The organism is Curtobacterium sp. DN_7.5 (assembly GCF_022655355.1).
GTDB classification, from domain to species: domain Bacteria; phylum Actinomycetota; class Actinomycetes; order Actinomycetales; family Microbacteriaceae; genus Curtobacterium; species Curtobacterium luteum.
The window spans coordinates 1539866-1770551 of record NZ_CP093378.1; the positions used below are offsets into that span (position 1 = coordinate 1539866).

At 72.1% G+C, this 230686-nt stretch carries 208 protein-coding genes, 5 tRNA genes, 1 other RNA gene and 1 pseudogene (1 of these 215 only partly in view); 117 read left to right on the plus strand and 98 right to left on the minus strand.

Features of this window, described 5'->3' with window-relative positions; translation table 11 throughout:
• Nucleotides 1–66 precede the first annotated feature (66 nt).
• On the plus strand, nt 67–1020 hold the full coding sequence (locus MON03_RS07185) for a putative endonuclease domain-containing protein (protein ID WP_175327713.1): 954 nt from the start codon (nt 67–69) through the stop codon (nt 1018–1020).
• A gap of 75 nt (nt 1021–1095) precedes the next feature.
• Here the strand turns inward: MON03_RS07185 and MON03_RS07190 are convergent, their stop codons facing one another.
• The 3 genes from MON03_RS07190 to MON03_RS07200 form a co-directional block, all read right to left on the minus strand.
• Nucleotides 1096–1608 carry a GIY-YIG nuclease family protein gene (locus MON03_RS07190; RefSeq protein ID WP_502798691.1) on the minus strand — a complete coding sequence of 171 codons (513 nt, stop codon included), beginning with the start codon at nt 1606–1608 and terminating at the stop codon, nt 1096–1098.
• A gap of 76 nt (nt 1609–1684) precedes the next feature.
• Complete coding sequence (locus MON03_RS07195) at nt 1685–2191, minus strand: BLUF domain-containing protein (RefSeq protein ID WP_242091269.1); 507 nt, start codon at nt 2189–2191, stop codon at nt 1685–1687.
• Nucleotides 2192–2293: 102 nt separating this feature from the next.
• A complete protein-coding gene (locus MON03_RS07200; RefSeq protein ID WP_175327715.1) occupies nt 2294–3139 on the minus strand; it encodes a siderophore-interacting protein in 846 nt (281 codons plus the stop codon).
• Between the two features lie 88 nt (nt 3140–3227).
• Here MON03_RS07200 and MON03_RS07205 point away from each other — a divergent pair, with 88 nt between their 5' ends.
• The 10 genes and pseudogenes from MON03_RS07205 (at nt 3228) to MON03_RS07250 (ending at nt 13971) form a co-directional block, all read left to right on the plus strand.
• Complete coding sequence (locus MON03_RS07205; RefSeq protein ID WP_242091270.1) at nt 3228–3896, plus strand: biliverdin-producing heme oxygenase; 669 nt, start codon at nt 3228–3230, stop codon at nt 3894–3896.
• Nucleotides 3897–4055: 159 nt separating this feature from the next.
• Nucleotides 4056–6713 (plus strand): phosphoenolpyruvate carboxylase, encoded by a 2658-nt coding sequence (locus tag MON03_RS07210; protein WP_242091271.1) that lies wholly within the window; start codon nt 4056–4058, stop codon nt 6711–6713.
• Nucleotides 6714–6929: 216 nt separating this feature from the next.
• Nucleotides 6930–8156, plus strand: coding sequence for a multidrug effflux MFS transporter (locus tag MON03_RS07215; RefSeq protein WP_242091272.1), 1227 nt, complete (start codon nt 6930–6932; stop codon nt 8154–8156).
• A gap of 58 nt (nt 8157–8214) precedes the next feature.
• Nucleotides 8215–8553, plus strand: coding sequence for an STAS domain-containing protein (locus tag MON03_RS07220; protein ID WP_022904647.1), 339 nt, complete (start codon nt 8215–8217; stop codon nt 8551–8553).
• Nucleotides 8550–8966: an ATP-binding protein gene (locus MON03_RS07225; RefSeq protein ID WP_242091273.1), complete on the plus strand. Its 417-nt coding sequence runs from the start codon at nt 8550–8552 to the stop codon at nt 8964–8966. Before MON03_RS07220 ends, MON03_RS07225 begins: the two co-directional genes overlap by 4 nt.
• Before the next feature lie 171 nt (nt 8967–9137).
• Nucleotides 9138–10115 (plus strand): helix-turn-helix transcriptional regulator, encoded by a 978-nt coding sequence (locus tag MON03_RS07230; protein WP_175327719.1) that lies wholly within the window; start codon nt 9138–9140, stop codon nt 10113–10115.
• 60 nt (nt 10116–10175) lie between these two features.
• Nucleotides 10176–10772 carry an RBBP9/YdeN family alpha/beta hydrolase gene (locus MON03_RS07235; protein ID WP_242091274.1) on the plus strand — a complete coding sequence of 199 codons (597 nt, stop codon included), beginning with the start codon at nt 10176–10178 and terminating at the stop codon, nt 10770–10772.
• Nucleotides 10773–11129: 357 nt separating this feature from the next.
• Complete coding sequence (locus MON03_RS07240; protein ID WP_242091275.1) at nt 11130–12206, plus strand: hypothetical protein; 1077 nt, start codon at nt 11130–11132, stop codon at nt 12204–12206.
• A 77-nt stretch (nt 12207–12283) separates the two neighbouring features.
• A pseudogene (locus tag MON03_RS07245) lies at nt 12284–13090 on the plus strand (Nif3-like dinuclear metal center hexameric protein); the annotation flags it as partial.
• 146 nt (nt 13091–13236) lie between these two features.
• Nucleotides 13237–13971, plus strand: coding sequence for a zinc ribbon domain-containing protein (locus MON03_RS07250; protein WP_242091276.1), 735 nt, complete (start codon nt 13237–13239; stop codon nt 13969–13971).
• 404 nt (nt 13972–14375) lie between these two features.
• On the opposite strand, the gene rnpB is transcribed toward MON03_RS07250, so the two are convergent.
• From rnpB to map, 3 genes are all read right to left on the minus strand, one after another.
• An RNA gene (gene rnpB, locus MON03_RS07255) (RNase P RNA component class A) lies at nt 14376–14730 on the minus strand.
• A gap of 98 nt (nt 14731–14828) precedes the next feature.
• Nucleotides 14829–15587 (minus strand): polyphosphate--glucose phosphotransferase, encoded by a 759-nt coding sequence (gene ppgK / locus MON03_RS07260; protein WP_242091277.1) that lies wholly within the window; start codon nt 15585–15587, stop codon nt 14829–14831.
• Between the two features lie 22 nt (nt 15588–15609).
• The gene (gene map, locus MON03_RS07265; protein WP_242091278.1) at nt 15610–16473 is read right to left on the minus strand and encodes a type I methionyl aminopeptidase; all 864 of its coding nucleotides are present in this window, start codon (nt 16471–16473) and stop codon (nt 15610–15612) included.
• Nucleotides 16474–17069: 596 nt separating this feature from the next.
• Here map and MON03_RS07270 point away from each other — a divergent pair.
• From MON03_RS07270 to MON03_RS07295, 6 genes are all read left to right on the plus strand, one after another.
• The gene (locus tag MON03_RS07270; protein ID WP_148286109.1) at nt 17070–17246 is read left to right on the plus strand and encodes an SPOR domain-containing protein; all 177 of its coding nucleotides are present in this window, start codon (nt 17070–17072) and stop codon (nt 17244–17246) included.
• Between the two features lie 60 nt (nt 17247–17306).
• Nucleotides 17307–18644 carry a type I glutamate--ammonia ligase gene (glnA, locus tag MON03_RS07275; RefSeq protein ID WP_175327725.1) on the plus strand — a complete coding sequence of 446 codons (1338 nt, stop codon included), beginning with the start codon at nt 17307–17309 and terminating at the stop codon, nt 18642–18644.
• 10 nt (nt 18645–18654) lie between these two features.
• Nucleotides 18655–21735 carry a bifunctional [glutamine synthetase] adenylyltransferase/[glutamine synthetase]-adenylyl-L-tyrosine phosphorylase gene (locus MON03_RS07280; RefSeq protein WP_242091279.1) on the plus strand — a complete coding sequence of 1027 codons (3081 nt, stop codon included), beginning with the start codon at nt 18655–18657 and terminating at the stop codon, nt 21733–21735.
• Between the two features lie 735 nt (nt 21736–22470).
• Nucleotides 22471–24084, plus strand: coding sequence for a glycosyltransferase family 2 protein (locus MON03_RS07285; protein WP_242091280.1), 1614 nt, complete (start codon nt 22471–22473; stop codon nt 24082–24084).
• Nucleotides 24077–25642 carry a glycoside hydrolase family 26 protein gene (locus MON03_RS07290; protein WP_242091281.1) on the plus strand — a complete coding sequence of 522 codons (1566 nt, stop codon included), beginning with the start codon at nt 24077–24079 and terminating at the stop codon, nt 25640–25642. Before MON03_RS07285 ends, MON03_RS07290 begins: the two co-directional genes overlap by 8 nt.
• Nucleotides 25639–27081, plus strand: coding sequence for a UDP-glucose dehydrogenase family protein (locus MON03_RS07295; protein ID WP_022904951.1), 1443 nt, complete (start codon nt 25639–25641; stop codon nt 27079–27081). Before MON03_RS07290 ends, MON03_RS07295 begins: the two co-directional genes overlap by 4 nt.
• Nucleotides 27082–27313: 232 nt before the next feature.
• Here the strand turns inward: MON03_RS07295 and glnA (MON03_RS07300) are convergent, their stop codons facing one another.
• Complete coding sequence (glnA, locus tag MON03_RS07300; RefSeq protein WP_058724294.1) at nt 27314–28738, minus strand: type I glutamate--ammonia ligase; 1425 nt, start codon at nt 28736–28738, stop codon at nt 27314–27316.
• 183 nt (nt 28739–28921) lie between these two features.
• On the opposite strand from glnA (MON03_RS07300), the gene MON03_RS07305 reads away from it, so the two are divergent.
• Entirely contained in the window at nt 28922–29374 is a 453-nt protein-coding gene (locus MON03_RS07305) for an RDD family protein (RefSeq protein WP_242091282.1), read from the plus strand.
• Nucleotides 29375–29694: 320 nt separating this feature from the next.
• Here MON03_RS07305 and MON03_RS07310 read toward each other — a convergent pair whose 3' ends face one another.
• Complete coding sequence (locus tag MON03_RS07310; RefSeq protein ID WP_242091283.1) at nt 29695–30408, minus strand: DUF4191 family protein; 714 nt, start codon at nt 30406–30408, stop codon at nt 29695–29697.
• Between MON03_RS07310 and MON03_RS07315 the strand changes: the two genes are divergently transcribed.
• Nucleotides 30407–31411: a hypothetical protein gene (locus MON03_RS07315; protein ID WP_242091284.1), complete on the plus strand. Its 1005-nt coding sequence runs from the start codon at nt 30407–30409 to the stop codon at nt 31409–31411. The two genes, MON03_RS07310 and MON03_RS07315, sit on opposite strands and share 2 nt — an antisense overlap.
• A 92-nt stretch (nt 31412–31503) precedes the next feature.
• Here MON03_RS07315 and sucB read toward each other — a convergent pair whose 3' ends face one another.
• The 3 genes from sucB to MON03_RS07330 form a co-directional block, all read right to left on the minus strand.
• Entirely contained in the window at nt 31504–33039 is a 1536-nt protein-coding gene (gene sucB / locus MON03_RS07320; protein WP_242091285.1) for a 2-oxoglutarate dehydrogenase, E2 component, dihydrolipoamide succinyltransferase, read from the minus strand.
• A 49-nt stretch (nt 33040–33088) separates the two neighbouring features.
• Nucleotides 33089–34462 (minus strand): dihydrolipoyl dehydrogenase, encoded by a 1374-nt coding sequence (gene lpdA / locus MON03_RS07325; RefSeq protein ID WP_175327732.1) that lies wholly within the window; start codon nt 34460–34462, stop codon nt 33089–33091.
• Nucleotides 34463–34618: 156 nt separating this feature from the next.
• Nucleotides 34619–36082 carry a leucyl aminopeptidase gene (locus MON03_RS07330; RefSeq protein ID WP_188888889.1) on the minus strand — a complete coding sequence of 488 codons (1464 nt, stop codon included), beginning with the start codon at nt 36080–36082 and terminating at the stop codon, nt 34619–34621.
• Nucleotides 36083–36157: 75 nt separating this feature from the next.
• On the opposite strand from MON03_RS07330, the gene MON03_RS07335 reads away from it, so the two are divergent.
• The 5 genes from MON03_RS07335 (at nt 36158) to MON03_RS07355 (ending at nt 42076) form a co-directional block, all read left to right on the plus strand.
• Nucleotides 36158–37090, plus strand: a complete 933-nt coding sequence (locus tag MON03_RS07335; RefSeq protein WP_242091286.1) for a proteasome assembly chaperone family protein — start codon at nt 36158–36160, stop codon at nt 37088–37090.
• A gap of 160 nt (nt 37091–37250) precedes the next feature.
• A complete protein-coding gene (locus tag MON03_RS07340; protein ID WP_242091287.1) occupies nt 37251–38570 on the plus strand; it encodes an MFS transporter in 1320 nt (439 codons plus the stop codon).
• Nucleotides 38571–38761: 191 nt separating this feature from the next.
• On the plus strand, nt 38762–40042 hold the full coding sequence (locus MON03_RS07345; protein WP_242091288.1) for an RNA polymerase sigma factor: 1281 nt from the start codon (nt 38762–38764) through the stop codon (nt 40040–40042).
• Between the two features lie 4 nt (nt 40043–40046).
• Nucleotides 40047–41306, plus strand: coding sequence for a MurT ligase domain-containing protein (locus tag MON03_RS07350; protein WP_175327736.1), 1260 nt, complete (start codon nt 40047–40049; stop codon nt 41304–41306).
• On the plus strand, nt 41303–42076 hold the full coding sequence (locus tag MON03_RS07355; protein ID WP_242091289.1) for a type 1 glutamine amidotransferase: 774 nt from the start codon (nt 41303–41305) through the stop codon (nt 42074–42076). The genes MON03_RS07350 and MON03_RS07355 overlap by 4 nt, the downstream gene beginning before the upstream one ends.
• A gap of 69 nt (nt 42077–42145) precedes the next feature.
• On the opposite strand, the gene MON03_RS07360 is transcribed toward MON03_RS07355, so the two are convergent.
• Nucleotides 42146–42370, minus strand: coding sequence for a DUF7455 domain-containing protein (locus MON03_RS07360; protein ID WP_058725269.1), 225 nt, complete (start codon nt 42368–42370; stop codon nt 42146–42148).
• A 191-nt stretch (nt 42371–42561) separates the two neighbouring features.
• Here MON03_RS07360 and MON03_RS07365 point away from each other — a divergent pair, with 191 nt between their 5' ends.
• Entirely contained in the window at nt 42562–44676 is a 2115-nt protein-coding gene (locus tag MON03_RS07365) for a DNA gyrase/topoisomerase IV subunit B (RefSeq protein ID WP_022903302.1), read from the plus strand.
• A gap of 470 nt (nt 44677–45146) precedes the next feature.
• Here MON03_RS07365 and MON03_RS07370 read toward each other — a convergent pair whose 3' ends face one another.
• Nucleotides 45147–47627 (minus strand): DNA gyrase/topoisomerase IV subunit A, encoded by a 2481-nt coding sequence (locus tag MON03_RS07370; protein ID WP_242091290.1) that lies wholly within the window; start codon nt 47625–47627, stop codon nt 45147–45149.
• A 26-nt stretch (nt 47628–47653) separates the two neighbouring features.
• Here MON03_RS07370 and MON03_RS07375 point away from each other — a divergent pair, with 26 nt between their 5' ends.
• Nucleotides 47654–48820: an alkaline phosphatase family protein gene (locus MON03_RS07375; protein ID WP_242091291.1), complete on the plus strand. Its 1167-nt coding sequence runs from the start codon at nt 47654–47656 to the stop codon at nt 48818–48820.
• A 162-nt stretch (nt 48821–48982) separates the two neighbouring features.
• Here MON03_RS07375 and sepH read toward each other — a convergent pair whose 3' ends face one another.
• Nucleotides 48983–50005 (minus strand): septation protein SepH, encoded by a 1023-nt coding sequence (gene sepH / locus MON03_RS07380; RefSeq protein ID WP_242091292.1) that lies wholly within the window; start codon nt 50003–50005, stop codon nt 48983–48985.
• A 265-nt stretch (nt 50006–50270) separates the two neighbouring features.
• Between sepH and MON03_RS07385 the strand changes: the two genes are divergently transcribed.
• Nucleotides 50271–50570, plus strand: coding sequence for a DUF4193 domain-containing protein (locus tag MON03_RS07385; RefSeq protein ID WP_031272446.1), 300 nt, complete (start codon nt 50271–50273; stop codon nt 50568–50570).
• 153 nt (nt 50571–50723) lie between these two features.
• On the opposite strand, the gene MON03_RS07390 is transcribed toward MON03_RS07385, so the two are convergent.
• The gene (locus MON03_RS07390) at nt 50724–51155 is read right to left on the minus strand and encodes a DUF3093 domain-containing protein (protein WP_175327742.1); all 432 of its coding nucleotides are present in this window, start codon (nt 51153–51155) and stop codon (nt 50724–50726) included.
• Between the two features lie 77 nt (nt 51156–51232).
• Between MON03_RS07390 and dut the strand changes: the two genes are divergently transcribed.
• The 6 genes from dut (at nt 51233) to MON03_RS07420 (ending at nt 58525) form a co-directional block, all read left to right on the plus strand.
• Entirely contained in the window at nt 51233–51724 is a 492-nt protein-coding gene (dut, locus tag MON03_RS07395; RefSeq protein ID WP_242091293.1) for a dUTP diphosphatase, read from the plus strand.
• Nucleotides 51721–52440, plus strand: coding sequence for a DUF3710 domain-containing protein (locus MON03_RS07400; RefSeq protein ID WP_022902436.1), 720 nt, complete (start codon nt 51721–51723; stop codon nt 52438–52440). Before dut ends, MON03_RS07400 begins: the two co-directional genes overlap by 4 nt.
• A 17-nt stretch (nt 52441–52457) precedes the next feature.
• A complete protein-coding gene (locus MON03_RS07405; protein ID WP_022902435.1) occupies nt 52458–53264 on the plus strand; it encodes a DUF3159 domain-containing protein in 807 nt (268 codons plus the stop codon).
• 129 nt (nt 53265–53393) lie between these two features.
• The gene (acnA, locus tag MON03_RS07410; RefSeq protein WP_242091294.1) at nt 53394–56237 is read left to right on the plus strand and encodes an aconitate hydratase AcnA; all 2844 of its coding nucleotides are present in this window, start codon (nt 53394–53396) and stop codon (nt 56235–56237) included.
• 192 nt (nt 56238–56429) lie between these two features.
• Nucleotides 56430–58370, plus strand: coding sequence for a 1-deoxy-D-xylulose-5-phosphate synthase (dxs, locus tag MON03_RS07415; RefSeq protein ID WP_175327746.1), 1941 nt, complete (start codon nt 56430–56432; stop codon nt 58368–58370).
• Nucleotides 58367–58525 carry a hypothetical protein gene (locus MON03_RS07420; protein WP_175327747.1) on the plus strand — a complete coding sequence of 53 codons (159 nt, stop codon included), beginning with the start codon at nt 58367–58369 and terminating at the stop codon, nt 58523–58525. Before dxs ends, MON03_RS07420 begins: the two co-directional genes overlap by 4 nt.
• Nucleotides 58526–58528: 3 nt before the next feature.
• On the opposite strand, the gene MON03_RS07425 is transcribed toward MON03_RS07420, so the two are convergent.
• From MON03_RS07425 to MON03_RS07445, 5 genes are all read right to left on the minus strand, one after another.
• Entirely contained in the window at nt 58529–58681 is a 153-nt protein-coding gene (locus tag MON03_RS07425) for a hypothetical protein (RefSeq protein ID WP_175327748.1), read from the minus strand.
• Between the two features lie 51 nt (nt 58682–58732).
• Nucleotides 58733–60871: a 3-hydroxyacyl-CoA dehydrogenase NAD-binding domain-containing protein gene (locus MON03_RS07430; protein ID WP_242091295.1), complete on the minus strand. Its 2139-nt coding sequence runs from the start codon at nt 60869–60871 to the stop codon at nt 58733–58735.
• A 2-nt stretch (nt 60872–60873) separates the two neighbouring features.
• Complete coding sequence (locus MON03_RS07435) at nt 60874–62085, minus strand: thiolase family protein (protein ID WP_022902430.1); 1212 nt, start codon at nt 62083–62085, stop codon at nt 60874–60876.
• 126 nt (nt 62086–62211) lie between these two features.
• On the minus strand, nt 62212–63456 hold the full coding sequence (locus MON03_RS07440; RefSeq protein WP_502798692.1) for an HRDC domain-containing protein: 1245 nt from the start codon (nt 63454–63456) through the stop codon (nt 62212–62214).
• Nucleotides 63449–64033 carry a DUF3000 domain-containing protein gene (locus MON03_RS07445; RefSeq protein WP_277927283.1) on the minus strand — a complete coding sequence of 195 codons (585 nt, stop codon included), beginning with the start codon at nt 64031–64033 and terminating at the stop codon, nt 63449–63451. Before MON03_RS07445 ends, MON03_RS07440 begins: the two co-directional genes overlap by 8 nt.
• Nucleotides 64034–64056: 23 nt before the next feature.
• On the opposite strand from MON03_RS07445, the gene MON03_RS07450 reads away from it, so the two are divergent.
• Nucleotides 64057–65280, plus strand: coding sequence for an alpha/beta hydrolase family protein (locus MON03_RS07450; protein ID WP_022902811.1), 1224 nt, complete (start codon nt 64057–64059; stop codon nt 65278–65280).
• A gap of 57 nt (nt 65281–65337) precedes the next feature.
• On the opposite strand, the gene MON03_RS07455 is transcribed toward MON03_RS07450, so the two are convergent.
• Together MON03_RS07455 and MON03_RS07460 are read right to left on the minus strand one after the other, a co-directional pair.
• A complete protein-coding gene (locus tag MON03_RS07455; RefSeq protein ID WP_242091296.1) occupies nt 65338–65823 on the minus strand; it encodes a SufE family protein in 486 nt (161 codons plus the stop codon).
• Nucleotides 65820–66731: a sulfurtransferase gene (locus tag MON03_RS07460; protein WP_175327752.1), complete on the minus strand. Its 912-nt coding sequence runs from the start codon at nt 66729–66731 to the stop codon at nt 65820–65822. Before MON03_RS07460 ends, MON03_RS07455 begins: the two co-directional genes overlap by 4 nt.
• A gap of 113 nt (nt 66732–66844) precedes the next feature.
• On the opposite strand from MON03_RS07460, the gene zapE reads away from it, so the two are divergent.
• Together zapE and MON03_RS07470 are read left to right on the plus strand one after the other, a co-directional pair.
• Nucleotides 66845–67891, plus strand: coding sequence for a cell division protein ZapE (gene zapE, locus MON03_RS07465; RefSeq protein ID WP_502798693.1), 1047 nt, complete (start codon nt 66845–66847; stop codon nt 67889–67891).
• Nucleotides 67892–68169: 278 nt separating this feature from the next.
• Nucleotides 68170–69444 carry an ammonium transporter gene (locus tag MON03_RS07470; protein WP_242091298.1) on the plus strand — a complete coding sequence of 425 codons (1275 nt, stop codon included), beginning with the start codon at nt 68170–68172 and terminating at the stop codon, nt 69442–69444.
• A 641-nt stretch (nt 69445–70085) separates the two neighbouring features.
• On the opposite strand, the gene MON03_RS07475 is transcribed toward MON03_RS07470, so the two are convergent.
• Nucleotides 70086–71057: an aldo/keto reductase gene (locus tag MON03_RS07475; protein ID WP_242091299.1), complete on the minus strand. Its 972-nt coding sequence runs from the start codon at nt 71055–71057 to the stop codon at nt 70086–70088.
• Nucleotides 71058–71268: 211 nt separating this feature from the next.
• Between MON03_RS07475 and MON03_RS07480 the strand changes: the two genes are divergently transcribed.
• The gene (locus tag MON03_RS07480; RefSeq protein ID WP_242091300.1) at nt 71269–72237 is read left to right on the plus strand and encodes a beta-ketoacyl-ACP synthase III; all 969 of its coding nucleotides are present in this window, start codon (nt 71269–71271) and stop codon (nt 72235–72237) included.
• A 165-nt stretch (nt 72238–72402) separates the two neighbouring features.
• Here the strand turns inward: MON03_RS07480 and MON03_RS07485 are convergent, their stop codons facing one another.
• The 6 genes from MON03_RS07485 to MON03_RS07510 all read right to left on the minus strand — a co-directional run bounded on the left by MON03_RS07485 (nt 72403) and on the right by MON03_RS07510 (nt 78004).
• Nucleotides 72403–73332 carry a hypothetical protein gene (locus MON03_RS07485; RefSeq protein ID WP_242091301.1) on the minus strand — a complete coding sequence of 310 codons (930 nt, stop codon included), beginning with the start codon at nt 73330–73332 and terminating at the stop codon, nt 72403–72405.
• 66 nt (nt 73333–73398) lie between these two features.
• Nucleotides 73399–73938 carry a hypothetical protein gene (locus tag MON03_RS07490; protein WP_242091302.1) on the minus strand — a complete coding sequence of 180 codons (540 nt, stop codon included), beginning with the start codon at nt 73936–73938 and terminating at the stop codon, nt 73399–73401.
• A gap of 910 nt (nt 73939–74848) precedes the next feature.
• Nucleotides 74849–75214: a flagellar assembly protein FliW gene (fliW, locus tag MON03_RS07495; RefSeq protein ID WP_242091303.1), complete on the minus strand. Its 366-nt coding sequence runs from the start codon at nt 75212–75214 to the stop codon at nt 74849–74851.
• Nucleotides 75211–76092, minus strand: coding sequence for a flagellar hook-associated protein FlgL (gene flgL, locus MON03_RS07500; RefSeq protein WP_175327758.1), 882 nt, complete (start codon nt 76090–76092; stop codon nt 75211–75213). Before flgL ends, fliW begins: the two co-directional genes overlap by 4 nt.
• 2 nt (nt 76093–76094) lie before the next feature.
• Nucleotides 76095–77516 carry a flagellar hook-associated protein FlgK gene (gene flgK / locus MON03_RS07505; RefSeq protein WP_242091304.1) on the minus strand — a complete coding sequence of 474 codons (1422 nt, stop codon included), beginning with the start codon at nt 77514–77516 and terminating at the stop codon, nt 76095–76097.
• A gap of 2 nt (nt 77517–77518) precedes the next feature.
• Nucleotides 77519–78004, minus strand: coding sequence for a flagellar protein FlgN (locus MON03_RS07510; protein WP_022903100.1), 486 nt, complete (start codon nt 78002–78004; stop codon nt 77519–77521).
• Between the two features lie 435 nt (nt 78005–78439).
• Between MON03_RS07510 and MON03_RS07515 the strand changes: the two genes are divergently transcribed.
• From MON03_RS07515 to MON03_RS07595, 17 genes are all read left to right on the plus strand, one after another.
• Nucleotides 78440–79258, plus strand: a complete 819-nt coding sequence (locus tag MON03_RS07515; RefSeq protein ID WP_242091305.1) for a sigma-70 family RNA polymerase sigma factor — start codon at nt 78440–78442, stop codon at nt 79256–79258.
• Nucleotides 79259–79380: 122 nt separating this feature from the next.
• Nucleotides 79381–80226 carry a flagellin N-terminal helical domain-containing protein gene (locus MON03_RS07520; protein ID WP_194461791.1) on the plus strand — a complete coding sequence of 282 codons (846 nt, stop codon included), beginning with the start codon at nt 79381–79383 and terminating at the stop codon, nt 80224–80226.
• An 81-nt stretch (nt 80227–80307) separates the two neighbouring features.
• Complete coding sequence (gene fliD / locus MON03_RS07525) at nt 80308–81714, plus strand: flagellar filament capping protein FliD (protein WP_242091306.1); 1407 nt, start codon at nt 80308–80310, stop codon at nt 81712–81714.
• Between the two features lie 11 nt (nt 81715–81725).
• Complete coding sequence (gene fliS / locus MON03_RS07530) at nt 81726–82208, plus strand: flagellar export chaperone FliS (protein WP_022904198.1); 483 nt, start codon at nt 81726–81728, stop codon at nt 82206–82208.
• A 4-nt stretch (nt 82209–82212) separates the two neighbouring features.
• Nucleotides 82213–82536: a hypothetical protein gene (locus MON03_RS07535; protein ID WP_242091307.1), complete on the plus strand. Its 324-nt coding sequence runs from the start codon at nt 82213–82215 to the stop codon at nt 82534–82536.
• A 522-nt stretch (nt 82537–83058) separates the two neighbouring features.
• Nucleotides 83059–83403, plus strand: coding sequence for a flagellar basal body rod protein FlgB (locus tag MON03_RS07540; protein WP_022904196.1), 345 nt, complete (start codon nt 83059–83061; stop codon nt 83401–83403).
• Complete coding sequence (locus tag MON03_RS07545; protein ID WP_022904195.1) at nt 83400–83795, plus strand: flagellar basal body rod protein FlgC; 396 nt, start codon at nt 83400–83402, stop codon at nt 83793–83795. The genes MON03_RS07540 and MON03_RS07545 overlap by 4 nt, the downstream gene beginning before the upstream one ends.
• The gene (gene fliE, locus MON03_RS07550) at nt 83795–84142 is read left to right on the plus strand and encodes a flagellar hook-basal body complex protein FliE (protein WP_022904194.1); all 348 of its coding nucleotides are present in this window, start codon (nt 83795–83797) and stop codon (nt 84140–84142) included. Before MON03_RS07545 ends, fliE begins: the two co-directional genes overlap by 1 nt.
• Complete coding sequence (gene fliF / locus MON03_RS07555; protein WP_242091308.1) at nt 84142–85803, plus strand: flagellar basal-body MS-ring/collar protein FliF; 1662 nt, start codon at nt 84142–84144, stop codon at nt 85801–85803. The genes fliE and fliF overlap by 1 nt, the downstream gene beginning before the upstream one ends.
• Nucleotides 85800–86867 (plus strand): flagellar motor switch protein FliG, encoded by a 1068-nt coding sequence (fliG, locus tag MON03_RS07560; protein WP_022904192.1) that lies wholly within the window; start codon nt 85800–85802, stop codon nt 86865–86867. The genes fliF and fliG overlap by 4 nt, the downstream gene beginning before the upstream one ends.
• Nucleotides 86860–87495, plus strand: a complete 636-nt coding sequence (locus MON03_RS07565; protein WP_242091309.1) for a FliH/SctL family protein — start codon at nt 86860–86862, stop codon at nt 87493–87495. The genes fliG and MON03_RS07565 overlap by 8 nt, the downstream gene beginning before the upstream one ends.
• Nucleotides 87492–88829, plus strand: coding sequence for a FliI/YscN family ATPase (locus tag MON03_RS07570; RefSeq protein WP_242091310.1), 1338 nt, complete (start codon nt 87492–87494; stop codon nt 88827–88829). Before MON03_RS07565 ends, MON03_RS07570 begins: the two co-directional genes overlap by 4 nt.
• Nucleotides 88829–89260: a flagellar FliJ family protein gene (locus MON03_RS07575; protein WP_242091311.1), complete on the plus strand. Its 432-nt coding sequence runs from the start codon at nt 88829–88831 to the stop codon at nt 89258–89260. Before MON03_RS07570 ends, MON03_RS07575 begins: the two co-directional genes overlap by 1 nt.
• A complete protein-coding gene (locus MON03_RS07580) occupies nt 89257–90003 on the plus strand; it encodes a C40 family peptidase (protein ID WP_242091312.1) in 747 nt (248 codons plus the stop codon). The genes MON03_RS07575 and MON03_RS07580 overlap by 4 nt, the downstream gene beginning before the upstream one ends.
• Nucleotides 90000–91784 (plus strand): flagellar hook-length control protein FliK, encoded by a 1785-nt coding sequence (locus MON03_RS07585; RefSeq protein ID WP_242091313.1) that lies wholly within the window; start codon nt 90000–90002, stop codon nt 91782–91784. Before MON03_RS07580 ends, MON03_RS07585 begins: the two co-directional genes overlap by 4 nt.
• A gap of 24 nt (nt 91785–91808) precedes the next feature.
• Nucleotides 91809–92243, plus strand: coding sequence for a flagellar hook assembly protein FlgD (locus MON03_RS07590; RefSeq protein ID WP_175327852.1), 435 nt, complete (start codon nt 91809–91811; stop codon nt 92241–92243).
• A gap of 53 nt (nt 92244–92296) precedes the next feature.
• Nucleotides 92297–93472, plus strand: a complete 1176-nt coding sequence (locus tag MON03_RS07595; RefSeq protein WP_175327851.1) for a flagellar hook protein FlgE — start codon at nt 92297–92299, stop codon at nt 93470–93472.
• 148 nt (nt 93473–93620) lie between these two features.
• Here MON03_RS07595 and MON03_RS07600 read toward each other — a convergent pair whose 3' ends face one another.
• Nucleotides 93621–95057, minus strand: a complete 1437-nt coding sequence (locus MON03_RS07600) for a helix-turn-helix transcriptional regulator (RefSeq protein WP_022904438.1) — start codon at nt 95055–95057, stop codon at nt 93621–93623.
• A 123-nt stretch (nt 95058–95180) separates the two neighbouring features.
• On the opposite strand from MON03_RS07600, the gene MON03_RS07605 reads away from it, so the two are divergent.
• Complete coding sequence (locus MON03_RS07605) at nt 95181–97274, plus strand: phosphoenolpyruvate carboxykinase (GTP) (RefSeq protein WP_242091314.1); 2094 nt, start codon at nt 95181–95183, stop codon at nt 97272–97274.
• Nucleotides 97271–98773, plus strand: a complete 1503-nt coding sequence (locus MON03_RS07610) for a glyceraldehyde-3-phosphate dehydrogenase (RefSeq protein ID WP_277927284.1) — start codon at nt 97271–97273, stop codon at nt 98771–98773. Before MON03_RS07605 ends, MON03_RS07610 begins: the two co-directional genes overlap by 4 nt.
• Before the next feature lie 107 nt (nt 98774–98880).
• Here the strand turns inward: MON03_RS07610 and MON03_RS07615 are convergent, their stop codons facing one another.
• The 7 genes from MON03_RS07615 to MON03_RS07645 all read right to left on the minus strand — a co-directional run bounded on the left by MON03_RS07615 (nt 98881) and on the right by MON03_RS07645 (nt 107039).
• Nucleotides 98881–99300 (minus strand): hypothetical protein, encoded by a 420-nt coding sequence (locus tag MON03_RS07615; protein ID WP_242091315.1) that lies wholly within the window; start codon nt 99298–99300, stop codon nt 98881–98883.
• 25 nt (nt 99301–99325) lie between these two features.
• Nucleotides 99326–99838 (minus strand): hypothetical protein, encoded by a 513-nt coding sequence (locus tag MON03_RS07620; protein ID WP_242091316.1) that lies wholly within the window; start codon nt 99836–99838, stop codon nt 99326–99328.
• 620 nt (nt 99839–100458) lie between these two features.
• Complete coding sequence (locus MON03_RS07625) at nt 100459–102186, minus strand: choice-of-anchor D domain-containing protein (RefSeq protein WP_242091317.1); 1728 nt, start codon at nt 102184–102186, stop codon at nt 100459–100461.
• A gap of 392 nt (nt 102187–102578) precedes the next feature.
• Entirely contained in the window at nt 102579–103622 is a 1044-nt protein-coding gene (gene mgrA, locus MON03_RS07630; RefSeq protein ID WP_175327846.1) for an L-glyceraldehyde 3-phosphate reductase, read from the minus strand.
• Nucleotides 103623–103767: 145 nt separating this feature from the next.
• Complete coding sequence (locus tag MON03_RS07635; RefSeq protein WP_175327845.1) at nt 103768–104187, minus strand: VOC family protein; 420 nt, start codon at nt 104185–104187, stop codon at nt 103768–103770.
• An 83-nt stretch (nt 104188–104270) separates the two neighbouring features.
• The gene (gene katG / locus MON03_RS07640) at nt 104271–106562 is read right to left on the minus strand and encodes a catalase/peroxidase HPI (protein WP_242091318.1); all 2292 of its coding nucleotides are present in this window, start codon (nt 106560–106562) and stop codon (nt 104271–104273) included.
• Nucleotides 106563–106574: 12 nt separating this feature from the next.
• Nucleotides 106575–107039, minus strand: coding sequence for a DUF2231 domain-containing protein (locus MON03_RS07645; RefSeq protein ID WP_242091319.1), 465 nt, complete (start codon nt 107037–107039; stop codon nt 106575–106577).
• 157 nt (nt 107040–107196) lie between these two features.
• Between MON03_RS07645 and MON03_RS07650 the strand changes: the two genes are divergently transcribed.
• The 6 genes from MON03_RS07650 to MON03_RS07675 all read left to right on the plus strand — a co-directional run bounded on the left by MON03_RS07650 (nt 107197) and on the right by MON03_RS07675 (nt 113026).
• Nucleotides 107197–107916 (plus strand): VIT1/CCC1 transporter family protein, encoded by a 720-nt coding sequence (locus MON03_RS07650; protein WP_175327842.1) that lies wholly within the window; start codon nt 107197–107199, stop codon nt 107914–107916.
• A gap of 168 nt (nt 107917–108084) precedes the next feature.
• Nucleotides 108085–108768 (plus strand): response regulator transcription factor, encoded by a 684-nt coding sequence (locus MON03_RS07655; protein WP_022902816.1) that lies wholly within the window; start codon nt 108085–108087, stop codon nt 108766–108768.
• Nucleotides 108765–110123 carry a HAMP domain-containing sensor histidine kinase gene (locus MON03_RS07660; RefSeq protein WP_242091320.1) on the plus strand — a complete coding sequence of 453 codons (1359 nt, stop codon included), beginning with the start codon at nt 108765–108767 and terminating at the stop codon, nt 110121–110123. Before MON03_RS07655 ends, MON03_RS07660 begins: the two co-directional genes overlap by 4 nt.
• Before the next feature lie 121 nt (nt 110124–110244).
• Complete coding sequence (locus tag MON03_RS07665) at nt 110245–111696, plus strand: ferredoxin reductase family protein (RefSeq protein WP_242091321.1); 1452 nt, start codon at nt 110245–110247, stop codon at nt 111694–111696.
• On the plus strand, nt 111696–112274 hold the full coding sequence (locus MON03_RS07670) for an FMN-binding protein (RefSeq protein ID WP_242091322.1): 579 nt from the start codon (nt 111696–111698) through the stop codon (nt 112272–112274). The genes MON03_RS07665 and MON03_RS07670 overlap by 1 nt, the downstream gene beginning before the upstream one ends.
• On the plus strand, nt 112271–113026 hold the full coding sequence (locus MON03_RS07675) for an FAD:protein FMN transferase (protein ID WP_022904837.1): 756 nt from the start codon (nt 112271–112273) through the stop codon (nt 113024–113026). Before MON03_RS07670 ends, MON03_RS07675 begins: the two co-directional genes overlap by 4 nt.
• 72 nt (nt 113027–113098) lie before the next feature.
• Here MON03_RS07675 and MON03_RS07680 read toward each other — a convergent pair whose 3' ends face one another.
• The 5 genes from MON03_RS07680 to MON03_RS07700 all read right to left on the minus strand — a co-directional run bounded on the left by MON03_RS07680 (nt 113099) and on the right by MON03_RS07700 (nt 120860).
• Nucleotides 113099–113851, minus strand: coding sequence for an ABC transporter permease (locus MON03_RS07680; protein WP_242091323.1), 753 nt, complete (start codon nt 113849–113851; stop codon nt 113099–113101).
• Nucleotides 113848–115431, minus strand: a complete 1584-nt coding sequence (locus MON03_RS07685) for a Na+/H+ antiporter (protein ID WP_242091324.1) — start codon at nt 115429–115431, stop codon at nt 113848–113850. The genes MON03_RS07680 and MON03_RS07685 overlap by 4 nt, the downstream gene beginning before the upstream one ends.
• A gap of 183 nt (nt 115432–115614) precedes the next feature.
• Entirely contained in the window at nt 115615–118704 is a 3090-nt protein-coding gene (locus MON03_RS07690; RefSeq protein WP_242091325.1) for an alpha-mannosidase, read from the minus strand.
• A gap of 63 nt (nt 118705–118767) precedes the next feature.
• The gene (locus tag MON03_RS07695; protein WP_022904831.1) at nt 118768–120108 is read right to left on the minus strand and encodes a 6-phospho-beta-glucosidase; all 1341 of its coding nucleotides are present in this window, start codon (nt 120106–120108) and stop codon (nt 118768–118770) included.
• Nucleotides 120105–120860: a DeoR/GlpR family DNA-binding transcription regulator gene (locus tag MON03_RS07700; protein ID WP_242091326.1), complete on the minus strand. Its 756-nt coding sequence runs from the start codon at nt 120858–120860 to the stop codon at nt 120105–120107. Before MON03_RS07700 ends, MON03_RS07695 begins: the two co-directional genes overlap by 4 nt.
• A 116-nt stretch (nt 120861–120976) precedes the next feature.
• Between MON03_RS07700 and MON03_RS07705 the strand changes: the two genes are divergently transcribed.
• The 5 genes from MON03_RS07705 (at nt 120977) to MON03_RS07725 (ending at nt 128143) form a co-directional block, all read left to right on the plus strand.
• Nucleotides 120977–121981, plus strand: coding sequence for a carbohydrate kinase family protein (locus tag MON03_RS07705; RefSeq protein ID WP_175327831.1), 1005 nt, complete (start codon nt 120977–120979; stop codon nt 121979–121981).
• Nucleotides 121982–122065: 84 nt separating this feature from the next.
• Nucleotides 122066–123331, plus strand: coding sequence for an extracellular solute-binding protein (locus MON03_RS07710; RefSeq protein WP_242091327.1), 1266 nt, complete (start codon nt 122066–122068; stop codon nt 123329–123331).
• Nucleotides 123328–124284, plus strand: coding sequence for a carbohydrate ABC transporter permease (locus MON03_RS07715; protein ID WP_022904038.1), 957 nt, complete (start codon nt 123328–123330; stop codon nt 124282–124284). The genes MON03_RS07710 and MON03_RS07715 overlap by 4 nt, the downstream gene beginning before the upstream one ends.
• The gene (locus MON03_RS07720; protein WP_022904039.1) at nt 124281–125171 is read left to right on the plus strand and encodes a carbohydrate ABC transporter permease; all 891 of its coding nucleotides are present in this window, start codon (nt 124281–124283) and stop codon (nt 125169–125171) included. Before MON03_RS07715 ends, MON03_RS07720 begins: the two co-directional genes overlap by 4 nt.
• Entirely contained in the window at nt 125168–128143 is a 2976-nt protein-coding gene (locus MON03_RS07725) for a glycoside hydrolase family 2 TIM barrel-domain containing protein (protein WP_242091328.1), read from the plus strand. The genes MON03_RS07720 and MON03_RS07725 overlap by 4 nt, the downstream gene beginning before the upstream one ends.
• 345 nt (nt 128144–128488) lie before the next feature.
• Here MON03_RS07725 and MON03_RS07730 read toward each other — a convergent pair whose 3' ends face one another.
• The 6 genes from MON03_RS07730 to MON03_RS07755 all read right to left on the minus strand — a co-directional run bounded on the left by MON03_RS07730 (nt 128489) and on the right by MON03_RS07755 (nt 134260).
• Entirely contained in the window at nt 128489–130048 is a 1560-nt protein-coding gene (locus tag MON03_RS07730) for a helix-turn-helix domain-containing protein (protein WP_175329340.1), read from the minus strand.
• Nucleotides 130049–130139: 91 nt separating this feature from the next.
• Nucleotides 130140–131237: a hypothetical protein gene (locus MON03_RS07735; protein WP_242091329.1), complete on the minus strand. Its 1098-nt coding sequence runs from the start codon at nt 131235–131237 to the stop codon at nt 130140–130142.
• 9 nt (nt 131238–131246) lie between these two features.
• A complete protein-coding gene (locus MON03_RS07740; protein ID WP_242091330.1) occupies nt 131247–132098 on the minus strand; it encodes an anti-sigma factor in 852 nt (283 codons plus the stop codon).
• A 5-nt stretch (nt 132099–132103) separates the two neighbouring features.
• The gene (locus MON03_RS07745) at nt 132104–132649 is read right to left on the minus strand and encodes an RNA polymerase sigma factor (RefSeq protein ID WP_242091331.1); all 546 of its coding nucleotides are present in this window, start codon (nt 132647–132649) and stop codon (nt 132104–132106) included.
• Nucleotides 132650–132746: 97 nt separating this feature from the next.
• Nucleotides 132747–133400 (minus strand): class F sortase, encoded by a 654-nt coding sequence (locus MON03_RS07750; protein WP_229727818.1) that lies wholly within the window; start codon nt 133398–133400, stop codon nt 132747–132749.
• Nucleotides 133401–133402: 2 nt separating this feature from the next.
• On the minus strand, nt 133403–134260 hold the full coding sequence (locus MON03_RS07755; protein WP_242091332.1) for a DUF4397 domain-containing protein: 858 nt from the start codon (nt 134258–134260) through the stop codon (nt 133403–133405).
• 266 nt (nt 134261–134526) lie between these two features.
• On the opposite strand from MON03_RS07755, the gene MON03_RS07760 reads away from it, so the two are divergent.
• The 13 genes from MON03_RS07760 (at nt 134527) to csrA (ending at nt 145171) form a co-directional block, all read left to right on the plus strand.
• Nucleotides 134527–134808, plus strand: a complete 282-nt coding sequence (locus MON03_RS07760; RefSeq protein WP_022904938.1) for a flagellar FlbD family protein — start codon at nt 134527–134529, stop codon at nt 134806–134808.
• Between the two features lies 1 nt (nt 134809).
• Nucleotides 134810–135625, plus strand: coding sequence for a motility protein A (locus MON03_RS07765; RefSeq protein WP_022904937.1), 816 nt, complete (start codon nt 134810–134812; stop codon nt 135623–135625).
• Nucleotides 135626–135627: 2 nt separating this feature from the next.
• A complete protein-coding gene (locus MON03_RS07770; RefSeq protein ID WP_022904936.1) occupies nt 135628–136593 on the plus strand; it encodes an OmpA/MotB family protein in 966 nt (321 codons plus the stop codon).
• Nucleotides 136594–136724: 131 nt separating this feature from the next.
• Complete coding sequence (locus MON03_RS07775) at nt 136725–137648, plus strand: flagellar motor switch protein FliM (RefSeq protein ID WP_229727817.1); 924 nt, start codon at nt 136725–136727, stop codon at nt 137646–137648.
• Nucleotides 137645–138355: a flagellar motor switch protein FliN gene (gene fliN / locus MON03_RS07780; protein ID WP_175329332.1), complete on the plus strand. Its 711-nt coding sequence runs from the start codon at nt 137645–137647 to the stop codon at nt 138353–138355. The genes MON03_RS07775 and fliN overlap by 4 nt, the downstream gene beginning before the upstream one ends.
• A gap of 2 nt (nt 138356–138357) precedes the next feature.
• Complete coding sequence (locus MON03_RS07785; protein ID WP_242091333.1) at nt 138358–138888, plus strand: FliO/MopB family protein; 531 nt, start codon at nt 138358–138360, stop codon at nt 138886–138888.
• Nucleotides 138885–139706, plus strand: coding sequence for a flagellar type III secretion system pore protein FliP (gene fliP, locus MON03_RS07790; RefSeq protein ID WP_502798694.1), 822 nt, complete (start codon nt 138885–138887; stop codon nt 139704–139706). The genes MON03_RS07785 and fliP overlap by 4 nt, the downstream gene beginning before the upstream one ends.
• Nucleotides 139706–139981 carry a flagellar biosynthesis protein FliQ gene (gene fliQ / locus MON03_RS07795; protein WP_058726005.1) on the plus strand — a complete coding sequence of 92 codons (276 nt, stop codon included), beginning with the start codon at nt 139706–139708 and terminating at the stop codon, nt 139979–139981. Before fliP ends, fliQ begins: the two co-directional genes overlap by 1 nt.
• On the plus strand, nt 139981–140757 hold the full coding sequence (locus MON03_RS07800; protein WP_242091334.1) for a flagellar biosynthetic protein FliR: 777 nt from the start codon (nt 139981–139983) through the stop codon (nt 140755–140757). Before fliQ ends, MON03_RS07800 begins: the two co-directional genes overlap by 1 nt.
• 6 nt (nt 140758–140763) lie before the next feature.
• Nucleotides 140764–141972, plus strand: a complete 1209-nt coding sequence (locus MON03_RS07805; RefSeq protein ID WP_175329328.1) for an EscU/YscU/HrcU family type III secretion system export apparatus switch protein — start codon at nt 140764–140766, stop codon at nt 141970–141972.
• Nucleotides 141969–144023 (plus strand): flagellar biosynthesis protein FlhA, encoded by a 2055-nt coding sequence (locus tag MON03_RS07810; protein WP_242091335.1) that lies wholly within the window; start codon nt 141969–141971, stop codon nt 144021–144023. The genes MON03_RS07805 and MON03_RS07810 overlap by 4 nt, the downstream gene beginning before the upstream one ends.
• Nucleotides 143998–144906, plus strand: coding sequence for a hypothetical protein (locus tag MON03_RS07815; RefSeq protein ID WP_242091336.1), 909 nt, complete (start codon nt 143998–144000; stop codon nt 144904–144906). Before MON03_RS07810 ends, MON03_RS07815 begins: the two co-directional genes overlap by 26 nt.
• 4 nt (nt 144907–144910) lie before the next feature.
• A complete protein-coding gene (gene csrA / locus MON03_RS07820; protein WP_242091337.1) occupies nt 144911–145171 on the plus strand; it encodes a carbon storage regulator CsrA in 261 nt (86 codons plus the stop codon).
• On the opposite strand, the gene MON03_RS07825 is transcribed toward csrA, so the two are convergent.
• The 3 genes from MON03_RS07825 to MON03_RS07835 form a co-directional block, all read right to left on the minus strand.
• A complete protein-coding gene (locus tag MON03_RS07825) occupies nt 145168–145803 on the minus strand; it encodes a hypothetical protein (RefSeq protein WP_022904541.1) in 636 nt (211 codons plus the stop codon). The two genes, csrA and MON03_RS07825, sit on opposite strands and share 4 nt — an antisense overlap.
• Nucleotides 145800–146426 carry a hypothetical protein gene (locus MON03_RS07830; RefSeq protein WP_022904542.1) on the minus strand — a complete coding sequence of 209 codons (627 nt, stop codon included), beginning with the start codon at nt 146424–146426 and terminating at the stop codon, nt 145800–145802. The genes MON03_RS07825 and MON03_RS07830 overlap by 4 nt, the downstream gene beginning before the upstream one ends.
• A 78-nt stretch (nt 146427–146504) precedes the next feature.
• Nucleotides 146505–148595, minus strand: a complete 2091-nt coding sequence (locus tag MON03_RS07835) for an acyl-CoA dehydrogenase family protein (RefSeq protein WP_242091338.1) — start codon at nt 148593–148595, stop codon at nt 146505–146507.
• A 215-nt stretch (nt 148596–148810) separates the two neighbouring features.
• On the opposite strand from MON03_RS07835, the gene MON03_RS07840 reads away from it, so the two are divergent.
• The gene (locus tag MON03_RS07840; protein WP_242091339.1) at nt 148811–150277 is read left to right on the plus strand and encodes a peptide MFS transporter; all 1467 of its coding nucleotides are present in this window, start codon (nt 148811–148813) and stop codon (nt 150275–150277) included.
• 188 nt (nt 150278–150465) lie between these two features.
• On the opposite strand, the gene MON03_RS07845 is transcribed toward MON03_RS07840, so the two are convergent.
• The 5 genes from MON03_RS07845 to MON03_RS07865 all read right to left on the minus strand — a co-directional run bounded on the left by MON03_RS07845 (nt 150466) and on the right by MON03_RS07865 (nt 157029).
• Nucleotides 150466–150756: a hypothetical protein gene (locus tag MON03_RS07845; protein WP_022902521.1), complete on the minus strand. Its 291-nt coding sequence runs from the start codon at nt 150754–150756 to the stop codon at nt 150466–150468.
• A gap of 392 nt (nt 150757–151148) precedes the next feature.
• Complete coding sequence (locus tag MON03_RS07850; protein WP_242091340.1) at nt 151149–154541, minus strand: ATP-binding protein; 3393 nt, start codon at nt 154539–154541, stop codon at nt 151149–151151.
• Nucleotides 154538–155317 carry a DUF4194 domain-containing protein gene (locus MON03_RS07855; RefSeq protein WP_242091341.1) on the minus strand — a complete coding sequence of 260 codons (780 nt, stop codon included), beginning with the start codon at nt 155315–155317 and terminating at the stop codon, nt 154538–154540. Before MON03_RS07855 ends, MON03_RS07850 begins: the two co-directional genes overlap by 4 nt.
• The gene (locus MON03_RS07860) at nt 155314–156861 is read right to left on the minus strand and encodes a DUF3375 family protein (RefSeq protein ID WP_242091342.1); all 1548 of its coding nucleotides are present in this window, start codon (nt 156859–156861) and stop codon (nt 155314–155316) included. The genes MON03_RS07855 and MON03_RS07860 overlap by 4 nt, the downstream gene beginning before the upstream one ends.
• Before the next feature lie 95 nt (nt 156862–156956).
• A tRNA-Val gene (locus MON03_RS07865) sits at nt 156957–157029 on the minus strand.
• A 255-nt stretch (nt 157030–157284) separates the two neighbouring features.
• Between MON03_RS07865 and MON03_RS07870 the strand changes: the two genes are divergently transcribed.
• The 3 genes from MON03_RS07870 (at nt 157285) to MON03_RS07880 (ending at nt 157602) form a co-directional block, all read left to right on the plus strand.
• Nucleotides 157285–157356, plus strand: a tRNA-Gly gene (locus MON03_RS07870).
• An 82-nt stretch (nt 157357–157438) separates the two neighbouring features.
• A tRNA-Cys gene (locus MON03_RS07875) sits at nt 157439–157512 on the plus strand.
• A 15-nt stretch (nt 157513–157527) separates the two neighbouring features.
• Nucleotides 157528–157602 (plus strand) — tRNA-Val (locus tag MON03_RS07880).
• 593 nt (nt 157603–158195) lie between these two features.
• On the opposite strand, the gene MON03_RS07885 is transcribed toward MON03_RS07880, so the two are convergent.
• Together MON03_RS07885 and MON03_RS07890 are read right to left on the minus strand one after the other, a co-directional pair.
• Nucleotides 158196–159341 (minus strand): site-specific integrase, encoded by a 1146-nt coding sequence (locus MON03_RS07885; protein ID WP_242091343.1) that lies wholly within the window; start codon nt 159339–159341, stop codon nt 158196–158198.
• Nucleotides 159341–159592 (minus strand): helix-turn-helix domain-containing protein, encoded by a 252-nt coding sequence (locus tag MON03_RS07890; RefSeq protein ID WP_242091344.1) that lies wholly within the window; start codon nt 159590–159592, stop codon nt 159341–159343. Before MON03_RS07890 ends, MON03_RS07885 begins: the two co-directional genes overlap by 1 nt.
• Nucleotides 159593–160271: 679 nt before the next feature.
• Here MON03_RS07890 and MON03_RS07895 point away from each other — a divergent pair.
• From MON03_RS07895 to MON03_RS07915, 5 genes are all read left to right on the plus strand, one after another.
• Nucleotides 160272–160445, plus strand: coding sequence for a DUF4177 domain-containing protein (locus MON03_RS07895; RefSeq protein ID WP_114851120.1), 174 nt, complete (start codon nt 160272–160274; stop codon nt 160443–160445).
• A gap of 1 nt (nt 160446) precedes the next feature.
• Nucleotides 160447–160614 (plus strand): hypothetical protein, encoded by a 168-nt coding sequence (locus tag MON03_RS07900; protein ID WP_242091345.1) that lies wholly within the window; start codon nt 160447–160449, stop codon nt 160612–160614.
• Entirely contained in the window at nt 160615–161076 is a 462-nt protein-coding gene (locus tag MON03_RS07905) for a hypothetical protein (RefSeq protein ID WP_242091346.1), read from the plus strand.
• 275 nt (nt 161077–161351) lie between these two features.
• Nucleotides 161352–162512: a hypothetical protein gene (locus tag MON03_RS07910; protein WP_242091347.1), complete on the plus strand. Its 1161-nt coding sequence runs from the start codon at nt 161352–161354 to the stop codon at nt 162510–162512.
• On the plus strand, nt 162509–162967 hold the full coding sequence (locus tag MON03_RS07915; protein ID WP_141861474.1) for a hypothetical protein: 459 nt from the start codon (nt 162509–162511) through the stop codon (nt 162965–162967). The genes MON03_RS07910 and MON03_RS07915 overlap by 4 nt, the downstream gene beginning before the upstream one ends.
• A gap of 42 nt (nt 162968–163009) precedes the next feature.
• On the opposite strand, the gene MON03_RS07920 is transcribed toward MON03_RS07915, so the two are convergent.
• The 6 genes from MON03_RS07920 to MON03_RS07945 form a co-directional block, all read right to left on the minus strand.
• Nucleotides 163010–163537, minus strand: coding sequence for a hypothetical protein (locus MON03_RS07920; RefSeq protein WP_141861476.1), 528 nt, complete (start codon nt 163535–163537; stop codon nt 163010–163012).
• A gap of 997 nt (nt 163538–164534) precedes the next feature.
• Nucleotides 164535–165587 carry a lysylphosphatidylglycerol synthase transmembrane domain-containing protein gene (locus tag MON03_RS07925; protein ID WP_181819306.1) on the minus strand — a complete coding sequence of 351 codons (1053 nt, stop codon included), beginning with the start codon at nt 165585–165587 and terminating at the stop codon, nt 164535–164537.
• 86 nt (nt 165588–165673) lie between these two features.
• Entirely contained in the window at nt 165674–166144 is a 471-nt protein-coding gene (locus MON03_RS07930) for a pyridoxamine 5'-phosphate oxidase family protein (RefSeq protein WP_141861480.1), read from the minus strand.
• Nucleotides 166145–166281: 137 nt separating this feature from the next.
• Nucleotides 166282–168816, minus strand: coding sequence for a cation-translocating P-type ATPase (locus tag MON03_RS07935; RefSeq protein ID WP_141861482.1), 2535 nt, complete (start codon nt 168814–168816; stop codon nt 166282–166284).
• On the minus strand, nt 168813–169673 hold the full coding sequence (locus MON03_RS07940; RefSeq protein WP_242091348.1) for a universal stress protein: 861 nt from the start codon (nt 169671–169673) through the stop codon (nt 168813–168815). Before MON03_RS07940 ends, MON03_RS07935 begins: the two co-directional genes overlap by 4 nt.
• Nucleotides 169673–170554, minus strand: coding sequence for a universal stress protein (locus MON03_RS07945; protein WP_167510066.1), 882 nt, complete (start codon nt 170552–170554; stop codon nt 169673–169675). The genes MON03_RS07940 and MON03_RS07945 overlap by 1 nt, the downstream gene beginning before the upstream one ends.
• Nucleotides 170555–170743: 189 nt before the next feature.
• Between MON03_RS07945 and MON03_RS07950 the strand changes: the two genes are divergently transcribed.
• Nucleotides 170744–171922, plus strand: coding sequence for a polymer-forming cytoskeletal protein (locus tag MON03_RS07950; RefSeq protein WP_242091349.1), 1179 nt, complete (start codon nt 170744–170746; stop codon nt 171920–171922).
• Between the two features lie 73 nt (nt 171923–171995).
• On the opposite strand, the gene MON03_RS07955 is transcribed toward MON03_RS07950, so the two are convergent.
• The 6 genes from MON03_RS07955 to MON03_RS07980 all read right to left on the minus strand — a co-directional run bounded on the left by MON03_RS07955 (nt 171996) and on the right by MON03_RS07980 (nt 177454).
• On the minus strand, nt 171996–172391 hold the full coding sequence (locus MON03_RS07955; RefSeq protein WP_242091350.1) for a hypothetical protein: 396 nt from the start codon (nt 172389–172391) through the stop codon (nt 171996–171998).
• Nucleotides 172388–173458, minus strand: coding sequence for an alcohol dehydrogenase AdhP (gene adhP, locus MON03_RS07960; RefSeq protein ID WP_242091351.1), 1071 nt, complete (start codon nt 173456–173458; stop codon nt 172388–172390). The genes MON03_RS07955 and adhP overlap by 4 nt, the downstream gene beginning before the upstream one ends.
• A gap of 82 nt (nt 173459–173540) precedes the next feature.
• The gene (locus tag MON03_RS07965) at nt 173541–173936 is read right to left on the minus strand and encodes a hypothetical protein (protein ID WP_242091352.1); all 396 of its coding nucleotides are present in this window, start codon (nt 173934–173936) and stop codon (nt 173541–173543) included.
• A gap of 402 nt (nt 173937–174338) precedes the next feature.
• Nucleotides 174339–174890, minus strand: coding sequence for a BON domain-containing protein (locus tag MON03_RS07970; RefSeq protein WP_167510068.1), 552 nt, complete (start codon nt 174888–174890; stop codon nt 174339–174341).
• 145 nt (nt 174891–175035) lie between these two features.
• Nucleotides 175036–176040 carry a cytochrome d ubiquinol oxidase subunit II gene (gene cydB / locus MON03_RS07975; RefSeq protein WP_242091353.1) on the minus strand — a complete coding sequence of 335 codons (1005 nt, stop codon included), beginning with the start codon at nt 176038–176040 and terminating at the stop codon, nt 175036–175038.
• Between the two features lies 1 nt (nt 176041).
• A complete protein-coding gene (locus tag MON03_RS07980; protein ID WP_022904001.1) occupies nt 176042–177454 on the minus strand; it encodes a cytochrome ubiquinol oxidase subunit I in 1413 nt (470 codons plus the stop codon).
• Nucleotides 177455–177807: 353 nt separating this feature from the next.
• Between MON03_RS07980 and MON03_RS07985 the strand changes: the two genes are divergently transcribed.
• The 3 genes from MON03_RS07985 (at nt 177808) to MON03_RS17370 (ending at nt 181659) form a co-directional block, all read left to right on the plus strand.
• Entirely contained in the window at nt 177808–180336 is a 2529-nt protein-coding gene (locus MON03_RS07985; RefSeq protein WP_502798698.1) for a phosphoketolase family protein, read from the plus strand.
• A 32-nt stretch (nt 180337–180368) separates the two neighbouring features.
• Nucleotides 180369–181424 (plus strand): 2,3-butanediol dehydrogenase, encoded by a 1056-nt coding sequence (locus tag MON03_RS07990; RefSeq protein WP_242091355.1) that lies wholly within the window; start codon nt 180369–180371, stop codon nt 181422–181424.
• A gap of 106 nt (nt 181425–181530) precedes the next feature.
• Nucleotides 181531–181659 (plus strand): hypothetical protein, encoded by a 129-nt coding sequence (locus MON03_RS17370; RefSeq protein WP_257222116.1) that lies wholly within the window; start codon nt 181531–181533, stop codon nt 181657–181659.
• Nucleotides 181660–181720: 61 nt separating this feature from the next.
• On the opposite strand, the gene MON03_RS07995 is transcribed toward MON03_RS17370, so the two are convergent.
• The 4 genes from MON03_RS07995 to MON03_RS08010 form a co-directional block, all read right to left on the minus strand.
• Nucleotides 181721–182362: a response regulator gene (locus tag MON03_RS07995; RefSeq protein ID WP_242091356.1), complete on the minus strand. Its 642-nt coding sequence runs from the start codon at nt 182360–182362 to the stop codon at nt 181721–181723.
• Complete coding sequence (locus MON03_RS08000) at nt 182359–184071, minus strand: sensor histidine kinase (protein ID WP_242091357.1); 1713 nt, start codon at nt 184069–184071, stop codon at nt 182359–182361. The genes MON03_RS07995 and MON03_RS08000 overlap by 4 nt, the downstream gene beginning before the upstream one ends.
• Nucleotides 184072–184287: 216 nt before the next feature.
• Nucleotides 184288–185115 carry a universal stress protein gene (locus MON03_RS08005; protein ID WP_242091358.1) on the minus strand — a complete coding sequence of 276 codons (828 nt, stop codon included), beginning with the start codon at nt 185113–185115 and terminating at the stop codon, nt 184288–184290.
• A gap of 37 nt (nt 185116–185152) precedes the next feature.
• Nucleotides 185153–186025, minus strand: a complete 873-nt coding sequence (locus tag MON03_RS08010) for a universal stress protein (protein WP_167510069.1) — start codon at nt 186023–186025, stop codon at nt 185153–185155.
• 252 nt (nt 186026–186277) lie between these two features.
• Between MON03_RS08010 and MON03_RS08015 the strand changes: the two genes are divergently transcribed.
• The 6 genes from MON03_RS08015 to MON03_RS08035 all read left to right on the plus strand — a co-directional run bounded on the left by MON03_RS08015 (nt 186278) and on the right by MON03_RS08035 (nt 190796).
• The gene (locus MON03_RS08015) at nt 186278–187069 is read left to right on the plus strand and encodes a universal stress protein (protein WP_175329301.1); all 792 of its coding nucleotides are present in this window, start codon (nt 186278–186280) and stop codon (nt 187067–187069) included.
• Nucleotides 187070–187185: 116 nt separating this feature from the next.
• The gene (locus tag MON03_RS17430; protein ID WP_350355098.1) at nt 187186–187602 is read left to right on the plus strand and encodes an ATP-binding cassette domain-containing protein; all 417 of its coding nucleotides are present in this window, start codon (nt 187186–187188) and stop codon (nt 187600–187602) included.
• Nucleotides 187603–187655: 53 nt separating this feature from the next.
• Nucleotides 187656–188030 carry an ATP-binding cassette domain-containing protein gene (locus tag MON03_RS17435; protein ID WP_350355093.1) on the plus strand — a complete coding sequence of 125 codons (375 nt, stop codon included), beginning with the start codon at nt 187656–187658 and terminating at the stop codon, nt 188028–188030.
• Nucleotides 188027–189634, plus strand: coding sequence for an ABC transporter permease (locus tag MON03_RS08025; RefSeq protein ID WP_242091359.1), 1608 nt, complete (start codon nt 188027–188029; stop codon nt 189632–189634). The genes MON03_RS17435 and MON03_RS08025 overlap by 4 nt, the downstream gene beginning before the upstream one ends.
• A gap of 55 nt (nt 189635–189689) precedes the next feature.
• Nucleotides 189690–190541: a universal stress protein gene (locus MON03_RS08030; RefSeq protein WP_114851142.1), complete on the plus strand. Its 852-nt coding sequence runs from the start codon at nt 189690–189692 to the stop codon at nt 190539–190541.
• An 81-nt stretch (nt 190542–190622) separates the two neighbouring features.
• Complete coding sequence (locus MON03_RS08035; protein ID WP_167510070.1) at nt 190623–190796, plus strand: hypothetical protein; 174 nt, start codon at nt 190623–190625, stop codon at nt 190794–190796.
• A 17-nt stretch (nt 190797–190813) separates the two neighbouring features.
• Here MON03_RS08035 and MON03_RS08040 read toward each other — a convergent pair whose 3' ends face one another.
• Nucleotides 190814–191524 carry a hypothetical protein gene (locus tag MON03_RS08040; RefSeq protein WP_022902696.1) on the minus strand — a complete coding sequence of 237 codons (711 nt, stop codon included), beginning with the start codon at nt 191522–191524 and terminating at the stop codon, nt 190814–190816.
• A gap of 398 nt (nt 191525–191922) precedes the next feature.
• On the opposite strand from MON03_RS08040, the gene MON03_RS08045 reads away from it, so the two are divergent.
• Both MON03_RS08045 and MON03_RS08050 read left to right on the plus strand, forming a co-directional pair.
• Nucleotides 191923–192489: a hypothetical protein gene (locus MON03_RS08045; protein WP_242091360.1), complete on the plus strand. Its 567-nt coding sequence runs from the start codon at nt 191923–191925 to the stop codon at nt 192487–192489.
• Between the two features lie 85 nt (nt 192490–192574).
• On the plus strand, nt 192575–193090 hold the full coding sequence (locus MON03_RS08050) for a hypothetical protein (protein WP_022903220.1): 516 nt from the start codon (nt 192575–192577) through the stop codon (nt 193088–193090).
• 342 nt (nt 193091–193432) lie between these two features.
• Here the strand turns inward: MON03_RS08050 and MON03_RS08055 are convergent, their stop codons facing one another.
• Together MON03_RS08055 and MON03_RS08060 are read right to left on the minus strand one after the other, a co-directional pair.
• Nucleotides 193433–194614, minus strand: a complete 1182-nt coding sequence (locus tag MON03_RS08055) for an MFS transporter (RefSeq protein WP_242091361.1) — start codon at nt 194612–194614, stop codon at nt 193433–193435.
• Nucleotides 194611–195180, minus strand: coding sequence for a DUF2127 domain-containing protein (locus MON03_RS08060; RefSeq protein WP_242091362.1), 570 nt, complete (start codon nt 195178–195180; stop codon nt 194611–194613). Before MON03_RS08060 ends, MON03_RS08055 begins: the two co-directional genes overlap by 4 nt.
• A gap of 60 nt (nt 195181–195240) precedes the next feature.
• Between MON03_RS08060 and MON03_RS08065 the strand changes: the two genes are divergently transcribed.
• On the plus strand, nt 195241–195414 hold the full coding sequence (locus MON03_RS08065; RefSeq protein ID WP_022903223.1) for a hypothetical protein: 174 nt from the start codon (nt 195241–195243) through the stop codon (nt 195412–195414).
• Between the two features lie 70 nt (nt 195415–195484).
• Nucleotides 195485–195853, plus strand: coding sequence for a glycosyltransferase family protein (locus tag MON03_RS08070; protein ID WP_242091363.1), 369 nt, complete (start codon nt 195485–195487; stop codon nt 195851–195853).
• 40 nt (nt 195854–195893) lie between these two features.
• On the opposite strand, the gene MON03_RS08075 is transcribed toward MON03_RS08070, so the two are convergent.
• The 7 genes from MON03_RS08075 to MON03_RS08105 all read right to left on the minus strand — a co-directional run bounded on the left by MON03_RS08075 (nt 195894) and on the right by MON03_RS08105 (nt 200924).
• Complete coding sequence (locus tag MON03_RS08075) at nt 195894–196517, minus strand: cation efflux transmembrane domain-containing protein (RefSeq protein ID WP_175329293.1); 624 nt, start codon at nt 196515–196517, stop codon at nt 195894–195896.
• Complete coding sequence (locus MON03_RS08080) at nt 196514–197287, minus strand: phosphatase PAP2 family protein (RefSeq protein WP_042726732.1); 774 nt, start codon at nt 197285–197287, stop codon at nt 196514–196516. Before MON03_RS08080 ends, MON03_RS08075 begins: the two co-directional genes overlap by 4 nt.
• Nucleotides 197284–197565, minus strand: a complete 282-nt coding sequence (locus MON03_RS08085) for a hypothetical protein (protein WP_175329291.1) — start codon at nt 197563–197565, stop codon at nt 197284–197286. Before MON03_RS08085 ends, MON03_RS08080 begins: the two co-directional genes overlap by 4 nt.
• Before the next feature lie 108 nt (nt 197566–197673).
• Nucleotides 197674–198339, minus strand: a complete 666-nt coding sequence (locus tag MON03_RS08090) for a response regulator transcription factor (protein ID WP_022904659.1) — start codon at nt 198337–198339, stop codon at nt 197674–197676.
• Entirely contained in the window at nt 198336–199376 is a 1041-nt protein-coding gene (locus tag MON03_RS08095; protein ID WP_175329290.1) for a sensor histidine kinase, read from the minus strand. The genes MON03_RS08090 and MON03_RS08095 overlap by 4 nt, the downstream gene beginning before the upstream one ends.
• Nucleotides 199373–200095, minus strand: a complete 723-nt coding sequence (locus MON03_RS08100; RefSeq protein WP_175329289.1) for a phosphatase PAP2 family protein — start codon at nt 200093–200095, stop codon at nt 199373–199375. The genes MON03_RS08095 and MON03_RS08100 overlap by 4 nt, the downstream gene beginning before the upstream one ends.
• A 67-nt stretch (nt 200096–200162) precedes the next feature.
• A complete protein-coding gene (locus tag MON03_RS08105) occupies nt 200163–200924 on the minus strand; it encodes a glycoside hydrolase family 16 protein (protein WP_175329288.1) in 762 nt (253 codons plus the stop codon).
• A gap of 292 nt (nt 200925–201216) precedes the next feature.
• Between MON03_RS08105 and MON03_RS08110 the strand changes: the two genes are divergently transcribed.
• Nucleotides 201217–201288 (plus strand) — tRNA-Gly (locus tag MON03_RS08110).
• Nucleotides 201289–201576: 288 nt separating this feature from the next.
• On the opposite strand, the gene MON03_RS08115 is transcribed toward MON03_RS08110, so the two are convergent.
• From MON03_RS08115 to MON03_RS08125, 3 genes are read right to left on the minus strand one after another with little or no spacing between them, the layout of a single operon-like run.
• Entirely contained in the window at nt 201577–201834 is a 258-nt protein-coding gene (locus tag MON03_RS08115) for a DUF6510 family protein (protein WP_022904057.1), read from the minus strand.
• Nucleotides 201831–202613, minus strand: a complete 783-nt coding sequence (locus MON03_RS08120; protein WP_188888865.1) for an FAD-binding oxidoreductase — start codon at nt 202611–202613, stop codon at nt 201831–201833. Before MON03_RS08120 ends, MON03_RS08115 begins: the two co-directional genes overlap by 4 nt.
• A complete protein-coding gene (locus MON03_RS08125) occupies nt 202610–203203 on the minus strand; it encodes a molybdopterin-dependent oxidoreductase (RefSeq protein ID WP_175329286.1) in 594 nt (197 codons plus the stop codon). The genes MON03_RS08120 and MON03_RS08125 overlap by 4 nt, the downstream gene beginning before the upstream one ends.
• A gap of 213 nt (nt 203204–203416) precedes the next feature.
• Between MON03_RS08125 and MON03_RS08130 the strand changes: the two genes are divergently transcribed.
• From MON03_RS08130 to MON03_RS08160, 7 genes are read left to right on the plus strand one after another with little or no spacing between them, the layout of a single operon-like run.
• A complete protein-coding gene (locus MON03_RS08130; protein WP_242091364.1) occupies nt 203417–205018 on the plus strand; it encodes an ABC transporter substrate-binding protein in 1602 nt (533 codons plus the stop codon).
• Nucleotides 205015–206058, plus strand: coding sequence for an ABC transporter permease (locus tag MON03_RS08135; RefSeq protein ID WP_031273695.1), 1044 nt, complete (start codon nt 205015–205017; stop codon nt 206056–206058). The genes MON03_RS08130 and MON03_RS08135 overlap by 4 nt, the downstream gene beginning before the upstream one ends.
• Nucleotides 206055–206948, plus strand: a complete 894-nt coding sequence (locus tag MON03_RS08140; protein WP_022904061.1) for an ABC transporter permease — start codon at nt 206055–206057, stop codon at nt 206946–206948. Before MON03_RS08135 ends, MON03_RS08140 begins: the two co-directional genes overlap by 4 nt.
• Nucleotides 206945–208804, plus strand: coding sequence for a dipeptide ABC transporter ATP-binding protein (locus MON03_RS08145; RefSeq protein WP_022904062.1), 1860 nt, complete (start codon nt 206945–206947; stop codon nt 208802–208804). The genes MON03_RS08140 and MON03_RS08145 overlap by 4 nt, the downstream gene beginning before the upstream one ends.
• Nucleotides 208801–210843 carry a CocE/NonD family hydrolase gene (locus tag MON03_RS08150; RefSeq protein ID WP_022904063.1) on the plus strand — a complete coding sequence of 681 codons (2043 nt, stop codon included), beginning with the start codon at nt 208801–208803 and terminating at the stop codon, nt 210841–210843. The genes MON03_RS08145 and MON03_RS08150 overlap by 4 nt, the downstream gene beginning before the upstream one ends.
• Nucleotides 210840–211523 carry a TetR/AcrR family transcriptional regulator gene (locus MON03_RS08155; protein ID WP_242091365.1) on the plus strand — a complete coding sequence of 228 codons (684 nt, stop codon included), beginning with the start codon at nt 210840–210842 and terminating at the stop codon, nt 211521–211523. Before MON03_RS08150 ends, MON03_RS08155 begins: the two co-directional genes overlap by 4 nt.
• 21 nt (nt 211524–211544) lie before the next feature.
• A complete protein-coding gene (locus tag MON03_RS08160; RefSeq protein ID WP_242091366.1) occupies nt 211545–211961 on the plus strand; it encodes an SIP domain-containing protein in 417 nt (138 codons plus the stop codon).
• A gap of 43 nt (nt 211962–212004) precedes the next feature.
• On the opposite strand, the gene MON03_RS08165 is transcribed toward MON03_RS08160, so the two are convergent.
• From MON03_RS08165 to MON03_RS08175, 3 genes are read right to left on the minus strand one after another with little or no spacing between them, the layout of a single operon-like run.
• Entirely contained in the window at nt 212005–212862 is an 858-nt protein-coding gene (locus MON03_RS08165; protein ID WP_242091367.1) for a glycosyltransferase family 2 protein, read from the minus strand.
• Nucleotides 212859–214364, minus strand: a complete 1506-nt coding sequence (gene rfaE2 / locus MON03_RS08170) for a D-glycero-beta-D-manno-heptose 1-phosphate adenylyltransferase (RefSeq protein WP_242091368.1) — start codon at nt 214362–214364, stop codon at nt 212859–212861. Before rfaE2 ends, MON03_RS08165 begins: the two co-directional genes overlap by 4 nt.
• Nucleotides 214361–215755: an aldehyde dehydrogenase family protein gene (locus MON03_RS08175; RefSeq protein WP_242091369.1), complete on the minus strand. Its 1395-nt coding sequence runs from the start codon at nt 215753–215755 to the stop codon at nt 214361–214363. Before MON03_RS08175 ends, rfaE2 begins: the two co-directional genes overlap by 4 nt.
• Before the next feature lie 118 nt (nt 215756–215873).
• Between MON03_RS08175 and MON03_RS08180 the strand changes: the two genes are divergently transcribed.
• Entirely contained in the window at nt 215874–216965 is a 1092-nt protein-coding gene (locus MON03_RS08180) for a glycosyltransferase family 9 protein (RefSeq protein ID WP_242091370.1), read from the plus strand.
• Nucleotides 216966–217405: 440 nt separating this feature from the next.
• Here MON03_RS08180 and MON03_RS08185 read toward each other — a convergent pair whose 3' ends face one another.
• The 7 genes from MON03_RS08185 to MON03_RS08215 all read right to left on the minus strand — a co-directional run bounded on the left by MON03_RS08185 (nt 217406) and on the right by MON03_RS08215 (nt 224296).
• Nucleotides 217406–218110: an SDR family oxidoreductase gene (locus MON03_RS08185; RefSeq protein ID WP_242091371.1), complete on the minus strand. Its 705-nt coding sequence runs from the start codon at nt 218108–218110 to the stop codon at nt 217406–217408.
• A gap of 60 nt (nt 218111–218170) precedes the next feature.
• Nucleotides 218171–219577 carry a PfkB family carbohydrate kinase gene (locus MON03_RS08190; protein ID WP_242091372.1) on the minus strand — a complete coding sequence of 469 codons (1407 nt, stop codon included), beginning with the start codon at nt 219575–219577 and terminating at the stop codon, nt 218171–218173.
• Nucleotides 219574–220215 carry a D-sedoheptulose-7-phosphate isomerase gene (locus MON03_RS08195; RefSeq protein WP_242091373.1) on the minus strand — a complete coding sequence of 214 codons (642 nt, stop codon included), beginning with the start codon at nt 220213–220215 and terminating at the stop codon, nt 219574–219576. The genes MON03_RS08190 and MON03_RS08195 overlap by 4 nt, the downstream gene beginning before the upstream one ends.
• A complete protein-coding gene (locus MON03_RS08200) occupies nt 220212–221513 on the minus strand; it encodes a glycosyltransferase (protein ID WP_242091374.1) in 1302 nt (433 codons plus the stop codon). Before MON03_RS08200 ends, MON03_RS08195 begins: the two co-directional genes overlap by 4 nt.
• Nucleotides 221510–222529, minus strand: coding sequence for a glycosyltransferase (locus MON03_RS08205; protein ID WP_242091375.1), 1020 nt, complete (start codon nt 222527–222529; stop codon nt 221510–221512). The genes MON03_RS08200 and MON03_RS08205 overlap by 4 nt, the downstream gene beginning before the upstream one ends.
• Nucleotides 222530–222611: 82 nt before the next feature.
• A complete protein-coding gene (locus tag MON03_RS08210) occupies nt 222612–223748 on the minus strand; it encodes a glycosyltransferase family 9 protein (protein ID WP_242091376.1) in 1137 nt (378 codons plus the stop codon).
• Nucleotides 223745–224296 carry a D-glycero-alpha-D-manno-heptose-1,7-bisphosphate 7-phosphatase gene (locus MON03_RS08215; protein WP_242091377.1) on the minus strand — a complete coding sequence of 184 codons (552 nt, stop codon included), beginning with the start codon at nt 224294–224296 and terminating at the stop codon, nt 223745–223747. Before MON03_RS08215 ends, MON03_RS08210 begins: the two co-directional genes overlap by 4 nt.
• Before the next feature lie 102 nt (nt 224297–224398).
• Between MON03_RS08215 and MON03_RS08220 the strand changes: the two genes are divergently transcribed.
• The 3 genes from MON03_RS08220 (at nt 224399) to MON03_RS08230 (ending at nt 227127) form a co-directional block, all read left to right on the plus strand.
• On the plus strand, nt 224399–225505 hold the full coding sequence (locus tag MON03_RS08220) for a glycosyltransferase family 9 protein (RefSeq protein WP_242091378.1): 1107 nt from the start codon (nt 224399–224401) through the stop codon (nt 225503–225505).
• Between the two features lie 48 nt (nt 225506–225553).
• Entirely contained in the window at nt 225554–225910 is a 357-nt protein-coding gene (locus MON03_RS08225) for a PRC-barrel domain-containing protein (protein ID WP_175329272.1), read from the plus strand.
• A 176-nt stretch (nt 225911–226086) separates the two neighbouring features.
• Nucleotides 226087–227127 (plus strand): SGNH/GDSL hydrolase family protein, encoded by a 1041-nt coding sequence (locus MON03_RS08230; RefSeq protein WP_022902454.1) that lies wholly within the window; start codon nt 226087–226089, stop codon nt 227125–227127.
• Nucleotides 227128–227135: 8 nt separating this feature from the next.
• Here MON03_RS08230 and MON03_RS08235 read toward each other — a convergent pair whose 3' ends face one another.
• The gene (locus tag MON03_RS08235; protein WP_242091379.1) at nt 227136–228020 is read right to left on the minus strand and encodes a universal stress protein; all 885 of its coding nucleotides are present in this window, start codon (nt 228018–228020) and stop codon (nt 227136–227138) included.
• A 151-nt stretch (nt 228021–228171) separates the two neighbouring features.
• Between MON03_RS08235 and MON03_RS08240 the strand changes: the two genes are divergently transcribed.
• A complete protein-coding gene (locus MON03_RS08240) occupies nt 228172–228639 on the plus strand; it encodes an NUDIX hydrolase (protein WP_350355094.1) in 468 nt (155 codons plus the stop codon).
• A 114-nt stretch (nt 228640–228753) separates the two neighbouring features.
• Nucleotides 228754–230686 carry the 5' portion of a carboxypeptidase regulatory-like domain-containing protein gene (locus MON03_RS08245; RefSeq protein WP_242091380.1) on the plus strand. It continues 101 nt past the right edge of the window, so only the first 1933 of its 2034 coding nucleotides appear in the window; its start codon is at nt 228754–228756; the stop codon falls past the right edge of the window.

Genomic DNA, 230686 nt, shown 5'->3' on the forward strand with positions numbered 1-230686 from the left:
GACCCGGGCCGTGCAGGGATGACCGCGAACGCCCGGATTGTCGGCGGTCGCTCCTAGCGTGGCGGCGTGGTCGAACCCGTGGACGCGTGGTGGCGCCGCCGGCAGTGGTCCCGCGGCGTCCCGGTGCCGTACGCCGTCGGCGAGTTCCGGGCCGCGTGGGAGTCCTACCCCGTGCTCGTCCGGCAGTACCACCCGGAGTGGAACCACGGCGTCGTCCTGACCCAGGTGCCGCCTGCGGCCGAGGTCCTGCTCACGTGGGAGTGCGACGTCGGCCACGTCTTCGTCGCCACGCCGGCGGAGCAGCGGGGGAGGCCCGGACGCGAGCGTCGGCGGTCGGTCTGGTGCCCGGAGTGCGCCGTGCAGGCGCAGCCGCAGCGCTGGCCCGTCCTGCCCGACGACTGGCCGGACGCGGTCCCCGCCCCGCAGCGCGTGGTCCGCGCCACCGGGCGACAGACCCTGCCCGCGGCGCCCGCCCGGGGTGTGCCCGCCGGGGCCGTCGCCAGCAACCGCAACCGGCCCCGGCGCACGGGTGACCGGCGCCCTTCGGTGCCGAGGACCATCTGCCCGAAGACGCCGCGGGTGCCGTCCGGAGACGCCTTCACGAGCGTGTGCGCGCCGGCGACGGCCTCCGCGGTCGAAGCCGACCTCCGGGCCGCGTTGATCGAGCGCTTCGACTTCACGTTCGACCGCAACGCGATCAAGCTCGACCGGCCGTTCTTCGACCACGTCGAGGCCTGGCCGGACATCGTGCTGCCCGAGCTGCGCGTCGCGATCGAGTACGACTCCACCGGACGGCACGGGCTCGAGCACGTCGGACCGCGACAGGAGACCGACCGGCGGAAGGACCGCGCCGTGCGGGCCGTCGGGTGGGAGGTCGTCCGCATCCGCACCGGGCGCCTGCCCGCGCTGGGGCCGTACGACCTGCAGGTGTCGGGCATCTCGAAGCGGACCGTCGAGCAGCTCGTCGACACCCTGCGCGACCTCCGCGGGTCGCTCTTCGTCGACGCCTACGCCCGCTGAGCAGGCGCGGACCCGCAGCGGTCGACCGTCCCGGCCAGCCCGGTGGCCGATCGACCCCGCCACCCGGCGACCCCGTCAGCCCCGCAACGCCAGCGCTTCGCTCCGCCACCGTGCCAGGAGCTCCCACGGGTCCCCGACGCCCGCTCCGACCGCGCCGACGTGCGCGAGCAGCTCCGGGGTCGTCCGGAACCACTCGGTGCCCGGGTACCGCGTCGCCGCGAACTGCGCGTGCCGGCGTCGTTCGACCGTCCGGTCGCCCCGCTCGAACGCGAGGAGGTCCTGGTGCGCGATCGCCGCGAGTCGCTGGCGCGGGTTCGCGGTCGTCCCGATCTTGATGCGGTCACCGCTCGCGTCCCGCATCCGCAGGTAGTAGACGACGTCGACGCGCGGGGGAGCGAGGTCACCGTCCGGGACCTCGCCCCATCGCCACTCGCAGACGGCGCACACGGAGCCGCCCGGGTACCGGACGCCGACCCGCGATCCGCAGAGCAGGCAGGGACCGGGCAGGAGATCCTCGACCCCGCTCCCGTCGAGCGCTGCCTCGTCGAGCACGGACTCGTGGTGCACGCCGCACAGGGGCACCGGCACGGAGGCATCCGTCGCGGGGGAGGCGCACCCGGGGGCGCAGCAGGTCGTCACGTGCGGAGTCTCACACGGACCACCGTCACGCCCGGGACGGCACCGCCGTCGCCCGCGCCGTCCCACCCGGCCGGGTCACGCGGAACCACCGGATCAGCTCGCGCAGCGCGGGCACGACGGGCCCGGCCTCGTGGTCGTCCGGCAGGAAGTCGATGTCGTCGAAGGTCGTCCGGTACCCCGGGAGGTCGGCGTGCTGCAGGGTGTCCTCCGTGGCGTACCCCATCGTCCACCCCGGGAACTGCCGCTCCGGCACCTGCTCCTCGAGGAGCACCGTCACGTCGTCGTGGCGGGGGTCCTCGGTGATGTACGTCATCTTGTCGCGCACTGCCGCCTCCGGCCCTTCGAGGAGCTGCAGGAACCGGTGGTCCTTGAAGAGCAACAGACCGGTGATGCCCGCCGACTCGTTCGCTGTCCGGGCGTGCGCGAGGAGCTCGTCGAGGTCGTCGAGGTCGAAGCCGACGACCGCACGGCTGGCGTACACGAGCGAGAGCAGCGGCCCGTCCGTGGTCGAGGAAATCGGATCGTTCGACATGCCCCCATCCAACCCGGGACGTGTCGGCGGACCCTCAGCGCCGTCCGTTCTCCGCACCGTCGGGACGGCGCGCCCCGCCGCTTCCCCGCTCGTCGTCGCCGCTCACTCCTCGAAGATCACCCCCACCGGCTCCCGCTTCTCCTCCTGGAACCGGTCCTCGGCACGCCCCAGCGCCCAGTACGCCGACAGCGACAGCTCCGACTTCTCGAGTCCCCAGTCGTCCTGCAGCAGCCGTCGGATCGCCTTCACCGCGCTCCGCTCGCCGTGCGCGAAGACCTGCACCGGCCGGGAGGCACGCTCCAGACCGCGCGCCGCCGCCAGCAGCAGCGTGCCCGGCTCGGCGCCGGTGGCGTCGCGGTGCAGCCACCGCAGGTCGACACCGGTCGGGTGCGCGACGGGCTGCTCGTCGGCGGGACCGGCCACCTCGACCAGGGCGACGCCCGTGGCGGAGTCGGGCAGCGCCTCCAGGGCGGACCCGATGGCGGGCAGGGCGCTGTCGTCGCCGAGCAGCACGTGGGTGACCGCGGGGTCCGTGGACGGCGCGTAGCCGCCGCCGGGGCCGGACAGCGCGAGCCGGTCGCCGGGGCGGGCGCCCGCCGCCCACGGTCCCGCGAGACCCTCGTCGCCGTGCACGACGAAGTCGATCGCGATCGTCCGGGTCGCGGTGTCGACCTTCCGGACCGTGTACGTGCGACGTGCCGGGAGGTCCGCCTTCGGGAGCGTGGCACGGAGTGCGTCGAGGTCGTACGGCGGTTCCAGGCCGAGCCCCGGCTTCGCGAGCAGGAGCTTGACGTAGCGGTCCGTGGCGGCGAGCCGCTCGGGGTCGGCGCCGCCCACGAAGTCGTCGAAGGCCGGTCCACCGAGGTGGACCCGGACCATGTGCGGGGTCAGCCGCTCCGTGTGGTCGACGACGAAGACGTGCTGCGGGCGGTTCGGCTTGGGACTCATCGGGGACGAGTCTCCTCTCGTTCGGGGCGAGGTCTCGGTTCCTCGGTGTGGCGCTTGACTGTCCAGGAGGTGAGGTTAGCCTTACCTCATGGACACGACCGTGACGCCGTTCTCGGAGCTGCTGCGTCGCCGCACCCGGCGGTCGCCCGGTTCCTCGACGGGTGACGGGCTCCTCCGCGACCTCGCGGCCGGGACCTGCGACGTCGCGGACCACGCCGACCTCCTCGGACAGTACGCGTTCGTGTACGAGGCGCTCGAGCGCGCCGCCGAGCGGATGGCGGACCACCCGGTGGTCGCGCCCTTCGTCACGCAGCACCGCAGCCGGATGCCGGCGATCCGTGCCGACCTGGAGTACCTCGTCGGGCCGGACTGGTCCGAACTCGTGTGCCCGCTGCCCGCGACCACGGCGTACGTCCGACGGCTGAACGAGGTCGCCGCGACCTGGCCCGGCGGCTTCGTGGCGCACCACTACACGCGGTACCTCGGCGACCTGTCCGGCGGCCGGGCGATCGGTACCGTGCTGAGCGACCGGTTCGGCTTCGAGACGAACGGCGTGCTCTTCTGGATCTGCGAGCAGGTGGCCGACCCGGCCGCGTTCGAGGACACCTACCGCGAGGAGCTCGACCGGGCTCCGTGGGACGCCGACGAGCAGGAGCGGGTCATCGCGGAGGTGGAGCTCGCACACGCGCTGGACCGTCGGCTGCTCGCGGAGCTCGAAGCCCTCCGGGTGCCGTCGGCCTCCGCCGTCCACCACTGACCCGCCGGGGTCGCGGCACACACCGGACGCAGGGGTGCTCCGGTCGCGTGCCGTGGTCCCGGTGCTGCTCCGTCCGGACGGTTGTCGTCACCCGTGCCGACGGGCCAGTACGCTGCTGGGATACCGGGGCGGGACCCCGGCCGACCCGGAAAGGACGACATGACGGCGATCGACGGCCAGACGCGTCACGGACGCGCCAGGGACGACGTCAGCGGAGCGGTCGACAGCGACCTCCGCGCCGACGTCCGCTACCTCGGCAACCTGCTCGGGCGGGTGCTGCGCGAGGTCGGCGGCGACGACCTGCTGCACGACGTGGAGACCCTGCGGGCCGCGGTGATCGACGCCTACGAGGGCGCGGGCACCGAGGGCGCCGCGCGCGCCGAGCAGCTCGTCGCGGGCATGACCGCCGAGCGCGCCGAGGCGGTCGCCCAGGCGTTCACGACGTACTTCCACCTGACGAACCTGGCGGAGGAGCACCACCGCGTCCGCGTCCTCCGGCAGCGCGGCGACGACGGCGGGCTCCCCGGCGACTCGTTCCCGGCGACGTACGCGTCGCTCGTGGAGCAGGTCGGTGCCGACGAGGCGGCCGCCCGACTCGAGGGGCTCCGGTTCCACCCGGTCCTCACGGCGCACCCGACGGAGGCCCGACGCCGTGCGGTCACGACGGGGGTCCGTCGCATCACGGACCTCATCGACGAGCGCGACCGCACCCGCAACGCCACCGCGCGCGCCGAGAACGAGCGGCGGCTGCTCGAGGAGATCACGACGCTCCTGCGCACGTCGCCGCTCCGCACCACGCGCCCGACCCCGCTCGACGAGGTCCGCACCGCGATGAGCGTGTTCGACCAGACGCTCTTCGAGATCGTGCCGCAGGTGTACCGCCTGCTCGACGACCGGCTGCAGGGCGACGACGCGGGCCGCGCTCCGGTCGTCGCGCCCGCGTTCGTCCGCTTCGGCACCTGGATCGGCGGCGACCGCGACGGCAACCCGCACGTCACCGCCGAGGTCACCCGGCAGGCCGCGGAGACCGCGTCCGAGCACATCCTGCTCGGACTCTCCCGTGCCGCGACCCGCATCGGCAGCGCCCTCACGCTCGACGCCAGCGAGACGCCGGCCGACGCCGGACTGACGGCGCTCGTCGCCGAGCAGGAGCGGCTCGACCCGGCGGTGGCGGAGCGCATCGGTGTGCGCGCGCCGAACGAGACGCACCGGCGCGCCCTCCTCTTCGTGGCGGCGCGGATCCGCGCGACCCGTCGCCGCGACGAGCGGATCGCATACGCCGGTCCCGAGGAGCTCCTCGCCGACCTCCGGACGATCCAGACGTCGCTCATCGCGGCCGGCGCGGTCCGTCCGGCGCACGGCGAGCTGCAGAACCTCCTCTGGCAGGTCGAGACCTTCGGGTTCCACCTCGCCGAGCTCGAGGTCCGCCAGCACTCGCAGGTGCACCGCAACGCCCTCGCCGAGATCCGCGCCGGCGGGGAGCTGAGCCCGATGACCGAGGAGGTCCTCGCGGTCTTCCGGACCATCGCCGAGCTCCAGGGGCGCTTCGGCGTCCGGGCTGCCCGTCGGTACATCGTGTCCTTCACGCAGTCCGCGGCGGACCTGGCGAACGTGCACGAGCTCGCGGTCGCCGCGCTCGGTTCGGCCGAGGCCGCGCCGGTGCTCGACGTCATCCCGCTGTTCGAGACCTTCGCGGACCTGCACGCCGGCGTCGACATCCTCGACGAGGCCGTGCGCACCGAGCCGTTCCAGCGACGCCTCGCCGCGACCGGCCGGAAGCTCGAGGTCATGCTCGGCTACTCGGACTCGTCGAAGGACGTCGGCCCGGTGTCGGCGAACCTCGCGCTGTACGACGCCCAGGCCCGGATCGCCGACTGGGCCGCCGCGAACGACGTCGAGCTCACGCTGTTCCACGGCCGCGGCGGTTCGCTCGGCCGCGGCGGTGGCCCGGCGAACGAGGCCGTCCTCGCGCAGCCGCCGGGCTCGATCGACGGTCGGCTGAAGCTCACGGAGCAGGGCGAGGTCATCTTCGCCCAGTACGGCGACCAGGACATCGCCGCCCGACACCTCGAGCAGATGGCCTCGGCCACGCTCTTCGCCTCCTCGCCGTCGAACGAGCGGCGCACCGCGGCCGCGGCGACCGAGTTCGCCGACCTCGCCCAGCGCCTCGACGACGTCTCGCGGCAGGCGTTCTACGAGCTCGTGAAGGCGGACGGGTTCGCCCCGTGGTTCGCCCGCGTCACCCCGATGGAGGAGCTCGGCCTGCTGCCGCTCGGGTCGCGTCCGGCCCGCCGTGGGCTGAGCGTCGAGTCCCTCGAGGACCTCCGCGCGATCCCGTGGGTGTTCTCGTGGACGCAGGCGCGCATCAACCTGGCCGGCTGGTACGGCCTCGGGTCCGCGCTCGAGGCGGTCGGCGACGTCGACGCCCTCCGCCGCGCGTACGCGGAGTGGCCGCTGTTCGGCGCGATGATCAAGAACGTCGAGATGTCGCTGGCGAAGACCGACGAGTACATCGCCGAGCGCTACCTCGAGCTGGCCGACCGTGACGACCTCGCCGCGAAGGTGCTCGACGAGATGCGCCGCACCCGGGCGTGGGTCCTGCGCGTGTCCGGTGGCGCCGACGTCCTCGAGGACCGCCCGGTGCTCGCCCGCGCCGTGCGGCTCCGAAGCCCGTACGTCGACGCGCTCTCGCACCTGCAGCTCCGTGCCCTCCGGTCGATCCGGACGAGCGGCAGCACCGACTCCACGGACGGCGACCACCGTCTGCTCCTGCTGACCGTGAACGGGATCGCCGCCGGTCTGCAGAACACCGGCTGATCGGGCCCCGCCCGGCACACGGAACGCGCGCGTCGCGACGGCACACCCGTCGGACGACGCGCGTTCCGTCGTCCCGGTGGTGCGTCGTCCGCGGGTCCCCGCCGGTGCGGAACGACACCGCCGCTGTCGCACGACGACGGCCGCGTCGTTCCAGCGCTCGCCACCGTTGACGCTGCCCCTTGTCGAATCGATTCGACGCGGCGTACCGTGGGCGCCGTGACGACGGAGCGCACCCGGAACCGGACCAGGACCACCCCGCGGACCGGCCTGCCCCCGATCGTGCCGCTCGCGCTCATCGTCGGCGTCTCGCCGTTCGCGACGGACATGTACATCCCGGCGCTGCCCGCGATCGCGCGTGACCTCGCGACCACCCCGAGCGCGGTGCAGCTGTCACTCACGGCCTTCCTCGTGGCGTTCGCGGTCGGGCAGCTCCTGGCCGGGCCGGTGAGCGACGGGGTCGGGCGGCGACCGATGCTCCTGCTGGGGACGGCCGTGTTCGCGGTCGCCTCGGTCGGCTGTGCCCTCGCGCCGGACGTCGTGACGCTCGTCGTCGCCCGGGTCTTCCAGGGGCTCGCCGGCGCCGCCGGGGCCGTGGCCGGGCGCGCGATGGTCTCCGACGTCACCGACGGACCGCGGACTGCGAAGGTGTTCGGCACCCTCGCGGCGATCAACGCGATCGGGCCGGTCGTCGCGCCGCTGGCCGGGGGAGCCGTGCTCACCGTCGCGAGCTGGCGGGTGATGTTCGTCGTGCTCGCACTGCTCGGTGCGGTCTTCTTCGTGCTCGTCGTGACCGGCTTCCACGAGACCCTGCCCGCCGAGCGCCGCGGCGGGGTCGGCCTCGCGGCGAACTGGGCGCGGATCCGGGAGTTGACGGCGATCGGCCGGTTCCGTGCGTACGTGCTCACCGGCGTGCTGTCGACGATCGGCTTCTTCGCCTACATCGCGACGAGCTCGTTCGTGTTCCAGACGCAGTACGGCTTCTCGGAGGGGCTGTACACGCTCGTCTTCGCCACGAACGCCTCGATGATGATCGTCACGACGCTGGTGTTCCGCCGTGTCGTCGGCCGGTTCTCCGAGGACACGTTGCTCGCGTTCGGCCTCGCCGTCGGGACGCTCGGCGCGCTCGGGGTGCTCACGTCCGCGGTCCTCGGACTCGGGCCCGTCCCGGTGTGGTGCTCGCTGGCGGTCGTCACCGCGGCGTGGGGCTTCGTCCTGCCCGCGGCCATGACCCGGACGCAGCACGTCGGGGCGGCGCACCCCGGTACCGCGGCCGCGCTCCAGGGCGGGCTGACGTTCGGACTGGGCGGGCTCGGCACGCCCCTCGCCGGTGCTCTCGGCGGGACCGCGCTCGCGATGGGTTCGGTCATGGCGACCCTCATGGCGGCGGCCGTCGTCGTGCAACTCGTCGCCACGCGCCGCGCCGGTGTGGGCGCGCGAGCCTGACGGGCCGGTAGGTTCGATCCGGTAGGTTGCGAGCACGAACCGAAGGGGAGCGCACCGGATGGACATCGTCGTACACGAGGCATCAGCAGACACGGCCGTCCTGGAGTGCAGTGGTCGGCTCAACATGGTCTCCGCACCCGTCTTCCGTGAGCGGGTCGCCGAGGTCGTCGGCGGCGGACGATCGCACCTCGCGATCGAGCTGTCGGGCGTCGACTTCATGGACTCCTCGGGCCTCGGCGCCCTGGTGGGGTCACTGAAGACGGCACGGCAGGCCGGGGGAGACCTCCGCATCGCGGCGCCCTCGGACCAGGTGCAGATGGTCCTCAAGCTGAGCAACATCGACAAGATCCTGCGGACGTACCCGGACGGGGACGCCGCGGTGTCCGACTGGCTGTGACCACCGCGACCGGCGCGCACCGCGTCGAGTTGGACTGTCCGCCGGACGACGTCACGGCGGTGCACGAGTTCCTCGCGCGGGTGTGGCAGGCCGAGCCCTCCGTCTCCGCCGAGGACCGGATGGCGCTCGAACTGGCGCTCGTCGAGCTGGCCTCGAACGTGATCGAGCACGCCGGGCGTGCCCGAGCCGTCGCGTGCCAGGTCGACCTCGCCTGCTCCGCCGAGGGGTACGCCGCCGTGGTGACCGACGACGGGGCCCCGGCATCGGTGGATCCGGGTGCCGCGGCGCTGCCCGACGACCTGGCGGAGAGCGGCCGCGGGCTCGCGCTCGTCCAGATGGTGGTCGACGACCTGCGCTACGACCGGGTCGGTGACCGGAACCGCTGGTCGCTGCACCGGGCGCGGCACGACTGAGCGCGTGGGTGCCCGACTGGCTCGAGTGGCCGCAGCCGCATCGTCGGCGACGGACGCTCTCCCGGCGAGCATCGCTCGGCTGGTCCGGCGGCCGCACTCGCCGAGCCGTTTCCCGCAAAGCCACGACGGCCGATTGCGTGATCGCCGTGTCTCCGTGCGACGCTTCGCCTGATGAGCACCGCCAGTGACGCAGGGCCCGATCTCGATCCGAGATCGGCTTTCGACGTCGCGGGTTCGCACCCGGACGAAGCGGTGCGGCTGTACGAAGAGGCCTACGACGGCGCGGGGTTCTCCGCGACACGGACCGACCGGACGTTCGGCTTCCGGTTCAAGGTCGTCGGCGACGACACGATGACGTTCCGTTCGACCCGCTTCGACGGCCGGATGTCCGGCGAGGTCGAGGTGCGCGACGAGTACGTGGTGATGTGGACCGCCGAGGGCGGCGGGCTCGTCGACGTCGGTCGCGACGAGGTCGCCTTCGGGCCCCGCACGCCCATGATGTTCCCCACCGGGCGGCCCTTCGTGTTCGACCTGGCCGACCTCCGGCAGAGCCTGGTGCAGATCGACCGCGAGTACCTCGAGCGGGTCGCGGCCGAGGTGCACGGGACCCAGCCCGGGGCCCTGGTGTTCGACCACGCGCACACCCCTGACACGGAGGACCTCCGCGCCTGGAACGCCCACGTGCAGCGCGCCGCCCGCATCGTCCTCGGGCCGGCGCCGTTGACGCCGCTGGCACTCGCCGAGACCACCCGGCAGACCGCCCAGGTCCTGCTCCGGACCTTCCCGCACACGGTCCTCGCCCCCGACGTGCCGCTCCCGCAGGGGGCGACCGGTCGCGTCCGGTCCGCCATCGAGTTCATGCACGCGTTCGCGCACACCCCGATCACGACGACCGACGTCGCCGAGCACGTCGGACTGAGCGTCCGCGGGTTGCAGCAGGCGTTCCAGCGCCAGGTCGGCACCGCACCGAACGCGATGCTCCGCGGCATCCGGCTCGACCGCATCCACGAGGAGCTCCGACGAGCACGTCCCGGCGACACCACCGTCGCCGCCGTGGCCGTGCGGTGGGGGTTCGCGCACCTCGGTCGGTTCTCCGCCGCGTACGCGCGACGCTTCGATGAGTACCCGCGCGACACGCTGCAGAACTGACCCGCTGCCCCCGCGCGTCACACAGTCGGACGGGATCGAGGCTCCGGGTACGCTGCCCTCGTGCAGCGACCGCGACCGTGGGTGATCGTGCCCGGCATCTGGAACTCCGACCCCGAGCACTGGCAGTCCCGCTGGCAAGCCGCACGCGAAGCTGAGGACGGCCGGGTCGTCCGGATCCTCCCGGCATCGTGGGGCGAACCGGAGCCCGACGACTGGCAGGCGGCGATCACACGGGCGGTCGAAGCGACCGACGAACCGCCGGTGCTCGTCGCGCACAGTCTCGGCGTCCTCGCGGCAGCGCGATGGCTGGCCAGCCCGGAGGCGTCGACGCACCCGGTGGCCGGCGCGCTGCTCGTCGCGCCGCCGGACCCCGACGGTCCCGGGTTCCCGGACGCTGCGCGGGGGTTCACGGCACCCGCCGGCGTGTCCCACGTCGAGGACGTCCACCTCGTGGTGAGCGACGACGACCCGTACTGCTCGGCCGATCGCGCGATCGAGTTCGCCACGGTGCTCGGCGCGACGGTGCACCGGATCGGCGCCGTGCAGCACGTCAACGTGGCCGCCGGCGTCGGCTGGTGGCACGAGGGGCGGGCGCTGCTGGACACGATCGACGGCTCGGCCCGGTCGGCCGGCCCGGAGGACGTGCGGCCCGCCTGACGCCGGCGCACGCCGCCGTCCCTGCGTGCTGCCGCCGGCGGGCGCATCCGCGGTGCCGTCGGTCGCACGACGTGCCGCTCAGCTCTGCGGCGCCCGACCCGTTGCGCGACCAACTCAGGGCGCGCACGACACGTCCTGCGACCGACTCGGGGCGCCCACGGCACGTCCTGCGACCGACTCCGGCCGTACGGACGCGAGCCGCCCGACGACCCGGCGCCACGGCAACGCCGACGCGTGGCCGGGCAAGCACACCCGACCTGCGACACGCCGCTCACGTCCGGCGCGATATGGCAGCGGATCTCGCGACACTCCGCGGATCTCCCCGCGGTGTGACGTCCCGATATTTACTGTTCGGGCATGGAGACGCAGTCCGGCGCACGCACCCCCCTCGTGGACCCCTTCGGCCGCGAGCTCGAGGAGTGGCTCCGTGACGCCCCGGCGACGCGTGCCCCGTACCTCGCGGACCTCGTGGTCCCGCCGGTCACCGGGCCCGTCCAGCGACCGGACGCCGCGACCGACACCACCCCGACGACCGATCCGGCTCCCGGCACCGACCGAGCCGCCGCTGCGCACGAGACCGTGCCCGACGCCGAGCACGAGACTGCACTCGACGCCGCGCACGAGACCGCGCCCGCAATCCAGGACGACACCGCCTTCCGCCGCCCCCGTGACCGCGCGCGCCACGCCGCCTGCAACCCGTCGTTCCCCGAGCCGCCGACGCGCCTCGCGCTCCGGATCGAGGACCTCGCCGTCGAGGTCGACGCCGCCACGGGCCGACCCGCCATCGAACGGATCGTGCTGCTCGAGGACGAGGTCCGCCGTCGTGACGAAGACCTCGCACGCCTCGCCGCGTGGGAGGCCACGGTCGCCGGGCTCGACGACCCCGAGGTCCGCGCCGCCCGGGAGTTCGCCCACTCGGTGTTCGCCGACCTGCTCGCCGACGCCGCCGCCGAGGCCGACCGTCGCGCGCGTTCCGCGGCCCGTCGTGCCGCCACCAGCCCCGTCCCCGTCGCATCGACCGCTCCCGTGGCGCCGACCGCCCCCGTGGCGCCGTCGCCGCGGCACGCGACGCCCGCGCCGAGCGCACCGGTCGCGGACCTCGTCGTCCCGGAGCGTGCTCCGGAACCCGTCGCCGACCGCGACGAGCCCGCGCGACCCGCACCGGGCCTCCTGGCCGTCACGCCGGTGTCCGCGAACACGCGACCGACCCCGCTCGTCCAGCCCGCCACCGGACCCACGGTCATCGACCGGGCCGCCTTCGCGGCCGCGCTGACCGCGCACACCGGGACCACCGCGAGCACCCCCGTCGTGCTCCCCGAGTCCGCGCGTCCCGCGGACGCCCCGGCCGAGTCGGTCGACACCACGGACGCCCCCGCGCTCGGATGGTGGCAGCGACTCGTCGCGCGCATCCTGCGGGCGCTCGGCCGCGCCTGACGGACCGCCGGGAGGCCCGGATCGCCCGGTCCGGTCCGCCCGCTCCGGGCGCGGGGTCGGCTCGGTAGACTGACGGGATGCCGAAGCTCCGCGAGATCCTGGACGTCGTCGAGCAGCTCTGGCCGTCCGCGGGATCCGAGTCGTGGGACGCGGTCGGACTCGTGGCCGGCGACCCCGACGCCGACGTGCACCACGTGCACCTCGCCGTCGACGCGGTGCCCGCCACGGCCTCCGAGACGGTCCGGCTCGGGGCGGACCTGCTCCTGACGCACCACCCGCTGCTCCTCCGCGGCGTCACGACGGTCGCCGAGTCGACGTACAAGGGGAGCGTCATCGCCACCCTCGTCCGCGGCGGCGCCGGACTGCTCGCAGCGCACACGAACGCCGACGTCGTGACGACCGGTACCTCGGCCGTGCTGGCTGACCGGCTCGGCCTCGTCGACCAACGGCCGATCCAGCCCGGTGCCGACCCGGCGACCGGCATCGGCCGGGTGGGCACGCTCGCCGAGCCCACGACGCTGGGCGCCCTCGCGCGCTCCCTCGTCGACCTGCTGCCCGGCACCGCCACCGGCGTCCGCGTGTCCGGCGGGTACGACGACCCGGTGCGGACCGTCGCCCTCTGCGCTGGCGCGGGCGACTCGCTGCTCGGGCACCCGGCCGTGCTCGGGGCCGACGTCTACGTCACGAGCGACCTGCGGCACCACCCGGCGTCCGAGTTCCGCGAGCAGGCGATGCTCGGACGCGGGCCAGCGCTCATCGACACCTCGCACTGGGCGACCGAGTGGCTGTGGCTCGACGTCGCGGCCGCCGAGCTCGCCGCCGCCACCGGGCTCCGCGTGACCGTCAGCGACCTCCGGACCGACCCGTGGGACTTCGCCGTCCTGCCGGCGGCCGAACCGACCGGACGCCCCGGACCGGCCGAACACCCCGAACCGACCGCCGCGTCGGGACCGTCCGCGTCGGCCGCAGCAGCGGCCGACCCCACCGGCGCCGCAGCCGGGACCACCCCTGAAGCAGAAGGAGCCTGACCGTGAAGGCAGCACCCGAGGACCAGGTCATCCTCCTCGACGTCCAGCGACTCGACAACGACGTGACCCGCATCGAGCACCGCATCACCTCGCTGCGCAAGGGCGACCAGCTCACCGAGCTCGGCACGAAGGCCGCCGCCCTGCGTGGTGAACTCGCGGCAGCGACCGGCCTGGTCGAGGACGCGGAGCGCGAGCTCGCCCGGCTCGAGTCCGACACCGCGATCGCGCAGGCCCGGGTCGAGCGGGACACCACGCTCCTGCAGAACGTCGCGAACGCGAAGGACGCCGCCGGGCTCCAGAGCGAGCTCGACTCCCTGCAGCGGCGGATCGGCGACCTCGAGACGAGCGAACTCGAGGTCATGGAGCAGCTCGACGGGCTGCGGGCGAGGGTCGGCGACATCGAGGCGCAGCTCGCGGACGCAGACGCCGCCCGCGCCGGTCTCGCGGCCGAGCGCGACGCCGAGATCGCCCGGCTCGAGGCCGATCGCGTCTCGGCCGTCCAGTCGCGTGCCGACGTCGCCGCGAAGGTCCCGGACGACCTGCTCGCGCTCTACGACCGGCAGCGTGCGCGGTACGGCTTCGGTGCGTCGTTGCTGCAGGGTGGGGTGTCGACCGCGTCCGGCGTGACGCTGACGGCCTCGGACCTGCAGACGATCCGGGCCGCGGCGCCGGACGACGTCGTGCTGTGCCCGGACAGCGACGCCATCCTCGTGCGCACGCCCGAGTCGGGGCTGTAGACCCGACCACCCGTCCGACGGGAGGCCCGGTGCCGGGCTGGCACCGGGCCTCCCGTCCGCCGCCGCAGCGGCGTGCGGCGGAGCTGCGGCGGCGCGGCCGCGGCCGCAGGGTGCGAGGATTCGCGCTCCGTGCGAGGCTCAGCGCGTCGCACGGTGTGAGGAACCTCGCACCCTGCGACGGGGGCCTCGCACGGGGCGAGGCCGGGCCCGCGCCCGCTGGCGGGCGGACGACCCGCGCGCGGCCGCGCGGGGCTGCGTGGCGTGGTGCGGCGGCGCAGCCGCGGCCGCAGGGTGCGAGGATTCGCGCTCCGTGCGAGGCCCAGCGCGTCGCACGGTGTGAGGAACCTCGCACCCTGCGACGGGAACCTCGCACGGTGCGAGCAAGCGACTGGCGTTCGTGTGGGCGAATGGGCCGGCCGTACGCCGGGTTCTGTCCCGCTCTCGCGGTGACGGCCATCTCTCTCGGACCGACGTTGCCGTCGGCCTCCAGCGGTCTACCCGAGGACTCGGCGAGCAGCCTCGACGTCCTCTGTCTGACCTTGCTCCGGGCGAGGTTTACCGAGCGGATCCGGTCACCCGGACCCCTGGTGGTCTCTTACACCACCGTTTCACCCTTACCGACGTCGCCGCCGGCGGTCTGCTTTCTGTGGCACTGTCTCGCGGATTGCTCCGGGTGGGTGTTACCCACCGCCCTGCTCTGTGGAGCCCGGACGTTCCTCGGCACTCCCGGAGGAGTGACGCGACCGTCTCACCGACCCATTCGCACGGACGAGTCTAGCGGTGACGCGTGCGTGCAGCGTCCGCGACGGCGACCGGACTCTCCCGGTCCGAGCAACTCCGCGCGCCTGCGCCTACGCCTATGCCTGCGGCTTCGACAGCGCGGCGAGCGTCGCCGCCCCGATGATGCCCGCGTTGTTCCGCAGCGTCGCCGGGATGATCGGCGCCTGGAGGTCGAGCAGCGGCAGGAACTCCTCGTGGTGCTTCGACACGCCGCCGCCCACGACGAAGAGCTCCGGGGAGAGCAGCGCCTCGAGCGTCGAGTAGTACTTCTGCAGCCGCTTCGCCCAGTGCTTCCACGACAGGTCGTCGCGCTCCTTGGCCGCGAACGAGGCCTTCGTCTCCGCGTCGTGCCCGTCGATCTCGAGGTGCCCGAGCTCCGAGTTGACGATGAGCACACCGTCGTTGATGAGCGCCGTGCCGATCCCGGTGCCCAGGGTCGTGACGACGACGAGGCCGTCCTTGCCCTTCGCCGCCCCGAACTGCTGCTCCGCGAACCCGGCGGCGTCGGCGTCGTTGACGAAGTGGATCGAGCGGCCGAGTTCCTTCTCGAAGAGCGCCTCCGCCTCGAACCCGATCCACTTCTTCGACACGTTCGCGGCGGACATGGTCTTGCCGTCACGGACGATCGCGGGGAAGCACACGCCCACCGGGACGTCCGCGGCCGGGGCGAGCTCCTCGACGATCGACTTCGCCACCGCGACGATGTCGTGGGGCTTGCCGCCCTCGGGCGTGGCCTTCTTGATCCGGTCGGTCGTGAGTTCGCCCGAGGCGACGTCGACGATCGCGCCCTTGATGCCCGTACCGCCGATGTCGACGCCGACTGCGAGGGTGGTCATGAGGAGCCTTTCGGTTGAGGGGTCAGGAGACGGTCAGGAGTTCGGCGCCGCGCTCGGTGACGACGAGGGTGTGCTCGAACTGTGCGGTCCACGACTTGTCGCGGGTGGAGACGGTCCAGTCGTCCGACCAGATGTCCGCCTCGATGCCGCCGAGGGTCAGCATCGGCTCGATCGTGAACACCATCCCCTCCTCGATGACCGTGTCGTAGTGGGGCGCGTCGTAGTGGGGGATGATCAGCCCGGAGTGGAAGGTCCGCCCGACGCCGTGGCCGGTGTAGTCGCGGACGACGCCGTACCCGAACCGCTTGGCGTACGCCTCGATCGCGCGGCCGATGACGTTGACCTGGCGCCCGGGGGCGACGGCCTTGATGCCCCGCTCGAGCGCGGTTCGCGTGCGGTCGACGAGGTCGCGGACCTCCTGCGAGCCCTCGCCCACGATGAAGGTGCGGTTCGTGTCGCCGTGCATCCCGTCCTTGTAGGCGGTGATGTCGATGTTGACGAGGTCGCCCTCCTGCAGCACGGTGTCGTCCGGGATGCCGTGGCAGATGACCTCGTTGAGGCTCGAGCAGAGCGATTTGGGGTAGCCGCGGTAGCCGAGCGTGGACGGGTACGCACCGTGTGACACGACGAACTCGTGGCCGATGCGGTCGAGCTCGTCGGTGGTGACCCCGGGGCGGATGGCCGCGCCGACGGCGTCGATCGCCTGCGAGGCGATGCGCCCGGCGGTCCGGATCCGTTCGATCTCCTCGGCGGAGTACGTGTCGCCGTGGCCGTGCTCGTCGGGCTCGGCGCGCCCGACGTACTCGGGCCACTCGATCTCCTTCGGGACGGGCCGCTGCGGGGAGATCCGGCCGGCGGTCAGGTGTCCGTGTGCGTCCCGGGGCATGCCGACCACTCTATCCGGGCGCGCGGGACCCGAGTTTCGGCCCGTGCACGCCGAGACTCGCCCTGGGCGACGGATCGTGCGCGCTCGCGCGCGAGACGTGTCGGCCACGGCGAGACTCGCCCCGCACGACGCGACCACGACGCGACCGCCTGGAGGCCCGGTGCCGGCACGTCGGACCGGCACCGGGCCTCCAGGCGGTCGCCCTGCGCGCCCCGAGACTCGGGCTGCGCGCTCCGAGACTCGGCCTGCGCGCTCCGAGACTCGGCCTGCGCGCCCCGAGACTCGCCCTGCGCGCCCCGGGACTCGGGCTGCGCGCCCCGGGACTCGGCCTGCGCGCCCCGAGACTCGCCCTGCGCGCCCCGGGACTCGTCGTGAGCGACAGCTCTCGCGCGCTTTCGCCCGAGAACTGTCGCTCACGCCGAGACTCGCGCCAGCCCCCGGCCCCGGCCCCGGCCCAGCCCCCAGCCCCCAGCCCCCGCCCCCCCAGCCCCGCCCCCCAGCCCCCAGCCCCCGCCCCCCCCAGCCCCGCCCCCCAGCCCCGGCCCGCCCAGCGGCACGCCCGGCCCGCACGCCCCCGCCGTGGGTACGGTGGCGGCATGAGCGACGAACGCATCGAGTCCCAGTGGTGGTTCAACGAGAAGACGCACGCCGTCGAGCAGGGCCCGCAGTCCCCGCAGCGCGACCGCATCGGCCCGTTCGAGACCCGCGAGGAGGCGCAGCACGCCCTCGACCGCATCAAGGCGAACAACGAGCGCTGGGACGACGAAGACTGACCGGAGAACCAATAGGCTGAGACTCCCAGCTGGACCAGCTGCACCACGGAAAGGGCGTCAATGGACAAGCAGACGGACTTCGTGCTCCGCACCATCGAGGAGCGCGGCATCAAGTTCATCCGACTCTGGTTCACCGACGTCATCGGGACGCTCAAGTCGGTCGCGATCGCGCCGGCCGAGGTCGAGGGCGCCTTCGCCGAGGGTATCGGCTTCGACGGCTCCGCGATCGAGGGCCTGACCCGCAGCTACGAGGCCGACGTGCTCGCGCACCCGGACCCCTCGACGTTCCAGATCCTCCCGTGGCGCGGCGAGATCGACCCCACGGCCCGGATGTTCTGCGACATCACGACGCCGGACGGCCAGCCCGCGGTCGCCGACCCGCGCAACGTCCTGAAGCGCACCCTCGCGAAGGCGAGCGAGCGCGGGTTCACGTTCTACACGCACCCGGAGATCGAGTTCTACCTCCTGAAGAGCCGCGAGTGGAAGGACGGCGGCCCCCAGCCCGTCGACCAGGCCGGCTACTTCGACAACGTCCCCGGCGGCAGCGCGCACGACTTCCGCCGCCGCTCGGTCCGGATGCTCGAGGACCTCGGCATCTCGGTGGAGTTCTCCCACCACGAAGCCGGTCCCGGCCAGAACGAGATCGACCTCCGCTACGCCGACGCGCTGACCATGGCGGACAACATCATGACCTTCCGCACGGTCGTGAAGGAGGTGGCGATCGAGCAGGGCGTCTACGCGACGTTCATGCCGAAGCCGCTGTCCGGTCAGCCGGGCTCGGGCATGCACACGCACGTGTCGCTGTTCGAGGGCGACCAGAACGCCTTCTACGAGGCCGGGGGCCAGTACCAGCTGTCCGAGACGGCGAAGCACTTCATCGCCGGGGTCCTCCGCCACGCGCCCGAGATCACCGCGGTCACGAACCAGTTCGTGAACTCGTACAAGCGCCTCTGGGGCGGCGACGAGGCCCCGTCGTTCGTCACGTGGGGCCACAACAACCGCTCGGCCCTGGTCCGCGTCCCGCTCTACAAGCCGAACAAGGGGCAATCGGCCCGCATCGAGTACCGCGGCATCGACTCCGCCGCGAACCCGTACCTGGCGTACTCGCTCCTCCTCGCGGCCGGCCTCAAGGGCATCGACGAGGGCTACGAGCTCCCCGCCGAGGCCGAGGACAACGTCTGGAGCCTGTCCGACTCCGAGCGTCGGGCCCTCGGCTACAAGCAGCTCCCGGCGAGCCTCGACCACGCGCTCGGCCTCATGGAGGACTCCGAGCTCGTGGCCGAGACCCTCGGCGAGCAGGTCTTCAACTTCGTGCTGCTCAACAAGCGGCAGGAGTGGCAGGCCTACCGCGACCAGGTCACGCCGTTCGAGCTCGACACGAACCTCGGCGCGCTCTAGCACTGCCCGCATGACCGGTCGGACGAAGACGTCACGGTCCGAGCTCGCCCGGCTCGGCTTCGCCGAGCTGTCGGAGAGCCTCGAACGGATCGCCGCGCTCGAACGGGTCCCCGGCCTGGAGGCGCGGTTCGGCGCCGTCCTGCCGCATGCGGGCAACGGGTCTGCCGCGGTCGGCAACGGGTCTGCCGCAGCCGACGCCGGCGCACGCCCCGTGTCCGCCGGGGGCGGGTCCGGCCTCCCGAGGTTCGACCCGGCAGCGGTCTGGGGCGCGACCGCCGACCCGGACGGAGCGCTCCGCCTGCTCGAACGCCTCTCGGAGCGCGCGCCCGACGAACTCGGAGCCGTCCTCGCCGACGGGGCCGCGGCCGCACGGCTCGTCCGGCTCCTCGGCGCGTCCGTCGGGCTGGGGGAGTTCCTGCACCGCCGCCCCGCCGAACTCGCCCTGCTGTTCGACCCGGTGACACCGCCGTGGACGCAGGACGACTACACCGCCTCCCTGCTCGCCGCGGTCGACGGCGCGACCGGTGAGGACGCCCGGCTCCGCCTCCGGGTGCGCTACCGCCGGCACCTCGCGCAGATCGCGCTCTTCGACGTCCTGCACGACGCCCCGACCGAGGCGTTCCCCGCCGTGGCCGCCGGGCTCGCGGACCTCGCGGGCGCGGCACTCGAGGCCGCGGTCGACGTCGCCCGGCGCGAGGTGCCGTTCCCCGACGCCGACGTCGAGGCCACCCCGCTCGCCGTCATCGCGATGGGCAAGGCAGGCGCCCGTGAGCTCAACTACGTCAGCGACGTCGACGTCATCTTCGTGACCGAGCCCACCCGCGACGACGACGCGGACACCGGGGTCGGCACGGACCGCGCAGTGCTCATCGCCACCCGGCTCGCCGTCGCCGCCACCCACGCGATCACCGACCTGGCGGCCGAGCCCGCGCTGTGGGAGGTCGACGCGAACCTCCGGCCCGAGGGCAAGGACGGCGCGCTCGTCCGCACGCTCGACTCTCACGTGGCGTACTACCAGCGGTGGGCGCGGGAGTGGGAGTTCCAGGCGCTCCTCAAGGCTCGACCGATCGCCGGGTCCGCCGACCTCGGACGCCGGTACGCCGAGGCCGTGGCGCCGTTCGTGTGGACCTCCGCCACCCGGCCTGGCTTCGTCGAATCGGTGCAGCGCATGCGGGAGCGGGTCACCGAGCACATCCCCGACGCCCAGGTCGACCGGCAGCTCAAGCTCGGCCCGGGCGGGCTGCGCGACGTCGAGTTCACCGTGCAGCTGCTGCAGCTCGTGCACGGCCGTGACGACGAGAGCGTCCGGGTGCGCTCGACGCTCGAGGCGATGGACGCGCTGACCGCGGCCGGCTACGTCGGGCGGCCCGAGGCGGCGCGGTTCGGCCCCGACTACGCGCTGCTCCGTGTCCTGGAGCACCGCATCCAGCTCCGCCGTCTGCAGCGCACGCACCTGATGCCCTCCGACGAGGACGAACTCCGCGTCCTCGCACGGTCGAGCGGTCTCGCGACCTCGGCGGCGGCGCTCGAGGACCGCTGGCGCACGGTGAAGCTCGAGGTCCGCGGGCTCCACGAGCGGCTCTTCTACCGCCCGCTGCTGTCCGCGGTGGCGGCCACCGACGGCGAGATCGTCCTCACCAGCGACCAGGCCGCGGACCGTCTCGGCGCCATCGGCTTCGCGGACCCCGCGGGCGCGCTGGGACACATCCGTGCGCTCACGCAGGGCACGAGCCGCCGCGCCGCGATCCAACGGAACCTGCTGCCGGTGCTCCTGCGGTGGATGGCCGAGGGGCCGGCACCGGACCGGGCGCTCCTGGCGTTCCGTCGGCTGAGCGACACCCTGGGGGAGTCGAGCTGGTTCCTCCGGATGCTCCGCGACTCGTCCGGGGCGGCCCACTCGCTGACCACCGTCCTGTCCGAGTCCGCGTTCCTCTCCGGGCTGCTCGAGCGCTTCCCGGAGGCCGTGGCCTGGCTCGACGAGCCGGAGTCGCTCCTCCGTCCGCGACCGATGGAGTCGCTGCTCGCCGAGATGACCGCGACGACGGCCCGGCACGGGAACGATCTCGACGGGTCCGCCGCGCTCGTCCGCTCGGCCCGACGGCGCGAGACCCTGCGGCTCGGCATGGCCGCCGTGCTCGGCTGGCTCGACGTCGACGCCCTCGGGCCGGCCCTCACCGACGTCACGGAGGCCACCCTCGCCGGCGCCCTCACCCTCGCCCGCCGCGGCGCGCCCGAGGGACTCGAGTTCGGCATCGTCGCGATGGGTCGCTACGGGGGCCGCGAACTCGGCTTCGGGTCCGACGCCGACGTCCTGTACGTGTACCGCGCCGCCGAGGGCACCGAGCCCGAGGTCGCCTCCCGCGCCGCCCAGGCGATCGTGCGCGAGCTCGGCCGGCTCACCGAGGACGCCATCCACCCGTTCGAGCTCGACGTCGACCTGCGCCCCGAGGGCAAGAACGGGCCGCTCGTGCGCACGCTCGAGTCCTACGCCGCCTACTACGCGCGGTGGTCGTTGACCTGGGAGGCGCAGGCGCTGCTCCGTGCCCGCGGAGCCGTGGGGGACCAGCAGCTGCTCCGCGACTTCGAGCACCTCGCCGACCGCACGCGCTACCCGGAGCACATCGACGACCACCAGGTCCGCGAGGTCCGGCGCATCAAGGCCCGTGTGGAGTCGGAACGGCTGCCCCGGGGCGCCGATCCGGCTCGGCACCTCAAGCTCGGGCGCGGATCGCTCAGCGACGTCGAGTGGTTCGTGCAACTCCTCCAGCTGCAGCACGCGCTGACCGTGCCCGGGCTCCGGACGACCTCGACGCTCGAGGCCCTCGCCGCCGCCACCGACGCCGGGCTCGTCGCGCCGGACGACGCCGACAAGCTCGGCGCGGCGTGGCGGTTCGCGTCCCGGGCTCGGAGCGCGCTCGTGCTGTGGTCGGGGAAGACGACCGACGTGCTGCCCGTCGACCGGATCCAGCTCGAGGGCATTGCGCGGCTCATGGAGTACCCGCCGGGGTCGGCCACGCAGCTCGAGGAGGACTACCTCGGTGTGACCCGGCGCGCCCGGCAGGTGTTCGAGCGCGCGTTCTACGGGGCCTGACCGGCGCGGCACTGCGCGCCGGCACGCCGGCACGCCGGCGCGCGGCGTCCGCAGCGGGGCGCGATCCGCGCCAGCGGCCGGACAGGAGGCCCGTGGTTGCGCCGGCCCGCACCGCCCGTCCGACGCGTTCCCCGTACCCGACAGGAGGCCCGTGGCGGGGCCGACCCGTGCCTCCAGCCCGCCGTCCGCTCCCGCCCGGCGCGCTCCCACCGCGGCTCGAGACGCGACCGGCGAAGCCGCGACACGCCCGAGCCGACGTCGTTCGCCCGAACATGACGTGCCGTCGAAGGTGAATTCCGTGTGTCCGGAACCGTCCCCCGCAGCTGTGAACCCTGTACCCCGCTCTTGGGACCGCTCCCAGCCTGTTACCCGGCCGTTACCGTCTTCGGGTCGACACCGAACGACGCGACCCGACCGCGTCCCGCGAGCGAAGAAATACCTGATTGACCGGGGATTTTCGATCTGATTCGACCCGAGGGTCGCGCAGGCTGGAGGCGAGGAGTGTGCCGGTTCGGCTGATGGAGCGGTCCGCCGGACTGCTGTCAGCAGTCGGGGGGACACCAAGCCGCCGCTGAGTGGGGGACCAGGGTGTACCCCGTAACGCGTTCGTAACGCCCCCACTCGGGGGTCGTGTTGCGCGGGCCCTGCGCTTTCTGCACGATTGGCCCCACCCGAACCGACCACAGGTTCCTCGATGAAGCGGAATCCCCACCTCGAACGTTGAAGCAGGGATCGATGTTCACCTTCATTCTGCAGATCCGGCAGATGGTCGAAGGGCACCCCGAGTTCTACCTGTTCGCCGTGTACTCCGCGGTGATCTGGTTGCTCTGGCTGCTCAAGGTCGTCCTGTCCGCCCGCTACCGCCCCTTCACCGGCACGTACACCGGGACGACGAGCGTCGTCGTCCCCGTGGTGGACGAGCCACTCGACCTCTTCCGCGACGTCATCGGCCGCATGGTCGAGCAGCGCCCCGGCGAGATCATCGTCGTCATCAACGGCGCCCGCAACGAGGCCCTCGAGGAGGTCTGCGACGAGTTCGCCCCGCTCGTCCGCTGGACCCACACCCCGATCCCCGGCAAGCGCAACGCCGTCAAGGTCGGCACCGAGATGTCCACCGGCGACATCACCGTGCTCGTCGACTCGGACACCGTCTGGACCCCCGGCACGCTCGAGGAGCTCCTCAAGCCGTTCGCCGACGAGTCCGTCGGCGGCGTGACCACCCGTCAGCGCATCCTCGAGCCGACCCGCAGCTGGATCACCCGCTGGGCCGACTGGCTCGAGAACTCGCGCGCGCTCTACTCGATGCCCGCGCAGAGCGTCCTCGGCCAGATCGGCTGCCTGCCCGGCCGAACGATCGCCTTCCGGCGGAACATCCTCGTGCGGGTCATGGACAGGTTCATGCACGAGAAGTTCATGGGCGTCTTCCTCGAGGTCTCCGACGACCGCACCCTGACGAACCTGACCCTCAAGGAGGGCTACCGGACCGTCTACCAGTACACGTCGCTCGTGTACACGGACGCTCCGCTCCAGGTGAAGAAGCTGTTCAAGCAGCAGCTCCGCTGGGCCCGCGGCTCGCAGTACAACACGCTCCGGATGCTCCCGTGGATGATCGGGCACGCGCCGATCCTGGCGGCCTTCTTCATCACGGACATCATCCTTCCGTTCATGCTCTTCGGCGTGATCGCGGGCTGGATCTACCGCGCGCTCACCGGGCAGGGCGAGAACCTGTACCAGGGCATCCTGCAGCAGTACGGCTTCAGCACCGGCTTCGTCTACGTCGCCGCGCTCATGGTGGTCTCGTCCGTGCTGAGCATGGCGATTCGCCAGATCCGGCACCTGTCCGAGAAGCCGAGCGACTTCTTCCGCCTGCCGATGTTCATCATCGTGTCGACGTTCTTCCTCATGCCGATCCGCCTCATCGGCTTCTTCCGCCTGGCCCACGCGTCCGGTTGGGGGACCCGTGCCGGCGCCTACGCCGGCGGTCCGATGGAGGAGGACCCGTCGGCGGCCGCGCAGCCGCTCCCGGTGGCCACGCAGACGCCGGTGAGCCCGGTCGACGCCGGCCGGGTCCGCGACGACCAGGCAGCTGCCGACCGCGCGTTCGACGAGATCTTCGGCGCAGGCGCAGGCGCAGGTGCAGGCACGGCCCGGCCGTCGTTCGCGCCCGGCGCCGACGCCACCACGAACTCCACCGCGACGGTGCTCGCGACGCGACGCTCCACGGAGCCCGCCGCGACCTCGCGCGCAGCGGCCCGACCGGTCAAGGTCCGCCGCTACAACCCGTACGCCGCGATCCCGTACGTCATCGGCATCGCGATCTTCGCCCTGGAGGCGTTCCTCATTGTCTGACCTCATCCGCTCCTCCGGTGCTTGGTGGGCCCAGTCCAGCAAGCACGCCAAGCTCACCGCCCTCGGGACGACCGCGATCCTGGTGGTCCTCGGACTCATCACCTGGACCGTCTGGGTGTCGCCCTCGGGCCCGGTGTCGACCGCCGTCCACCAGGCGCTCGGCGTCACCCCGCCCAAGAAGAAGGTCTCCGCGGCGGAGTTGCAGACGCAGCTCACCGCCGCCCAGGAGAAGATCTGGGCGCTCGAGGGCAAGCTCGACTCGACGACGGCCAAGGCCGGTTCCCGCGGGGACCAGATCGCCGACCTCAAGGCGCAGATCGCATCGCTGCAGTCGCAGCTCGGCGCCGCGAAGAGCCGGACGGGAGGCACGACCACCGCGAGCGGGTCGGGCTCCGGTTCCGACGGGGCCGGTTCCGCCGGGTCCGCGTCGGGCTCGTCCGGCGGTAGCGGGACGTCCGGCGGGAACGCGGCCTCCGGGTCGGGCTCGGGCAAGGGTTCCGGCTCCGGCGACCACGGCGTGACCAACCCGAACGGCGGCCCCTCGAAGGACCCCGACGGCACCACGCCGGTCTCCGTGCCGACCAAGGCGCAGATCATGGCCCAGCCCACGCGGTGGTACGGCCTGTACACGGCGCAGTCACCCTTCAACTGGGCCGAGTACGACGAGGTGTCGCAGCAGGTCGGCAAGGCCACGAACATGGTGGGGTTCTTCCAGGGCTTCGACCAGGACTTCAACGCCAGCGCCGTCCAGCGCTCGTGGGCGAACGGTCGCCTGCCGCTCATGACGTGGGAGACCGCGCCCGCGAAGACCGGCAACGACGCGAAGTACGTCCCTGGGTACACCAACGAGGACATCGTCACCGGGAAGTTCGACGCCTACCTCACGAAGTACGCCAAGGCCCTCGCAGCGAACAAGCAGCCGATGGTCATCCGCCTCGATCACGAGATGAACGGCTCCTGGTACAACTGGTCCGAGGGCACCGCCCAGCAGAACGCCGCCGGTTCCTACGTGGCCATGTGGCAGCACGTGCACGACGTCTTCCAGGCGAACGGCGCGAACCAGTACGTCATCTGGAACTGGGCGCCGAGCCGCATCGACAAGCTCGGCAACCCGAAGTACATGCAGCTCGACTACCTGCGCGAGTACTACCCGCAGTCGGAGTACGTCGACTGGGTCGGCATGAGCGGGTACTACCGGACCGCGTCCGAGGACCCGACGTTCGACACCACCTTCGGCAAGACGCTCGCGCAGCTCCGCGAGATCGCCCCCGACAAGAAGATCCTCCTGTCCGAGGTGGGCGCGACCGAGACCGGCACGTCGGTCACGAACGGTCAGAAGGCGAAGTGGATCACCTCGCTCTTCGACGGCCTCGCAGACCCGGCGAACGACGACGTCATCGGCTTCTCGTACTTCAGCGAGACCGCCACCACGATCGTCGACGGCACGCGCACCACCAACGACTGGCGACTCAACTCCCGCGCCGACAGCCTCCAGGCATTCGTGGACGGCATCGCGCGCACTGACACCGACTACGACCTGCAGGAGGTCAAGCAATGACCGCTCAGAAGAAGACCCCGGCCCCGTCCTCCCCGTCCTCCTCGGACGTGCGTCCCGCTCCCGTCATCTCCGTCATCGGCACCGGCTACCTCGGCGCGACGCACGCGGCCGCCATGGCCGAGATGGGCTTCGAGACGATCGGCGTGGACGTCGACCCCGCGAAGCTCGCCGCCCTGACCGCCGGCGAGGTCCCGTTCTTCGAGCCCGGCCTGCCCGAGCTCATCACGAAGCACGTGGCGAGCGGCAAGCTCCGCTTCACGGCGTCGCTCCCCGAGGCCGTCGCCGCCGCGGACGTGCACTTCGTCTGCGTCGGCACCCCGCAGAAGGCCGGGTCGCACGCCGCGAACCTGTCCTACGTCGAGGCCGCCACGCGCGGCGTCGCCGAGCACCTCACGCACCCCGGCCTCATCGTCGGGAAGTCGACCGTCCCGGTGGGCACCGCAGCCCGGCTCCGTGAGCTCGTCCGCGAGTTCACCCCCGCCGGCATCGACGCGGAGCTCATCTGGAACCCCGAGTTCCTCCGCGAGGGCAAGGCCGTCGAGGACACCCTGCACCCGGACCGCCTCGTCTGGGGCGGTGCCTCGCCCGAGGCCGACGCGGTCATCCGCGAGGTCTACGCCGCACCGATCGCCGAGGGCTGCCCGGTCATCACCACGGACCTCGCGACGGCGGAGCTCGTCAAGGTGAGCGCGAACGCATTCCTCGCGACGAAGATCTCCTTCATCAACGCCATCTCGGAGATGTGCGCGATCACCGGTGCCGACGTGTCGACCCTGGCGGACGCCCTCGGGCACGACGCCCGGATCGGCCGGAAGTTCCTCAACGCCGGCCTCGGCTTCGGGGGTGGCTGCCTGCCGAAGGACATCCGTGCGCTCATGCACCGCGCGAACGAGCTCGGCGCCGGACGTGTCGTCGGCCTCATGCAGCAGGTCGACGAGATCAACATGGGGCAGCGCGAGCGCGTCATCGACATGGCGATCGAGGCCGTCGGCGGCTCCGTGCTGAACCGTCGCATCGCCGTGATCGGTGCCGCCTTCAAGCCGCTCACCGACGACGTCCGGGACTCGCCGGCGCTCAACGTCGCCGCCGCACTGCACCTCCGCGGCGCCCAGGTCTCGCTGTGGGACCCGGAGGCGAACGAGACCGCCCGCCGCTCGTTCCCGACCCTCACCTACGCAGCCACGAAGGAGGCAGCGATCGAGGGCGCCGACGTGGTGCTGGTCCTGACCGAGTGGGACGACATCATCCAGGCGTCGCCCGTGGCACTCGGGGACGTCGTCGGGCGTCGCGTCGTGATCGACGCGCGCAACTGCCTCCCGGTCGAGGACTGGGTCACGGCTGGGTGGACCGTCCGTTCCCTGGGACGGCCCACTCCGGTCACGGGTGCACCCGTGAGCGTCGCCGCGGGGGCGAACGACGTGCTGGCGACGGCACGGTAGGTTCCCACCTCCGCAACGAGCGGGGTCCGTGCCGGGGGCGGCGCGGGCCCCGTTCCGTCGTCCCGTCCTGCGCACGGTGGGCGCGGACGCGTCGGGGCGACCGCCTGGAGGCCCGGTGCCGGTCCGTCGGGCCGGCACCGGGCCTCCAGGCGGTCACCCCGTGTCGGGACGCGGGCCGCACGCAGAAGGCCCCGCACCGGAACCGGTGCGGGGCCTTCGTGGTCAGCGGTGTTCAGACGCCGAAGTACAGCTCGTACTCGAACGGGTGCGGACGCTGCGCGAGCGGGAGGATCTCGTTCTCACGCTTGTAGTCGATCCACGTCTGGATGAGGTCCTCGGTGAAGACGTTGCCCTTCGTGAGGAACTCGTGGTCCGCCTCGAGCGCCTCGAGGGCCTCGTCGAGGGAACCCGGAACCTGCGGGATGCCCTTGGCCTCCTCCGGGGGGAGCTCGTAGAGGTCCTTGTCGACCGGCTCGTGCGGCTCGATGCGGTTCTGGATGCCGTCGAGGCCCGCCATGAGCTGCGCGGCGAACGCGAGGTACGGGTTGCCCGAGGCGTCCGGCGCGCGGAACTCGATGCGCTTGGCCTTCGGGTTCGTGCCCGTGATCGGGATGCGGATCGCAGCCGAGCGGTTGCCGGCCGAGTAGACCAGGTTGACCGGCGCCTCGAAGCCCTTGACCAGACGGTGGTACGAGTTGATCGACGGGTTCGTGAACGCGAGCAGCGCCGGGGCGTGCTTGAGGATGCCGCCGATGTACCAGCGCGCAACGTCCGAGAGGCCGCCGTAGCCGTTCTCGTCGTAGAACAGCGGCTTGCCGTCGTTCCAGAGCGACTGGTGGGTGTGCATGCCCGAGCCGTTGTCGCCGAAGAGCGGCTTCGGCATGAACGTGGCGACCTTGCCCCACTGGTCGGCCGTGTTCTTGACGATGTACTTGAACTTCAGGATGTCGTCCGCGGCGTGGACCATCGTGTCGAACTTGTAGTTGATCTCCTGCTGGCCGCCGGTGCCCACCTCGTGGTGCGAGCGCTCGAGCTCGAAGCCCGCCTCGATCAGCTTGAGGGTGATGTCGTCACGGAGGTCTGCCGTCTTGTCGACGGGGGAGACCGGGAAGTAGCCGCCCTTGTACGGGGTCTTGTTCGCGAGGTTGCCGCCCTCTTCTTCGCGGCCGGTGTTCCACGCGCCCTCTTCGGAGTCGACCGAGTAGAACGACTTGTTCTGCGTGACCGAGTAGCGGACGTCGTCGAAGATGTAGAACTCGGCCTCGGGGGCGAAGAACGCGGTGTCCGCGATGCCCGTCGACGCGAGGTACTTCTCCGCCTTCTTCGCGACCTGGCGCGGGTCACGGCCGTAGATCTCGCCGTTCCGCGGGTTGTAGATGTCGAAGATCATGATCAGCGTGCGCTCGGCGCGGAACTGGTCGATGTAGGCCGTCGTCACGTCGGGGATGAGCTGCATGTCCGACTCGTGGATCGACGCGAAGCCGCGGATCGAGGAGCCGTCGAAGAGCTGTCCGACCGAGAAGAAGTCCTCGTCGACCGTCGACGCCGGGATGTTGAAGTGCTGCTGGACACCGGGCAGGTCCGTGAAGCGGATGTCGAGGAACTTGACGTCCGTGTCCTTGATGAAGGCGAGCACCTCGGAGGAATCGCTGAACATGTGTGTCGATCTCCTGTGGGGTTGGGTGATGTCGGCAGGGACCTTTCGGCACCCTCCGACGAGGCTATTGACACCGGGTTTCCCGGACGTCACTGCCTTGTTTCGTGCGTGTTACGCGAGGGGGTCGTTCCGTCGTCGATGGGGCGGCACCGGCGGCGGGCCGACGTCGCCTACGCTGGGAGCATGGCCCGCAGTACCGCCCCGTCGTCGTCCGCCGCACACCCGGACGGCTGGCCTGGGAAGGACCTCGGGCTCCCGGAGGACGGGCCCCGCAGCGTCGGCCGCATCGGTCGCCGGGTCGTCGCGCTCCTCATCGACGGCGCCCTGGCCGACCTCGTCGCGTACGTGACGGGCGTGTGGTCCCCGGTGAACGGATCCGGTGACATCGCGCACTCCTGGGTCCAGATCGCCATCTTCGCCGCGCTGCAGATCCTCTTCATCTGTCTGCTGTCCGGCTCGTTCGGACACGTCTGCGTGGGCCTGCGGGTGGTGCCGATCCGCGGAGGCTACGTCGGGGTGTGGCGCCCGGTGGTCCGGACCGTGCTCCTCTGCCTCGTCGTGCCGGCACTCATCATCGACCGCGACAGCCGCGGGGCGCACGACCGGATCGCGGGGACGGTGCTCGTCCGGCGCTGATCGGCGGCGGTCGCGGTCGGCAGCCGGGTGCGCCCGGGGCTGCGGGGGACCAGCGTGCGAGGTTGTGCACACCGTGCGAGGGTCTCCGCCTCGCACGGTGCGCGGAACCTCGCACCGTCCGGCGATGCGGTGCCACAGAGCGCAGAGCCTCGCACGGTGCGCAGAACCTCGCACCGTCCAGCGATGCGGTGCGATGTGAGGTCGCCCCAGCGCGCCGAGCGCCTGCGACCGGGCAGTGGCAGACACACGAGGACGCCCCCGACCGATCGGTCAGGGGCGTCCTCGTGAGCGACGGAGCGCTGTGGTGTCGAGTCCGCAGGTCAGCGCGGGCGCCCGGCACGGGCACGCATCGGGTCCATGCCCTTCGGGATCGCCGAGGCTGGGCCGTGCGTGAGCGAGTCGAGACGGTTCGCGACCGCGAGGACCTCGTTGCGGTTGAGCGCCTTCTTGAACTTGTTCATCGTCCGCGGGAGCTTGTGGAGCGTGACGGCGTCGTCACCCGAGCCGACATGGACGACATGGACGGGGACGTTCGGGACGATCCGCTGGACCTTGCGGCGCTCTTCCTCGACCTGCCGCGTGAGGTTGCCGAGCTGCCCCTCCGTGATGAGCACGACGCCCGGGGTGCCGACCGCCCGGTACACCGCGGCCTGCGAGCGGCCGTGCACCGCGACCGGCATCTCGCTCGAACGCCACTGCCGGCGGAGCGAGTTCGAGAGGACGGCGCCGACCGCGCCGGGCTGTCCGTCGATCTGCGAGTACGCGGCGCGCTCGGCGAGACGGCCGAGCACGATGAGGAAGAGCAGGACACCGAGGAGCACACCGGCGACGATCCACAGCAGGATCGCGAGCCAGTTCTGACCCGGGAGCACCAGTGCCAGGACCACGCCGAGGACGACGGGGCCGAGGAAGGCGAGAGCGAACCACCAGACGGACGTCGGGTCCGCCCGACGGGTCATCTGGAAGACCTGGTACATCTGCTTGAGACGACCCGGCTCCTTCGCCGTCGTACCGGAAGAACTGCTGCGTGCCATGCAGACAGGATACGGCCTGAGCACACCCTCCGAGACCGGCTCGGAGGAGGCTGTGGGCGAACGACGGCTCTCCACAGGGCCGCGGAACCGCGTGCTCCCCGACTCCGCGCGCACGAGCATGGTCGACGTGGACGATGACGGCGAACGCAGCGGATGGTGGGCAGCGACGTCCGAGGACGTGTTCCTCGGCTGGGTCGCGGACCGATCGGCGTCGACGGACCGGCACCTGGCGCCGGTCCTGTCCGTCGGACGGACGCCCGACGGACGGCTCGCAGCCGCGGCCCTGCGGCCGAGCGGCGTGCCGATCGGGGCGGCGCTGGACCGGATCGGGGTCCCGAACGCGGGCGTCGCCGTCACGCTGACGATGCCACTGCTCGACCTCGCGGTCGCGGCATCGGGCGGAGCGATCGTGCTCGGGACGGCGTCGCCGGACGACGTCGTGGTGGACGATTCGGGCGCAGTGGTGCTCTGCGACCGTCCGCCGGCCTCGGTCGCGTTCGGGGCGACGGTGTCGTCGGTCGCTCTGTCGGCGACGACGCGCGGAACGACGCCGACCCCGCACGGAGCGCGAGCGCTTCCGTCACCGCGGACCCCGCCGGGCGTCGACGGCCTCGAAGCCGTCCTGCTCGCGGTGCGCCAGGTCTGGGAACGGGTCGACCCCCGAGATCCCTGCCGGCCCGCAGTGGACGCTGCTGTCCGGGCGGCGCGTTCCGGGCGACCGGACGACGTCACCGCGGCGAGGTCGACCGTCCGGGGTGCAGCAGCCCCGCGCCCGGTGCGGTGGGACCCACCAAGAGACCTCTTCGACTTCGTCGGCGTGACCGGGCCCGAGCTCACGACCACGGGGGACGGCAGCCTCGACGCAGTCCTCGAGCACATCCGGGACCTCGTCGAGCACGGGGTGCCGTTCGGGAGCCGACGCGTCCCGCTCCGCCAGGTCGTCGTCGCGGTGGTCGTCGCGGTCGGGGTTGCCGGAGCCGCGGTCCTGGGACTCCGCCGCTGACCCGCCCGCAGGAGGCCCGGGAACGCCCGCCTGCACGCGGAACGGCCCCGCTCCCGGATCGGGAGCGGGGCCGTTCTCGGCAGGTGCCGGGCTCAGTACCCGAGGTTCGGGCCGAAGTTGCCCTCCTCGAGCCGGCTCTTCACCGCGACGAGGTAGCGCGACGCGTCCGCACCGTCGATGATCCGGTGGTCGTAGGACAGCGCCAGGTACACGAACGAGCGGATCGCGATGGCCTCCTGCCCGTCGACCTTCACGACCGCCGGACGCTTCGTGACGATGCCCGTCCCGAGGATCGCCGACTGAGGCAGGAACACCACGGGCGTGTCGAACAGCGCGCCACGCGAACCGGTGTTGGTCAGCGTGAACGTGCCACCCGCGAGCTCGTCCGGCTTGAGCTGGTTGTTGCGCGTGCGCTCGGCCAGGTCGGCGATGGACTGGGAGAACTGCGCCAGGTTCAGCGACGCGGCGTCCTTGATCACGGGGGTGAGCAGACCGCGCTCGGTGTCCACCGCGATCGAGACGTTCTCGGTCTCCGGGTAGACGATCTCCTCGCCGTCGACCGTCGAGTTGATCTTCGGGTGCGCCTTGAGCGCCTCCGACGCCGCGAGGGCGAAGAACGGCATGAAGGAGAGCTTCGAACCGGTCTTCTCGAGGAACTCGGCCTTGTGCGCGTCACGGAACTGCGCGACCTTCGTCACGTCGACCTCGACGACGCTGGTGAGCTGCGCGGTCGAGGTCATCGACTGCACGGCGCGCTCGGCGACGACCTTCCGGAGACGGGTCATCTTCTCGCGGGTCCCGCGGAGCGGCGACACCTCGGCGACGAACGGACCGGCGGGGGCGGCAGCGGTCTGACCGCCGGCAGCCGGCTTCGTGGCGGCAGCCGCAGCGGCGAGGACGTCCTCCTTGCGGATGCGTCCACCGACACCGGAGCCGGTCACGGTCGCGAGGTCGACGCCCTGCTCGTTCGCGAGCTTGCGCACGAGCGGGGTGACGTAGCCGGAGGCCGAGCCGTCCTGCGTCGGGTTCGGCACGGCGGCCGACTGCCCGGACGCGGCCGGAGCCGGCGCTGCGGCCGGAGCCGGAGCAGCAGCCGGCGCGGGGGCTGCGGCGGGTGCCGGGACGGCTGCCGGGGGAGCGGCGGCGGGCGGCGGCACCGGAGCGGCCTGCGGCACCGGCGGAGCCGAGGGGGCCTGCGGCGCGGCGGGCTGCGTCTGGCCCCCCGGCGCGGGCTCGGCCTGCTGCGGCTCGGGAGCCTTCTGCTCCTCCTGCTGCTCCGTGCTCGGGGCGGGCTCGGGCTCGGTGGCGTCGGCCTGGGCCGCGTCCGCCCCCTGGTCGGCGCCCGAGTCGGCGGCGCCCTCGTCGGAGCCGCCCTGGTCACCGGAGCCGGAGCCGTCGCCGATCTTCACCAGCGCGGTGCCGACCTCGACGGTCTCGTCCTCCTGGACGAGGATCTCCTCGACGACGCCCGCGACGGGCGACGGGATCTCGGTGTCGACCTTGTCGGTCGAGACCTCGAGCAGCGGCTCGTCGACCTCGACCCGGTCACCGACGTTCTTCAGCCATCGTGTGACCGTGCCCTCGGTGACGCTCTCGCCGAGCGCCGGGAGGTTGACGGATTCGCTCATCGGGTGGACTCCTCTTCGCAGGGGTGGTTCGTGGTGGTGGTCATGATGTTCACAGGGCGTGCAGGGGCTTGCCCGCGAGGTGCAGGAACGCCTCGCCCAGCGCCTCGTTCTGCGTGGGGTGTCCGTGGACCAGGGGAGCGATGTCCTCCGGGTAGGCCTCCCAGTTGACGACGAGCTGTGCCTCGCCGATGAGCTCGCCGACGCGGGCTCCGATCATGCTGACGCCGACGACCGGACCGTCGACCACGCGGACGACCTTGACCGAGCCGGAGGTCCCGATGATGTGGCTCTTGCCGTTGCCGGCGAGGTTGTACTCGTAGGTGTCCACCTTGTCGGCGCCGTACTGCTCCTCGGCCTTCGCCTGGGAGAGACCGACGGACGCGACCTCGGGGTCGGAGTACGTGATCTTCGGGATGTTCGTGTCCGAGATGACGACCGGGTTCAGGCCCGCGATCTCCTCGGCGACGAAGATGCCCTGCTGGAAGCCGCGGTGGGCGAGCTGCAGACCGGGGACGATGTCGCCGACGGCGTACACGTTCGGCACGTTCGTGGCGAGGCGCTCGTTCGTCGTGACGAACCCGCGGTCCATCGTGACGCCGACCTCCTCGAAGCCCATGTTCTGGGTGAGCGGGCCGCGGCCGACGGCGACGAGCATGACGTCGCCCTCGAAGGTCTTGCCGTCCTCGAGCGTGACGACGACGCCGTTCTCGTGCTGCTCGACGCCCTGGAAGCGCACGCCGAGGGAGAACTCGATGCCGCGCTTGCGGAAGGCGCGCTCGAGCTGCTTCGACATCGACTCGTCCTCGGCGGGGATGAGGTGGGGCAGCGCCTCCACGATCGTCACCTCGGCACCGAAGGACTTCCAGACGCTGGCGAACTCGACGCCGATGACGCCGCCACCGAGGATGACGACCTTGTTCGGGACGTAGTCCATCTTGAGGGCGGTCTCGGAGGTGATGACCCGGCCGCCGATCTCGAGCCCGGGGAGGGACCGCGAGTAGGAACCGGTCGCGAGCACGACGTTCTTGCCGGTCACGGTCTGGTCGCCGACCTGCACGGTGTTCGGCGAGGTCAGACGACCCCAGCCCTCGACGACGGTGATCTTCCGCGCCTTGATGAGGCCCTGGAGACCCTTGTACTTCGAGGAGATGACGCCCTGCTGGTACTCGATGACCTTCGGGACCTCGACGCCGGCGAACTCGGCGATCACGCCGTACTTCTCGGCGTCGCGCGTGCCGTCGGCGATCTCGGCCGCGTGCAGGAGCGCCTTCGTCGGGATGCACCCGCGGTGCAGACACGTCCCCCCGAGCTTGTCTCCCTCGATGAGCGCGACGTTCATCCCGAGCTCGGCGGCCCGGAGCGCTGCGGCGTAGCCACCGCTGCCGCCACCGAGGACCACGACGTCGTAAGTCTGTTCCGTCACCTGGTGCAACTCCCTCGTGCGTGTTCGGGACCGGTCAGGCCCCGTGGACACCGCGGCGAGCGGCGTCCCACGGTCGGACCGTGTGGTTCCGGTCCCGTCCCGTGTGGGTCCGGCGGGGTGCGCGCGCACGCGGCCGCCCCGCCGGACTCAAACCTACTACCTGGACTGGAGCTCTTCTGCGAGCGCGATGAGTGTCCGGACCATGACGCCCGTGGCGCCCTTGCCGAGCCATCCGTAGCCGCCGCCCTTGTGCTCCGAGGGGCCGGCGATGTCGAGGTGTGCCCACGGGATGCCCTCGCCGACGAAGCGCTCGAGGAACTTGCCCGCGAGGAGCATGCCGCCGGCCGGGTTGCCGACGGTCGCGTTGACCATGTCGGCGACGTCGCTGGCGAGCCGTGCGTCGAGTTCCTCGGGCAGCGGCATCGGCCAGATCGGCTCCGCCACGGCGTCCGCGATCGCCCGCACCTGCGCGACGAGGTCGTCGCTGCCCATCAGGCCCGTGGTGCGGTCACCGAGCGCGACGACCTGCGCGCCCGTGAGCGTCGCGACGTCGACGATGGCGTCCGGGTGCTCGAGCGACGCGGCCGCCATGCCGTCGCCGAGGACCAGCCGGCCCTCGGCGTCGGTGTTGGTGACCTCGACGGTCTTGCCGTTCTTGAGCGTCAGGACGTCGCCGGGCCGCGTGGCCGAACCGGACGGCATGTTCTCGGCGAGGCAGAGCCAGGCGCTGACCTTCGTGTCGAGTCCGAGCTTCGCGGCGGCGACGGTCGCGGCGAGCACCGTGGCCGCGCCCGTCATGTCCGTCTTCATGCCGAGCATCGACGCGGCGGGCTTCAGCGAGAGGCCGCCCGAGTCGAACGTGATGCCCTTGCCGACGAGGGCGAGGTGCTTGGTCGCGGACTCGGGCGCGTACCGGACGACGACGAGCCGCGGGGGGCGGACCGATCCGCGACCGACCCCGGCGATCCCGCCGAAGCCCTGCGCCTCGAGCTCGTGCTCGTCGAGCACCTCGACGGTGAGGGGGAGGCCATCCGCCTGCGCGACCGCGACGTCCGCCACGTCCGCGGGGCCGAGGTCGCCGGCGGCGGTGTTGACGAGGTCCCGGACGGTCGCGGCCGCCTCGGCGACCACCGACGCGCGGGTCGGGTCGACCTCGACGCCGGCGGGCGCGACGACAGCGATCCGCTGGTCGCCGCGGACGGGCCCGGTCGTGCCGGTGCCCTTGTGGGCGGTGAAGACGTAGGACCCGAGCGCCGCACCCTCGAGGGCCGCCTCGACCAGCTCGGCGGTCGCGGTCGGCAGGGCGAGCGCGATCGACGTCGCGAGGGGCAGCTGGCGCACGGCGCTGCCGGCGGCGCTGCGCACCGCGGCGGCGTCGGTGCCCGAGCCGAGGCCGATGAGCGCGACCGACGCGGCGGCGACGCCCGTGCCCGGGAGGCGCACGAGCTGGTCCTTGGCGCCCGTCACGCCGATCGCGGCGAGGTCGAGGTCGCCGAGCAGGTCGGTGTCGACGAGGGTCGCGGGCCCGCCGTCCACCCCCGGTCGGACGCCGACGACGAGGACGTCGGCCTCCGTGTCGGTCGGGGCGGACGAGACGGTGGAGAGGATCGGTCGGACCATGCCCCAACCCTATCCGCGGCCTGTTCGCTGTCGGCGTGGCCCTGCCGCCCGGGGCGTCGCCCGTGCCCGCCTAGCATGGGGACGGTGAACCACCCCGAGGACCTCTACTCGTTCGTCGACGGTGCCCCCGAGGTGCCGGCGGGCCTCCACCTCGTCGCGGCGCTCACCGGCTTCGCCGACGCGGGGTCCGCGGTCGCCCAGGTCACGTCGTCGATCGAGGGCGTGCTCGACGTCACGACGGTCGTCGAGTTCGACCCGGACGTGCTGCTCGACTGGCGGGCGCGGCGACCGGTGATCACCTTCGAGCACGACCACATCGAGTCGGTCGCCGTGCCGCGGCTGACGCTGTCCCTCGTGCGCGACGAGCTCGGTCAGCCCTTCCTCTTCCTCTCGGGGTACGAGCCGGACTTCCGCTGGAACGCGTTCGTCGCGGCTGTGGCCGGCCTCGTCGAGCAACTGCAGGTCGCCGACACGACGTGGGTGCAGTCGATCCCGATGCCCGTCCCGCACACCCGGCCGATCCGGATGACGGTGTCGGGCACGCGCGCCGACCTCGTCGAGCAGATGAGCGTCTGGAAGCCGGAGACCCAGGCTCCCGCGAACGTGCTGCACCTGGTCGAGCACCGGCTCGCGCAGTCCGGACACGGGGTCACCGGACTCGTCCTCCTCGTCCCGCACTACCTGTCGGACACCGAGTTCCCGGACGCCGCGGTCGCGGCCCTCGCGGGCGTCTCGGCGGCGACCGGGCTGATCTTCCCCTCGGACGCGCTCCGCGAGGAGGGGCGCGAGTTCCTGTCGCGGGTCGACGAGCAGGTCGCGGGCAACGGCGAGCTGCAGCGGCTCGTCGGTGTCCTCGAGGAACGGCACGACGAGTACATGGCCGGCAACCCGATCGGCTCGCCGCTCACCGGTGTCGACGGCGAGGTCCCCTCGGCGGACGCGATCGCGGCCGAGCTCGAGCGCTTCTTGGCGGACCGTCGCGCGCAGGGCGACGGCACCGCGGACTGATCCCGGGCGGCGTCGGACGCGGGTCGCGTCGCGGACGTCGGACGGGCCTCCCGTCCGGTTCCTGCCTGGAGGCACGGTGCGCGCCCGCCTCGCGGGTGCGGTTCTCCACAGGTCGCGCCGCGCATCCGGCCCGGTGCTGGCGCGCCGGTAGCCTGGCCGGGTGAACTCCCGCCGCGCCTTCCTCGTCTGGGGCGTCGCGGTGCTCGCGTACGTGCTCGCGGTGGTGCAGCGGTCCTCCCTCGGGGTGTCCGGCGTCGACGCGCAGGAGCGCTTCGCGGTGTCCGCGGCGGTCCTCTCGACCCTCGCTGTCGTCCAGATCGCGGTGTACGCCGCGCTGCAGATCCCGGTCGGCATCGCGCTCGACCGCTTCGGTCCGCGCCGGCTCGTGCTCCTCGGCGCCGCCCTGCTCGTCGTCGGCCAGGCCGTCGTCGCGGTGTCGCCCACGATCGGACCGGCGATCGCCGGGCGCGTGCTCGTGGGGGCGGGCGACGCGATGACGTTCATCTCGGTGATCCGGCTGCTCCCGATGTGGTTCAGCGGCCGGATCCTGCCGCAGATCTCGCAGTGGACCGGCAACCTCGGACAGGTCGGCCAGGTGCTGTCGGCCTTCCCGTTCGCGCTGCTGCTGCACACCACCGGGTGGACCACTGCGTACGGGGTCGCCGCCGCAGCCGGGGCGGTGGGGTTCGCGCTCGCGTTCGTCGTGGTGCGGAACGGCCCGGTGCCGGTCCGGACGGGGGCGATCCCGCTGCCGCACTCCTGGGGCGGCGCGCTCCGGACCTTCACGCACGCCGTCCGGCGCCCGGGGACGCAGCTCGGGTTCTGGTCGCACTACGTGACGCAGTCCTCGGGCACGGTGTTCTCGCTCCTCTGGGGCGTGCCGATGCTGCGCGGGCTCGGGTACAGCGCGACCGAGGCCGCGGGCTTCCTGACCGTCATCGTCGTCACCGGCTTCGTCGCCGGTCCGTTGCTCGGCGTGCTCTGCGCCCGGTACCCGCTCCGCCGGTCGAACCTGGTGCTCGGGTGCGTCGCGGCCCTCGCGGTGGTCTGGACCGCGGTGCTGACGTGGCCCGGACAGCCGCCGACCTGGCTCCTCGTCCTCCTGGTGGTCGCGATGGGCATCGGCGGCCCCGGTTCGCTGATCGGGTTCGACTTCGCCCGCTCGTTCAACCCGGTCGGGGCCCTGGGCTCGGCGAACGGTCTCGTGAACGTCGGCGGCTTCCTCGCGGCGTTCGTCATGATGTTCCTCGTCGGGATCCTGCTCGACGCAGCGTCGCGCGCCACGGGCCAGACCGTCTTCGCCTGGGCGAACTTCCGACTCGCCCTCACCGTGCAGTACGTGGTGGTCGGGTTCGGCGTCGTGATGCTCCTGCACGCGCGGCACCGGACCCGCCGCGTGCTGCACGAACAGGAGGGAATACGCGTCGGCCCGCTCTGGGTTGCACTGGTTGCACGTGTGCGGAAGCGCGGCGTGCAATAATGACTACGGACCCATCGGGCCCTCGTGACCAGACGTTCCTGCCGGAGCGCGCGGAAACCGGGGGACTTGACATGGGTCCTAGTGCTGCCCGGATAGGTAGGACCGGCTGACGCGGGGGACTGCGGCGACGGCCCTGGGCGGCGAGGGAGGCCACGACCCCACGAACGTGGCACGACGAGAGAGGTGATCGCATGGCTGCCCGGAGCACGACGATCGATCCCACGAAGGACACCGAGCCCGACGGCACGACGGCCGAGACCGCCGAGGCCGAGGGGACGGCTGCGCCGAAGAAGCGCGCCACCAAGGCGCCGGCGAAGAAGGCCGCGCCGAAGAAGACCACCGCCAAGGGCGGCAAGAAGGCGAAGGCCGACGACGAGGAGCTCGACGACGAGCCCGTCGAGCCCGTGGACGAGTCCGCGGACGACACCGCCGACGACGCCGACACCGACGAGGACGCCCCGAAGGACACCAAGGCCGAAGCCGCCGCGGTCGCCGCCGGAGCGCTCGTCATCTCGCAGTCCGACGACGACGAGGCGCCGGTCTACTCGACGACCATCACGGGTGCCACCGCGGACCCGGTGAAGGACTACCTGAAGCAGATCGGCAAGGTCGCGCTCCTCAACGCCGAGCAGGAGGTCGAGCTCGCGATGCGCATCGAGGCCGGCCTGTTCGCCGAGGACAAGCTGCAGCACTCGACCGGTCTGTCGAAGCCCGAGGAGCGCGAACTCCGCTGGGTGGCCCGCGACGGCCAGCGCGCGAAGTCGCACCTGCTCGGCGCGAACCTCCGTCTGGTGGTCTCGCTCGCCAAGCGCTACACCGGCCGCGGCATGCAGTTCCTGGACCTCATCCAGGAAGGCAACCTGGGCCTGATCCGTGCGGTCGAGAAGTTCGACTACACGAAGGGCTTCAAGTTCTCGACCTACGCGACGTGGTGGATCCGCCAGGCGATCACCCGTGCCATGGCCGACCAGGCCCGCACGATCCGCATCCCGGTACACATGGTCGAGGTCATCAACAAGCTGGCGCGTGTGCAGCGCCAGATGCTGCAGGACCTCGGTCGCGAGCCCACTCCGGAAGAGCTCGCCCGTGAGCTCGACATGACGCCGGAGAAGGTCGTCGAGGTGCAGAAGTACGGCCGCGAGCCGATCTCCCTCCACACGCCGCTGGGCGAGGACGGCGACTCGGAGTTCGGTGACCTCATCGAGGACACCGAGGCGGTCGTCCCGGCCGACGCGGTGGGCTTCACGATGCTGCAGAAGCAGCTCGAGAGCCTCCTCGACTCCCTGTCCGAGCGCGAGGCGGGCGTGATCCGCATGCGCTTCGGTCTCGGTGACGGCCAGCCGAAGACCCTCGACCAGATCGGTGACACGTTCGGTGTGACGCGTGAGCGCATCCGCCAGATCGAGTCCAAGACGATGGCGAAGCTCCGCCACCCGTCGCGGTCGCAGTCGCTGCGCGACTACCTCGAGTAGGCCGATGCGTTTCCTGGTCCCGATCCTCGTCGGGCGGATCCTCCGCGCCCTCGCCCGTGCGCGGGGCGGGGGGTCCGCCTACCCCGGGTACATCGTCCTGAAGCTCGTGCCGGACTTCCTGCAGCACGTGACGAAGCAGTTCCCGAACGGCGTCGTCTTCGTGCTCGGCTCGAACGGCAAGTCGACGACGACCCACATGATCTCGGACATCGTCCGGGCGCACGGCCTGCGGGTCTTCACCAACCCCTCCGGGGCGAACCTCCCGCAGGGCATCGCGTCGGCACTCCTGTCCGAGGTGTCGCTGACCGGCAAGCTCAAGGCCGACATCGGCATCCTCGAGGTCGACGAGGCGTTCGCGGTCGAGCTCGCGGGCATCCTGTCGCCGTCCACGGTGACGATGCTCAACGTGCAGGTCGACCAGCTCTACCGGTTCTTCGAGACCGAGCGCGTCGCGACGATGATGCTCGACACCGCGGCGCTCTCGGCCCGGAACGTCATCACGAACCGCGACGACCAGTTCCTCGACGCCTACGTCGGTACGGCCGACCAGCAGGTGCTCCGGTTCGGGGCGAGTGCCGAGGTCGTCGCCGCGGCGCCGAACGGCCTGCAGAACGCGGACGACTTCGACCGGCAGGACGCCGAGCCGAACGTCGCCGACGCCGAGGTCGTCGTGAACACCGGCGACGGTGCGACCATCCGCTTCGCCGGAGCCGACATCCCGGTCCGACTGCCGGCGCGTGGGCTGCACTACGCGGTGGACGCCGCTGCCGCCACGGCAACGGCCAGCGCGGCGCTCGGCGACCAGTTCCGCGCGGACGCGGTCACGAAGGCCTTCGGCACGATGAAGCCCGCCTACGGGCGCGGGGAGCGACTGCCCATCGCGGGCGAGTCCGCCGAGTTCACGATGTTCAAGAACGCCGCGAGCCTCCAGCTCAACCTCGACGCCCTGCCGGACCACCCCGAGCAGGTCCTCATGGCGATCGACGAGGGCACGCCGGACATCTCCTGGATCTACGACATCGACTTCTCGAAGCTCGACCACGTCGACGTCGTCTCCGGTGACAAGGCCTGGCAGATCGCCATCGCCCTCGAGCACGCCGGCGTCCGCATCGGCGCCGTCGAGCCCGACGTCGAGGCCGCGATCCGCCGCATGGAGCAGCTCGGCGCCACCACCAGTGGCACGAAGAACTTCATCGTCAACTACGAGATCATGATGATCGCCCGCAAGGCCCTCGGCCACCCGGACATGGAGAAGACGGCATGACCGCCGACCGGTTGACCATCTTGCACGTGTACCCGCGGCAGATGGGCGTCTCGGGGGACCGCGGCAACGTCGCAGCCCTCGTGCGCCGTGCCGAGGCCGCCGACATCCCCACCGAGGTCGTCGAGTACGCCCCGGGCGACACCGTGCCGACCCAGGCCGACGTCGTCGTGATCGGCAACGGCCCGCTGAGCGCCATGCGGTCGCTCGGCGCCGACGTCACGAGGGTCGGCGCGGCCCTCCGCGACCTCGCGGCCGCCGGTGTCCCGGTGGTGGCGGTCGGCGGCGGGTTCGACCTTGCCACGAACGCGGTGGTCGCGACCGACGGGCCGGACGTCACGGGCTTCGGGGTCTTCGACGCCCGGGCCGTCCGCGGCGCCGAGCGTCGGGTGAACTACTTCGTGCTCGAGACGCATTACCCGCTCCTCGGCGGCGTGCCGACGCGCATCGCCGGCTTCGAGGACCACGCCACCCGCATCGAACTCGCAGACGGCGTGACGCCGTTCGCCGACGTGGTCTCCGGCGGCGGCAACCAGGCGGGCAGCCCGGTCGAGGGGGCGGTCGTCGGCACCTCGTTCGGCACGCACACGCAGGGCCCGATCCTGCCGCTCAACCCGCAGCTCACCGACGGCGTCCTCGCCGCGGCGACGGCCCGACTCGGGCGCGCCTACGCGCCGGACCCGGACCGCACGGCCTCGATCGACCGGTACGCGCGCGAAGCGCGCGCGACCATCGACCGCTACGTCGACAAGGCGTTCAAGCGGATCGCCTGAAGCGCCCGAACCACGAACGGGAGGCGCGGTGCCAGCTGGCACCGCGCCTCCCGTCCGTTGCGCCGGGCGCTACTTCGACTCGTAGAGTCGGCTGCTCTCGTCGTGCCACTCGATGGCCGTCGCCGCGAGCTTGTCCTTGAACTCGGCGCCGTGATGGGCGCAGAAGAGGAGCTCGCCGCTGGCCATGGTGGCGCGGATGTAGGCCTGCGCTCCGCAGCTGTCGCAGCGGTCAGCAGCGGTGAGCTGGTTGCTGCCGAATTCGTCGATGGAGAGGTCCTGCACGGTCTGGGTCATTGCTGTGCTCCTCACGGATCGCAGGTCGGGTGCCGGTGTTGCCACCCAACGGGTGCCGGTTGGTGACCATTTCAACACGTGCCGCCTGGATGTACGGCATCATCGGGGCACGTTTCGCTCAGCGCGGACCCGCTGGCCCCAGACCGAGTGTCAGGGCCGGGGGTGTCGGTCCGCATCAGTACGATCGGAGGGTGTCTGACTACTCCGCGCGCCACCTCTCCGTCCTCGAAGGGCTCGAGGCGGTTCGCAAGCGTCCGGGCATGTACATCGGGTCGACCGACTCCCGGGGGCTCATGCACTGCCTGTGGGAGATCATCGACAACTCCGTGGACGAAGCCCTCGCCGGGCACGGTGACGAGATCGGGGTGGTGCTGCACCCGGACGGTTCCGTCGAGGTCCGTGACACCGCGCGCGGCATCCCTGTCGACGTCGAACCGAAGACGGGGCTGACCGGGGTCGAGGTCGTCTTCACCAAGCTGCACGCCGGCGGCAAGTTCGGGTCCGGGTCGTACGCGGCCTCGGGCGGCCTGCACGGGGTCGGCGCGTCGGTCGTCAACGCCCTGTCCGAGCGCCTCGACGTCGAGGTCGACCGCGGCGGCAAGACCTACGCGATGTCGTTCCACCGCGGCGAGCCGGGCACGTTCGCCGGGGACGGGCCGGACGCACCGTTCACCCCCTTCACCTCGGGCAGTGAACTCCGGGTCGTCGGCAAGGTCAAGAAGGGTGTGACCGGTTCACGCATCCGCTACTGGGCCGACCGGCAGATCTTCACGCCGGACGCTCGCTTCAGCACGCAGGACCTCGTGAACCGGGCGCGCCAGACCGCGTTCCTGGTTCCCGGACTCGGCATCACGATCACCGACGCGCGCCCGTCGTCGATCGAGGCCGCGGCGTCGCGGGCGGCCGCCACGGGTGCGCCGCTCGAGGACGGTCCGGTCATCGAGCGCTTCCGTTACGAGGGCGGCATCGGCGAGTTCGTCGAGCACCTCGCCGTCGACGCAGGCGTGACCGACGTGTGGCGGATCCAGGGCACGGGCACCTTCACCGAGACCGTCCCGATGCTCGACGACCAGGGGCACATGGTGTCGACGGCGGTCGAGCGTCAGTGCGAGGTCGACCTCGCACTCCGGTGGGGCAGCGGTTACGAGACGGTGTTCCGCAGCTTCGTGAACATCATCGCCACGCCGAAGGGCGGCACCCACCAGGCCGGCTTCGAGTCAGGCGTCGTGAAGGCCGTGCGCGCCCAGGTCGAAGCGAACGCGCGCAAGCTCAAGGTCGGGCAGGACAAGCTCGAGAAGGACGACGTCCTCGCGGGCCTCACCGCGGTCCTGACCGTCCGGCTGCCCGAGCCGCAGTTCGAGGGCCAGACGAAGGAGGTCCTCGGCACGCCGGCGGTCCGGAAGATCGTCGACCAGGTGGTGTCGAAGCGGCTCACCGAGATCCTGACCTCCACACAGCGCACCGAGAAGGCGCAGGCCGCGACGCTGCTCGAGAAGGTCGTCGCCGAGATGAAGACGCGCATCTCCGCGCGGGCGCACAAGGAGACGCAGCGGCGGAAGAACGCGCTCGAGAACTCCTCCCTGCCGACGAAGCTCGCCGACTGCCGGAAACAGGACGCCGAGGGCACCGAGCTCTTCATCGTCGAGGGCGACTCGGCGCTCGGCACCGCGAAGCTGGCGCGCAACAGCGAGTACCAGGCGCTCCTGCCGATCCGGGGCAAGATCCTCAACGTCCAGAAGGCCTCGGTCTCGGACATGCTCTCGAACGCGGAGTGCGCGTCGATCATCCAGGTCATCGGGGCCGGTTCGGGTCGCTCGTTCGAGATCGACCAGGCCCGCTACGGCAAGATCATCATCATGTCCGACGCCGACGTGGACGGGGCGCACATCCGGACGCTGCTGCTGACGCTGTTCTTCCGGTACATGCGGCCGATGATCGAGCAGGGCCGGGTGTTCGCCGCGGTCCCGCCGCTCCACCGGGTCGTCGTGGTGAACCGGGGGAAGGCCAACGACACGCTCTACACGTACTCCGAGGCCGAGCTGCAGGCGGTGCTGAAGAAGCTCGAGAAGCAGGGCAAGAAGTACCAGGAGCCCATCCAGCGGTACAAGGGCCTGGGAGAGATGGACGCGGACCAGCTCGCCGAGACGACGATGGACCGGACGCACCGCACGCTCCGACGGGTGAACGTGCCCGACGCCGAGAACGCGGCGAAGGTGTTCGAGCTGCTGATGGGGAACGACGTCGCGCCGCGCAAGGAGTTCATCCTCGCCGGCGAGGGGCTCGACCGCGACCGGATCGACGCGTAGCGCGGGGGCGCCGCTGCGGGCCCGGCGTCGGTCGCTGACGCCGAGTCTCGGGGCGCGGGCAGCGAGTCTCGCGGTAAGCGACCGTTCTCGTGCCGTCGGGCCCGCGATCGGTCGCTGACGCCGAGTCTCGGGGCGCGGGACAGTTCCGCGTGCCGAGCGGGGCGGGGGTGTCCGCGGGGTCGAGTCTCGGGGCGCCGGCCGCGCGTCTCGGGGCGCGGGCCGCGAGTCTCGCGGTGGGCGACCGTTCTCGTGCCGTCGGGCCCGCGATCGGTCGCTGACGCCGAGTCTCGGGGCGGCGGACAGTTCCGCGTGCCGAGCGGGGCGGCTGCGGGCCCGGCGCCGGTCGCTGACGCCGAGTCTCGGGGCGCGGGCAGCGAGTCTCGCGGTGGGCGACCGTTCTCGTGCTGCCGGGCCCGCGGTCGGTCGCTGACGCCGAGTCTCGGGGTGCCGGCCGCGCCGCGCGGCCCGCCCTACGCCTCGCCCGCGGTCCCGTCGAGCGCCGCGGCACTCCCGCCGATCGAGCCGATCACGGCGTCGAGCGGGCTGCCCGACCCGTCGCGCTTCGACAACCAGTCGGGCAGGGTCCGGGCAGCGCCGTCGGTCCCCACTGCGTGCGGCGGCGCGATGCCCGCCCACGCCACGGTCAGCCCGTCCTCGCCCTTCAGGAACGCATGCGCCCGGACGCCCTGCGTCGCCCGCCCCTTCGCCGGGAACTCCGACAACGCCGACACCTTCGCGCGGCCGTTGTCGGTGCCGGGCAGCGCCGAGGACGACGTCGACACGGTGGCGACCACGGCGTAGTCCGAGCGCGGCACCGAGCCGAACCAGATCACCGAGGCGCCGGCTCCGAGCGAGACGCCCGCGACCCCTCCGGCCGGGAGGCCCTGGGGGCGGACGCCGGACGCCGGGAACCGCAGCAGCTGGGCGTTCGACGTGATGAAGACGAGGTCGTCGTCCTCCGGCGCCTGGGTCGCGCCGACGACGGAGTCGCCCGGCTTCAGGCCGATCGCGAGCACCTCGGGCTTGTCCGGCCACGCACCGGCGACGACCCGCTTCACGATGCCCTGCGCGGTCCCGATCGCAACGGAGTCGTCCGAACCCAGGGAGATGAGTGCGACCACGGCCTCGGTCCGGGGCACGCCGAGGTACTCCGACACGCGGACCCCGGCGTCGAGCCGGACGGACGCCGGAGGCACCGCGGGCACGTCGACGGGGGAGAACCGGACGACCCGGCCCGTCGAGGTCAGGGCGCCGAGCTCACCACGGACCGTGGACACGACGGAGGACCGGACGGCGTCGTGCTTCGACCGCTTCGGCACCCGCACGATCCCCAGGTCGGACGAGGGGATGTCGACGCGCACGAGCCGCCCGGTGGTCGACAGGATCACGCGACACGGGGAGTCGGCGATCTGGAGCGACTCCGGGTCGACCGCGGCCTTGCGCCCACCCTTGACCGGGGCGTCGGCCTCGGTGAGGAGCGTCCGGCGCGGGGTCGCGAACCGGTCGGACACCTCGGTGAGCTCGAGGGACACCTGCGCACGGAGACGCTCGTCGGATGCCAGGAGTTCCTCGAGCGCGGCGATGTCGGTGAGGAGCTGGTCGCGCTCGCCCTCGAGCTCGAGGCGGGAGAACTTCGTCAGGCGCCGCAACCGCAGCTCGAGGATGTACTCCGCCTGGACCTCGGACAGGTCGAACACCGTCTGGAGTCGGGACCGCGCTGCCTCGGAGTCGTCCGAGGAGCGGATGACCTCGATGACCTCGTCGATGTCGAGGATCGCGACGAGGAGGCCCTCGACGAGGTGCAGGCGCTCCTGCTTGCGCGCGAGTCGGTACTGCGACCGTCGGGTCACCACGGACAGCCGGTGCCGCACGTAGACGCCGAGCAGGTCACGGAGTCCGAGCGTCCGCGGCGACCCGTCGACGAGGGCGACGTTGTTGATGCCGAAGCCGTCCTCGAGCGGCGTGTGCTTGTAGAGCTGCTCGAGCACGGCCGTCGGGTTGAACCCGGACTTGATCTCGATCACGAGCCGGAGCCCGTGGTTGCGGTCGGTGAGGTCCTTCACGTCGGAGATGCCGACGAGCTTCTTGGACTGGACGCCGTCCTTGATCTTCTCGATCACGCGCTCCGGGCCGACGAGGTACGGCAGCTCCGTGACGATCAGGCCGACCTTGCGCGGCGTGGTGTTCTCGACGCTGACCTTCGCGCGCGTGCGGAAGGACCCACGCCCGGTCGCGTAGGCGTCTCGGACCCCGGAGAGCCCGACGATCGTGCCGCCGCCGGGCAGGTCCGGCCCGGGCACGAACTCCATCAGTTCCTCGAGCGAGGCCTGCGGGTTCATGAGCAGGTGCTTCGCGGCCTCGACGACTTCGCCCAGGTTGTGCGGCGCCATGTTCGTCGCCATGCCGACCGCGATGCCGGAGGCGCCGTTGACGAGCAGGTTCGGGAAGGCCGCGGGCAGGACGCCCGGCTGCATGATCTGGTTGTCGTAGTTCGGGACGAAGTCGACGACGTCCTCGCCGAGCCCCTCCGTCATCGCCATCGACGGCTCGGCGAGCCGGGCTTCGGTGTAGCGGGCCGCAGCGGGGCCGTCGTCGAGGGAGCCGAAGTTGCCGTGGCCGTCGACGAGCGGCACGCGCATCGTGAACGGCTGCGCCATCCGCACGAGCGCGTCGTAGATCGCACTGTCGCCGTGCGGGTGCAGCTTGCCCATCACCTCACCCGTGACGCGGGCGCTCTTGACGTGCCCGCGGTCCGGCCGGAGGCCCATCTCCGCCATCTGGTACAGGATGCGGCGCTGCACGGGCTTGAGGCCGTCGCGGGCGTCGGGGAGTGCCCGGGAGTAGATGACGGAGTACGCGTACTCGAGGAAGGAGCCCTGCATCTCCTCGGAGACGTCGACGTCCTCGATGCGTTCACCGTCGGGCAGGCCGACTGCTTCCGTGCGTGCCATGGCACCCTTCTGCGAGACTGGGGAGGATGGGAACCAGCGTACCGACGGCCCCCGACGCCGCAGCGAACCTCGCCGACGTCCTCCCGAGTTGCCTCGTCGCGCTCGGCGCTGCGGACGACGCGTGGTTGCGATCACACGGCCTGGAGGCACGGATCGCCCTCCGCCCCGCCCGCTCGGCGATCGTCGTGCTGGTCGACGGGCTCGGCGCCGCCGCGCTCGCGGCGCGTGCCGGACACGCGCGGTGGCTCGCCGCGCCGCCCGCGAGCGGCGCCGCCAAGAAGCTCCGCAGCGGGTTCCCGACCACGACGGCCGCGGCGCTGAGCACCCTCACGACGGGACGCCCGCCGGGCTCCCACGGCGTCGTCGGCTACAGCGGCTGGAACCCGGACACCGGGCGCGTGATGAACCTGCTCAGCGGCTGGGACGACGAGGTCCCCGCGGGCTGGTTCCTCGGCCCGACCCTGTTCACCGAGGCGACGGGCATCGGCGTCGACCCGGTCGTGGTCGGCCCCGGGCGGTACCGGACCTCCGGCATGACGGCGAACGTCCTCGGCGGAGCCCGCTACGTGTCCGCCGACTCGATCGCCGACCGGGTCGACGCCGCCCTCGCGGAGACGCTGACGGGCCGCTCGCTGGTGTACCTCTACGTCCCCGAGCTCGACTCCATCGGCCACAAGCACGGGTGGCAGTCCGACCGCTGGACCGCGGCGCTCGAGCTGCTCGACGGCGAACTCGCACGCCTGGACCGCACGCTCCGGCCGGACGTCGGTGTCGTGGTCACGGCCGACCACGGCGTGCTCGACGTCCCCGACCACGCGAACATCCCGATGGACCCGGCGCTCCTGGAGGACGTCGTCGGCGTCGCCGGGGACCCGCGCTGTCGCCAGCTGACCGTCGCACCGGGCACCGACGTCCGGTCGCTCGTCGGGCGGTTCCGGGCGCGCTACGGCAAGAAGGCGTACGTGGCGACCCGTGCCGAGGCGATCGACGCCGGGTGGTTCGGCCGCGTCGCGCCGGAGGTCGTCGAGCGGATCGGCGACGTCGTGCTCGTGGCCCGCGGTTCCTGGGCGTTCAACGACGACCGGGCACTGCAGCCCGGCGAGACCCCGAAGCGGATGCTCGGGCAGCACGGGGCGATGACGGACGAGGAGACCTTCGTCCCGCTCCGCCTCGCCGGCGCCTTCGCGGGCTGACGACGGCCCGGACCGGACGGCAGACGCGACCGGCCCCGTCACGCGCGGTGCGTGGCGGGGCCGGGGCGGGCCTCTCCCCACCGGCACGGCCGGTCCGCCGCTGGCGCGTCGCACCGGAACCGGCGGCGTGGGCCCAGGCCGGTGGTCAGGAGGTGTGTCGGATCAGGCGGGATCCTCCGGGCGGGTGCCGAAGACGATCTCGTCCCAGCTCGGCATCGAGCGACGGTTGCGCTTCCGGCGCTCCTGGCGCCCGTCGCTCTCCGGTGCCGACGTCGGACGGGCGTCCGGCTGCGGGGCGGTGTCCGACGACTCCTCGAAGCCCTGCAGCGGGATGTCGACGACGCTGATCGAGGTGCCGCGCGGCTCCTCCTGGTGCTCGGTGAAGGACGCCGCCTCACGCTCGCCGCGACGACGGCGCAGCGCCTCGAGGAGGTCGGCCGTCTCGTTCCCGGGGGCGCGCTCCTCGGGCGTCGCCGCACCGATGCGGGGGAGCGGCGCACGGAGCGGAGCCCGGTCGGCGACCTCGGGGTTCGTGAGCTCCTCGTCGTGGGCGTCGACGCGGAAGGCGCCGGAGTCGAAGCGGGTGCCGTCGGCGTCCTCGTGGTCGTACTCGACGGCGCGGAGGCGCGGCGCGATGCCCTCGTCGTCCGTGTGGGACAGGCGGTGGGCGTCCCCGTTGTCCGGCACGAGCGTCGCGGTCTTCGGGTCGAAGCGCCACTGGGCGTCGTGCTCGACCTCTGCCACGGTGTACCGGACGCGGACCTGCCACCCGGTGTCGGCGTGCTTCCACGAGGCCCACTCGACCCCGGTCGCCTCGCCGGTCTCGAGCTTCTCGGTGATGGCGGCGCCGAAGGTGTCCGGCGCCTCGTCGTCGACCGGTGAGACGGACACCCGGTGCGCGGCGTCGAGGATGAAGGCGCGCTCGGCCAGCACGGGGCCCTCGAAGCGTCGGACGTACTCGACGTCGACGTCGAGCGCGGCGGCCACGTCGGCGGCGTCGGCGCCACCGCGGATCCTGGCCTGGACGTCCTTGGGGGAGACCCGCTTCTGGGGACCGCCCTCGGGGTTCGCCTGCCGGACCTGCCCCGGGAGGGACGAGGTGACGGGCAGCCGGTACTCCGTGCCGCCGTCCGTCGCGAGCAGGAGTGCGCCCGACTCCACTCCGATGACTCTCAGGTCCTGCATGGTTCCGCCTTCCGATGCGTGCGTACGGTCGTGCGTCGTACCCCGTGAGTATGCAGCGCGTGGACCCCGATCCCGGGGAGGCGCACGGGCGTGCCGCGAGGTGCGGGGCGACGGTCCCGACAGCCCGGGAATGGACGGGTGGGGTGGCGGGTTGCAGCGCCAGGACGACCCGCCGGAACACTCGGTTTGCGCTCCGGCGGGCCGTGGTGCAAACTGTCGCCGCCGATCACCGGCGACGACCTCTCGATACGAGAAATGGATGGGCATGGCCACCGATTACGACGCCCCCCGGAAGACCGACGACTCCTCGGACTCGGAGTCGATCGAGGCTCTGAAGGAGCGCGTCCCCGACAAGATGTCGGGCGTCGTCGACGATGATTCCGACAACCCGGGCTCGTTCGAGCTCGCCGGTCAGGACCTCTCCGACGTCGACCTCGACGTCGTCGTCCTCCCGCCCCAGGTCGACGAGTTCACCTGCGTCGAGTGCTTCCTCGTGAAGCACCGCTCGCAGCTCGACCACGAGTCGAAGCTCGGCCCGGTGTGCGCGGAGTGCGCCGCACTGTAAGCACGACCACCTCGGAGCCCCCGTCGCCGTCCGGCGCCGGGGGCTTCTGCGTACGCGGGTCTCGTGCGGCGCACCCGCACCCGCACCCGCACCGCACCCGCGCGCCGCTCCGCGACGCTGCCGAGCGGGTGCGCCCGGCCGACTCGACGCGGGTCAGGACCGCAGCGCGGCGACCACCGCGTCCGGGCGACGGACGCTGACGAGCCAGTACGGGGTCGGGTCGGCATCGTCACGGACCTCGACCTTGACGACGCCCCGGACGTAGCCGCGGAAGAGCGTCCACGCACGGGCGTCGAGCTCCGGACCGCGCTGGGAGGTCGCCGCGGTGCCCTCGAAGCCCTCGACCTCGCCGACGACCTCGCGCGGCAGGTGCGCGCGACCCGCCCGGAACTCGGTGTCCGTGACCTCGATCGTGGGTGCGAGGGCCCACAGCAGCACGAGCACGCCGATCTCCATGCCGATCGCCACGAGCACCCCGGCGAGCACGCTGATGGGGAGGAAGACGAGCAGGCTGGCGGGGATCACGAGGGCGGTCGCCAGGTAGAGCGCGGGCGGGGCCCAGAGTCGTTCGCGGTACAGGGTCACGAGACCATCCCACCACGAGTCGGGCGCCGTCCACGTCGCAGATCACGGAGAGGTCACGGCTGCACTACCCTCGTCACGTGACCGAACCAGTCAACGTGCTCTGGACCGGAGAGAACCCTCCCGGCTACGCCCACCCCGGGGACGCCGGAGGCGACCTCGTCTCCGCCGAGGCGTTCGTCCTGCAGCCGGGGGAGCGGCGCCTCGTCGGCACCGGCCTCCGGATCGCGTTGCCCGACGGGTACGCCGCGTTCGTGGTCCCCCGGAGCGGACTCGCCGCCAAGCACGGGATCACCATCGTGAACTCGCCGGGGACGATCGACGCCGGCTACCGCGGCGAGGTCAAGGTCGCACTGCTGAACACCGACGCCGCCGAGCCCTACGAGGTGCACGTCGGCGACCGCATCGCGCAGGTCGTCGTGATGCCGGTACCCCGCGTCACGTTCACCCGCGTCGACGAGCTCCCCGAGAGCGTCCGCGGCCAGGGTGGGTTCGGCTCGTCGGGCTACGGTGACCGGAGCGGTACCGTCAGCAACGCCGCAGAGGACGTCCAGGAAGGGACCCGCGCATGAAGTTCGGCCGCCGCAAGCGTGACGAGGTCGAGGTGGCGGAAGCCGTCGCCGACGAGGTGGAGGTCGCCGACACGACCCCCGAGGTGGACATCGCCACCGACGCCGACGCGGACCTCGACGAGGTGGACGCGGTCGCACCGACCGACAAGTCGGCCCCCGAGGACCGCGCCGAGAACGGGCCGCACGACGAGACCGAGGCGAACCTCGTCCGTCCGTACGTCGACCTCGGCGGGGTGAAGGTCCTCCCGCGTGAGGGGCTGCACCTCCGTCTCGAGGTCGAGGAGGGCTCGCAGCGCGTCGTCGCCGTCGGGCTCGACTACGACGAGTCGACGCTCCAGGTCCAGCCGTTCGCGGCGCCCCGTTCCACCGGTCTCTGGCACGAGATCCGGGCGCAGATCGCCGAGCAGATCGAGCGCCAGGGCGGTGAGGTCTCCGAGGTCGACGGCCCGTTCGGCCCCGAGCTGCGTGCCCTCGTCCCCGTCGCCAACGAGAACGGCGTGACCGAGGGTGCCCGGCCCGCCCGCTTCATCGGGGTGGACGGCCCGCGCTGGTTCCTCCGTGGCGTGATCGCCGGCAAGGCCGCCGAGACGCCCGACGACGCCGCGGACATCGAGGACCTCTTCCGCAGCGTGGTCGTGGTGCGCGGTGCGACGCCGATGCCGCCGCGCGACCTCATCCCGCTGCACATGCCGAAGTCGACACAGTCGGCCATCTGACCCCGCCTGGAGGCACGGTGCCGGACCACGACGACACCACCCGACCCGACGGGGTCGCGCCCGACGACCGCACGGCCGACGGGGTCGCGCCGGTCGACCGCTTCGCGGACGAGCGGGGTGAGCCGCTGTCCCTCAACGCGCAGCTCCGCGACGCCGTCCGGAACGCCGGCATCGGCCAGGTCGCCCCGGGTGAGGCCCCGTCCGGCCGCGCCCTGCTCACCGCGGTGGGCGGCGTGCGCGGCCTCGCGGAGTCGGTGCTGCCCGGGTTCGGGTTCCTCGTCGTCTACGCGGTCACGAAGGAGCTCGTCCCGAGCGTCGTGATCCCGGTCGTCATCGGTCTGGTGTTCGTCGTGCTCCGACTCGTGCAGCGCCAGTCGCTCGCGATGAGCTTCGCCGGCATCCTCGGGGTCGCGGTCTCGGCGGGACTCGCGCTCCTCACCGGCAAGGCGGAGAGCAACTTCATCCCCGGGATCGTCATCAACGCCGTCAGCCTCGTCGTGCTCCTCGTGACGCTCGCGATCCGGCGACCGCTCATCGGGCTGATCGTCGGGCTGCTGCTGCCGCAGGACGAGGACGGCACCGGGACCGACTGGCGTGCGGACCCGGGCAAGCGTCGCGTCCTGACCGTCGCGACCTGGCTGTGGGTGGGGCTCTTCGCACTCCGGCTGCTCATCGAGATCCCGCTGTACCTCACCGCGCAGGTCGAACTGCTCGCCGGGATCAAGCTCATCACGGGCGTGCCGCTCTACGCCGCGCTGCTCTGGGTGACGTGGTTGCTCGTCCGGACCGTGTTCACGCACGACGAGGGTGCCGCCACGGTGTAGAGTTGTCTCGACATCGAGATACTTTCCGCCGGACCCTCGCGGGCTGGCGGGTTTAGGTTTGCCTTGCTGGTGGGACGTTCTGCGGCCCGCTTGGATGGGGGCACACCGATCAACCAGGGAGGCGGCACAGTGGCTGCAGTCAACAGCTTCGGCTCGAAGGACACGCTGTCGGTTGGGGGTGTCGACTACGCGATCCACCGGATCGACACGGTGCCCGGGCACGAGAAGCTCCCGTACAGCCTGAAGGTGCTGCTCGAGAACCTCCTCCGCACCGAGGACGGTGCCAACGTGACCGAGGAGCAGATCCGTGCCCTCGGCTCGTGGCAGCCCGAGGCCGAGCCCGACACCGAGATCCAGTTCTCGCCGGCCCGAGTGGTCATGCAGGACTTCACGGGCGTGCCGTGCATCGTCGACCTCGCCACGATGCGCGAGGCGATGGCCGAGATCGGCGGCGACCCGAACAAGATCAACCCGCTGTCGCCGGCCGAGATGGTCATCGACCACTCCGTCATCGCCGACCTCTTCGGCCGCGAGGACGCCCTGCAGCGCAACACCGACCTGGAGTACGAGCGCAACGGGGAGCGCTACCAGTTCCTCCGCTGGGGCCAGACGGCGTTCGAGGACTTCAAGGTCGTCCCGCCGGGCACCGGCATCGTCCACCAGGTCAACATCGAGTACCTGGCGAAGGTCACCTACACGCGCGAGTTCGACGGCGAGCTGTACGCCTACCCGGACACCCTCGTCGGCACCGACTCGCACACCACCATGGTGAACGGCCTCGGCGTGCTCGGCTGGGGCGTCGGCGGCATCGAGGCCGAGGCGGCGATGCTCGGTCAGCCGGTGTCGATGCTCATCCCGAAGGTCGTCGGATTCAAGCTGTCCGGGTCGATCCCGGCCGGCGTCACCGCGACCGACGTGGTGCTCACCATCACGCAGGAGCTCCGCAAGCACGGCGTGGTCGGCAAGTTCGTCGAGTTCTACGGCGAGGGCGTCTCCGAGGTCCCGCTCGCCAACCGCGCGACCATCGGCAACATGAGCCCCGAGTTCGGGTCGACCGCGGCCATCTTCCCCGTCGACGCCGTCACGCTCGACTACCTCCGTCTGACCGGCCGTTCCGAGGAGCAGATCGCCCTGGTCGAGGCGTACTCGAAGGCCCAGGGGCTCTGGCACGACCCGTCGGTGGAGCCCGCGTACTCCGAGTACATGGAGCTCGACCTCTCCACCGTCGTCCCGTCGATCTCGGGTCCCAAGCGCCCGCAGGACCGCATCGAGCTGTCGCACGCGAAGGACCAGTTCGAGGTCGACCTCGAGAACTACGCGATCGCGGACCACTCGCAGCAGGACAAGGCCGTCGCCGACACCTTCCCGGCCTCCGACCCGGTGGCCGCCGCCCCGGGTGACGAGCACGCCGTGCAGGACGACGAGTACGCCCAGCCGTCCGAGACCCCGGCCGAGACGCACGTCTCGAGTGCCCCGACCACGATCACGAAGCCGACGAGCGTCACCGTCGGCGCCGGCGACGCGTTCACGATCGACCACGGTGCGGTCGCGATCGCCGCGATCACGTCGTGCACGAACACGTCGAACCCGTCGGTCATGATGGCCGCGGGCATCCTGGCGCGGAACGCCGCGAAGAAGGGCCTCAAGGCCAAGCCGTGGGTGAAGACCACCCTCGCGCCCGGCTCGAAGGTCGTCACCGACTACTACGAGAAGGCCGGCCTGACCAGCTACCTCGAGGACCTCGGCTTCTACACGGTCGGCTACGGCTGCACCACCTGCATCGGCAACTCTGGTCCGCTGCCCGAGGAGATCTCGCAGGCCGTCCAGGACAACGACCTCGCCGTGACCGCGGTGCTCTCGGGCAACCGCAACTTCGAGGGCCGCATCAACCCCGACGTGAAGATGAACTACCTGGCCTCGCCGCCGCTCGTCATCGCGTACGCCCTCGCCGGCTCGATGCACTTCGACTTCGACACCGACGCCCTGGGCAAGGACCAGGACGGCAACGACGTCTTCCTCAAGGACATCTGGCCGGACGCCGCCGAGGTGCAGGACGTCATCGACACCTCGATCGACACCGAGATGTTCACCCACGAGTACGGCTCCGTGTTCGAGGGCGACGACCGCTGGAAGAACCTGCCGACCCCCACGGGCGACACCTTCGAGTGGGACAGCGAGTCCACCTACGTCCGGAAGCCCCCGTACTTCGAGGGCATGACGATGCAGCCCGACGCGGTGTCGGACATCTCGGGCGCACGCGTGCTCGCGAAGCTCGGCGACTCGGTCACCACGGACCACATCTCGCCGGCCGGGTCGATCAAGGCGGACAGCCCGGCGGGCAAGTACCTCGCCGAGCACGGCGTCGACCGCAAGGACTTCAACTCCTACGGTTCGCGTCGCGGCAACCACGAGGTCATGATCCGCGGCACGTTCGCGAACATCCGCCTGCGCAACCAGCTGCTGGACGGCGTCGAGGGTGGCTACACCCGTGACTTCACGACGCCCGACGGCGCGCAGTCGTTCATCTACGACGCCTCGCAGCACTACCAGGAGCAGGGCATCCCGCTCGTCATCTTCGGCGGCAAGGAGTACGGCTCCGGCTCGTCGCGTGACTGGGCGGCGAAGGGCACGAACCTGCTCGGCGTCAAGGCGGTCATCACCGAGAGCTTCGAGCGCATCCACCGCTCGAACCTCATCGGCATGGGCGTCGTCCCGCTGCAGTTCCCGGCGGGGGAGACGGTCGAGTCGCTCGGACTCGACGGCTCCGAGGTCGTCTCGATCTCGGGCCTGACCGAGCTCAACGAGGGCCGGACGCCGAAGACCGTGCACGTCACCGCCGAGCCGAGCGAGCACTCGCCCGCCGGCAAGGAGACCGTGGAGTTCGACGCGGTCGTCCGCATCGACACCCCTGGCGAGGCGGACTACTACCGCAACGGCGGCATCCTGCAGTACGTGCTCCGCTCGCTCGTCTGAGCAGCGCCCGGACCGGTCGCTGACGCGACCACCTGACGGACTGGAGGCGCGGTGCCAGCTGGCACCGTCCTCCCTCGCAGGCTCGGTCGGCGCGCCCCGCGCAACGCTTCGCGTTGCACCGAGCGGGGCGCGCCAGTCCGTCGTCCGGTTGCGTGGATAGTGTGGGGACCTGTCCCACGAAAGGAGCGCCCCGTGGACCTGCTTCCGAGCATCACGTCGCCGCGCGACCTCAAGCGTCTGTCCGACACGCAGATGACCGACCTCGCCGCGGAGATCCGGCGGTTCCTGGTCGCCGAGGTCGCCAAGACGGGCGGGCACCTCGGGCCGAACCTCGGCGTCGTGGAGCTGACGCTGGCGATGCACCGCGTGTTCGACTCGCCGCACGACCCGTTCGTGTTCGACACGGGGCACCAGTCGTACGTGCACAAGCTCGTCACCGGCCGACAGGACTTCTCGCGGCTCCGCGAGCGCGGCGGGCTCGCCGGTTACCCGCAGCGGAGCGAGTCCGAGCACGACATCGTCGAGTCGTCGCACGCGTCGTCGTCGCTGTCCTGGGCGGACGGCATCTCCCGCGCCTTCCAGCGGACGGGCCAGGCAGACCGGACCGTCGTCGCGGTCGTGGGCGACGGCGCCCTGACCGGCGGGATGACGTGGGAGGCGCTCAACAACATCTCGGACAGCAACGACCGTCGGCTCGTGATCGTCGTGAACGACAACGGGCGCTCCTACGCCCCGACCATCGGCGGGATGGCGCGGTTCCTCAGTTCGGTCCGCACCCGACGCGAGTACCGGGCGCTGTTCGAGAAGTCGCAGGCGGTGGCCTCCCGCTTCGGCGCGCCGGGGCGTGCGTTCTACCGGGGCATGCGGGGCGGGCTGCACGGGTTCCTCTCGCGCTTCACGAACAACGAGGCGCTCTACTCGAACCTCGACATCAAGTACATCGGCCCCGTGAACGGGCACGACCAGCGTGCGATGGAGGCGGCCCTCCGCCAGGCGAAGGCGTACGGCGCACCGACGATCGTGCACGCCATCACCGAGAAGGGGTACGGCTTCGAGCCGGCGCTCCGCGACCAGGCCGACCAGTTCCACGCCGTCGGACACATCGACCCGGAGACGGGGGAGTCGCTCGACGTGTCGTCCGGGCCGTCGTGGACGTCGGTGTTCGCCTCTGAGCTGGCGTCGATCGGGGCTTCGGACGAGAAGATCGTGGCGATCACCGCCGCCATGCTCCGGCCGACCGGGCTCCACCTCTTCCAGGAGCAGCACCCCGACCGGGTGATCGACGTCGGGATCGCGGAGCAGCACGCGGTCACGACCGCCGCCGGGCTCGCGTACGGCGGGCTGCACCCCGTGGTGGCGCTCTACGCGACCTTCCTCAACCGGGCCTTCGACCAGGTGCTCATGGACGTGGCGCTCCACAAGGCCGGTGTCACGTTCGTCCTCGACCGCGCGGGCATCACCGGCCCGGACGGCCCATCGCACCACGGCATGTGGGACCTCGCGCTCCTGCAGGTGGTGCCCGGCATCCGCATCGCCGCCCCGCGCGACGCCGCCACCCTGCGCGAGGAGTTCCGGGAGGCCGTGGCCGTCGACGACGCGCCCACGGTGCTTCGATGGTCCAAGGGCCAGGTCGGGCCGGACATCCCGGCGCTCCGGCGGTTGCCCGACGGCGTCGACGTCCTCCGCTCCCCGTCGTCCGACCAGGAGCCCGACGTGCTCTTCGTCGCCGTCGGGTCCATGGTGCCCGTCGCGCTCGAGGCGGCGGCGCTGCTGGAGGCGCAGGGCATCGGCGCGACGGTCGTGGACCCGCGGTGGGTCGTCCCGATCCCGGCGTCGCTCATCGATCTCTCGCGCGAGCACCGGCTCGTCATCACGATCGAGGACGGAGTCCGGGTCGGCGGGGTCGGGACGCGGTTGCGCCAGGACCTCCGGGCCGCGGGTGTCGACACCGGTGTGAACGAGCTCGGCCTGCCGGACGAGTTCATCGACCACGCGTCCCGGTCGCAGATCCTCGCGGACGTCGGGCTCACGGCGCAGGCGATCGCGCGGGACGTGATCGACCAGGTGGTCGGGACGAAGGTGCCGCAGGCGAAGCCGGCGCGGTCGCGGTCGAGCGCGGGGGCCGAGCGGTGACGCGCAGCGACGAGGTCGTGGGCGTCGTCGGACCGGACGCCCCTGGACCGCTCCAGCAGACGGAGGACGCTGCCGATCTCCGCGCACACCGTGCTGCTCTGGCCGAGGACGACGGGTCCCGCGTGCCGTTCGAGGACCTCCGCGCGGAGGTCTGAGGGTCACTGCTGACCGGCTCCGGCGGCGCCGGTCAGCTCGCGGAGCACCGCGAAGACGATGCTCTCCGCGCGGAGGGCGAACGACGTGCGGCGTCCGACCACGGCGCCGTCCGCGGTGGAGTTCGGCTCCGCACAACCGAAGTCGCCCCGCACCACGGGGAACCGTGGTGCGGGGCGACTTCGGTTGTGCGAGAGAGACGCGCCCGGCTAGCGCGAGGCGGGCCCCACGATCGCCGGGTCGTGGAACGTGCCGTCGAAGACGCGCTCCGAGGCACCGGAGCGGTCGAGGTACGGGCTGATGCCACCGGCCTGGAACGGGTAGCCCGCACCGAGGATGAGCCCGAGGTCGATCTCCTCGACGTGCTGCACGACACCGTCCGCGAGCATGCGGTGCACCTCGTCGGCGAGGGCGTCCTCGAACCGCTGCTGCATCGTCGCGGCGTCGACGGGCTCGGCGTCCTTCTTCGCGGGCGCGACGAGCTTCACGGCAGCGGGGTCGTACCCGGTCGCGTTGCCCTTCTTGTCGCGGGTCAGGATCGTCCCGTGCTCGGCGATCCGCTTCAGGCCGTCGCCCGGGTAGAAGCGCTCGGGCCACGCTGCGTGGTGGGAGTCGAGCACGTGCGCGCCGACGGGCAGGCCGACGAGCTCGAGCAGCTCGAACGGCGACATCGGCAGGCCGAGTGGCGCTGCGCCCTGCGCGACGACCTCGAACGAGGTGCCCTCCTCGACGCCGCGCATCGCCTCGCCGAGGACCCGGGCGAGCACCCGGTTGACGACGAAGCCGGGCTGGTCCGCCGTGACGATCGCGGTCTTCTTCAGCGTCTTCGCGACGGCGAGGGCCGTGGCCACCGCCTCGTCCGACGTGTGCTCAGCCCGGACGACCTCGACGAGCGGCATGACCGCGACCGGGTTGAAGAAGTGGAAGCCGACGAGCCGCGCGGGTTCGGTGAGCACCGAACCCATCTCCGCGACGGACAGCGAGGACGTGTTCGTGGCGAGGATCGCGTCGGGGGCGATGACCTGCTCGATCTTGCGGAGGACGTCCTGCTTGACGGACATCTCCTCGAACACGGCTTCGATCACCCAGTCGGCGTCGGCGAAGGCGTCGTACGAGACCGACCCGCTGACGAGCGCCTTGATGCGGTTCGCGTCGTCGGGCGACACCCGGCCCTTCGCGAGCATCTCGTCCACCGAGTCCCCGATGCGGGCGACGCCGGCGTCGACGCGCTCCTGCGACACGTCCGTGATGACCACGGGCACGCCGAGACGACGGGCGAAGAGCAGCGCGAACTGCGATGCCATGAGCCCGGCGCCGAGGACGCCGACCTTCGTGATCTTCTTCGCCTCGACGCCCTCGGGGGCGCCGACGGGCTTCTTCGCACGCTTCTGCACGAGGTCGAACGCGTACATCGACGCGGCGAACTGGTCGCCTGCGAGCAGGTCCGCCAGGGCGTCGTCCTCGTCGGCGAACCGCTCGTCGAGGGAGCCCGACTTGGCGGCGGCCACGAGGTCGAGTGCTCGGAACGGCGACTTCGGGACGGTGCCGATCTTCGCCGCGACCTGGCCGCGGGCCACCTTGACGACGGTGCCCCAGGCGGCCTTCTCGAGGATGCCCGGCTCGTTGGACCGTTTGACCGACACGCGCCCGCTGATGACGCCGTCGGCCCAGGCCACCGCGGACGGCAGGAAGGTCACCGAGGGGATCAGCGCGTCGCCGATGCCGAGCTCGACCGCGGCCTTGCCGTCCATGAGCCGGTTGTTCTTGAGCGGGTTCTCGACGATGACGCGGAGCGCCTTCTCGGGTCCGATCAGGCGAGGGAGGAGCGTCGCACCGCCCCAGCCCGGGATGATGCCGAGGAAGACCTCGGGGAGACCGATGCCCTGCGCCGCCGACGAGAACACGCGGTAGGTGCAGTGCAGCGCGATCTCGAGCCCGCCGCCGAGTGCGATGCCGTTCACGAACGCGAACGACGGCACACCCAGGTCGGAGAGCTTGCGGAGCGTGGCGTGCCCGAGTGCTCCGAGCTCGTGCGCGACCTCGCGCGAGGGCAGCGCCGCCGCCTGCGACAGGTCGGCGCCCGCGGCGAAGCAGTACTCCTTGCCGGTGATCGCGACCGCCTGGATGCTGCCGGCGGACGCCGCCGCGCGCAGGGTGTCGAGCACGTCGGACAGCTCGCGCATGGTGCGCGGACCGAGGGTCGACGGGCGCTTGTGGTCCTTGCCGTTGTCGAGCGTGACCAACGCCAGCGTGCCACCGGAGGGGAGTGGCACGTGCTTGACGTACGAGTGGGTGACGACCTCGTCGGCGCTGAGCTCGGTCAGCTGGTCGATCGGGGTGGTGGTCATCGTCAGGCCGCCTTCCGTGCCGCGCTCTTGCTGAAGTTCGGGTTCTCCCAGATGACGGTGCCGCCCTGGCCGAGCCCGATGCACATCGTCGTGATGCCGTACCGGACGTCCGGTCGCTCGGCGAACTGCGCGGCGAGCTGGTTCATCAGACGGACGCCGCTCGACGCGAGCGGGTGCCCGACGGCGATGGCGCCGCCCCAGGCGTTCACGTTCGGGGAGTCCTGCGCGATGCCGTAGTTGTCGAGGAACGCGAGCACCTGCACCGCGAACGCCTCGTTGATCTCGAACAGCCCGATGTCGTCGATCGTCAGGCCGGCCTTGCGCAGCGCCTTGTCCGTGGCGGGCACCGGTCCGACGCCCATCACCTCGGGCTCGACGCCCGCGAACGCGAACGAGACCATGCGCATCTTCGTCGACAGGCCGTGCTGCTTCGCGCCGTCCTCGGACGCGAGCAGGCTCATGGTGGCGCCGTCGTTCAGGCCGGCCGCGTTGCCGGCGGTGACCCGTCCGTGGGGCCGGAACGGCGTGCGGAGGGCGGCCAGCGCCTCCAGGGTGGTGCCCGGACGCGGCGGCTCGTCGGTCGTGACGATGTCCCAGCCCTCGCCGGTGTTCACCTCCACCGGGACCACGTCGGGCTGGAGCTTGCCGGCGGCCCAGGCCGCTGCGTACCGCTGCTGCGACTGCACCGCGTAGGCGTCGGTGCGGTCCTTCGTGATCGCCGGGAAGCGGTCGTGCAGGCGCTCGGCGGTCGAGCCCATCACGAGCGCGTCACCCGCGACCATGCGCTCGGCGACGAAGCGCGGGTTCACGTCGGCGCCGAAGCCCATCGGGTGCCGACCCATGTGCTCGACCCCGCCGGCGATGGCGACGTCGGCCGCACCGAACGCGATCGCGCCGGCGAGCGTCGTGACGCTCGTCATGGCACCCGCGCACATGCGGTCGATCGCGTAGCCCGGCACCGACTTCGGGAGTCCGGCGAGCATGCCCACCGTGCGGCCGAGGGTCAGGCCCTGGTCGCCCTGCTGGGTGGTCGCGGCCACGGCGACGTCGTCGACCGCCGCACCGTCGAGCTGGCTGTTCCGGTCGAGCAGGCCGCGCATGGCGTGGACCGCGAGGTCGTCCGCACGGGTCTTCCAGAACACCCCCTTCTCACCGGCTCGTCCGAACGGTGTGCGCACACCGTCCACGAACACGACGTCTGATGCCTTGGGCAATCCGGGCCTCCAGATCCTCTTCGATCGAGTCGGGGCACGTTCCGCCCCGACCGGCCGGGCAGCGCCCGGCGACGGTACCGACGCTATGCCCGCAGCCTGGGCGGACGCATGCCGGTTGGGGTGTTCCTACGAGTCGGTGTTGCTCTCGGCAGCAGGCTGCTGTGCGGCCTCGACAAAGGCGTGCGCGATGATCGAGGAGGTCTCCTCGACCTGCCACGGTCGGGCGTCGTGCGCGGCGAGGGCGGCACCGACGGTCTCGGTCGCGATCGGCGTCGGCGGCTCCCAGGACACGGACCGGAGGGTGTCCGGGGTGAGCAGGTTCTCGACGGGCAGGTCCAGGGCCTCGGCGCGCGCGAGCACGGCGGCGCGGGCTGCCTTGTACCGGCGGTCCGCGTCGGGGTTCCGGTCGGCCCAGGCGCGGGGAGGGGGCAGCGACGGGTCGCCGGCGGCGCGGAGCTTCGGGAGGTCCTCGGTGGTGCGTCCGGCCTCGACGGCGGCCCACCAGCGGTCGATCTCGCTGCGGCTGGCCCGGCCGGTGAACGCCTTGAGGCCGGCGAGCTCGCCCTTCGACGCGGGGTTCGCGGCGGCCGCGGCGACGATCGCGGCGTCCGGGATCGTCCGGCCCGGGGCGACGTCGGCCTCGCGGGCGTACTCGTCACGGGCGGTCCACAGCGCGCGTGCGATCGCGAGCGCTCGGGCGCCGCGGAGCGCGTGCATGCCGGACAGGCGGCGCCAGGGCTCCGTGCGCGGCGGCTTCGGCGCACGGTTCAGCACCGCCGCGAACTCCTCCGCGGCGATCCGGGTCTTCCCGGCCTCCTCGAGCACCGCGGCGAGGGCGTCCCGGAGGTCCGGGAGCAGCTCGACGTCCAGCGCGGCGTAGACCAACCAGGACTGCGGCAGCGGCCGGGTCGACCAGTCGGCGGCGGAGTGGGCCTTGGCGAGCGTGATCCCGAGCAGCTGCTCGACGACCGCGCCGAGTCCGACCCGCGGGAAGCCGGCGATCCGGGCCCCGAGCTCGGTGTCGAAGATGCGGGTGGGGACGAGCCCGACCTCCTGGAGGCACGGCAGGTCCTGCGAGGCGGCGTGGAACAGCCACTCCTCGTCGACGACGGCGGCCTGCAGCTCGGCGAAGTCGCCGATCGCGATCGGGTCGAACAGGAACGAGCCCGCGCCGCGGCGGAACACCTGGATGAGGTACGCGCGCTGGGAGTAGCGGTAGCCGCTCGCGCGCTCGGCGTCGACCGCGACGGGTCCGTGTCCCGCGGCGATCGCGGCGACGGCAGCCTGGTACTCGGCGCGGGACTCGATGACCCGGACGACCTCGTGCCCGTCCTCGAACGGCGAGGTCGCGGAAGGTGCGGGGTCAGTCACGTGCGGTCCTCCTCGGGGCCAACAGGGTCACGCCGTCCGAGGTGGGCGGCAGGCCCGCGAGCATCGCGACGATGTCCTCCCAGGCCCGGACGTGCGCGGTGAGGTCCTCGTCGCGCGGCGTCCACGACGCCCGCAGCTCGAGCTGCGCGCCGTCGCCCTGCGCCGCGAGGTCACCGTACCCGCGCGAGATGATCTTGGTGGCCGTCCCCGAGGCGTGGTCGTACGTCGCGCCGTGCGCCGCGAGCGCGTCGACGAGCCAGCTCCAGGTCACGTCGGCGACGAACTCGTCGACGCCGATCTCCGGTTCGAGCGGGGCCTGCGCGAAGGTCACGATGCGGAAGGGGCCGTCCCAGCCCTGCGGTTCTTCGGGGTCGTACAGGGCGATGAACCGGCCGGTGCCGAGGTCGGAGTCGACGCCGTGCACGGCGCCCGAGACGTCGGCGGCGAGGGCCAGCGACCACGGCGCGATCCGCGACGGGGAGGGGATCTCGGTGACGGTGGTCTCGGTGCGCGGCCGGTCGGACGCCACGAACGCGCGGAGCCTGGCGAAGGCGTCGGGCTCTCGGGATTCGGACACGGATGCAGACTAGGCTCCCGGGCATGCCCGGATCAGCACGACCCGCCGAGGACGCCCTCCAGCGATCGGCCCGGTCGGCCGGGGTCGTGGCGCTCGGCGCCGGGCTGGCCGTCGCCGCGGTCGGAGCGGCCGCCGTCGGGGGCGTGGTCGCAGCGGTCGCCCGGGCGGTCGTGACCCCGGACCGCAAGCGCGTCGAACGGGTCCCCATCCTCGCGGTCGACCCCCAGGCACGCACCGTCACGGTCGAGCGGACGGCCGACACCGAGCTGCAGGGGCGCTACAGCCTCTGGTTCGGCGCCGGCACCGGCCACATGCGCGTCGGCGAGGTCCTCGGGACCACCGACACCACCGTCACACGACGGATCATCGCGATCGACGCCGGTGACCCGACGAACGCCCGTCGTGGTCGCTGGGGCGGGTGGTTCTACCTCACGCCGGGCGAGCTCGACGTCCCGGTCGAGGACGTCGACGTCCCGACCCCGAACGGCCCGGCCCCCGCGTGGGTCGTCCGTGCCGACGACCCGGAGGCCCCGTGGGCGGTGCTCGTGCACGGCCGCGGAGTCACCCGGGCCGAGACGATCCGTGCCCTCCCGGTGTTCCGGGCCGCGGGCTACTCCGTCCTGCTGGCGTCGTGGCGCAACGACGGGGTCGCCCCGCGGAGCGTCGACGGCCGGTACGGCCTCGGCAGCACCGAGTGGGAGGACGTCGACGCCGCGCTGCGGTGGGTCGCCGGCGAGGGTGCCTCGAGCGTCGTCCTGATGGGCTGGTCGATGGGCGGCGCGGTCGTCCTGCAGACCCTGCTCCGGTCGTCGTCGGCGCACCTCGTCGACGGGGTCGTCCTCGAGTCGCCGGTGGTCGACTGGCACGCCGTGCTGAAGTCGCAGGGCCAGCTGCTCCGGCTGCCGAAGGCGGTCCGGAAGGTCGCGCAGTGGGTCCTCCGCGCGCCCGTGCTGCACCGGGTGGCCGGGTTGCGAGCGCCGGTGGACCTGCGCGAGCTCGACATGGTCGCGCGGGCGGACGAGTTGCACGTCCCGATCCTGCTGCTGCACAGCGACGACGACGGCTTCGTCCCGTCCTCGGCCTCGCACGACCTCGCGCGCGCCCGGCCGGACCTCGTCCGGCTCGAGGTGCAGCACACGGCCCGGCACACGAAGCTCTGGAACCACGACGCCGACTGGTTCGACGCGCGCATCCTCGCGTGGCTCACCGAGGTGGTGCAGCACCAGGGCGCGGCCCGCGCGTCGTAGACGCGACCGAGGACGGACGGGAGGCCCGTGGCGGATCCGCCACGGGCCTCCCGTCCGTCAGTCCGCCGGCGCTGTGCCCCCGCGCCGCTCGGCGGCCAGCGCGCGGACCTGCCGCTGCACCCGGCCGAGCATCCCGACCATCCCGCGGATCCGCAGCGGGCTGACCGCCTTGGAGAGCCCGATCGTCAGCGGGTAGTCGGCGGGGACGGCCAGGACCTCGTCGACGGTGAGACCCGACAGTCCCTGCGCGAGGATGGACGCGAAGCCGCGGGTGGTGGGTGCCTCGCGCGGCGCGGTCGCGTGCATGCGGACCACGTCCGGTGCGTCGCCGTCCGCGCCGACCGTCACCGTGATGAACACGGGGGACTGGCACTCCTCGACGCGCTCGAGCTCCTCCTCGTGCCCCTGCAGCCGCTCGGGCAGCGCCGGGAGCTCGTCGGAGAACTCCAGGAGCAGCTGGAGGCGGTCCTGCTGGCCCAGCTCGAGGAAGTCGTCCCGGATCTGCGCGAGGGTGGCGGGCAGTGCGGCGGTGTCGTCGCTCATCGGGTCGGGGCCGCCCCGGGCTCGGATCCCTGGACGATCGGGACGCGCACCGCGCTGCCCCACTCGGTCCACGACCCGTCGTAGTTGCGGACGTTCCCGTAGCCGAGGAGGTGCTGCAGCACGAACCAGGTGTGGCTCGACCGCTCACCGATGCGGCAGTAGGCGATCACCTCGTCGGCGTCACCGATGCCGGCGCCGTCGCGGTAGATCGCGTCGAGCTCCGCACGGTCCTTGAAGGTGCCGTCCGGAGCCGCCGCGGTCGCCCAGGGGATGTTCACCGCGGTCGGCACGTGACCGCCGCGGAGGGCGCCCTCTTCGGGGTAGTCCGGCGCGGTGGTCCGCTCACCGGAGTACTCCGGGGCGCTCCGCACGTCGATGAGGGGCTTGCCGAGGTGGGCGAGGACGTCCTCCTTGAACGCGCGGACCGGCTCGTCGTGGCGCTCGACGACCGGGTACTCGACCGGGGTGACCTCGGTTCGGTCGGTCGTGAGGGCGCGGTCCTCGGCGATCCACTTCGCCCGGCCGCCGTCGAGCAGACGGACGTCCTCGTGACCGAAGAGCGTGAAGACCCAGAGGGCGTAGGCCGCCCACCAGTTGTTCTTGTCGCCGTAGATGACGACCGTGGTGTCGCGGGCGATCCCCTTGCCGCCGAGCAGGCGGGCGAAGGCCTCGCCGTCGATGTAGTCGCGCTGCACCGGGTCGTTGAGGTCGGTGTGCCAGTCGATCTTCACGGAGCCGGGGACGTGCCCGGTCTCGTAGAGCAGGACGTCCTCGTCGGACTCGACGACGACGAGGTCCGGCGCGCCGACCCCGGCGTCGAGCTGCTCCTGGAGCCACTCGGTGGAGACGAGGCGCTCCGGGTGGGCGTAGGCGGCGAACTTCGCGGACGGGTCGACCGGTGCGGTCATGGCTGGGTACCTCCAGGTGGTGGACGGGCACCGGACTAGGATCGGTCCTCGGTGCCTGTGGGCAACGGTACGCGGACGTACCGTGCTCCAGCCGCAACGTTGCACCGCACGACATGCTTCCCGGAGGGCCGTCCTTGCCTGAACACGCCTCGGCGCCGAGCCACCTCGTCGACCGCGACCCGCAGGTGACCCCGCAGCAGATGGCCGCGGCGCTCGTCCCGCCGCCGCAGTTCGCCGACGCGTCCTTCGAGTCCTACCGTCCGGACCCCGACTACCCGTCGCAGGCCGAGGTCCGCGACACCGTCGCCGCCTTCGTCGCGTCCGGTGCCGGCGCCGCCGCTCCCCGCCGCGGACTCTTCGGCCGACGCCGGAGCACCGCACCCGAGGCCGGTGCGAAGTCGGGCGTCTACCTCGACGGCGGGTTCGGCGTCGGCAAGACCCACCTGCTCGCGGCGGCCTACCACGCGGCGTCCGGTCGGAAGACGTTCGGCACCTTCATCGAGTACACCGCGCTCGTCGGTGCGCTCGGGTTCCAGGGCACGGTGGACCTCCTCCGCGGGACCGCCCTCGTGTGCATCGACGAGTTCGAGCTCGACGACCCGGGCGACACGATGATGATGACGCGGCTCATCAAGGAGCTCTCCGAGACCGGCACGCGGTTCGCCGCCACGTCGAACACCCCGCCGGGGGCGCTCGGCGAGGGGCGCTTCGCGGCGCAGGACTTCCTCCGCGAGATCCAGGCGATGTCCGACCGGTTCGACACCCTCCGGATCGACGGTCTCGACTACCGCCGGCGCGCGGTCGACGAGTCCGCCGCGGTGGTGCCCGACGTCGCCGCGGCGCTGCCAACCGGTGCCGTCACGCTCGACGACTTCGACGCCGTCGTCGCGCACCTCGGCACCGTGCACCCCTCGAAGTACGTCGCGCTCGTGGAGGGGCTCGACGCGGTCGGGCTCACCGATGCCCGGCCCTTCACGGACCAGACCGACGCGCTGCGCTGGGTCGCGCTCGTCGACCGGCTGTACGACGCGCAGGTGCGGATCGTCGCGTCGGGCACCCCGCTCGACGCGGTGTACCCGCAGTCGATGCTCGACGGGGGCTACCGGAAGAAGTACCTCCGCGCGGCATCGCGCGTGGTGGCGCTGACGCGCGCGGCCTGACGGCGCGACCGGGCGCCGGACGGGAGGCGCGGGGCGGGCCCGCACCGTGCCTCCAGGCCGGCACGCACCACGCTGCGAAACGACCGTCCAGACGGTCGCAGGGGAGTCGTGGCGCGCGTCCAGCGGATGCGCCGCACGACGAAACACAACGTTCACACGCCGCGTCATCGCGTTACATCCGCGAAACAGTTCGTGCTCATCGGTGAAACAGCACCTCGCCAAACTCGACAGCACCCGAGGCGGTCCAAGAGCCGTTCGTGCAATCGAGAGGTGAACAGATGCTTGATCAGGGCAACACGGCATTCGTGTTGATCATGGCGGCGCTGGTGTTGTTCATGACACCCGGCCTGGCCTTCTTCTACGGCGGACTGGTGAAGGCCAAGTCCGTCATCAGCATGATGATGATGTCGTTCGGTGCGATCGCGCTCGTCGGCGTCCTCTGGGTGCTCTACGGCTACGCGATCGCCTTCGCGAACCACGGTGCGGGGACGAACGTCGCCGGCATCGTCGGCTTCTTCAGCATCGACTGGAACCAGATCGGCCTCGGTCAGGCGTTCGAGGAGTCGCAGGCTTCGACGATCAACGCCGCCTACCCCTCGATGGCGTTCGTCGGCTTCCAGGCCACGTTCGCGATCATCACCGTCGCCCTGATCTCCGGTGCCATCGCCGACCGCGCCAAGTTCGGCGCGTGGATGATCTTCTCCGGCATCTGGGTCACCGTGGTCTACTTCCCGGTCGCCTCGTGGGTGTTCAACCTCACCTCGGGCATGTTCGCCACCTGGGGTGTCATCGACTTCGCCGGTGGTACCGCGGTCCACATCAACGCCGGTGCCGCGGGTCTCGCGCTCGCCATCGTCCTCGGCAAGCGCGTCGGCTTCGCCAAGGGTGCGCACAAGCCGCACAACCCGCCGTTCGTGCTCCTCGGTGCCGCGATCCTCTGGTTCGGCTGGTTCGGCTTCAACGCCGGGTCCGAGGGTGCCGCCGACGGCGTCGCCGCGCTCGCCTGGGTGAACACGCTCGCCGCTCCGGCCGCCGCCGTCCTCGGCTGGCTGCTCATCGAGAAGATCCGCGACGGCAAGGCGACCTCGATCGGTGCCGCCTCCGGTGCCGTGGCCGGTCTCGTCGCGATCACGCCGGCCTGTGCGGCGCTGACCCCGGGCTGGGGCATCCTGCTCGGCTTCCTCGCCGGCGTCATCTGCTGCTTCGCGATCGACTGGAAGTACCGACTCGGCTTCGACGACTCGCTCGACGTCGTGGGCGTCCACCTCGTCGGCGGCATCTTCGGCACGCTCTACCTCGGCTTCTTCGCCAACGGCAGCGGTCTGATCTTCTCGGGCTCGTTCGAGCAGCTCGGCAAGCAGGCCACGGCCGCCGCGGTCGTCGGGCTCTACTCGTTCGTGCTCGCATTCGTGATCGGCTTCGCCATCGAGAAGACGATCGGCTTCCGCGTGAAGACCGAGGACGAGGTCGCGGGCATCGACACCGCGGTCCACGGCGAAGAGGGCTACGTCCTCTACGAGGAGCGCGACGAGACGCCGATCTCCGTCCGGTAGCTCGGGCTCTCCCCGCTCTTCCCGCTCTTCCTCCCGCCCGATGGGCCCCGCGCACACAGCAGGCGCGGGGCCCGTCGGCGTGTGCGGAGGGCGCGTCGCGTGGGTGGGGACTCGGGACGACAGGGCTGTTGTCGTACGACAGCGGCGATGTCGCAGGTGGTCGGGTGCCGCTGCCGGCGCGTGCGAGGGGGTGCGGGTGTGCGGGTGCGGGCTCGGGACGACGGTGTCGTCGTCGTACGACAGCGGCGATGTCGCGGGTGGTCGCGTGCCGCTGCCGGCGCGTGCGAGGGGGTGCGGTTGCGGACTCGAGACGACGGTGTCGTCGTGGTGCGACATCGGCGGTGTGGCGGGTGGTCGGGTGCAACCGCCGGCGTCTGCAAGGGGCGACGGAGCTGTTGTCGCACGACAGCGGCCGTGTCGTTCGCCCGAGATCATGGCGACGGTCATGGAGGACGTCGAGCGCCGCTGGGGAGCCTCGACGACTCCCCGCGGGCGATCGGCCTGCGGGACAGGAAGGTCGCGACGCTGCGATCGCAACGGTCGTCGCATTCTCGTCGTGACCACGGACGAGAGGCGCGGCGCGGGTCGGACCCGCACCGCGCCTCCCGGCAGATGGTCGCGTCAGCGACCCGCTGTCGTCATCACCAGGCGTAGTCCTCCGGCGAGGTCTTGTGGCCGGGGAAGATCTCGTCGAGGCGCGCGAGCGCCGTGTCGTCGAGGCGGATGTCGACGGCGCGGACCGCGGACTCCCACTGCTCCATCGTGCGCGGGCCCGTGATCGGCGCCGTGACGGCCGGCTGGTGCAGGAGCCACGCCAGGGCGAGTTCGCCCGGTGTGTGGCCGAGCTCCTTGGCCAGCGCCTCGTAGGCGGCGAGCTGGTCGTGGTGTCCCTCGACGTACTCGGCACTCCGCCCGGAGAGGCGCCGGGAGCCGTTCTCGGTCTTCTCGATGACGCCGCCGAGGAGACCGCCCTGCAGCGGCGACCACGGGATGACGCCGAGCCCGTAGTGCTCCGCGGCGGGCAGGACGTCGCGCTCGACGTCGCGCACGACGAGGTTGTAGATCGACTGCTCGCTGACGAGACCGAGGAAGTTACGGTGCTTCGCGGCCTCCTGCGCCTGCGCGATGTGCCACCCGGCGAAGTTCGAGGAGCCGACGTAGAGGACCTTGCCCTGCGCGACGGCGACCTCGAGGGCTTGCCAGATCTCGTCCCACGGCGTCGCACGGTCGACGTGGTGGAACTGGTAGAGGTCGATGTGGTCCGTCTGCAGCCGCTGCAGGCTCGCGTCGAGGGCCTGGCGGATGTTGTAGGCGCTGAGCTTGCCGCCGTTCGGCCAGTCGATCATGTCGCCGTAGACCTTCGTCGCGAGGACCGTCTTCTCGCGACGGCCGCCGCCCGTGGCGAACCAGCGGCCGATGATCTCCTCCGTGGCGCCCTTGCCGACCGAGCCGCCGTAGCCGTTCGCCGTGTCGAAGAAGTTGACGCCGAGCTCGTGGGCCCGGTCCATGATGGCGTGCGAGTCGTCCTCGCTGGTCTCCGGTCCGAAGTTCATCGTCCCGAGCACCGCTCGCGACACCGACAGCCCTGTCCGTCCGAGATGTGTGTAGTCCATGGAGCCGGTCTACGCGTGCGGCGCTGGGCGAGCCAGGCCCTGGCGGTACCGGTCTCGGGGTCGGGGTCGGGGTCGGGGTCGGGGGTCGGCCTGGTCGGGCCCGCGGGCCTGGTCGTGGTCGGGGGTCGTGGTCGTGGTCGTGGTCGTGGGTCGGCCTGGCGTATGCGTCCCGGGGTATGGGCCGCCCGAGGGTGGGAGTAGCGTGCCGCAGGTGAACATCCCCGCACTCCGAGGCAGCCGGATCATCGGGTTCGGCCACCACCAGCCCTCGCGCATCCTGACCAACGACGAGCTCTCGACGATGGTCGACACCAACGACGAGTGGATCACCACCCGCACCGGCATCAAGACTCGACACATCGCCGGACCCGAGGACACGGTCACCTCGATGGCGGTGGAGGCCGGTCGAGCCGCCCTCGCCGACGCCGGTGTCGACCCGTCGGAGGTCGGTCTCGTGGTCGTCGCGTCCACCACGCACGAGGACCGAGCGCCGTACACGGCCGGGCGGGTGGCCGCGGAACTCGGACTGTCCGGCCGGGCAGCGCCGATCGACATCAACACGGCGTGCAGCGGCTTCGAGTACGCGATGGGCATCGCCGACCAGGCCGTGCGCACCGGCTCCGCGGACACGGCGCTCGTGATCGGGTCGGAGAAGCTGTCGGGCATCGTGGACTGGACGGACCGGTCGACCTGCGTCCTCGTCGGTGACGGAGCGGGCGCGGCCGTCGTCGGCGTCTCGGAGGAGCCGCAGATCGGACCGGTGTCGTGGGGGAGCGTGCCCCACCTCGAGCAGGCCGTGCGCGTGTCCGGCGAGCCGGCGCGGTTCTCGCAGGAGGGACGGTCGATCTACCGCTGGGCGATCACGGAGGCGGCGGACCATGCGCGCGCGGTCGTCGAAGCAGCGGGCCTCTCGATCGAGGACATCGAGGTGTTCGCGTTCCACCAGGCGAACCTGCGCATCATCGAGCCGCTCGTGGAGGCGCTCGGCGGTTCGCCGAGCTACGTCGTGCGGGACGTGGTCGAGTCGGGGAACACCTCGGCCGCGAGCGTGCCGTTGGGCCTCTCGAAGGCCTGGGCGCGTGGGGAGCTGCCCGAGGGTGTGCCGGCGCTGCTGTTCGGGTTCGGGGGTGGCTTCGCGCACGCTGGGCAGGTCGTCACGACGCCGGTGCGGCGCGGCTGAGGAGCGATGCGGGGCCGGTCGGGGCCGGTGCCGCGTGGCTGAGGAGCGGTGCGGGGCCGGTCGGCGCCGGTGCTGCTGCGGCGGGGTTCGGTCCGATGCCGCTGCGCTGCCGAACGGGACCGGCGTCGCCGAGCCACGTGGAGGTCGGGAGGTGGTCCCGATTCCTCAGCGGCCGTCCGGGGTCTCGGGGCCGGGCGTCTCGGCCCAGAGGTCGACGTCCGGCTTCCGCCGTCGCCACGGCAGGCCCTTGCGCTCCGTCCCGACCTTCGGCTGCGCGACCTGCTCGGGCGCATTGGCTGCCTTGGGCTCCTTCGTCGATCGGCCCGGCTTCGGCGCGAGGACGACCGGGAAGGACGCCGGCGGCACGCCGAACCCCGTCCGTGATGCCTGCACGACCTTCCGCCCGAGGGCGTGGTTGCCGATCCCGCCGACGGCCGCGCCGATCCCGAACGGCAGCGCCCGCCCGACGATCGTCGTGCCCTGGCGGGCGGCGAAGCGCCGGACGAACTGGTCGCGGACCTGGCCGCCGATCCCGGAGACGACCTGCTTCGGCAGGGAGGCCGTCACCATCTCGCCCCAGAACGCCGTCCGTGCTTGACCGCCGGCAGCCTGGCCTGCGAGTTGCTTGATCAGCTGGGTGCCGGGAGTGCCGAGGATGAGCGCCATCACCAGCGTGCGCGCCCGCTCCGGGTCGTCCAGGGCGATGCCGTGGACCTCGGTGACCGACTGGGCGAACAGCGCCGTCGTCTCGAGGAAGCCGACCGTCTCCGCCCCGCTCAACCCCAGTGCTGCGGCCATACCGACGCCGGGGATCACGGCGCTCGCACCCACGGCTGCTCCGCCGGAGGTCACTGCCGTGAGGTACTGCCGTTCCAGGATCTGGATGATGTCCGCAGGGGAAGCGTCCGGATGCCGACGGCGGAGTCGGTTGACGTGCGCGACCACGACCGGTCGTTGCACGCTGAGGACGCGGTCCAACCACTTCACCCAGCCGCCGGTCGTCTCGACACGCTGTCCGTTCGTCGTGGAGGGGTCGGGTTCGACCGGTGCGACCGGCATCCGGATGATCGCCTGGTCGTTGTGCTGTCGGGCCATGCGGGAGACCGTACGCTGCGCTGGTGGGAGCGGTCCCCGAAGCGCTGATGCCGGTCCTGGGCCCGCTCATCGGCACGGCACGCCTGCCCGTCGGAGTGCCTGCCGCACTCGTTCCGGGTGCATGAGGTCGGACCAGCTGAGCCGGACGACGAACCGGACCTCGGGGAAGGACCGGACGAAGTCCTCGCGCCGCTTCTCCCGCCAGTAGGCGTCCGCGGTCGTGCTCGCGCCGAGGAGGTCCGGGTCCTCGTACTTGCCCCGGCCGTCCACCTCGACCACGACTCCCTGCACGGGGAACCAGAAGTCGACGACGGCGGTCTGCTCGCCCGGGCGCCGGAACTCGTGCTGCTGGACGGGTTCGGGGGTGCCGAGCTGACGGAAGCGCACGCGGCACATCGACTCGGCCGGTGACCCCGAGAGCGCCGACCCCGCTCGCACGGCCAAGGACGCGCGGGCGGTCTGCTCCCGCAAGCCGCGTGCGACTTCGAACTCCAGCATCTCCGGCCAGACGGCCCGTGCATGCAGTGCTGCGTCCAGCATCGGCAACGAGGTGGTCAGGGGCGCCACGGCTGCGACGTCGACCAGGGTACGGACCAGCGACGTCACGCCAGCACCGTCACAGTCGACGTCCTGGACGCTCGGCACAGCAGCCCAGCGCTCGTGCAGGTGGTCTGCACCCGACCGGTCAGGACGGACGCGTGTCATCGCTGTGGTCTCGGTCTTCCCCCGACGCGGGTCGACGAGGTCCACACGACTGGGCGGGTCACCGATGTACGGAAGCCCGTGCACGGCTGCTGCGGACAGGTGCGAGATCCGAGCTGGGGGCCGGACGCGTGGAGCCGTCGCTCGGACGAGGAGGAGGTGCGCTTCCTCCGGGCGGAGTGCCGCGAGAACCGCTTGTTCGACGAAGACGCCAGGACGGACCACGGCGAGGAGACCGCGGTGGACGTCTCGTTGCAGGCGACGCCGTTCCGCGCTGTCGTGCGCGGCCGTTCGGATCAGCGGGACGTCGATCGCTCGTGTTGCCATACGGACAGGCTCGCGGGACCAACCGGAACCGTGGCCGACGCGTGCCTGTTCTGTGGAAGGTGATCCGTGCCTCCCGGCCTGTGGAGGACCGGTGCGTCCGCAAGAGGCGACGTCGCTGTTGTCGGACGACGACGGCTGTGTCGCCAGGAAGCGTCTGCAACTGTTGCGCGCGCACGGGACGACGACTCCGTTGTCGTACGACGGCGACGGGGTCGTTCGACAGCGGTGAAAGAGGCCTGGCGCGCAGCAGGAACACGCGGCACCGTCGGCCTGTTCTGTGGAAGGTGATCCGTGCCTCCCGGCCTGTGGAGGACCGGTGCGTCCGCAAGGGGCGACGTCGTTGTTGTCGGACGACGACGGCCGTGTCGCCAGGAAGCGTCTGCAACTGTTGCGCGCGCACGGGACGACGACTCCGTTGTCGTACGACGGCGACGGGGTCGTTCGACAGCGGCGATGGCTCGCCGCGACGGCGCGCCGCGGCGCGCGCCTAGCGCCGGGCGAGCTCGGCGCGCAGCGGGAAGTCCTGGTCCTCGAGGATGAGCTGGGCGCCGACCGAGGTCCGGGCGTTCACGACCACGGGCGCGAGCAGGTTCACCGTGGTCCCCTCCGCGGCCGGGTTCGCCACGACGAGCAGCATCGCGTCCTCCGCCGACCCGAGCCCGAGCACCTCCACCTGCGCCGAGGACAGCACCGGCGCGTACGAGGGCAGGTGCACCGCGGCGTCGAGCAGGAACAGCCGCGAGGTGCCGCCGACGAGCGTGAACAGCCCCTCGGAGTCGGCGACCGGCGTCAGCACGAAGTCGGAGCCGGTCAGGCCGAACGGCGGCACGGGGAACGTCAGGTCGATGCTCATCGGAGGTAGTCCATCAGGGTCGGCTGCAGCACCTTCGCGGTCACGGCGAGGGCTGCCTGGTAGTTGGTCTGCTGCACCTGGAGGTCGAGGACGGCCTTCGCGAGGTCCTTGTCCTCGACGTCCGAGCGACGCCCCTCGAGCGCCACGGACGCGGTCTTCAACGAGTCCTGCGCGCTGAGGGCGGTGGCGTGCCGGACACCGACGTCCGCCTGCGCCGCGCGCACGGTGTCGAGCGCGCCGTCGACGTCGTTCAGCCTGGGGTTCACGTTCACGCCGTTCTGCAGGTCGGAGACGATCGAGTCGATGACGGCGAACACCGACGACGAGCCGGAGCCGAAGACGGCCGCGCCCGGGGTGTCGACCCGGACCGTGGCGTCGTCCCCGAGCCGCCGCGAGACCGCGGTGCCCGAGGTGGCGAACCCGGTGGCGGGGTCGTACGCGGCCGACGCGGTGGAGGCGCCGGCGAAGACGCTGCGCGTGCCGTAGGTGGCGTTCGCGCGCGCCTCGAGGTCGGACTTCAGGGACCGGAACTCGGTGACGAACGCGTCGCGGTCCGTGTCGCTCATGGTGCCGGAGTTCGCCGCCTGCACCGTGAGGTCGCGGATGTTCGTCAGGACCGAGTACACCGAGGTCAGCGTGCTGTCGGTCGTGGCGAGCCAGCCGACGGCGTCGTCCGCGTTGCGGGCGTACTGCGCGTTCGCGGCCTGCTCCTTGCGCACCTGCATCGACGTCCCGGTGCCGATCGGGTCGTCGGACGGTCGCGAGATGTTCTTGAGCGTGGTCGCCTGGTCGGTGAGCTGCGCGACCTTCGCCGCACCGGCCTGCAGCCGCGCGCTGGCGGCGGCCATCGACATCTGGGTGGTCACCCGGGTGATCATGTTCAGCTCCTGCCGACGAGGCCGACGCGGTTGATGAGGGTGTCGAGCATCTCGTCGACGGCGGTCAGGACGCGCGCGGCGCCCTGGTAGGCGTGCTGGTAGCTCAGCAGGTTGACGTTCTCCTCGTCGAGGTCCACGCCCGCGCCGGACTGCTGCTGCGTCCGCGCGCTGGTCAGGGCGAGTCCGGTGAGCGTCGACTCCGACGCGGCCGACCGGGAGGCACTGCCCACCCCCGTCACGAAGGTCGCCCAGGCCGCGTCCGGGCCGTCGGCGGACGCGCCGAGTCGCGAGAGCGCGTCGGCGAACGAGTCGTCGAGCTCGCCCGCCGCGTTCCGGGTCGCGAGGCCACCGGCGTCGGTCGGCACGACCGAGAGCCCCTGGGCCGCCGGGACGCCGGCCGCGAGGGCGAAGAACGGCGCGCCCGTGGTGCCGTCCGGGGTGGTGCCGGTGGTGTGGACGGCGTTGACCGCGGCCGCGAGCTTCGTCGCGACGGCGTCGTACGAGGCCGATGCCTGTGCGAGTGCGCCACCGGTGCCCTGCGCGTTCGCGGGTGCCAGGAGCGACAGCGCACCGCCGATCGACCCGCCGGACAGCGTGACGGCGCCGGCCTGTCCCGACGTCCAGGTCAGCGTCACCGCGGCGCCGTCGTGCAGCGCCGTGGCACCGCCGATCGCGACCGCACGGGCGTCGGTGCCCTGCACGATCGGGTTGCCGCCGATGAGCACGTCCGCCGTCCCGTCCGCGTTCGTCCGGACGGTGCCGCCGGCGAGGGACGCGATCTGCTCGGTGAGCTGGTCGCGCTGGTCGACGAGCTCGTTGGCGTTCCCGCCCGCGGCGAGGGCGGACCGGATCTGCCCGTTGAGGTCGGCGACCTGCTTCGCCGCGTCGTTGAGCTGCGTGACCTGCGTTGCGACGGTGGCCCGCGTGGTCGACCACTGCTGGTCGAGCGCATTCGAGCCGCTCGCGAGGGTCGACGCGACCGTGCCGGCGGCCCCGAGGAGCGTGCTCGCGGCGCCGGGGTCGTCGGGGTGCGCTGCGACCCCGCCCCAGGCCGACCAGAAGGCGTCGAGCTTCGCGGCGAGGCCGTTCGTGCCGGGTTCCTGCAGGCCGGTCTCGAGCGCGCTCAGGGCGGTCGCACGGGCGTCGGCGTACGCGGAGGACCCGGCGGCGACGCGGACGCCTGCGTCGAGCGTGAGGGACCCCAGCCGGGCGATGCCGTCGACGGAGACGCCCTGCCCGGCGAGGGCCGCGGTGCCCCGCACGAACCCGGTCTGCACGGCGGGGACGGACGACTGCGTGACGCGCTGCCGGGTGTAGCCGGTCGTCCCGGCGTTCGCGATGTTCTGCCCCGTGACGTCGATGCCGGCACGGGCCGCGGCGAGGCCGGAGTACGCGGTCGCGAGGGATCCGAAGGTGCTGACCACGACTACAGGTTCCCCTCGAAGAGCCGTGCGCCGTCGGAGCCGGAGCCGCTCGCGCCGGAGGCGTCGTACGTCGCCGGCGACCCGACCGTGCCCGCGAGGGTCTCCTCGGTCGCGTGGGCGGCGGCACGGAGGAAGCGGTCGTTCTCGTCGCGGAGCGCGCCGATGTGCGTCGTCAGCTCGACCATCGCGGTCAGGTGGGCGGCGAGGATCTCGCCCCAGGGGCCGCTCGGTGCCGCCGCGACGACGTCGCGCAGGGGAGCGTCGGCGGCGACGCCCCACTCCTCGGCGACCTCGGCGCTCGACGCGGCGCGCTCGAGGCCGGTGCTGCGGAGGCGTTCGAGGACCTGCTCGACCTCGCGGCTGGCGTGCGACACCCAGCGGGAGCGTCCGGCGGCGAGCAGGAGCTGCTCCTCCTCGAGCTTGAACGTGAGCAGTTCGAGCAGTTCACGCTCGCGCCATAGTACGGCGGACAGGTCGTTCACGCTCATCAGCTCCTCCCGGGGTGGTGGTCCTGTCCGTCATCCGGCGGACACGGGGTGCTATCGGTCCCGCTGCTCCGGACGTAAGCGGTCCGCGCGACCCGACCGACGGGGCGGACGTACCCCGGGCCTCCCGTCCGGACCCGATCGGGGGACAGAACAGCGCGTACCGGGGCCCGGGTCCCCACAAATGCGGACGCCGATCCGGCCCGGTCACCCCCGCTTTGGGTACGGATGAGGGCCTGTTCAGTGCCTTCTCAGCCGATACATTCAGAACGCACCCCGGGGGACAGACCCGGCACGCGTCGCAGGGACGCCAGGTGCTCGCCCGGAGGGACCCGGGCGGTCTTCGACGTACGTTCCGGCCGGTCGCGGCCGGTGTCCGTCGTGCCCACCGACGGGCGACCCACGGACGGGCTTCAGGTCGAGCAGGGGATCAGCAGCATGGACCGCACCGAACGCAACACGATGATCGTCGAGCACCTCCCGCTCGTCGGCTACATCGTCGCCGACGTCCGGGCCCGCGCCACACACCTCGACCGCGACGACCTCGCGGCCGTCGGTTCCCTCGCCCTCGTCGCCGCCGCCGACGCGTTCGACCCGACGCTCGGCGTGCCGTTCGGCGCGTACGCCCGCACCCGGATCACCGGCGCCATCGCCGATGACATGCGCTCCGCTGACTGGGCCTCGCGCGGGACCCGGAAGCGGATCCGCGAGACCCTCGCCACCCAGGAGGCGCTCTCCGCCCGACTCGGCCGCTCGGTCGGCGTGCAGGAGATCGCCGACGCGATGGGTGTCGACCGGCAGACCGCTGCCGACGCCATGAACGACGCCGGCCGCACCGTGACCGCGATCGACGAGACCGTGCACGACGTCGTGGCCGCGGACGTCGTGCTCCCGGGTGACGACCTGCTCGAGACGGAGAAGCGCCGCTACCTGCGCGCCGCCGTCGAGGCCCTGCCGGAGCGCATGCGTTTCATCGTGGAGGCCGTCTACTTCGGTGACCGCTCGGTCACGGACGTGGCCGCCGAGCTCGGCATCACGCACTCCGCCGTCTCGCAGCAGCGCTCCGAGGCGATGCGGCTGCTCCGCGACGGCCTCGCCACGCACTACGGCGACGGCGGGGCGACCCCCGAGCCGGTGTCCCGGACCACCGCGGCCCGTCGGAGCGCCTACCTCGCGAAGGTGGCCGCCAACGCCGCCGCCGGGGTGGCCCGCGCCGTGCACGACGCCACCGTCCCCACGGTGCCGGCGGCCGGCTGAGACGTCCCGCCGGAACTTTTCCGGACGGGCACCTAACGACTCGACGCCAGCGGCCGAGAGTCACCCGTGTCAGCCCATGGACGGGCAGGCACCGAACCCAAGGATTCACGGAGGAACACACCATGGGTATGTCCATCAACACCAACCTCTCGGCACTCAACACGTACCGGAACCTCAACGCGACGCAGAACGACCTGTCGAAGTCCCTCGAGAAGCTCTCGTCGGGTCTCCGCATCAACCGTGCTGCCGACGACGCTGCCGGTCTGTCGATCTCCGAGGGGCTGAAGTCCCAGGTCGGTGGCCTCACGGTCGCCGCCCGCAACGCCCAGGACGGCATCTCGGTCGTGCAGACGGCGGAAGGCGGTCTCACCGAGACGCACGCCATCCTCCAGCGTGTCCGTGACCTCGCCGTGCAGGCGGGCAACGACTCGAACAACGCGGACTCGCGCACCGCGATCTCGACCGAGGTGACGCAGCTCAGCGCCGAACTCGGCCGGATCGCCGACTCGACGAACTTCAACGGCATCAACCTGCTCGACGGCACCGCCGGCACCGCAGGCGACGGCAAGCTGAACTTCCAGGTCGGCGCGAACGGCGACGCCGCGAGCCAGATCACCGTCGACCTGTCGGGTGCGAACGTGAAGACGGTCTCGACCGCCGTCGCCGCGCTCAAGTTCGACTCGGCGGCCGACGCGCAGGCGTCGATCACCGCGATCGACGCGCAGATCAAGGACGTCTCGTCCGCTCGTTCGAACATCGGTGCCATCCAGAACCGCTTCGACCACGCCATCAACGTGACGAACGTGGCCAAGGAGAACCTCACCGCGGCCGGCTCGCGCATCACCGACGTCGACATGGCAGAGGAGATGGTCAAGTACACGCGCGACAACATCCTCAGCCAGGCCGGCACCTCGATGCTCGCGCAGGCGAACCAGAGCACGCAGGGTGTGCTCTCGCTCCTCCGCTAGTGAACCCGGCGGCGTCCACCGGTACCGTTCGGGTGTCCCGGTGGGCGCCGCACCCCTCCCGTCCCGTCTGAAGGAGCGCGCGTGTCGTCCGTGTCCTCGGCGTCGTCGCTCGCGATCGACGGCCTCGTCAGTGGCCTCAAGACCACCGACCTCATCAACTCGTTGATGTCGATCGAGCAGGTCCCGCAGACCCTGCTGAAGAACAAGGTCACCACGACCAACTCGTTCATCTCGTCACTGCAGACGATCAACGGGCTCGTGCAGACCCTGGCCAGCAAGGCGTCCGACGCCGCGAAGGCCACCTCCCTCGACGTGTTCGCGGCGACCTCGTCGTCCGCGGGCGTCACCGCGACGACCGGCACGGGTGCATCGGCCGGGTCCGTCAGCTTCACCGTCGGGTCGACCGCGACCGCCCAGGTCGGCGTCACGGCCGCGATGTCCACGTGGTCCGACGCCGCCGGTCCGCTCACGATCGTCCGGGCCGATGGCACGCAGACCACCGTGACCCCGGCGTCCGGGTCCCTCGACGACACGGTCTCCGCGATCAACAAGTCGGGCGCGGGCGTCACCGCGACGAAGGTCGCCGCCGGCACCGACACCGACGGCACCAAGCTCTACCGCCTGCAGCTCACCTCGACGACGACCGGGGCCGCCGGCGCGTTCAGCCTCTACCGCGGGTCGGGCGCCGACGTCACCGCCGGCACCGCGACCGACGTCCTGGACGGCACCGGCGCGGCCGTCGTCACCCGGGCGAAGGACGCCAGCGTCACCCTCTGGGCCGGCACCGCCGCGGCTCAGACCGTCACGAGCGCGTCGAACACGTTCGCCGACCTGCTGCCGGGGCTCAGCGTCACCGTCAGCCAGGTGAGCGCGGACCCCGTCACGGTCTCCGTCGCCCAGGACATCACGAAGGCGCAGGCCGTGGCGAAGGGCCTCGTCGACGCGATGAACGCCGTGACCGCGTACTACGGCTCGAACACCGGGGTCACGAGCACGACCAGCCCCACGACCGGGACCACGACGACCACCGCGGGGGTCCTGCTCGGCGACGCCACGACCCGCTCGGCCGTCCAGGCGCTCAGCTCGGCGATGTCGGCTCCGGTGAACGGAAAGTCGCCCTCCTCGATCGGGATCGTCGTCACGAAGGACGGCGACTTCACCTTCGACGAGGACGCGTTCCAGAAGGCCCTCGCCGCCGACCCGGCGGGCACCCAGGCGATGCTCTCGGGCGTGGCGGCCTCGGTCGGCGCGGTCGCGACGAGCGCGTCGGACAAGTACGACGGGTCGATCACCTCCGCGATCTCCGGCCAGCAGTCGGTCGTGAAGGACCTGAACACCCAGATCGACAGCTGGACCGACCGCCTGACCATGCGCCGCGCCACGCTGCAGACGCAGTACGCGGCGCTCGAGACCAGCCTCAGCAAGCTCCAGTCCCAGTCGAGCTGGCTCTCCGGCCAGCTCGCCACGCTGTCGAGCTCGAGCTCCTGACGGGAACCGAGATGACCTACGACCTCCAGGCCGCCGCCTTCCGGCAGGCCGCGAAGCCCCGCACGGTGACGGACCAGCGCCGCGCGCAGTACACGAACGAGGCCGTCCTCTCCGCGACGCCGGCGCAGCTCGTCACGATGCTCTACGACCGGCTGCTGCTCGACCTGCACCGCGCCGAGGCCGCGCAGACCGGCAGCGACTGGGAGGCCGCGCGCGAGCAGCTCCTGCACGCGCAGGCGATCGTCGGCGAGCTGTCGTCGACGCTGCGGATCGACGCGTGGGACGGCGGCGAGGGCCTCCTCGCGATCTACAACTACGCGAGCACGTCGCTCATCACGGCCAACGTGCACCGTGACGTCGGGGCCACCCGCGACTGCATCCGCATCCTCGAGCCGCTCCGGCAGGCCTGGCACGATGCTGCCGCCTCGCTGCCGGCGGCTCCCGCCGCGCCGGGCGCCGGCCACACGGCCGGCGGTGCGCTCGGTGTCGCCTGACGACGTGGCCCGACGGGCCGGCTGGGAGGCACTGCTCGCCTCCCTGGAGCAGGACGCCGCCGGGCAGGCGGTGGCGTCGGCGAGCCCGGCGGCGGCCGGAGCGACCGCGGCGGCAGGAGCGGCCGCGGTCTGGACCGAGCCGACCGGGCTGGGACCGATCCCGCGGGAGCTGGTGGGGCGTGCCTCCCGGCTGGTGGCCGCGCAGCGGGACCGCTTGACGGCGCTCGAGGCCGAGCGCAGCGCCGTCCTGGAGCACCTCGGCGCGCTGCGTGCCGTCGACGCGACGCGGGAGCCCCGCGGCGCCGTGTACCTCGACGCGTCCGCGTAGGCGGGGCCGGGCGGTCGGTGCGCCACCCGACGCTGTTCGACGACACGTCCGTCGTCGTACGACGACGGCGGTGTCGTTCGTTGCGTCGAGGTGATGCCGGCGCCTGAACGGAGCGACGGGGCCGTTGTCGTACGACGGGGGCGTGGTCGTTCGTTGCACCGGATCGATGCCCGCGCGTACACCGTGCGACGCGACCGTTGTCGTACGACGGCGGCGTGGTCGTTTGTTGCACCGGATCGATGCCCGCGCGTACACCGTGCGACGGGGCCGTTGTCGTACGACGGGGGCGTGGTCGTTCGACGGCGGTCCTCCCGATCGCGCCGGGCCCGACCCGACGACCGGACCCGCCCGACCGGACCCGCCCGACCCACCTCGCCCCCCGTTCGGGGCGATGCCTAACGCCCCGCCGAGCCCCGGCCGACAGGCCCGTACGAGCACGGATCGCTCACCACCCGGCCACGGATCGGCCACCGCACATCGACGACGTCAGGGGACGGCGTCGACCGAGGGGACGGTCCACCTGTGTTCGATTCCGTGACGAGCGCCGCGCTGCAGAGCGCCCTCGACGGCCTGTCGATGCGGCAGCGGGTGATCGCGAACAACATCGCGAACATCAACACGCCGAACTACCACGCCGAGAAGGTCCAGTTCGAGGACGCCCTCGCGCAGTCGATCGTCGACGGCAGCGGTGCCACCGCCCCGACCGTCGCGCGCAGCCTCGAGCCGACGAACACCAACGGCAACAACGTGAACCTCGACGAGGAGACGCTCTCCAACGTCGACACCGTGCTCCGGTACCAGTTCGCGACGCAGGCGATGAACTCCGAGCTCACCAGCGTCCGTGCGGCGATGCGGACGAACTCGTGACCACGTTCGACGCGATCGGCATCGCGAGCACCGGCATGACCGTGCACCGCAAGTGGCTCGACGCGATCTCCGACAACATCGCCAACGTCAACACCGTCCGGTCGATGGACGACTCCGCCTTCCAGGCCCGCTACGTCGAGGTGCAGGAGGGCAGCGGCGTCTCGGGCGCCTACGTCAAGGGTGCCGCGTTCGGCAGCGCCGCCGGACGGGTCACGTACGACCCGGACAACCCGCTCGCGAACGCCGAGGGCTACGTCCGCATGCCGGACATCGACCTCGGGACGCAGATGGCGGACCTCATCATGGCCCAGCGCGGCTACCAGGCGAACGCCGCCGTGGTCGACCGTGCCAAGACCGCCTACGAGGCGGCACTGCAGATCGGGAAGAACTGATGCCCATCGACGCCGTGAACGGTGTGACCACCAACGCGATGACCCGCGCCTTCGCCGGGGCGACCGACGCCGCGACCGGGGCCGGAGCCGCCGGGATCGGGACGACCGCCGCGACCGGTGCGTCCGGTGACGGCTTCGCCGCGAGCCTCGGGAACGCGGTCGACGGTCTCCAGCAGCTGCAGAGCGACTCGAAGACGCTCGCGCTGAAGGCCGTCACGGGCAACCTCGACGACATCCACGACGCCACGATCGCCGCCACCCGCGCGCAGGTCACGCTCGAGCTCGTCGCGGCCGTGCGCAACAAGGGCGTCGACGCCTTCAACGAGATCATGAGGATGCAGGCCTGATGCCGGTCGCCGTCAAGAACGTGTGGGCGCGCCTCAGCGCCTACGTCCAGGGGTTCACCGCCGCGCAGCGCACCATCGCGATCCTCGTGATCGCCGCGCTCGTGCTCGGCGGCATCGCCCTCGCGAGCTGGCTCGGCAAGGCGTCGTACGCGCCGCTGTTCACCGGGCTCGCCGCCGCCGACGCCTCGAGCGTCACCGACCAGCTCACGACCGACGGGGTGCCGTACCAGCTCACCGACGGCGGCGCCACGATCCTCGTGCCGCAGGGTTCGGTGTACTCCGAACGGCTCAAGGCCGCCGCGAACGGCCTGCCGTCCTCGAACGAGGGCGGCTACTCGCTCCTCGACCAGATGGGCGTGACGAGCTCCGAGTTCCAGCAGAACGTCACCTACAAGCGCGCGATCGAGGGCGAGCTCGCCAAGACGATCTCCGCGATGGACGGCGTGCAGACCGCCTCGGTGCAGCTCGCCATCCCGGAGAAGACGGTGTTCGTCTCCGAGGAGAAGGACCCGACGGCCTCGGTGTTCATCGCGACGAAGAACGGCGCGCAGCTGACCGCCGACCAGGTCCAGGCCATCGTGCACCTGACGAGCGCCGCGGTCGAGGGCATGCAGCCCACCGACGTCTCCGTCGTCGACTCGAAGGGCCAGACGCTCTCCGCGGTCGGCACCGGCGCCGCCGGCAGCGGCACGGACCAGGCCGCGGACTACGACCAGGCCACGAGCAAGAAGATCCAGGACCTCCTCGACACGACGCTCGGCGCCGGCAACGCGACCGTGGTCGTCTCTGCGACGATGAACCAGAACACCGGCACGAAGACGTCGGAGTCGTACGCGTCCCCGACCGGCGGCCCGGTCGCCCTGAACGAGTCGAGCACGACCGAGCAGTACGGCGCCGGCTCCGGTGCCGGCGGTGCCGGAGCGACCGGCGTGCTCGGGCCGGACAACATCGCGGTACCGAACGGATCCGCGACCAGCGGCGCGGGCAACGACTACAAGAACGAGTCCGCGACGAAGAACAACGCCGTCGACCACACGACCGAGACGACGCAGATCCCGGCCGGTGCACTCGAGAACCAGTCGGTCTCGGTCGCCTTGAACGCGAAGGCCGCCAGTGTCCAGAACGCCAACCTGCAGAGCATCAACGACCTCGTGTCCCGCGCCGCCGGTATCGACACCACCCGCGGCGACAAGATCGCGGTCGCGATGATGAACTTCGACACGACCGCCGCCGCGCAGGCCGCGGCGGCCCTCAAGGCGCAGCAGCAGGCGGACCAGCAGGCGTCGCTCTGGGCGACCATCCGGACCGCCGGCATCGTCATCGGGAGCCTCCTCGCCCTCATCGCGATCATGTGGGTCATCGCTCGACGTGCCCGCCGCCAGGAGCGCGAGGCCGTCGACCTCGGCGAACTCGACGCCTTCTCCGGCGAGACGTTCCAGCTGCCCCTCGCCGTCGACGAGCCCGAGGCGCTCCGCGCCGGGGACACCCCGACCGTGGCGCTCCCGACGTTGCCCGTCGAGGACGCGCCGACCGAGGTGCTCACCACCGAGGAGATCAGCGCCGAGCGCCGCCGCCAGGACATCCAGGCGCTCGCCGAGCGTGACCCGAAGCGCACCGCCGACCTGCTCCGCGGGCTCCTCGACGACCGGGCACCGGTGTGAGCGGCCTCGTCCCGAGCGTCGGCGGACCCGGCGGCAGCGGGCCGTCCGGCGCTGTCGACCGCCCGCTGACCGGGTCCCAGAAGGTCGCGCTCATCCTCATGCAGATGGAGACCGACCGCGCCGCCGAGGTGATGAAGCAGTTCACCGAGCTGGAGGCCGAGGAGATCTCCGCCGAGATCGTCCGCATGCGCCGGGTCGACGACACCGTCGTGGACCGCACCATGACCGAGTTCCACCGCATGACCATGCACGGCCGCACACAGAAGCGCGGCGGCAAGGAGACCGCGATGGGGCTGCTCGAGGCCTCGTTCGGCGCCGAACGCGCCGCCGGGGTCATGGACCGCCTCGCCTCGAACCTCGCCGGGCAGTCGTTCGACTTCCTCGACGACGCCGAGCCCGGGCAGGTCGTGACGCTCCTCGACGGCGAACTGCCGCAGACCATCGCCCTCGTGCTCGCGCACCTGCAGCCCGGGCAGGCCAGCGCCGTGCTCGCCGGCGTCGACGAGCGCGTCCGCACCGACGTCGCGCAGGCGTTCGCCACGATGGGTTCGGCGACGCCCGAGGCCGTCGGCATCGTCGCCGGAGTGCTCCGCCAGCGCGCCGGCGCCGTGGTGTCGCCGCGGGAGAGCGTCGAGGTCGTCGGGGGCATCGCGCCGCTCGTCGAGATCATCAACCGGTCCGACGTGGCGACCGAGAAGGCGGTGCTCGACGGCCTGGAGGCCCGCGACCCCGAACTCGCCGAGGACATCCGGTCCCGCATGCTCACCTTCGAGGACATCGTCAAGCTCGAGGCGCGCGACATCCAGCAGGTGCTCCGCGGGATCGACTCGAAGGTGCTGGCGACCGCCATGAAGGGCGCCGCCGGACCGGTCGTCGAGACCATCCGCGCGAACGTGTCCGAGCGCAACCGCGAGCTCCTCGACGACGAGCTGCAGGCGATGGGACCGATCCGGGTCTCGCAGGTCGAGGAGGCCCGCGCCGAGGTCGTCCGGTCCGTCCGCGAACTCGAGGCCCAGGGCGTCATCACCGTCCACCGCGCCGAGGAGGACGAGCTCGTTGACTGACCAGACCGTCCAGCGCATGACCTTCCCCGTCCTCGGGTCCGCCACCGCCGCCACGACCGCCGCTGCGGCGGAGGTCCGCGGGCACGCCGCCGGGTACGCGGCCGGTCTCCGCGCGGCGCAGGCCGAGACCGACGCGCTCCAGGCGCGGCTCCAGGCGGAGCACGACCGGCGACTCGCGTCGCTCACGGCGGACACGGTCCGCCGCGTGGCCGTCCTCGACGCCGCCACCAACGCCCTCCTCTCGCAGGTCGTGCCCGTCCTCCGCGACGCCGAGGCGTCGCTCGCGGACGCGGCGATGGACCTGGCGGAGGCCGTCGTCGGGTACGCGATCCGTGCCTCCAGGTCGACCGACGCCCCGGACGGCGGCCGGGAGGCATCGGACGCGTCCGGCGCGGAGGCCACCGTCCTGCGGGCACTCGCGTCGGTCGACGCGTCGGTGGCGCTCCGGGTGCGGGTGAGCGTCGGCGACGCTGCGCGCGTCGCGGAGCTCGACACGGCGGTGCCGGTCGTCGGCGACCCGTCGCTCTCCGACGGGGACGCCGTGGTGGACCTGCCGGACGGGCTGCTGGACGCCCGGATCGGCGCGGCGCTCGACCGCGCCCGCGGGGCACTCGGCGGTGCACGATGACCGCGACCCTGCTGCGCCCGCGCGGCCTCGACGCCGCGGTCGACCAGGCACGCCCGGTGCGCCAGGGTGTCGTGTCGAGCGCTGTCGGCCTCGGTCTGACCGTCGTCGGGCTCGAAGCCCGGATCGGCGACGTCGTCCTGGTCGGCGCCGACGGCGGCCCGCAGACCGCGGTCGAGGTCGTCGCGACGGACACCACCGGCACCCGCTGCATGCCGCTCGGCCCGCTCGTCGGGGTGACCGCCGGGACGCCGGCACGGCCCACCGGTCGGCCCGTGCTCGTCCCCACCGGCCGCGGCCTGTTCGGACGGGTCCTCGACGGACTCGGTCGGCCGATCGACGACCTCGGCCCGATCGACGCGGACGCATGGGTCCCGCTCGACCACGCGACGCCGGACGCGATGGGCCGTGCCCGCATCGACACGCCGCTGCAGCTCGGCGTCCGCGTGCTCGACACCCTGACCACGGTCGGCCGGGGGCAGCGCATGGGCCTCTTCGCCGGCTCCGGCGTCGGGAAGTCGTCCCTGCTGTCGATGATCGCGCGGGGGAGCGACGCCGCCGTGACGGTGATCGCACTCGTCGGGGAGCGCGGCCGCGAGGTGCGCGAGTTCCTCGAGGACGACCTCGGTCCGGAGGGGCTCGCACGGTCGATCGTCGTCGTGTCGACCTCCGACGAGCCGGCCCTCATGCGCCTGCGTGCCGCGTTCGTCGCCACCCGCATCGCCGAGTCGTTCCGTGACGAGGGCGCCGACGTCGTGCTCATGATGGACTCGCTCACCCGGGTCGCCATGGCGCAGCGGGAGATCGGCCTGTCCGTCGGCGAACCTCCGGCCACCCGCGGCTACCCGCCGTCGACGTTCTCGGTGCTCGCCGGGCTGCTCGAACGCGCCGGGACCGACCGGGTCGGCAGCATCACCGGCCTGTACACCGTGCTCGTGGACGGCGACGACCACAACGAGCCGATCGCGGACGCCGCCCGGAGCATCCTCGACGGGCACGTCGTGCTCGACCGGAAGCTCGCCGTCACCGGGCACTTCCCGTCGGTGGACGCGCTCGGGTCGGTGTCGCGCGTGGCCTCGAAGGTCACGAGCCGCGAGCAACGGGACACCGCGACCGCACTGCGGACCGTGATGGCGGCCCGTCGTGCCGCGCAGGACCTGCTCGACGTCGGGGCGTACCAGCGCGGGACGAACCCGCTCGTCGACGCCGCGGTCGACCACCAGCACGCGATCGACGCGTTCCTCCGGCAGGGCATGGACGAGCGCGCGACCGCCGTCGGCTCCTGGGACGCCCTCGCCGGGCTCGTCCGGACGCTCGGCGTCGGAGGTGGTGCCTGATGGCCAGGAAGTTCCCGCTCGCCGGACTGCTGCGGCTCCGGCACGCCGAGCAGGACCGCGCCGCCGCGGGACTCGCCGCCGCGAACGACCGGCTCCGCGACGCCGCCGACGCACGGGTCAAGGCCCGCCGGTCCCTCGCCGACCAGGCCGACGCGCAGCCGATCGAGGACGCCGCCACCCTGAGCGCCGTCGCCGCCGCGCGCGCCGCCACCCGCGGCATGCTCCAGGAACTCGACGCCGTCGTGCAGAGCCGCCGCGCCGGCGCCGACCGGGCGCAGGACGCCTACACCGCCGCACGCCGTGCCGCCCTCGGGCTCGAGAAGCTCGAGGAGCAGCACGTCGTCGCCGCCACCGCGGAGGACCTCCGCACCGAACAGAACGCCCTCGACGAGATCGCGGCCAGGAGCCGCACGGAAGGTGGTGCCCGATGAGCCTCGATGTCGTGCTCTCGCGGATCTCCGAGATCCGCAGCCAGATCGACGCCCTGCAGACCGGGACGGTCACGTCGACCACGTCCACGGACTCGACAGCGGCGTCCTCGGCCGCGTCCTCCGCCTTCGCGGACGCGCTCGCCACCGAGAACGGCGGGGGGACCGGGACGACGGCCGGCTCGCTCGCCACCGCCCTGGGGACCGCCGCCGCCGGCAGCACGACGCCGGCGACCTCGGTGGACGCCGGACAGGGGACCGTCGCGACCGGGAGCGGTGCGACGGGTGCCGACGTGGTGGCCGACGCGAAGAAGTACCTCGGCGTGCCGTACGTGTTCGGCGGGACGACGACGGCCGGGATGGACTGCTCCGGTCTCGTCCAGACGGTGTTCAAGGACCTCGGGGTCACCATGCCGCGGGTCGTCCCGGACCAGGCGAAGATGGGCGTCGAGGTCGGTTCGCTCAAGGACGCGCAGCCCGGCGACCTCATCGTCCCCAAGGGCGAGGGCCACATCGTCATCTACGTCGGTGACGGCAAGGTGCTGCACGCGCCGCACCCCGGCAAGGACGTCCGCATCGTCGACAACTGGTACTCGGACGCCGACATCGCCACGATCAGGCGCATCGTGCCGACCGCGCAGGACGCGGCGGCCCGCTCGACCGCCGGCGCCGGCGCCACGGGTTCGGGCACGGACCTGCAGACCGCGGCGCTCATGGCCCTGGTGCAGTCCGGAGGTGCCGCATGACCACGATGATCCCGACCGGCGCGCCGTCGTCGGCCACCACCGGCCGTGCCGTACCGGCCCGCCCGGGTGACGGCGGCTCCGCCTTCGGGCGGGTCCTGGCCGGTGCCGGTGCCGGTGCCGGTGGAAGCGACCGCGCCGGTACACCGGCCCGCGCGGGTGCTCGTGACGACGCCGACGCGACGGTGGTGCCCGTGGGCCGGCTGCACGGCCGTCGCACGGAGCACCCCGCGGCCGCACGGACCGCGGCCGAGCGCCGGGGCCCGTCGCAGCACGGCGCTCCCGCCGCCCGGGACGGGGCCTCGGCGGCGCCGGCCGGCGCGTTCGGCGCGTTCGGCGCGGCGGGCCCGGAGGCTGCGTCCGGCCCCGCGGGTGCGTCCGTCCCGGCCGACCCGTCGGCGACTGCTGATCGGTCCGTGACCGCCGGCTCGTCCCTGACCGCCGGCCCGTCCGTGACCGCCGGGTCGTCGACGCCGGCGGCCGGGGGAGCAGCCGCGGGCACCGCAGCGGCCGCCGTGCTGGCCGCCGCCACGGGGCTCGCAGCGGCGTCGGTCGCCGTGACCACGACCGGTACCGCAGCCGTCACCGCGTCGGGTACCACGCCGGGCACCGCAGCAGTCACCGAGACGGGCACCGCGTCCGACAGCACGACGCCCGAAGCCGCGACCGGGTCGTCGACCGAGGCGCTCCGGACCGAGCCGGACACGTCCGCGCCCATGGGGGCCACCGCGACCCCCGGCGCCCCGGGGGCCGTGAACACCACGGCGACCACCGAGCCGATCTCCGCCGCGCCGATCACCACCGCGCCGACCACCACCGCGCCGACCACCGCATCCGCCCTCGGCGAGCCGGGTACCACATCGTCGGCACGGACGGCCACGGGAGGTCCGGCACGGCCCGGCGCGGCACCGGTACCGGCACCGACCGTGCCGGGCACGACCACGACCACGACCGCGACGCCGTCCGCGCCGGACACCGCCCCCGCCGCGGGCACGGTCGCTCCCTCCGGGAGCGCCGCGATGCCCGCCCACCAGGCCGCCGGCTCGTCCGTGTCACCCGTCGCCTCCGGCACGGCTCCCGCTCCGGTCGCCGCCGGCGCGGCGGCGACCCCGAGCGGCCCGCGGACGGAGACGCCGACCACCGCACCCGCGGTCGTGGTGGTGCCCGCTGGCAGCGCACCCGGACCCCGCACGGGCGGTGGCGGGACCGGCACCGGGACCGACGGACGGGCGTCCGCCGGGGCCGAGCCGGGCCTCCAGGCCGTCGACGGGACCCGCGCGACCGCGGCGACGGTCGCGTTCCCGACCCCGACGGTGGCCGCTGCGCCCGTCGCGGCACCCTCCGGTTCCGCGACGGCGAACGCGTCACCGACCGCGTTCGCGCAGCAGCTCGCACGCCCGCTGTTCTCGCTCGCGCAGGCCGGACCGGGTGAGCACGTCGTCACCGTCCAGGTGACCCCCGACGCGCTCGGTCCCGTCACCGTGCGCGCGCACGTCTCCGCGCACAGCATGCACGTGGAGCTCTACGCGCCCTCGGACGCCGGTCGCGAGGCGGTGCGGCAGGTCCTCCCGGACCTCCGCCGCGACGCCGCCGGCACCGGGCTGTCCACGACGCTCGACCTGTCCTCGCAGAACCACCCCGACTCCGCCCCGCGCCGCGACGAGCGTCCGGCCGGCGGCGTGCGGGTGGCCACCGACGACCGGGAGGCCCGACCCGGTCCCGCCACGCTCCGCACCCCGTCCACGACCACCGTCCGCACCGCGGGCCTCGACGTCCTCGCCTGAGCGACGGCACGAAAGGACCACACCATGCCACTCGACGGCATCACCGGCTCGGTCGACCCGGCCACCCAGGCGGCGGCCCTCGCGGCGAACCAGTCGTCCTCGCGGTCGCAGACGATGGACTCCGAGGTGTTCATGAAGCTGCTCGTCACGCAGCTCCGGAACCAGGACCCGTCCTCGCCGATGGACACCAACCAGATGATCTCCCAGCAGACGCAGCTCGCGATGATGGAGCAGATCACGAACCAGACCACGACGGCGAACGAGAACTTCTCGCTGCAGATGCGGATCGCCGCCGCGAACCTCGTCGGGAAGCAGGTCAGCTACACCGACGCGACCACGGGGAAGTCGATCGAGGGGACCGCGACAGCGGTGTCGTACGCGGGAAGCGTCCCCACGGTCACGGTGGGCGGGAAGGAGGTCGACCTCGACGTGATCTCCGGCATCAAGACCGCCTCCTGACCTCCCCTCCACCCTTCTTCTTCTTCTTCGGTACCGTCACGAAAGGACGCACCATGCTCCGCTCGCTCTACTCCGGCATCTCCGGCCTCCGCTCCCACCAGGAGATGCTCGACGTCACCGGCAACAACATCGCCAACGTCAACACGGTCGGCTTCAAGTCGTCGTCGACGGTCTTCCAGGACACCCTGTCGCAGATGACCCAGGGTGCCGGCGGTCCGCAGACCGGCATCGGCGGCACGAACCCGGCGCAGATCGGCCTCGGCGTGCAGGTCGCCGGGGTCTCGACGAACTTCGCGCAGGGCTCCGCGCAGGCCACCGGCAAGGCCACCGACCTGATGATCTCCGGCGACGGGTTCTTCGTCACGCGCCTCGGCAACGACACCGTCTACACCCGCGCCGGTGCGTTCGACTTCGACGCGGACGGCCGCCTGGTGTCCTCCGACGGCAAGATCGTCCAGGGCTACCCGGCCGTGAACGGCGTCGTCAACGCCAACGGCCAGCTCGGCGACATCACGCTGCCGCTCGACGCCGCAGCACCGGCCGTCCGCACCACGACCGCCGCGCTCACCGGCAACCTGCCGTCGGACACGGCCGTCGGCGACACCGTCACCCGCGACGCCACCGTCTACGACGCCACCGGCGCGAAGCACACCATGTCGATCGCCTACCAGCGCACCGCCGCCGGCTGGGACGTCACCGCCACGAACGGGCAGGGCGCCACCGCCACCTCGTCGATCACGTTCGGCGCCGACGGCAAGGTCGCGTCGGGCGGTGCCCTCACCGTCGGCGGCATCGCCGTCGACATGTCGGACCTCACCGGGTTCGCGACGCTGAACACCGCCACCATCTCGTCGCAGAACGGCCACGAGGCCGGGTCGCTCCAGGGCTACTCGATCTCGAAGGACGGGACGGTCACGGGCACGTTCTCGAACGGCGCCTCCCTGGCCCTCGGCCGCATCGCCCTCGCGACGTTCGCCAACCCGGCCGGCCTCGAGAAGACCGGCGCCTCGGGCTACCGTGCGACGGCGAACTCCGGCCAGGCCTCGATCGGCGGTCCTGGTTCGGCGGGGGTCGGTTCGCTCGCGGCGGGGACGCTCGAGATGTCGAACGTCGACCTGTCGCAGGAGTTCACCAACCTCATCGTGGCGCAGCGCGGGTTCCAGGCGAACGCGCGCATCATCACGACCTCGGACGAGGTGCTGCAGGAGCTGACGAACCTGAAGCGGTAGCGGTAGCGGTAGCGGCACGGCTCGCGGGCGCGGCGCGCGGCGCGCGGCGCGCTTCGCGTTCGCATCACCGGAGTCACCTCGCACCACGCGGACGCGCGGTGCGAGGCGACTTCGGTCGTGTGCAGGTGCGGGACCGTCGCGCGCGGCCCTACTCCGCGTGCGCCTCCAGGAAGCGGTACACCTCGCCGTCGTCGACCCCGGGGAACCGGCCCGTCGGCAGGGGAGCGAGGACGTGCTCGCCGAGCTTCGCGCTCGGCCAGGCGGCCTCCTTCCACTTCGCCTCGAGCGGTGCCGGAGGACGCCGACAGCACGACGGATCGGGACAGTTCGACTGCCGCCGGACGGTGGTGTCGCGTCCCCGGAACCACTGCGCGTGCGCGAACGGCGTGCCGAGCGTGATCGAGAACTCGTCGTCGTCGGTCCCGGTCTGCACGCTGCACCAGTACGTACCGTTCGGGGTGTCCGTGTACTGGTAGTGCTCGCGGGAGCGGTTCCGGTCCTCGAAGGCCGTCCGGGAGGCCCACTTCGCGCAGACGACCTGTCCGACGATCCCGCCGTCGGTGTCGGTGGGGAACGTGATGCCGTCGTTCTCGTAGCCCTTGACGATCGCGCCCGAGCGACGGACCCGGACGAAGTGGACGGGGAGGTCGAGGAAGCGGGTCGCGAGGGTGGTGAACCGGTGCGCTGCCGTCTCGTGCGTGACACCGAACGCGTCCCGGAAGTCCTCGAGGGCGATGTCGCGCCGGGACTTCGCCTGCTGCAGGAACGGCACGGCGGCGTCGCGCGGGACGAGGCACGCGGCCGCGAACGCCGTGATCTCGATGCGCTGCCGCAGGAACTCGGCGTAGTCCGCGGGCGGTCGGTGCCCGAGCACGACGTGCGCGAGCGCCTGCAGCGCCAGGCTGCGGAGTCCACGGCCACCGGGAGTCGCGGCCGGCGGGAGGTAGACCACGCCGTGCTCCCGGTCGGTGATCGTCCGGGAGGAGGCGGGGAGGTCATCGGCGTGCACGAGCCGGAAGCCGAGCTTCGAGGCGAGTGCTGCGACCGTGTGGTGCATGAGCGGCCCCGGCGGTCGCTCGACCGTGGCGAGCAGGTCGGCTGCCTGGTCCTCGATGTCCTCGTAGTAGTTGTCGGACGACTGACCCTGGAGCCGGAGCGCGATCATCGCCTCGCGTCCGGCGGCCTGCGTGACCGCGGACTCCTGGACGCGCCGCTCCAACGCCTCGTGCAGCGCGACGACGCTCGCGAGGACGTCGTCGGGCAGGCTCTTCCGGACGTCGATGCGCGGCAGGTCGAGCCGGGCCGCGAGCGGTGCGTCCTGGTACGCGGCGAGTTCGAGCTCCAACCGCGCCCGCTCGGTCGGCGGGGACGACGAGGTGAGGGTCGACACCGGGACGTCGAGCGCCGCCGCGATCCGAGCCAGGACGGAGACCTTCGGTTCCCGGAGCCCGTTCTCGATCATCGACAGGCGGCTCGGTGCGAGGTCGGTGGCGCGTCCGAGGACGTCGAGGGTCATCCCGCGCGTCGTGCGGACGTGCCGGATCCACTGCCCGAGCAGTCGCTGGGGGCCGTCGTCGTGGGACATGTCGTCACTCTTCCTCGAGTGTGAAGAACTGCCGTTCTTCTCCGTCTGGTCGCGAGCATAGCGCCCGTCCGCGCCCGCATGCTGAGGAGCACGACCACCGTAGGGCTCGACGAGGAGACCAGCATGACGATGACCGACACGAACCGTGACCGCCGCTTCGGTGATGCCGAGACGGGCCCGATCCCCGCCGCCGACGTCCACCGGCACACGCACCCGCCTGTTGCCGCCTGCTCGAGCGTCGAGGTCCCCGACGGAGCGCACCGGCACGGGGTGGCCAACCGGGAGCTCGCGGACTGGGTCGTCCGCTTGGCGCTGCTGACCCGGCCGGACGAGGTCGTCTGGTGCGACGGCTCCGATGCCGAGTGGACCCGCCTGACGGACCGCATGGTGGAAGAAGGCTCGCTCATCCGTCTCGACCCGGGTCTGCGTCCGGACAGCTTCCTCGCACGGAGCACCCCGGACGACGTCGCCCGGATGGAAGACCGGACGTTCATCTGCACGAGTGACCCGGCCGACGCCGGTCCGACGAACAACTGGCGCGAGCCGCGCTCGATGCGCGCCGAACTCAACGGCCTGTTCGCGGAGTCGATGCGCGGTCGGACGATGTACGTCGTGCCCTACTCGATGGGTCCGGTCGGCGGCGCGATCTCGCAGCTCGGCGTCCAGGTCACCGACTCCGCATACGCCGCGGTCTCCCTCGCCCTGATGGCCCGGGTGGGCGACGACGCCCTCGAGCACATCGGCCCGGACACGGCCTGGGTCGCGGGCGTGCACAGCGTCGGGTACCCGCTCCGGAACCCCGACGGCACCCGCCGGCCCGACGTCGCGTGGCCGAGCAACCCGACGAAGTACATCTCGCACTTCCCCGAGGAACGGGCGATCTGGTCGTTCGGCTCCGGCTACGGCGGCAACGCGCTGCTGTCCAAGAAGTGCTTCGCGCTACGGATCGGTTCCACCATCGCCCGCGATGAGGGGTGGCTCGCCGAGCACATGCTCCTCCTCAAGCTCACCGACCCGGACGGTCGCGCCCTGCACGTCGCGGCAGCGTTCCCGAGCGCGTGCGGCAAGACGAACCTCGCGATGCTGCAGCCCACGCTGCCCGGCTGGCGCGTCGAGACGATCGGCGACGACATCGCCTGGCTCCGGCCGGGCGCGGACGGGCGGCTGTACGCGATCAACCCCGAGGCGGGCATCTTCGGCGTCGCTCCCGGGACGTCCGTCGCCACGAACCCCGTCGCCATGGACACCATGCGGGAGCGGACGATCTTCACGAACGTCGCCCTGACCGAGGACGGCGACGTCTGGTGGGAGGGCCTGACCGACGAACCGCCGGCGCACCTGATCGACTGGCGGGGCGAGCACTGGACCCCGGCGTCGGGCACGCCCGCGGCGCACCCGAACGCCCGCTTCACGAGCCCGATCGAGCAGTGCCGGACCCTCGCCGACGACTGGTACGAGCAGGACGGCGTCCCCGTCGACGCGATCCTCTTCGGCGGTCGCCGGGCGACGAACGTGCCGCTCGTCGTCGAGACGGACAGCTGGGCGCACGGCGTGTTCGCGGGTGCGACCGTGTCGAGCGAGCGCACCGCCGCGCAGGAGGGCACGGTCGGCGAACTCCGCCGCGACCCCTTCGGCATGCTGCCGTTCGTCGGCTACGACATGGGGTCGCACTGGCAGCACTGGCTCGACGTCGGCGAGGCGCTCGGCGCCGCCGCTCCGAAGGTCTTCCAGGTCAACTGGTTCCGCAAGGGTGAGGACGGCACGTTCCTCTGGCCGGGCTTCGGTGAGAACGCCCGCGTCCTCGCGTGGATCGCCGACCGCGTCACGCGACCGGGAGCGGCCACGACCCGCGGGACGCCGCTCGGCGCCGTCCCGGCGGAGGGTGCGCTCGACGTGAGCGGCCTCGGGCTGTCGGGGACGAGCCTCCAGGCCCTGCACGACGTCGATCCGGCCAGCTGGCTCGACGAGGCGGACCGCACCGAGGAGTTCTTCACGTCCCTCGGCGCGACGGTCCCCGCCGCCGTGTGGGCGCAGCTCGAGGCCCTCCGGGCGCGCCTCGAGGCGGCGGCGGCCGAGCGCGGCGCGGCGGCGACCGAGCGCGGCACGGCGGCGACCGAGCGCGGCGCGGCGGCGACCGAGCGCGGCACGGCGGCGACCGAGCGCGGCGCGGCGGCGCCCGAGCGTGGCACGAGCGCATCGGTCGGGGTCGCAGCGTGAGCCGCGCGGGTACCGACCGGGTCTTCGACGAGTGGGTCGACCGCGGGTCGGTCGCGGCCGCGATGGTCCCGATCATCGACGGGCTCCACCGGCGCCACAACGTGGTGACGACGATCCACGGTCGGCGACTCGTCGGTCGCTCGGTGAACGAGATCCTCAAGCTGCACCGCTTCGCGCGACACGTGGACGGTGCCGAGCTGTCGCCCCACGAGGTGCTGCCGGTCCTGCACGCGTTGACCAGGCTCGACCTCGGTCCCTCGGTGGTCGACGTCGCCGACTGCAACGCGGGCTTCCGTCGGCAGGACGCCCTCGGCCTCGACGACCACCTGCGGCTCGTCCTCGCGGACGCGGTCGGCAGCGGTCCGTACGCGGCTGCGCCGCGGGACGTGGTCGTGTACGGCTTCGGACGCATCGGCCGGCTGGTCGCGCGGATCCTCCTGGCCCGGTCGGGAGGCGCGTACGGACTCCGCCTCCGAGCGGTCGTCCTGCGCTCCACGGGGCCGGAGGACCTGGTCAAGCGGGCGAGCCTGCTGCGGCGCGACTCCGTGCACGGGCCCTTCGACGGGACGATCACCGTCGACCAGGACGAGCAGACGATCACCGCGAACGGGACCGTCATCCGCTTCATCGGCGCGGCATCGCCGTCCGAGATCGACTACACGGCGTACGGGATCGACGACGCGATCGTCGTCGACAGCACGGGAGCCTCCTCCGACCGGTCGACGCTGTCCGCGCACCTCGCCGCCCCCGGCGTCTCCCGCGTCCTGCTCACCGCGCCGGCGTCGGGCGACGTCCCGAACATCGTGCACGGGGTGAACGACGCCGCGATCGGGGACGAGCCGATCCTCGCCGCGGCCTCGTGCACGACGAACGCCGTCACGCCGGTGCTCGCCGCGCTGGACGAGCGGTACGGCATCGAGCACGGGCACGTCGAGACGGTCCACTCGTTCACGAACGACCAGAACCTCACCGACAACCACCACCCGGGACCGCGCCGGGGTCGCTCGGCGGCGCTCAACATGGTGCCGACGAAGACCGGGGCCGCGCGTGCCGTCGCGAAGGCGTACCCGCCGCTCGCCGGCAAGCTCACCGGCAGTGCGATCCGGGTGCCGACGCCGGACGTGTCGATCGCGGTGCTCACGCTGACGCTCGGGACCGGCGTGACCCGGGAGGCGCTCAACGCCCACCTCCGCGAGGTGTCGCTGCGCTCGGCCCTCCGCCGACAGGTCGACTACGTGGAGTCGCCCGAGGTCGTGTCGAGCGACTTCCTCGGCTCGCGGAAGGCCGGCGTGGTCGACGGGCTGGCGACGATCGCCGACGGCGGGCGGCAGGTGGTGGTCTACGTCTGGTACGACAACGAGTACGGGTACAGCAGGCAGGTCGTGCGGGTGCTCGAGACGATGAGCGGGCAGCGGGTGCCGACCCTGCCGGGGGTGTCGGCGTCGGTGTCGGCGGTGTCGGCGGCGTCGGCAGGGGTACCTGACGCGCTCCCGGTGTGAGCGGCACCCGCACAGCGTCGGTACGGCCGGTCGCCGGCCGCTGCCTGTGGTCGCGAGGAGGTGCTCCGCGCCGTGCGCGAGGACAGCGGCGTGCCACGCGAGGTCGCTCACCCGCCGCGCGGTCCGTGCCGGCCTGACTCGTGCGGCGCCTGCACCGGCCGTGTGACGGCCGGTAGCGTCGCCGCCACGGTCGCGATGCCGAGCGTGAGTGCGCCTGTACATGCGGCGACGACGGCGCCAGCGGTGACCGCCCAGGTTGCTCCGCCCAGGGCGACGACGACCGCGGCGACGTAGAGGACGGTCGCCGGGACGGTGCGGCAGCGTTGGCGAGCCCAACCTGGCCCCGGACGGATCATGCGTGGCGGGTAGACCATGAGGACCACCAGCAGGACCCAGGCGAGACCGTACGGCGTGGCCAACGCCGTGCGGGCGGTGCTCGAAGCCATGAGGGTCGCGGCGATGGCGAACCCGACGATGCTGAGCACCAACCCTGATCGGGTGGCTGGCACGATCTGCTGCGTGTTCATCTCGTGTCCTTCCTGGGACGGCTCCTCATTTCCGGCAGGAGACGATCACCGGGTAGACCGGCCCGGTCGCGAGGACTTTCTGAAGACCGACGCAGCGACCTGAACTGTACGCGTTGTGCGTGGTGTCGATGACGACGCCGACGGCGATGCCGCACGCCCAAGCCGCCGGCCCGCACGCCCAAGCCGCCGGCCCGCACGCCGCTGCCACGATCGCTGACACGGTGCTGAAGGATGCCGTCGCCATGTACTTCGTGTCTGCGCGGGAGTGGATCAGCGTGCAGTGGATCAGGTTGCACTCGAGCGTCGGGTGCGCGACGTAGATTCGCGCTGACGCGCCGGTGAGGGTCCGTTCGAGTTCGACGGTGGTGCGGATCGATCCGTCTGGGTACGTCGCAGTCGTCACGACGCCGGCGTCTTGCAGAGTCGTGACGGAGGACTCTGGTGCCACCGTCTCGAGCTCAGAGTCGAGCTGCTCGCCAGCCCGCAGCTTCGCGATGAGGCGTTCGACCACCGCGGAAGACAGACCTGCGGCGTGCATGGTGGCGCGGACGCTGCGCTCTTCGCCGAGCGTGATCCCGCTCTGCGCCGCACTCGCGGGCGTCGGGATGAACGAGGCTGTGAGGACAGCGGTGGCGATCGCGAGGGCACCACCCCGGACGTGGACAGGTGAACGTCGCATCAGGACCTTCTCTCCCTGGCAGGACCGGCCAGTGTGTCAGTCGGCGTCATCGCCGACCCAGCAATACTGCCCTGCTGCATTTCACACTTCAAGTTCTACGCACATCACCGTGGACTGACCCGGACGCGAGGACTTCCTCGAAACCGACGCAGTGATCCGGTTCGCAGCCGTTCTCAGTCGGTGCTCGGACGCGGGTCTCGCCGGGCGCGGCGCAGCTGCGGACGGCGGTGCACCGCCGGAACCCGGTCGACACGATCGTGCACGCGGACGGGGGCAGCCGGTTCCGGTCGGAGCGGTTCGTCCGCGAGCTCCACGATGCCTTGCCGTTCGGATGGTGGGGCCGAGTCGGAGCATGCGCGGACGGCGCAGCAACGGAATCGTTCCTCGCGCGCCTGCAGGAGAACGTCTCGGATCGGCGGCGATCGCCCACGCGCGGAACGCTCCGGCTCGTGTGCGGGTCTGGCTGACGGACCGGAGCCCTACCCGACCGTCACCAGCCTGGCGTAGGCCGGGAGGCTCTTCCCTGCTGCGTTCACCGCCATGACGGTGACCTGCGTGCTCCCGGCTGGCAACCCGGTGAGCGTCAGCGGGCTCGACGTCCCCGTCACGGTGCGCTGCCCGGAGGCGGAGAGGATGTAGCTCGTGATCGGCAGTCCACCATCACCCGCCGGCGCGTCGAACGACACTGTGACCGACCCGGGACCGGGCGTCGACCCGGTGATGGTGGGCCGTCCCGGCGCCGTCACGGTGACCGGTGTGGTGCCGAAGGACGTCGAGGCTGCCTTGCTGACGTTCCCCGTCCCGTCGACGGCGAACACGACGATGGTCCAACGCTGCCCGGTCGGGAGCTTCGGCACTGCTGCGGAGGCGCCGGAGACCACCAACGGCACACCGCTCTGCGCGGTCGCACCGGCGCCGTCTCCCTGCACGAGTCGAGCGACGACCGATGCCGCATCCTTCGAGACCGAGGACGTCCACTTGACCTTCGTCGGTGTCGCTGACGCGACGCGGACCCCGGTCGGGGCCGCGGGCGCTGTGACGTCGGAACGCGCCTGCCACTGCAGCGTGCCGTGCTGCGCGATCTTGTCCGCACAGTACTGCGTGAACGCCATGTCGACCGTGGCCGGCAACCCGGTCACCGGGTCGAGGGCGAACTGCTTCACCGTCATCGTGCCGGTGGTGTCACATCCGTAGGAGTCGACCGTGGTGACGATCGAGTACTTCCCGCTGGGTGACGTCTTCGTCGTCCCGAGCGGGAACGCCTTGCCGTACGGACCGCCGAGGCGGACGCTGACGATGTTGCCACCGCCGTCCAGGTCGTCCGCCTGGAACCACCAGTCGAGCGCAGCGTACGAGATGGACATCTGGGTCGAGCCGGACGTGGCCTTCGTCGTCTTGCCCTTGTTGACCATGTCCTTCCCGGAGGAGGTGATCATCGTCTTCCCGAGGAACGCCGAACCGGTCAGCGCCACCGTCTGCGTCGCCGCCCCGACGGGCAGGCTCACCGAAGCCGTGGCGGGTCCGGCCACCCTCGGACGGAAGTTGATGCTGAAGGTGCACGTCGCGTCGGCCGCGAGCGTGGCGCCGCAGGTGCTGTTGCTGACGGAGAACGACTTCGCGTCCACACCCGTGACGACGGGCGTCCCCAACGAGACCGGAGCTGTTGCCGTGTTGTGGACCGTCTCGACCTGGCTCTTCTTCGGCAGCCCGATGAACCGCTTCTCGAACACGACGTTCCGCGCGCCGAGGATGACCGAACCGGCCGGGTCCGAACCGAACCGGAACTCACCGATCCCGGGGACGACCGCGTCGAACCGGGTGATCCGACCGTTCGTCGGGTCGGACTCGAGGTCGAGGACCGTGAAGTCCCCGTAGATGTCCGTCCCGTCGATCTCGAGGGCCGGGAGGGCGTCGCTGTGTTGGCGGTCGGGGTCCAGCCAGTACGCGCCGGTCGTGAGCGGCTTCCCCTGCGGAGGGGTCAGCCGGAACGACCCGCGCTTCGATCCGGTCGTGCGCGCGTCGACACCGCGGGTGGTGTCGGCGGTGACGAGTTCGATGTCGTCCCCGTCGGCGAACTCGGCGTCGCCCCTGGTCTGGTACCACGGGGACGCGATCTGCAGGACCGCGCCGGGCGTCGCGGCGGCGTCTGCTGCCGATGTGCCGATGGTGCTGATCAGTCCTGCGGTGAGGAGTGTGACAGCGCTCATGGCTGCCGAGCGGGCGATGCGCCGCATTGCGTGGTCCGTTCTGTCCCCGTGCACGCTCCGGACAGAACGGCTCGTTGACGCTACTCCGCGGCAGTCGAGGTGTCCGTTCGTACAGCCGTGGGGTGCACGAGCGGTCAGGGGTGCTGCGCCGAGCGACTCCATCCCACTCGTCGCCGGGGCCGACCGCGCGGGGCGGCTCAGCCGAGCAGGCCGATCGCGGGCTGAACCCGATCACGGTGACGGCCAGCCGAGCACGTCCGCGATGCCCCAGGACCCCGCGAGGGACACGACGATCGGCGTCGAACCGGGGAACCGACATCGAACCAGGTGGTGGCCCTGGTTCGACGTCGGTTCCGTGGTTCGACGCGGCCGCGCTGCGGCGGTGCCGCGCGTCAGCTCACCGCGCCCGACCGGGCTCCCGACCACAGGTCCACGTCGAGCACCCCGACCGAGTGTTCGTCGATGCGGCGGAGTTCGTCGTCCGTGAACGACAGGTTGCCGAGCGCGGCGACGTTCTGCTCGAGCTGCTCGACCCGCGACGCACCGATCACGAGCGAGGTCACCCGCTCGTCACGGAGTGCCCAGGCGAGCGCGAGCTGCGCCAGGCTCTGGCCGCGCTCGGACGCGATGTCGTTCAGCGCCCGCAGGTGGTCGACGACCTCCGGGGTGAGCGACCCGGCATCGAGCGACTTGCCCGCCGCCGCGCGCGAGTCCTCCGGCACCCCGTCGAGGTACCGCCCCGTGAGCAACCCCTGCGCGAGTGCGGTGAAGCCGATGACGCCGAAGCCGAGGTCGCCGGCGGCGTCGAGGAGCCCCTCGTCCTCGATCCACCGGTTGAGCATCGAGTACGACGGCTGGTGGATGAGCAGCGGCGTCCCGAGGTCGCGGAGGATCTCGGCGGCCTGCCGGGACCGGTCGGCGTCGTAGGAGGAGATCCCGACGTAGAGCGCCTTGCCCTGCTGGACGGCGGTGTGCAGCGCGCCCATGGTCTCCTCGAGCGGCGTCGACGCGTCGAGGCGGTGCGAGTAGAACACGTCGACGTAGTCGAGTCCCATGCGCTGCAGCGACTGGTCGAGCGAGGCGAGCACGTACTTCCGCGAGCCCCCGCCCTGCCCGTACGGCCCGGGCCACATGTCCCAGCCGGCCTTCGTCGAGATGACCATCTCGTCGCGGTACGGCCGGAAGTCCTCGCGCATGAGGCGACCGAAGTTCACCTCGGCGGCGCCGTACGGCGGGCCGTAGTTGTTCGCGAGGTCGTGGTGCGTGATGCCGAGGTCGAACGCGCGACGGCTGATCGCGCGCTGCGTCTCGAAGGGCTTGTCGTCGCCGAAGTTGTGCCAGTACCCGAGCGAGAGCAGGGGCAGGTCGAGGCCGGAGCGCCCGGTCCGGCGGTAGGGCATGGAGTCGTAGCGGTCGTCCGCCGCGGTGTAGGACATGCTCCCGAGCCTACGGACGCGCCGCGGCGCGTGTCGCGTCTCCTCGCGGGTCGGACGGAACGGCACCACGACCGGACTGGAGGCGCACTGCGGCGCCGCCACGGGCCTCCCGTCCGGACGTGGGCACCGCGTCGGCGGTGCCGTGTCAGGACAGCTGCGTGGTGGTCGCGTTGACCAGCCAGGTGGTGCCGAAACGGTCGGTCAGCATGCCGAAGGTGTCGCCCCACGGTGCCTGCGTGAAGGGTTCGATGATCGTCGCTCCCTCGGACAGACCGTGCCACCAGCGGGTCAGCGCCTCCACCTCGTCGCCGCTCAGGGACACCGAGATGCTGCTGCCGGAGTCGACCGGGTGGTCCGCGGGGGCGTCCGAGGCCATCAGGACGAGCCCGCCCCCGACGTCGAGCTGACCGTGCATCACCTTGTCGGCGTCGTCCGGACCCACGTCGGCGCCCATCTCGCGGAAGGTGCCGATCCGGAGGTCTCCGCCGAACACCGAGTGGTAGAACTCGAGCGCCTCGCGGGCGGAGTCCCGGAACCCGAGGTAGGGGTTGAGGTGGACGGTCATGGCGTTCTCCTTCGAACTGCGCGGACGACGGCGCCCGCTCCGCCACCATGGTGACAGAGCGGGCGCCGGGTCGGGAAGCGGTGTCAGGCGGCCATCGGGCCGTACCGCCTGTGCCCCTTCACGTCGAACCGGTCGAGCATCATGAGCTTGTCCCAGGCGGCGACGAAGTCGTGGACGAACCGCTCCTGGCCGTCGCTGCCCGCGTACGCGTCGACGACCGACCGGAGCTGCGCGTTCGACCCGAACACGAGGTCGTGCCGGGAGGCCGTCCAGCGCTGCTCGCCAGTCGCCTGGACGGTGCCGGCGAACACCGTCTCGGTGTCGTCGGTCTTCGTCCACACGAGGTCGGTGTCGGTCAGGTTGACGAACCAGTCGGTCGAGAGCGTGCCGACGCGGTGCGTCAGGACGCCGACGTCGGAGCCGCCCCAGTTCGTGCCGAGCACCCGCAGGCCGCCGGTCAGGACGGTCCACTCCGGCGCGGTCAGCGTGAGCAGGTTCGCCCGGTCGAGGAACACCTGCTCGAGCGCGACACCCGGCGCGAACTGCTCGAACCGCTCGGACCGGAAGTTCCGGAAGCCGTCGGCGATCGGCCGCAGCCACTCGAACATCTCGATGTCCGTGCGCTCCTGTGTGGTGTCCACGCGGCCCGGCGTGAACGGCACGGTCACCTCGACCCCGGCGGCACGAGCGGCGTCCTCGACCCCGACGCAGCCGGCGAGGACGACGAGGTCCGCGAGGGACACGGACGGGTGCTGCTGCTGGATGCGCTGCAGTGCCTCCACGACCGGCACCGTGCGGCGGTTGACCGCCCAGTCCTTCTGCGGGGCGAGGGCGATCCGGCCGCCGTTCGCACCGCCGCGCTTGTCGCTGTCGCGGTAGGTCGACGCGGCCGAGTAGGCGGTGAAGACGAGGTCGGACGAGCTGATGCCGGCGGCACGCACCGCGGCCTTGAGCGCTTCGACGTCGGCGTCACCGATCGGCACACCCTCGGCGTCGGGGAGCGGGTCCTGCCAGAGCAGCTCGTCCTGGATCGTGACCTCCGGGCCGAGGTACCGGTGCTTCGGACCCATGTCGCGGTGGGTCAGCTTGTACCAGGCCTTCGAGAACGCCAGCGTGAAGGTGTCGAAGTCGGCGAGGAACTTCTCGCAGACCTTCCGGTACTCCGGGTCGACCTTGAGCGCGATGTCGGACGTCATCATCATGAGCGCGTGCGTCTGACCCGGCACGTGCGCGTCCGGGGTCCTGGGCGCGTCCGGGTCCTTCGGCGTCCACTGCAGCGCGCCTGCGGGGCTCTTCGTCTGCTCCCACTCGTGCCCGAACAGGTTCTCCAGGTAGCTGTTGTCCCAGCGGGTCGGGTCCTGGGTCCAGCTGCCCTCGATGCCGTTCGTCGAGGTGAACTCGGCGTTGCCCGTGCCGCGGGGGTTGTGCCAGCCGAGCCCCATCTGCTCGATCGGCGCGAGCTCCGGCGACGGGCCGATCTCGGTCGCCGGCACCTGGCCGTGGCTCTTGCCGAACGCGTGACCACCGGCGATGAGCGCGACGGTCTCCTCGTCGTTCATCGCCATCCGGGTGAAGGTGACCCGGATGTCCCGCGCGGAGCCCATCGGGTCGCCGTTCGCGTACGGACCCTCCGGGTTGACGTAGATGAGCGCCTGGTGCGACGCCGCGAGCGGACTCTGCAGGTCGTAGTCCTCGTCGCCGTTCTGCCCGTGCCAGCGCTCGTCGCGCGAGACCATGTCGTCGCCGCTGTGCACGTCGTGCGGGTTCCACACCTCAGGGCCCCACCACGTGCCGTCGTCCGGCTCCCACGCGTCGAGCCGCCCGCCACCGAAGCCGTAGGTCGGCAGGCCCATGAGCTCGAGCGAACAGTTGCCCGTGAGCACCATGAGGTCGGCCCAGCTGAGCGCGTTGCCGTACTTGTGCTTGATCGGCTGCAGCAACCGCCGCGACTTGTCGGTGTTGCCGTTGTCCCACCAGCTGCCGATCGGCGCGAACCGCTGCATCGCAGTCCCGGCGCCCCCGCGACCGTCCGCGATCCGGTACGTGCCGGCGGCGTGCCAGGCCATGCGGATCATCTGCGGGCCGTAGTTGCCGTAGTCGGCCGGCCACCAGTCGACACTCGTGGTCAGCAGCGTCTTGATGTCCTGCTTGAGCTCCTCGAGGTCGATCGTCGCGAACGCTGCCGCGTAGTCGAAGTCGGCGCCGAGCGGGTCCGCGTCGACCCCGTTCCGGTGCAGCAGCTCCACCCGGAGCCGCTGCGGGTACCAGTGCTCGAGCGTCGGCGACTGGCCGAACGCCCCGCCCAGGTGGTCACCGCCCGCCGGGAGCGACCCGGCCATGTGGTAGCTGCAGGTGTTCGTCTCGTCGTGCTCCATCGTTCCCGTTCCCTATCCCTTCCAGACGGACACGGCCCCTGCGTGTCCGATGACGACGACCTCGATGAGCGAGCCGATCCCGGCTGCGACCAGGAGGACCGGTCCCACGATCCCGACCGCACGGACGAGTCCGCGGGCGTCGACCCGTGCGACGCCGAAGCGCTGCCACCCCCACCAGAGCGTGAGCAGGGCGAACACCGCGATCGACCACGGGAGCAGTCCGTCGGCGAGGTGCGTGTGCCGCTCCAGCAGCGCCGTCTCCTTCTCGTGGTGCTCCAGCCACTCCCCGGACGAGGTCGCGAGCGGCACCGACACGAGCGCGACGAGCCCGATGATCGGCGCACCGACCGCCAACCACCGGCGGGCTGCGGGCCACGCGGCCACGGCGATCGCGACGAGCGCGGCGACCGGAACGGCGACGGAAGTGAGGTGGACGAACAGTGGGTGGAGCGGGATGCCCCCGAACTGCCAGTTCATCGAAAGCCCTTCTTCGTGCGCCGGACGACCCGGCGCGCTGGTGTCCACACAACGCGGTCCGGCCGCGCGACGCACGGCGCCAGGCCGGTCGGCGCACTGATCCGTTCGTTCGAGAACACACACGAACCCGCGTTCCGCCGCGTGGTTGTCTGGCCGGGTGACCGACACCCCACAGCACGAGGGCGAAGCCCACGCCGGCGGCCTCTCCGCCCGGCTCAACTGGCTGCGCGCCGGCGTCCTCGGCGCGAACGACGGCATCGTCTCGACCGCGGCGATCGTGGTCGGCGTCGCCGGTGCCTCCACCTCCGTCCCCGCCATCGCCACCGCCGGCGTCGCCGCCCTCGTCGGCGGCGCGATCTCGATGGCCCTCGGCGAGTACGTCTCGGTCAGCAGCCAGAGCGACAGCCAGCGCGCACTCATCGACGAGGAGCGACGGGAACTCGCCGACGACCCCGAGGTCGAGCTCGAGGAGCTCACCCGACTCTGGGAGCAGCGCGGCCTCCGACGCGACACCGCCGAACGCGTCGCGGCCGAGCTCACCGAACGGGACGCCCTCGCAGCGCACCTCTCGACCGAACTCGGCATCGACGAGGACGAGGTCGTCAGCCCCTGGCACGCAGCCCTCGCCTCGGCCGCGTCGTTCGCGATCGGCGCACTGCTCCCGCTGCTCGCGATCCTCCTCCCGCCCGACGGCGCACGCCTCCCGGTCACGTTCGTCGTCGTGCTCATCGCGCTCGCGCTGACCGGTGCGACCGGCGCGAAGATCGGCGGCGGCTCCGTCCCACGGGCCACGATCCGCGTCGTGGTCGGCGGTGCGCTGGCGCTCGCCGCGACCTTCCTCATCGGCTCGCTCCTCGGGACGAGCGGCGTGGCCTGACCCGAGGTGCCGAGCCCGGGGCGGACGGGCGACGGACGGACGGTGACCGCCTGGAGGCCCGGTGCCGGTCCCGCGGACCCGCACCGGGCCTCCAGGCGGTCGCGTCCGCCACCACGCACGTGCGCGACCGGACCGACGTACGGCACCATGGGGACGGGAAGGAACGGCATGGCGGAGATCCTGGTCGTCGAGGACGACCCCGAGATGGGCGCGCTCGTGGAGCGCGGACTCCGCGGCGAAGGTCACACGGTCACACTCGTGACCGACGGGGTCGCCGCGCTGGTCGCCGCCCGCACGCAGGCGTTCGACGCCGCCGCCATCGACGTGATGCTCCCCGAGATGACCGGCTTCGAGGTCTGCCGTCGGCTCCGCGAGATGGGGCAGGACCTCCCGGTCGTCCTCGTGACGGCCCGCGACGCGGTCGACGACCGGGTGTTCGGACTCGACTCCGGCGCCGACGACTACCTCACCAAGCCGTTCGCGATCGCCGAGCTGAACGCCCGGCTCCGCGCCCACCTGCGGCGCCGGGCCGCGGGCACCCCGACCGTCGTCGAGGCCGGCGCCGTGCGGCTCGACACCGTCGCCGTCCGTGCGACGGTCCGCGGACGCGACCTCCCGCTCAGCGTCAAGGAGTTCTCGCTCCTGCGGTTCCTCGTGCAGGGGGTCGGCACCGTACGGTCCCGCACGGAGGTCCTCGACGAGGTGTGGGGGAGCGCCGAGCACTTCGACCCGACCATCGTCGACCAGTACGTCAGCTACGTCCGGAAGAAGCTGCAGGCCGCGGACGCCGACGTCGCGATCCGCACCGTCCGCGGCGTCGGCTACGCGCTCGACGTCGTGGCCGTCCCGTGAGGGTGCTGCGCCGGCTCTCGATCCGCACCCGCATCACGCTCGGGAGCCTGCTCGTCGGCGCCGTCGTGCTCGTCGGCACCGCCCTCGTCCTGCACCTGCAGATCGAGCGCGCGACGATCGAGACCGACCGGTCCCTCGCGGAACGGGACGCGGCACCGTTCGTCGCGGACCTCCGGAGCAACCCCGGCGAGGCGCCGGACCGCCCATCCCAGGGGGTGCTCGTCGGCGTGCGCGACGCAGCGGGCGCGTGGACCGTCGACGCCCTGCCGCACGAACTGCGGGACCGCCTGCCGGACACCGTGCGCGACGAGACCACCCTGCGGCTCCGCGACCACCGCGGCGTGGTCACCGTCGTCGGTGTCCCGGTGACGACCTCCGCCGGGTCCTTCGTCGTGTGGGCGGCCCAGGACGGCCGCGGCGGGCACGAGACGCTCGAGCGGGTCGACCGGTCGCTCGTCGTCGGAACGGTCCTCGCGCTCGCGGCGTTCGGCGGGACCGCGTGGCTCCTGACGACGCTCGCGCTCCGACCGGTCGGCCGGATGCGCCGCACGGCCGAGGCGATCAGCACGGGCACCGCTGCCGGGCACCTGCCGATCGGCCGCTCCGACGACGAGCTCGCCGGGCTCGCACGGACGCTCAACGCGTTCCTCGACCGGCAGCGCGAGCACGCCGAACGCGAGCGCCGGATGGTGTCGGACGCGAGCCACGAGCTCCGGACACCGCTCGCGGCGCTGACCGCACGGCTGGAACTGGCGCACCGGTCGTCCGGGGATGCGGCCGCGCTCGAACGCGAACTGACCGCCGCCGAGTCGGACGCGGCGCGGCTGGTGGCGCTCGCGAACACGCTGCTCGAGCTGAGCCGGCTCGACGAGGACACCCCCGTGCCGTCCACACCGGCGCGGGACCTCGTGTCAGAGCTGATGGCGTCGGTGGACCGCGCGCGGGCGATCGACGTCGTCGGTCCCCGGGACGTCGACTTCTCGGTCGACGTCGGCGACCCGGACGCCCGCTACGACGTCGCACCCGCCGCGTTCGCCCGGGTGGTCGACAACCTCGTCGCGAACGCCATCGCCGCCGGCAGCGACGGCGGCGTCGTCCGCGCGACGCTCCGGCAGGACGACACCCGCGCGCTGGAACTCGCGGTGACCGACGACGGGCCCGGCGTGCCGGAGGCGTTCCTGCCGCAGGCGTTCGACCGCTTCACGCGTGCCGACGAGTCGCGGACCACGCTCGGCGGCAGCGGGCTCGGGCTCGCGCTCGTCCGGGGCATCGCCGAGCGCGGCGGTGGGACGGCGACGCTCGCGAACCGCGACGGGGGCGGAGCCGTCGCGACCGTGCGGTTCCCGGCGCGCTGAACGGCGCCCGGCGCCATCACTCGAGATCTCGAACGAACGGCTCTGCCTGCTCCGGGCTGGTTCATGGTTCCGATGCAGATGCTGGGTGGCACCCGATCAACCGCTGGAGAGGACCACGACGATGATCGACACCGCCGGCCCTGCCACCCGACCCGGCGCGGCGAGCCGTCCACGGCTCCGCCCCGCCCCCTCCGAGCCGCTCGCCGCCGCAGCCCGTCGACGACGGCGGTCGAAGCGGGCGCGGACCGCCGCGGCCGACCTGCTCGGCGTGCTCGCGTGGGTGTCCGCCGCGGTCGCCGTCCTGCTCTGGCTCGTCACCCCGGCGTCGCGGACGGTGACCGGGGTCGGCAGCGTCCTCACCGACGCCGGCATCGTCGCGGGCCTGATCGGCACCGACCTCACGCTGGTGATGCTCGTGCTCGCCGCTCGTGTGCCGCTCATCGACCGCGTGTTCGGGCAGGACAACGCGATCGCGGTGCACCGGTCCCTCGGCAAGCCGGTGCTGTACCTCCTGCTCGCGCACGGCGCCCTGCTCACCCTGGGCTACTCGGCCGAGTCGGCGAAGAGCCCGGTCGCCGAGACGATCGCGCTGTTCTCCACGCCGGACATGCCCCTGGCGTACCTCGCCCTCGGCCTGTTCGTCGCGGTCGTCGTGTCGTCGCTCGTCGCGGTCCGTCGTCGGCTGCCGTACGAGGCGTGGCACGTCATCCACCTCCTGAGCTACGCGGCCGTCCTGGTGGCGCTGCCGCACATGCTCAGCGTCGGCGGGGTGCTGTCCGTCGGGTCGTGGCAGCGCACCTACTGGATCGCGCTGTACGTGCTCGCGCTCGGGCTGATCGTCCTGTACCGCTTCGTCCTGCCGCTGGTGGTGACCCTCCGGCACCGGATCCGGGTCACGGCCGTGGAGCCGATCGCGCCCGGCGTGGTCTCGATCCACCTCGCCGGCCGAGCCATGGACCGGCTCGGCGTCGAAGGCGGCCAGTACGGCGTGTGGCGCTTCTGGACCGCGCGCACCTGGTGGCACGCGCACCCGGTGTCGTTCTCGGCGGTCCCCGGCTCCGGGCACGCACGCATCACCGTCCGCGACCTCGGCGCGGGCTCGGCCCGGCTCGGCCGCATCCGCCCCGGAGCCCTCGTGTCGCTCGAGGGACCGTACGGGCTCTTCACCAGCCGTGCCCGCACCGCGCCGTACCTCGCCCTCGTCGCGTCCGGCATCGGCATCACGCCGGTCCGCGCCCTCCTCGAGGACACCGACCTGCGGCCGGGCGAGGCCACCGTCCTGCTGCGCGGGACCGACGCCGACCAGCAGTACCTCTGGGACGAGACCGTCGCCCTCGCGAACGCGACCGGCAGCACGCTCTTCGCCATGGTCGGGCACCGCGCGCACTCGCGGGAGAGCTGGATGACCGAGGAGGACGTCCGCCGCGGGGTCACGCTCCGGTCGGTGTTCCCGCGGCTGCTCGAGTCCGACCTGTACGTGTGCGGACCGCGGGTGTGGTCCGACCTGGTCGTCCGGGAGGCGCGGCTCGCCGGTGTCCCCGAACACCAGATCCACCAGGAACGGTTCGAGTGATGCGCGCTCGGGTGATCGCCGGCGGCATCGTGTCGTCGGCGGCGGTCCTGGTCATCGGCTGGCAGCTCGGCGGGCAGCCTGCCGCGACGGTGTCCCGGTCCCAGGCGGCGACGTCGGGTGGCACCAGCAGCGCGGACAGCGGCAGCACGGCCGGCGGCAGCACCGGCAGCGGCAGCGCTGCGGCCACCGGCGGCAGCGGTACGAGCGGCAGCGGCGGAAGCAGCAGCAGCGGCGGGGCCGGTAGCAGCACCGGCAGCTCCGCTTCCGGGTCCGCGTCCGGGTCCGCGTCCGGTGCCGTCAAGGACGGCACCTACACGGGGCAGACGGTCCAGACCCAGTACGGGCCCGTCCAGGTGCAGGTCACCGTGGCCGGCGGCAAGCTCACCGACGTCACGGCCCTGCAGCTGACGAACAGCGACGGCCGGTCCGTCATGATCAGCCAGCAGGCGGCGCCGATCCTCCGGCAGGAGGCACTCCAGGCGCAGTCGGCGCAGATCCAGGCCGTCAGCGGCGCCACCTTCACCAGCGAGGGGTACACCACTTCGCTGCAGTCCGCGCTCGACCAGGCGGGCTCGTGAGCGTCCAGACGTTCGAGACCATGGGCACCGTGGTGAGCCTCCGGGGCGCGACCCCCGAGGCCGCCTCCGCGGTCCGTGCGGTCTTCGCCGGCCACGACCACCGCTACAGCCTGTACGACCCGGCGTCCGTCCTCAGCCGTGTGGCGGCCGGGTCGCTCCGACTCGCCGACGCCCCGCAGGAGGTGCGGGACGTGTACGCCCTCGCGCTCGAGTGGCGTGACCGGACGGGCGGCGCGTTCACACCGCACCGGCCCGACGGCGTCGTCGACCTGTCCGGCGTCGTGAAGGCGCTCGCGATCCAGGAGGCCGGGGCGGTCCTCGACCGTGGGTCGTCCGACTGGCTGATCGCGGCGGGCGGCGACGTCCTCGCCCGCGGGCGGCTCGTCGGACCGGACGGACCTCCCGAGCCCTGGAGCGTCGGCGTCGTGGACCCGGCACGCCGGGACACGGTCGTCGGGGTCGCCCGCCTCGAGGGCACCCGACGCGCCGTGGCCACCTCCGGGACGGCCGAGCGGGGTGAGCACATCTGGCGCCGCTCGACGCCCGCGTTCGTGCAGGCCACCGTGATCGCGGACGACATCGTGACCGCGGACGTCCTGGCCACCGCGGTGGTCGCGGGGGACGCGGACGACCTCCGCGCGCTCACCGCCGACGGTTCGGTCGACGTCCTCGCGTTCGGGGTCGACGGCACGGTCTGGGCGACCCCGGGGGCCCGGTCCGTGGTCGAGCCGGCGGGCGCGACCGGTCCCTGACGCGGTCGGCAGCGGCCTGGAGGCGCGGCTCGCGTCCGTCACGGACGGTGCGCGGCGGGGGGCGCGACGGTGTCAGCTCGACGTGACGGGCCGCGTCCGCACCGGCGCGAGCAGGTGCGTCAGCGCGGCGGCGACGAGTGCGCCCGCGGCGATGATCGCCGCCAGCACGACGACCTGGAACCGTCCGGCCTCGATCGGGGACACCCCGCCGAACACCGCGCCGACGAAGGCACCGGGCAGGGTCACGAGCCCGGTGGTGCGGGTCTGGTCCGTGCTCGGGACCATCGCGGCGTGGACGGCCCGTCGGACGAGGGCCGCGGTCGAGCGGCGGGGTGTGGCCCCGAGGGCGAGCCAGCCCTCGACGTCGTCCCAGCGGTCGTCGACGAGCTCCACGAAGCGCCGGCCGGAGAGCGTGGCGCTCGTCATCGCGTTGCCGACCACGATGCCGCCGATGGCGAGGACGTACCGCGGGGTGAACTCGATGGCGCCGGTCACGAAGACGACCGTGAGCGCGGCGCCGATGCCGATCGCCATCGACACGGCCACGGGCAGCAGCCGGTCGCGCAGCGTGCCGAGTCGCCGTGCCGCGGTGGTGGTCGCGACGCCGAACATGACGACGAGCGCGACCGCGATCCACGCCGGATCCCGGATCACCCCGGTCAGGACGACGCTGAGCACCGCGAGCTGGAGGGTGCCGCGGAGGACGGCCAGCGCGGGCGCCCACGGCGACGGGGCCCGGGCGAGCAGGAGCACGGCGGTGGCCAGGGCGACGAGCACCGCGACGCCGAGGAGCGTCCTGAGCAGCACGTCGACGTCGAGGGTCACGGCGGCGTCGCCCCCTCGAGCCGGGCCTCCTCGGCGTCGTAGCCGGCGCGCACCTGGCGGAGGACGAGGTCGTCGATCTCCTCGGCGTCGCGGAGCCGGAGGAGCGTCGCGGCCTTGTGCTGGACGAGGGCGAGCTCCAGGGCGACCGCGGCGTCGTGTCGCTGCAGGGCCGGGTGGTCGTCGTCCTCGGCTTCCTCCCGGGCCTGGATCACGTCGAGGTGTGCCTCGTAGTCCTTGCGCACGCGGTCGACGGTGGCACGGTCGGCGCCGGCCGTGCGGGCGAGGCGGGGGAGTGCGTCGAGGGCCTCCTCGATCGCGGTCCGCTCGGCGTACCGGCGCTCCTCGCCGACCGACTCGTCCTCGGGGAGCGCCGCACGGCGGAGCACCGCGGGCAGCACGAGCGCCTGTCCGACGATCGTGAGCACGACGACACCCGCGGTGACGAAGACGATGAGGTCGCGGTCCGGGAACGCTGCGCCGGACTCGAGGGTGCGCGGGACGGCGACCGCCATCGCGAGCGAGACCGCGCCGCGGAAGCCGGCGAAGCCGCTGACCAGTCGGTCGCGGTGGCCCTCCCGCGGTCGGCCGCCGGTGCGCCGGGTGACGAGCCAGATCGTGCCCCCGGCGGCGTTGAGGAACGCGAACCGCACCAAGACGAGCAGCACGGCCACCGCGGCGATCAGTCCGCCCGCGCGGAGCAGTTCGGTCGGGTCGAGGGCCCGCGCGGCGATCATCGCCTCGATGCCGACGAGCACGAAGAGGGCGCCGTTGAGCAGGTACGTCAGGAAGGACCAGAACGCGCGCACCTGCTGCCGTGTCTCGGCGCGGTCGAGCTTCGGCGCGACCTGGCTCACGACGATCCCGGCGGTGACGACCGCGAGCACCCCGGACGCGTCGACCGCCTCCGCGCCGAGGAAGGCGACGAACGGGACGAGCAGGGTCACCAGGTTCTGGAGCACCACCGACTCGACGCGGCGGAGGACGAGGGTGCCGACCCAGGCCGCTGCGAGGCCGGCCGCGACCCCGCCGACGTACGACAGGAGGAGCATGCCCGAGACGCCCCAGACCGTGAGCTGCTGCGTGCCGACGGTCACCGCGACGGCGATGCCGTACACGACGAGGGTCGTGCCGTCGTTCACGAGGCTCTCCGCCCGGAGCACGGTGACGTTGCGACGGGGGAGCATCCGCGTGAGCACCCCGACGGCGGTCGCGTCCGTCGGGGCGACGGCGGCGCCGAGCACCCACGCCGGCCCCCACGGGAGCCCGAGCACGTGGAGCAGCGCAGCCACGGCGCCCGCGGTCAGGACGACGAGCAACGTGCCCATGAGGACGATGCCGCGGAGGTTCTTCCGGATCTCCCGCAGCGACGTCGTCAGGCTCTCCCAGTAGAGCAGCGCCGGCAGGAAGAGGAGCAGGACGGCGTCGGCGGGCAGCTGCACGTCGGAGAACTGCGGGACGAGCGCGAGCCCGGCGCCGAACACCAGCAGCAACACCGGCGGTGCGACCCGGATGCGGTCGGCGATGCCGGCCGTCACCGCGATGGCGAGGCCGAGCACGACCACCAGTTCGGGTCCGAGCACGCATTCCTCCTCGTCAGGCCGACACCCCAGTCAACGCGGTCCGCGCTGATCGCGTCGCGGTGTCCGCGCTCAGCGCACGAGCCGAGCGTCCGAGCCGACGGCGTCGACCCGGGGACGGGAGGCGCGGTGCGGACCCGCACCGTGCCTCCCGTCCGTCCCACCGTCGCGTCGTGACGGCGGCCGTCAGCGCCGCGGACGGATCCGCAGGGTGACCACCTGGAACGGCCGCAGCCCGAGCGACACCGTCCCGCCGTCCCACGCGAAGGTCCGGGCCGTGCGCTCCGGGTCGGTGATCGGACGCTCGCGCAGGTCGACCTGCTCCACCGACTCGGCGTCGATCCGCAGGTCGAGCACGGTGTCGGTGCGCGCGCCGAGCGCCTCGTACAGCCTCACGACGACGTCGCCCGAGCGGTCGTCGGCCAGCTTGACCGACTCGACGCGCACACCCGGCGTCGTCGGCACGACCGGCGCCGTGAGCGTCTCCACCGGTGCGGCTCCCTCGGCGGCCGGCACCGCACGCAGCGGCAGGTTCTGGTCGTACCCGCTCGCCACGACGTCCGCGATCGTGGCGCCGGGGTGCACGGCGTACGCGAACGCGTGGTGTCCGAGGTCCTGCTCGGGGTCGGGCGACTGGGCGCCGCGCACCAGGCTGAGCCGGACCTCGGTCTCGACCTCGCCGGAGGAGCCCACGCGGCGGGTGACGTCGTGGCCGTAGGTGCCGGCGTTCGTGACGCCGATCCCGTAGCCGGGCTCCTCGACGTGCACCCAACGGTGCGCCATCACCTCGAAGCGTGCGTCGTCCCACGAGGTGTTCGTGTGCGTCGGTCGCCGGAGGTGCCCGAACTGGATCTCGGCGCTGTGGTGCTGCGCGTGCACGACGAAGGGCAGCGACGCCTTGAGGAGCTTCTCGCGCTCCTGCCACTCGACGTCGACCCCGAGGTGGACCCGGACGTCGTCGGCGTGGACCGCGATGGTCTGCACGAGCTCGGACGACCCGAACACCCGGCGGACGCGGACCACGGCGCGGAGGTCGTCGTCGGTGGTGAGCTCCACCGACCGGGCGGCACGGAGCTCGACGACCGAGTGCCGGTAGTGGGCGTCGATGTCCCAGGCGTCCCAGGCGTTCGGCAGGTCCTCGTGCAGGTGCAGCAGGTTGGCGCTGCGGTCCGACGGCACGAGTTCGCGGTCGTGGGCGAGGTCGCGGATCGAGTCGACGAGCCCGTCGGTGTCGACGTGCACGCGGACGAGCCCGTTGTCGAGGACGGTGCCGTCGGCGTCCTGCGTCGCCGTGACGGGGTGCGTCGGTGTGACCGGCCGCAGGGGGGACAGGGCGTGCGCCGCCGCCTCGACGACGCCGATCGGCGAACCGTCCGCGCCGACGACGAGGGCGCGGCGGTCGTGATCGGCGGGGTTCGCGACCGCACCGCCGACACCGAGCCGCGTGAGGGCGTCCGTGATGAGCGCCTCGATCTCCGCGTGGTTGCGGGCGTAGGTGTCCTCGTTCTCCTCGTGCACCCACTGGATCGACGAGCCGGGCAGGATGTCGTGGAACTGCTGGAGCAGCGTGGACTGCCAGAGCCGGTCGAACGCCTCGTACGGGTACTCGGCACCGCGGAGCGCGGCGGCGGTCCACCACAGCTCCGCTTCCCGCAGGAGGTGCTCGGCCTTCCGGTTGCCGCGCTTCTCGCGGGCGTGCGAGGTGAACGTGCCGCGGTGCAGCTCCAGGTACAGCTCGCCGACCCACGTCGGGGCGTCGGGGTACTCCTCGCGGGCCCGGGCGAAGAAGTCGTCCGGGTGCTCGATCTCGACGCGGGGCGATCCTTCGAGGGACTCGACCCGACGCTGCCGCTCGAGCATCTCGCGGATCGGACCGCCGCCGCCGTCGCCGTAGCCGAACGGCACGAGCGAGGTCGTCGCGGCCCCCTTCTCGCGGAACTGCCGGACGGCGTGGTGCAGCTCCTCGCCCTCGAGGGTCGAGTTGTACGTGTCGATCGGGGGGAAGTGCGTGAAGATCCGGGAGCCGTCGATGCCCTCCCACCAGAACGTGTGGTGGGGGAACGTGTTCGTCTGGTTCCACGAGAGCTTCTGCGTGAGGAACCAGTCGAGTCCGGCGAGCTTGGCGATCTGCGGGAACGCGGCCGTGTAGCCGAACGAGTCCGGCAGCCAGATGCCGTGCGTCTCGACGCCGAGCTCCTCGGCGAAGAACCGGAGTCCCTGGGTGATCTGGCGGACCATCGCCTCGCCGCCGGGCAGGTTGCCGTCCGGCTCGATCCACTGCGAGCCCACGACGATCCACTGTCCGCGGGCGATCGCGGCCTTGATGCCCTCGAACACCGCCGGGTACCGCTCCTTGACCCAGGCGTACTGCTGGGCGCTGGACGCGGCGAACTTGAACTCGGGGTACTGCTCGGCGAGGGCGAGCACGTTCGAGAACGTCCGGCCGGTCTTGCGCTTCGTCTCCCGGATCGGCCAGAGCCAGGCGCTGTCGATGTGCGCGTGGCCGATGCCGCTGAGCCGGTGGGCGGACGGGTTCGCCGGGCTCGCGAGGGCTCCGGCGAGCTCGGCCCGGGCCGCGGCGGCGGTCCCCACGATGTCGTCGAGGGCCAGGGCGTCCATCGCGCGCTCGAGGTCGCGGAGCACCTCGTGGCGCCTGGGGTCGGTCTCGGGCAGCTCCTTGACCATCTGGAAGAGCACCTCGACGTCGAAGCGCAGGGCCCAGACCTCGGGCTCGAAGACCGCGAGCTCGGCGGTGCGGAAGGTGTAGATCGGCGTCTCGGGGGCGGTCTTCTTCGAACCGAACCGGGTGGGCACGAACTCGTTGACGAGGATGTCCGGGTTCGCGGCGGCCTCGAGGTACAGGTGCACCTGTTCGCCGCCCTGCGCCTCGTCCGCGATGCGGAGGTAGTGGTTGCGGGGGTGGATGCCCTTGACCGGGGTGCCGTCCGGCGTGTGCAGGAGCCCCTCGGCCTGGTTGCCCGGCCAGTCGCCCTGGAACCCCGGGTCGACGAGCAGCTCGACCGTCCGACCGGCCCACTCTGCGGGGACGGTCCCGCTGACCTCGAACCACCACGTGGACCAGGCACGGCCCCACTGCTCACCGACCGCGAACGGCCGGTACTCGGCCGCCAGGGCCTCGGCCGCGGGCACGGGTTCGTCCGGCACCTGCCACGCGGCGAGGTCGACGGGCCTGCGGGCCTGGTGGACGGCCGGGGTGATGCGTTCGTCGAGGACGCGCTCGATGCGGGCCTCGACGAGCTTCTGGTTCTGGTGCATGGGCGGGGTCTCCACGGGAGGGCGCCACCAGGTCGCGGATCAGGGACGACCTGGAGGCGCGGTTCAGGAAAGGTAGGACAGGTGCGGGAACGAGGAGCGCGCGTCCTCGAGCAGGGCGCGCGCGACGCGCACGGAGTCGACGAGCGGGTGGTGCGCGAGGGCGCGCAGCGCTGCTGCCCGGTCGCCGTGCAGCGCCGCCTGGATGGTCTGCCGTTCGACGTACTTGACGGCGGTGACCGTCCCGAGTCCGAAGTCCGGGACACGCGCGCCCGGGATCGGGTGTGCGCCGGCGGCGTCCACGATGCACGGGATCTCGACCACGGCGTCGTCGTCGAGGCCGGCGAGTGCGCCCCGGTTCCGCACGTTGAGGATGAGCCGGGCGCGCTGGTCGTACGCGATGCCGCGCATGAGCGCGAGCGCGACGTCCTCGTAGCCCCCCGAGGTCATGTCCTCGACGTCGCGCTCACCCATGCCGGCCGAGTCGCGGTTGGTCGCCATGTAGCTGGCCTCGCGCTCGTTGCGGCTGTCCTGCCAGGCTCGGTACGGGTGCTCGCACGCGCCGGCGACGGCCCAGAAGCGGTCCTGCTGCTCCACGAGGTACCGGGCGCGCGTGTGCGGTGCGTACTGGTCGGCCTGCAGGACGTCCCGTCGGTACGAGTAGTAGTGCAGGTACTCGTTCGGCAGCGCACCGAGGGCCTGGATCCACTCGGCTCCGAAGAGCTTGCCCTCCTCGAACGACTCGATCCGGCCGGCGTCCGCGAGGACCTCCGGCAGCCGGTCGACCCCGTCGACGCGCACGGCGGTCAGCCAACCGAGGTGGTTGAGGCCCGCGTACTCGAGCTCGACGTCGGGCCCGTGCTGGACGCCGAGGGTGCCGAGCGCCCGCCGGGCGAGGCCGATGGGGGAGTCGCAGATGCCGATGACCCGCTCGCCGAGCACGGTGGACATCGCCTCGGTCACGACGCCGGCGGGGTTGGTGAAGTTGATCACCCACGCGTCGGGGGCGAGCCGCTTGACGGTGTGCGCGAGCTCCATGACGGTGGGCAGCGTCCGGAGGGCGTAGGAGATGCCGCCGAACCCGACGGTCTCCTGCCCGATCACGCCGTGGGACTGGCCGATGCGTTCGTCGGTCGCTCGGCCCTCCATGCCCGCGACCCGGATGGCCGAGAAGACGAAGTCCGCTCCCGGGAGCGCGTCCTCCACGTCGGTGTGCACGCTCACGGTGGGCGCGTCGGGCACGCCCTCGGCCTGGTCGGCGAGGATCCGCGCCATCGTGCGGAGGCGGTCGGCGTCGACGTCGACGAGGGCGACCTCGGTCACCCGGCCGGGCTCCCGGTCGCGCAGGAGGGCGGAGTGGACGAGCGGTGTGCGGAACCCGCCACCGCCGATCATGACGAGCTTCATGCGACGAGGACCTCCACGCCGTGCGCGGCGAACGCGGCGGCGACCGGGACCGGCGGGTCGTCGTCGGTGACGATCCGCACGATCGATGACGGCAGGTCGATGCGTGCCGCCCCGGTGCCCGGGAACTTGCTGCTGTCGGCGAGGACGGTGACCTCGTCGCACGCGTCGGCGATCGCCTGCTTGATGGGGACCTGGGCGATCGTGGTGTCGCGCAGGTCGCCGCTCGCCGAGATCCCGCTGACGCCGAGGAAGGCGTGGTCGGCGCGGATGAGTCGGAGCGAGTCGGTGGTCAGGTGGCCCGAGACCGAGTGGTACACGGGGTCGTAGTCGCCCGGCAGGAGGACGAGGTGCACCGCCGGGTCGTCCTTCAGGAGCTCGAACACGGCCATGTTCGCGGTGATCACGGTGATCGGACGGCCGCGGAGGAGGTCGGCGAGCTGCAGCACCGTCGTGCCGATGTCGAGCACGATCGTGTGACCGTCCTCGACGAACCGGGCCGCGGCCTCGGCGATCCGACGCTTCGCGGTGCGGTTGACGGTCTCGACCTCGAGGAACGGGGAGTCGCCCTCGTGGGTGTCGGGGAGGACGGCGCCGCCGTGCGTGCGCCGCAGCAGACCGGCGTCGTCGAGGCGCTGGAGGTCACGGCGGATCGTCGCGACGCTCGACCCGGTGGCGGCGGCGAGGTCGGTGACCGAGGCGGCGCGCGACGTCCGGAGGTGGTCGAGGATGGCGAGATCGCGGATGTCCTTCACGTCGATCAGCATACCGATCAACTTCGCTCAACATGCAATTGTTTTCAAACAAAAAGATGCGTGCAATCGATCGAACTGTGTTAGAAAGTGCTCACAAGCCGACCGATGGAGCAGCGATGGACGACCGACGAACCTCGAGCACCGATGCCGACGTGCTCGTCGCGGGCCTGCTCTTCTTCGACGCCGTGTTCGCCGACCTCCCGCACGGCCCCGTGCTCGGACAGGAGCACTGGACGCCGCACTTCGCGTGGACGCCGGGCGGCATCGCGAACTTCGCCATCGCCGCAGCACGACTCGGTGCGTCCACCGACGTCGCCGCCGTGGTGGGCGACGACGAGCTCAGCGGCCTCTGCCGCGCCGCGCTCGCCCGTGAGGGGATCGGGACCGCGCTGCTGCACCGAGCCCCGGGTTGGTCGATCCCGGTGAGCGCCTGCATGGGCTACGACGGCGACCGCGCGATCATCACCGGCGGGACGGCCGCTCCCGTCCCGCTGCCGGAACTGCTGCCGGCACAGGGCGGACGGGTCGCGGCACTGCACGTCGACGAGACGACCGCCGACTGGGTCCGGACGAGCGCGAGCCGCGGCCTCCGCGTCTTCGCCGACGTCGGGTGGGACGCCACGGGGACGTGGGACCCCGCGCTGCTCGACGCCGTCGACGGTGCGTACGCGTTCACGCCGAACGACCGCGAGGCCATGGCCTACACCCGGACCGACGACGCCCGCGCCGCGGCCCGGGCCCTCGCCGAACGCGTGCCCCTCAGCGTCGTCACCCTCGGCGGCGACGGTGTCGTCGCCGTCGACTCGTCCACCGGTGAGGAGGTCGTCGCGCCGCCCGTGCGGGTGCACGCGGTCGACGCGACCGGTGCGGGCGACGTCTTCTGCGCAGCCCTCGCGGTCGCGTCCCTCGAGGACCGACCGCTGCGCGAACGCATCGACTTCGCGGCGCTCGTCGCCGCGATCACCGTGTCCCGACCCGGCGGCGCCGCAACCGCGCCCCGACGGGACGAACTCGCACCGTGGCTGGCTGCCAACCCGGCCGCCGCGGACCGGGACCGGTACGGCTTCGTCACCACGGGCCTCCCGGCAGCGACCGCCGCACCGGCGGGCCGCGCCCGCTGAACACCGCACCACCCCCAGCTCCGCCACCCCAGCCCCACCAGTTCCCCGCTCTTCCTCCCCTTCCACCCGACCACAGGAGACCCCATGCGCACCCCCACGAAGCGACGCCGCACCGCCGCGGTCCTCGCCACCGCGGTCGCCGCGGCACTCGTCCTCACCGGCTGCTCCGCCGGATCGTCCGCGTCCGACGGCAAGCTGACCGCGTGGCTCTGGCCCGGCGCCCTCGGCGACTCGGTCGTCTCGAGCGCGAAGAAGGAGTTCGCCTCCGACAAGCTGCAGGTGAACGTGATCGGCGGTGACTTCAAGCAGAAGCTCGTCACGACCTTCACCGGCAAGACGAACGTCCCGTCGATCACCGGCGTCAAGGGCGAGGACATGCCCTACTTCCTGCAGCAGTCGAGCCTCTTCACCGACCTGAAGTCGCTCGTCCCGGCGTCCTACCTCGCCCAGTTCCCGAAGTGGAAGCTCGCCGAGGCGACGACGTCGGACGGCAAGCTCATCGGCATCCCGACCGACATCGGCCCCTCGGCCCTGTTCTACCGCGAGGACGTCCTCGCCGAGGCCGGCCTGCCGAGCGAGCCCGCCGCCGTCGCCGCCGCCACGAGCACGTGGGACGAGTACTTCGCGTTCGGCAAGCAGCTCAAGGCGAAGACCGGGGCCTCGCTCGAGGTGTCCATGGGCGACGTCTTCAGCTGGTCGATGGCGCAGGCCGACAGCGGCTTCGTGAGCAAGTCGGGGAAGTTCACCGGCGACAGCGCGACGGTGAAGGAGGCCTGGGACCGCGCGGTGACCGCCGAGAAGGCCGGCATCGTCGCCAACATCGAGGACGGCAGCCCGGACTGGGCCTCGGCCGTCAACCAGGGCAAGATCCCGACCGTCATCGGCGCAGCGTGGCACGCCGGCGACATCAAGAGCGCCGCACCCGACACCTCGGGCAAGTGGCGCGTGACCGCCACCCCGGGCGGACCCGGCAACGCGGGCGGCTCGTTCCTCACCATCCCCGCAGCGACCTCGGACAAGAAGGCCGCCCTCAAGGTGATCGAGGCGCTGGTCGCCCCGTCCGCGCAGGCCACCACGTACAGCCAGGTCGGCAACTTCCCGTCCTCGTCGAAGGCCCTCTCCGAGTCCGCGCTCACCGAGGGTGACTCGTTCTTCGGCGGACAGGACACCGTCTCGGTCTTCCAGAAGTCGATCGAGTCGATGCCCACGAAGTACACCAGCCCCTACGACGCGCAGGTGTCGGCGCCGTACCTGGTCGAGCTGACGAACATCCAGGGCGGCAAGGACCCGGACCAGGCATGGAACGACGCGGTGAAGGCCGCGAAGTCGGCACTGGAATCGGCGCAGTGACCACGTCCGTCGCACCGTCGCTGGCGGGGCCGGGTCCCACGACCCGGCCCCGCCGGCGGGGCATCCGCCGCACCTGGCCGATGTACCTCGCGGTCGCTCCGTTCTTCGTCCTGTTCCTCGTCTTCGGGCTCTACCCGACGATGTACTCGCTCGTCCTCTCCTTCCAGGACTGGAACGGGCTGGGCGACCCCACGTGGGTCGGTCTCGAGAACTTCCAGAAGCTCTTCGCCGACCCGACGTTCTACCTCTCCATCAGGAACACGTTCGTCATCTTCGCGCTGTCGACGTTCCCGATGCTCGTCATCGCGATCGTCATCGCAGCGATGCTCAACAGCGCCGTCCGGTACAGCACGGCGTTCCGGATCGCCTACTTCATCCCGAACATCACGTCGGTCGTCGCGATGGCGGTGTTGTTCGGCTCGATCTTCGGGCAGAACTTCGGGCTCGCCAACACGCTGCTGCACGCGATCGGCCTCCCCGCGGTCCCCTGGCTGAGCACCCCGTTCGGCATCCAGGTCACGGTGTCGCTGCTCATCACGTACCAGTGGACCGGCTACAACGCGATCATCTTCCTCGCGGGCATGCAGTCGATCGGCGGCGAGGTCTACGAAGCCGCGAAGATCGACGGCGCCGGGGCCTTCCGGAGCTTCTTCTCGATCACCCTGCCGCTGCTGCGCCCGACCGTGATCTTCGTGCTCGTCGTCAGCACCATCACCGGCCTCCAGAGCTTCACGGAGGCCCAGGTCCTCACCACCACCGCCGGCTCGACGAACAGCGGCGGCGCCGGCCAGGGCGGCCTCACGATGGTCCTGTACTTCTACCAGCAGGCCTTCGGGTTCAACCGCTTCGGCTACGGTGCCGCGATCGCGTGGGGCGTGTTCCTCATCGTCGTCGTGTTCACGATCATCAGCTGGCGCTTCACCGCCGGCCGGAAGGAAGAGGCACGCGCGTGACCGTCCTGACCCGACCGACCACCGCGGCGCCGTCGAGCCGCACCACCGTGACCCGCCGTCGGCGTCGGGGCCCCGGCGCCTCCCGCGTCGTCCTGTACACGCTGCTCACCGTCGGCGCCGTGGTCTCGATCTTCCCCCTCTACTGGCTGTTCGTCATGGCGAGCAACACGACGAGCGACATCTACAAGTCCCCGCCGGTGTTCGTCCCCGGGCCCTGGTTGTTCCAGAACATCGGGGAGGTCTTCGACAAGATCGACTTCGGCGGCGCGCTGCTGAACACGGTCATCGTCTCGGTGAGCGTCACGGCCCTCGTGCTCTTCTTCGACTCGCTCGCCGCGTTCACCTTCGCGAAGTTCGACTTCCCGCTGCGGAAGACCCTCTTCACGATCGTGCTCGTGACCTTCATGCTCCCGATGCAGCTGTCGATCATCCCGCAGTTCATCACCATGACGAACCTCGGCTGGGTGGGGCACCTGCAGGCGCTCATCGTCCCGGCGGCGGCGAACGCGTTCGGCATCTTCTGGCTGCGGCAGTACATCCTGTCGAGCGTCCCCGACGAGCTCATGGACGCCGCCGTGATCGACGGAGCCGGGTTCTTCCGGCAGTGGTGGACGGTCTGCATCCCGCTCATCCGTCCGGGCTTGGGCTTCCTCGGCATCTTCACGTTCATCGGCTCGTGGAACGACTACCTCTGGCCCCTCATCGTGCTGAACGACCCGAACCACCTCACGCTGCAGGTGGCGATGGCGCAGCTGAACACGACGTTCGCGAACAACTACAGCATGGTGATGGCCGGAGCACTGCTGTCCGTCCTGCCGCTGCTCGTGGTGTTCCTCATCGGTGCACGGCAGTTCATCGGGGACATCGCGAAGGGCGCGATCAAGTGACGGCTCCCGGGGCCGTCGGACCGCTCGGCACGACCGCTCCGGGGTCCGGCTCGCGCCTGCCGCCGCGCGCCAGGCTCCGGTCGGACGCCAAGACGCTGTCGCTCGACGGCACGTGGCGCTTCCGGCTGCACGACCGGGCACCGCGGGACGAGGTCGACGGTGTCCCGCCGTTCGCCGCCGGCACGGACGGCGCGACCGGGCCCGACTGGTCCGACCTCCCCGTCCCCTCGCACTGGGTCCTCCACGGTCACGGCGCTCCCGCCTACACGAACATCCGCTACCCGTTCCCGGTCGACCCGCCCCACGTCCCCGACCGCAACCCGACGGGTGACCACGTCCGGACCGTTGACCTGCCGGACTGGTGGCCCGCCGGAGGCCGGACCCTGCTCCGCCTGGACGGTGCCGAGTCGCTCGCGCGGGTCTGGGTGAACGGCCGGACCGTCGGGTGGTCGACGGGCAGCCGTCTCACGACCGAGTACGACGTCACCGGACTCCTCCGCCCCGGCGCGAACACGGTCGCGATCCGGGTGCACCAGTGGTCGCAGGGGAGCTACCTCGAGGACCAGGACCAGTGGTGGCTGCCCGGCGTGTTCCGCTCGGTCACCCTCGAACACCGCCCGGACGGCGGCCTCGACGACGTCTTCGTCACCGCCGATCGCGACCCGGTGACCGGCCGCGGCACCCTCGTCGTCGAGACGGTCACCACCGCGACGCAGGTGACGGTCCGTCTGCCCGAGACCGGCCTGGAGGCACGACTCGTCCCCGGCGCGCCGGCCCGGGTCGACGTGGGCACGGTGGACGCGTGGTCCGCCGAGGAGCCCCGGCTCCACGACGTCGTCATCGCCACCGACGCCGAGACGGTGCGGCTCCGCGTCGGGTTCCGCCGGGTCGAGGTCGTCGGCGACCGGCTGCTCGTCAACGGCGTACCGCTCGTGTTCCACGGCGTCAACCGACACGAGACCCACCCGGACCGTGGCCGGGTGTTCGACGAGGACACCCTCCGCACCGACCTGTCGCTCATGAAGCAGCACGGCGTGCAAGCGATCCGGACCGCGCACCAACCCCCGCACCCGCGCTTCCTCGAACTGGCCGACGAGTACGGCTTCTGGGTCGTGCTCGAGTGCGACCTCGAGACGCACGGCTTCTGGGAGGTCGACTGGTCGGGCAACCCGTCGGACGACCCCGCATGGCGGGACGCGTACCTCGACCGCGTCCGCCGGACCGTCGAACGCGACAAGAACCACCCGTCGGTCGTGGTCTGGTCCCTCGGCAACGAGTCCGGGACGGGCCGCAACCTCGCCGCGATGGCCGACTGGATCCGCCGCCGCGACCCGTCGCGACCGATCCACTACGAGGGCGACACCGAGGGTGCGTACACCGACCTGTACTCGCGCATGTACCCCACCATCGAGGAGATCGACTCGGTCTGCGGCGACCTCGCCATGCCGGTCCACGAGGTCGGCCCTGCTGCCGGCGCCCGGCAACGCGCGAAGCCGTTCGTCCTGTGCGAGTACGGCCACGCCATGGGCAACGGGCCGGGCTCGCTCGCCGACTACCAGGACCGCTTCGAACGCTGGTCGCGGCTGCACGGCGGGTTCGTGTGGGAGTGGCGGGACCACGGCCTCCGGACCACCACCGACGACGGGGTCGCGTACTTCGGGTACGGCGGCGACTTCGGCGAACCGGTGCACGACGGCGTCTTCGTGATGGACGGGCTCGTCCTCTCCGACGGGACGCCGAGCCCGGCCCTCGCCGACCTCGGGCGGCTCTGGGCTCCGGTCCGCTTCACGCGCGAGGGGTCGTCGCTCACGGTCCACTCGCAGCGGGCGCAGGCCGACACGGCCGACCTGGCCGTGGTGTGGGAGCTGCGCGTCGACGGACGCGTGGTCGACGGCGGAGCGCTGGACGTGCCTCCCGTCCGCCCGGGGCGCGACGTCACCGTCGCGCTGCCGAGTGATGCGGTCGCACCGCGTCGGGGCCGGGAGGCCCACCTGACGCTCCGGGCGTCCCTCCGGCAGGACACCGTGTGGGCACCGCGCGGGCAGGTCGTGGCCGAGGTCCAGACCGTCGTGGAGGTCGTGCCGCCGACGCCGTCGGCGCGCCCGTCCGGTGTGCTGCCGAGCGCCGCGGTCTTCGACGAGGACGGGGCGTTGCGGTCCTGGCACGGCATCGACGTCGCCGTCCTGGTGCCCGAGCTCTGGCGCGCGCCGACCGAGAACGACCGGGCGTCCGGCCAGGGCTCCTACGAGACGACGTCGCCGGAACTGAGCTCCGGACGGGGCGACGAATCCGTGCCGCCCTCGGCCGACCGGTGGCGGGAGCGGGGACTCGACCGGCTGACGCACCGTGTGACGGCGGTCGCGCGCGAGGGCGGTGTCCTCGTGCAGCGGTTGCGGTCGATGCCCGCCGGCACCGGGTCCGGCATCGACTCGGAGTTCCGCTGGTCGGGCGACGGCGACGACCTCCGGCTGCGCTGGAGCGCCGCGCCCGTCGGACCGTGGGACTGCACCTGGCCGCGGATCGGCCTGCACCTGGACCTGCCTGACGACCTCGGGGACGCGGTCGAGTGGTGGGGGACCGGCCCGCACGAGTCCTACCCGGACGCTGCCAACGGCGTCGTGGTCGGGCGGTTCGCGTCCGTCGTCGACGCCCTCGGCGTCCGGTACGCACGGCCGCAGGAGAGCGGCCACCGTCCCGGCCTCCGGGAGCTGCGCATCGGACGGCTCGCGATCGACGCCCTGCGCGGCGCGGGCGTGGACCTGCCCGGGTTCCAACTCGCCAGGCACACGGCGCAGCAGTGGGACCGGGCGGAGCACCCGCACGAGCTGCCGGCGTCCGACCGCCTGCACCTGTACCTCGACGCCGCGCAGCACGGACTCGGCTCGCGGGCGTGCGGACCGGACGTGCTGCCGCGGTTCGCGCTGTGGCCGCGGCAGGTCGCGCTCGAGGTGGTGTTCCGCGCGGTGTCGTGAGCGCCGGCCCCGCTGCGCGACGGGCGCTCGGCCGCGGCTGAGCGACGCCGCGCACGCGGTGCGGGTGCGCGGGTGCGCGGGTGCGCGGGTGCGCGGGGTGTGCCTGCGCTCGGTGCGAGCTTGCACACACGGTGCGAGGTGTTCGCCGTCGCACCGTGTGTGGAACCTCGCACCGTCGGGCTCGCCCCTCGCACCGTGCGAGCGGCAGCGCAGCGGGTGCGCGGGTGCGCGGGTGCGCGGGGTGTGCCTGCGCTCGGTGCGAGCTTGCACACACGGTGCGACCTGTTCGCCGTCGCACAGTGCGTGGAACCTCGCACCGTGAGGACCGGACCGACGCCGCGTTACTCAGTCGTGGAACGTCTCGATCGACGCGCCGAGCGAGTTGAGGCGTTCCTGCAGGCCCTCGTAGCCGCGCGCGATGATGCCGACGTTGCGGAGGACGCTCTCACCCTTCGCGGCGAGCATCGCGAGCAGGATCACGACGGCCGGACGCAGCGCAGGCGGGCAGCTGACCTCGGCACCGGAGAAGTGCGTCGGGCCGGTGACGTCGAGGCGGTGCGGGTCGCGGAGCGTGACGTTCGCGCCGAGGCGGGTGAGGTCGAGCAGGTGGATCGCCCGGCCCTCGTACACCCAGTCGTGCACCAGCGTGGTGCCCGTGGCGCACGCGGCGATGACGACGAAGAACGGCAGGTTGTCGATGTTGAGGCCCGGGAACGGCATCGCGTGGATCTTGTCGATCGGCGCGTGCAGCTCGGACGGGTGCACCGTGATGTCGACGAGCCGGGTGCGGCCGTTCGCTGCGCCGTACTCCTCGGAGACGTCGAAGCGGAGGCCCATCTCGGCGAGGGTCGCGAGCTCGATCTCGAGGAACTCGATCGGCGCGCGCGTGACGGTCAGCGTCGACCCGGTGACGATGCCCGCGGTGAGGAGGCTCATCGCCTCCACCGGGTCCTCGCTCGGCCAGTAGTCCACGACCTCGTCGATGACGCTCCGGCCGGTGATGCGGAGCGTGGTGGTGCCGATGCCCTCGACCTGCACGCCGAGGAGCTCGAGGAAGAAGCAGAGGTCCTGCACCATGTAGTTCGGGCTGGCGTTCCGGATCGTCGTCACGCCGTCGCGGGCGGCCGCGGCGAGGATCGCGTTCTCGGTCACCGTGTCGCCGCGCTCGGTCAGGACGATCGACTTCGTCGGGACGTCCTTGTTCGCCACGTCGACCTCGTACCAGCCGTTCGTGGCCTCGACGTCGACGCCGAACGGCCGGAGCGCGATGAGGTGCGGCTCGACCGTGCGGGTACCGAGGTCGCAGCCGCCGGCGTAGGGGAGGCGGAAGGCGTCGAACCGGCCGCTCAGCGGGCCGAGGAACATGAGCACGCTGCGGGTACGGCGGGCGGCGTCGGCGTCGATGGCGTCGAGGCGGAGGTCGGACGGCGCGACGATCTCGAGCACCTCGCCGTCCTCGGACCAGGTGACACTCGCGCCGAGGCTGCGGAGGACGTCGATGATGCGGTCGACCTCGACGATGCGCGCGACCCTGTGCAGCCGCGTGACGCCCCGGTTGAGCAGGGAGGCGCACAGGAGCGCGACGGCGGCGTTCTTCGACGAGTTGACCGCGATGGAGCCGCTGAGCTTCCGGCCGCCCTGCACCCGGAGGTGAGCGCGCTGCGGGGCTCCACCGATCGAGACGATCTGCTGGTCGAGCGCGTCGCTGATCCGGGTGAGCATCTCGAGGCTGAGGTTCTGCCCGCCCTGCTCGATCCGGTTGATGGCGCTCTGGCTCGTGCCGACCCGCTCGGCGAGCTGCGCCTGGGTCATGCTGCGGCCCTTACGCGCGCCCCGGATGAGGGCGCCGACCTCGCGGAGGGGGGCCGGGGTGGTCGGGGGAGCGACGATGGTGGTGTCGGTCATGAGGGCACGCTAACACGCTCATGAGATAAAACGGGTGACATCACTCGCCGAACTCGCAGCAACGGATCGGGAATATCCCGTCTGTGATAAGTCAGTCCGGGATGCGTGCCCAGGGCCCGTGGTTCTGGCTGCGGCCCCAGGTGCTGTGCGCACCCCGTCCGGGACCGGGTTCGGTGAGCCAGTACCGGGAGCCGGGCGTCCAGCCGGCGACGACGCTCGCGCGGTCCTCGTCGACCGGCACGGCGAGCCCGGAGCAGCGGAACCAGCCGGCGACGGTCAGCTCGACGACGTCGACCTCGGCTGCGGCAGCGGTCCAGTCCGGCATCACCCACGCACCCGCTCGTCCTGTGGCGACACCCCAGTCCCACCGCCGGGTCGTCGCGCTGACGTCGAGCGGGAACCGGCGGCAGAGGTCGGCCCAGTCCTCGGGGCGGTCCACGACGATCGTCCGGCTCACCCGTCCGCCGTGTGCCTCGGTGACCTCGGCGCGCTGCCAGCCGAACGAGTCCTCGACGGCCCACAGGGCGAGCGGTCCGAGGTCAGTGAAGGGTGCGGAGGAGGTCTGCGGAGCGGGCCAGGGCGGCGAGGTCCACCACTCGCCGCTCATCGGGCCGTCCGTGCCGCGCGCCTGGTCGGCGCGGATCCCGTCCGCCCACTCGGCGAGCCGCTCGGGCATCGGCGGCGCCGGACGTCCGGCGTCGTCGCCCTCGAACGACACCGCCCACTGCACGGGGTCCTGTCCACCGAGCCGCTGCACGACGGGACTCGCCGCCGCCCGGGCCGCGAGGCGTCGCAGCGGTGCGACGAGCTCCGGGCGGGCGAGCAGGTCGTCGGTCGCGTCGCGCTCCTGCCACCAGATCGCCGACTCCGCGGTCTGTTCGAGGGCGTCGACCACTTGGTCCGGGGTCAGCGCGGCGGGCTCGACGGCATCGAGTGCCGCGGCGACGGCGGCGAGGGTGGGCATCGGTTCCGCGTCCGGGTTCGACGAGGTGACCGTGCCGGAGTCGTCGAGCGTGAGCCCCCACAGCGCGACCTCACGGCCCTGCTCGCGCGTCAGGTGCACGTCCGCCCAGAACAGCACGTTGCCGAGGTGCTCCGCTGCCGCAGAGCTCCCGCCCGCGGCACGGAGCAGCTCCAGGCTGAACCGTCGGCCGCGCGGGCCCTCGAGCAGGTCCGCGGCGGTGATCACGGCCCGAGGCTACCGGTCGTGCAGGTCGCCCCGGACGATCGAGTCGCCCGAATGCGTCGGGTCCCCGTCGTCGCGCTCGGCCGAGACGTCGATCACCGGGTACTTCGCCGGGTCCATGTGGGCGGGCACCGTGAACCGGCCGCGGTCGCCGTCGAGGAACCCGACGCTCACGAGGCCCTTGAGGTCCGACCGCATCATCCACACCTCGCGCAGTGTCCCCGTGTCCGAGGCGTCGCGGTCACCGCTGACGTCGACGACGAGCGTCAACCGCCCGTCGCGGTCCCGCTCGAGCTCGGCGGTGCCGCGAGCGCCGCCCCAGTCGGGCAGCGCGTCGAGGGTGGCCCGGGCGACGACGGTCTCACCGCTGCCCGGACCCGGGACGACGCCGGTGACGACGCCGACACCGACGAGCAGCGCGAGCGCACCGACGCCGGCAGCCACGACCCCGGCGATCGTCCGGCGTCGACGGCGGCGCGTGGCGGTGCCGGGCCGGTCCCGTCGGCCGGAGGGTCGGACCGCGGCCACGCCCGGACGCGTCGGGGACACGACGGGCTGCGCAGGCGACCCGACGTCGGGTGTCGGGCCCGGACCGGCGTCGGGCTGCTCCGGCGAGGCGGGGTCGACCCGGGCCTCCAGGCCGTCCCCAGCCTGCTCCGCCCGCACGGTCACGGCGATGCGGTCCCAGACCCGCTCCGGAGGCGCGACGAGGTCGACGTCGGCCGCCGACCGGGTGACGGCCGCGACGCGCTGGAGGTCCGCGACCTCGGCGCGGCACTGCGCGCACGCCACGAGGTGACCGGCGACCTCGTCGTCCGCCACGACGTCGGTGACCGCGAGCATCGCCAGCGTCTCGTCGTCCACGTGCTTCACTCGATCACCTCCAAACGTGTTCGGAGCCGAGCCAGGCTCCGATGGATGTGGCTCTTCACCGTGCCGAGGGGGATCTGCAGCCGCTCCGCGATCTCACGATGGCTGAGGTCCTCGTAGAACGCCAACCGCATGACGCGTCGCGGCTCCTCGTCGAGGCGGTCGAGCTCCCCGGCGACGAGGGCCCGCTCGGCGAGGTCGAAGGGCGACTCGGGTGCCGCCGCGGTCTCCTCGACGACGGTCGGCTCGACGGTCGGCGCCTGCCGTGCGCGCTCGGTCAGGGCGTCCGCGATGCAGTTGCGCGTGATGCCGACGAGCCACGCGCCGAGCGGACCGCGGGCGGGGTCGAAGCTGCCGGACCGCCGCCAGGCCTTCACGAAGACCTGCTGCGTGACGTCCTCGGCGGCCATCGCGTCACGGAGGGCTCGCAGGGCCAGGGTGTGCACCAGGGGCGACCACCGGTCGTAGACGGCACGCAGGGCGGCTTCGCTCCCGGCGCTGAAGGCGCGGGAGAGCTCGCCGTCGTCGGGGAGGGTGGTCGTCACGTGGTCCTGTCGTCGGGGCGGTCGGCTTCGACCGTGGCTCGATCGTACGGGGGCCGGAGGGACGGGGTGCGGCGGGTGCACGGTGCTGTCTCCGGGGTCACGGCACCGGTGTCGCGGTGATGACGAGGTTGCTCTCGTAGTGGCGGGTCCGCTCGTCGAACACACCACCGCAGGTGACCAGCACGAGTCGTCGGTCGCCGTCGGTGCGGAACACCTCGTCCCAGGGCAGCCCGCGCTTCTCGAGCAGGGACACCGAGTCGATCCGCCACCGCGTCTCGGCACCGGCGGTGTCGGTGATCGTGACGGTCCGGCCGTCGGGCACGTCCCGGAGGTGCGCGAAGGGTCCGACGCCGTAGCCGACGGCGTCGACGTGGGCCGCGAGCACCACCGTGCCCTCCGCCGAGGACGGTGCGGCGCCGTAGCGGTACCAGCCGGCGACCGACGGGTCCGGCGGGAGCGCCATGCCGCCCTCGTCGTCGACGCCCTCCGGCCGGACCGGCGCGGTGACGCCGGCCCAGTCGACGGCGACCCGGGCGGGTGCCGCAGCGGCCGGGGCGACCGGTGGGACGGTCGCTGCCTGCTGCGGTACCGCCGTCGAGAACGCCGCAGGGGGAGGCGTCGGCGTGCTCGTCGGGGCGAGGGAGGGGTGCCCGCCGGGGAGGGGGCCGGCCGACGAGCACCCGGTCAGGACGGCGACGGCCGCCGTGGCGACGGCGACCGCCGCCACGGACGACCGTGCCGTGCGGAGCACGATCAGCGACCGGAGTCCGGCCGACCGGCGTCCGCGGTGCGACGCCGCCGGACGACGACGGTCCCGAGCGCGGCGGCTGCGAGGAGTGCTGCGGCGGCTCCGATCCAGGGTGCGACGTCGGGCTGGTTCGTCGCGACGAGTCCGGCGTTGCCCGCGGGCACGCCGTTCGGGGTGCCGCCGAGGCCGGAGATCGTCTGCGTCGCGAGGGCGAGGTTCCCGTCCTCGAGGCTGCCCCACGCGTAGACGATCGTGTCGGTGCCGGCCTTCACGGCGACGTCCGCCGGGCCGATCACCGGGTCGGTGGTGCCGGCAGCGGCGACCGAGGCCGAGACGGTGCCCGCGGGGAGCTCCAGCGCCTGCTCGTCCGGGTTCGTCAGCCCGGAGATCACGGCCTTGCCGCCGGCCAGGACGTCGACGGCGGGGGCGGCGGCGACGTGGCGGACGATCAGACGACCCTGACCCGCCGGAGTGGCCGAGGTGTCGTTCGTGAACAGGGTCGCGGTCGGCTTCCCGTCGGTGTCGTCGTGTGCGACCGCGGTGTAGTCGCCGCCGGCGTCGAGCGAGACGTCCACCGGGCCGATGATCGGCTTCGAGTCGTCCGTCGCGTCGCCGGCGGTGATCGCGATCGAGTGCGCGCCGGCGGGGACCGTCATCGGGCCGGCGAGGGTGCCCGGCGTGAAGTCGTCGAGGGCGCGCTTGCCGTCGAGGTACACGTCGACGGTGACGGACGGGACGGCGTGCAGGACGGAGAGGGTGGCGTCGCCGCTGGCGGCCGTGGCGGTCGCGGCAGGCAGCACCGCAGCGGTCGCGGCGAGCAGCACACCGGACGCGAGGCCGGCGGCGAGGGTCTTCTTGCGCATCGTGTCGTCTCCTTCTCTGGCCCGGAGCGGGCCGGTCGGTGAGACGTCGTCCTCGACGTCTCACCGGGTACTACCGGCCGGACCCCCGCACCGGTTGCGCTCGGTTCCTGGGCATCTGCTCACGATGACGTACCCCGTCCGGGGCGCTGCGCCCCGATGCGCTTACGAGCGGCGGGCCCGGACCGATAGGCCCTGGTGCACGCCCACGGAAGGGCGGCATCCCGCCCCACGGACGGCGGCGGGACGATCGAGAACCAGGACGGGCCATGATCGTCGTCACACGACTCAACGGCAGCGGATTCGCTGTCAACCCGGACCTCGTGGAGCGCATCCAGGAGACGCCGGACACGACCCTCATCATGGTCGACGGCGCGAAGTACATCGTGCGCGAGTCCATGGTCGAGGTCATCGACCTCATCGCGGCGTACCGCGCGCGCATCGTCGGGATGGCCTACGGCACCGATGCGCAGCCGACGCGGAACGCCACGGGGCCGGCGCCGACCCTCGCCGCGGTCGCCCCGCTGCACGCGCACGACGGAGGCCGCTGACGTGGACATCGCGACGATCATCGGCATCCTCATCGCGTTCGGCGCGCTCTTCGGCATGGTCGAGATGGAGCACGTCGAGCTCGCCGGGCTCTTCCTGCCCGCGCCCATGCTCCTCGTGTTCGGCGCCACCATCGGCTGCGGCATCGCCAGCACGACCCTCAAGGACGCGATCGCCAGCTTCACGGCCGTCCCGAAGGCGTTCACGGGGAAGGTCACGCCACCGCAGTCGGTCATCGACGACGTGGTCGGGCTCGCCGAGACCGCCCGCGCGAACGGCCTGCTGGCGCTCGAGCAGGAGGCCGACAAGCACGACGACCCCTTCATGAAGAAGGCGCTGCAGAACATCGCCGACGGCACGGACGGCGACGAGCTGCGGATCCTCCTCGAGGACGAGATCGAGTCGAACGCCGCCCCGGTCCGGAGCGCGAGCGCGTTCTTCATGGGCCTCGGCGGCTTCGCGCCGACGGTCGGCATCATCGGCACCGTCGTGTCGCTGACGCACGTGCTCGCGAACCTCGGCAAGCCGGACGAGCTCGGGCCCCTGATCGCGAGCGCGTTCGTCGCCACGCTCTGGGGGCTGCTCACCGCGAACTTCCTCTGGCTGCCCATCGGCGGCAAGCTCCGCAAGCTCGCGCAGCTCGAGACCGACCGGCAGACGCTGCTGATGGAGGGCCTCCTCGCCGTCCAGGCCGGCAGCCAGCCCCGGCTGCTCGGCGAGCGGCTCAAGGCGATGGTCCCGCCCGCCGCTCGGATCGCGGACGCGAAGTCCGCGAAGAAGCAGCGCGCCGCCGACGACGACCAGCAGCTGGCGGCCTGACGATGAGCGCGAACCCCCGCGGTCGCGGTCGTGGTCGTGGCAAGAAGTCACACGACGAGGCGGAGCACCCGGACGAGCGCTGGATGGCGTCCTACATGGACATGATCACCGTCCTGATGTGCATGTTCCTCGTGCTCTTCGCGATGTCGACGGTCGACCAGCAGAAGTACATCCAGCTGAAGAACTCGCTCGCGACCGGGTTCGGCGAGGTGAAGTCGCAGAAGATCGACACCGCGTCCGGCACCGTCGTGACGAAGGACCAGGTGGAGGACGGCTCCGGCTACTCGATCGACAAGTCCCAGGCGGACCACTCGAGCGCGTCGAGCGGCCAGGCGGGCAGCAACGCCGAGGCCGGCCCCGGCACGGCCACCGCCGACCCGACGAGCACGGCCGTCCCCGCGGCCGCGTCGAAGGCCGACGTCGCCGCGGCGGAGCGGGAGCTCGACGACCTCCAGGGCATCGAGCGCGCGATCAAGCAGAACCTCCGCCGAGCAGGGCAGACCTCGAACGTGCAGTTCACCGTCGACGCCCGCGGGCTCACGGTCCGGCTCGTCGGCAGCGAGACGTACTTCGCGACCAACAGCGCCGACCTCTCGGACCAGGCGAAGCGGATCATGGACGCCATCGCGCCGGTGCTCCGGACGAGCGGCCACGACGTCAGCGTCGAGGGGCACGCCGACCAGCGCAACTCCACCGCGCCGTACGCGACGAACTGGGAGCTCAGCGCCGCGCGGGCCACCGGCGTGCTCCGCGACCTCGTCGAGCGCGGGGGGATGCCCGCCGCGCACGTGCAGAGCGTCGGGTTCGGGTCGAGCCGTCCGCTCGCGGAGGGCGACTCGGACCAGGCCCTCACCCTGAACCGACGGGTCGACATCGTGGTGCTGTCCAACCAGGACCAGGACGTCAGCGCGCTCATGCCGGCCCTCGCTGCGGCGCAGGACAGCGCGAAGGGGGTCGCGAGCGGCTGAGCCCCACCGCCCCACGGGCACGCACGGCTGAGCCCCACCGCCCCACGGGGGCACGCACGGCTGAGCCCCCACCGCCCCAGAAGGGGGCACAGCGCTGACGGGTGGTCCCCAGCGGACCGATAGACGCACCCGTGATCGAGACCGCGTCCGCAGCACCGTCGTCGACGTCCGGCGTGCTCGACGCGTCCGGGCCCGACGTGTACGACTTCGCGCGCCCCTCGACGCTCGCCCGCGAGCACGCCCGGGTGCTCGAGCTCGCCTTCGAGACCTTCGCCCGGCAGTGGGGCACGCAGCTCACCGCGAAGGTCCGTGCCGTCAGCCAGGTGACGTGCGAGTCCGTGCAGATGAAGACGTACGACGAGTACGCCGCGTCGCTGCCCGCCCTCACCGGCATGGTGCTGCTGCCGATCGTCGACGTGCTCCCGAAGGGCGTGCTCCAGGTACCGCTCGACGCCGCACTGACCTGGGTGTCGCACGCGCTCGGCGCCTCGAAGCCCCTGCCGACGCCGGAGCGCACCTTCACGCCCATCGAGCAGGCGCTCGTCCGCAAGATCGTCGAGGACGCCCTCGACGACCTCCGCTACTCGTTCGGCGGCCTGCTCGCGCACGACGTCACCGCCGGCGGGTTCCAGTTCAACTCGCAGTTCGCCCAGGCCGCGCAGAAGGGCGACCTGATGATCGTCGCGTCCTTCGAGATCCGCGTCGGCGACCGCGTGGCCCCCGGCACCCTCGCGCTGCCCGCCGAGGCGGTGCTGCCCCAGCTCGGGGAGCAGGCGACGCACGTGTCGTCCGCCGAGGCGCGCCACCTGCTCGACGAGCAGCTCGCGAACGTCCCCGTCGGCGTCAGCCTGCGCTTCGCGCCGGCGACGGTGCTGCCGGCGCAGGTCCTCGGCCTCGCCGTCGGCGACCTCCTCCCGCTGCCGCACCCGCAGCACCGGCCCCTCACCATCGCGGTCGACGGCGAACCCGTCGGCACCGCGGCCGTCGGCGCGAACGGGTCGCGCCTCGCCGGCATCGTCGTCACCACCACCGCAGCTACGGAGCCCTCCGCATGACCGCCACCACCACCCTCCACGCCACCGCCGCCGACGCCCTCGTGGTCGCCCTGCCGACGGCGGCGCCGCTCAGCGCGGTGGCCCTGCCTGGAGGCGCGACACCGGCCGTGCTCGAGGCGGCGGCCACCGGGGTGGTCGCGTCGTTCGTCGGCGGCCTGTCGGCCGACCTCGCGCTCGTCCTGACCGACCTCGGTGCGGTCACGGCGGCCGGCGGCACCGAGCACGGCATCGTGGAGGTCACGGACGTGCTGCGGCCCTCGCTCGAGGCGGCCGCCGGCGTGCTCGGCATCGGCGTCCTCGGCGACGCCCGCGTCGAGTCGGCCGCGTCCCTCCTCGCCGACCCCGAGACCGCGGTCTTCGAGCTGACCGCCGGCGGCGTCCCCGGGGGCTGGTTCGGTATCCGCGTCCGGGAGAACGGCACCGTCTCCGCGTCGACCGCACCCGCCGTCACCGTCCCGACCGGGAACCTCGGCCGCATCAACAACGTCGAGATGACCCTGACGGTCGAGATCGGCCGCACCCGGATGTCCGTCCGCGACGTCCTCGGCATGGAGCCCGGTGCCGTCGTCGAGCTCGACCGGAGCGCTGGCGCACCCGCCGACGTGCTGCTGAACGGCCGGCTCATCGCGCACGGCGAGGTCGTCGTGGTCGACCAGGACTACGCCGTCCGCATCACGAAGATCCTCGACGTCGCCGAGACGGTCTGACCGTGGACACCGCGGTCATCGTCCTCCGCGTCGCGCTCTCGCTCGGCGTGGTGCTCGCCCTCATGTGGGTGCTGCACCGGGTCAGCCGGAAGAAGCTCGTCGGCGGGAAGGCGCACGGTCGTCGCTCGGCCTCGGTCGAGGTCGTGGGGCGCCAGGGCATCGGCGGCAAGGCGAGCGTCGTCGTGGTCGACGTCGAGGGCGAGCGCCTCGTGCTCGGGGTCACCGAGCACGGCGTCGCACTGCTCACCAGCGGGCAGGCGCCCGCGCCGGAACTCACCATCGTGACCGGACCCGTGACGCTGCCCGTGCGTCCGACCCCGTCGGCCGAGCGGTTCGGTCAGGAACTCGCGCAGCAGACGGCAGCCGACCCGTCCCTCCCGTCCGACGCGGCGCAGCCGCTGCCGATGCGCCCCCGCAACCGTCGCGCGCAGCGTGCCGCACTGCCGACCGCCCAGCAGCTGCAGGGGTCGATCCTGTCCGCCGACACCTGGCGGCAGGCCGCCTCGGCGCTCCGGAACCGGCGGGCCGGGTGACCGCGGCGCGGACCGGACGTCTGATCGCCCTCCTGCTGCTGGGGGTGACGGTCGTGGCCGGCTTCCTCATGCTCACCGCCACCGGCGCCCACGCGGCCGGCGTCGTCCAGCCGACCGCTCCCGCCACGCCCACGGCGCCCGCGACCGGTGACTTCAGCGTCAGCGTGAACGGTCCGGACGGCACCCCGTCGTCCGCGGTCGTCACGCTCATCGGCATCACGCTGCTGAGCGTCGCCCCGGCCCTCATGCTGATGATGACGTCGTTCACGAAGATCTTCGTCGTCCTCGCGATGACCCGGAACGCACTCGCACTCCAGTCCATCCCGCCGAACCAGGTGCTCGCCGGCCTGGCGCTCTTCCTGTCGCTCTTCGTGATGGCGCCCGTGATCGGGCACATCAACGACGACGCCCTGCAGCCGTACCTCGCCGGCCACCTCGACTTCGCGCAGGCGGTCGAGGTCGGCACGAAGCCGCTGCGGACGTTCATGCTGCACCAGACGCGCGAGGAGGACGTGGCGCTCATCACCCGGGCGGCCGGTCAGGCGAACCCGAAGGACATGGCCGACGTGCCGATGACCACCGTGATCCCGGCGTTCATCATCTCCGAGCTCCGCAGCGCCTTCATCATCGGGTTCGTCATCTTCGTCCCGTTCCTCGTCATCGACCTCGTCGTCTCCGCGGCGCTCATGTCGATGGGCATGATGATGCTCCCGCCGGTGATGATCTCGCTGCCCTTCAAGATCCTGCTGTTCGTCCTCGTCGACGGCTGGGGGCTCATCATCAAGTCGCTCATCGAGTCGTACCAGGTGGTGCACTGATGGACCAGCAGGCCGTCCTCGACCTCGTGCTGCAGGCGCTCCTCGTCGCCGGCAAGCTCGCCGCGCCCGTGCTCGTGACGAGCCTCGTGGTGGGCTTCGCGATCTCGCTCTTCCAGTCGGTGACCCAGATCCAGGAGGTCACGCTCTCCTTCGTGCCGAAGGCCGTCGCGGTCGCGATCGCCCTCGTCGTCTGCGGCAACTGGATGATCTCCGAGATGATCGCGTTCACGCACGCCGCGTTCGACATGATCCCGAAGCTGCTCGGAGCGGCCTGATGGAGTTCGCGTTCGACGCAGCACGCCTCGAGGGCACCATGCTCGCGGGCGTGCGGCTCGTGGCGTTCTTCGTGATCGCACCGCCGTTCTCGTACCGCGCGTTCCCCGCGACGGTGAAGGTCGTGCTCGGCATCGGGCTCGCCATCGGCGTCGCACCGCGCGTCACCGCGGGGTACGCGAGCCTCGACACCGGGGGGTTCGTCGTCGCCCTGGTGACGCAGCTCGTCGTCGGCCTCGCGCTCGGGTTCCTCGTCTCCCTCGTGTTCGCCGCCGTGCAGTCCGCCGGAGCGCTCATCGACCTCTTCGGCGGGTTCACCCTCGCTGCCGCCTTCGACCCGCAGTCGCAGGTGCAGGGAGCGCAGTTCACGCGGCTGTTCCAGATGACCGCCCTCGCGCTCCTGTTCGCCTCGGGCGGGTACCAGCTCATCGTCGCCGGACTCGTCCGGTCCTTCGACGCGGTGCCGCTCGTCGGCGCGGACGGCACCCCGGGGGGCTTCGCGCTCGGCGGGTTCTCCGGGGTGCTCGTGCACGCCCTGACGCAGATGTTCCTGTCGACGCTCCAGATCGCGGGGCCCCTCGTCGTCGTGCTCTTCCTCGCCGACGTCGGGCTCGGGCTCCTCACCCGCGTGGCGCCGGCGCTCAACGCGTTCCAGATGGGGTTCCCGATCAAGATCGGCCTGACGGTGCTGTTCGCGGGCGCCCTCGTCATGGCCCTGCCCTCGGTGGTGTCGTCGCTCACCGGCGACGCCGTCCAGGCGATCACGGGCAGGGGGTGACGTCCCGTGTCCGACAGTGGAGAGCGGTCCGAGAAGGCGACCGACAAGCGCATGCGCGAGGTGCACCGCAAGGGGCAGCTCGGGCGGTCGCAGGACCTCGGCGCGTGGGTCGGGATCGCGGCCGCGGCCGTCATGATGCCGGCAGCGGTCGGGAACGCGGCAGCGGCCGGCACGTCCCAGCTCGCCGCGGTGCAGACCGTGATCGCGGACCCGACGATCGGCACGATGAACCGGGTGTTCGGTGAGGCCATGGCGTCGGTGGGCACCATCATCGGCCCGATGCTCGGCGTCACCGCCGTCGCCGCGCTCGCGACCGCGGTGGCGCAGGGCGGTGTGCACTTCCGGCGCATGGCACCCCAGCCGGACCACTTCGACCCGGTGCAGGGGTTCAAGCGCGTGTTCGGCGTGCAGGCGCTGTGGAACGGCGTGAAGGCGCTGCTCAAGACCGCGGTCGTCGGGCTCGTGCTCTGGTTCGCCGTGCAGGGACTCGTGCCCGTGCTCATGACGAGCGGGTCGCTGCCGCTGACGTCGGTCCTCTCGGCGGCGTCCGACGGCGTCGGCACCCTCCTCCGCGCGGCGATCGCGGCCGGGCTCCTGCTCGCGGCGGTGGACGTCTTCGTCGTGGTCCGCCGGAACCGCAAGCGCACCATGATGACCAAGCGCGAGGTCAAGGACGAGAACAAGCAGTCCGACGGCGATCCGCTCATCCGGTCGCAGCGGCGGTCCCGGCAGATGGCGATGAGCCGCAACCGGATGATCTCCGCGATCGGCACGGCGGACGTCGTCATGACGAACCCGACCCACTACGCCGTCGCGATCGCCTACGAGCCCGGGAAGTCCGCGCCCCGGGTCGTGGCGAAGGGCGCCGGTCCGGTGGCGGAGGCGATCCGGGAGAAGGCGCTCGACGCCCGCGTCCCGATCGTCCAGGACGTCCCGCTCACCCGTGCCCTCCACGCCGCGTGCGAGCTCGGACAGGAGATCCCGGTCGACCTCTACACGCCGGTCGCCCGCGTCCTGTCGTTCGTCATGCAGCTCACCGCCCGCGGTGCCGCCGCGGGCACCCACGCGGCGCCGCGACCGACCACGGCGGACGAGGTCGCGACCGTGCTGGACCCGACCACCCTCACGGGCGACGTCCGTCCCCGCAGGCTCCGCTCCCCGCGCCCTGCTCAGACCCCGAGCGGAGACGCTCCCACGGAAGGGGTTCCCGCGTGAACCGCAAGGACCTGCCGAAGCTCGTCGTCCCGGTCTTCATCGTCGGCATCATCCTGCTGCTGATCCTGCCGGTGCCGTCGTTCCTGCTCGACGTGCTCATCATCTGCAACATCCTGCTGGCCCTCGTGATCCTCCTCACGACCCTGTTCGTGAAGAAGCCGCTCGACTTCTCGGTCTTCCCGTCGCTCCTGCTCGTCGCGACGCTGTTCCGGCTCGGCCTCAACGTCGCCTCGACGCGCCTCGTGCTCGGACAGGGGTTCGCCGGCGACGTCATCCAGGCGTTCGGGCACGTGGCGGTGTCCGGGTCGATCATCATCGGCGCGGTGATCTTCCTCATCCTCGTGGTGATCCAGTTCGTCGTCGTGACGAAGGGCGCCGAGCGCGTGGCCGAGGTCGGCGCCCGCTTCACCCTCGACGCGATGCCGGGCAAGCAGATGGCGATCGACGCGGACCTCAACGCCGGGCTCATCACGGACGCGGAGGCGAAGGAACGCCGGGCCGCGGTGTCCGCCGAGGCGGACTTCTACGGCGCGATGGACGGCGCGTCGAAGTTCGTCAAGGGCGACGCGATCGCGGGCATCCTCATCATCGTCATCAACCTCGTCGGCGGCATCGCGATCGGCATGCTGCAGAACGGGCTCTCGATCACGGACGCCCTCGGCAAGTACGGCATCCTGACCATCGGCGACGGGCTCGTGACGCAGATCCCGGCCCTCCTCATGGCGGTCTCGACGGGCATGATCGTCACCCGCTCCGGCGCCGAGACCGAGATGGGCTCGAGCGCGGCGGCGCAGCTGTCCCAGTCCCGCAACGCGCTGACGATCGCGGGTGTCGCGGCCGTCGCGATGGGCTTCATCCCCGGCATGCCGGTCCTCGCCTTCCTCATCGTCGGGGGCGTGCTCCTGTTCACGGGGTGGCGGATCGGACAGAACGCGAAGCGGGAGGCCGCCGCGGCGGAGCAGGCCCGTGCCCTCGAGTCGGCGGCACCGAGCGCGGACACCCCCGAGGACCTCATCGAGCAGATGCGGGTGCATGCGCTCGAGATCCTGCTCGCCCCGGACCTCGTCGACATGGTCTCCGGCGCGTCGGACGACCTGCTCGGTCGGGTGCGGGCGCTGCGGCGCAAGATCGCGGTGGACATGGGCATCGTCGTCCCTCCGGTCCGGACGCGTGACAGCATCGACCTGCCCCCGTCGACGTACGCGATCCGGATCGCGGGCGTCGAGGCCGGCCGCGGCACCGCACCGTCGCGGAGCGTCCTCGCCCTCGGCGACCAGCTCGACGGGCTCCCCGGCACGACGACCGTCGAGCCGGTGTTCGGCCTCGCGGGCAAGTGGGTGCCCGCCGAGCTCCGGCACGCCGCGGAGATGACCGGTGCCACCGTGATCGACCGGGTGTCCGTGCTCGTCACGCACCTGCAGGCGGTCATCGGCGACAACGCCGCGCGGCTGCTCACCCGCGAGGACGTCAAGGTCCTCACCGAGGGCGTCAAGCAGGTGAACCCCGCCGCGGTCGACGAGCTCGTCCCCGGCATGCTCTCGATGGCCGAGCTGCAGCGCGTCCTGCAGGGGCTCCTCGCCGAGCGGGTCCCGATCAACGACCTCGGCCGCATCTGCGAGGCCCTGACGCTCCGGGCGAAGGTGTCCACCGACCCCGAGGGACTCGTCGAGTCCGCCCGCGCGGCCCTCGGCCCGGCGCTCGTGGCCCGGCACACCGACGACGGTGTCCTGCGCGTCATCATGATCGACCCGCTGCTCGAGCAGGCGATGCTCGAGGGGCTGCGTCCGTCGGAGCAGGGGACCCAGATCGTGCTCGACGCGCACCGCATCGAGCAGGTGCTCGGCTCGGTCCGCGACGCCGTCCGCTCCGTCGAGGACCAGGGCTTGTCCGCCGTGCTCGTCTGCGCGCCGCAGCTCCGCCCGGCGGTGCACCGCATGGTCGCCGCGCAGTCGAACGGGCTGCCGGTGCTCTCGTACCAGGAGGCGACGGCGGCGGGCTCCACCATCGAGACCGTGGGGGTGGTCCGTGTCACCGACGCGGTTGCAGCGTGACGGGGCGACCCTCGACGCGGTGCGCGACGCCGTCCGCGAGGAGTTCGGTCCCGCGGCGCGCATCGTCGCCGCCGAACGGGTGACGACCCCCGGCATCGCCGGACTGTTCCGCAAGGCGCACGTCGAGGCCACCGTCGAGGTGCCCTCGCCCGACGAGCTCCCCACCGCGGTCGTCGCGATCGCCGACGGTCCCGTGCAGCGCGCGGGCATCGCCGCGCTGCTCGCCGACGCCGAGGCCGCCGAGTCGCGCATCGCCGCCGCGGACGGCACGGGCGCCACCCGCGCCGACGCGTTCGCGTCGGTCCTCGACGGCTTCGTCGCGGACGGGATCGCGCCCGCGATCGCGGTGGCACCACCGTCCGCACCGGCGGTCCGCAGCCTGCCCGACCAGGGCGGGTCGCGCCTCCAGGCCGTCACCGACACCCTGCCTGGAGGCGCGTCACCCCTCCTCGACACCCCTCCGGTGCGCGTGCGGCCGGTCCCGCCGCAGGTGCGCTCCGCGGACGGCGACCTGGTCCTGCTCGTCGGCCGGGCCGGCGACGTCGACGCCGTGGCCGGGCTGTTCGCCACCCGTCACGCCCTCCGTCCCACGTCCGCCGCGGACCGGCGCGCGGCGATCCTCGCGCGCGCCGACGGCGTCCGCGATGGCGCGACCGTGCTCGCGGTCGCGGCGTGGGACGACGGCGCGACGATCGAGGCACTCGGCGCGGACCAGGTGTGGCTCGTCGTGGACGTCGGACGGAAGACCGAGGACGCCGAGGCGATGCTCGGCGCGGTCGGTGGACGCGTGACCGTCGCCGGGGTCGTGGCGATCGGAGCCGCCGAGACCGCCACGCCGGAGTCGGTCCACCTGCTGGGAGTGCCCGTCCTGTCGCTAGGCTGACGGGGTGCTGGTACTCACGCGGAAGGTCGGCGAGCGGATCCTCGTCGGTGACGACATCGTCATCACGGTGCTCGACGGGCGTGGCGACGGGGTCCGCATCGGGATCGACGCGCCGCGCGGTGTGAAGATCCAGCGCGAGGAGGTCGTCCGGGCCGTGACCGAGGCGAACGCCGAGGCTGCTGCGGCGGCCTCCGCGGGGACCGACGACGACGCGGCGGCGCGGTTGCGGCGTGCGCTGGGGGAGCTGGGCGGCTCGTCGTCCTAGAGCAGGACGACCGCGGCCGCGAGGCCGGCCCAGCACGTGCTCGTGAGCGTGCCGACGATGAACCGCTCGCGTGCGGCCGGTGAGTCGAGCTCGGAGAACCGGCCGAGTCCCTTGACCGCGATCACGGCGGCGACGATCTCGAGGTGACCGACGAGCGCGGCGCCGACGATCGCGAAGCGCTCGAGGAAGCCGATCACGGACCCGCCGCGGAGGACCTCCGACGGCTCCGGCGCCGTGCTGCTGCCGAGGGGCTCGTCCCGGGTGCTGACGAGGATGCCGCCGTGCGTGCCCCGGCGCACGTCCCCGCGCCGGAGGTCGCCCCGCATCGCGACCCCGAGGACGGCGCCCGTCACCGCGCTGCCCGCGAGGATGCCCACCAGGCACACCGCGGCGGCGAGCACGGTGCCGACGACCGCGTCGGGCGCGGACGCGACGAGACCGTGCGGCGGGTGGGCGGTGCGCTCGGCGGGACCCGGGGCGATCGTCCCGGTGCCGATCCGGACGGCGAGGAGGGCCAGCAGGACGACGACCGCGGGGACCGCGCGCGCGACAGCGGGCACCGGGCGGACGGTGCTCCACGCGGCGGTCGCGAGGACGACGGCGGCAGCGACGAGCCAGAGCGTGGTGGTCACGGGGTGGGCTCCTCGTCGTCGTGGCGTTCCCGGTCGGCGCTGCCGAGGAGCGACGCGAGCGCTCCGCGGACCGGGGCGTCGCTGCGCAGGTCGGCCGAGGCGTACCGCTTCGCCACCGCCTGCGGGGTGATGTCGAGCCGCGCCGCTGCCTCGGTCCGCGAGTACCCACGGTCGAGCAGGTCCGCGAGCTCCCATCCCTCCCGGGAGCGTCGGGCGAGGGACCGGACCGTCTGGGCGACGAGCGGTTCGACCTCGGCGGTGGTGCGCGCGAGCCCGGGCGCGACCTCCAGCGCGAACCGCTCCGGGACGGCCTTCGCCCGCTCGACGGCGTCGCGCGCCGCGTAGAACGCCGGGCCGGTCGCCGCCCGGGTCGTCGTCGGGAGCGGTCGCTCGACGGGACCGATGCCGACACCGATGCTCCAGCCGCCCTGCCGGGTCAGGGTCCGGACCACGTCGACGGCCGCCCCGGGTTCGGCGACGAGCACCTGGAACTCGTCTCCGGCCGTGCGGTCCGGTGGGAGCGCCGCAGCGTCCCCGAGCACGTCGCGCACCGAGCGCAGCGCGGCCTCGACACGGTCGGACCCCGCTCGGCTGTCGACCTGGTCGGCCGTGATCACGAACATCGCCCCTCCTCGTGTCAACCCTACGAGGTTGACAACCCCAGAATCAACCCCGCAGGGTTGACCGGGCGTGCGGGATTGTCACGCGCGCGGCTTCTTCTCCTGTTCGGGCAGTCGTCCCGCCGCGGCCTCGGCGGCGAACCAAGCACGGGCCTCCTCCTGACGCTCCTGCTCGGCACCGAGGGCGATCGGGGCACGGACGTGACCGGGCTCGTACCCGAAGGTCTCGAGCAGCTGCGGCACCACCGGGCGCACCCGGGCGACCAGGCGGTCGGTGTACGCGGACACCGCACGCGCTCGCTGCGCGGTGAGCCGCCCGTGCACGAGGTACCAGTCGAGGTGCTGCTCGAGCAGGCCGAGGGCGAACATGTCGCGGAGCCACACGAGGACACGACGGGAGTCGCCCTCGGGGACCTCCTCGAGCGCCTCGGTGAAGGCGTCCCACTGCATGAGCTGCGCGTGTGCCTTCGCCGCCTCGATCAGGTCGTGCTGGGAGCGGTTCAGCAGCCGTGCTGCGCGCGCACGGTCCTTGCCCGCCGCCGCGAGCCGCATGCCGATCTCGGTGACCATCGTGTCGACCCGCCCGGCGAGGAGCTCGCGCTGCGTCTTCGGGTCCTGCAGGTCCGTGACGCTGGCCGCGAGCGAGCCGCGGTCCGCGAGGGTCTGCTCGAGGCGACGGATCCCGGACGCGTCGGCGAGCTTGGCGGCCGCGGTGGCCGCGACGAAGCGTGCGGTGGCGGCGGCGTCCTTCGGCGCCCGGGCGCGGAAGTCGGTGAGCAGTCGCTTCCCGACGAGCTGCAGCAGGACGGTGTTGTCGCCCTCGAACGTCACGTAGACGTCGAGGTCGGCGCGGAGGCCGGTGAGACGGTTCTCGGCGAGGAAGCCGGCGCCGCCGCAGGCCTCGCGGCACTCCTGGAGCGTGTCGAGGGCCGACCAGGTCGACATCGCCTTGAAGGCGGCGGCCTGGGTCTCGAGGTCCTCCCGGCGCTGCGGGGTGTCCTCGCGCCCACTGAAGACGTCGTCGAAGGTCCGGAGCAGTTTTTCGTGGGCGAACGACTGTGCGAACACGGTGGCGAGCCGGGGGATGAGCCGACGCTGGTGCCGCCCGTAGTCGAGCAGGACGCCCTCGGTGCCGTCGCCCGTCGGGAACTGCCGACGCTGCATCGCGTACGTCAGCGCGATCTCCAGGCCGATCTTCTGGGCGACGACTGCGGCGCCGTCGAGGGAGACGCGGCCCTGCACGAGCGTGCCGAGCATCGTGAAGAACCGCCGGCCGGGCGAGGCGATCGGCGACGAGTAGGTGCCGTCCTCGGCGACGTCGCCGTAGCGGTTGAGCAGGTTCGTGCGCGGGACGCGGACGTGGTCGAAGTGCAGCCGGCCGTTGTCGATGCCGTTCAGACCGCCCTTGTAGCCGTCGTCCTCGCCACCGACGCCGGGCAGGAAGGTGCCGTCGGCGTCGCGGATCGGCACGTAGAAGGCGTGCACACCGTGGTCGACGCCCTGCGTCACGAGCTTCGCGAACACGACGGCCGCCTTGCCGTGGAGGGCCGCGTTGCCGATGTAGTCCTTCCAGGCGCCGCGGAACGGCGTGTGGATGACGAACTCCCGGGTCTCCGGGTCGTAGGTCGCGCTCGTGGCGATGCTCTGCACGTCGGACCCGTGGCCGGTCTCGGTCATCGCGAAGCACCCGGGCACCTCGAAGGACACGATGCCCGGCAGGAACTCGCGGTGGTTCCGCTCGGTGCCGAGGTGGTGGACGGCCGAGCCGAAGAGGCCCCACTGCACGCCCGCCTTGATCTGCATCGACGGGTCGGCGGTGGTCAGCTCCTCGAAGGCGGCGAGGTTGCCGCCGTGGTTGTCCTGGCCGCCGAACTCCGCCGGGTAGGGCCGCTGGATCGCGCCGGCCTCGACGAGGATCCGGAGCTGGTCGAGGGTGCGCGACCGGGCGTCGGCGTACGGCATGCCCTCGATCTTGTGCATGGCCGGGTCGAGCGCGAGCCGCCGCGAGATCCGACGGTCCTCCGCCCAGCGGCCGAGGAGGAGTTCGGCGACGAGGTCGACGTCGATGCGCACGTCGGCCGCGGTCGAGCCGACCGGGGTGCCCGCTGCGGGGTCGCCGGTGGCGTCGGCCTTCGGCGTGCTCGTGCTCTGCGCGGATGCGGTGTCGACCATGGTCGGGAGTCCTCCTGAACTGCGGTGTCCGGTGTTGCAGAACCCACGCTATGCACCACACCTGCTCGCGGCGTGAACGCCGTGCGGGCGGGACAAAGACCGGGGTCCGGGACCGGTCGGCGCTCGTGGGAACCCTCCAAGGCGCGGGCCGCAGATTTTGTGAGCACCCATCGACGATTGTGAGGGCACCGGCCCTCGAGGGCAGACTGTGCGGCATGTCAGGTACCACCGCACCGGGCCACGAGCCCCGCACCGAGCGCACCTTCTTCGGACAGCCGTTCGAACTGTCCACGCCGTTCGCGGTCGAGCTGTGGGAGCGGTTCTCGTTCTACGGCATGCAGGGCATCGTCCTGATCTACATGTACTACACGGTGTCGCAGGGCGGGCTCGGCATCGACGAGAAGCTCGCCGGCGGCATCATGGGTGCGTACGGCGGTGCCGTGTACCTCTTCACGATCATCGGCGCGTGGATCTCGGACCGGTTGGTCGGCGCCGACCGGACGCTCTTCGGCAGCGCGGTCGTCGTCATGCTCGGGCACATCGCGCTCGCGCTCCTGCCCGGGGTCGCGGGTGTCGGTGTCGGTCTCGTCCTCATCGCGCTCGGCTCCGGTGGGCTCAAGGCGACCGCCACGACGATCGTCGGCGGCCTCTACCGGAAGGACGACCCGCGGCGGGACGCGGGCTTCTCGCTGTACTACCTCGGCGTGAACCTCGGCGCGTTCTTCGGGCCGCTGCTCACCGGCCTGCTGCAGAGCGCGCTCGGCTTCCACTTCGGGTTCGGCCTCGCCGCGATCGGCATGGCCGCCGGTCTCGTCCAGTACGGCATCCGCCGTCGCCACCTGCCCGAGGTCGTCCGCCACGTCAGCAACCCGATCGACCGTCGACGCCTGCCGCTCGTCGCGAGCCTGGTCGTCGTTGCCCTCGCGCTCGTCGTGACCGCGGTCCTCACCGGGCTGCTGAACGTCCGGAACCTGCCGACGGTCGTGGTCGCCATCGTGATCGTCGCGACCGTCGGCTACTTCGTCGTCATCCTCGGCAGTGGCATCACCGCGGAGGAGCGCTCACGGGTGTTCGCCTTCATCCCGCTGTTCATCGCGAGCGCGGTGTTCTGGTCGCTGTACCAGCAGCAGTTCACCGTCGTGACGATCTACGCGGACCAGCGCCTCGACCGGTCGCTCTTCGGGTGGGAGATGCCCGTCTCGTGGGCACAGTCGATCAACCCGGTCTTCATCATCGTGTTGTCCGGGGTGTTCGCGGCGATCTGGACGAAGCTCGGCGACCGTCAGCCGTCCACGCCGACGAAGTTCGCCCTCGGCACCGGCATCATGGGCGTGGCGTTCCTGCTCTTCCTGCCCTTCGTCGGCACCGGTCGGAACGGGACGCCGCTGCTGGTCCTGGTCGCGATCCTGCTCGTCTTCACGATCGCCGAGCTGCTGCTCTCGCCCGTCGGCCAGTCCGTCGCGACAAAGCTCGCACCCGCGAAGTTCCAGACCCAGATGGTCGCGCTGTTCTTCCTGTCGGTGTCGCTCGGCACCGCGGCCACGGGTGTCCTGTCGCAGTACTACGACCCTGCCGACGAGGCGCCGTACTTCACCGTGCTCGGCCTCGCCGCCGTCGTGGTGGGCGTCCTCCTGCTCGTGTTCGCCAAGCCGGTCCTGCGCCTCATGCGCGGCGTCCGCTGATCAGCGCGCCCGACCGCACCGCCGGGTCGCATCCGGTAGCCTGAGGGCTGCCACATCGGCCCCCGCTACCAAGGAGTCACGGACATGCTCGAAGTCATCGCAGGCGTCATCATCGGGATCGGCGTGCTCGGCGGCGTCGGGCTGTGCATGGCCGCGGCAGCCATGATGAAGAGCGGCTCCGAGGAGTACTAGGCCTCGGGCCCAGCTGCCGGCTCGACCGGCACCAACTGACGACTCAGGACGGTCGCGCGCTCGAAGGGGCCGCGGCCGTCCGTCGTGTAGGCGGGCTCGTCGAACGCGACCGTCCAGGTGCGCTGGGTGCCGCCGAGCTGGCTGGCCCCCGGCGCGACGATGACGCCGATCGGCTCGTCGGCCCAGTGCTCGCCGCCCTGGCCGGGGTCGACGACCTGCACGAGCGCGCCGATGCCGAGGCCGGCACGGTCGTCGGGGCGAGGGCTGGGGGAGCGGCGTCCGAACACCCGCCCACCGTACCGCCCCGTGTCCGGCGCTCTGGTCCGTCCCCTCCCACGGCCCTCCAGTCCCGGAGGACCACGCGCCGGTCACGACACCCCGCGCGCGCCGCGTCCGTTGGTCACGAGGCGTCGCTCACGCGCGCGCCGGGCGACGGCTCGTGATCTTCGGTCGTACGTGAACGGGGTGTCGTGGCCGCCCGGGGCCGGTCGAGTACCCCGTTCATTCGCGTCCCGGCCCCTCCCGACCCGGTCACGACGTCCCGTGTGTGCCGCGTCCGTCGGTCGCGAGGCGTCGCTCTCGCGCACGCCGGGCGACGGTTCGTGACCTTCGGCCGTACGTGAGCGGGGTGTCGTGACCTTCGCGCCGCGCCCGCGCGCCCGCCCGCCCGTGCGCGCCCCTACGCCCCCGGCGCCACCCGGGCGATCTCCGTGATCGACGAGTAGCCCGTGTCGGGGTGCTTCCGCATCGACAGCAGCCGCTCCATCGACGGCTCGAGCGCCGTGACCTTGTCGAGCGGCGCACTCACGACGAGCTGGAACCCGAGCCGGAGCCACGCCGTCACCGCACGACCGGCGAACTCCGAGTCCGCCTTGATGAACGCCTCGTCGAGGAACACCGGGGCGAACCGGGGCCGCGGCCGCGTCTCGTCGCCGAGCTGGTACCGCAGCGCCGCACCGACGATGAACGCCACGAGCTCCTGTGTCTCGCCGCCCGACTTGTCGCCGAGGGAGGAGTACACGCCGAGGTCGTTGCCGTCGACGTCGTACCGCACCGCAGTGATCTCCATGTGCCGTCGGACATCGAGCACCGCGTCACGCGCGGTCGTGCGACCACGGGGTGATGCGGGGTCGGGGCGGATGATCGCCATGAACCGGCGGAGTCGGCGGAACCGGGTCTCGAGCACGTCGTCGGTCAGCTCGGTGTCGACGGACGCGGACAGTGCGCGCAGCTCCTTGCGGAACGACGCGACCTCCTCGCGGGTCACGCGGCGGATGACGATCTTCAGCCGGTCGCGGTTCGCCCCGAACGGCAGCTCCCGGAGGATCTCGTTGACGGGTTCGAGACGCTCCTCGATCTCCACGACCGCGCGGTCGAACGCGCCGGCGAGCGGGACGAGGTCCTCGCCGCTCCACTGCGACAGCCGTCGACGCCACTCGGTGCGTCGGGCGTGCAGGCCGGTGGCGACGATCTGGTCGAGGATCGCGTGGTAGTCGGGGTAGGAGGCCACGCCGGTACCGAGGTTCGGGTCGGGCCACGCGTCCTGGTAGCGCTGGAACGTGAGCGTCAGCGCGGTGGAGGCCGCCGCCGCACCGTCGAGCGCCTGCGAGAGTCGTTCCTCGAGCCGTCGCCGCAACCGTCGGGCCGCGTCGTCGAAGCCGTCGATGCCGTCCGGTGCGCCGACCTCCGCGAACGTCTCGGTCAGCAGCCGGGCCTGTTCGTCGTCGGGCATCGCCTCCGGGGCGTCGTCGAACCGCGCGAGGATCTCGGCGGCCGCGTCCTGCCCGTCGACGAGCACGCCGTGCCGCTCCTCGAGCCGTGTGACGGACAGCCGTGCGGCGGACCGGCGGTCGGACGCCTCGTCGAGGGCCGCGCGGAGCCGGCTGACCGCCGCGCGGAGGGTCCGCAGTCCGTCGTCGGCGGCGAGCAGCGCCTGGCGTTCCTCGTCGAGCTGGGTGAGGGAGGCGTCCACGCCGGCGACGTCGATGCCGTCCCAGGTCGCGTCGACCACGTGCTGGTGCGCCGCGCGGAGGGTGTCGAGGGACGCGATGTCCTGCGCGACGTCGGTCCGACGCGCCTCGAGCGTCGCGAGGTCCTGCGCGATCGAGGCGAGTTCGTCCTCGACGGCGGTGACCCGTGCCTCGTTCGTGAAGCCGATGACGTTCGCCTGGCGCCGGTCGCCGTGGGCGCCCCGGCGGCCGTCGCGGAGCTGTCCGGCGATCGTGACCCGGCGACCACCGCCACCGAGGTCCGCTGCGTCCTGCACGCACCGGGCGTCGGTCCGTTCGGACTCGATCCGCTCGCGCACCCAGGTGCTGAACGGGGAGGGCTTGATGGCGAGCTTGCCGGACACCATCGCGGGGTCGCCGTCGAGGTCGATGTGCGGACCGGTCGGCACACCCTCGAACTGGACCCGGACCGGCAGGCGCAGCCCGTCGATCGCCGCGCTGAAGGCGTCGAGCCGCTCCTGGTCGACCAGGAGCGTCCGCGCGACCGGTGCCAGGACGGACTCGATCGCCGTCCGCCAGGGCTCCTCGCCGGGCAGGACGTCGAGCAGCTCGGCCACGAAGGGCAGGTCGGCGGGGTCGATGCCGGCGGCGCGTGCCATCGCGACCCGGGCCTCGTGCATCGGCAGCGGCATCGCGCCCTGGCGGTGCTCGAGGGACTGCCGCTCCTGGCGCAGGGTCCGCTCGCGGTCGAGGAGCGGGTACTCCTCGCGGGTCAGGGCGTCGCGCCGTTCGTCGAGCGACGAACGCGATTCCGCGTAGGAGCCGAGGAACTCGTGGGCGGTGCGCTGCGCGGCCCCGAACGACTGCTCGGAGTCGATCGTGGTCTCGAGGACCGCCGTGCGTTCCTCGAACGTCGCACGCGTCCGGGCGACGGTGTCGCGTTCGCGGGTCCGACGGTCGATGCGGTCCTCGAGCTGCGCGAGGGCGTTGCCGCCCTGGTCGCGGAGTCGGGCCTCGGCATCGCGGAGCTCGATCTCGACCGCTGCGTGCCGGGCCTCGGCCGCGGACACCTCCGCGCGTGCCGCGGTGCGCTCGCGGGCGTTCCGGGCGACCTCGTCGTCCAGCAGGGCACGCTTCCGCGACGCCGTCCAGTGGGCGAACGGGGAGACCTCGGCACCCGTGGCGATGCCGTCCAGCGCGGCCGCGGCGGCCTTCGACCGGGAGATCTCGGCGTGCAGGTCGACGATGGGGGAGAGGATGCGGACCTTGCGCTCCTCGGTGTCCATCGCCTCGTACGCCTCGTCGAGGGCGGAGAAGTGCGCGAGCGCCCGGTCCGCCGCCTCGTAGGTCGCCGGGGTCTCGAGCACGAGGGACTTGTAGAGCGCGTCCACGGTCGGCAGGTGCTGTCCGGCCTGGATGCGCGCGAGCAGTCGCATCGCCCGGTTGCCGCCACCGGAGTCGCCGATGCCGAGCCGGGTCTGCAGCGTGTACGCGAGTTCCTGGTAGGTGTCGCGGATGACGAGTCCGGGGACCCGGCCCGTCAGTTCGAGGTGGTGGAACCGCGAGGGCACGAACTCCTCGAGCCGCCGCAGGTCGAAGGTGTCGTCGACCGTCGCCATGGTCATCTGGATGTCGCCGACGCCGCGGGCGCGCTTCGGCACGATGTACGTGCGCAGGACGGTGAAGCGGCGCTCGTCGTCGTTCCGGAAGGTGACCGCGACCGCGCCCCAGGTCGTCCGGTCGTCGCCGCGGAGGTTCACGTCCCGCAGGGCGCCGGTCTCCGGGTCGCGCTGCGTGTCGACCTTGCCCCGCAGGTATGTGAGCAGGTTGCGCTGGTCCGCGCCGCGCGCACGCCCGGTCGTGATGTCGTTCGACGCCCCGTTGAACGGCACGTCGGACGGCATCATCACCGCGAGGTACGCGTCCATCAGTGTCGACTTGCCCGTCCCGGACGCCCCCGAGATCAGCGTGGCCGTGCCGGACAGCTCCACCTGGCGGTGCCCGTGGAAGCCGCCCCAGTTGACGACCTGCATCGACTCGGCGCGCCACTGCGCCACGGTGTCGAACAGCGCGGGCATCGCGTACTCGTCCGGCGCGGTGCGGCCGATCGCGGTGTCGGTCATGCTGCCGGCTCGCCTTCGTCGTCGGTGTCGGTCGACTCGGACTGGAGGCCCGGTGCGGCTCCGTCGACGACCTCGCCGCCGTCGCTGGTCGCGGTCCGCAACCAGGTGTCGAGTTCCAGGAGTCGCTCGAGGGGGAGCAACACCTCGACCACGCTCGCGACGCGGAACCGGTCCGGGTCGGTGGTGCGCAGCAGGATGCGCGCACGGACGAGCCGGTCGACGGCGCTCGCCACGCGGGCCTCGTCGCGGGTGCGGTCGGTCGACCCGGCGGGCAGGAACCCGGCCACGTGCCCGAGGATCTCCGACCGGTCGACGACCACCTGGTCCGGACCCGGTCGGGTGTCCGCGCGCAGGCGCATGCGGAGCCAGACGAGCACGATCGTCTCCTCGCGCGTGTACGGCACGTCGCGCAGGAGGGTCGGGAACGCCCGGCGCTGGCTCTCCGAGCGGGCCTGGCGCTTCCAGGCGACCTCGCGGTCGCGGTCCACGTGGAGCTCGAGGAAGAGGTCGTTGAGCCGCGACCGCAGCTGCGCCTCGGCGTCGAGCACCGCACGCCACTCGTCGGCGTGCGTGCGCGCGCTCACGTAGGTGTGGCGGAGCAGCGCGACGAACGCGCGTCGCTGCGGCTCGTCGAGTCGGCCCTCGTCGCCCTCGAAGAGGGCGAAGCTCGTCTCGTCGCGGACCTCGTCCTGCGGGACCGTGCCGAAGTCGTCGACCTCGGCCGTGTCCGCGAACCCGGCCGTGTCGTCGACCGGTGCCGGCGTGGTGTCGCTCACCGTGCCTCCTGTCCGTGTGGTGTTGAAGGTGCTGGATCGTCCGCCGCGTCGACGCGGACGGTGGCGTCGCCGTCCGCGAGGTCCGCGGTGGGCATGTGGAAGGTGACCGCGCTGCCGTCGGGACGCACGGTGTGGTGTGCGACGACGTGCCGGGCGTCCTCGAAGTCGGGCCGCCCGGTGAGCAGGTGGGCCAGGCCGAAGAGCTCGACCGGCCGCCGCTGCTCGTCGGGCAGGCCGTGGAAGGCGGCGGAACTCGTCGCGGCGGTCGCGGACCGGAGCGCGTCGCGGAGCTCGGCCAGCAGCGGGCCGCCGTGCCGTCGGAGGGTGTCGACGTCGAGGTCCTCGAAGACGTCGTCGTCGGGTTCCTCGATCGGTGGGGGCACGGACTCGGTGTCGGGGTCGTAGAGGCGTTCGCGGAGCGTCTCGACCTCCGCCTGGTCGGGGAGCAGGCCGAGCGGGACGCGGTCCCGCGCGGAACCCTGCTCGATCCAGGCCGCGAGGCCGCGGTTGACCGAGCGGAGGACCGTGTCGAGCTCGCGGTCGCGGACGACGTCGTGCGCCACGATCTGGTCGCGCAGGGTCGCGGTCAGTTGCCGGCGCCGGGCGAGGACGTCCTCGATGCCCTGGCGGAGGATGCTCACCGTGTTGCGGAAGGCCCGGCGCTCCCCGGGTTCGAGCGCGGCGGCGAACGGGTGCGCGAGGATCGTGCCGATGTCGTCGCGTAGCCGGAGCAGCAGGGCGTCGTCGCGGAGCAGCTCGAACGCGCCCTCGAAGGCCCGGCCCTCCGGCGTCGACTGCATGAGGTTGTCCGTGCGCGCCAGGTAGTCGTCGAGGATCTCGCCGATCGGACGCACCTCGCCGCGGAAGTCCTCGACGATCGAGCGGTGCATCGTCGCCACCGCTTCCTCGACCCGCTTGAAGTCGCTCGGCAGCTGCCGGATGAGGTCGGAGATGTTCGTGTAGCCGTCCCGCATCCGGTCGTCGTCGACCGTCTCGACGGCGTCACCGCTCGCGAGCCGGTCCCGCTCGGCACGGAGTTCGGCGATCTGCGCGTCGAGCCGTCGGATCTGCACGTCGGGGTCGGGTTCGGCGCGCGCCGCCCACCGGTGCACCGCGTCGACGATCATCGCGAGGCGGCTCTCGCTGATGAGGGCACGGTCGGCGCTGAGGGCGTCCACGAGGCTCAGGGCCTCGAGCGCGTGGCTCGTCAGGGAGTACTGCTCGTCGCCGTCCGGGGAGTTCGAGCGGACCAGCCACTGCGCGGCCACCCAGTCGCGGCACAGCGCGCGTCCGTTCGGCCGGGCGTCCTCGGCGTCGCCGGACTGGTCGCCCGCCGGCACGCGCGCGCCCGTCGACTGCAGCCGCGCGACGTGCTCCTCGACCTGCAGGTGCATCCGGTCGGCAGGGACGTACTGCACGTCCCGGTCGAACACCGCACGGAAGACGGCGACCACCGCGGCGCTCGTCGGACGCGAGAGGAGCCGCAGGGTCGGCCGGTCGAGGACGGCGCGCACACGGGCGAACTCGAGGTCGACGTCGGTCATGTGCCCCTACGAACTGGACGGAACTGGTCAGATGACGAGAGCCCGACGCGTGCTGCGTCGGGCTCTCGGTCGTGTCGTCGAAGCGACACAGCGGGTGGGCGATACCAGACTCGAACTGATGACCTCTTCGGTGTGAACGAAGCGCGCTACCAACTGCGCCAATCGCCCGCTGCACTTGTCGTGCCAGTCGATAGTAGCGGATGTCCGGCGTTCGGCTGAACACGACGCGTCGCCCGGGTGTGGCGCGGTCGGCGGGGTGCCCGCGGCAGCCCTCGGTTCCGCGTGAACACGGGGGACACGCCCGGTGAACCGGAAGGATTTTGGTGGATGCGCTCGGCTTCGTATAGAGTTTACGACGTCGCCGAGACGGCCGGCCAGCACGAACGGCCAGCACGACGGCAATCCGCTCTTCTCGAAGAGCATGCGGATGTGGCGCAGTGGTAGCGCATCACCTTGCCAAGGTGAGGGTCGCGAGTTCGAATCTCGTCATCCGCTCGAGTGTTAGGATCTCCGGATCCCGACGACTCACCAGAGGGTATCCCACCGTTCGGGTACTCACGGAGACGTGAACCTCGATGGTGGGGTGGCCGAGAGGCTAGGCAGCGGCCTGCAAAGCCGTCCACGCGGGTTCGAATCCCGTCCCCACCTCCAGCTCCACACTCCTCTGGGCGATTGGCGCAGCGGTAGCGCGCTTCCCTGACACGGAAGAGGTCACTGGTTCGATCCCAGTATCGCCCACCAGCCGAAAACCCCCGGAAATCCGGGGGTTTTCGTGTTTCTCCACGCGTTGCCCAAGGCTCGGATCAGGTGCCGTGGCACGGTTCTGGCACGATCTGCGAAAGCTTCCACCGCCCTACGTCTCGCCCGATGTCGGGTAGGCGACGCGTCAAGAGATCCGGTCGATCGACGCGTCCTGATCGCACCATGTCGTCGATGCGCGACAGTCGGCGCGTGCCCGTGATGCGAGCGACGTCGCAAAGAGCCCGATGGAATCAGGCCCTGGTGCTCGCAGCCGAGGCACGGCAGGTACTACCTGGCTCGACGCAAGGACGTCGCCGGGCGGCGGTCCGGTTCGGCAGGACAAGGCGTCCCCGACCTGATGCACGGGCTCTTCGGGTAGCGCTCGAGACGTGTCCTTCGAGTAAGGATGATCCGGGAAGTCGAACCCGACGCATGAGTCCTTCCCGCGCGCGCGTCGCTCGGTTCCGATGCTCCGCGGGCGGTGCGCAGCCGTGCTGTCAGCTACTGGAAGCAAGCATGAAAGCCGAATGCCGGCCTGTCGACGAATCGAACAGGCCGGCACTCGGCGCGAAGGATGAAGGGGGAGAGGGCGGTCAGAGCCGGTCCGCGATGCCCGCTCCAGAGGCGAGGTCGCCGAGCTTGGTGACTAGCGGGTCGAAGTCGGCCGGGAAGAGTCCGGTGTAGACATCGAGCGTGATGCTCGGCTTGGCGTGACCGAGCATGCCCTGCACGAGGGGCACGGTGGCGCCCGCGGAAACCCCGAGGCTCGCGGCGGTGTGCCGCAGGTCGTGCGGGGTGAGCTTCGGGAAGTGCTGCACGACCGCTCCGCGCGCGAAGTTGCTCGTTGGCCAGCTTGCGATCGCACGCCGGACGGCTGGAGCGAAGACTCGACGCCGCCAGGTCGAGAGCCTGAGCATGCCGCCCCCCCCCGGCCCGGTGAAGACGAGGTCGTGTGCCTCACGCCCTGCCGAGCGTCGTCGGAGCGGCTCCATGACCTGCGGCACTCCCGGAACCTGTCGAGCCTTGCCGTTCTTGGGCGGACCGAGCACGAGCTCGCCCCTGACCTCGGTCGCGGACCTGCGGACGTGCACGACGTTGTTCGCGAAGTCGAGGTCGGCGAACGTGAGAGCCGCGGCTTCGCCGAACCGCAGTCCTGAGAACGCCAGGAAGGCGATGAGCATCCGGTCGCGCTCCTGCGCTTCGTCGAGGAGGTGCGCGACCTGCGGGGCGCTGAGGTAACCGTGCTCGCGCGTCACCACCGTGGGCAGCTTGACTCCTCGCGCCGGGTTCCCGGTCAGTAGGCCCTGCTCGACACACTCCTCGAGGACGCCCCCTAGGATCTGGTGCGCCTTCTGGATCGTTTGCGCACCGGCGCCGGCGGCGTGGATGGACTCCACCCAGGCTCGCACCGACTTCTTCGTGAGCGCCTCCAGGGACGTCTCGCTCCAGTACGGCGTGATCCACTTGCCCGCAACGGCCGCACGGTTCGCGACCGTGGTAGCGGCGAGCGTCGCGCGTCGAGCGAGGAACTCGTCGATGAACGGGCCGAGCTTCTGCGACAGGTCGGACTGAGTGCGGTAGTTCGGCTTGCTCATTGCGATGAGGTTCGCCGCGGACCAGACCTTCGCGTCACGCTTGGTCCGAAACCCACGCTTCCGCGTCCTTCCGCCGTCCGGCTTCGTGTACCCGACCTCGAACCGCTTGCCCTTCGCCGTCTCGTATTCACGGATCGTGGCCATCAGGCAGCCACTCCGTTGTGCGATACGCGCGTCTGCTCGACATAGTCGAGCAGGTCACCGAGGCGATAGGCCACGGAGCGGCCGACCTTGATGTACGCGGGACCGCGGCGGAGGTAGCGCCACTGGGCGAGCGTCCCGACGGACGTGAGGAGGAACGATGCGGCTTCAGCCGGTTTGAGGAGAGCCGCATACTTCTGGGTGAGCTCGCGGGTCTCCGATTCCGCGGTCAGGCGGCTCAAGGACGTGGGCATGGGCAGTTCGCTTTCGGTGCTGGACGTAACGGGCTTCGTCAGCTCGTTGCCTCCCGGAGTGGGTGACACACCGTCTATGCGCGAACGCCACATCAGCCGTGGTGAAGGAGGCTAAGCCCAGGTCACGTCGGCGAGTCGTCCTCCGCTGATGGGACGGGCTCGGTTTGTACGGAAGACCTCCGTCACTTCAGGCGTTCAGCGAGGCTCGACGCCGGGGCCCCTGGTGCTCTCGTTGAGCGAATCGTTCTCCGAACGGGCCGGTTGCGGCCATGCGTTACGGTTCCGGAACTCACGTCGTAGCCGCTGCCCCGATGACCGTCGATGACGCCGTCATCGGTAGCAGGACTGTCTGCGGCAGACCTGCCGCGCACGAATTCTCTCCGTGATCACCAAGGATGAGATGCCAGTGACTTTGACAGAAGCCAGTGCGGTCGACGGGATCGCGCGGAGTGGCGTCCGGTCCGTATGGCGCTTCCTCTTTGCATCGGGATACTCGTGCTGACCGAGGGCGTCGGGGCACTGCGTCGTCACCTCCCAGGAATCCCCGCCGTGCGCGGGGGGGACGGGAACCGTGCGTGGGGAAGGATGGTCCCGTCCCAGCAGAGTAGTCGTGTTGTGTCTTGGCAAAGTAGACGCGTCCGCACTGGTTGCTAACGTCGACACGGGTTGAGAGGGCAAGATGAAGCGCTACGAGTACGTCACCATCAACGGGTCTGGCAACGAGGCGAAGCACGTCGCAGTCTTCAACGAGACCATCAACCGCTACGCAGCAAAGGGATGGACGGTTGCGCAGATGGTGCGCCCGTCTGTCATCGGTCCGCTCGGCGTGCTCTTCGAGCGAGAAGAAGTTTGAGGTGGCTCGCACAGAGCGGCCCACTCAGGCGATGTACGCGGCGATCGGCCGCACGGCGGCGGAGTCCGCGCGGGTCGAGCAGAACCTGCGCGAGTTGTTCGCATTTCTCATCGAGTCGCCTTACGGCCGGGTGCTCACGGCAGGCGAGGACATCTCGCGGCTTCAATAGATGTGCCTGCGGGCCGCCCGCTACAACAAGAAGATCACCGAGGCGCAGCTCGAACAGCTCATCGCGATCGACAAAGCGATCAGCGCGGCTCGGCCGCAGCGCAACTTCCTTGTGCACTCGGTTTGGTACCGGATGAAGACGCCCGGTGAGCACTACGGCGAGCGGAGCAGTCGACCGGCCACCTCCCGGAACGGTGCAACGACGTCTGAGCACGCCGTCTGGACACTCGATGATGCGAAGGAAGTCGCGGACTACTACGAGAAGATCGCGGGGCTCTTGGAGCGGTTCATAGATCAGACATTCGAGGGCGTTCGCATCCCGCTGCTGATGAGTCGCGCCCAAGAAGAGAACATCCGGGATCGATGGGAGAAGCTCATGGGCGACTCCCCTCCTTCCGTCGCCCGCACCACGGGACCATCACGGGACGGCTTGTCCGAGTCCGCTCCTGAAGCACAGAGCTGAGCGACATCGAGGGCTCGCGCCGGAGTGCGGCGCGGTCTCTCACCGCCAGCCCGTCCCTTTGATAGCCCCGGAGCGGTTCTTCCGTCGGACGGCGGGTGGTCTGCGAGCTGATGTGCGCGGCCCAGCACTTTCGGTCAGCAATCGGAAAGAGCGCGCACTGGCCGGCCTCGTACCTCGAACACGGGGTCGCGGCCGCCGCGAGAATGAGTGACCGTCGAGGGATGCGCGCGGAGCAACCACGACTGCACCAGCTCGGCTCAGTCCGTCCGATCGCCGTGGCGCTGAACGGCACCCGCACCATGATCGACCGCCGGGTCTTCGAGGACCTCTTCGAGAACTCGGTCGTCAGTGGCCGCGCTCCGTACCGGCAAGCGCTGGACCGCTCGGAGATCACGTTTGGTGAGCTCGTCGAACTGTCGAGGAAGGCGGACATCCCGTACCCGCTGTTCTTCGCTCCCCACGATCACGTCCGTGCGCAGATCGCGACCAAGACGGACAAGCTCCTCCAAGGGGTCAGCAAGGAGACGTTCGCGCTCAATTCACGGACGACCGTCGACGTCAAGGACGTCGAGCTCATCGTGAAGGACCTCATCCGGAAACAGATGCTCCTTCGCAAGCACGGTCCGGATCTCGAGGACAACCGGATCGTGGGTCTGCTTAAGAGGTCGCGAGGGTCAGCGGCAGCGGACGCGAAGGTGCTCGTCGATGCTCTCGGATTGCAGCACGACACGCTCACTCAAGCGCGGACGAAGAAGCGCGCGCTCGAGATTCTGATCGAGCGCCTGGAGGCACACCAGGTCTTCGTCTCGTTGAGCGTCCGTGGGTTCATGCCACAGCTCATCGAGGTGAAGTTCAGCGGGCTGACCATCAAGGACAAAAAGGTCCCCTACATTTTTCTCGCTCGCGGGGACCACGGCGATGCGCAGGAGCCCGAAGGACGGCAGCTCTTCACGTTGACGTTGCTTGCCGTCCTCGTCGCGCGGGGCATCTTCGCCCCGGTGACGTACGACGGCAGTAGTCCGGCCGTCGGGCCAGGACGCGAGTACGACATCGTCGGGGAGATCCTGATGCCGGAGCAGGCAGTTCGAGGGCTCGCGCTGGCGACACTCGAGGACCTCAAGGCGTCCGCAGATCGATTCAACGTCACGCCGAGCGCCCTGGTCGTCCGAGCGCGGCGTCTCCGTCTCGTGAGCCCCGCCGTCGCCGCGTCACATCTCAACGCCCTAGGGCGAGAATTCGCTGCTCGGCCACCCAGCCGAGCACAGCAGCCCAAGCCGGTCAACGGCGTCCGCACGTACAACGGCAGGGAGTTCTCGGCGCGCATGCTCCGGGCACTCGACGCCGGACGCGTCTCCCCAGGCGACTTCTGCCGAGTGGTCTGTGCGAACAAGATCAAGCCACACCAGATCCGCGACTTCCGGGAGGCGCTCGGATGATGGGGTACCGGTACCTCCTCGACAACAACGCCCTCTCGCGACTCACGGTCGAGGAACGCTCCACGCCGTTCATCAGGGAGCACTGTCGTATCCCCTCAGAGGTGCTGCACGAAGCTCGCTTCCTCCCGGACATCGTGTCCCTGACCGAGCTGGAGTACCGGACGACGGGACGGGTGTTGCACCACCTGCAGCGGGTCATGAAACGTGTGCCGGTCGACGACGTTCGTCTGGTCAACCTGTACAGCGGCAAGGGCAACGCGGATCCGATGCTCGTGGCATGCGCTCTGGACGCCGTCCACGAAGAGGAAGAGGGCCTGTTCGGCGACGAATGGGCAATCATCTCGAACGACGACGCAGTCCTCGCCATGGCGCGTCTCTTTGGTATCACCGTGCTCACGAGCAGCGAACTCGACCCGCTTCTCCATGGCCGTGCGCACGCGACTCGTCACGACTGACGGCGCAGCGGCGCGACCGGACGTTGTCGCACGTGCCCTCCCTCAGCCGGGAACCAATCGGAGGGCCGCGCGTTGCGTCCTGAGACGTCTGCGCGTCGCGGCGACTCCCTCGATGTCAGTCGACGCGACGGACCACAGTTCTCCCTGGGCGGTCAGCAACGCCTGCACGATCGGGTCGGCCTCGTCCGCGCTGTGCAGGAGCGGCGCGAGTTCTGCCGTCAGGCGCCGAGCGTCTTCGTGCAGCTGGAGGAAGGGCGAGGGCGACTGTGCAGTCGATTCTGAGTCGAGGCTCACAACCACGGCGATGAAGAACTCGATGGAAGCGACTCCTCGGTGTGCGCCGACCCGGAGGAGCGCCAGGGCTCGATCCAGCGTCTGCTGTGCTGCGGTCATGGACGGACGAGTATCCGCCTCTGCGGCGATGCGCTCGACGCGACGTGAGCGGCGGATCGCTTCGAGCGCGAGCTCCTCGTGGCCGCCGTTCTCCGAAAGCAGCAGCACGAGTCGTTCAACAGAACGGCAGGCCTCCTTCAGGGTGACCCGTCGACGAGCGGCTTCTTCTGCGTGCACAGTTCGGAGTATGCGCGGACCGTGCGCCGTGGCGCGTGCGGGCGCGACACCGCCGTACCTTGTTCGGCCGCTCGCGGACCGTTGCCGGGGTGTTCCACTTCGGCGCCGAAGAGCGGTCAGAGCGTGACCGATCCGCAGACACGCACGGGGCAGCAGTTGACACTTGAGATGAAGAAGCAGCAGCGCAGGAACTGGCCGAGAAAAAGGCGACGAAACCTGTGGCTCGACCAGTTCAGCGTCGGCCCAGAATCGCCCAACTGGGCATGCCCGGAACGCGCACCCCGTCCCTTGCATCCTCGGCAGCACCGGCCTTCGCCTGACACCCTCAAGTCCCCGCGTGATCTGTTCCAAGCGGGCGGAAGCGTCGGACGAGTTCGGTTGTCCCGCTCGCGATCTTGTCCCGTGTCTCGTGTCCCGTGTCCCGTGTCGCACGTCCCGTGTCCCGTGTCCCGTGTCCCGTGTCGCACGTCCCGTGTCTCTGGCTCAGGTCCCGGGACACACCGGCCGACTCGAGCCCGACACTCGACGGTCGTCCCGTCCCGTCAGTCGCGCCGGCGGGGCACGATCCTCATGCTCCCGATCGATCAGGTCGCTTCACCGCCGGCCCGCTCTAGAACTCCGGAACGTCCTAGGTGACAGCACATGCTGACGCACGCATTCGGCCGTCCGCTCGGCATGCATTCGCCTCGTTCCCCTGCAGCCATCACGCACCGCTGAAGTGCCAGTTGGTTGTGCGCAGGCTCTCGTCTTCTCCGATGTTGCACCGCGACCGCGGGCTCGTTCCAGGAGCTCTGTCCACTCGCCACGGCGCCCGGGTCACGCTCCCCGACGACGTCGCGAGACGTCAGACGCGAGAGCGACCACACCGGCGGCAGCATCCTCTGCCGGCTGGTCTTGCTCCCGCCGGCGATCCTCGTGCCGCCCGGATCGGTCCGGGTGCAGTCAAGGTCCAGATGCTTCGTCGTGCTCCTCGCGCTCGCTCCGGCGGCGGTGTTCGTCATCGGGTAGGCCCTCGGTACGAGCGGCGAGGTGTGAGTTGGCGAGAACGCAGCCGAGACCAAGACGATGCTCCACCGCGACGGCGGGTCGAGGCGAGCAAGAACGGTGCGACGACCAGCGCGGCGAGCATCGGTAGCCAGTACTCGACGGCACGCCAGCCGAGGACGCCGAGCAGCGCAACCGACGTCGGGACCCCTGCGACGTGAAGCGTGGTCACTGCGGCTCCCTCGACCAGCCCGAGCGCCCCGGGCGTGATCGGAACGGTGGCCAGGACGTTCGCGATGCCGTACGCCAGGACGACGACCGGCCACGGGGGCCGGGCGCCCGCAGCGACGAGCATGAGCCCGAACGCCAAGAGATCGGCAGCCCAGTTGCATCCCACCCAGGCGAGCAGGGTCGCGAGCGTCCGGACCGATCGGAGGCGACCCATCCCAAGGGCCAGTCCGTCGACGTAGCCGAAGATGGTGGCTTCGGACGGGTGCCCGACGGCTCGCCGCAGCGGCGTCGTCAACCACATGGCACCCTCCCGTACGCGATCGGGCCGGCGAGCGATGACCGCGCCGCCCAGTCCGACGGCGACGGCGAGCAAGAGGACCGTTCCGACGAGGACGGCGACACCAGGGGAAGGACGGCCGTGCCAGGCGGTCATCGCTACACCACTGATGAAGAGTGCGCCGAGCACGACGTTGGAGACGATGACACCGGTCGTGGCCGCGGAGGCAGCAATCGGGACCGGGACGTCGAACCGTCGCAGGAGTGAGATGCGCAACCCCGCGGAGGTCGCCGCTCCACCGGGCAGAACGCTGCGGACCCCCTGCGCGACGAGGTCGACCGCGAGGACGTGCCGGAAGCTCGGCGCGTCGGGGCCCAGGAACGCGCGGGTAGCACGAGACGCGGCCGTCAGGGACACCGCCTCGGCGAGGACCGCCACGCCGGCGACGATCGAGGCGCTCGGCGGTAGTTCGCGGAGGACGAGGAACGCCTCCTCGGCGTGCGGCGCGGCGATGACCACCGCCGCGGCGACCAGAAAGGGTGCGGCGATCGCGAGCATCCAGCGTAGTCGTGACGGACGGGAGGCGCGGTGCAGGTTCGCACCGCGCCTTCCGTCCTCCCGCCCGGCGCGACCGCGAGGGGCTGTCATGGAGCGGCTTGGTCGAAGAGCCGGCCGGTGACGCTGGTCGGCTCGAGCACGACGGTGGCGCGCTTCGGTGTCGCCAGCATCGAGCGGATCCGCTGCGCCGTCACGTGCCGGGTGTCGGGGATGTGGGCGGTTCCCCTCGCCACGACGCTCCAGGCGGTCCACCCGTCGTGTTCGTCCACCTCCATCAGGATCTCGCGCCCGGAGTGGACGGCGTCGAGGATCACACTGCTCGAGGTCGCGAAGGCCAGTTTCCGTGTCTCTGTGACGTAGTTCACCGGGATGATCTCCAGCGATTCCTGGGTGCGGAACGCTACGCGGGCGATCCGGCTGCGGTGCAGCCGTTCCCAACACTGGTCCGCGTCGAGCGTGACGACGAGTTCGTCCAGCGGGGTCGCATCGAGTCCGCCCGCTCCCTGAGCCCGCGGATCCTTCGCCTCGTTCGATGGTCCGGTCGCCGCTGCTTCCATGGTCTTTCCTCCTGGTCTGCGGGACGGAACGAGCGTGATCGCTCCGATTTCTCGCCCGGTCGGACCAGCATGCGACGCACCGTTGCTCGTGCGCAGGGCCGGAAGTCCCACCGACCCGGGGCGCGACGCGCCTGCGGTCAGCGGGTCCGACCGAAGCGAGCTGCGAAGCGGCGCACGTGGTGTGCGGTGTGGTGCGCTCCGAGATCGTTCCGGAACACGTACCGGAACGCGAACGCCTTGAGCCCCTCGACGAGGAGCAGGTAGACGACGGCGATCACGGCGATGACCGCGAGCAGGCTGCCGGGCAGCGGCGCGAAGTCGACGAGCACTCCGATCGGGCTCAGCGGCAGCACGACTCCGAGGGCCGCCGAACCGAGTGCACCGAGGGTGAGCCACCGTCCTGGCCGACTGCGCCAGGACGGAACGCGGTTCGTGCGAACGACGAACACGACCAGCGACTGGGTGAGGAGCGACTCGACGAACCAGACCGTCCGGAACTCCGTCGGGCCGGCGTGCACCACACCGAGGAGGACGGCGAACGTGATGAAGTCGAACAGCGAGCTCACCGGTCCGAAGACGAGCATGAACCGACGGACCGCGCCGACGTCCCAGCGCGCGGGAGACGTGAGCCGTTCGTGATCCACACGGTCCGTCGGGATCGCCAGCTGCCCGAGGTCGTAGATCAGGTTGTTCAGGAGGACCTGCGCGGGCAGCAGCGGGAGGAACGGCAGGAAGCTCGCCGCGACGGCAGCGCTGAGCATGTTGCCGATGTTCGACGAGGTGCCCATCATCACGTACTTGAGGGTGTTGGCGAACACCCGCCGACCGGTCCGGACGGCGGTGGCGACTGCGTCGAGTCGTTTGTCGAGCAGGACGACGTCCGCCGCGTCCCGGGCGACGTCGGTCGCCGAGAGCACCGAGATGCCGACGTCCGCCGCGTGCAGCGCGAGCGCGTCGTTCACGCCGTCGCCGAGGAACGCGACGGTCCTCCCCGCGTCGCGGAGCGCACGCACGACGACCGCCTTGTCCGCGGGGCGGACACGAGCGACGACGCCGGCGTCGAGCACCCGGGAAGCGAGGGCAGCCAGGGTCTGGTCGGCTGCAGCACCGATCTCGCTCCCGAGCAGGGCGGAACCGACGGGGATGCCGACGTCGCGCGCGAGACCGGCGGCGACCACCGGGTCATCGCCGGTCACCACGACGACCTGGACACCGAGGTCACGCAACGCGCCGATGGCGTCCGCGACGCCGGCGCGGGGCGGGTCCTCGAACACGAGGAACCCCTCGAGCACGAACGCACTGCTGACCGCGATCGGGTCCGCGGTCGTCGTCGCTCGGGGCACGGCCGCGGTCGCGACCGCGAGCACCCGGTGACCGGCGGCGAGCAACCGCTGCAAGGTCTCCTGGCCAGCGGGTGCGACGTCGCTGCACCGCGCCAGCACGACGTCCGGAGCGCCCTTGACGACCAGGCGGCGGCTTCCGTCGTGTTCGAGGACCAGCGCCGACGAGGTCATCCGCTCGTGGTCGAACGGCCGGGTGGCGAGGACGACCGGTGAGCCGTCCGGTGCCGCGTTCGCCGCCGACGCGTCGAGGATCTCGCGGTCGAGGACGTCGGCGACCGAGCCGGCCGCACCGTCGGCGCGCACGTCTGGTGGCACGGTAACCCGGGCCACGCCCAGGAGCGTCGAAGCGGGGCGACCACTGGGGTCCAGCGCATCCTGGAAGCGGAGGCCCCCCGACGTGAGCGTGCCGGTCTTGTCGGTGACGAGGACGTCGACACCGCCGAGATCCTCGACGCACACGAGACGCTTCACGAGCACATCCGACCGCTTGAGGAGTCGGGCGCCGGAGGCGAGCGCGGTGCTCACCACGGCGGGGAGCAGCTGCGGCGTCACCCCGACGGCGATCGCCAGCGCGAACAGCACCGTCGTCAGCAGTGGGCGGGAGAACGCGATCCCGGCCACCACGATCAGGACCATCAGCGACACGGCGACCCAGACCAGTAGCATCGAGAAGCGCGCCAGGCCGGCCTGGAACGCTGTCTCGGGCGCACGGGAACGCAGACCAGCAGCGATGCCGCCGAACTCCGTCGCCCTCCCGGTGGCCGTCACCCGCGCATCACCGGAACCGGCGACGACGACTGCGCCCTGGAGCACGGATTCGTCGGTCCGGTGTTCCACGGGACGGGACTCTCCCGTGAGGACGCTCTCGTCGAGTTGGAGATCCTGTGCCGACACGAGTGCTGCGTCCGCGGGCACGACGCTGCCGACCCCGAGGCGCACGAGGTCACCGACGACCACGTCGCGCACGTCGACGGTCGTCCAGACCCCGTCGCGGAGCGCCCGAGCGGTGTGCCGCAACTGGTCGGCCATCGCCGAGGACACCAGCGCGGATCGGTACTCGTTGACCGTACCGAGCCCGACGCTCGTGAGGAGGATGACGGTGATCACGACGGCGTCCTGCACCTGCCCGAGCACTGCGGAGACGACCGCGGTGGCGAGCAGGAGGAGGAGCACGACGTTGCGGAACTGTCCGGCGATCGTGCGCACGAGGCTCGGTGCCGATGTGCCAACGGCGTTCGGCCCGTCCTCGGCGAGCCGCGCCGCCGCGGCTGTTGACGTGAGCCCTTCGGCGAGGTCGGCAGTGGGCGCCGTGGAGGTCGGACCGTTCATCGTCGGCGCGGGTCCGGTGAGCGCAGCGGCGCGATGCACACCGGAGTTCGCGAACCACTGATGAGCTCGTGTGCAGTGGAGCCGAAGAGCCGACCCTCAAGCGTCGACGTGTGATGTCGTCCGAGGACGACAATCGACGCGTCCTCGGCGTACCTGCCAAGGACGTCGGCCGTGTCGCCTTCCTCGACGACAGGTCGGTGTTGCAGTCCGGGGAACCGGGTGTGGAGGAGCCGTTCGGCGTCGATCAGGACCTCCCGTGCGTGCGTTTCGACGAGTTCGGGGCCCTCGAAGGCGCTCAGCGTTCCGACCCGGGCGGATTCGGCGACCTTCCACGAGCGCACCAAACTGAGCCGCCGGTGCTCCCGGACGGCCTGGGACCCGGCGAAGCGGAGCGCGGTGTCACCAGTGGCGTCGTCGACCCCGAGGACGACGTCCCCGTGCGTCGGTCGCCAGTCCTCCGGGACGACGACGGTCGGACCGTTCGCGAGGGTCGGCACGCGTTCGGGCATCCACCCGTCGAGCGCTGTTCGGACGCGGTGCTGGCGCCGGTTACCGATGACGAGCAGGTCCGCGGTCGATGCAGCGTCCGCGAGCATCCGGTCAGGCACCCCTGACAGCCGGAACACTGCGACGTCAACCCGCTGGTGTGCCACGGTCAGGCGCTCTGCGGCGCGGGCGAGCCGTCGGTCGAGGGCCAGTCGGTCACCTCCCCATCCGTTGGTGACGGTGATGAGCTCGACCCGGCTCCCTGGCGTGAGGCGCCGGACGGCCACCCAGTCCACCGCTCGGTCACTCGCCTCGTGTCCGTCGATGCCGACCACCACGTGTTCGGTCCCGACGACGCTGCTGTCGCGCATCACCGCACCTCGGCGTGCAGCTGTTCCGGACGGCGCTCGGACTCCGCGCCCCCACCGGTGTGCGTCGGTTCGGGGACGATGCACACCGGCGCGTGCCCCTCGTGCATCAGGCGTTCACCGACCGACCCCGTGATGAACCCGCCCAGTGCCGTCCGGTGGCGACGCCCGACCACGATCAACGACGCACCCCGGGACGACCGGAGGACCACGTCGCGAGCTTGCCCCTCGACGGCTTCGCCGGTGACGTGGAGCCCTGGCTGCGCGGCACCGACCGCCCGGAGCGCGGCCCGGAGTTCGAGGTCGGCCTCCTTCGACCAGAGGTCTCGGTCCTCCTGGAGGTCGACCGCAGCGTAGGCGTCGACCGCGCTCGGGACCGCCCAGGCGCGCACGAGGGCGAGCTCGTGACGGCCACGGGCCGCTCGGTCGGCGGCCCAGGACAGCGCGGCGGACGCGGACCGCCCGTCGACACCGACGACGACCGGACCGTCGGACCGCTCCCAGTGTTCCGGGACCACCACGACCGGGGTGACGGCGTGCGCGACCACCCGCTCGGCCACGCGTCCCCGCGCCGCGGCGACGAACGTGTGCACCTGGTTGCCGCCGATCACGAGCATGTCGCCGCGCGTGGCGTCCGACACGAGGCGATCCACGGTCGGCCCGCCGGTCACGTCGTGCCGGACGGTGAGCTCGGCATGCGTCGAGCGCAAGCGCTGCTCCGCCGCCTCGAGTCGCTCTTCGGACCGTTCGAGGGCCTCGCCGGTGTACTCGCTCACGGTGACCAGCCGCACGCTGTCCGTCGCAGGGTCGACGGCGTCCGCGATCCAGTCCACGGTCCTCCAGGCGGCAGTCGTGTCGTCGATGGCGACGGTGTAGGCGGTCATGGTCACTCCCTTCGCAGTGGACACCGGTTGCGCCCACCTGCGGCTCCAGCCGCATCCCATCACCGCACGCTAGGTGCGGGCGGACGACGCCGGCAGGGCCGAAGGTCCCGCCCACCGGCGCTCCCTCGCGGCGCCGAGCAAGGACCTCCGACCCTGTCGTGCCGACGGCCAGCCCGCGACACAGCCGCCATGATGACCAGACACCGAACCCAGCCCACCGCCCGCCGTCACGTCCCGCGCTCGGCGGTCGTCCTCGGCATCGTCGTCGCTCTGACAGCCGTCACGGGAGGCGCCGCCGCAGCCGTCACGACGACACAGGACGACCCGTCCAGGATCGGCGCGACGGAGCGCGTGACCGGCCCGCGGTTCCTCAGCGGCACCGACGTCGAGGTCGCCGGGAACGTGGACGGGGACGTGTACGCCGCCGGCCAGAACGTGACCGTGAGTGGGCGGGTCACCGGGGACGTCATCGCGGCCGCACAGACCGTGACCGTCACCGGAGAGGTGGACGGAGACGTCCGGCTCGCAGCTCAGTCCGCCGTGGTCACCGGCACGGTCCGGCGGAGCGCTACCATCGCGGCGTCCAGCATCAGCATCGCGCAGTCGGGGTCGGTCAAGGAGGACCTCGTCGCTGCGGCGAACACGATCTCGGTCGCGGGCGACCTCGGCCGCGACGCGCGACTCAGCGTGGACCGGCTGACCGTCGCCGGGACGATCGGCGGGGACGTCGTCTACGTCAGCGACCACACCGCGCAGATGCGTGCCGACCACGTCGACGGGTCGGTGCAACACGTCCATCCGAACCGGACGCCCTATCGCCCCACCGCCGGCGAGGCGTTCGCGTCCTGGCTGGTCGGCCTGCTGTACGCACTCGTCGCACTGGGCCTGATCACGCTGGCCGCCGGGCTCCTCGTCCCTCGGCAGCTCACCCGGGTGGCCGACCGGCTCCGTGCGGCGCCCTGGAGGGCCGCACTGGTCGGCTTCGTCACAGCAGTCGCCGCTCCGCTCGCCCTGCTCCTCCTGCTCGTGACGGTCATCGGCGCACCCCTGGCCCTGACTGGACTGTTGGTCCTGCTCGTCCTGACCCTCGCGGCGTTCCCGTACGGAGCGTTCATGATCGGACGCCTGATCCTCCGCGGCCGACGCGGGCCGGTCGTCACGGCGCTCCTGGGCGGTGCGGTCCTCGTCGTGGCGCTGCACATCCCCGTCCTCGGAGTCCTCGTGACCGTGGTGACGATCGTCCTCGGACTCGGTGCCCAACTGCTCGACATCGCCGACGCCCGTCCGTGGGACCGTGCCGGACGGAGGACGGACGTGCGCGGTGGTGAGGGGATCCCCGCGACGCCCGGAGGCGCGGGGAGGATCTGACCGGAGCATGGAGACGGCCCGGTGCTGCTCGCACCGGGCCGTTCTGCTCGTCCCTCCGTGCCGTGCCTGCAGGTCAGGTACGGACGGCGTCAGCCCGGTCTGCCCGAAGCGCGTCGGGCGTGAACACGATCCCGCTGAGTTCCTGGACGTCGAAGCGCCAGCGCTGCAGCGGTCCGTCGCGTCCGGCCCGGATGACGAGCGGTTCGGCGCGTCCGACGACGATGACGCTCCAGCCCCCCGTCGGATTTTGGGCGCCCGTCTCGAACACAGCCGTCGTACGCGAACCGAGGTCTCCGAGGCGGGGTCCCTCGAGGTCGAGGCACCCGCTTGCGGGGTCCACGACGACCGCCTCCGCCTGGGACACGGTGCCTCGGACGAGCCGGCCGCTCCGGACGCGTCCGATGAGCGACCAGCACTCCGACGCGACGAGCGTCCGGTCGTCGTGGACCGCGAGGCCCGTGCCGATCATCGCGTTCCAGCCTGCGTGGACTTGTCCTCGGCGACGATCTGCTCGCGCTGGACGGGCGGCATGTCGAACACGATCCGGGCCGGCACCCGACCGGCGAGCACGTCGGCCATCGCCTCGTTCACGTCGGCGAGCGGGCGGCGGACCGACACGACCCGGGTGCGTCCGGCGGCGTGCAGGGCGAAGACCTCAGCGAGGTCCTGCCGGGTCCCGACGATCGACCCGATGATCGAGATCCCCTTGAGGACGGTGTCGAAGATCGGGATGCTCATCGTGCCGTCCGCCGGCAGTGCGACGCAGACGAGGCGTCCTCCCCGCTTCAGGGAGGCGAACGCCTGCTCGAACACGCTGGCGGACGCTGCGAGCACGACGGCGACGTCCGCGCCGCCGAGCTCCTGGATCTGGGCGGCGGCGTCGCCCGAGGACGCATCGACGGCGCGGTCCGCACCGAGGTCGCGGGCGAGCTGGAGCTTGGCCGGTTCGACGTCAACGCCGATGACCTGCGCGCCGAACACCCGTGCGTACTGCAGAGCGAGGTGTCCGAGCCCGCCGACGCCGAAGACCGCGACGGTCTCGGACGGCGTGATCCCGGCGACCTTGAGCGCCTTGTAGGTCGTGACGCCGGCGCAGGTGAGCGGGGCTGCGTCCTCCGGGGCGACGCCGGCGGGGACCGGGACGACGTAGTCCGCGTCGGCGACGGCGAACTGCCCGAAGGCGCCGTCGATTGAGTAGCCGGTGTTCTGCTGCTGTTCGCAGAGGGTCTCGCGGCCTTCCACGCAGTAGCGGCAGTGGCCGCAGGCGTGTCCGAGCCAGGGGAGCGCGACCCGGTCACCGATCTGTCGGTTCGTGACGCCGTCACCGAGCTCCTCGATGATGCCGACGCCCTCGTGGCCGGGGACGAACGGCGGCGTCGACTTGACCGGCCAGTCTCCGCGTGCTGCGTGGATGTCGGTGTGACAGAGGCCGGAGGCCTCGATCCGGACGAGGACCTGTCCGGCGCCGGGTGCGGGGAGCGGCCGGTCCTCGACAACGAGGGGCTGACCGAACTGGTGGACGACTGCTGCCTTCATGGGATGACCTCTCCTCACGGGCGTGCCGGGACCCGGTGTCCCGCGCCAATCGGCGCCCGTGGAGTCACCCTGCCGCGGGCGCTCATCGCACGGCAGGGTCAGAAGTCCCACCGAGCACCGAGGTGGGGAGCGACGTCGACGTGATCTGATCGAGGATGCGCAGGTCGAACGGCGAGGACTCCGCGCAGCAGGACGGCGACAACCAGCTCACCCGGTCGTACCCACCCGACACGAGCCGATCACCGAAGCGGACGCGGAGGACGCGCCCGGGCAACAGTGCCGCCAGCGACCGGACGTAGGCGGCGGACGCTCGGTCCAGGCCGCCCACGAACCCCAGAGTCACCGTTTCCCCCACGATCAGCGCCGCGGCGACGGACACGACGGCGCGCTCGAGCGGGAACCCGGTGTCGACCACGACCTGCGCGGAGCGCAGTGCTCGTCGGCGAGGAACGGACACCGTCCGGAGCAGGTCGGCCATGGCGATCAGGACGCGGTCGCAGCGAACGGCGGGGGAGTTGAAGACTGCCCCATCGGTCCGTTCGAATGGCGTTCGGCCGGCACCCGTGCCCGCCACCGCGAGGTGGCTGATCTCGCTGAGGAGTCCCGCGCGTACGGCTGGTTCGAGCTCGCACCAGGCGCGGCGCGAGGCGGCCGCGGCTCCGGCCGGGGGTGGCTGAGTTGTCGCTCGAGCATCCACGATCGCGCGCTCAGCGCTCGTGTGGGTGCAGTCGATCGGCGGCGCGGAGCGTCGCACCGATGCTGAGCACCGTCTCGACGTCCAGTGGTTTCGTCGGACACAGCTCGATGGTCACGCTCGGAGGGTTCTCGGTCGGGTCCTCGACGGCGCGGTGACGGGGCGGTGCGGAAGCGATCCGGTTCTTCATGCCGACGACGGTTCCATGGCCCGCGAACGAGGGACAGGGACCAAGGTCCGTCCGGAACGGGGGTCACTCGCAGCGATAGTGGTGCGGTCGTCGACGAAGTGCACTCCGCGGCTGCGTGCTGCCGCGGCGTGGACGCGTCGCCGTTCGTCGTCGTCGCCGAGTCGACCCGACAACCGCACGACGTGGTCCCTCGCGGAGATCCTGACAGCGGCGTACGGCGCAGCATCGCGGACAGCACCCTCCACCCTGGCCTGGAGGACCGCGTCCGGTTCGGTCGGATCGCACTCGAGCGGACGCACGACGATACGGTTCCGCACCGGGAGCAACCCGGTGGCGTGTCCGGACGCTATCTCGTGGGCTGTCAGCCGATCGGTGTACGACCCCACATCACCGGTCAGGACGATCTGGTTGCCGCCGACGTCGACGGCCACGTCGAGTGTCGAGGCGTCCAGGGACCGTTCCGAGCGCCAGGAGCGGAGGATCAGGTCGCGGACTCCGAGGTCCACGACCGCGGGTGTCATCGTGCTCACTTGGTTCGTCGTGCTCATGCGGAGATGATCGCGCCCTGACGCGACCGGCGGCAGGGCACAACGTCCTGCCATGTCCACGCGGCGACCAGGCACGGTCTGGAGGCGCGGTGCGGGCCCGCAGCGCGCCTCCAGACCGGCCGTGGTGGCGTCAGACCGTCACCGGTCACGCCGTAGCACCCTCGATGTGGGTGCGGGTAACGCGCTTGCGGAACACCCAGTACATCCAGGCCTGGTAGGCGAGCACGAGCGGGACGAAGACCAGCGCCACCCAGCTCATCACCGTGAGCGTGTACTGCCCGCTCGACGCGTTCCACACGGTCAGGCTGTTCGCCGGGTCGTTCGAGGCGGGCATGACGTCGGGGAAGATCGCCGTGAACATCGCCAGCACGACCGCGGCGATCGTGACCGCCATGAGGGTGAACGCGCGTCCCTCACGGCCCCAGGCGTTGCAGAGCACCGCGAGGACGAGGGCGAGGGCGGCCACCACCGAGAGCACGAGGCTCGCCGGCGTCGCTCGGACGAACGCCATCGCCACCAGGAACGCAGCGCCGACGACGATCGTGAGCACGCCCGCGCGGGTCGCGAGCCGCTTGGCCCGTTCGCGGATCTCCCCCTCGGTCTTCAGCGCGACGAACGCGACGCCGTGGGTGAAGAACACCAGCAGGGTCGCCAGACCGGTCAGCAGCGCGAACGGGTTGAGCAGGTCGAACACCGTGCCGGTGAAGTTGTGGTCGGCGTCCATCGGGATGCCCCGGACGACGTTGCCGAACGCGACGCCCCACAGGAACGCCGGGACGGCGCTGCCGACGACGATCATGAGGTCGAAGCGGCGCTTCCACTCGGGGTGCTTCCGCTGGTGGCGGTACTCGAACGACACCCCGCGGGCGATGAGCGCGGCGAGGATGAGCAGGAGCGCGAGGTAGAAGCCGGAGAACATCGTGGCGTACCACTCCGGGAACGCTGCGAACAGGCAGGCGCCGGCGACGATGACCCAGGTCTCGTTGAGGTCCCAGACCGGGCCGATCGTGTTGATGAGCACGCGGCGGTCGGTGTCGTCCTTGCCGAGGAACGGCAGGGACATGCCGACACCGAAGTCGAACCCGTCGAGGACGAAGTACCCGACGAAGAAGAGTCCGACGATCGCGAACCAGAGAACGGGCAGGTCCATCTCAGTACACCGTCGCGATCGTCTCAGGAGCGTCCTGCGCTGGGTCCTCGGGCGGGGTGAGCTCGTCGGCGCGTTGGGCGGCGCGGCGGAGCAGGCGGAACTCGACGACCGCCAGCGCGCCGTACAACAGGGTGAAGACGACGAGGGAGATGAGGACCTCGACCCCCGTCACGTTCGGGGACACACCAGCGCTCGTCTTCAGCAGCCCGAACACGAGCCACGGCTGGCGGCCCATCTCCGTGAAGATCCAGCCGACGGTCATGGCGGCCATCGGGAGCGGCGCCGACCAGACCGCAATCCGCCACACCCACCGGCGCTGCGGCACCCGTCCGCGGCGGAGCAGCACCAGACCAGCGATCGCGAGCAGGACGGAGACGGCTCCGAAGCCGATCATCCAGCGGAAGGCCCAGTAGGTGACCCAGATGGTGGGGGAGTAGTCGCCGGGTCCGTACACCTGCGTGTACTGCGCCTGGAGCTCGCGGATGCCCTCGACGGTGCCGTGCGTGGTGTGAGTCGACAGGAAGGACAGCAGGTACGGGATGCGGATCGAGAACAGCTCGTGGACTCCGTCCGGGGTGCCGAGCGTGAAGATCGAGAACGACGCGTCCTGGCCGGTGGCCGTGTTGTAGAGCGCCTCGGCTGCAGCCATCTTCATCGGCTGCGTGTCCACCATGACTAGGCCGAGCTGGTCGCCGGTGAGCAGCGTCACGGCCCCGGCGGTGACCATCGTCCAGAGGCCGAACTTGATCGCCGGGAGCATCGTCTCGAGGTGCTGGTTCCGGGCGAGGTGCCAGCCGGCGACCGCGATGACGACGGCCGCGGCGACCATGAACGATGCTGCGATCGTGTGCGGGAACGCTGCGAGTGCGACCTTGTTGGTGACGACCGCCCAGATGTCGGTCAACTCTGCTCGACCGCGGGACGCGTCGAGCCGGAAGCCGACCGGGTGCTGCATGAAGGCGTTCGCGGCGATGATGAAGTAGGCCGACAAGAGCGTCCCGAGTGCGGTGAGCCAGATGCTGGCGAGGTGCACGCCCTTGGGCAGGCGGTCCCAGCCGAAGATCCAGATGCCGATGAACGCTGCCTCGAGGAAGAAGGCGAGGATGCCCTCGAGCGCGAGCGGCGCCCCGAAGACGTCACCGACGAACCGAGAGTACGTCGACCAGTTCATGCCGAACTGGAACTCCTGCACGATGCCCGTCACGACACCCATCGCGAAGTTGATCAGGAAGATGCGTCCGAAGAACCGGGTCAGCTGCAGGTAGTGCGCGCGGCCGGTGCGGACCCAGGCGGTCTGGAACACCGCGACCACGAACACCATGCCGATGGTGATGGGGACGAAGAGGAAGTGGTAGATCGTCGTGAGGCCGAACTGCCACCGGGACAGCACCAGGGTGCTGAGCAAGTCGTTCATGCGGTCGACCCTGCTGCCCTCAACGCTTGGGCGCCAGGGACCTTCGTCCCGCGCACATCACTCACTCGGCTCACCGTCAGCGCAGCGCGGCGACTCCGATTCGGTCTGTCGCTGGGCGCGGTCGCGCGCTTCCCGCTTGAGGCGCTCCCACTCGGCCTCGGGAACGCGGTGATGATGGTCGTCTGCGTGCATGTGCTCCAACCTCGCTCACGATCGCCGAAGACCGCAGAGTCCAAGGTCCCGTCGTGCACGCGGGACCTTCGACCCTGCGCGCGGCACCCAGCGGCGCCGAGGATCGAGTGGTCCGCGACCGTTCGGCCACGGACGGGGAGCGAGGAAGACGCATGAGCGACATGACCACGACGATCACCAGAACGCCCACCGGATCGGAGGCAGCAGCATTCCGGCGCGGTTCCGGCAGATCGGTGGACGACCGGGTGCTCGATCAGCTGCACACGTGGTGGCGGACGGCGAACTACCTGTCCGTGGGCCAGATCTACCTGCTCGACAACCCGCTGCTCCGCCGCCCGCTCACTCGTGACGACGTCAAGCCGCGCCTCCTCGGACACTGGGGCACCACTCCAGGTCTCAACTTCGTGTACGCCCACCTCAACCGGGTCATCCAGGAGCGTGACCTCAACACGCTGTACGTCACGGGTCCGGGACACGGCGGCCCCGGCATGGTCGCCAACGCGTACCTGGACGGAACCTACAGCGAGGTCTACCCGGGGATCTCGCAGACCGAGGACGGCGTCCGGAAGCTCTTCCGGCAGTTCTCCTTCCCCGGCGGCATCCCCTCCCACGCAGCACCGGAGACCCCGGGCTCGATCCACGAGGGCGGAGAACTCGGCTACGCACTGTCCCACGCGTACGGCGCCGCCTTCGACAATCCCGGGCTGCTCGTCGCCGCGGTCGTCGGCGACGGCGAGGCCGAGACCGGGCCGCTCGCCACGAGCTGGCACTCCAACAAGTTCATGGACCCCCTGCACGACGGGGTCGTCCTGCCGATCCTGCACCTCAACGGGTACAAGATCGCCAACCCCACGGTCCTCGCCCGCATCCCGGAGGACGAGCTCCTCGCCCTGATGCGCGGCTACGGCCACACGCCGTACGTCGTCTCCGGCGGCTTCGACGGCGAGGACCCCCGCGCCGTGCACGCCCGCATGGCCGCGACGCTCGACCGGGTCCTCGACCACATCGCCGACATCAAGGAACAGGCCGGCGCGGGCACGCTCGACGGTCGACCGGCCTGGCCGATGATCATCCTCCGGACGCCGAAGGGCTGGACGTGCCCGCCGGAGATCGACGGCAAGCCAGCCGAGGGCAACTGGCGCGCCCACCAGGTGCCGCTCGCGAACGCCCGCGACACCGAGGAGCACCTCCACGTGCTCGAGGGCTGGCTCCGTTCCTACCGTCCCGAGGAGCTGTTCGATGATGCGGGCGCGCCCGTGGCGCTCGCGACCGCACTCGCACCCGAGGGGGACCGCAGGATGAGCGCGAACCCGGTCGCGAACGGCGGCCTGCTCAAGCGGGACCTCGTGCTCCCCGACTTCCGCGACCACGCGGTCGAGGTGCCCACGCACGGCGGCTCGGTCAACGAGTCCACGCGGGTGCTCGGCGAGTGGCTGGCCGAGGTCGTGCGCCTGAACCCGGACAGCTTCCGGATCTTCGGCCCGGACGAGACAGCGTCGAACCGCCTGAGTGCCGTGCTCGAGGTCACCGACAAGCAGTGGGACGCCGAGTACCTCCCGTCGGACGAGCACCTCGCCCGAGCCGGGCGCGTCATGGAGATGCTCAGCGAGCACCAGTGCCAGGGCTGGCTCGAGGGGTACCTGCTGACGGGGCGGCACGGCCTCTTCACCAGCTACGAAGCGTTCATCCACATCGTCGACTCGATGCTCAACCAACACGCCAAGTGGCTGAAGGTCAGCAAGACGATCCCGTGGCGTCGCCCGATCGCCTCCCTCAACTACCTGCTCTCGTCGCACGTCTGGCGGCAGGACCACAACGGGCTCTCGCACCAGGACCCCGGGTTCATCGACCACGTCGTCAACAAGAAGCCCGACGTGGTCCGCGTCTACCTGCCCTTCGACGCGAACACGCTGCTCTCGACCTACGACCACTGCCTGCGCTCCGTCGACTACGTCAACGTCGTCGTCGCCGGAAAACAGCCCACGTTCAACTGGTTGTCGATGGACGAAGCCATCGCCCACATGACCCGCGGGCTCGGGATCTTCGAGTGGGCGGGCAACGAGCTTCCCGGCGAGGAACCCGACGTGGTGCTCGCCTGCGCCGGGGACGTGCCGACGCTCGAGACCTTGGCGGCCGTGTCGATCCTGCAGGACGAGGTACCGGACCTGCGCGTCCGCGTCGTGAACGTCGTCGACCTGATGCGCCTGGTGTCCGAGGGGGAGCACCCGCACGGGCTGTCCGATGCGGAGTACGACGCGGTCTTCACCACCGACAAGCCCGTCGTCTTCGCTTACCACGGGTACCCCTGGCTCATCCACCGGTTGACCTACCGCCGTCACGGCCACGCGAACCTGCACGTGCGCGGCTACAAGGAGGAGGGCACGACCACGACGCCGTTCGACATGGTGATGCTCAACGACATGGACCGGTTCCACCTCGTGATCGACGTGCTCGATCGCGTCCCCGGTCTCGGGTCCCGCTACGCCGGACTCCGCCAACGGATGCAGGACGCCCGGGTCGCTGCGAGGGCCTACACGCGGGCCCACGGCGAAGACGCGCCGGACGTCGCCGACTGGACGTGGACCGACGGTGACACCGCGACGCACGACGCCACGTCGGTGCGATCCGCCAACGTCGGCGTCGGCGCGGCCGCCGCCGCGTCCGCCGCTACGGGTGGGGACAACGAATGACCATCCACCAGCACAACGAGGAGACAACGACCATGAAGGCAGCCCGATACCACGACCGCGGTGACATCCGCATCGAGGACGTCCCGGCACCGGAAGCCACCCCGGGCACCGTGCTCATCGATGTCGCCTGGTGCGGCATCTGCGGTACCGACCTGCACGAGTACCTCGACGGACCGATCTTCGTCCCGCCGGCCGGACATCCGCACCCGATCTCGGGGGAGGCCGCTCCCGTCACGCTCGGCCACGAGATGTCCGGCACGGTCGTGGCCCTCGGCGAGGGCGTCACCGACCTCGCCGTCGGGGACCACGTGGTGGTCGAGCCGTACATCATCCGCGATGACGTCCCGTCCGACCCGGGCACCGAGTACCAGCTCTCGCCGGACATGAACTTCATCGGGCTCGCCGGCCGCGGTGGAGGCCTGTCAGAGCGCATCGCGGTCGAGCGCCGATGGGTGCACCCGGTGGGAGACCTTCCGCTCGACGAAGCGGCCCTCATCGAACCGCTGTCCGTCGGACATCACGCCTTCGTGCGCAGCGGGGCCGGGGCCGGGGACGTCGCGCTCGTCGGCGGTGGCGGCCCGATCGGTCTGCTCACCGCAGCCATCTGCAAGGCGGCGGGCCTGACGGTCGTGCTCAGCGAGGTCAGCTCCGCTCGCAAGGCCATGGCGCTCCGGACCGGGGTCGCCGACCACGTGCTCGACCCGACCGAGGTCGACGTACCGTCTGAAGTCCGTGCCCTGACTGGCGGTCGCGGGGCCGACGTCGGATTCGAGTGCGCCGGGGTCGACGTCGTGCTCGACACCCTCCTCGACGCAGTGCGTCCAGGCGCAGCGATCGTGAACGTCTCGATCTGGGGCCACCGGCCCGTCGTCGACCTCGAGAAGCTCGTCGTCAAGGAGATCGACCTCCGCGGCACCATCGCGTACGCGAACGACCACGCTGCGACGATCGAACTCGTACGGTCCGGCAAACTCGACCTCGCACCGTTCATAACCGGTCGGATCGCGCTTGACGACCTCATCGAGCAGGGCTTCGACCAGCTGATCCACCACAACGAGGACCACGTCAAGATCCTCGTGCGCCCCTGACTCCCACCAAGGACCAGAGGAGGGGCCCGCCGGTCGATGACCGGCGGGCCCCTCTTCGTCCGCCCTCCCGCGAAGCAGCCAGCCGGGACCAACGACGAACCCGCTCGTGGACTACCACATCGTCTACGCGCTCGCGCTGATCGTGGTCGCCGTGCTCTCGGCCGGGGACACGTGGGGGCTCGGTGTCTGGTGGAAGCGACTCCCCGCTGTTCGCAAGGCGCCGTGGCTCATCTGAGCCGAACGGACGCAGGGACAGAGCCCGAGGACGAGAGATCCTGTCCTCGGGCTCTGTCGTGTCACCGTGCGTCGGGTTTGCGTATCCCGTGGTCGGCGCCGTACAGCGCGGCCTGTGTCCGGCGCTCGAGTCCCAGTTTGGCGAGCAGCCCGGACACGTAGTTCTTCACGGTCTTCTCAGCGAGATCGAGCCGTTCGCCGATCTGGCGGTTCGTCAACCCGACGGCGATGAGTTCGAGCACCTGCCGTTCCCGGAGCGTGAGGTCCGGCAGGTCGTCCTCCGGCCGCCTGATGATGCGTTCGACCGCCTGCGCCACCGGGACGGCCGGGAGGAGACTGCGACCTGCCGCGACCTGCCGGATGTCCTCGACCAGGGTCTGCCCGCGGATGTCCTTCACGACGTACCCGGACGCGCCGGCGAGCAGCGCTGCTTGCATCGCCGACTCGTCGTCGTACGCGGTCAGCATCAGGCACGCGATCTCCGGGTGCGCGGACCGCACCGAGCGGCACGCGTCGACGCCGCTGCCGTCCGGGAGGCGGACGTCGAGCACGACGACGTCGGGTCGGGTCGCGGCCACCCGTCCCGGTGTGTCCCGCACGGTGGCGGCTTCGCCGACGACCTGCAGGTCGGGTTGCGCGTCGATGAGGTCGGCGACGCCGCGTCGCACGATCTCGTGGTCGTCGACGAGGAACACCTTGATCATCGTGGTTCCTTCCGTTCGGTTCGTCCGAGGGGTGCGGCCCAGACGACGGTGGTGCCGCCGTCGGCCCCGGGGCCGAGCTCGTAGCGTCCGCCGCGCATCGTCGCGCGGGCGGCCAGGTTGGCGGTACCGCTCCGACGCTCGCTCGACCCGGGACCAGGGCCGTCGTCCTCGACGACCACCTGCACGGCGTCGTCGGTGACGGCGACCTCGACCCGGCATTCCGCGCCCGGGGCGTGTCGCGCGACGTTGGCGACGGACTCCCGAACCGCGGCGACGACGTCGTGGGCGAGCGCCCCCGTAACGTCGATGTCGACCGGACCGCTGAAGGTGATGCGAGGCGGGCGGGAGAGTGCTGGGCGGAGCTCTGTGACGACGTCCAGCAGCCGTTCCCGGGTGCTCCGTGCGGCTGGGCGGTCGGAGCTGCCGAGCGTGAAGACCGCTGTGCGGACCTCAGCGATCGCCGCGTCGATGGCGCTGACCTGCTCCTCGAGGTGGTCGCGGAGGTCCTCCGGGACGCGCAGGGCGGTCGCCTGCAGTGCCAGTCCGGATCCGAACAGCCGTTGGATGACGTGGTCGTGCAGGTCCCTGGCGATCCTGCTGCGGTCCTCGGCGAGTTCCAGGCGCCGTCGGTCTCGACGGCCCCGCGCCACTGCGAGTGCGACGCTGGTCTGCCGGCCGAACTCGCCCGCCATGCCCAGTTCGGCGTCGGCGAACACCGGGCCGCCCGGCCCGCGGGCGACGACGAGCGCGCCGAGTGCGTCGCCGGCCACCCGGAGCGGGATCGCGATCGTCGGCCCGAGCGGGGGCGTCCACTCGACCCCGGCGACCGCGGTTCCGGTCGTGTCCGCGACGACGGCACCCGTGTCGATGGCACGCCCGGCGAGCGATTCGGCGGCGGGGTAACGGCGGTCGCGGACCGGGTCCGCGACAGGACCGACCGCGATCGCCACCTGCAGGTACTCGGCGTCGGCGTCGGGCAGGACGACGGTGACCAGATGCGCGTCGACGAACGCGAGGACCCGGTCGGCGATGATCGTGAGGACGTCCTCGATGGACTCGTCCGCGACGAGCGCCGAACTGACGTCGGCCGTCGCGGTCGCCCACCGTTCGCGCAGCCGGCTCTCTTCGAACAGACGCGCGTTGTCGATAGCCACGCCTGCGGTCGCGCCGAGCGCCTCGACGAGCTCCTGATCCTCCTGCGTGAAGTGCCCGCGACGCGGGTTCGTCAGGTAGAGGTTGCCGTAGACCTTGTCGCGCACCCGCAGCGGCACCCCGAGGAACCCCTCCATCGGCGGGTGACCCGCCGGGAACCCAGCGAAGCGCGGGTCCTCACCGAGGTGCTCCAACCGGACGGGGCGCGCGTCCTGCACGACGGCCCCGAGCACACCCTTGCCTCGGGGGAGGTGTCCGATGCGCCGGACGTGCTCCTCGTCCATCCCGACGTGGATTAACCGTTCGAGTTCCTCGCCGTCCGGTGCGATCACGCCGAGCGCGCCGTACTCCGCGTCGACGAGTTCCAGGGCCGCGGCCACGACCGCGTGCAACGTGTCCTCGAGGGCCAGGTGCTCGACGATCCGCCGGTTCGCGGCGAGGAGGTTCCGCAATCTGCCCTGCGTGCGGAGCACCGCCTGCGCACGGTCGACCAGTTCATCGATGGTGCGCTCGAGTGCGGAACGCGGAGCATCCGGGAATGCGAGCGGTTCGACCATGAGGTCCCTTCGGGTGTGGAAGGTCCGATCCTAGGACGGCTGATTGAACGGAGTCCACGGTCCCTGACCGCGGTGCAGGCGCTCGACCGGACCGGGGCGCTCGATCCGCTTCGGGTCCGGATCAGGCGCCCCGCGGTGAGCAATGTAGAGGAGCGCTGGAGTCAGCGGTAGGACCAAGGTCCCACGACCTCGTCGCACCCAGGACGCCAGGCAGACTCATCGGTCCAGGAGTTCGCGTCGCCGCTGCGGCACCACTGCCACCGGTGTGCGCCCCTGTGTGATCAGGCCGTGGGCGGTGGAACCGGTGAACACACCGCCGAGGGTTGTCCGGTGTCGACGGCCGACGACGACGAGTGAGGCGAACGGGGCGTGGGCGAGGAGCCGTGCCGCGGGGTCGCCTTCCTCGAGCAGTGGGCGGTGTCGCAACCCGGGGTAGCGCAGGTGCAGGAGCCGCTCACTGTCGGCGAGGATGGCGCGGTTGTGGTCCTCGTACAGCTGCGGGTCCTCGAGCACGCTCAGCGCGCCCGTCGCCGTCGTGACCGGAAGCTTCCACGCGCGGAGCGCGCTGAGACGGCGTCGGCTCCGCAGCGCCTCTTCCGCGGCGAAACGCAACGCCGCGTCCCCGGTCGCCGTGTCGACCCCGAGGAGGACATCGCCGTCGACGGGTTCCCAGTCCTCCGGGACGACCACGACCGGGAGGTCGGCGACTGTCGGCACGCGCTCGGGCATCCAGCCGTCGAGCGCGGTACGGACTCGGTGTTGACGACGGTTGCCGATCACGAGCAGGTCAGCGTCAGCGTCGGCGGCGGCTTCGAGCAACGTGCGGTCGGGTAGGCCGAACCGCACCAGGGTCTCGACGTCCACGTGACTCCGGCCACGGAGCCGCGCAGCTGCTGCTTCCACCAGCGCTCGATCAACGCGGGGATCAGTCGACCATCCGTTCCTCACGGTGACGACGTCTACGCGACTACCGGACGGAAGGTCCCGTTCGATCACCCAGTCGATCGTGCGCAGACTCGCGACGTGCTCGTCGATGCCGACCACGACGTGTTGCGGAACGGGAGCCGCAGCGTCTCGCATGTCAATGCACCTCCGCCGGCGAGGGTACGGCTGAGGCCGTCGCCGGCACTGCGGCGGCCGGCTGGGGGACGATGCAGACCGGCGAGTGGGCGCGGTGCATCAGCGCTTCACCGACCGAACCTCCGAGGAACGCCCCGATGGCGGTCCGGTGTCGTCGCCCGGTGACGATGAGCGAGGCATCGGCCCCGGCTTCCTCCAGGAGTGCGGCCGCGGTCTGGCCGTGTCGACGAGCCGCGCGGACGACGAGGTCTGGGTGGCGGTCCGCCACGGCACGGCTCGCGGCCTGGAGCTCGAGCGTGCTCTCGTGCTCCCACAGCTCCCGGTCGTCCGCGAGGTAGATGTTCGCGTACGGGGAGATCGTCAGCGGGATGTCCCAGGCCCGGACGAGGACGAGTTCGCTGCCACGGACAGCAGCCTGGTCCGCGGCGAACGCGAGCGCGGCCGAGGCGGTCCGACCGTCGACGCCGACCACGACCGGGCCCGCACCGTGGTGCCAGTGCTCGGGGACGGCGATGACGGGCACGGTGGTACGTGCCACGACGCGTTCAGCGATCCGGCCGCCGAGCGTCGCGAGCACGACGTGCGCCTGACGGGCACCGAGCACGAGGACGTCGCTGTCCTCGGAGTCCAGCAGCAGTCGCTCCACCGTCGGCCCCTCCGGCACGGACTGCTCGACCATCAGCCCAGGGTGACGCCGACGCAACCGCGTCTCTGCCTGTTCGAGCCGCTGCTCGGTCCGCAGCACCGTCTCGGAGTAGAGCTCGCTGACCGTGAGCAGCCGAACGCGGTCTCCTGGGCGGAGGTTCTCGTCGATCCATTCGATGGTCCGCGAGCCGGCGTCGGTGTCGTCGACCGCGACGGTGTAGCTGGTCATGGTTGCTCCTCGGCAGGTTCTTCCGGTCTGTGCCCGGCTGGCGACCGCGGTGGTCGCCTGCCACGACGGTAGGTCGACCACAGCGAGCCGTGGAGGGTCGAACGTCCTACCGGTGTTGGCAGGCTTCTCCATTCCGAGACGGTTGCCGGGTCGGTCCGGGCGCACCGGGACCTTCGACACTGTTCCCGCGGCGGATGGACCCGCAGCCTCGTAGCGGAGGGGGTACCGACCGCCTCCGGGAAGGGGTCAGCGATGACCAGACGATTCGTCGTCGGGTGGGATGGGTCGACCGCGGCTCGCGGCGCACTCGCGTGGGCACTGGATCGCGTTGAAGGCGGGCCGAACCGCCTCATCGTCGTCCACGCTGTCCCAGCGGACTCTGCCGCGCCGTCCCTGTCGACCGCCGACTTCTCCGTGCGGGCGGCCGTCAACGCCGTCATCGACACCGACCACGCCGTTCGGGTGGACGTCGAGGTGCACCGTGGGCACCCGACCGCGGTGCTGCTCGCTTCGGTGGACGCAGACTCCGTCCTCGTCGTGGGCCGGGACGGGGTGCCGGCAGCGCGTGGCTCGCGGCCCTCGCTCGCGGACCGCCTCGTAGGCGCGGCCCCCTGCACGGTCGTGGTCGTTCCGCTCGCGCCCGGGGCACGTCGGGACGGGATCGTCGTCGCGGTGGATCCGGGCGCTTCGTCGCGTCCTTCGCTGCGCTTCGCGGTTCAGGAGGCGCGGCGCACGAGACAGTCGATCGTGGCCGTCAGCGCATGGTCACCCCGACACGGCAATGGTGCCGAGGACCCGGGCGGCGTCGAGCGGACCCGTCGGTTGCGCATGCTGGAGGAACAGGTGGAGGACGCTCTCGCCGAGGCGCCGGACGTGGACGTCGTCCGGCGACTCGTTGCGGGTCCGCCGGCGCGGCGCATCGTGGAATCCGCCGAGGCCGCGTCATTGCTCGTCATCGGAGCGGGACACCGGCGCGCGAGGGCCGGAACAGTGACCGAGCAGGTCGTCCGCGCGTCCCGCACGCCTGTCGCGGTCGTCCGGTGAATCGGTCGTCGACCGGGCTGACGGGCTCTGCCGCCGTCCGGATCCGCGGGCTCGAGAAACGCTACGGGCGTGTCCGAGCAGTCGATGGCCTCGACCTGGACGTCGCCGCGGGGGAGGTGCACGGGTTCCTCGGGCCGAACGGCGCGGGCAAGACCAGCACCATGCGGATCCTCCTCGGTCTCAGTAAGGCGACGCGCGGGGACGTCCGAGTGCTCGGTGGCGATCCGTGGAGCGACGCGGTGTCGCTCCACCGCCGGATGGCGGCCGTTTCCGGGGACGCGGCTCTGTGGCCCGGGCTGACCGGGGGCGAAACGATCGACCTCCTGACTTCGTTGCGCGGCGGCGCGGTGCGATCCCGTCCCGTCCGAGCGAAGCGGGCCGCGCTGCTCGAGGATTTCGCACTCGACCCCACGAAACGCGTCCGTGCGTACTCGCGAGGCAACCGCGCCAGAAGGTTCTCCTCGTCGCCGCACTGCTCCTCCCGGCGGAGCTCTACCTGTTCGACGAGCCGACGACGGGACTCGACCCCCTGATGCAGGAGGTGTTCGCGCGACACGTCCGAGCGTCGCACGACGTTGGAGCGACCGTGCTCCTGTCATCCCACGTCCTGAGCGAAGCACAGGCGCTCTGCACGACCGTTTCGATCGTCCGCGCCGGTCGGGTGGTCGAGACGGACTCGATGGCGGAGCTGCGACGGCGCACGCGGACCACTGTCTCCTTCGACGCCGCAGGATCGATCCGCGAGGTGCGCGCCGCCCTGCCCGAAGCGCGCGATCTCTCCGTGACGGGCGCCCGGTTCTCCTGCAGCGTCGCGGAGTCGGACGTCGTGGCCGCTCTCCCCCGGCTCGCGGCACTCGACGTCACCGGTCTCGTCATCGCTCCGCCGTCCCTGGAGGAGTTGTTCCTGCACCAGTACGAGACCGAGTCGGTCTCGGCGGCAACCGCATGGAGCGCGTCATGATCCTGCTGCTGGTCCGGTCACGCCTCCGGGCAGACCTGTGGCAGCTCGTCGGCTGGGTCCTGGGGCTCGCGGTCACGACGTCGCTGGTCACCGTCCAGGTCGCCGCGACGTTCCCCACCGGAGCCGCTCGTGCGGCCACGCTCCGCGTACTCCTCGCCACGCCCGTCGTCCTGGTGTTCAGAGGGACACCTGACGGCGCCTCTGCTGGGGCGTTCTTGACCGCCCTCAGCCTGTCGTTCGTCGCTTTCCTGGTCGGGATGATGAACGTCTTCCTCGTCACCCGGCACAGTCGCGCGGCCGAGGAGAGTGGTCTCGGGGACACTCTGAGCTCCACCGCGACGGCCCGGACCGGACCAGTCGTGAGTGTGCTGTTGTTCAGGGTGGCCTGGAACGCCATCGCCGGTGTCGCGGTTGCATCGGGCACCGCCCTCACAGCGGAGCCTCCGGGCGGATCGATGCTGTTCGGTGCAGCGTGCGCGGGCACCGGGGTGGGTACGGCCGGAGTCGTCCTGCTCCTCGCACAGTTCTTCCCGTCTGGACGCGCCACCAACGCCACGGGAGCCATCGTCTTGGTGGCGTGGAACTTCATCCGGGGCATCGGGGATGCAACCGGCACCGCAGACATGCGCACGCTGGTCCTGCGACCGTCGTGGGTCAGCTGGGCGAGTCCGATCGGTTGGGCGCAGGCGACCCGGCCGTTCGGCGAGCAGTCGCTCTGGCCCCTCGTCCTCGGACCCACGCTCTTCGTCGCGGCCGGCGTGGGTGCCGTCGTCACGGCGGGCCGTCGAGATGTCGGGTCGGCGACCATCGGCCACCGACCGGGACGAGCGGATGCCCGCCTGTGGCTGCGGGGAGCGTTCGGCCTGGCTGTCCGCCTCGACCGGGCGGTCCTGGTCACGTGGACGATCGCGATCCTCGCCTTCAGTGCGCTCGTCGGTTCACTGTCGGGTGTGGTCACCGACCAGCTCACTTCCGTATCTCCGGCGGTCACGAGGACGATCACGGCCATGGGCGGCGGAGCGCAGGACGTGTCGGAGTCGTTCGTCCGACTGGGTGCAGAGACCATCGGAGTCCTGGTCTCGGCCATGTGCGTGCAGGGAGCGCTCCGACTGCGGCGGGAGGAGGCTAGCGCGCGAGCAGATCTCCTGATCGTCAGCGGTGCCAGCCGCACGGCGTGGTTCTTCGCGTTCGCTGCACTCCCCGGCGCGGTCGCTGCTGTGGTGCTTTTGCTGTCCGGACTGGTCGCGGCCGTCGCCGCGGGGGAGGTCGGCGGCACGTCGGCGCCTTGGGCGACAGCGCCGCTCGGCCAACTGCCGGCGGTGCTCGTCATGCTCGCCGTGTCCGCGTTCGTCGTCGCGATCGTGCCGCGCACGAGCGTGGCGCTCGCCTGGTCGCTCTACGCTGCCGCGGCCTTCGTCGGCGAGTACGGCAGCATCGCCGGCTTGCCGGAATCGCTGCGCCGACTGAGCCCGTTCGAGCACGTCGTGGATCCCTTTCACACGGGGCCGAGCGTGGCCGCTGCCGTCGCGATCACGGCCGGCGCGCTCGTCGTCGGGATCTCGGCGCTCGCTATGCGGTTCAGGGACACGGGGTCAGACCATTGACGAGCACGCCGAGCGCAAGGAAGCGGACGACCGAGGAACGAGAAAGGAACCGACGATGCTGAAGCAGGTGCGTTGGAGCGTCGCGATCGACGAGACCGCGGCGGGCTGGAACACGCTCCAGTGGATCGCGCACAACGTCGCGGATGGTGACGTAGTACGGCTGGTGACCATCCACGAGCGGTTCGGTGAGGCAGCGGAGCGTTCAACGGGTCGGCTGACGATCGCACGGCATCTGCTCACCGAGCGGCATCCCGATCTCAGGATCGAGCAGGAAGTCATGAACGGCCCGACACTGGGTCGACTCGTTGGGGAGACCGGCGAATCGGACATCCTGGTGATCGGCGGACGCCGCAGCGACCGGGTCTGGGCGTCCGTCACCGGTCGTGTCGCGGAACGAGTCATGGCCGGGGTGAAAGGCCCGGTGGTGGTCGTACCCGAACGGTGGCAGCCCACTCCCGCTCCTTCCGTCGTGGTCGGTGTCGAAGCCCAGACGGCCACGAGCGCACTCGAGTTCGCCTCGGAGAGAGTTGGGCAACGCGGCGGCGACCTCGTCCTCGTCCGAGCCTGGGAACCACCGACGAGCGTGTCGCCGATCGGTCGGGTGTACCTCGCGCGGGACGCGCCACGCTGGGAGCACGAGGGACAACTCGAACTGGACGCTGCCATCCGCAGGGTGAGCCGAGAACTCCCTGACCTGCGCGTGCGCGCGGAACTCCGTCAGGGGCGCCCGGCAGCAGTCCTGCAGCGCAGCGGAGAAGCCGCGGCACTCATCGTCATCGGACGACGCCACCGGTCGGCCGTCGCCGGCAGTCTCTTCGGGTCCGTAGGAGAACACCTCGTGCACGACGGCCGCGTCCCCGTGTGCGTGGTGCCCCAGCAGCTCGATAGGCCCTCCGCGGACCTGTGACACCGGCGACACCGCCCACGAACGGCCAGTCTCCGCGCATACCTCCCCTGTACCGATCAACGGTTCAAGGATGGAGACGACATGTTGCAGGCAGGTACGCTCGTGGTAGCTCTTCAGGATCACGGCGGTGTGAGCCGGTCGTTCGTCCGTAGCGGCGAGCAGGGCGTGGTCACGCAGGGCGGGTGGTGGCCGGTGCAGGTGCGGTGGCAAGGGCGGTCCTACAGTCAGCCTGCCTACGTCGACGAGATCGCCTGACAGGCAGCGCGGCGTCGTCACTGCGCTGAGGATGCGCGGGTCCCGAGCGCCCGCTCCCACACGCGGCGGGTACGGCGCGCGGTCGGGGTGTCCTCGCCCAGTCCGTCGCAGAACGCGCGGACCCAGCTCAAGGCGTCCTGCCGAGGCACTCGGAACTCGTTGCCCACGTAGTAGGCGGAGTCCGGCAGCGGCACGACGTTGATGATGTAGTACAGCGACCGGCGCGGCACACCGATCTCATCCGCGATCCAGCCCAGGCCGACGGAGGAACGGTCGGGGTGGCGGTGGCGGGGGAACGGTCGGCGGCGGGTGGTGCGACGCTCTTCCACGAACTGGCGGGCATCGTCGATGGGGATCTGGATCGAGTTGCCGATGCGGCGGGCAGAGTCGGGGAGGGCACCCTCGGAGCTGAGCACCCACACGCGTCGCTGGGTCACGTTCAGCTGCGCGGCGATCCACGCGAGGTCCACGGTCTCGACGTCGTCCGGGAAAGGTTCGATGCCGTACCCGTAGAACCGGCGCTTGTCGGATCGGCGTTCCTCGATGAACGGCTCGGCGCTGGTGAGGGGGATGCGCAGTTTCCCGGTTTCGTCCCGGTAGGTGCCGGCGGGCAGTTTGCCCTTCGAGGACCAGGCGTAGGCGCTCCCCATCGCGACACCGACGGCGCCGGCGAGCTCGCGGAGGGTCATGGTCTCGGTCACCGGGACGTTCTTCGTGCTGGTGGTCATCTGGGGCTCCTGGTGCTAAGGGCCGACCTGTTGACGACCTCATCCACGTGTATGCGGCGAAACCAGGACGAGCTGTGGGTGCCGGTCGTCGTCAGTCGGTCAGCGGGGCCGGCTTCCCCGCCGACTTCACGTCCGGAAGTCGGAGCTATCCGCAGGGGCATGCCGATCGGCGGGGTTCCAGGGCACTAGTCTCGTCCCTTCCGGCCGGAGGGTAAGAGCTATGGATAGGGATCTATATGTATGGGGGAGGTGGGAGGGGAGATGTATCCCTCTTCTTCTTCTTCAGATCTATATCTGTGTTCAAGAAGTTAAGAAGAAGAAGAAAGAAGGCCCTACTTCCGCAGCAGGCTGCGGAACTGGCTGACTTGCCAGACCGCTCAACCCGTTGAGCGTCAGCCGTGATCTTCGCAAGCCAGGGGCTGAATCAACTCGGGTTTCGCCGCATCGTGTTGAGCATGGCCAGCACGACCCACTTCTCTCGGTTCACCTCAGGACTCTCGCGCTGCCCGGGAGCCGAGCTGGAAACCGAACCCATGGACCTCACGACCGCGGTTGGAGTCCCGGTGACCACGATGATCATCAGCTGCGGCAGAGACTGCGCGGTCGTGGACGATGCGACGACCGCATTGCAGTGGATGTTCCCGGGCGCGACCACTCGGGCAGACTTCGCCTCCCGGACTGCCGAGGCCGCTCAGGCCGCGGAGCGAGCGCACTACGAGCGGGTCCGGCGGTGCGTCGCTGCCCACAGGATGTCCGCTTCGCAGCACCGGCTCTACGCAGCACCGAAGGACACCCACTTCGACGGGCCGCTTCCGTTGCGGTGGCTCGGAGTCCCGCCGCTGTACCTGACGGGAACGCAGCTCGGCGAGCGACCGCTCCCGAGCGGTCTCACCGAGCGGGTGTGCGGAGCGCCCGATGCGTGCTTGCGGCTGCTCGCTGACGCAGGCGTCATCGAGTTGTGGTGAATCGACGTGGGTTGCCTTGCTCCGCGCATAGGTGCTCCGAGGACGACGCCCGTCAAGGACGGGGATCCGGAACGGAGAAGACACGTTGACCGAGGTACACCCCGAAACGACGATCGAGCACTGGGGTGGTGTCCTCGTCACGTTGGACGGCGCGTCGGGCACTGAATGGCGCGAGTTGCCGTGGTCCCTCCTGCGCGAGGCGCTCCGTGCGCACTCGCTCGGTCCGGGCGGGGAACTGCTCGTCATCGAGTGCCGCGACACCGACGCCGAAGACGCCGCGGTCCGCGGGCGTGCGCAGGTGCTCTCCCTCGGTGCCGGGTACGGCGTCATCGTGGAACTCCGGGACGACACCAAGGACGTGTCGTTGTACGAGCGCATCGCACTGCGCGACGAGCCTCGGGATGTCCTCCGACTGACGCTCTCTCCGACCTGGACCGCCGTCGTGCGCCAGGCCGAGATCCTCTCGCCGTGGCAAGCTGCCTCTGTCCTCGGGTGGATGATGCCCTGCGACGTTCCCCTGCTCGACGACTACTGGACGTCAGAGCAGGCTCTCGACTTCTGGCAGGACGTCCGAGCGGGCCGTCGCCGCCCACCGGTGTGATGCCGGACGACATCGTCTCGTCGCCAGTTCGTGGCACGTTTCTTGGCACGAATCTGTACGCATCGCCGTTCATCTCCGTTGATGTCGGTTCCATTCGGAAGCCCGCACCGGCGCGAATCTCGGGCCAGATGCCAGCCACGACGGGCAGGCCGTTCGACGGCACATTTCCCTGACACGGAAGAGGTCACTGGTTCGATCCCAGTATCGCCCACCACGAACGAACCCCCGGCTGGATCTTCGGATCCGGCCGGGGGTTTCGTCGTTCACGGGGTCCTGGTGTCCACGAAGACCTGTCGCTCCCGGGGTTCGCTGTTCGAGCGTCGGTCCGCACGCCGTGCCCGCTCAGCCGCGCCGACGTTCCCGCTCGCGGAGCCCGACCCAGCCGACGACCGCGGCGCCCGCGGTCGTCGCCGCGAGCACGCCGAGGGCCGCGGGGAGCGTCCACGCGGCAGCGACGGCCCCGACGAGGAGCGGACCGCCGGCGTCGCCGACCTCGCGGCCGAGCTCGGCGTTCCCCATCGTCCGGCCCATCCGTTCCTCCGGTGTGGCGGCGGCGAGGTGCGCGAACGCCAGCGGGGTCACGACACCGACCACGGCGCCGAACACGACCGCCGTGAGGAAGAGCGTGACGGCGTTCGGCGCGACCGCGACCACCACCAGCACGGCGGTCGCACCGGCGAGTGCTGCGGCGCTCCCGGTGCGGGTGGTGATGCGTCCGGCGTCGCGGAGCCGTCCGGTGCGGGGCTGCACCACCGTCGAGACGAGTGCGAGGACGGCGATCGCCGCCGCGCCGACGGGGGCGGGGAGGTCGAGCCGTGTGGCGAGGAGCGGGAGGAAGCCGACGGCGACCCCGAGGACGGCCGTCGTCGACGCCAGCACGACCGTGGGCACGAGGAAGCTGCGGTCGGTGGTCTGCCGCACGAGGTCGACGAGCGTGTAGCGGGGCCGGGGCTGCGGCGCCAGGGCCGGCACCGACACGACGACCCAGGCCGCGGCGACCACGGCGAGCACCGCGAGGGCGAGGTACAGGGCGCGGATGTCGAGCGTCTCCACGAGGAGGATGCCGAGCAGCGGCCCGAGGACGTACCCGAGACTCTTCCAGGCGCCGTACCGACCGAAGTACCGGCCGAGTCGCTGCGTGCCCGCGAGCCGGGCGACCGCGGCGGAGGACGCCGGGCTGAACGCGGCGGCCGCTGCTCCCTGGCCGACGCGCGCGACGGCGAGCACCGTGATCGACGGGACCACGAGCGCCAGGAGCGACGCTAGGGCGAACCCGAGCAACCCCGCGACGATGACCGGCTTCGCTCCGACACGGTCGCTCAGCGCGCCGAACACCGGCTTGAGGACGACCTCGGCGACGTCGTAGAGCGCGAGCACGATCCCGAGGCCGAGGAGGCTCAGGCCGATGTCGTCGGTCTCGGCGCCCAGGACGCTCCCGACACCGTGAGCGCCGAACGCGGTCGTGAACCCGGCGAGGGAGAGCGGTGCGACGTGCCGTGCCGGCAGGCGCTGCGTCGTCGTCACGGGCCGAGTGTGGCCGAGGTCCCGACCGACGGTTTCTGTCCACGAGGCACGTCGTCCCGTCCCCACAGGCTGCGCAGGGCGTCACGGAGCCCGCGGTGGTGCCGTTGCTCGCGAACGGTCAGGGCGACGATGCCGACGTCGAACAGCGTCAGCAGCGCCAGGCCGATGCCGGGGTGGCGCACGAGTTCGTACCCCTGCCAGACGACGAACGCGCTGAGCGCGGCGATCGCCCACGGGTACAGGCGCCGGGAACCCCGGAAGATCGCGGCGACGATGCCGAGCTTCACCAGTCCGTGGACGATCAGGTAGGCGGCGGCGAACAGGGTCGCGTCGGCGCTGAGGGTCGCGGCGCCGTGCCGGACGAGGTGGGCCACGAGGTCGTCGGGGTCCTCCTGGAGTTCCCCGGCGGTGATGGTCCGTGCCGCGGCCTCGACCTGGCCGGGCCGCAGGACGAGCAGGGGGATGCCCGCCGCGAGCTCGACGAGGCCGTCGATCCCCTTGAACGCGAAGCCGACCAGGAAGATCACGTCGAACCACCGCTCCCGTGTCCATCGTCTGCGCTCCATGCACCGAGTCTCCGCCTGCGGGACCCAGGAACGACCAAGACGGACGGTGCGGTCCCGGTCTTGCCGATCTCTGGGAAGACGGGTCAGAGGCTCGTCAGCGAGGTGGTGGAGATGACGCTCTGGATCGTGCTCGCAGTCGCGGGCGTTGCTGTGCTCGGGATGGTCAGCACCGCGGCCGCGCTGGTCGCGGTCGCCGCGGAGGCGGACCGGGAGGGACTGCTCGATGCCGACTGAGCCGAGGGTGCTCGCACGGTCGGTCCCGGCGAGGCCGGACGGTGGCCCCCGGCGACAGGTGCCGCGGAGCGTGGTCCCGCTGGTCGTCGGCCTGCTGGGGTCCACCGTCTCGGTCGTCGGCAGTTGGGTGCCGAGCGTCTGGTACGACGAGGCGGCGACGGTCACCTCCGCGACACGATCCTGGGCCGCGCTCGGCCGGGAGGTGCCTCACGTCGACGTCGTGCACGCGCTCTACTTCGCCGTCATGCACGTCTGGTTCGCGGTCGTCGGGTACTCGCCCTTCACGCTCCGCCTCCCGTCCGCCATCGCCGTGGGGACCACGGCCGCACTGGTCGTGCTCCTCGGCACGCCGCTGGCGGGGCAGCGGGTCGGTCTCGTCGCCGGGCTCCTGTTCCCGCTCCTGCCCAGGGTCACCTGGATGGTGCTCTACCGTCGCTGAGACCGGGGTCGTCGTGCTGAGGAGACCCGCTCGGGCGGGCTCAGGGCGACGGCCGCACTGCGGGCCGCAGCAGGTGCAGGGCCTCGCGTGCCGCGTACCCGGCGAGGACGTACCCGGCCAGGGGGTCCGCCCACCACCAGCCCGCGGCCGCGTCGAGCACGAGACCGACGAGCACGGCGACGGCGAGGAGCCCGTCGACCACCGTGACCCGTGCCTCGGTCTGCAGGACCGAGTTCCGCAGGGCGGTGCCGACGGACCGCTTCCCGGCGGCGAGGCCGAACATGACGACCGCGGTGAGGGCCGTCCAGACGACACCGCCGGGCGACGGCGTGGCGTGGTGCCCGGAGATCAACGCGACGGAGGAGTGCACGGCCAGGTAGGCGGTCAGCAGCGCGAACGCGGCCCCGATGAGCCGGAGCGCGGTCCGTCGCCGTCGTTCGCCCGTGTCGGCGAGCTCCCAGAGGACGACCGCCGACGCGCCGATCTCGATGAGGGTGTCCGCGCCGAACCCGGCGAGCGCCACGGAACCGGACTTCGCGACCAGCGTGGCGAGCACGACGACCCCGACGACGTTCCAGGCGAGGGTGGCCCACTCGAGCAGCCGTCCACTGCGGAGCAGGCGGCCCGCACGGCCCGTCGGTCGTGCTGCGGCGGGTGGGGTCACCGGACGAGGTCGCCCGTCGCGGCCGCCGGGCCGGTCTCGCTCCGGTCCGCCGAGAGCTCGGGGACCTTCGCGGTGAGGCGGGTGTCGACCGCGATGGCGACCGCGGTGATCATCATCGAGAGGCCGACGGACGACAGGGTGTCGGTGAGCCAGTGGTAGCCGAGGTAGAGCCGGCTCACCACCTGGGCGGTGATCATGAGTGCCGCCAGCGCGAACACGGCGACCGTCACCCAGCGGCGGTGGCTGCGGGACGCGACGAGGAAGGCGCCGATGAGGAAGAAGTCGCTCGCGCCGAGGACGTGGCCGGACGGGAACGAGAACGTGTGGTCGGGGCCGAGCAGCATCTCGGCGATCGGCGGTCGGGGGTGCCGGACCAGCGGCGCGAGGAGCTGCGCCGTGGCGACACCGAGCACCATGCCGCACGCGAGGAGCAGCGGACGGTAGGCGTGCCGGGCGAACACGGCCCACGTCACCGTCACGACGGCCACGACGATGGGCATGCCCACCGGTCCGAAGACGGTGGCGAGCACGACCGCGACGTTCGTACGGTCGGGGTCGCGCTGGGTGTCGAACCAGGCGTCGACCGGCCCGTCCAGGCGCTGGACGCCCGTGTGCGTCAGGACGCCGACGAGCATGGTCCCGAACACGAGGGTGCCGACGATCGCCAGGACGACCGAGCTGCGCAGCAGCACCGCGCGTTCGACCCGGCCGACCGACCGGACCTGCGGGGCGAACTTCCGGTGCCACCACCCGGGCTGGTCGGCGCTCATCGTCCGGCTCCCGTGGTGCGACGAGTGCGGACGAGCGCGCCGACGATGTTCCGTGTCATGGAACCAGCGAACCGCATCCGGGCCGTTCCCGCCGCGAGCGGGACGAACGTGCGCACGACGGGCACGAACCGTCGGCCGACGCGGACGTCGGGGAGGAAGGGGAACAGGACCCCGGACTCGACGACGACGAGCAGGGCGATCCCGCCGAGGACCCACGGTCCGAAGCCGTGCAGGATCGAGGCGGCGTCGAACAGGTGGACGGCGAGCGGGACGGTCACGTGACGTTCCTCCGGTGGGTGCGGGTGGGCGTGCGGGACCGACGCCCCGGGAACGGATCCTGGGGGCGCCCTTCCCAGAAAGCACCAAGGACCCGCTGGCGGCCGGGATCAGGCGGGCGTGCCGAGCCGGTACCCGCGTCCGCGGACGGTCGCGATGAGGTCGCGTTCGGTCTTCTTCCGGATGTAGTGGACGTAGGTGTCGACGGTGCCGAGCTGCTCGCCGCGCTCGAAGACCGCGGACAGCAGCTGCTCGCGGGAGAACACCCGGTCCGGTGCCGCTGCGAGGACGGCGAGCAGCTCGGACTCGCGGTCGGTCAGCGCGACGCGACCGCTGTAGGGGGAGTGCACGGTGTGGTCGTCGGGGCGGAACGACCACCCGCCGATCTCGATCGACGGACCGGGTGCGTCGTAGTCCCGGGTGAGTGCCCGCAGTCGTGCCTGGAGTTCGTCGAAGTCGAACGGTTTCACCAGGTAGTCGTTCGCGCCGGCGTCGAGGCCGGACACCCGGTCGTGCACCTCGCCGAGCGCGGTGAGCACGAGCACGGGGGTGGCGACGCGGAACCGTCGCAGTTCGCGGACGACGTCCAGGCCGTCGCCGTCGGGGAGGCGTCGGTCGACGACGAGCACGTCGAAGAGCCGGTGGAGTGCGGCCTCGAGCGCGGTGACGCGTGTGGTCACGAGTTCGACGTCCCACGCGTCGGCGAGGACGTCGCGCACGATCGGACCGAGGCGCGGGTCGTCCTCGACGAGCAGGAGCCGCGGTCGTGCGGTCACCGGGCGGCTCCGCGGCGGGGGAGCGGCTCCACGATCGGCAGCGTCAGGGCGAACACCGTGCCGAGTCGTCCGGTGCGTTCGACCCGGACGTCGCCGCCCGCGCGGACGGCGATGTCGCGGACGAGCGCCAGCCCGATGCCGTTGCTGGTCCGGGTCGGGCCGTCCGGAGGGACGCTGCCGTGCGCGAAGCGGTCGAACACCCGGCGCGGCGCGATGCCGGTGATCCCGGCGCCCTCGTCGCGGACCCGGATGACGACCGCGCTGCCGACGCGCTCGTTCTCGATCCACACTGCGCCGCCGGTCGGACTGTGACCGACGGCGTTGTCCACGAGCGCGACGAGGGCACGTCGGAGCTGGGTGGGCGTCACCCGCACGACGACGTCCCCCGGCGAGACGACCAGCTGGACGCGGCGGTCCCGGGCGAGGACCGCCGTGTCGCTCGCGACGGCCGTGAGCGCGTCGTCGAGCGGCGCCTCCGCGCGTTCGTCCGTGCGTCCGGCGGCGGTGGCGAGGAGGTCCTCGACGACCTCCGTGAGGGACCGGGTGTCCGTGCGCAGTTCGTCGGCGACGGCGCGCTCGGGGCTCGTCGGCGGGAGCATGGCCTGCAGCTGTTGGACACGGGCGCTCAGGACGGTGAGCGGCGTGCGGAGCTCGTGCCCGGCGTCGGCGACGAAGGTCCGCTGCAGCCGGTGGGCCTCGGCGAGCGGCCGCACCGCGCGGCCCGCGATCAGCCAGGTGGCGACCCCGGCGAGGAGCACGGCCGCCGCGCCGACGACGAGGACCGCGACGAGGAGGTCGACGGTGTCGAGGTAGACGTGCACGTCCTCGGGTCCGTGCCGCTCGGACTGCTGCCCCGGCGTCAGCTGCCAGGCCACGTAGAGGACCACGAGCACGACCACGGAGACGACGAGCGCGGCGGACACGACCGCGACCCGGAAACCGATCGCGAGCGCGGACCGTCGGTAGACGCGACGGTCGGGGTCGCGGTCACCGATGCGCCGGAGGGCGTCGGGGACCCCGTCGAGCAGTGTCCTCACGGGTGGTCCTCCTTCCGGACGCGGTGCCGACCAGTCTGCTCCAGCCGACGGGCGAGCGGATCCACGACGTTCCCGACCCAGACCGCCCTGGCCGCCGGCGCGACCGCGAGTGCCCACACCACGGACGCGGCGAGGTCGGTCGGCCAGTGCACGCCGTCCACCGCGAGGGCGAGCACGACGAACAGCACCCCGAGACCGCCCACCACCGCGACCGCCCGGCGACGGCGCCCCGGGGGCACCAGGGCGAGCACTGCGAGCAGGAGCGCGGTCACGAACACCGCGTGACCGCTGGGGAAGGACGGGTCCGGTTGCACGGGCACGAACGGGTGGGGCAGCACGGAGCCGTCCGGACGCGGCCGAGCGACCACGAGTTTGAGCAGGTCCGACGTGATCCAGGTCAACGCCACGGTCCCCGCGAACCCCGCGGCGGTCGCGACGCGTCGGGTCCGGATCCAGACGAGGGCGGTCAGTGCGACCGTCAGGAGCACGGCCGGCACCGGTTCGAACGCCGCGTAGACGGCGGACCCGACCGCGGCCGCCGTCCCGGTGTGCGCGGCGTTGAGGGAGCGGGCCAGGGGCTCGTCGACGGGGTGTGCGCGGAGCAGGAAGCCGATCAGCACGAGCGCGGCGACGATGACAGCGGCGCGCACGACGCGGCGGCCGAGGGCCCGCTGGTCGAGGGGTGCGGTCGGGGGAGCGGTGGTGGGCGGGGTGGGCACGGGTCCAGTGCACCCATCCCGTCCCAAGAATCGACGAAGAACGTCCCGGTCCTCGTCGCAGGCGGTGTCAGCCGCTGTACGTGTACGTCGAGACCCAGTCGATGTAGAGGTGGCCCTTGGCGCCCCAGTTGCCCACCTGGAACATGTACCGGTGCGCGGAGGTCGGCACGTCCCAGGTGACCGTGCTGATCACCTTGCCGTCGAGGAGGTACCGGACGCTCTTCCCGGGGATCCACTCGATCGAGTAGACGTGCCAGTCGCGCCACGAGGCGCGCGTGGTCTGGCTGGTCGCCATCACCTCGTTGCCGGGCTGCATGGAGTGCTGGTGCGACATGGGAGAGTCCTCGAAGTTGCTCTCCGGGTAGTCGATCTCACCGTCGCTCCACACGTTCGACGTCGGCCAGAGCATGAACGCGGCACCGTTCCCGACGCCGCCGGTCGCCTTCGCCCGCACGCTGAACTTGCCGCCCTTGTGGCCCCAGGCGCCGGTGGGGGTGCCGAACGTGCCGGCGGCTCCGTGCTTGCCGTCGAGGTAGACGTCCATGTGCCCGTTCAGGGAACGGATCTGCTTGCCCGACCAGTACATGTTGCTCATGCCGTCGGGGTACGGTTGCCAGCTGTCGGCGTACGTCCTCGCGAACTTGCCGCCCCAGTTGGCGGTGGTCCTGAACTCCTCGACGAACTGCTGCTTGAACTTCCCGACGTTGCCCCGTGGCGCGGCGGTGGCGGCGGCCTGCGCGACCGATGCGCTCCCGATGGGCGTGATCACGAGACCGGCCGCGAGCACGGCGACCGCGAGCACGGCGCGGATCGAGGTCTGCTGACGCATGGTTCTCCCACTCCCTGATGTGCGATGAGGACGGTCGGTCCTGCGCCGTCGGTGGAACGGCTCCGACCAGAGGTGCCACCGGTCCCTCGGTGGCCCTGCACGCCCGGTCGCCGACCTCCCCAGGAGGGTTCCCGTGCGTGTGCCACGAGCCTATGGAGACGTCCGCGGCGTGGCGCGCCCAGGACGTCCCCAGAAGGTGGTACGCGGCTACCCCACTTGGAGGGGGTCGACGCGCCCGAGGGAGCCGGACGGTGTGCTGCCGTGCCCCGGAGGGGTTACGCTTGACCGGTACGCGGATGTGGCGCAGTGGTAGCGCATCACCTTGCCAAGGTGAGGGTCGCGAGTTCGAATCTCGTCATCCGCTCGGACAGAAGGCCCCGGTCGACCGACCGGGGCCTTCGTCGTACCGCGGCAGGCACCGCGGCCGGCGGTGGGTCGGGACGTTCGTCGCGACCGTGCGACACGCGACGAACGCAGGATTCGGGTGCCCGCGCTCGTCGGCGTCGGGGCCACCGTGCCCCTGGGCCGGGACGGATGGGTGGTCCGTCGGCCCGGGAGAGCATCCGGAGCCGTGCGCACTCCGGATGGGTCACCGGGCCACCGTTGCGGTTTCCCGCACAATTCCCGCACGACACGCGGGACGACCTTGCGCTCAGTGGGACGGTGTGGAGGAGGCCCGCGCTCCCGGGAAGCCGACCCAGCGCCGGCCGGGGGCGTCGACCACGGTGACCAGGACGGCGTCGCAGTCCCGGCAGCGCGCGACGGCTCCCATCGCGCACACGTGGACGCGAGCCCGGGCGAGGACCCCGCCGCCCCCGCACCCCGCGCACCGCAGGAGTGCGGTGGTCGCATCCGGTCCGAGCCGCTCGGCGAGCGTGCCGGCCAGGGCGTTCCCGTCGACGACCGTCATCCGTTGCCCCCGAACCGCTCGGCGCGCACGTCGGTGGTGTCGTGGCCGAGTTCGCCGAGCCACCGCAGGACCTGTTCGACGAACGGCGTCGACCCGCAGACGTAGACCAGCGCCCCCGAACCGGGTGGGAACACCGCCGCCGCGAGCGACTCGCGCGTCAGACGGCCGACCGGTTCCCCTGCGGGCGCCCGTCGGCTGTGCACGACCGTCGTCGCGACGCCGGCCGCGGCCGCACGGGCGAGCTCGTCGCGGAAGAAGACGTCCTCCGGGGTGCGGACGGCGTACAGCAGCCGGAACGGAGCCGCGTCCCCGGCGTCGACGTGGGCGGTGGCGATCGCCGCGAGCGGCACGATGCCGGATCCGCCGGCGATCAGCTGCACCGGTCGGTCCTCCGTCCCCGGGCGCCACACGAACCACCCGCCGAGCGGGCCGTGGACCTCGAGGGCGTCGCCGACCTCGACCGCGTCGACGAGGAACGGGGACACCTCGCCGCCGTCGACGCGGTCGACAGCGAGGACGACCCGCGTGGCGTCGCCGGACGATGCGATCGAGTACGACCGCGATGCCTGGTAGCCGTCCTCGGCGGTCAGCCGCAGGTCGAGGTGCTGGCCCGCGTCGTTGCCGGGCCACGTCGGGACGTCGAGGACGATGCGGCGCGCGTTCGGCGTCTCCCGGGCGACCGACGCGACCGTGGCCGCGTGCCAGGCCGGCCGCCTGCGCACCGCCGGCGACGAGGACGCGGCGATCCGTGCCTCCAGGCCGGTGTCGGGGAGCGTCACCAGTACCGCTCTTCCTTCCAGGGATCGCCGTGCATGTTGTAGCCCGCGTTCTCCCAGAACCCCGGCTCGTCGTCGGACTGCATGACGATCCCGCGGACCCACTTCGCGCTCTTCCAGAAGTACAGGTGCGGCACGAGCAGGCGGGCCGGGCCGCCGTGCTCGGGTGTGAGGGGCTCGCCGTCCGCCTCGAACGCGATCCACGACTGCCCGTCCAGGAGCTCGTCGAGGGGCAGGTTCGTCGTGTAGCCGCCGAAGCTGTGGACCATGCAGAAGTCCAGCGAGGTCTCGACGTCTGCGAAGAGGCGGTCGAGCGGGACCCCGCGCCAGGGCATGTCGAGCTTGGTCCAGTGGGTGACGCAGTGGATGTCCACGGTGACGTCCTCGACCCCGAGCGCGTGCACCTCGTCCCACGTCCACGAGTGCAGCCCCGACTCGGTCCGGATCGAGAACGACCAGTCGCTCGGCTCGATGTCGGGCGTGGCGCCGGCGGAGAGGACGGGCCAGTCCTGCACCAGGGTCTGCCCCGGTGGGATGCGGGAGTCGTCGCGCTCGTGCCGTCGTCCGCCGAAACCGCGGGTGAAGGTCGCCATGCAGCGATCCTCCCGCGCTCCTCCGACCCTGCATGTAACGGGTTGGTAAACACTCGGGCCGTCCGCACGGCCTCGACCGACCCCGCTGCTTCCGCGACACCGCGGGCATCGACGGGGGTCCTCCGGCCCCGATGCCTCTCCGACGGGGGCTTGGGGGATCGGCCGACCTCCCTTATCGTTCACCGGAACGATTACCAGGAGGGGCCACTCCGAATGCAGCCCATCGTCCACGAACCCCGGAACGACGGCGGCCCGAGCCGTCGGACGCTCCTCACCGGCGCGGCCGGCATCGCCGGTCTCGGCCTGCTCGCCCTGACCGGCTGCAGCAGCGGCGCGAGCGCCGGGCCCGCAGACCTCCCGCGAACCGCGGCCACCGGGACCGCCCGGCGTGGCGGACGGCTCCGGGTCGCGCGTCCGGCGGCGTCGGCGGCCGAGACGCTCGACTCCGCCGGGTCCCTGTCCGCCTACGAGTACCTCGGCGCGCTCTACAACCGGCTGGTGAAGCTCGACGAGCAGGGACGGACCGTACCGGACCTCGCAGAGGAGTGGTCCGCGAACGCCGACGGCACCGAGTGGACCTTCCACCTGCGCCGTGGCGTGCGGTTCCACGACGGCTCCGGGTTCACCGCCGCCGACGCGATCGCGAGCATCCAGCACATCCTCGACGAGGAGACCGCCAGCCCGCAGGCCGGGGTCCTCGGCGAGGTGATGGACGCCCGGTCGATGACCGCCGTCGACGCGCACACGCTCCGTTTCGCCCTGACGAAGCCGAACGCCGAGTTCCCGTCGCTCCTCACCGCGTACCAGTGCTACATCGTGCCCGCGGCGGCGATCGCGGACATCAGTCGCACCGGCATCGGCACCGGACCGTTCCGGCTGTCGTCCTTCACCCCGGCCGGCGCCGGCAGCGTCGAGGCCTTCGACGACCACTTCGCCGGGCGTCCGGCGCTCGACGGCGTCGACTTCTTCTCGGTCCAGGACACGACCGCCCGGGTGAACGCGCTGCTCGCCGGGCAGGTCGACCTCATCTCGCAGACGAACCTCGACTTCGCGACCGCCCGCGTCGTCGCGGCCTCCGACCGGGCGACGATCGCGCGCTCCGAGAACGCGCAGTGGTACACGATCCCGATGCTCGCGACCAGCGACGAGTTCCGCGACCCGCGCGTCCGCCGGGCGATGAAGCTCGCGTACGACCCGCGCGCGATCGTGGCGACCGCGCTGCAGGGCACCGGTTCGCCTGGATGGGACAACCCCGTGCCGCCGCAGCTCGCCGCCTTCGTGGACGACCACCGCGAGTACGACCCGGACAAGGCCAAGGCGCTGCTCAAGGCCGCCGGGCGGTCGGACCTGCGTGCACCGATCTACACGTCGAGCTACGAGTCCGTCTTCACCCCGATGGCCGTCGCCTACCGTGACGCCGTCGCGGACGCGGGCATCCGCCTGACCGTGAAGAACGCCAGCTCCGACTCGTACTACACGCAGATCTGGATGCAGAAGCCCCTGATGGTGAGCTACTGGTTCACCGGGCGCCCGATCGACCAGCTGCTGAACCAGATCTTCCGGTCCGGGTCCTCCTACAACGAGAGCGCGTGGTCGAACGAACGGTTCGACGCGCTGCTCGACGACGCCCGCGCCGAGATGGACGACGCCAAGCGCCTGACGCTCTACCAGGACGCCCAGCGACTCGTCGTCGAGGACGGCGCCGACATGACCCCGATGTTCGGGGACCGCCTGGTGGGGCTGTCCCGGGACGTCGTCAACTACTCGGAGTACGGCTTCGAGTTCGACTGGCTCCGGATCGGACTGCGACGATGACCTCCACCACCAGACCGATGGACGTCCTCGTCCCGGTCCTCCGCCGACTCGGGATCGCCGTCCTCACGGTGGTGCTCGCGTCGTTGTTCGTGTTCCTCGCGGTGCAGGCGCTGCCCGGCGACGTCGCGCAGCAGCTGCTCGGGCAGAACGCCACGCCCGAGGCCGTGCAGCAGCTCCGCGCGTCGCTCGGCCTCGACCGGAACGTGTGGCTGCGGTACCTCGAGTGGCTCGGCGGCGCGGTCCACGGCGACTTCGGCACCTCGCTCGTCAGCGGGTCGCCCGTCGCGCCGACGCTGTTCACCGCGTTCCGGAACAGCATGCTCATCGCCGTGCCCGCCATGCTCGTCGGCGTCACGCTCTCGCTGTTCCTCGGCGTCGTCGCCGGTGTCCGGCGCGGCCGCACCACCGACCGGGTCGTCTCGGTCGTGAGCCTCGTCGTGATGAGCGTCCCGGAGTTCATGGTCGCCACCGTGCTCGTGCTCTGCTTCGCCATCGGCCTGCCGCTGTTCCCCGCCGTCGTCCTGCGCGGCAGCGACGCGACCGTCGGTGAGCTCCTGCCGACGATCTGGCTGCCGATCACCGTGCTCACCCTCGCGATGGCGGCCTACATCGTCCGGACGGCGCGGTCGTCGACGATCGACGTGATGGCGTCCGAGTTCGTGACCACCGCGGAGCTGAAGGGCCTGCCGATCCGCCGCGTCGTGTGGAAGCACGCGCTCCCGAGCGCACTCCTGCCCACCCTGACCGTCATCGCGCTGAACGTCGCGTGGCTCCTCGGCGGCGTGGTCGTCGTGGAGAACGTCTTCAACTACCCGGGCATGGGCAAGCTCATGCTCGAGTCCGTGTACGACCGCGACCTCCCCACCATCGAGGCGATCGCGCTCCTGAGCGCCGTCGCCTACGTCGTCTGCAACCTCGTCGCCGACCTCGTCGCGCTCGCACTCGACCCGAAGCTGCGCACCCGGCAGCGCCGCACCCGCGTGCGCCGCCGGAGCACCGGCAGCGCCGTGACCCGACCCTCCCGGAAGGCCGCAGCATGACCGCCGTCACACCGCGCCCCCGTGGCGTGCTCCGTCCGGGGACGACCGGTCGGTTGCTCGCGCCGCTCCGGGGCTCCACCGCCCTCGCGATCGGTGCGGGGCTGATCGCCCTGCACCTGGTGCTCGCGCTCCTCGCACCGGTGATCGCCGGGCACGACCCGGTGGCGACGAACGCCGCCGACGTGCTCGCCGGACCCACGTGGACGCACTGGCTCGGCACCGACCAGTACGGGCGCGACGTCCTGTCCCGCACCCTGAACGGCGGCCGGTACGCGCTCCTCGTCACCTTCCTCGCGACGACCACCGCCGTCGCGGTCGGGACCGTGCTGGGCTGCACGACCGCGTACGCGGACAACTGGTTCGACGAGGTCGTCATGCGGGTCGTCGACGCCCTGCTCAGCGTCCCGTCGATCCTCGCGCTCCTCGTGGTCGTGACCGTGTTCGACGCCGGACTCTGGGTGATCGTGCTCGCCGTCACGGTCGTGTACGCCCCCGCGGTCACCCGCGTCGTCCGCGGTGCCGCGAGGACCGTGATCACGCAGGACTACGTCACCGCGGCACGCGCCCGCGGCGAGCGCCCGCTGTCGATCGTGTTCCGCGAGATCCTCCCGAACGTGCTCGACGTCGTGCTGGTCGAGTACGCGATGCGCGCTTCGTGGATCGTGCTGCTCGTCGCCTCGCTGTCCTTCCTCGGCTTCGGGGCGAACCCGCCGACGCCGGACTGGGGTCTCATGGTGCAGGAGAACCGGACGGCCCTCACCGTCGTGCCGCTCGGGACCCTCGCACCGATCGTCGCCCTGGCCACCCTCGTGGTCGGGCTGAACCTCGCCGCGGACGGGCTCGCGAAGTCCCTCGGCGTCGACCGTGCGAAGCAAGGAGCCGCCGCATGACCAGCACCTCGACCGTGACCTCGACCGCGGCGGGCGACGCCGGCGCGGTCCCCGTGGTCCAGGTGGACGACCTCGCGATCTCGTACGCTGCCGGGGCCCGCACGGTCCCCGTCGTGCGCGGGGTGGGCTTCTCGATCCGGGCGGGCCGGACCCTGGGGCTCGTCGGCGAGTCCGGCAGCGGCAAGTCCACCGTCGCTCGCACCCTCCTCGCGCACCTGCGCGCCGGCTCGGTCGTCGAGCGCGGCAGTGTCCGGGTGGCCGGTGCGGACGTGTTCGCCCTGTCGGTGGCCGGGCGACGGGCCCTCCGCGGCGGCACGGTCGCGGTGGTCGCGCAGAACGCGGGCCAGGCGTTGACCCCGTCGATGCGGATCGGGGAGCAGATCCGCGAGGCCCTCCGGGCGCACGGCGAGCCCGACGGCCCGGACCGGGTCGCCGAACTCGCCCGTCTCGTCCGGCTGCCGTCGCCGGAGACGATCGTCCGGCGCTGGCCGCACCAGCTGTCGGGCGGTCAGCAGCAGCGAGTCGCGATCGCGATGGCCGTGGCCGCGCGGCCCCGGGTGCTCGTGCTCGACGAGCCGACCACGGCGCTCGACGTCGTCACGCAGGCAGCGGTCCTCGACCTCGTCGCGGACCTCGGCCGCGAGCTCGGCATGGCCGTCCTGCTCGTGAGCCATGACCTGGGCGTGGTGTCGGCCATGGCCGACGAGATCGCGGTCATGCACGACGGGTCGATCGTCGAGCACGCCGCGACCGCGGCGCTCTTCGCCGCGCCGCAGCACCCTTACACGCGTGCCCTGTTGTCCGCGGTCCCGGACGGACGGCGGCCCGGGCCCGCGTCGCCGGTCCCGGATCGACGCGTCAGCGGCGGGTCGGCCGTGCCGGCGGGGGGAGGCACGGATCGCCCCGCCGACGACGCCACCGTCCCGGGGACGGTCCCGGTCGACGGCACGCACACCGGGCCTCCCGACGGCGTCCGTCCGATCGTGGCGGCCGACGACCTGGTGATCCGCCACGGACGTGGCCTGCCGGCCGCCGTGGACGGCGTCTCGTTCACGATCGCACCGCGGGAGACCCTCGCGGTCGTGGGCGAGTCCGGGAGCGGGAAGTCGACCCTCGCGACCGCGCTGGCGGGGCTCGTGCCCGCGGAGTCCGGCGTGTTCTCCTTCGATGACGGCACCGTCTCGGGCGACCTCGCGGCGCCGGTGGCCGAGCGCTCGCCCGAGCTCCGCCGCGCGGTGCAGCTCGTGTTCCAGAACGCGGACACGTCGCTCAACCCGCGACGCACGGTCGGCGCGGCGATCGGCCGGCCACTCCGGCTGTTCACCGGGGCGTCGTCGCGGGAGCGGGTCGGGGAGCTCCTCACCCTGGTCGGCCTCGGACCGGAGTTCGCCGACCGCCTGCCCGCGCAGCTGTCCGGCGGGCAACGGCAGCGTGTCGGGATCGCCCGGGCCCTCGCCGCCGAGCCGCGTCTGGTGATCGCCGACGAGATCACCACGGCACTCGACGTCCAGGTGCAGGCGGGCATCCTCGCGCTCCTGACGGACCTGCAGCGGGAGCGGGGTCTGAGCTGCCTCTTCATCAGTCACGACCTCGCGGTCGTCCGCGGGGTGTCGGACCGGGTCGCGGTGATGACCGGCGGCCGGATCGTCGAGGTCGGTCCGACCGAGGCGGTGTTCCGCGGCCCGAACCACCCCTACACGGCGACGCTGCTGGCGGCGACGCTCGAGCCGGGCAGCACCGAGCTGCCCGACGTCGACGACGGCGTGCAGCGGTGGCGGCACGCCGACGGCTGGACCGACCACGGCGACGGCCACCAGGTCCGGAACTGGACCACCACGGAAGGGGACGACGCGTGAGCGCGTGGTTCACGGCGATCGGCGACCCGTCGTCGCTGCCGGACGGGGTGACCGTCCGCGACGAGTGGATCCCGATGCCCGACGGGGTGCGACTGCACGCCCGGATCTGGTCGCCCACCGCGTCCTCGGGACCGCTGCCGGTGCTGCTCGAGTACCTGCCGTACCGGCTCGACGACTGGACGGCGCCACGGGACTCGGAGCGGCACCCCTGGTACGCCCAGCACGGGTACGTCTCGGTGCGGGTCGACATCCGCGGGACGGGGTCCTCGGACGGGTTCTTCGACGACGAGTACAGCGAGCAGGAGCTCCGTGACGGCGAGGCCGTGATCGCGTGGCTCGCCGGGCAGCCGTGGTCGACGGGCGCCGTCGGCATGTTCGGCATCTCGTGGGGCGGCTTCAACGCGCTGCAGCTCGCGGCCCGGGCACCGGCTGCCCTCAAGGCCATCGTGACCGTCTGCTCGACCGACGACCGGTACGACAACGACGTGCACTACGCCGGCGGGGCGGTGCTCGGCATCGACATGGCCGCGTGGGGCGCGACGATGTTCGCGTTCAACTCGCGTCCGCCGCGGCCGGAGGTGGTCGGCGCCGACTGGGTCGCGCGCTGGGCGGAACGGCTCGAGCGGAACCGTCCGATGACGCCCGTGTGGCTGTCCCACCAGGAGCGCGATGACTACTGGCGCCACGGCAGCGCCGCCGAGGAGTACGGGGACATCCGGGCCGCCGTCCTCGCGGTGGGCGGCTGGGCGGACCCGTACCGCGACGCCGTGCTGCGGCTCGTCGAGCACGTCGACGCGCCGGTCAAGGGGATCGTCGGCCCGTGGTCGCACCAGTACCCGGACCGTGGGCTCGCGCCGGGACCGTCGATCGGCTTCCTGCAGGAGACCCTGCGCTGGTGGGACCGCTGGCTCCGGGGCGTCGACACCGGGGTGGAGCAGGACCCGGCGCTGCGGGCGTGGATCAACGAGGGCGAAGCGCCCGCCACGTACTACGCGGAGCGGCGCGGCCGCTGGGTCGGCGCCGAGGCGTGGCCGTCGGCGGCGACCACCCCGCGGACGGTCGCACTGTCCTCGACCCGGGGCGGTGGCGACGGTCCGCTCGTCGCCCGCTCGCCCGAGCACACCGGCGTCGACGCGGGTCGGTTCTTCCCGTTCGGGAACGCCACCGACCTGCCGCCGGACCAGCGCGCCGAGGACGGCCGCTCGATGTGCTTCGACCTCCCCGTGGAGGAGGCCTTCGACCTGCTCGGCACGGTGACGGTCGACCTGGCCGTGACGAGCGACGCCACCCGGGCGAACGTCGTGGTGCGCCTGTGCGACGTCGCCCCGGACGGCGCCTCGACGCTCGTGACGCGCGGGGTGCTCAACGCCGCGCGTCGGCGCGGGATGGACCGCGCGGACGCGCTCGTCCCGGGGGAACCGACCGTGCTGCCGGTCCGGCTCGTCTCGACCGGACACCGGTTCGCCGTCGGGCACCGGGTCCGGATCGCGGTGTCGACGTCGTACTGGCCGTGGGTGTGGCCGCACGGGACCTCGCCGACGCTCACGATCGACCCGGCGTCCTCGGTCGTCCGCCTGCCGGTCTGGACGCGTGCGACCGACGACGACGTGCGGTTCGGGGAGCCGGAACGGTCGACCCCGCTCGCGATCGCACGGGTCGCCCCGGCGGAGGCCCTGCCGCAGCGGACCGTCACCCACGACGTCGAGACGGGGGAGTGGACGCTCGACGTCGACCCCGGGTACGGCGGCGGACGGGTCTACCCCGACGGGCTGGTGTTCACCGAGGACGCCCGGGAGACCTACCGCATCCGAACCGGGGACCCGACGAGCGCCCGGGCGTCGTCACGGTGGTCGATCGGCCTCGCGACCACGACGTGGGGCGCACGGCTCGAGACCGCCTCGGAACTGACCGCCACGGCGGATGCGTTCCGGGTGGAGAACACGGTGCGGGCGTGGGCACGCGACGGTGACGAGGACACGCCGGAGGTGCTCGTCGCCGAGCACACGTTCGTGGACGACGTCCCGAGGACGTCGGCGTGAGCGGGGGGTCCGACGCGCGGCCGCCCGCCGGGGTGTCCGGCTCCGTCCGTGCGCGGCAGCGCCCCGAGGTCCGACGGGCGATGATCGTGGCCGCCGCCCGCGAGGTGATCGTCCGCCGCGGCGTCGGGTCGACCGGGCTGCGGGACATCGCCGCCGAGGCCGGAGTCTCGGTCGGCACGGTCACGTACCACTTCGGCAGCGTCGCGGAGATCCTCAACGAGGTCGTCGTGCTCGAGACCGAGCGCTTCTACGGCGCGATCGTCGACGCCGTCGACGCCGAACCCGACCCCGTCAAGGCCGTGCGGATGCTCGTCGAACCCCTCTTCGCCGAACGCGAGGAGGTCCGGCAGCACTGGCGGATCTGGTCCGACTACTGGACCGCCGTCGTTCGTCGCCCCGAGGTCGCGGCCGAGTACGCCGAGCGGATCCGGGTGTGGGAGGCCTGCCTGGCCCGGGCGGTCCGCCGGGGCGTCGACGCCGGCGTGTTCACGCCGTCCGCGGAACCCGAGGTCGTCGCGCTCAAGCTCGCCGCGTACAGCGACGGCGTCGCGACGCAGATCCAGCAGGGCGTCCCCGGACTCACCAACGCTGTCGCCCTGGAGTGGATGTGGGGCTTCCTCGAGCACGAACTCGGGGAACCCCTGGCGGGTTCCGAGCCCGCTCCCCTTGTCCGGCGGTGATCGGTGCCCTACCGTTGCGCCATGGCACGGACCCGGCGGCAGCCCAGTGAGCGCGTCCTCGTCGCCGGCAGCGCCCGGGACCTCCCCGAGATCCGCCGGCAGCTCCTCGAGCTGCCGGACGACGCGTACGGCCAGGTGCTCGTCGAGGTCGCCGTCGACGAGGAGGTCCGCATCCTCCCCGCGCCGCCCGGTGTCGCCGTCACGTGGCTGGTCCGGAGCACCAGGGCGTCCCGCGTGGCGACGCTGGCGTTCGCCGACCACGGCGAGGTGCTCGCCGAGGCCGTGACCGCGTGGGCGGGCGAGTGGTGCGTCGCCGGGTGCGAGCCCTGCACGTCGGTGTGGATCGGCTGCGCCGAGAGCGCGTGGGTGGAGCGTGCCCGGTCGGTGGTGCAGCTCGAGCTCGACGACGCCGGGCAGCACGTCGAGATCGGCGGCTGACCACCCCATCCCGCCCCTCGAGCAGCGGGCCGACACGCCCGGCTCAGTGGAACACGACGTCCGGCGCGTCGACCCGGCGGTCCGTCACCGTGGTCGGCGACTCGAGGTGCACCGCGCCCGACGGGACGATGCCCGCGCCGCCGAAGCGTTCCATGACCCGCCACTGGGCGACGACGTCCTCGCCGGCGTGCTGCGGCGGGAGCTCGGGCCAGAAGCGGAACGCGCCCGCCGAGTCGAGTCGCTCCCGGTCGTAGAGCACGCAGGCGCCGACCCAGGCGACCCGGTAGGGCACCCAGCCGCCCTGCTCCACACCGAGGTCGGAGGCGACGTGCGCCAGGTTCGCGGCGTTGTGGAGCGACCACCGGTCGTGAGCCGGGGTCCCGCGACGCACGACCTCCGGTTCGACACCGTCCGCCCACGGCTCGAACACCGCTGTCTCGGCCGGACGTCGGTCGGCCAGGTACGACAGCCCCTGCACGGCCGACCCCACGAACCCGCAGTCGAGCGAGCGCAGGGCGTCGAGCATCCGGCGGACCGTGCCCGGCTCGAGCCAGACGTCGTCGTCGAGGAACAGCACCGCGGGTGCGGTGGCGTGGTCGAGCAGGAACTGCCGGTGCTCCGCGAGTCCCAGCCGACCCGGGTGCGTGAGGAGCGTGACGGGCCGGCCCTGCGCCTCCAGGACGCGGACCATCGCGGCGGCCGCCGGCCGGGCGGCGGCGTCCCCGTCCACCGACTGGTCGCTCAGCACGAGCCGCAGGTCGACGTCCACCTGGGCCGCGAGCCCGGCGAGCGTCGTGGCGAGCTCGGCGGACCGACCGACGGTCGGCACGAGGACGTCGACCTCGGGCGCTGCCCCGTCGACCCGGGGCCGCGCCCAGTCGCCGGACCAGCGCGCGGTCACGACGACTCGCGGATGCGGCGCACCACGGCGGTGGTGGAGTGCTCCGCGACGTAGTCGACCATGACGACCTCGCCGCCGTACTCGCGGACCACCGCGGTCTCGCTGAGCATCTCGGGGGAGTAGTCGCCGCCCTTGACGTAGACGTCCGGCCGGATGCGGCGGAGGAGCGGGATCGGGGTGTCGGTCGCGAAGACCGTGACGAGGTCGACGCAGGCGAGGGCGGCCAGCACCCCGGCGCGGTCCTCGGCGGTGTTGATCGGCCGCTCCGGTCCCTTCAGCCGCCGCACCGAGTCGTCGTCGTTCAGCGCGACGACGAGCAGGTCGCCGAGCTCGCTCGCCTGCCGGAGGTACGTGGTGTGCCCGCGGTGCACGACGTCGAAGCAGCCGTTGGTGAACACGATCCGACGTCCGACGGCGCGGGCGGCGGCGACCGCGTCGGCGAGTTCGTCGTGGTCGACGACGGTCTCGGCGGGTGCGGTGACCGACGCGACGAGGGCACTGGCGGAGCACACCGAGGTGCCGGCCTCGCGGACCACGACGTCTGCCGCCGCCTGGGCGAACGCGACCGCCTGACGACGGGGCGCACCGACGGCCAGCGCGACGGTCGCACCGGCGCAGAAGGTGTCACCGGCGCCGGACGCCTGCTGTTCGGCGGCCGGGGTCGCGCGGGTGCGGAACCCCTGATCGCTGCCGGCCTCCAGCAGGACCGTCCCGTCGCGGTCCAGGGTGACCACGGCGGCGTGCGCCCCGGTCACGGCGAGGATCGCCTCCCGGGAGCCCACCACGGCGGCGACCCGGGCCGATCCCTGCCCGAGGTCGTGCGGCACGTGGCCCGCGGCGAGACCGTCCCGGTGGGCGCGGGCCAGCAGCGCCGCCGCCTCGCCGGAGTTCGGCGTCACGAGGTCCGGGTGCAGCGCCGCCCAGCGGGCGAGGTCGTGCGCGTCCACCACGACGGCGGCGGGCCGGTCGCGGTCGAGCATCGGGACGACGCTCTCCGGGTCGACGCCGAGGCCGTAGTCGCACACCACGGCGGCGTCCGCGCACCGGACGGCCCGGGCGACGGCCTCCGAGAACCGCGAGCGCGCGGCGGCATCCGGGGGAGCGGCGATGTCGTCGACCCGCACCACCACCCGGTCGCCGCCGACGACGCGGTCCTTCGTGGTGGTCCGGGCGCCGGGCACCTCGACGAGGAAGGTCGTGTCGACGCCTGCCGCGGCCAGGCGGTCGCGGAGCACCCGCCCGGACTCGTCGTCGCCGACGTAGCCGACCATGCGGACACGGGCGCCGAGCGCGCGGGCGTTCACGGCGGTGTTCGCGGCGCCGCCGGGCACCGCGATGCTCTCCGTGACGCGGACGACGGGCGCCGGGGCCTCGCGCGAGACCCGTTCGGCCTCGCCGACCGTCCACCGGTCGAGGATGCCGTCGCCGATCACAACGACGAGGGGCTCGCGGTCGTCGATGCGCCCCACGAGCTCGCGGACGAGCCGCACGTCGGCGGTCAACGTGCACCGCCGGCGGGCTCGAGGTGGACGACCGTGGTGGTGGTCAGCTCGTCGAGGAGGTGCGGGCCGTAGCCGAACCCGGACCCGGAGGCACCACGGGGTTCGGCGCTGCCGCCCGGTGCGCCGCCGAAGACGGCGTTCACCTTGACGGTCCCGACGGGGAGCTCGGCCGCGGCACGGAGGGCGTTGCCGGTGTCCGCCGTCAAGACCGTCGCGGCGAGGCCGTACCGATCCGCGGCCGCCAGTCGGAGGCCCTCGTCGAACGAGTCCACGACCCGGACCGGTGCGACCGGACCGAACGTCTCCTCGGTCATCACGAGCATGTCGTCGGCCACGCCGGTGAGGACGGTCGCGGGGTACGCCGAGCCGGGGCCGTCCGGCACGACGCCCCCGGTGCGGAGGACGGCTCCGCGTTCGACGGCGTCGCGGACCTGGTGGTGCACGGCGTCCCGCATCCGCTCGTCGACCAGCGGGCCGTACTGGGCCGCGGGAGCGGCGGTCCGGGCGTCGGCCTCGACCACGAGTGCGGCGACGAAGGCGTCGGCGACCGCACGGTGCACGTAGACGCGTTCGACGCTCGTGCAGATCTGGCCGGTGTTCGCGAAGGCACCGAGGGCGACCTGGGACGCGGCCCAGGCCGGGTCGACGTCGGCGTCCACCACGACGGCGTCGTTGCCGCCGTTCTCCCGCACCACGTGCGCGCGGGTCCGGGCGGCGACCTCGCTCAGCCGGTCGCCGGTGGCGGTCGAGCCGACGTGCGCGTAGACGTCGATGCCGTCCTGCGTCAGCAGGGCCTCGCCGGTGGCCGCGTCGCCGTCGACGCCGACGAGGACGCCCTCCGGCAGGACCTCGGCGAGGAGCTCGTTGAGCCGGGCGATGGTCGCGGGGCAGCGCTCCGAACCCTTGTGCACGACGGTGTTGCCGGTGACGATCGCGGCCCCGAGGATCCCGCACGCCACCGCGACCGGGTCGTTCCACGGCGTCAGCGCGAGCACGACCCCGCGGGGGTGCGGCACCGTCCAGTCCGCGGCACCGTGCTGGCCGCGGAGGGCTTCGCCGCGGTGCACCGGCCCGAGCTCGGCGTACTGCAGCAGCGTCCCGACGCCCGCCTCGACACCGCCGAGCGCGTCACCGGGCACCTTGCCCGTCTCACGGGTGTTCAGCGTGGCGAGTTCGTCCGCGTGCTCCCGGAGGTGCTCGGCGGCGGCGCGGAGCAGGGCACCACGCTCGGCCGGAGCGGTCCGTCGCCAGCCCGGCGCGGCGGCACGGGCACGGGCGACTGCCTGCCGCACGTCCTCGTCGGACGAGCGCGGCGTCGTCGAGGCCACCGTGCCGTCGACGGGGTCGGTCACGACGAGGTGCGCAGTGGGGTCGGTCGGGGCGAGGGTCATGCGGGTCCTTCCGTGCGGGACTCGCACGTTCCTCCCCCTGCGCTGGACGCGGTCACGGGACCGCGCTTCTCGTCCATCCCCTCGCGGACGGTCGGGTCCGGTGCGTAGACACGGAGGGGTGCAGCTGATCGGCAACGGTGGTCCCCGGTTCGACGACGTCCGCGAGATCGCGGTCCTGCGGGGCGGCGGCCTCGGCGACCTGCTCTTCGCGGTCCCGGCGCTCGACGCCCTCGCCGCCGCCTACCCCGACGCACGGATCACGCTGCTCGGGACGCCCGTCGCCCCGGCCGTCCTGTCCGGTCGGACGGGCGCCGTGCACGCGTTCGAGGAACTGCCGGTCGTGCCGGGCGTCCGCGACGGCGGCGACGGTGCACCGAGCCGTGCGGACTTCGACGAGCGGACCTGCGGGCGGTTCGACCTCGCGGTGCAGCTGCACGGCGGCGGCCGGAACTCCAACCCGTTCCTGCTCGGCCTGGGCGCGCGGCACACGGTCGGCACGGCGACCGAGGACGCCGAGGTCCTCGAACGCTGGGTCCGGTACGTCTATTACCAGCACGAGGTCCTCCGCGCACTCGAGGTCGTGTCGCTCGCCGGCGCCGCGCCCGTGACGCTCGACCCGCGTGTCACCGTGGCCGAGCAGGATCGGGCAGATGCGCGGGCACGCCTCGGTGTCACCGACCGTCTGGTCGCGATGCACCCGGGAGCGACCGACCCGCGCCGCCGCTGGAGCCCGGACCGGTTCGCCGCGGTCGTCCGCGCTCGGCTCGCAGCGGGCGACGACGTCGTGCTCGTCGGCGACGCGTCGGACCGTGCGGCGGCGGACGCCATCTGTGCAGCGGTCGGCGACACCGACCGGCTCCACGACCTCGTCGGGACGCTGCCCCTCGCCGACCTGCCGGTGGTGCTGGCAGCGGCCGACGTGATGGTCGGCGACGACTCAGGCCCCCGGCACCTCGCGGTCGCGGTCGGCACACCCACCGTGGGCGTGTTCTGGTTCGGCAACGTCGTCAACGCCGGACCGGTCGACCGGGGACGGCACCGGGTCCACATGTCGTTCGTCACGCGCTGCCCGGTGTGCGGCATCGACGTCACCCAGGTCGGGTGGACGGCCGAGCGCTGCGAGCACGACCCGTCCTTCGTCGACGAGGTCACCCCCGAGGCGGTCCTGGCGGACGTGGCCGACCTGCTCGCCACGGCGACGCGTCGCTGAGGCGACCCCGGACGCGTCGTTGAGGCGACCCCGGACTCGGCGCTGACGCGACCCCGCACCGTGCGAGGACTCGTCCTGGCGCCACCCGCCCGGCTGCACCGTGCGAGGTTCCACACACGGTGCGAGGGTTCGGGCGTCGCACCGTGTGTGGAACCTCGCACCATGTGTGCGCGCCGTGCCGCGCCTGCGCCACACCGCACCGCCGCGCCGCTTCTGCACCACCTCGCACCGCACCTGCGCACCGCACCTGCGCACCGCACGTGCGCGCCGCACCGCACCTGCGCGCCGCGCCACGACCACGCGTCGCTGACGCGACCCCGGACGGACGGGAGGCGCGGTGCCGTCCGACACCGTCCTCCCTCGCAGGCTCGGTCGGCGGGTCCCGCGCAACGCTCCGCGTTGCCGCTGAGCGGGGCGCGCCCGTCCGTCGTCGGGACCGCCTACGGCCAGCTCGGTTCCGTGGCCGGCATGATCGACAGCTCGCGGATCTCGCAGCCCGCGGGCTGCGCGAGCGCGAAGAGGATCGCGTTCGCGACGTACTCCGGCTCGATGAGCTGTGCGTCGGGACCGGGCTTGTACTGCTCCGTCCGGTCGGCGAAGAAGTTCGTCCGCATGCCCGCCGGGATCACGTTCGTCACGCCGACGCGACCGCCGGTCTCCGCCGCCAGGGCCTGCGAGAAACCACGGACGCCGAACTTCGACGCCGAGTACGCGGTGCCGTCGCCGACGCCGCGCAGGGCGAGCGAGGACGAGATCGTCACGACCCGGCCGTGCGTCGCCTCGAGCGCCGGGAGCGCCGCCCGCACGACCGCCGCCGTGCCGAGCAGGTTCACCGCGACGATGCGCTCCCAGTCGCCGGAGGAGATGCCACCGATCGGCGCGGGCTTGTCGATGCCGGCGGCCGTGACGACCGCGTCGAGGCCGCCGTGGCGCTCCGCGGCGTCCCGGACCGCCTGCTCGGTCGCGGCGGTGTCGGTGACGTCGACCGCGACGGCGTCGACGCCCTCCGGCACGGCGTCGACGGCGAGGTCGAGCACGACGGGCGTTCCGCCGGCCTCGGCGACCGCGGCGACGACCGCGGCTCCGAGGCCCGAGGCGCCGCCGGTGACGAGGACGCGGCCGATCGGTGTGGTGGGGACGGGCATGGGGTTCCTTTCGTGGAGGGTGGGCGCGGACGGACCCGTCGGGACGGACCCGTGCGCCGCTCAGCCGACGTGCACGAGCGCGGCGGCGAGACGGGTGGTGGAGCGGCCCGGGTGGAAGGGCACGGTGACGACACGCCCGCCCCACTCGGCGAGCGTGGCGGCCTCGGGCAGGTCGGCGGCGTCGTAGTCGCCGCCCTTCGCCCAGACGTCGGGCCGGAAGCGACGGAGCGCCTCGTCGGGCGTGTGCTCGTCGAACACGACGACGGCGTCGACACAGTCGAGCGCGAGCAGGAGCTCGACGCGGTCGTCCTGGCTCATGATCGGCCGTTCGGGGCCCTTGAGCGCCCGGACGGACGCGTCGGAGTTGAGGCACACCACGAGGCAGTCCCCGAGCGCGCGGGCCGCGGACAGCGTGCGGGCGTGCCCGGCGTGCAGGAGGTCGAAGCAGCCACCGGTGGCCACGACGGTGCCGCCGTCGGCCCGGACCCGTTGGACGAGCCGGAGCGCGTCCCGGTCGGTGCCGGGGACCGCCACGGGCTCGGCGCCGCGGTCGGCGAACAGCGCGCTGACCCCGCCGGCCACGAGGTACGCGGAGGCGTCGGCGACCCCGGCGGCGACCGCGTCGGCGAGTCCGGCACCCTCGGCGAGGGCGACCGCGACCCCGGCGGCGAGCCGGTCGCCGGCACCGCACGGGTCACCCGCGGTCGTCGAGGGGGCGGGGACGAAGCGGCTGCCGGACGCCGAGGCGACGAGCGCGCCGCGGTCGCCCATCGTGACCGCCACGGCCTGCGTGCCCCACGCCTCGCGCAGGGCTCCGGCGGCGTCGGTGGCGAACGGGACGCCCTCGCCGCCGAGACCGCTGAAGGTCCGGGCCTCGGCGGTGTTCGGCGTCGCGACGGTCGTGCCCGGCACCGGCTGGGCGCCCTTGGGGTGCGGGTCCCAGACGACCGGGGTGTGCGCGGCGACCGCCTCGAGCGCGGCGCGCAGTGCCGGGGCGGCCGCGACCCCGCGGCCGTAGTCGGCGACGACGACCGCGTCGGCTTCGGCGAGCGCGTCGGTCATCGCCGCGGTGACCTCGGGGACGGGCGGCGTGGCGCATCCCTCGTCGATCCGGACGAGGGCGTGGTCGAGGACACGGACGCGGGTCTTCACGGGCGTCGGGGCGCCGGACGGCCCGGTGACGACGCGCACCCCGGGCAGGAGGTCGCGGATCTCGTCGCCGCGGCCGTCGTCGGACAGCACGGTCACGAGGGTGACGTCGTGGCCGTCCTTCGCGAGCATCGTCGCCACGAGGCCGGCACCGCCCGCGCGTCGGTCGTCGGTGCGGACGTCGACGACGGGCACCGGGGCGTCGGGGCTGAGCCGTTCGCTCGTGCCCGAGACGTCGACGTCGAGCAGGGTGTCCCCGACCACGACGATGCGACGGGCACCGGCGCGGGCCGCGCCGCCCGAGCGACCGCCGGTCACCGGCGTGCTCCGCGGCGCAGGGCCGGCTCCATCGCCCGGCAGAGGGCGTGGACGAGCACGAGCTGCGCCTCCTGCACGTTCGCGGAGGGGCCGTCGATGCAGATCGCGTCGTCGACGGCCGCGGCGAGGGGGTTCGGCTGCGGGCCGGTCATCGCGATCGCGAACGCGCCGACCGCCCGTGCGGCCTCGGCGGCACGGAGCAGGTTCGGGCTCTTGCCGCTGGTGCTCAGCAGGACGACGACGTCGCCGGCGCGGGCGTGCGCGCGGACCTGGCGGGCGAACACCTCGTCGTAGCCGTAGTCGTTGCCGATCGCGGTGACGGCCGAGGTCTCCGCGTGCAGCGAGATCGCGGAGTACGCGGGGCGGTCCCCGTCGAACCGCCCGGTCAGCTCGGACGTGAGGTGCTGCGCCTCGGCCGCGGACCCGCCGTTGCCCGCGGCCAGGAGCCGCCGTCCGGCGACCAGGCGCGTCGCGATGTCGTCGGCCCAGGCGGCGATGTGGTCGCCGTGGTCCACGAGCGACGCGATGACGGGGACGGACGCTGCGACGTGGTCGCGCACGACCCGGACGCTGTCCGACGTCGTGCCCGCCGGGGCGGCGCCGGTTGTCCCGGCGGTCTCGGTGGGGGAGATGGTCATCGTGCGGTCCTCTCGGTGGTCGCGGTGCGACGGGGGGAGCGACGAGCGCTGGGACGGGTGTCGGCGACCGCGCCGCCGCCGGCGATGAGCCGGTCGTACACGCGTTCGCTCTCGGCCGCGACCTTCTGCCACGTGTACCGGGCCACGGCGCGGTCGCGTCCGGCGGCTCCGAACGCCTCACGACGCTCGGGGTCCTCGAGGAGGGTGCCGATCGCGGTCGCGACGGCCTCCTCGTCGCGGGGCGGTACGTGCAGCCCCGTCGCGTCCTCGACGACGGTGTCGATCAGTCCGCCGACGCTCGACGCGATCACCGGGCGACCGCACGCCATCGCCTCGAGCGGCACGATCCCGAACGGCTCGTACCAGGGCGCGCACACGACGACGTCGGCGCTCCGGTACACCGCGGGCATGTCGTGCTGACCGAGCTGGCCGCGGAAGTGCACGTGGTCGCGGATCCCGAGCGAGCGCGCGAGCGCGTCGAGGCGCTGGTACTCGGGGTCGTCGGGCAGGTCGGCGCCGGCGACGCCGGCCCCGCCGACGACGACGAGTTCGACGTCCCGGCCCTCGTGCACGAGTGCGGCGACGGCGGCGATCGTCGTGCCGACGCCCTTCCGCTGCACGAGTCGGGAGGCGGTGAGGACCCGGTGCGTGCGGCCCCGCTCCTCGACGGGTCCGTCCGGCCGGAAGGTCTCGACGTCGACGCCGCACGGCACGACCGAGATCCGCTGCAGCGGGACGCCGAGGGCCTTCAGCTCGAACGCCTCGTCCGAACAGGTGGCGACGACCTGGTCGACGCTCCGCCCGACGGCGGGCTCGACCCACTCGCGCTCGGCCGGGCTGGTGTCCGCGGAACCCTGGTGGCGGCGCTTCACGACGCCGAGCGCGTGGAAGGTCTGCGCGACGGGGATCCGCACGCCGCCGGTCCGCGCCTGGACCTGGGCGACGGCCTCGAGCGCGGCGTGGCCGGACATCCAGAAGTGCGCGTGCACGACGTCGGGACGGTCGACGAACCACTCGGCCGCGAGGACGGCGGCGAACGTCCCCATGTACGGGAACAGCTCGTCCTTCGGCACCGTCCGGGCCGGACCGGCGTCGACGTGGACGACCTCGACACCCGGTCGGAGCAGGACACGCACGGGCAGGTCTGCTGCGTCGCGTCGCGTGTACACCGTCACCTGGTGGCCGCGGTCCGCCAGGGCCCCGGACAGCTCGGCGACGTGGACGTTCTGGCCGCCGGCGTCGACGCCGCCGAGGGTCGCGAGCGGACTCGCGTGCTCGGACACCATCGCGATCTTCATCGGGCGCTCCCTTCCAGCGCGACATCGGTCGCGCCGTCCCGTCGCGCAGCGCGCGCGGTCCGGTGGTGGTCGGTGACGGCCCGGTCGAGCAGGTCGTCCCAGTCAGCGGTGAAGCGTGCGAGCGCGTGGCGCTCGAGCGCGGCCTCCCGTGCGACCACCCCGCGTCGCCGCGCCTCGTCCGGGTCCTCCAGCAGCAGCCTGGAGGCGCGGACCAGCTCCTCGACGTCGGTCGCGATCGCGCCGGCGTCGGCAGGCACGGTGCGCGGGGCGTCGGTCGTCGCCAGGACGAGGACGGGCATCGCCATGTGCATGGCCTCGATCAGCGAGAGGCCGAGCGACGTCCAGCGGTTCGGGTGGACGTACGCGCGGCGCTCGGCGAGCGCCCGGTGCATCGGGTCCGACGGGACGTCCCCGAGCGCCGTCACGCGGTCGCCGAACCCCAGCGCTCCGATGCGCTCCGAGCCGATGCCCCACAGGTCGACGGGGGCGACGGCCCCGAAGCGGGGGAGCAGGTCCGTCCCGACGACCCGGCCACGGCGGACCGGTTCGTTGATGACGGCGCCGAAGCGCTCCACGGCCCCGGTGTACAGCGGACCAGGGTCGACCACGCCGTGCTCGACGACGGTCGTGGCGGTCGTGCCGCAGTCCCACATGAGGGCGTTCCAGTGCGTGACGTGCGCGATGCGGAGGTCGTCCCGGTCCCGGAGCGGGTGCCGGCTGTCCGGGACGTCGACCCGCGGCGCGTTGTGCTCGACGAAGACGATCGGGACCGAGCGGCCACGGAGCAGGCGCTCGGATGCCTCGAGCTCCTCCGTGCGCTGGAGGACGACCACGTCGACCTCGGCGTCGGCGACGTCCTCCGGCGCGATCTCGACGACCGAGTCCGGCCAGTCCCGGCCGCCGCGCCCCAGGCCGTCGGCATCGCGGGCCGCGGTCGTCGGCACGAGGTACTGGTGCTGGCCGCGGACGAACGCGTCCATCCAGCCGCCGTGGACGTGCCACACGAGGATGCGCATGCAGGCCTTCCGGGTCGAGGAGCAGTCGAGGAGCAGGAGGAGAAGCAGAAGCAGTGGCGCACGCTACGCAGCGGTCACCGGGTCACGGCGCAGGAACGTCGTCGGTGATCCGGGAAGCGCGATCCAGCAGTCGCCGGTGCGCATCCAGCACATCCTGGACGGACACACGGGCGAGACAGGGGTGACCCGGGACCGGGCACTCACGGGCACGGCTGAGCCGGCACGGAGCGCCCTGATCGCCCAGGAGCTCGACGCGCGGTGCGTACGGCGCCCACTTCACGGCCGGCACCACCGGCGAGAACAGGCTCACGATCGGCACGCCCACGGCGGCTGCCAGGTGCGCCGGTCCGGTGTTCCCGACCACGACGACCTCCGCGCCGGCGAGCACCGCGGCGAGTTCCGCGGGGCTCGTGGCACCGCCCAGGTCGATCCCGGCGTCGCCGGCGACGAGGGCGGTCAGGTCGCGTTCGCCGGGTGAACCGGTGACGACCACGCGGATGCCCGCAGCCGCGTAGGCGGACACCAGCTCCCGGTGCTGCTCGGCGGGCCACGCGCGTGCCGGGACGCTCGCACCCGGGTGGACGACCACGTACCTGCCCAGGCCGGCCACGCTGTCCGGCGGGTCGACGTCGTGACGCACCGCGAGCCTCCCGGCATCGTCGGCGGGCAGCGCGAAGCCCGCCGCCCGCGCGATGCGGAGGGCGCGCTCGGGTTCGGCGAGGTCCTCGGGGAGGTCCTCGCCGGGGCGGAGCCGGACGTCGAGGAGCGACCCCGGGTGGTCGACGGACGCGCCGCTCACCCGTGGCACGCCCGCGAGCCGCAGGAGCAGGGCGAGGGGGAGCGGGGACTGGTGGAACGAGGTGAGGACGACCGCCTCGTCCGGACGCTCTTCCGCCACGAGGGTCCGGAACTCGTCGACGACCGCGTCGTCGATCGGCCGGGCGGTCTCGGTGACCCACGGCGCCGCCCAGGTCCGGACCGCGTCGACGCCGGGGAGGAGCCGACCCGCCGGCGCCCCCTGGGGACCGCAGAGCAGCGTGACGTGCGCGGCGCCCGCCGCGACCGCCCGGACGGCGGGGCCGGCGACGAGGACGTCGCCGAACGAGTCGAGCCGGGCGACGAGGACCCGTGGCCGGCCGCCGCGTGCGCTTCCGCGGACTCGGCGGCCGGCGGCGGCGGGCGCGGCGTGCTCGTCGCCGAGCGCGGCGTGCCCGCTCACGCGACCGGCGCCGAGCGCTGCGCGAGCACGAGGCTCACCGCGTCGTCGAGGGTCGCCGCGACGGTCTCGGCGGCGTCGACCTCCTCCTGCCGGGTGCGCGGGGTCGGCACGAGGATGCCCTGCGCGCCCGCCGCCCGTGCCGCCGCGACGTCCGCCCCGATGTCCCCGACGACCACCAGCTCGGCCGCCGGGACGCCCAGGACCTCGGCGGCGCGGAGGACCATGCCCGGGCGCGGCTTGCGGCAGTCGCAGCCGTCGGTGGCGTCGTGCGGACAGACGCACCAGAGGTCGAACGGACCGACGAGCTCGTCGACGCGGGCGTTCGTCGCGTCGACCTGCGCGCGGGTCGCGAGGCCCTTCGCGATCGCGGACTGGTTGGTGACGACACCGAGGCGCAGGCCCGCGGCCCGAGCACGCTCGACGGCGCGGTGCGCTCCGGGCACCGGCACGACGAGGTGCGGGTCCGCGTTGTACGGGACGTCGACGACGAGGGTGTCGTCGCGGTCGAAGAGCACGCCGCCGACGGGGCGGTCCGGAGCGAGGGCCATGGACCGAGCAGTACCGGTGCGTCGCCGCGCGCGGGTCCAGGAAGAGCCGATGTGCGCAGTGCTGACCGTGCCCGCAGGAGGCACCGCCTAGCGTCCGCGACCGTGACCGCCCTGCCGACCATGCCCCCGTCCGACGGCCGCCCGGAGCTCGTCGTGCTCCGCGCCATCAAGCTCGGGGACCTGCTCGTCGCCGTTCCGGCGCTGACCGCGCTCCGTCGTGCCTTCCCGGGACACCGGATCACCCTCGCCACGACCGCCTGGCTCGCCCCCGTGGTCGAGCTGGTGGCGGCGGTGGACGTCCACCTCGCCCAGCACGGGCTCGACCACGCGATCGCCGCGCCGACCGGGTCCGTGGACGTCGCCGTGAACCTGCACGGCGTCGGTCCCGAGTCGTCCGACCTGATCGAGGCCCTCGGTCCCCGTCGTGTGATCGGACACCGTGACCCCGCCCACGGACACGACGGGCCCGAGTGGCCGGAGGGGCTGAACGAGCGGGAGCGCTGGGCGCGCCTGCTCAGCTGGCACGGGATCGACGCCGACCCCGACGAGGTCGCCGTCGACCGTCCGGCGGCGCCGTCGGTTGCACCCGGGGCGGCGGTCGTGCACGTCGGTGCGTTCCACGGAGCCCGGCACTGGCCGACCGATCGCTTCGCCGCCGTGGTGCGGGGTCTCCGCGAGCGCGGACACGACGTGGTCCTGACGGGAGGCGCGGACGACGTCGTCCGTGCACGTGCGGTCGCGGAGGCGGCCGGGCTGGCGCCGGAGGCGGTGCTGGCCGGTGTCCTCGACCTGCAGCCGTTCGCGGCCGTCGTCGCGGAGGCCGCGGTCGTCGTCACCGTGGACACGGGCGCGGCGCACCTGGCCTCCGCCTACGGGATCCCCTCGGTCGTCCTGTTCGGACCGGCGCCGCCCGAAGCCTGGGGCCCGCCGGCCTCCGGGCCGCACGTCGTCCTCACCGATGCGTCGCAGCGACGGGGCGACGTGTTCTCCGAGGAACCGGACCCGGCGCTGCTCGCCGTGGGTCCCGACGACGTGCTCGCCGCGGTGGACGGCCTCGGCGTCACGCCGCGCGGTCCGGCCCGTGTCGTGCCCGGCGGTGCGGCCCGTGTCGTGCCCGGCGGTGCGGCCCGTGTCGTGCCCGGCGGTGCGGCCCGCGTCGTGCCCGGCGGTGCGGCCCGCGTCGTGCCCGGCTCAGGAACCCACCAGTAGGTTCGGAGCCGGACCGCCGGAGGGACCGGTGGCCGGGAGGGAACCATCGTGTTCGAAGCCGCCAACATCCGGGACTGGATCGGGCTGCCGGTCGTCGACCCGTCGGAGGACAAGGTCGGGAACCTCGAGAGCATCTACTACGACACCGCCACCTCGGAGCCGGCCTTCGGCGCCGTGACGACGGGGCTCGTCGGGTTCCAGAAGCTCGTCTTCGTGCCGCTCGCCGGTGCCACCGTCGCGCCGAAGCACCTCATCGTCGCGTTCCCGAAGAAGCTCGTCAAGGACGCCCCGTCGATCGCGACCGACGGCGAGCTCGACGCGACGCTCGAGCCCGGACTGTACGAGCACTACGGCCTCGTCTACCAGACGGGCAGCAACGGCGAGCGCCGACTCGGCCGACGCTGAGGTCGGGCGGCTCGCCCCGGCGACCGTCCGCTGTGCCGCCCGCTGTGCCGCCCGCGGTGCCCGACCGCTGTTCCCGCCCGCTGTTCCCGCCCGCTCTGCCCGCCCGCTCTGCCCGTCCGTCGGAGGTCCCGCTGCCCCGCCCGCCCCGTCCGCTCCGGCCACGGCTGCTCGCCGCCGTGGCGCTCGTCGCCGTCGTCGGTGGCCTGCTGCCGGTCGCCGTGGCACCCGCAGGGCCGGGCGGGACCCCGGCGAGCGCGGCGCCGTCGTGGCCGCAGCCGCAGCCGTTCCCGGTGACGTCCGACCCACCCGACCGGCTCGCCGACGTGCCGCCCGGCAGCGAGTACGTCGCACTCGGTGACTCGTACTCGGCGGGGTACGGCCTCGCCGACCCGACGCACCTCCCGACGAACGTGTGCGGGCAGTCCGCACGCGACTACCCGCACCGGATCGCCCAGCGGTTCGGTCTGGCGCTGACCGACGTCACCTGCGCCGGTGCGACGAGCGACGACGTGACGTCCGGCTCCCAGTTCGCCGGCGTCCCGCCGCAGATCGAGGCGCTGTCGTCCGCCACTCGGCTCGTGACGCTGACGATCGGTGGGAACGACGCCGACCTGTTCGGCACGGCGGCCTCGTGCCTGGCGCTGTCGGCGAACGGTCCGGTGTTCTCCGGACGGGACGCCGCGTCCTGCGAGAGCACGCTCGTGCGGGACGGCGAGGACGAGCTCGGCACGAAGATCGCTTCCCGGGTGGCACTCGGCGTCGCGGACACGCTCGCACGCGTCACGGCAGCGGCGCCGAACGCCGTCGTCGTGTTCCTGGGGTACCCGGCGATCTTCCCCGATGCCGAGCACACGCCCGCGAAGGGCTGCTTCCGGTCCGCGGTCGACCTCGGATCGCTCGCCGGGTCGTTCCCGACGAACTCGTACCCGTTCACCGACACGGACGTCGCGTACCTGCACGGTGTCCAGGAGCAGCTGAACGCGGTGTCCGCCGCGGCCGCGCGTGCCGCCGACGTCCGGTTCGTCGACGTGTTCTCCCGTACCCAGGCCCGGTCGGCGTGTGCCACGGAGCGGCCGTACGTGTCGGGCGTCTCCCTCGACGGGACCGGCAACCTGCAGCGCATCGACCTCGAGCCGGGGGCGCTGCACCCGAACGAGCGCGGGGTCGCGTACCTCACCGACCAGGTGGCCGACGCCGTGGAGGACCTCGCCGGTTGACCCGGTCGTCAGGCCGTCGCCTCCCGGTCCGCGAGCCTGGCCTCGGCGTCCGCCGCCGCGGTGCGGTCCTTCGCCGCCTCGACCGGGGCGGTGGCCCCGTGCGCGGTCGGCGGGACGACGCACACCGGTGAGACCGACTCGCGCAGGACGTCGTGGAGCACCGACCCCGAGAGCGCGTGCACGTGCCCGCGCCCGAGCACGACGAGCGACGCCGTGCGCGAGTGGGCGGCGATCGCGTGCCCGGGGTGGCCCTCGACGAGCAGCGGGTGGATCCGCAGGGCCGGGTGCCGGCGACGCAGCTCCGCCGTGACCCGCTCGAGCAGCTCCGCGTTCCGGGTGCGCCACCGCATCGGGTCCTCGGCGAAGTCGGTCAGGCCGGTCCGGGTGATGACGGGCATCTCCCACGCACGGAGGACGGTCAGCCGTCGGTGGCGCCGCTCCGCCTCGTCGACGGCGATCGCGACGGCCCGCTCGTCGAGCGGTTCCTCCACGGCGAGCACCACGTCGCCGTCGATCGGGTGCGGCCCGTCGGGCACGACCACCGTGGGCACGGCGGCACGTTCGGCGACGCGCGCCGGTCCGTTCCCCAGCGTGCTCCCGCGTCGACTGCGCCACGACCCGACCACGAGCAGGTCGCCGGCGTCCGACTCCGCGACGAGCGCGTTCGCGAACGACCCGGCGTGCCGGGCGATCTCGACCTCCACGTCCGGCAGGGCCGTGCGGGCAGCCTCGGCCACCGCGTCCGCGACCCGTCGCCCGTCCGGGCCGACGCGGCCCTCGAGCGCCGGGTCGACCCCGATGACCCGGAGCCGTTCGATGCCGGACCCCGCATGGTCGGCGATCCACCGGAGCGCCTGCTCGTGGGGCTTCGCCGCGTCTGCTGCCAACGTCACCGTCGACCACCGTTCGTCCATCCCGATCGACCTCCTCGTGCCGGTACCGGGGCGTCGTGGGGCGCTCCTGGCCGCGGATCGTACTCCCGCGGGCGGTCCGCCACCTGCACGCTGCCTGCGGTTCCGTGCGGCGGCTGCGTAGCCTCTGGTCGTGCGTACCAGTGCCGGGCTCCTCCTCCACCGCGCCGGGGAGACCGGCACCGAGGTCTTCGTCGCGCACATGGGCGGCCCGTTCTGGCGGAGCCGCGCGCGGGCGTGGTCGATCCCGAAGGGCGAGCCGGTCCCGGGGGAGCGCCCGTTCGACACCGCGCGACGGGAGTTCACGGAGGAGATCGGGGTGCCGGCACCCGAGGGATCGGTCGTCGACCTGGGCGAGCACCGGCAGTCGTCGAAGGTCGTCCGGGTGTTCGCGGTGCACGCGCCCGGGTTCACGGTGGACACCGTGACGAGCAACACCGTCCGGCTGGAACTGCCGCGCGGGTCGGGTCGCTTCGTCGAGGTCCCGGAGGTCGACGACGCCCGGTGGATGCCGCTGGACGAGGCGCGCGAGCTGCTCGTGCTCGGCCAGGTGGCCGCGCTCGACGCCCTCGCGAGTGCGCTGTCCGGATCGACTGGGTGACAGGGACCCACGAAGTGCCCGGAGTCCGCGCTCCGTGGATAGCCTGTACGAACGTCGAGGTGACGTCTGGTGCAGGGGCCAGGTCAGCACGAACAGGGGAGCACCATGCGGCGCTTGCGCACCGTCACGGCGGGTCTGACCGCCCTCGTCCTCGGAGGTGGTCTCGCGCTCGTCGGCGCGACCTCGGCCTCCGCCGTCCCGGCCGGGCACTGGGGGACCTTCACCCTCGCCGGCCAGAGCCGGGAGTACACCGGCACCATGACCCTCCCGGGGTTCCCGGAGACGACCTTCGAGTCGAACTCGCGGCAGTCGACCGTCGTCAGCGGGGCGTCGACCTGGCAGGGGCCGAGCACCGGACCCGGCGCGGTCTACGGGTCGAGCCGGGGGAACACCTACCTGAACCAGCGTCCGCTCGCCGATGCCGCGGGACAGCCGTCGGTGACGACCTACACCTTCGCGGAGCCGACCCCGGGGGCGAGCAGCTGGTCGTTCGTCCTCGGTGACATCGACGCCGATCGGGCGACGATCTCAGCTGTCCGACAGGGCGGTGCCGCTGCCAGCGCCGAGGACCTCGGGTTCCAGGGCACGGACGGCCGCGGCTACAACTCCTGCTCGGCGTCCTCGCCGGGCGGGTGGAGCTGCTCGGCCGACCCCGACGGCACGACGGGGCGGGACGTCCCGACGTGGGACCCGGCCACGCTGACCCTCACCGGCAACGCCGGCGCCGTGGACACCGCGGGCGCGACCGCGTGGTTCACCCCGACCGTCCCGCTCACGAGCCTGACGATCACGTACGAGCGACGCAGCGGATTCCCCGTGTACCAGACCTGGTTCGCCAACAGCACCGCTGCGCTCACCGGTACGGCGACCCTCGACGGCGCACCGGTCCCGGGCGCCCGGGTGACGGTGACCGCTCCGCGCGGCACGGTCTACACGACCACGACGGCGGCCGACGGCACGTACGCGTTCCCGCAGCTCCCGCAGATCCCCGGGTACACGGTCACGATCACGCCGGTGCCGGGTGCTGAGATCCGGCCGGAGCTCGCGACCCAGACGGTGTCGCTCGACGGCACGAACGGGACGGCGGACTTCCCGTTCACGGCCCCGTCCGGCACCGTGTCGATCATCGGACAGGTCACGGACCCCGGTGGCAACCCGGCCGCGGACGTCCCGGTCGTCATCACCGACCCGGCCGACCCCGCGAACCCCATCGAGACCGTCACGAACGACGACGGCTACTACACCGGGTCGGGCCTGTCCCCGGAGACGGACGTCACGGTGGCGGTGGACGGCGCCGCTCCAGAGACGGTGAGGACGGGCGCGGTCCCACCCGCAGCGCCCACGGTGGTCGACCCGATCCAGACCACGGCGGTCGGGAGCGTCGGCGGCGCGGTGGTCCTCGACGGCGCGCCGCAGGCCGGCGTGACCGTGCAACTGCTCGACGGCACCACGGTGGTGGCCAGCGCCGTGACGGACGCCGACGGCAAGTACTCCTTCTCGACGATCCCGGGCAGGTACACCGTGGCCGTGCAGCAGCCGCGCGCCGACGCCGAACTCGTGAGCCCGGACGGAGGACCGGTCACGGTCACCGGTGGCTCGGCCGCGGACCGGAGCTTCGCGTACCGCACACCCACGGCACCGGAGGCCGTCACCACGACCGCCACCGGTCGGGTCGTCGACACGACCGGGGCCCCCGCGGCCGGTCGGACCGTCACGGCGACGCCCGACGCCGCCGACTCCGGCGCGTCGCCGGTGACCGCCACCACCGGCACCGACGGCGGGTACACGCTCGAGGGCCTCGACCCGGCCACCGACTACACGGTCTCCGTGAGCGGCAGCGACAGCACCGTGGGGTTCACCTCGGGTCCGGACGCCACCGTCGTGGTGACCGTCGTCGACCTCGTGGTCGCCGCGCCGGCGTCGCCCAGCCCCACGCCGACAGCGACGCCCACCGCCACAGCCACGCCGACGCCGACCACGGTTCCGGTCGTGTCGTCCGGGTCGGGTCCGGCGACCGGTGAGCTGGCGTACACGGGCGCCGAGGTGG

Coding starts and splice junctions, on each gene's coding strand:
- MON03_RS08130 (WP_242091364.1), top strand. CDS start 203,417: ATGCAGCCCATCGTCCACGAACCCCGGAACGACGGCGGCCCGAGCCGT.
- MON03_RS07515 (WP_242091305.1), top strand. CDS start 78,440: ATGGACCGCACCGAACGCAACACGATGATCGTCGAGCACCTCCCGCTC.
- MON03_RS07520 (WP_194461791.1), top strand. CDS start 79,381: ATGGGTATGTCCATCAACACCAACCTCTCGGCACTCAACACGTACCGG.
- MON03_RS07580 (WP_242091312.1), top strand. CDS start 89,257: ATGAGCCTCGATGTCGTGCTCTCGCGGATCTCCGAGATCCGCAGCCAG.
- MON03_RS07905 (WP_242091346.1), top strand. CDS start 160,615: ATGTGCCTGCGGGCCGCCCGCTACAACAAGAAGATCACCGAGGCGCAG.
- MON03_RS07840 (WP_242091339.1), top strand. CDS start 148,811: ATGTCAGGTACCACCGCACCGGGCCACGAGCCCCGCACCGAGCGCACC.
- MON03_RS07755 (WP_242091332.1), bottom strand. CDS start 134,260: ATGCGCAAGAAGACCCTCGCCGCCGGCCTCGCGTCCGGTGTGCTGCTC.
- MON03_RS07835 (WP_242091338.1), bottom strand. CDS start 148,595: ATGGTCGACACCGCATCCGCGCAGAGCACGAGCACGCCGAAGGCCGAC.
- flgL (WP_175327758.1), bottom strand. CDS start 76,092: ATGATCACCCGGGTGACCACCCAGATGTCGATGGCCGCCGCCAGCGCG.
- MON03_RS07360 (WP_058725269.1), bottom strand. CDS start 42,370: ATGACCCAGACCGTGCAGGACCTCTCCATCGACGAATTCGGCAGCAAC.
- MON03_RS07475 (WP_242091299.1), bottom strand. CDS start 71,057: ATGGACTACACACATCTCGGACGGACAGGGCTGTCGGTGTCGCGAGCG.
- MON03_RS08010 (WP_167510069.1), bottom strand. CDS start 186,025: ATGACCAGCTACACCGTCGCGGTCGACGACACCGACGCCGGCTCGCGG.
- MON03_RS07800 (WP_242091334.1), top strand. CDS start 139,981: ATGGAGTTCGCGTTCGACGCAGCACGCCTCGAGGGCACCATGCTCGCG.
- MON03_RS08135 (WP_031273695.1), top strand. CDS start 205,015: ATGACCTCCACCACCAGACCGATGGACGTCCTCGTCCCGGTCCTCCGC.
- MON03_RS08175 (WP_242091369.1), bottom strand. CDS start 215,755: ATGACCCTCGCCCCGACCGACCCCACTGCGCACCTCGTCGTGACCGAC.
- adhP (WP_242091351.1), bottom strand. CDS start 173,458: ATGAAGGCAGCAGTCGTCCACCAGTTCGGTCAGCCCCTCGTTGTCGAG.
- MON03_RS08015 (WP_175329301.1), top strand. CDS start 186,278: ATGACCAGACGATTCGTCGTCGGGTGGGATGGGTCGACCGCGGCTCGC.
- MON03_RS07620 (WP_242091316.1), bottom strand. CDS start 99,838: ATGCACGCCGCAGGTCTGTCTTCCGCGGTGGTCGAACGCCTCATCGCG.
- MON03_RS08140 (WP_022904061.1), top strand. CDS start 206,055: ATGACCGCCGTCACACCGCGCCCCCGTGGCGTGCTCCGTCCGGGGACG.
- MON03_RS07965 (WP_242091352.1), bottom strand. CDS start 173,936: ATGGCCGACCTGCTCCGGACGGTGTCCGTTCCTCGCCGACGAGCACTG.
- MON03_RS07670 (WP_242091322.1), top strand. CDS start 111,696: ATGCGCGCTCGGGTGATCGCCGGCGGCATCGTGTCGTCGGCGGCGGTC.
- MON03_RS08115 (WP_022904057.1), bottom strand. CDS start 201,834: ATGACGGTCGTCGACGGGAACGCCCTGGCCGGCACGCTCGCCGAGCGG.
- MON03_RS07385 (WP_031272446.1), top strand. CDS start 50,271: ATGGCCACCGATTACGACGCCCCCCGGAAGACCGACGACTCCTCGGAC.
- MON03_RS07760 (WP_022904938.1), top strand. CDS start 134,527: ATGATCGTCGTCACACGACTCAACGGCAGCGGATTCGCTGTCAACCCG.
- MON03_RS07455 (WP_242091296.1), bottom strand. CDS start 65,823: ATGAGCGACGACACCGCCGCACTGCCCGCCACCCTCGCGCAGATCCGG.
- MON03_RS07570 (WP_242091310.1), top strand. CDS start 87,492: ATGACCGCGACCCTGCTGCGCCCGCGCGGCCTCGACGCCGCGGTCGAC.
- MON03_RS07470 (WP_242091298.1), top strand. CDS start 68,170: ATGCTTGATCAGGGCAACACGGCATTCGTGTTGATCATGGCGGCGCTG.
- MON03_RS08060 (WP_242091362.1), bottom strand. CDS start 195,180: ATGGAGCGCAGACGATGGACACGGGAGCGGTGGTTCGACGTGATCTTC.
- MON03_RS07315 (WP_242091284.1), top strand. CDS start 30,407: ATGCAGACAGGATACGGCCTGAGCACACCCTCCGAGACCGGCTCGGAG.
- MON03_RS07460 (WP_175327752.1), bottom strand. CDS start 66,731: ATGACCGCACCGGTCGACCCGTCCGCGAAGTTCGCCGCCTACGCCCAC.
- MON03_RS07210 (WP_242091271.1), top strand. CDS start 4,056: ATGACGGCGATCGACGGCCAGACGCGTCACGGACGCGCCAGGGACGAC.
- MON03_RS07220 (WP_022904647.1), top strand. CDS start 8,215: ATGGACATCGTCGTACACGAGGCATCAGCAGACACGGCCGTCCTGGAG.
- fliS (WP_022904198.1), top strand. CDS start 81,726: ATGACCTACGACCTCCAGGCCGCCGCCTTCCGGCAGGCCGCGAAGCCC.
- fliW (WP_242091303.1), bottom strand. CDS start 75,214: ATGAGCATCGACCTGACGTTCCCCGTGCCGCCGTTCGGCCTGACCGGC.
- mgrA (WP_175327846.1), bottom strand. CDS start 103,622: ATGTCCTACACCGCGGCGGACGACCGCTACGACTCCATGCCCTACCGC.
- MON03_RS07895 (WP_114851120.1), top strand. CDS start 160,272: ATGAAGCGCTACGAGTACGTCACCATCAACGGGTCTGGCAACGAGGCG.
- zapE (WP_502798693.1), top strand. CDS start 66,845: ATGCTTCCCGGAGGGCCGTCCTTGCCTGAACACGCCTCGGCGCCGAGC.
- MON03_RS07935 (WP_141861482.1), bottom strand. CDS start 168,816: ATGAACGGTCCGACCTCCACGGCGCCCACTGCCGACCTCGCCGAAGGG.
- sucB (WP_242091285.1), bottom strand. CDS start 33,039: ATGAGCGAATCCGTCAACCTCCCGGCGCTCGGCGAGAGCGTCACCGAG.
- MON03_RS07915 (WP_141861474.1), top strand. CDS start 162,509: ATGATGGGGTACCGGTACCTCCTCGACAACAACGCCCTCTCGCGACTC.
- MON03_RS07615 (WP_242091315.1), bottom strand. CDS start 99,300: ATGAACACGCAGCAGATCGTGCCAGCCACCCGATCAGGGTTGGTGCTC.
- glnA (WP_058724294.1), bottom strand. CDS start 28,738: ATGTTCAGCGATTCCTCCGAGGTGCTCGCCTTCATCAAGGACACGGAC.
- fliQ (WP_058726005.1), top strand. CDS start 139,706: ATGGACCAGCAGGCCGTCCTCGACCTCGTGCTGCAGGCGCTCCTCGTC.
- MON03_RS07985 (WP_502798698.1), top strand. CDS start 177,808: ATGACCACGACGATCACCAGAACGCCCACCGGATCGGAGGCAGCAGCA.
- MON03_RS08030 (WP_114851142.1), top strand. CDS start 189,690: ATGCTGAAGCAGGTGCGTTGGAGCGTCGCGATCGACGAGACCGCGGCG.
- MON03_RS08195 (WP_242091373.1), bottom strand. CDS start 220,215: ATGACCATCTCCCCCACCGAGACCGCCGGGACAACCGGCGCCGCCCCG.
- MON03_RS08215 (WP_242091377.1), bottom strand. CDS start 224,296: ATGGCCCTCGCTCCGGACCGCCCCGTCGGCGGCGTGCTCTTCGACCGC.
- MON03_RS07890 (WP_242091344.1), bottom strand. CDS start 159,592: ATGCCCACGTCCTTGAGCCGCCTGACCGCGGAATCGGAGACCCGCGAG.
- MON03_RS07955 (WP_242091350.1), bottom strand. CDS start 172,391: ATGATCGGCACGGGCCTCGCGGTCCACGACGACCGGACGCTCGTCGCG.
- MON03_RS07770 (WP_022904936.1), top strand. CDS start 135,628: ATGAGCGCGAACCCCCGCGGTCGCGGTCGTGGTCGTGGCAAGAAGTCA.
- ppgK (WP_242091277.1), bottom strand. CDS start 15,587: ATGACCACCCTCGCAGTCGGCGTCGACATCGGCGGTACGGGCATCAAG.
- fliE (WP_022904194.1), top strand. CDS start 83,795: ATGCCCATCGACGCCGTGAACGGTGTGACCACCAACGCGATGACCCGC.
- MON03_RS07710 (WP_242091327.1), top strand. CDS start 122,066: ATGCGCACCCCCACGAAGCGACGCCGCACCGCCGCGGTCCTCGCCACC.
- MON03_RS07600 (WP_022904438.1), bottom strand. CDS start 95,057: ATGTCCCACGACGACGGCCCCCAGCGACTGCTCGGGCAGTGGATCCGG.
- MON03_RS07885 (WP_242091343.1), bottom strand. CDS start 159,341: ATGGCCACGATCCGTGAATACGAGACGGCGAAGGGCAAGCGGTTCGAG.
- MON03_RS07945 (WP_167510066.1), bottom strand. CDS start 170,554: ATGACCGCCTACACCGTCGCCATCGACGACACGACTGCCGCCTGGAGG.
- MON03_RS07485 (WP_242091301.1), bottom strand. CDS start 73,332: ATGGCCCGACAGCACAACGACCAGGCGATCATCCGGATGCCGGTCGCA.
- MON03_RS07995 (WP_242091356.1), bottom strand. CDS start 182,362: ATGATCAAGGTGTTCCTCGTCGACGACCACGAGATCGTGCGACGCGGC.
- fliF (WP_242091308.1), top strand. CDS start 84,142: ATGCCGGTCGCCGTCAAGAACGTGTGGGCGCGCCTCAGCGCCTACGTC.
- MON03_RS07695 (WP_022904831.1), bottom strand. CDS start 120,108: ATGAAGCTCGTCATGATCGGCGGTGGCGGGTTCCGCACACCGCTCGTC.
- MON03_RS07940 (WP_242091348.1), bottom strand. CDS start 169,673: ATGCGCGACAGCAGCGTCGTCGGGACCGAACACGTGGTGGTCGGCATC.
- MON03_RS07280 (WP_242091279.1), top strand. CDS start 18,655: ATGACCGGTCGGACGAAGACGTCACGGTCCGAGCTCGCCCGGCTCGGC.
- cydB (WP_242091353.1), bottom strand. CDS start 176,040: ATGGACCTGCCCGTTCTCTGGTTCGCGATCGTCGGACTCTTCTTCGTC.
- MON03_RS07350 (WP_175327736.1), top strand. CDS start 40,047: ATGCGTTTCCTGGTCCCGATCCTCGTCGGGCGGATCCTCCGCGCCCTC.
- MON03_RS07400 (WP_022902436.1), top strand. CDS start 51,721: ATGAAGTTCGGCCGCCGCAAGCGTGACGAGGTCGAGGTGGCGGAAGCC.
- MON03_RS07595 (WP_175327851.1), top strand. CDS start 92,297: ATGCTCCGCTCGCTCTACTCCGGCATCTCCGGCCTCCGCTCCCACCAG.
- MON03_RS08200 (WP_242091374.1), bottom strand. CDS start 221,513: ATGAAGATCGCGATGGTGTCCGAGCACGCGAGTCCGCTCGCGACCCTC.
- MON03_RS07645 (WP_242091319.1), bottom strand. CDS start 107,039: ATGAACTGGCAGTTCGGGGGCATCCCGCTCCACCCACTGTTCGTCCAC.
- MON03_RS08145 (WP_022904062.1), top strand. CDS start 206,945: ATGACCAGCACCTCGACCGTGACCTCGACCGCGGCGGGCGACGCCGGC.
- MON03_RS07285 (WP_242091280.1), top strand. CDS start 22,471: ATGTTCACCTTCATTCTGCAGATCCGGCAGATGGTCGAAGGGCACCCC.
- MON03_RS07335 (WP_242091286.1), top strand. CDS start 36,158: ATGGGGACGGTGAACCACCCCGAGGACCTCTACTCGTTCGTCGACGGT.
- MON03_RS07270 (WP_148286109.1), top strand. CDS start 17,070: ATGAGCGACGAACGCATCGAGTCCCAGTGGTGGTTCAACGAGAAGACG.
- MON03_RS07230 (WP_175327719.1), top strand. CDS start 9,138: ATGAGCACCGCCAGTGACGCAGGGCCCGATCTCGATCCGAGATCGGCT.
- MON03_RS07375 (WP_242091291.1), top strand. CDS start 47,654: ATGGGAACCAGCGTACCGACGGCCCCCGACGCCGCAGCGAACCTCGCC.
- MON03_RS07930 (WP_141861480.1), bottom strand. CDS start 166,144: ATGGAAGCAGCGGCGACCGGACCATCGAACGAGGCGAAGGATCCGCGG.
- MON03_RS07980 (WP_022904001.1), bottom strand. CDS start 177,454: ATGAACGACTTGCTCAGCACCCTGGTGCTGTCCCGGTGGCAGTTCGGC.
- glnA (WP_175327725.1), top strand. CDS start 17,307: ATGGACAAGCAGACGGACTTCGTGCTCCGCACCATCGAGGAGCGCGGC.
- MON03_RS08000 (WP_242091357.1), bottom strand. CDS start 184,071: ATGGTCGAACCGCTCGCATTCCCGGATGCTCCGCGTTCCGCACTCGAG.
- MON03_RS07585 (WP_242091313.1), top strand. CDS start 90,000: ATGACCACGATGATCCCGACCGGCGCGCCGTCGTCGGCCACCACCGGC.
- MON03_RS07970 (WP_167510068.1), bottom strand. CDS start 174,890: ATGAGCACGACGAACCAAGTGAGCACGATGACACCCGCGGTCGTGGAC.
- MON03_RS07330 (WP_188888889.1), bottom strand. CDS start 36,082: ATGGTCCGACCGATCCTCTCCACCGTCTCGTCCGCCCCGACCGACACG.
- MON03_RS07450 (WP_022902811.1), top strand. CDS start 64,057: ATGCCCGGATCAGCACGACCCGCCGAGGACGCCCTCCAGCGATCGGCC.
- MON03_RS07730 (WP_175329340.1), bottom strand. CDS start 130,048: ATGACCGACACCACCATCGTCGCTCCCCCGACCACCCCGGCCCCCCTC.
- MON03_RS08105 (WP_175329288.1), bottom strand. CDS start 200,924: ATGCGTCAGCAGACCTCGATCCGCGCCGTGCTCGCGGTCGCCGTGCTC.
- MON03_RS07605 (WP_242091314.1), top strand. CDS start 95,181: ATGACGATGACCGACACGAACCGTGACCGCCGCTTCGGTGATGCCGAG.
- MON03_RS08185 (WP_242091371.1), bottom strand. CDS start 218,110: ATGCCCGTCCCCACCACACCGATCGGCCGCGTCCTCGTCACCGGCGGC.
- MON03_RS07195 (WP_242091269.1), bottom strand. CDS start 2,191: ATGTCGAACGATCCGATTTCCTCGACCACGGACGGGCCGCTGCTCTCG.
- MON03_RS07575 (WP_242091311.1), top strand. CDS start 88,829: ATGGCCAGGAAGTTCCCGCTCGCCGGACTGCTGCGGCTCCGGCACGCC.
- MON03_RS07370 (WP_242091290.1), bottom strand. CDS start 47,627: ATGGCACGCACGGAAGCAGTCGGCCTGCCCGACGGTGAACGCATCGAG.
- MON03_RS07860 (WP_242091342.1), bottom strand. CDS start 156,861: ATGACCGACGTCGACCTCGAGTTCGCCCGTGTGCGCGCCGTCCTCGAC.
- MON03_RS07205 (WP_242091270.1), top strand. CDS start 3,228: ATGGACACGACCGTGACGCCGTTCTCGGAGCTGCTGCGTCGCCGCACC.
- MON03_RS08080 (WP_042726732.1), bottom strand. CDS start 197,287: ATGAGCGCCGACCAGCCCGGGTGGTGGCACCGGAAGTTCGCCCCGCAG.
- MON03_RS07355 (WP_242091289.1), top strand. CDS start 41,303: ATGACCGCCGACCGGTTGACCATCTTGCACGTGTACCCGCGGCAGATG.
- MON03_RS07345 (WP_242091288.1), top strand. CDS start 38,762: ATGGCTGCCCGGAGCACGACGATCGATCCCACGAAGGACACCGAGCCC.
- sepH (WP_242091292.1), bottom strand. CDS start 50,005: ATGCAGGACCTGAGAGTCATCGGAGTGGAGTCGGGCGCACTCCTGCTC.
- MON03_RS07430 (WP_242091295.1), bottom strand. CDS start 60,871: ATGACCACCACCCCGATCGACCAGCTGACCGAGCTCAGCGCCGACGAG.
- MON03_RS07635 (WP_175327845.1), bottom strand. CDS start 104,187: ATGACCGTCCACCTCAACCCCTACCTCGGGTTCCGGGACTCCGCCCGC.
- MON03_RS07705 (WP_175327831.1), top strand. CDS start 120,977: ATGGACGACCGACGAACCTCGAGCACCGATGCCGACGTGCTCGTCGCG.
- MON03_RS07690 (WP_242091325.1), bottom strand. CDS start 118,704: ATGCACCAGAACCAGAAGCTCGTCGAGGCCCGCATCGAGCGCGTCCTC.
- MON03_RS07665 (WP_242091321.1), top strand. CDS start 110,245: ATGATCGACACCGCCGGCCCTGCCACCCGACCCGGCGCGGCGAGCCGT.
- MON03_RS07925 (WP_181819306.1), bottom strand. CDS start 165,587: ATGCTCGCGATCGCCGCACCCTTTCTGGTCGCCGCGGCGGTGGTCATC.
- MON03_RS08160 (WP_242091366.1), top strand. CDS start 211,545: ATGGCACGGACCCGGCGGCAGCCCAGTGAGCGCGTCCTCGTCGCCGGC.
- MON03_RS08205 (WP_242091375.1), bottom strand. CDS start 222,529: ATGCGCATCCTCGTGTGGCACGTCCACGGCGGCTGGATGGACGCGTTC.
- MON03_RS07990 (WP_242091355.1), top strand. CDS start 180,369: ATGAAGGCAGCCCGATACCACGACCGCGGTGACATCCGCATCGAGGAC.
- MON03_RS07850 (WP_242091340.1), bottom strand. CDS start 154,541: ATGACCGACACCGCGATCGGCCGCACCGCGCCGGACGAGTACGCGATG.
- MON03_RS07310 (WP_242091283.1), bottom strand. CDS start 30,408: ATGGCACGCAGCAGTTCTTCCGGTACGACGGCGAAGGAGCCGGGTCGT.
- MON03_RS07305 (WP_242091282.1), top strand. CDS start 28,922: ATGGCCCGCAGTACCGCCCCGTCGTCGTCCGCCGCACACCCGGACGGC.
- MON03_RS08040 (WP_022902696.1), bottom strand. CDS start 191,524: ATGACCACCAGCACGAAGAACGTCCCGGTGACCGAGACCATGACCCTC.
- MON03_RS07510 (WP_022903100.1), bottom strand. CDS start 78,004: ATGAGCGTGAACGACCTGTCCGCCGTACTATGGCGCGAGCGTGAACTG.
- MON03_RS08035 (WP_167510070.1), top strand. CDS start 190,623: ATGTTGCAGGCAGGTACGCTCGTGGTAGCTCTTCAGGATCACGGCGGT.
- MON03_RS07590 (WP_175327852.1), top strand. CDS start 91,809: ATGCCACTCGACGGCATCACCGGCTCGGTCGACCCGGCCACCCAGGCG.
- map (WP_242091278.1), bottom strand. CDS start 16,473: ATGCCCCGGGACGCACACGGACACCTGACCGCCGGCCGGATCTCCCCG.
- MON03_RS07655 (WP_022902816.1), top strand. CDS start 108,085: ATGGCGGAGATCCTGGTCGTCGAGGACGACCCCGAGATGGGCGCGCTC.
- MON03_RS07200 (WP_175327715.1), bottom strand. CDS start 3,139: ATGAGTCCCAAGCCGAACCGCCCGCAGCACGTCTTCGTCGTCGACCAC.
- MON03_RS07950 (WP_242091349.1), top strand. CDS start 170,744: ATGATGACCAGACACCGAACCCAGCCCACCGCCCGCCGTCACGTCCCG.
- MON03_RS07240 (WP_242091275.1), top strand. CDS start 11,130: ATGGAGACGCAGTCCGGCGCACGCACCCCCCTCGTGGACCCCTTCGGC.
- fliN (WP_175329332.1), top strand. CDS start 137,645: ATGACCGCCACCACCACCCTCCACGCCACCGCCGCCGACGCCCTCGTG.
- katG (WP_242091318.1), bottom strand. CDS start 106,562: ATGGAGCACGACGAGACGAACACCTGCAGCTACCACATGGCCGGGTCG.
- MON03_RS07295 (WP_022904951.1), top strand. CDS start 25,639: ATGACCGCTCAGAAGAAGACCCCGGCCCCGTCCTCCCCGTCCTCCTCG.
- MON03_RS07625 (WP_242091317.1), bottom strand. CDS start 102,186: ATGAGCGCTGTCACACTCCTCACCGCAGGACTGATCAGCACCATCGGC.
- MON03_RS07830 (WP_022904542.1), bottom strand. CDS start 146,426: ATGTTCGTGATCACGGCCGACCAGGTCGACAGCCGAGCGGGGTCCGAC.
- MON03_RS08125 (WP_175329286.1), bottom strand. CDS start 203,203: ATGGCGACCTTCACCCGCGGTTTCGGCGGACGACGGCACGAGCGCGAC.
- MON03_RS08025 (WP_242091359.1), top strand. CDS start 188,027: ATGATCCTGCTGCTGGTCCGGTCACGCCTCCGGGCAGACCTGTGGCAG.